This window comes from Alphaproteobacteria bacterium, assembly GCA_033344895.1.
Taxonomy (GTDB): Bacteria; Pseudomonadota; Alphaproteobacteria; order UBA8366; family Aestuariispiraceae; genus Pacificispira.
The window spans coordinates 1079345-1308324 of record JAWPMN010000001.1 but is presented as its reverse complement, the minus strand read 5'-3'; the positions used below and the strand labels follow the sequence as shown (position 1 = coordinate 1308324).

The window sequence follows — 228980 nt, the reverse complement described above, 5'->3', positions numbered from 1 at the left end:
TTGCACCGGCGCGCTTGACCAGCGCCATGGCGATCAGCGGGAAGGCGATCAGCCCCGCCCAGTAGAGCCAGTGCGGCAATACGAATTCCAAGTCAGGCATTCATGTCACTCCGAACCGTCGAATCACGGGAAGGCGGCGACATCCGGGGGCGCGCTTCCATCTTGGAAAACACGCCCCCGGACGGTCGGTACAGGGATTTACCGACTGTTCCGCCGATTACAGGTCGAGCTTCTGATCCTTGACCATGCCCGGAGTCACATAGCCGAGGCTGCCCGACATCATGTAGTCGAGCTGGATCTTGAAGATCTCGGCCGCGTGCTTGTCCTTGTTCGCCCAGGCGAACCAGCGCGGGATCGCCAGTTCGGTGAATTTCTCGACATCGGATTCACCCAGCCGCGTGACGATCGTGCCGGCCTCTTCGAACTTCTTCCAGGATTCTTGGTCGGCCTTCTGGATCGCCGCGTGATGCATGTCGGAATAGACGTGGACTTCCATTTCGACGAACTGCTTCATTTCGGGCGACAGGGCGTTCCAGGCGTCCATGCCGACGGTCAGGTCCATCAAGTCGACGGGCTGATACAGTGACATGAAGCCGGGCGGGCCCATGGAGATGTATTTGGTGACCTGATGGAAACCCAGGGCGTAGTTGATCGCCGGACCGACATAATCCGCCACGTCGATCGTGCCTTTTTCCAGTGCCGGGAAGATTTCCGAACCTGGCAGCAATGTTGTCTTCGCCCCGGCCGCCTGAAAGACTTCCGCGACCATGCCGCCGGGCAGCCGCATTTTGCGGCCCCGGAAATCGTCGATCGACTGGATCGGTACTTTGGAATGAATGATGTTCGGGCCGTGATGTATCGGGCCGACATAATGCATGCCCTGCTCCGCGAACAAGGCGCGCGCCTTCTCCAGGCCGCCGAGGCCGTAATAGAAGACATCCCACTCATGCGGGTTGCGCAGGCCCAGCGGATAGGAACTCAGGAACACCGACGCCGGAATCCGGCCCGCCCAGTAGAGCGTGAACGGGTTCATCGCCTGCAGCACGCCGTTCTTGACCGCGTCGAACAGTTGAAAATCACCGACGACGTCTTTGGCGCCGAAGGGCTCGAACGCCAATTCGCCGCCGGTCTTTTCGGCGATGCTGCCGCACCAGTCCTTGAAGATCTGCAGGCCGACGCCGCCCGGCCAGGATGTCTGGATCTTCCAGGTGGTGCCGGCGGCGGCGGCTGTCCGGATCCAGGGTTTTGCCAGGCCGCCTGCCGTTGCACCGGCGCCGACGAATGCGGCCCCCGTGATCGCAGCGGTCTTGAAGAAATTGCGCCGGTCGAGACCGGGCTTCGAATGCTTCTTGTCTGCCATGGGACGGTTTCCTCCTAACTCCCGTTAAGGGTCATGAGTCGCACCGTCTTTTCCCGCGGTCCGTATCCCCTGACCCAAGAATTAGAATTATTACAATTGGTCTTACCAATAGCAAACAGAATTCACCTGCCGGAATTAATTCCGCAGCGCGGAAAATAAACAGAAACAGGGATTTAGACGCAGTAACAGGTCGTTATGCAGAATCAGCGCCATGCCAACCGCGATTGGTGATCAGCATCGTTACGCCGCATCCCAGACCCAGCACGGCGAATCCACTGATCAGCGGCACCGCGCTGCCGTCAAAGGCCTGGCCGACCGCAACGCCGAACACCATGGATAACAGGGTGCTCCCGGCGCCGATGACCGATGCGGCCGTGCCGGCGATATGTCCCAGAGGTTCCATGGCCAGTGCATTCAGATTGCCGAACAGCAGACCGACCCAGAAGAAGCTTAGCAGCCCCCAGGCCATAAAGCCGAGAAAGGGCAGGCCGCCGTCGAGCAGAAACGCGGCTAGGGCGAAGCCCGCCGACAAGGCGGTCATTGCGAAGACGGCGAGGAAGGACAGGAAACGCATGCCCAGGCGCATAACCAGTCGCGCGTTCACGAAGGACGACGCCCCGATCGACAGGGCCAGGACGGCGAAATAGATCGGGAAGTCGTTGCCGACGCCGTAGACCGTCTGGAACACCTGCTGCGCGGTGCTGAGATAGCCGACGAACGCGCCGAAAATGAACCCGCCCGCAATGGTGTATCCGGCCGCGACACGGGTTTTCAGGGTTTCGGTCACGGCGTCCCAGACCCGTCCTGCGGAAAGCGGCGCCCGGTTCTCGCGCGGCAAGGTCTCCTCCAGTCGAACCTGCATCCAGATGCCGCCGATCAGGCCCAGCGCGATCAGGCTGAAAAAGATGGCGCGCCAGTCGGCGAGATGCTCGATCCCCTGACCCAGGCTGGGCGCCAGGGCCGGGACGATGATGAAGACCGCCATGACGAAGGACATGATCCGGGCCATGCCGCGGCCGGCATAGCGGTCGCGCACGATGGCCAGCGTGACGATGCGCGGTGCCGCGACGCCGAGACCCTGAAGTACCCGGCCGATCAGCATGACGGTATAGTCGGTTGCCGTCATGGAGAGGATGCAGCCCGCCCCGAAAACGGCCAGACCGGCCAGGATCACGCCTTTGCGGCCCAATGAGTCCGAAAGCGGACCATAGATGAACTGACCGACCGCAAACCCCAGGAAGAACAGGGATACGACCAGTTGGGTGTCATTGGCGCGCAGGACGGCAAGGTCCTCCCCGATGGCCGGCAGCGCGGGCAGCATGGCGTCGATCGTCAGGGCGACCATGGAAATCAGCAGCGCCACCAGGGCGATGAACTCGGGAAGGCTCTGTCGCCCCGCGGCGGCGCTGGTATCGGTCACGCGACCCGTCTCCTCTTGACGTCTTTCAGGATCTCCCGCGCCGCATTGCGGCCCGGAATGCCGCTGACACCGCCACCCGGATGGGCGCCGGATCCGCACAGATAGACGCCGTGGATCGGCATTCTATGGTCGGCATGCCCGGGGGCCGGGCGCAGGGAGAATATTTGATCCAAGTGCAACGCACCGTGGAAAATATCGCCGCCGACCATATTCAGTTTACGCTCGATGTCCAGCGGGCTGTTGATCTGCCGCCCGACAATGGCCTGACGGAAGTTCGGACTGTACCGCGCGACGGTGTCGATGATGTGATCCGCGACGTTCTCGCGCTCGTCGTCCCAGGATTTGCCGTCCGGCAGGTGACGCCGGAAGTGCTGGCAGAACAGGCTCATGACATGGCATCCCTCGGGCGCCAGGCTGTCGTCCATCAGGGTCGGGATGCACATCGATACAACGGGATTCCTGGCCCAGCCGTCGCGCTTCGCATCGTCATAGGCATCGCGGATGTAATCCAGCGAGGGGCAGATATCGATCGTGTTCTTCATGGCGGTCAGGCCCGCCTCGTCATGGTCGACGCTGTCGAAACGGGGCAGTTCGCTCAACGCGACATTCATGCGGAAGGTCGCGCTCTCGCTGCGCCAGCCGCCGATCCGCTTGGCGAAACGGTCCGGCGCCAGGGCGGGATCGATCAGATCGCCGAACAGGATCTGCGGATGGACATTGGCGGAGACGATCTTCGCATGCAGTACCGATCCGTCCTCCAGGACGACCCCTTTTGCCTTGCCGCCTTCGATGATTACTTCCTTCACGCCGGCATCGGTGCGGATGTCGACCCCCTTTGCCCGGCAGCTGTTCGCCATTGCCTGGGTGATCGCCCCCATGCCGCCCTTGGCATAGGCCCAGGCGCCGGTGCGACCGTCGACCTGCCCGAAGACATGGTGCAACAGCACATAGGCCGATCCCTGCGCATAAGGGTCAACGAAATTGCCGATCACACCCTCGAACCCGTACAGCCCCTTGATCGGGTCGCTTTCGAACCAGCGGTCGAGATAGTCCCCCACCGACATGGTCATCAGTTCCGCCAGATCGGCCTGGCGGTCGGCGGAGAGCTTGCGCAGGACATTCGCCTGGCCCAGCAGCTTCCAGAGGTCGCCCAGACCGCCGCCCAGGTTGGGGGGGACTTCGCTGGCGATTGCCCGGATTGCGTCGCCAAGAGATTCCAGCACATCCTCGAAGGCGCCATAGGCTTCGGCATCAGCCTTAGAAAACCGGGACAGAGCGCGTTTCGCACCATCCAGATCGCGCGGCAGATACATGTGGTCCCCGTCGAGGATCGACAGGCTGCCGCCGGGGCGTTCCAGCAGCGTCAGGCCGTGGCTGTAGAGGTCCAGATCCCGGATCACCGCCCGGTCCAGCAAGCTGACGAGGTAGGAAAAGACGGAGTTGCGGAAACCGGGGTGGAATTCTTCGGTCAGGGCCGCGCCGCCGATCACGTCGCGCCGTTCCAGGACCGTCACCTTGAGGCCGGCCCGCGCCAGATAGCCCGCACAGGCCAGTCCGTTATGGCCTGCGCCGATCACGATCGCGTCCGTCGAATCCACCGTCATGTCGTCATCCCCGATTAAATTTTTTTGAGCGACCACTCAAACAAACACACTTTCAGTTCGCGCGAAAGCGGATAGAGCAATACGCCCGGCCACGGCGGGAGACAAGGCGCCGGGGAACATGCTAGCCTCCGAATGGGTGAGTAAGGGAATGGGGCTTCAGAGCCCCCGAAACAGCATGAGTTTGCGACTTCAGACAGCCTTGGCGTTGGCTGCCGCGATTCTTGCCGTCAGTCTGGCGATCGGACTGGTTGTCACCCAGCTTGTGGCGAATCGTCTGCAGACGGATATCGGCAACGGGCTGGCTGAATTGTCCCATCAGATGGCCGACAAGCTGGACCGCGACATGTGGGCCCGGTCCGGTGAGGTCAGGACCCTCACGATCATCGATGACCTGGCGGACATGGCGAATCCAGGGCAGGCCCGGCGCCTGATTGAGGCCCTGCAGGACGCAATTCCCGCATTCTCCTGGATCGGGTTGCTGTCCCGGGACGGAACAGTGGTGGTCGGGTCGGACGGTATTCTGGAAGGCGCGAACATCGCGCACCGCCCGGTATACCAGGAGGGTATCCGGGACCGGTTCATCGGCGACGTCCACGATGCGGTCCTGCTGGCCTCGCTGCTGCCGAATCCGACGGGTGAGCCGATGAAATTCGTCGATATCGCGTATCCGCTGCGCACCGCGGCGGGTGAGACGGTCGGCGTTCTGGCCACCCATCTCAGTTGGGCCTGGGCGCGGGAGGTGCGCCGGTCTCTGCTGCAGAGCGCGGCCCTACGTGCCGACGTTTCCATCTACATCATCGCGCGTGACGGAACGGTCCTGCTGGCCGATGACGAAGGAGAAACCGGCAGGAAGCTGGATCTGCAGGCTTTTAGGGCAGCCCAGGAGAGCAAGGGCAGCGGCTGGGTGATGGAGACCTGGCCGAACGGCAGGGAATACGTGACGGGCTATTCCTATGCCGACGGGCATCTGGATTTCGAGGGCTTTGGTTGGACCGTGTTGACGCGGCAACCGACAGGTACGGCCTTTGAACCGATCCGAAGCCTGAAGCAGCAGGTCGCCCTCTGGGGCATGGGGGTCGCCCTGACCGCGGCGCTTCTGGGCTGGATCGCGATCGGAATGCTGACACGCCCCTTGGCGGAGATCGCGCTGTCGTCGGATCGCATTCGCACCGGCGACGCGACGGAAATTCCGCATTTCAAAGGGCCAAAGGAAATTGCGACCCTGGCCGAGACGCTGAACCGCCTGATTCACAGTCTGCGGCGCACGGAAACGGCACTGGACACGATGTCGGTTGCCGCGCTTCACGACCGTCTGACAGGACTGCCGAACCGCATGGCGCTGGACAACTATTTTGAAACGGCGGTTCCCCGTGCCAAGCGGGAAAACAAGCAGATTGCGTTGCTCTATATCGACCTGGACAATTTCAAACCGATCAACGACAGGCTGGGCCATGCCGCCGGGGACAGTGTCCTGAAAGACGTCGCCCGCCGATTGACCGACATCGTGCGCGGCGGGGAAATCGCCGCCCGGCTCGGCGGCGATGAGTTCGTGCTGGTGGTGCTGGTCGACCATGACGATTTCCAGTCCGAAGCCCGGGCCATTGCCGGGCGCATCGTCCAGACCATAACGGATCCGTTTCAGGCAGATGACGCATCGGCCAAGGTGGGCTGCAGCGTCGGGATCGCATTCCTGCCCGGGGATGCGACGACGGTAACCGAACTTTTCGACCGTGCGGACAGCGCGCTATATGCCGCGAAGGAGGCCGGCAAGAACGGCTTCGCCTTTGCCCGGGACCTCACGGACCATGGCAGGTTCTCCCCGTCGGACGAAAGCCTGTCATCCGCATCTTGAATCTGCTGCGCTGCGGAACAAGCTTGTTGACGTAGTGCGAGGATCGATATGCCCGACGGCGAGAATTCAGCGATTGTCGAAGTCTGCGCGTCGTTGGCGGAAGTCCCGGCGGCGGACTGGGATGCCTGTGCCGGGCCGGACAACCCGTTCCTGTCGCATGCCTTCCTGTCCAGTCTGGAAGAAAGCGGCTCGGTTCGCGCGGAAACCGGATGGCTGCCGCAGCATCTTCTGGTCCGGGACGAGGCCGGGTCCCTGATCGCGGCGATGCCGCTCTATCTGAAGGGTCATTCCCAGGGCGAGTATATATTCGACTACGCCTGGGCCCATGCCTACGAGAATGCCGGGGGGCAGTATTATCCGAAACTGCTGTCCGCCGTGCCCTTCACGCCGGTGCCGGGACCGCGCATGCTGATCCGGGCAGCGCCGGATGCAAACCTCGCCATCCGATATCTGGTCAGCGCCATGGCGCAACTGACGGAACGGCACGGCGCTTCCAGCCTGCATGTGAACTTTCTGGAGAAAGGCCAGGCCGATATCCTGGAACAATCCGGATTCCTCATCCGGCATGGGCATCAGTTCCATTGGCGTAATGACGGCTATGGGAATTTCGACGACTTTCTGGCGGCGCTGTCATCCCGGAAGCGCAAGGCGGTCCGCAAGGAACGGCGCGCCGTGGCGGAGGCGGGGCTGAGCACGCGGGCGGTGACCGGGGACGCGATCACCCCCGACCTCTGGGATGCCTTTTATGCCTTCTATACCGACACCTACGATCGGAAATGGGGCGGGCCCTATCTGACCCGGGAGTTCTTCGACCTGCTGCATGCGCGAGTGCGGGATCGCGTGGCGCTGATGCTGGCCTTTGATTCGTCGGACCGGCCGATTGCAGGGGCACTGAACCTGATTGGCGGCGATGCCCTGTACGGTCGGAACTGGGGGTGCGTCGCCGACTACAAGTTTCTGCATTTCGAACTCTGCTACTACATGGCCATCGACTTCGCGATCGACCGCGGCCTCGGTCGGGTCGAGGCCGGCACCCAGGGCGAGCACAAGATTCAGCGCGGCTATATGCCGGTGACGACATTCTCCGCCCATTTGCTGCCCGACCCGGGATTCCGCGATGCCGTCGCCCGTTTTCTGGAGGGGGAGCGCGCTCATGAGGCGCAATTGCGTGACGCTCTCTCGGATATGGGACCGTACCGCCGTTCCGGGCCAACCTAACCATGTTGTCGCACCCTGCCGCGCACGGTAAAACCCAAGAAGGAGCGTTGGGCAGGGCGGAGTATCGTGACAGAATCCATCGAGGTTAACCCGACCGGAATCGTCGTTCTCGACGACTGCGCCGGTGAGTCCGAAACCCTGGACGCCCAGTTGGCGCCTTTCGGATATTCCGTTACCCATGCCCCGTCCGCGGAAGAACTGCAGGATACGGTCCGGCTTGCCGATGCGCCTTTTGTACTAGTGCGTACCCGCCGGCCTGAACTGGCGGAAGCGACGCGCAAGGCATTGTTGGATCTGTGCGAGGCAATCCCCGAGACAGCGATCGTTTTCCTGGCCGACCAGGCCGCGCTGGCGGCGCGGGTGAACGCCATCCGCAGTGGCGCCACGGCCTATATCGTCGCGCCCTACAGTGCATTCGACATCGTCGACCGTCTGGAATCGCTCGGGGGTGTTCATCAGGATCAGCCCTATCGTGTGATGATCGTGGACGATGACCCCCAGATCGCCCGCTATCACGAGGCGATCCTGCATCACGCCAACATCCAGACGGTGATCGTACCGGATGCCGCCGAGACGCTGAATGTCATGACGGATTTCCGACCGGAACTGATCCTGATGGACTTCTACATGCCCGATTTCGACGGCCGCGAACTGGCCGCCGCGATCCGGCAGGAACCGGCATACGATTCCATCCCGATCGTCTTCCTGTCGGGGGAAGGGGATCGCGACGTTCAGCAGCGGGTGATGCGGATCGGCGGCGACGATTTCCTGACCAAGCCGATCCGGCCGGATCACCTGCTGGGCGCCGTCCTGCTGCGCGCGCGGCGCTTCCGTTCCCTGCGTGCGATGATGGTGCGCGACAGCCTGACCGGATTGCTGAATCATACGGCCACCAAGGAACAGGTCGCGATCGCCCTGTCCGGTGCGCGCCGGCGCGGCAAGGACCTGGCCTTTGCCATGCTGGATATCGACAAGTTCAAGGGCGTCAACGACACCTATGGGCATCCCGTCGGGGATCAGGTGCTGCGGTCCCTCTCGCTGCTGCTGAAGCAGCGGTTGAGGACGACGGACATTATCGGGCGCTATGGCGGCGAAGAGTTCGTCGTCGCCCTGCCCGAAACGCCATTGGACAATGCGGCGCGCGTGCTGAACGATATTCGCGAAGGGTTCTCGGAAATCGAACAGCCCAGCCAGCAGGGGCCCTTTCGGGTCACGCTGTCCTGCGGCATTGCCGGATTTCCCGGGAACGATGGCGTCGAATCCCTGGCCGAAGCAGCGGACAAGGCGCTGTACGGCGCCAAACACAATGGGCGCAATCAGGTCGTTCTGGCGGGATAGGCACGGCCCCGGCCATCTTGGGAGGCGGCCGGTCGTCCATGCAAAGGTGCCGGATCAGGCTGCGTGACTGGTCGCAGTCGGCTCCGTCAGCAGACCGTACAGAGCGTCCGCACGGTCCGACCCGCGCAGTTTCTCACACATCTCGCGGTCACGGAACAGACGCGACACGCGTGCAAGGGCCTTCAGGTGATCGGCACCGGCATCGGTGGGCGCCAGCAGGGCAAAGATGATGTCCACCGGCTGATCGTCGATCGCGTCGAAATCGATCGGACGGGCGAGGCGCGCGAAAATGCCGTAGGGCCGCTCCAACCCGGGAAGCTTGCCATGCGGAATGGCGATGCCGTTCCCGACACCGGTTGTGCCCAGGCGCTCACGCTCCAGCAGCGTGTCGAAAATTGCACGTTCGTCCATGCCGGTGATGGTCGCGCCGCGCCGTGCCACTTCCTGAAGCGCCTGCTTCTTGGACGTGACGGCAAGCTTCTCGATCACCGATTCGGACGTCAACAGATCGCACAATTCCATAACGTTTCACTCTTTCTTCGAGTCTCGCCCGCGCCCGGCGCCGTCCGGAAGCCGGACGGCGCGGTACGCTCTCATTTGGCCAGGGGTTTGATTATGCGCCCGATTGCGGGTCTACCCATCCGATGTTTCCGTCGGGACGGACATAGACCATGTTGATCCGCCCGTTCTTGACATTTCGGAACAGGAAGGCCGGGTGGCTTGCCAGATCCATCCGCATCGTGGCCTCGCCGACGGTCATGCTTTCCACCTCGGTCGGCATTTCCGCGACAATGATCGGTTCGTCCTGCTCCTGTACGTCGTCGTCATTCGACACTTCCGCTTCGGCCTGCAGGACATATTGAAGGGCCGGCACGGCTTCGGCCGTGGACAGCTTGTGCTTGTGATCGCGCAGGCGGCGCTTGTAGCGGCGCAGGCGCTTGGTTGCGTGTTCGGTCGCTTCTTCCAGTGCACCGTAGGCATCGTTTCCGGCGCCATGTCCATGGACGAGAACCCGTTTGGACACATGCACCTGTATATCGACGCTGAAACGGCCGCCATCCTTGGAAATCGTGACGGTGGCGTCCGTCGTGTTGTCGAAATACTTGCCGATTGCGTCCGGCAGTGTGTCTTCGATATGTGTGCGCAGTGCGTCACCGATATCGACCTGTTTTCCTTTGACGGAGAGTTGCATGGTGCGTCCGTAACCCTTTCACGGTCGTTCTGGCCGCCGTTGACCGACGGCCGTTTATCGACGGCCCGCGTATCGGAGGGACCCGATGCACCGATGGGCCGCCCTCTGACCGTCCATGCTACTGCGAAACCTTGACGGGCCGCACCACATTTTTTGGTGTGTGCCCCCAGCGCGAAGCGGGACGTTCAGCAGGCCCTCCTCAAGCGCGGGCGGAACCTAGTGTTGCCCTGCCGGAGTGTCAAGCCTGAGTCACAATCAAACACGAATGTGTTAAAATTTTGATAATTCAGGATTATTTCGCCTGGAAGGCCGCTTTCTTCTGCCGCCGACGCTGGACCGAAGAGGGAATTCGCATGGCTTCCCGGTACTTGGCTACCGTCCGGCGGGCGATATCGATACCTTCCGCATTCAGCATCTCGACTAGCTTGTCGTCGGACAGGATGGCGTCCGGCGGCTCCGCATCGATCAGACTCCGGATCCGATGCCGCACGGATTCCGCCGAATGGGTGTCGCCATCCATGCCGGCAATGGCGGTGGTGAAAAAATACTTCAGCTCGAACAACCCGCGCGGTGTAGCCATGTACTTGTTGGACGTAACCCGGCTGACGGTCGATTCGTGCATTTCGATCGCTTCGGCAATGTCGCGCAGGATCAGCGGTTTCAGATGGCTGACCCCGTGATGCAGGAAGGCGGATTGCTGCCGCACGATCTCGGTCGACACTTTCAGAATGGTCGTCGCGCGCTGCTGCAGGCTCTTCACCAGCCAGTTCGCGGTATGGAAGCGCTCGGCGATGAAATCCTTATCGGTCTTGTCCCGGGCGCTGCCGGCGACCCGCGCATAATAGCGTTCGTTGACCAGAACCTTGGGCAGGGAATCCTGATTCAGTTCGACCAGCCAGTCGCCGTCCGGCCCGACCTTCACCAGGACGTCCGGGACAACCGGCTGGGCGGGCTCGAAACCGTATTCTGCCGCCGGCCGCGGATTCAGGGCCCGAATCTCCGACACCATCTCCGCCAGATCCTCGGAATCGACACCGCATAGCCGCAACAGCTTCGAAACGTCCTGACGGGCTAGCAGTTCCAGATTATCCAGCAGCGCTGCCATGGCCGGATCGTAACGGTTGCGGTCCTCCAATTGCAGGCGCAGGCATTCCTGCAGCGACCGCGCAAAAATGCCCGGCGGATCGAATTTCTGAACCGAGGCGAGCACCTGCTCAACCTCCTCCAGGGCACATCCTAGCCGGTCCGCGATCTCTTCTAGAGGTTCCGCAAGCCGTCCGTTCTCATCCAGCGCATCGATCAGATGGCGGCCGATCAGGCGCTCCTGAGGGCCCTCCATCTCGACTTGCAACTGCTCTTCCAGATGCTCGGTCAGGGTCTTTTCGCGGCTCAGTGTGGCTTCCAGGCCGGGCAGATCGTCGTCATAACCGCCCTTGGCGAAGTCGGGGCCGGAGGAGCCCGGACGGTATTCGCCGTTATCCTCCATTCCAGGGCCGGCGATCTCACCGTCGAAAGTGTTGGAGTAGTCGGTGTCCAGCGGGCTTTCCGCGGAGGCTCCGGGCATGGCGTCCGGGGACAGAAGATCCGCACTGTCCGCCGATCCGGCGTCGATTCCGGGACCGTCATCGTCGGAACGCTGCGCTTCCTCCCGACCGGAAGACGGGCCCTCGTCCCGCTCCAGCATCGGATTCTGTTCCAGTTCCGTCTCGACGAAGGCGGCCAGATCCATGCTTGAAAGCTGCAGCAGCTTGATCGCCTGCTGCAACTGAGGCGTCATGACGAGATTCTGGCTTTGCCGAAGATCCAGTCTTTGGGAAATGGACATCGCCGGACAGCCCCGCGCTACAGTGAGAAGCGGTCGCCGAGGTAAACCCGCCGCACCTCCTGATTGGCGACGATCTCATCCGGGGTGCCTTCCATCAGCACATTGCCGTCGTGAAGAATGTAGGCCCGGTCGACAATATCCAGCGTCTCACGGACGTTATGATCAGTGATCAGCACGCCGATCCCGCGATCCTTCAGATGACTGACCAATTCGCGAATGTCCCGAACGGCAATCGGGTCGATCCCGGCCAGGGGCTCGTCCAGCAGCACGAAGTTCGGCTGACTGGCCAGGGCACGGGCGATTTCCAACCGGCGCCGTTCGCCGCCGGACAGTGCGATGGCGGGCGTGCGCCGCAGATGGCTGATCGAGAACTCGGCCAGCAGGTTCTCCAGAGTGATCTCACGCCGCTCGCGGTTCTTCTCGATCAGCTCCAGGACCGCCATGATGTTCTGCTCGACGGTCAGGCCGCGAAAGATCGACGATTCCTGCGGCAGATAGCCGATGCCCAGCCGGGATCGCCGGTACATCGGCAATTCCGTGATGTCGACACCGTCCAGCACGATCTGGCCATAGTCGGCCGAGATCAGGCCGGTGACGATATAGAAGCAGGTGGTCTTGCCCGCACCGTTGGGCCCCAGCAGGCCAACGGCTTCCCCGCGCTGAACCCGCAGGGACACGTCACGCAGGACCGGGCGCTTCTTGAACTGTTTGCCCAGCGAATGGACGATCAATCCTTCATTCTTGGCGATGAGGACAGGTCTTGCCTGCGTCTTCTGCTTCGCGGCGCCCGACCCGTCCGCTCCACGGCGCGGTCGCAGGGGAGTCGGCTCGCGCGCCGGCTCCTCGCGGACACGATCCTGTTCGGAACTCCGCGGCGAGGGTTTTTGCGGTGAGGCCTGCTGCTGCGGGGCCTTCTGCAACGAAGGTTTCTGCAACGAAGGATTCTGGGCCGCCGCCTGCCGCTTCATTGGTGTTTCGCCCTGTATCGGCTTTTCCGGGGTGACCGTCGCGGCCGGCTTGACCGGCGCTTCCAGCGGCTTCGTCGCGGGAGGGGGCTTCTGTGCCACCGGCGCTGTTTCGTCGGATACGCTTAGCCGCGGCCGCGGCGGTTCGGGCAGATCCTGAAAATCCGATGTGGCGCGCGGTTCCGGCCGCGGGCGCGCCGCGGGACGTTCTGCTGCCTTTGGCGGACTGAAGTCCATGCGGTCGGCGCTTGTGACCTCGGGTGCCTGTCGAGTCGGTTCCCTGGAGTCGACCACCGGCTTTTCGAGTTCCGGCACGACCCGTTCCGGCCTGTCCGAATTCTGCGCCATTTCCGGGTTTGCGGTCGGGGAACTCGGCGCTTCCGGCAGCGCCGTCTTGTTGGAGGATGCGCCGCCATTGGTCGCGTGCGGCAGTGGCGGTGGCGCGGAACTGGGGCGGCGGAAGGGCGGCGGCTGACGGTCGAACAAGCCGCCATCGGCACGCGGCGGCGCGGACAGGCGTGCCCGATCACCGCCAGGCCTGTCATTCGCCGGCGCCGAAAAAGAGGGCGTGCGCGTCATGCGCGGCTCGCGCAGCTTCGGGGAACCATCGGGTTTCGGTGCGTCGATGGGCAGGCCCAATTGCGGGGCTTGCCGATCCGTGTTCGCTTCCTTGGTATCGTCTTCGTCGTTGCGATCCGACATCGGGCGCTGTCGCCCCTTTCAAACAAATGATTGCTACCCCGCATCCGCGCAATCCGCGCGAATCGGCTGGGAGTCTAACGAGTTTGCGTCACTTCGCCAAGACGAACCCGCCGGGTTGGCACCAGAATTGCACCCAAACTGCGATTTTCCGGCCTCTGTCCCGGGTCACTGCGTCGGCAGGATCAGGCCCTTGACCTTTCCGGTCTCGCCGCCGCCGGTCAGCGTGCTGCGCCCCGTGGTCATGTTCACCACGGCGCAGGACCCGTTCAACTGGTTGTTGTCGCGGGTGATCTTGACGCCGCCGCACAGAGTCGCCTTCTCCTCGTCCACCATGTAGACGCCTTCCTTCCCAGTGACGATGTCCGTCGGGGTGGAGATGTGAACGCCATCCGTGGCGTCGATCCGGGTGACGCGGGCACTGCCGGTTTCCGGATCGTCGGTGATGAACGCGGTCAGCACGCCCGCCTTCAGGCGGCGTTCGTTCTGAATGACCAGCGCATTGCCCCGGGCCACCGCGATTCGGCGCTCCTCCCAGTATTCCAGACTTTCCTCGGCCGTGATCGTGCCGCGATCCGTGACCATCTGCAGGTCTTCGCCGACCAGCACCGCGACCTTCTTGTCCATGTGATAGACCGCCTTGTCGCCGGACGCCTCGGACCCGTCGGACGTGATGACGACGTTGTCTTCGGCATCCAGTCGGAAGATCACCTGACGTCCGTCTTCCTCTCGGTAATAGGCGATCAGCGTATCGGCAACGATGGTCACGCCGCTACGCCGGGCGGTCGCGTTGCCATAGGCGCGGTATTGCTGCAAGTCGCGGATCCACTCGATGCCGTCATCGGCCTCGATTTCGATCGCGCCGTCCCCGTCGTTCGACACGATTCCGTCCTGCGCCACGGCGCCATGCGGCGATGCAAGGCCGAACAGGACGGCGAAGCCGAAGATCAGGAAGGCTGAACGCATTGTCTCTCTTTCGTCAGTCGGTGCCGTATATGACGACTTTGGATTTTCCGGTCAGCTGAACACGTTCGCCGCGATTGACGGCCTGAAATCCCTCCGCCTGGAGATAACCGAATGGCCCCTGTCCGAAAACCGGATCGAAGCCATAGGCGCTGCCGCCCATCAGATCGAAGGTCGCACTTTCGGTACGGAATTCGTAACCCTGATCGTGGAACAAATTCACGGTCGTGTTCAGTTCCAGAACGTTGGTTTCCCGATCCAGCGTACCGGATTCCGCCGTCACAAGGGCCCAGCTACCGTCCGTCAGGCTGATATCGGCGCGCGGTTGGGTGAAGGCAACCATCATCGCATCGACCGATTGCTGCCGCACGGTTTCCGCCGTTACCGTATAGCGCTGTCCGTCCTCGCTGACCCCGGAATAGCTGGCCTGGTTGACTTCCAGTTGCTCGGAGATCAGCTGGCCGGCATTGGTCAGGGTATCGGTGATGCGCCGTCCCTCATCCTCTAGATAGGGCCAGATGGCGACAAGGCCGATCAGTACCACTGCCAGGGTCGGCAGCATGATTTTCAGCCAGCTGACGACTTTGCCATAGCCTCGGCTGTGACGGCGCTGCCCGACAGACAGCGGAATACCTTCGCCGCGCATTTTGGGCGGCGGGTCTCCGGGTCTGGTGTCGGTACTTGCCATGGCCATGGTTCCGATTGCGGGATCAGGCAACCCCGGAGCGCAGGAAATCGTGGATATGCACGATCCCGACCGGACGTTCGGAATCGTCGACCACGAATGCGGCGGAAATCCGGCGGCCGTTCATCATCTTCAGGGCCTCGGCGGCCATCATGTTCGGACCGATCGTCACCGGATGGGCCGTCATGACCTCCGTGACCGGCAGGGTCGTCAGGTCGGGGGACATGTGGCGGCGTAAATCGCCGTCGGTGATGATCCCGACCAGGACGCCGTCATCCGACACAACGCCGGTGCAGCCGAAATGCTTGGACGTCATGGTCAGCATGGCATCCGGCATGTGGGAGTCTTCGGATACCAGCGGGATTTCGTCGCCGCGGTGCATGAAATCTCCGACCATCGACAATTGATGGCCTAGCTTGCCGCCCGGATGCAGCACGCGAAAATCGGCGGCGGTAAACCCCTTGCGCTCCAGCAGGGCGATCGCCAGGGCGTCGCCGAGCGCCAGGGTCATGGTCGTCGAGGTCGTGGGCGCAAGGCCGAGGGCGCCGGCTTCCGGGTGGTCGGCCAGAATCAGCGGCACCGTCGCCGCGCGGGCCAGGGTGCTGTCGCTCTTGCCGGTAATCGAAATCAGCGGAATGCCGAAGCGCTTCACATGGTTGATCAGATCGGACAGTTCCCGGGTCTCCCCGGAATTGCTGAGGGCGATCACGGCGTCCCGTTCGGTGATCATGCCGAGGTCGCCGTGACTGGCCTCGGCCGGGTGGACGAACTGCGCCGGCGTGCCGGTGGAGGCGAAGGTAGCGGCGATCTTGCGGCCGATATGACCGCTCTTGCCCATGCCGCTGACGATCACGCGTCCCGGCGGATGCATGCTTTCGCGGTCTTCCCGGGCGACCTCGTCCAGGATATTCACCGCGGCGACGAATTTTTCGTCCAGCATCGCGGCCATGGCGGTCAGTGCATTGGCCTCGGTGGTCAGGACAGCGCGTCCGACGGCAATATCCGGATGATCCTGGCTCGTGCCGAGCTCAGCGGTTGCCAGGGAAAGTTTCGCGCCGGTGGTTTCACGGGCCGTCATTGTCACCTCGAATACTGGTTTCGCCCCCCGAACCGGGCGGCGGCGCGCCTCAGGAATGCGCGAAAATGTCGGTGTCGGCCCAGCCCTTCAGGTCCAGTTCGGCCCGGGTCGGCAGAAAGTCGAAACAGGCCTGAGCAATGTCCGTTCTGCCCTCGCGGGCCAGCATCGTATCCAGCCGGTCCTTGATCTGGTGCAGATACAGGACGTCGGAGGCGGCATATTCCTGCTGTGCCGGGCTCAGTTCCGACGCGGCCCAGTCCGAAGACTGCTGCTGCTTGGACATATCGATGCCCAGCAGTTCCTTCGCAAGGGTGGAAAGCGAATGGCGGTCCGTATAGGTCCGGACCAGCTTGGAAGCGATCTTCGTGCAATAGATCGGCCCCATGGTAACGCCGAGCCATTGCCGGCAGATCGCCACATCGAACCGCGCGAAGTGCAGAATCTTCAGAACCGACTCATCGGCCAGCAAACGCTTCAGGTTCGGCGCGTCGTATTCCCCCGGTGCGAACTGAACCAGGTGGCTCGTCCCGTCTCCGGCGGAAAGCTGGGCGACGCACAGCCGGTCGCGCAACGGGTTGAGGCCCTGGGTTTCAGTGTCGATCGCCACGGCCGCGCCGAAATCAACGTCGGCGGGCAGGTCGCCCTTGTGCAGATGGATGCTCAACCGGTCACTCCCTTTCGATGCTCGGCACCGTCCCCAAAAGGGCATCGGCAAAAACACGTCGGGCGGGTTGAACGCCGTTCGACCCGCCAATCCGCTGAATCCTATCAAGAATCGCGGGGCAGCGTACAGCCTTTTGGGCCGAACCCGATGTGAGGGACGCCTTGCGGCGCACAAGCGGTCCTTGAAGGGAAATCCGCGACGGATCGTCAAGAGATGGTGCCCAGGAGAAGACTCGAACTTCCACGACCTTGCGGCCACAGGTACCTGAAACCTGCGCGTCTACCAATTCCGCCACCTGGGCATTCCGTCGGTGCGGGCCGGGAACATGTCGATTTGACGGATGCTTGTCAAGCGCCTGATTCAGCCCCGCGTGAAGATTTTTTCGGACGGTGGAAATTCGCGGCAATGCGGCCATTTGCGCGTCCGCCACGGGACAGCATAGACTTGGAAGCGGACCCTTCTTTCGCTATACCGTCGAAAGAGCTTCGGCGGGTTCGAGGCCGTGGTATTCATCAGGGGGATGCGACAATGACGCCCAATCTGGTCACTGTGTTCGGCGGCGCCGGTTTCATCGGTCGTCAGGTCGTACGTGAACTGGCGGCCCTTGGCTGCCGCGTTCGTGTCGCCTGCCGTGACCCGGAGCGCGCGCTGTCGCTGAAGCCGGCCGGCGATGTCGGGCAGATCACACCGGTCCAGGCCAACCTTCGTCATGAAGGGTCCGTGCGGGCCGCCGTCAAGGGCGCCGATGCAGTCGTGAACCTTGTCGGCATTCTCTATGAAAGCGGTAATCAGCGCTTCCAGTCCGTGCATGAAGTCGGCGCGCGGCGCATTGCCGAGGCGGCGAAGGCCGAGGGCATCACGAGTTTTGTTCAGTTGTCGGCGCTGGGCGCATCGCCTGAATCGACGTCGGCCTACGCCCAATCCAAGGCTGCCGGCGAGGCAGCCGTGCGATCGTTGATCCCGGAGGCGGTCGTGGTGCGGCCCAGTGTCGTCTTCGGTCCGCAGGATGATTTCGTGAATCGTTTCGCGTCGATGATGCGCATCGCGCCGGCCCTGCCGCTGGTCGGCGGCGGACACACCAAGTTTCAGCCGGTCTATGTCGGCGATGTGGCCGACGCCATTCTGGCGGCGCTGACGGATGAATCGCACAAGGGGCGAACCTTCGAGCTTGGCGGGCCGACCGTCTATTCATTCCGGGAAATCCTGGAACTGATCATGCGCGAAACGGACCGCCATGTCGGTCTGGTGCCTCTGCCCTTCGATCTGGCAAAGGTGCTGGCCTTCTTCATGGAGCTGCTGCCGGTGCCGCCGATGACGCGGGATCAGGTCGAACTGCTGAAGTCGGACAATGTCTGCAGCGGCGACCTGCCGGGATTGCGCGATCTGGGGATCGAGCCGAAGGCGGCGGAGATCGTTCTGCCGACCTATGTCGACATTTACCGCAAGGGCGGCCGCTACAGCCCGGTACAGCCGGTGTGACGCGCGCCGGCTGTCCTCAGCCGGCCGCCGAACCCCAGTAAACCCAGTAGAGCAGGCCGCTGCCCAGGGCGATGCGGTACAGCACGAATGGGCCGAATCCCGCGCGGCGCAGCCAGGCCATCATCAGCGCAATGGAGATCAGCGCGGTGATGAAGGACAGGGCGGCGGCGATGCCCAGATCCGCCGTCATGGACAGATCGCCGGCCAGATAGACATCATAGCCCTTCAGCAGCCCGGCCGCCAGAATGGTCGGAATCGAAATCAGCATTGAAAATCGGGCCGCATCCTCGCGTTCCATGCCCAGGAAGCGGGCCGCCGTCATGGTGATGCCGGAGCGACTGGTGCCGGGAACCAGGGCCAGGATCTGGGCCAGGCCGATGGTCAGGGCCGTCGGCCATGCGATATGCTCGACCCGGCGGATGGTCATGCCGACCCGATCGGCCAGCCATAACAGAATTCCGAACCCCAGGGTGGTCCAGCCGATGATTTCCATGGTTCGGAACAGGGTTTCGACCTGGTCCTTCAGGAAGTAGCCGGCGATCACGATCGGTATCGTGGCGACGACAATGTTGCCGATCAAACGGGCCTGCGGACCGCCACGTCCGGTCGCGATCCGGCCCACGCCCAGGGTGATTTGCCACATGTCGCGCCAGAAATACAGGCAGACGGCGAACAGGCTTCCGATATGCACGGCGACGTCCACGGCCAGGCCCTGATCCGGCCATTCCATGAACCGGCCGGCCAGAATCAGATGGCCGGAGGAACTGATCGGCAGGAATTCGGTGATTCCCTGCACTGCCGCGAGTGCCAAGATATGGTGGAGTAGCACGCAGACCCCCTGAAATCGTACAAGCGATTGTATAGCACCGGCCGGTCACCGTTGCATCTGTCATGATTGGGACAGAATGTACCGAAATGGTATTAAAATGAGACTAATTGGCGGATCGCAGCGCTGCGAACCGTTCTCAGATCCGAAATCCGAAAAATTTAGTTCCGATATGATTACTAAATGATGGATTTTGCTGGCCATCGCATGCATATCCGTCTATAGATCGCGCCGGCAATGGTGGAGGAGGGTGCTCTCAGCCCGAAAGGCGGTGCCGTTCAGGGCCGCCGGCCCCAAAATTGCCTCAGCGTATCACACCTTCGTTTCAGCAACCGGTTACGGATCCGATAAAGATGACCACGAAACGCATGCTTCAATTCGTCGATCGGCAGCAGGCGACGCCCGACAAGCGCACCGTCGAACAGCGCCGCGCCGATTTCGGCGAAATCTATGACGGATATTCGGACTCCGGCGCCGCCGACCAGGCCGGACGCTGCAGCCAATGCGGCGTGCCCTTCTGTCAGGTGCACTGCCCGCTGCATAACAATATCCCGGACTGGCTGATGCTGACGGCGGAGGGCCGGCTGGAAGAGGCCTATGAAGTTTCCAGTGCGACCAACACCTTTCCGGAGGTGTGCGGCCGCATCTGTCCCCAGGACCGACTGTGCGAGGGCAATTGCGTCATCGAACAGTCGGGCCATGGGACGGTTACCATCGGCGCGATCGAGAAGTACATCACCGACACGGCCTGGGAGAAAGGCTGGGTGCAGCCGATCAAGCCGCTGCGCGAACGCACCGAAAGCGTCGGCGTGATCGGCGCCGGGCCGGGCGGTCTGGCCGCGGCCGAGCAGCTGCGCCGCCGCGGCTATCAAGTCACCGTATACGACCGCTATGATCGGGTCGGCGGGCTGCTGATCTACGGCATTCCGAACTTCAAACTGGACAAGGACATCGTCCTCAGACGGACGGAATGGCTGATTCAGTCCGGTGTCACGTTCAAGACGAATGTCGAAATCGGCCGCGACATCGCCTTCGCCGACCTGCGCGCGCAGCACGATGCCGTCCTGATCGCGACCGGCGTTTACAAGGCGCGCGACCTCAAGGCGCCGGGCGTCGGCCAGGAGAACATCATTCCGGCCATGGATTTCCTGACCGCGTCGAACCGCGCCGGTCTGGGAGACGATGTGCCGCAGTTCAAGGACGGAACGCTGCATGCCGAGGGCAAGAACATTGTCGTTATCGGCGGTGGTGACACGGCGATGGACTGTGTTCGCACCGCCGTCCGGCAGGGTGCGAAATCCGTGAAATGTCTCTATCGCCGTGACCGGGCCAACATGCCGGGATCGCAGCGTGAAGTGGCGAATGCGGAAGAGGAAGGCGTCGAATTCGTCTGGCTGAGCCAGCCGGAAGGGTTTACCGGCGACGGCAAGGTCGAGGGCGTGAAGGCCCAGCGCATGCGCCTGGGCCAGCCCGATGCCACGGGTCGTCGCACACCGCAGCCGGTCGATGGTGCGATGGACACCCATGATGCCGATCTGGCGATTCTGGCACTGGGATTCGATCCGGAAGACCTGCCGACCCTGTGGGGCGAGGCGGAACTGCCCGTCACCCGGTGGGGCACGGTCAAGATCGACCACAAGACGAAGATGACCGCGATGGACGGCGTGTTCGCCGCCGGCGATATCGTCCGCGGGGCGAGCCTCGTCGTCTGGGCGATCCGCGACGGGCGCGACGCCGCTCTTGCCATTCATGATTATATCCAGGCCCGCGCCGTCGTCGCGCCGGCCGCCGCCGAATAAGGGGCAGAGGAATGTCCGACATGAAAAATGACAGCTGGGTCGAACAATATCGCGCCGACGCCGAACGTCTGGCCAGGGAAGGCATGTATCTGCCGCAGACGGAGACGGCGAATTGCGGCGTCGGCATGGTGGCGGCCATCGACGGCAAGCCGCGGCGTGAGGTCGTGTTGCGCGCCATCGAGGCGCTGAAGGTTCTGTGGCATCGCGGCGCAGTCGACGCGGACGGCAAGACCGGCGACGGAGCGGGCATCCATGTCCAGATCCCGCAGGACTTCTTCAAGGAGCACGTTCAGCGCACCGGCCATCAGCTCGGCAAGGGCCGTCTGGCCGTCGGCATGGTCTTCCTGCCGCGCACGGACCTGATGCGTCAGGAGCGCACACGCCAGATCATCGAAAGCGAAATCCTGCGCATGGGCCACCGAATCTATGGCTGGCGCCAGGTGCCGGTGGATATCTCTGTCATCGGCGAAAAGGCCAACGCTACCCGGCCGGAAATCGAGCAGATCATGGTCGAGAACGCCCGCGACGTGAAGGTCGCGCAGTTCGAGGCCGATCTTTACGTCATCCGCCGCCGGATCGAGAAGGCGGTTCTGGCCGAGAACATTACCGAAGCCTATATCTGTTCGCTTTCCTGCCGGTCGGTGATCTACAAGGGCCTGTTCCTGGCGGAACAGCTCACCTCCTTCTATCCGGATCTGGAGGATGAGCGGTTCACGTCGAACTTCGCGATCTACCATCAGCGCTACTCGACCAACACCTTCCCCAGCTGGCCGCTGGCCCAGCCCTTCCGGGTTCTGGCCCATAACGGTGAGATCAATACGATCACCGGCAATACCAACTGGATGAAGAGCCACGAGACCAAGCTCGACGATCCGCAACTCGGCCCCTATGTCGACGATATCAAGCCGATCGTGCAGCCCGGCAGTTCCGACAGCGCATCCCTGGACGCCGTCTTCGAAGTCCTGGCCCGCACCCATCGCGAACTGCCGGAAGTGAAGTCGCTGCTGATCCCGGAAGCCTGGGAGCAGTCGAAGACCATTCCGCAGGCCCATCGCGACTTCTATCAATATGCCAATGGCGTCATGGAGCCCTGGGACGGACCGGCGGCGATCTGCGCCTATGGCGGCCGCTGGGCACTGGCGGGAATGGACCGGAACGGTCTGCGCCCGCTGCGCTATGTCGTCACCGGCGACGGGCTGCTGGTGGTCGGGTCGGAAACCGGCATGGTCAAGGTCGATGAGACGACCGTGGTCGAGAAGGGCCGTCTGGGGCCGGGTCAGATGATAGCCGTCGACCTCAGCGAAGGCCGTCTGTGCCACGACCGCGAGTTGAAGGATCATGTCGCGGCGCTGAGCCCGTTCGGCGAATGGGTCAAGGGCATCACCAATCTGTCCGAACTGGACGGCTCCGGGACCGGCAGCTGTGGTGAGATGCCGAAGGACGAGTTGCGCCGGCGCATGGTTGCCAACGGTTGGTCGATGGAGGATCTGGAACTGATCCTGCAGCCGATGGCCGAAGGCGGAAAGGAAGCCACCGGCTCCATGGGGGACGATACGCCGGTCGCGGTTCTGTCCGACAGTTATCGTGGCATGCATCATTATTTCCGTCAGAACTTCAGTCAGGTGACCAACCCGCCGATCGACAGCCTGCGCGAACGCTATGTCATGTCGCTGGCAACGCGCCTCGGCAATCTGGGCAACATCCTGGAGGAAGACGCGCGCCAGCTGGAAATCGTGCAACTGCCGTCACCGGTTCTGCTGGACGGCGATTATCAGGCTCTCCGCCGTCATCTGGGCGATGTGGCGGTCGAGATCGACTGCACCTTCCCCGTCGACGACAACCCGTCGGCCCTGCGTGACGCGGTACACGCCATCCAGACGCAGGCTGAAGACGCCGTCCGGGAAGGCGCGCAGCATCTGATTCTGGATGATTCCGGGACCACGCCGGACCGGGCCGCGATCCCGATGATCCTGGCGGCCGGCGCGGTGCATACACATCTGGTACGCGCCGATCTGCGGACCTTTGCCAGCCTGATCGCGCGGACGTCCGAAGCGCTGGATACGCATTCCTTCGCGGTCCTGATCGGGGTCGGAACCACGGCCGTCGTGCCCTACCTGGCGCAAGAAGCCATCGCCGACAGGCACCGCCGCAATCTGCTGCCGGGCCTGTCGCTTGAGGACGCGGTCGCGAATTTCCAGAAGTCCATCGAGGACGGGCTGCTGAAGATCATGTCCAAGATGGGCATTTCGATCATCAGCTCCTATCGAGGCGGCTACAATTTCGAGGCGGTCGGCCTCAGCCGGTCCCTGGTCGCGGAATTCTTCCCGGGCCTGCCCAGCCGGATTTCGGGTGTCGGCCTGACCGGCCTGCGGGAAAACGTTCTGGACCGGCACCGCCCCGCCTATGACGAGGCGGTCGCGGCCCTGCCGGTCGGCGGGTTCTACCGCTATCGTCGCGGCGGTGAGGCCCATGCCTGGGAAGGCAACCTGATCCACACGCTGCAGACCGCCGTCGGCTCGGATTCCTATGCGGTCTATCGGCGCTATGCGGAGCAGGTGGCCAAGCTGCCGCCGATCAGCCTGCGCGATCTGATGGACTTCAAATATGACGGTCCGGCCGCACCGATCGACGAGGTGGAAAGCATCACCGAGATTCGCAAGCGCCTGGTCGCGCCGGGGATTTCGCTGGGTGCCCTGTCGCCGATCGCGCATGAGACCCTTTCCATCGCCATGAACCGCATCGGCGCCAAGTCCGACAGCGGCGAAGGCGGCGAGGATCCGGCCCGCTACAAGCCCAAGGAAAACGGCGACAATGCGTCTTCGGCGATCAAGCAGGTCGCATCGGGACGCTTCGGTGTGACGGCGGAGTATCTGAACAATTGCCGTGAGATCGAGATCAAGATGGCGCAGGGCGCAAAGCCCGGCGAAGGCGGACAACTGCCGGGGTTCAAGGTGTCCGGCATCATCGCCAAGCTGCGGCATTCGACGCCGGGCGTGACTTTGATCAGCCCGCCGCCGCATCACGACATCTATTCGATCGAGGATCTGGCCCAGCTGATCTACGACCTGAAGCAGATCAACCCGGAAGCGCGTGTCTGCGTGAAGCTGGTTTCCAAGGCGGGTATCGGCACGGTCGCGGCTGGGGTCGCCAAGGCCCATGCGGACACGATCCTGATTTCCGGCCATTCCGGCGGCACCGGCGCGTCGCCTCAGACCTCGATCAAGTATGCCGGTCTGCCCTGGGAAATGGGCCTGGCGGAGGCGCATCAGGTGTTGACCCTCAACGGTCTGCGCCACCGGGTGCGTCTGCGCGTCGATGGGGGAATCAAGACCGGCCGGGACGTGGTCACCGCCGCCATCCTGGGCGCCGATGAATTCGGCATCGGTACGGCCAGCCTGGTCGCCATGGGCTGTATCATGGTGCGTCAGTGCCATTCGAACACCTGTCCGGTCGGTGTCTGCACGCAGGATGAACGCCTGATCGACAAGTTCACCGGCTCTCCGGAAAAGGTGATGAACCTGTTCAGCTTCATCGCCGAGGAAGTGCGTGAAATCCTGTCCCGGTTGGGATCGCGGACCCTGGCGGAAATTGTCGGACGGACCGATCTGCTGGCCCAGGTCAGCCGCGGCGCATCCCATCTGGACGATCTGGATCTGAACCCGCTTCTGGCCCAGCCCGGCATGCAGCGCGCCAACCACAAGGCGGATGCCGAAGGTCGGAACGAGGTCCCGGAAACACTGGATGCGTTGATGATTCAGGATGCGGAGAACCTGTTCCGCGACCGGGAGAAGATGCAGCTTCAGTACAATATCCGGAATACCTATCGCGCCATCGGCACGAAGATTTCCTCCAAGATCACCCGGACATTCGGCATGAAGACGCTGAAGCCGGGGCATCTGACGGTGCGCATGCGTGGGTCGGCCGGTCAGTCCCTGGGCGCCTTCGCGGTGCAGGGGCTCAAGCTCGAGGTCCTTGGCGATGCCAACGATTATGTCGGCAAGGGGCTCAGCGGGGGCGAGATCGTGATCCGTCCGATCACCACCAGCCCGCTGGAAAGCAACCGCAACGCCATCATCGGCAATACCTGCCTCTATGGTGCGACCGATGGGCGGTTGTTTGCGGCCGGTATGGCGGGTGACCGCTTTGCCGTGCGCAATTCAGGGGCCTATTCGGTGGTCGAAGGCATCGGATCGAACGGGTGCGAATACATGACCGGCGGCCGGGTCTGCATTCTGGGAGAGGTCGGGGCCAACTTCGCGGCGGGCATGACCGGCGGGATGGCTTTCATCTACGACCCCGACGACAGGCTGTCGCTGCACCTGAACCCGGAATCGGTCGGGGTTTATGCCCTGGAAACCGATTACTGGGCGGAGGAATGCCGCAGGATGCTGGTCGATCACGTCGCGGCGACCCATTCGAAATGGGCCGACGGGCTGTTGCACGACTGGGACATCACGCGGCGGTCGATCAAGCATGTCGTGCCGCATGAGATCCTGAAGATGCTGGACAATCCGCTGTCCGCGGATCAGCCGGCGGCCGTACCGGCGGAATAGGACGGGGTCAGGACCCGCTGACCACAATGGGCATGTCGGATCCGTCGAGATACTTGCTGACTACCTTCTCGACGAATCCGGTCTGCCGCAGCATTTCATACCCCGCCTCGTATTCGCGGAGCAGTTCCGCCCCTCGCGGATGGTCAGGACCGACGGCAGGATAGGCCAGGAAGGGTGTCTTGAAACCGCCCGCCGGCACGATCCGGTCCTGCAGTCCCAGCTTGTTCAGCAGATAGGTGGCGGAGTGCTCGTCCAGGCAGATCACATCGGCATTCCCGCGGTCGATCATGCGGAAGGCGCTCAGCATCGGTGCCTCGCCCGAGAGGTTCAGCACCGTGCCGTCGTCGGATTTCAGGTAGGCCTGATACATCGGGCTGATCGCCCGGTAGTTGAATCCGACAATGTTCAGAACGGTGCGGTCCGCCAGCGAGTCGATGCCCGCGAACTGGAAATCGTCGTCCGCCCGCTTCCAGAACAGGAATTCCAGACTGACATTGGGGATATAGGCCGGAACAAGATTCCAGCTGTTATGCGGGTTGATCGTACAGATCATGTCGATCGCGCCGGTTTCCACCGAACGGATGGCGCGGGCCAGCGGCAGTTCATGCTTCTCGACGCGATAGCCGCGCGCCTCGAAGATTTTCTCGATGATCTCGAAACAGTACCCAGGGTTCTCGTCGTCACCGAGCACGAAGATCGGCGGGTAGTCGAAGACCGCGACGGAAATTGTCTTGGCCGACGCTGTGCCGCAGATCGAGATCATCAGGATAAAGAGGGCGCAAAGGGACTTCGCCATAACGGGACCGCTCCATTGGTCCCCACCCAGGCTATGTCACTCGATTGCGAGGTCTGTATACACACCGCATCGCAGCCTGTCTACCCTCTGGCGAGAAAAAATATTTCGTTAACAACCAGTTAATGTGAGATCCGGCAACCTACCTCTGATCAACGGCCCCAGGGGCCGCGCGGCCTGGTGACCGGAATCCGGCTGGATCGGGTCGGCGACTGCACACGGGACCGGGTAGTTCGTCCGGCGACGCCCATCTCCTCTGCCTGTTTCACCAGGGCGGCGATGCGGTTCTCGGTCTTCGGGTGGGTTGTGAACAACCCGTCCATCTTGTTGGCGTGCAGCGGATTGATGATGAACATATGGGCCGTGGCCGGATTACGCTCTGCCGCCGCATAGTCGATTCGGGAGGCGCCCGCCTGCAGCTTGTCCAGTGCGGAGGCGAGCCAGAGCGGATTGCCGCAGATCTCTCCGCCCATCCGGTCGGCCGAATACTCACGCGTGCGGGAGATCGCCATCTGGACCAGCGCGGCCGCCAGGGGCCCCAGAAACATCACCAGGATCGCGCCCAACGCGCCGAAGGGGCTGCTTCGATTGTCATTGCCGCCGAACAGGCTGGCGAACATCGCCATGTTGGCGAGTGCCGAGATTGCGCCGGCTATAGTCGCCGTCACGGTCATGGTGAGGGTGTCGCGGTTCTTCACATGGGCCAGTTCGTGGGCCATGACGCCGGCCAGTTCTTCCGCCGACAGCATGCGCATCAGACCGGTTGTCGCCGCAACAGCCGCATTTTCGGGGTTCCGGCCGGTCGCAAAGGCGTTCGGCTGTTCGGTATCGATGATGTAGACCTTCGGCATCGGCAAGTCGGCGCGCTTTGCCAGTTCCGCGACGGTCTTGTACAGGCCCGGCGCGCTTTGGGCGTCGACCTGCCGCGCATTGTGCATGCGCAGGACGATCTTGTCCGCGTTCCAGAAGGCAATGATGTTGGATACGCCAGCGAAGGCGAGCGCGATCAGCATCATGGTCTGGCCGCCGATCAGATAGCCGCAAACCCCCAGAAGGCCGGTCATCGCGGCCATCAGCATCCCGGTGCGCAGCGTGTTCATCTTGGAAATCAGTCCTCTTCATGCCGGTCTCGCACAATCGCATAAGAAATGGGAATGCGGCCGGTCGGATCAAGATGGATCGACGCCTGCAGCCCGCCCGTCGCGCACGAGTTGGGGCGTTGCCTTGGGCAGCGGGCCTCACCGTCCCACAGTCAATATGCGACCAGCTACGACTGTGCTGCCGCCACCTCACCCGACCGCAATTCGAACCTGAGAGAGCCCGCAGGATTGTCGATACGGATTTTTCCACTATATCACCCTTCATGAGCAAACTGTCGAACCTGTTCAAGACCTCGAAGCCGAAGCCGCCGCGCCTGCCCAGTTCCGATGAACTGCCGGAAGGTGTGGAGCCGGAAGATCTGAAAGGCGTCGACGAACGGCGTCTGGCGGAACTGAAGGCGGAGGCCGCCGGTGAGCGGGCCCGCAAGGCGGCTGCTGAATCCGGCAAGGGCGAGAAGGAAATCGGCGGCCCCAAGGGGCTGGAGCCGACGCGCTACGGTGACTGGGAAAAGGCCGGTCGCTGTTTCGATTTCTGAAGCGTCAGTCCTTCACCATCATTTCGTAGAGATTGAGCAGGCTCTTTCCGCCCACCCGGTCATAAAGCGTGCGCGCGGCGTAATTGTGGTCCTGTGTCAGCCAGCGCATGACCTGCCAGCCGCGATCGCGGCAGATGTCGCGCAACGCATCGAAGACCTTCTCCCCGATGCGGCCGCCGCGCGCGTCGGGATCGATGAACAGATCGTCGAGAAAACCCATCTTCTGGCCATGCAGCGGACGCGGCATCTCCCGATAATGGGCAAGGCCGATGAGCGTGCCGTCCCGTTCCACGACCAGTCCTTCCAGGACCTCATCCGGGTCGATCAGCCAGTCGAAGGCAACGCGTCGTGACTCCCGGGTGCTCGTTACCTTGTAGAAATTGCAATATCCCAGATAGAGCGGGTCCCACGCCTCGTAATCTTCGGCCCGCACGGGACGGATGGTCAGGTCATTCATAAATCGGCTCCTTCAAATAGGGGGGGACCGGATGCGGGCGGTCCATTCTCGGGTCCGGCTCCGGCGGTCCCCAGACCTCCCGGCGCGGCAGCACACCTGCCCAGCAATCGACGGTGCCGTAATCCGCTTCATCGTCGGTCGGCGGGCCGCTGTTGATCTTGGCGACGGCGTCCTCGATTTCCATCGAGACCACGGTGGTCGCCTTCAGTTCCTGTTCGGTGTTGCCGCGGACTTCCTCCCACCGACCGGGGAACAGGCCGTCCATCATGACCTTCAGCGATGCTTCCTTGGCGTCGCGGTCTTCCAGCGCATGGGCGCGACCGTACAGCATGGCGGTGCGGTAGTTGGCGGAGTGATTGAACGGGGACCGCGCCATGACCCATCCATCGAAATGCGTGACGGTCACGCAGACCGGAATGCCGCCCTTCACCGCGCGCAGCATGCGGCTTGCCGATGAACCGTGCCAATAGAGCCGATCCCCCTGGCGCCAATGGATCGTCGGCGTCACATAGGGCTGACCGTCGATGGCATAGCCAACGTGGCAGAGCGGCGCGGAATCGACCACGGCAAAGACCGCGTCCTTGTCATATCGCGCCCGATCATGGGATCGGCGCACACGCGACCGGTCGGTCGGCGCAAAGGATTCGGCGGTATCGGGCATTCTGCGGAACTCCTGACGAAGGGCGGGCAGCGGTTGAGATGCCGTAAAAATGGCTTGTTCAAAAGGGCCGCTTCGGTCGAAGTTATGGTGCCACTTGATTTGAGGGATTCTGACCGATGCCCCGCCGCGTTGCCGATGGAACCGTACTGCCGCTGTCGCTGGATCGCGGGGCCGATGAGCCGATGCACCGCCAGCTGTACGACCAGCTGCGTGGGTTGATTCTGGACGGGCGTCTGAAGGCCGGCGCGCGACTGCCGTCCAGCCGCACCTTGTCGCGGGAACTGGATATCTCCCGCAACACGGTCACCACCGCCTTCGACCAGCTGTTCGCGGAGGGCTATCTGGTCGGCAAGATCGGCGCCGGGTCCTTCGTGTCCGACGAACTGCCGGAAGAAGCGTTGTCTCCCCGCCAGAGTGCGGTGATCCCGGGCGAAAGCCATCCGCGCCGGCAGGGGCTGTCCAAGCGCGGCGCGCGTCTGGCCGCCTTGCGCGGCAATCGGTCATCGCGCCAGACTCCGGCGTTCTCGCTGGGCCTGCCCGATCTCGACAGTTTCCCCTTCGATGTCTGGTCGCGCCTGATGACCAAGGCCTGGCGCCGCCCGCCGCGCGATCTGCTGGCACAGGCGGAGCCGGCAGGCTATCTGCCACTGCGCCGGGCCATCGTCGACTATCTGCGGACCGCGCGGGGTGTGCGCTGCGAAGCGGAGCAGGTGATCGTCGTCGCAGGCGTTCAGCAGGCGATTGGTCTGGCCTGCCATGTCCTGCTGGATGAGGGCGATGTCGCCCTGATGGAGGAGCCCGGCTATCCCGGCGTGCGCGGTGCCCTGCTGGGCGCGGGCATACGTACGGAAATGGCGCCGGTCGATGAGGAAGGGCTGGACATCGATGCCGGGGAGACCGCCGCCCCGGAGGCCCGGCTGGTCTGTGTCGCGCCGTCCCATCAGTACCCGCTGGGCGTGACCATGACGCTGGCCCGACGCCTGAAGCTTCTGGATTGGGCGCAGCGGCGTGACGGTTGGGTCCTGGAGGACGACTATGACAGCGAGTACCGCTATGCCGGGCGGCCGCTTTCGGCCCTGCAGGGGCTGGATCGCGATGGTCGCGTCGTCTATGCGGGCTCCTTCTCCAAGGTCATGTTTCCGTCGTTGCGGATCGGCTATCTGGTCGTGCCGGCGGATTTGGCGGAACCCTTCCGGCATGCGCGCGCGGCGTTGGACGACCATCCGTCCACCATTGCCCAGCCCGCCCTGGCGGCCTTCATTGAGGAGGGGCATTTCGCGGCCCATCTTCGGCGGATGCGGAAGCTCTATTCGGAACGGCGCACGGCCCTGGCGCAAGCGCTGGAAGCGCGGTTCGGGGATCGCATCGCCATCGCCCCGTCGGAGGCGGGCATGCATCTGCTGGCACGCCTCGCCCCGGACCTGGCCCCCGGTCTTTCCGATGGCGAGATTCAGACGCTGGCGGCCCGGCACGGGGTTACGGTGTCGGCACTCAGCGCCTATTATGCCGGCCCGACCGCGGACCGGGGTTTGCTGCTGGGTTATTCTGCGGTACCGATCGACAAGATGCCCGACGCCGTCGAACGGCTGGCCAATGCACTGGAACCATGAACGACAGTCCTGTCCCTTCCGTTGTCGATCCCGCCTTCGATCCGCTTGACCCGGCCCACCGGGGCGGAGAGATCGTGCTGTTCGATCTTGAGTTCACCGCCTGGGAAGGCAGTCTGGAGCGCGGCTGGTCCGAACCGTGGGAGCATCGCGAAATCATCCAGATCGGCGCCGTGCGGGTGCGGGACGATGCCAACCTGACGGAGCTCGGGCGGCTGCTGTGCTATGTCAGCCCTGTCCGCAATCCCGAACTGTCCGCCTATATCGTCGACCTGACCGGCATCGATCAGTCGACGATTGATCATGAAGGGTTCGATTTCCCGGAGGCGCTGGAGGTGTTTCTGGATTTTTGTGACGGCGCGCGAGCGGTCCTGTCCTATAGCGGCGATCCGGATGTGCTGGCCGAGAACTGCCGCCTGCACGGGATCGCTGCCCCCGACTGGCGGGGCTATGGCGAACTGGATGGCAGTCTGGCGCGGCGGGCGGGGCCGGAATTCGGTCAATCCACATCCTACCAGCTGCCGACCCTTGTGGGCCTTGAGATGACAGGGCGCGCCCATGACGCCATGGACGACTCGCAGGCAATCGCCGCAACGCTGCGGGTCCTGCGGCAACGCGGCACGATCTGATCTTTCGCCCATTCGGGCAAAGAAAAAGGCCCGCGCCTTGGCGCGGGCCTTGATCATTTTCGGTGAACCGGGCCGGGATCAGTGTTTGACGTTGGCCCAGGTCCGGCGTTTCACCGCGATCATCAGACCGGTGAACACGGCCAAGAACAGCATGACTGCAATGCCGGTTTCCTTCCGGGCTTCCAGGCTGGGCTCGGACGCCCAGGCCAGGAAGACGGAGACATCGTGGCCCATCTGTTCCGGCGTGGCCGGCGTGCCGTCCGCATACTCGACCGCATCTTCATAGAGCGGGTTCGGCATTGCGATGGCGCAGCCGGGGAACCACTTGTTGAAGTATGCGCCCGGCGGCAGAGACCAGGCATTCAGGTCGGCTTCCCACTCTTCCGTGGATTTCCCGGCCGGCTGCGGCTTGCACAGCTTCTTGTCTTCCAGGGTCGGATTCTCGACATAGCCGTTGCCCAGCAGCGCCGACACATAGGACGCACCGCTGGCGAATTCGCCGCCCTGAAGCATGTCCAGGAAATTCGCGCCGATCGACCCGAGACCATGGGCGCGCGCCTTGACGATCAGGGACAGATCCGGCGGGGCCTTCCCGCCATTGACCGCCGCCGCTTCCTGCACGTTGCGGTACGGATTCACAAAGCGGTCCTTGGGCTCACCCGGACGGGTGAACATGTCGCCGTCTTCGTTCGGACCGTCCTCGACCTCGAACTGCGCGGCGAAGGCCTTGATCTGATCTTCGCTGTAGCCGAGGGCCGAGAGTTCGCGATAGCGGATCAGGTCCAGGCCGTGGCATGAGGCGCAGACACCGAGATAGACCTGCAGGCCGCGCTGAGCCGCATCCCGGTCGAACTTGCCGAAGAAGCCGGTGAACTCGTAGTCGCCCTGCGGCGGGTGGGCCGCACTGGCAGCCGCCGCCTCCTGGCTGGCCGGGCCCGCGCCGAAGGCGACGAGGGCGGCCGTTGCGATGGAAAGACCGAGTTTACGCATTACGCCTTCTCCATTTTCGCGGCGGTGGCTCCGGCAATCTGGGCGCCGCCACCGGCTTTCAGCACCGGTTCCGAAATGCTGGCAGGCAGCGGTTTCGGGCGTTCGATCCAGCCGATCAGCGGGGTCAGGATCAGGAAGTGGAAGAAGTAGTACATCGTCGTGCCCTGGGCGATCGTGACATACGGTTCTTCCGCCGGCTTGCCGCCGACCCAGCCAAGGACGATGAAGTTGATCAGGAACAGGATCGTCGCCCACTTGTAGATCGGACGGTAGCGGCAGGACCGGACCTTGGACGTGTCCAGCCACGGCAGCAGCGCCAGGATGACCAGCGACCCGAACATGGCCAGCACGCCGGCCAGCTTGGCGGTCGCCCACCAGCCGAAGACGATCTCGTGCACCCACCAGCCGTCAACGAAGGACCGCAGGATCGCGTAGAACGGCAGGAAGTACCACTCCGGCACGATATGCGCCGGCGTCACCAGCGGGTCCGCCTCGATGTAGTTGTCCGGGTGACCCATGTAGTTCGGCGCGAAGAAGACGAAGAAGGCGAAGACCAGCAGGAAAACGGCCAAGCCCAGCGTGTCCTTAGCGGTAAAATACGGGTGGAACGGCACCGTGTCCTGCGGCCCGCGCGGCTCAATGCCGTCCGGGTTGTTCGACTTGGTCACATGCAGCGCCACGACATGCAGTGCGACCACGCCGACGATGACGAAGGGCAGCAGGTAGTGCAGTGCGAAGAAGCGGTTCAGCGTCGGATTGTCCACCGAGAACCCGCCCCACAGCAGCGTGACGATCTGGTCGCCGACCAGCGGAATGGCCGAGAACAGGTTGGTGATCACCGTCGCACCCCAGAAGCTCATCTGGCCCCAGGGCAGAACGTAGCCCATGAAGGCCGTGCCCATCATCAGGACAAGGATGATGACACCCAGGATCCACAGAAGCTCACGCGGGGCCTTGTAGGAGCCGTAATACATGCCGCGGAAAATGTGGATATAGACGACGATGAAGAACATCGACGCGCCGTTCATGTGGATGTAACGCAGCATCCAGCCATGATTGACGTCGCGCATCATGCGTTCGACGGAATCGAACGCCATGTCGACATGCGGCGTGTATTGCATCGCCAGGATGATGCCGGTGACGATCATCGTCACCAGAACAACCATGGCCAGGGCACCGAAGTTCCAGAAATAGTTCAGGTTCTTCGGCATCGGGAACACGCCGTATTCGGCATGCACGTAAGAGAACACCGGCAGTCGGGAATCAACCCAACGGATCACCGGATTCTTGAAGTTGGGGGCGGGATGATCGCTCATAGGGGAAGCCTCCGTTAACCGATCCGAACCGTCGTATCGGTCAGGAATTCATGCTCCGGCACGGGCAGGTTGGCCGGCGCCGGGCCCTTGCGGATACGCCCGGACGTGTCGTAGTGCGAACCGTGGCACGGGCAGAACCAGCCACCGAACTCGCCTTTGGTCTCACCTTCGGCGGTGCCGGTCGGAATGCAGCCCAGATGGGTGCAGACACCGACCAGAATCAGCCATTCCGGACGCTCGGCGCGCTCCGCATCCGATTCCGGATCGATCAGGCTCTGCGGGTCGACCGCCCGTGCCTCCTGGATCTCGGCTTCGGTCCGGTGCCGGATGAAAACCGGCTTGCCGCGCCAGAACACCTTGATGGCGGACCCGACATCGACCTGGCTCAGATCGACCTCGATCGAGGCGAGCGCCAGAACGTCCTTGGACGGGTTCATGCTGTTGATTAAGGGCCAGGCGAAAACGCCGGCGCCCACGGCACCGACCCCGACGGCCAGATAGTTCAGGAAATCCCGCCGGCCGGTGCCCTCATCGGCATCATGACCGGACTGTGTCGCTTCCGCCATTTCGAATCCCCTCGAAACTCGTAAAACCCTAGAAAAGCCGGGTTTCCCAGCTTTCCACGCTACCATAGAATCTTCGCCGGGAATATCGAGACCATTTGCGACAACCTGCCGCAAGACGTCACTATCGGGGCGTGTCTGCGAAGATGCCTTTGGAGTCCTCTCCCGTCAGCGCCCCCCGGCACCGCCGCACCGTATACTGCATTGTTGCGCGGAAGAAAAGGTCGCCGAAGCTGTTGCGAGTGGTTCTTAGTTGCGCGATTTCAACCATATGCACCGGTTGACAGGCCCGCTCGCGCCGGGGCTTATGCGCCTCTGTCGAAGGTTGGACTCCACGGATGCCCGTCAGTCATGCGTATCGCCCTCCACAATCCGGAAATTCCTCAGAACACGGGCGGCATTCTGCGCCTCTGCGCCTGCTTCGGCGTGCCGCTTGAAATCATCGAGCCCTGCGGCTTTCAGATGACGGATGCAAAATTGAAGCGGGCCGGGATGGATTATATCGCCAAGGCGCATATGACGGTTCATCCGGACTGGGAAAGTTTTCGCGCGGCATGCCCCGGGCGGCTGCTGCTGGCCACGACGAAGGCGAGCGAGTCGATCTACGATTTTGCCTTCGACGCGGAGGATATCCTGGTCTTCGGCTCCGAAAGCAGCGGCGCGCCGGAGCATGTTCACGCGGCGGCCGATTGCCGGATCCGTATTCCGATGCGCCCGAACATCCGCTCCTTCAATCTGGCCGTCAGCGCCGGGATCATCCTGTCCGAGGCATTGCGCCAGACCGGCGGACTTCCCAGTCCGGGCGGCGATGTGTAAGCCTCGCGATCTCAATTCAGGAAAAGGCAAGCCATGACCGACAGTCTGGATGACAAGAAGACGAAAGCCTCGGACTGGTTCGCGACGCTGCGCGATCGGATCTGTGCGGAATTCGAGACACTGGAAACCGAGTTGGGCGACGGCATGCCGCATGCGGAGCTTGAACCGGGCCGCTTCGAACGAAAGACTTGGCAGCGCCCGGACGATGGCGGCGGGCATGGCGGCGGCGGCACCATGGCGGTGATGCGTGGCGGGCGTGTCTTCGAGAAGGTCGGCGTCAACATCTCGAAGGTCGAAGGCACCTTCTCCGAACAGTTCCGGAAGGAAATTCCCGGCGCGGAGGAAAGCGGCGGCGCCTTCTGGGCCAGCGGCGTTTCCCTGGTCGCGCATATGCGCAGTCCCAAGGTCCCGGCGATCCACATGAACACCCGGATGATCGTCACGTCGAAGAACTGGTTCGGCGGCGGTACCGATCTGAACCCGATGGTCGAGGTGCCGCAGGACACCGCGGATTTTCATGCCGCGCTGAAGCGGACATGCGACGCCCATGCCTGTGCCGACTATCCGCGCTACAAGGAATGGTGCGATGAATATTTCTTCATCAAGCACCGCAATCAGGCGCGTGGCGTCGGGGGGATATTCTTCGACTATCTGGACAGCGGCGACTGGGAGGACGACTTCGCCTTCGTGCGCGGGGTCGGTGAATGTTTCCTGGACATTTACCCGACCCTGGTCCGGCGTCATCTCGGTGAGAGCTGGACTGCGGAAGACCGCGAATGGCAACTTCAGAAGCGCGGCCTCTATGCCGAATTCAATCTCGTCTACGACCGCGGCACCCGTTTCGGCCTGATGACCGGCGGCAATCCCGAAGCCGTGCTGATGTCTTTGCCGCCTGAGGCGAAATGGCCCTAGGCTAACTTCCCGCCGCGGGCAGATTGTCCGCGATGAAGTTCAGGATGCGGTCTGCCTGGGTGCGGCGAAAGCATTCCTTGAACACGGTCCCATGGGTGTATTTTCCGCTGCATTCGATGCCGTCGATCGTCACCCCCGTCAGGGCGACATAGGTGACGCCGGGGCGACCGGCCAGCCAGGTCATGGCCCGGACCGGCTCGTACCGGTCCTGCTCGAAGCCGAAGATCAGGGCGTTCAGGCGTTCCGCCTCGGCGATGAAGGCGGCCTGCCTGTCGCGTTCCTTCTGCCAGACGTCGATCCGGCGACCATGGAAACCGGCGAAGGCCGGCGCGAAGGCAATCAGCCCGGCATAGGGCGCGTGACCGTTGCGCTGCACCAGCAATCCGGCCCAGCCGCCGGCGGACTGTCCCATGACGAAGATGCGCTCCGGAGGGATGCCGCTATCGGCGATGTGGTGCAGCAGGTGTTCCAGCTCCTCTGCGCGGCGCACCACTTTTGGCACGCCGTCACCGTCCGGCTGATTGAAGCCGCCGACCTTGGTCCGCGTGCAGAAGGCGAACAGGGCAATGCGGTAACCGTTGACCTGTTTCCCGGCGAGGTCCGTTGCGGTGCGCGGGATGTTGATGCCGGGACGGCTGGTATCACAGGGATCGGGCTTCGGCTCGGACGTGGATCCATTGAGATAGACGATCAGGACGTGGGCTGACGGGTCGTCCAGGGCGAAGGGGGCCGCCCGGGTGACGCCCGGCGGCGCGTAGCCCATGAACCGGCTGCCCGACCCCATTTCCGGCGGTCGGTCCGGCGCAACCAGGAACCCGATAAGGACCAGCGCGGCTGTCAGGCCGTAGGCCAGTTCGCGCCGGATCCATCTTTCGCGTCGTGTCATCCCAGATACCGTATCAGGATTTCGTCCGTCCGCATGCCGTAGCCGCCCCCGAAAAACCAGGCATGGGCCAGCAGCGGTTCCAGATGATAAAGCCCGCGACGCTCCTCGAAGAAGAGGGGATCGATGGGCCGCCGTTCACGATAGCGGGAGAAGAAGGCGTCGCCGACCCCGCCGAACAAGGTCAGGAAGGCGAGCTCGATTTCCGGGTCGGCGAAGTAGCAGGCCGGATCGATCAGGGCAGCGACCCGGCGGTCCTTGAACAGGATGTTGCCGATCCAAAGGTCGCCGTGGATCAGCGAGGCCGCGCCGTGTTCCGGAATCCAGCGATCCAGCCGGCTGCACAATGTCTCCAATCGGCCAAGGCAGCCCTCCGGCAGCCGGCCCGCCTGATGCGCCAATCGGCCCAGAAACATCAGCCGGCGGTCGCGCAGAAAGGGGATCCACCTATCAGACCAGTCATTCGGGCGCTGTAGCGGTCCGATCGGCGTCGGTCGGTCGAACCCATATCGAGACACGGTCACGGAATGCAGGTCGGCGACGATGTCGGCGAGATCTTCCTGTTGCGTCGAGGTCGCGACCCCGTCGTCGCAGGGGATGTAATCCATGATCAGTAGATCGCGGTCGGCGTGGTGGACCGCCGGAACCGGGACCTTCCCGGCGGCGCGCAGCCGGTCCAGCATGAAGGCCTCATCCTTCAGCGTGGCCTGTGGCAGGTCGGTCGGCTGTGGCCGGGGAGCCATGGTCTTGATTGCAAAGGCCCGGCCGTTCTGCGTCACGATGCGGGTGCAATCGGCGATATTGCCGCCGGACAGCGGCCGGCTCTGCGCGATGGTGGTGCCGAGTATGCGCTCCAGCCGACGTCGCAGTGCGGGGGTCACGCGCCGCCTTTCAGCCGCTCCAGCCAGCCGCGGCATCCCGCTTCGATCAGATCCAGGGAATATTCGTAATCCTCTGCGCCGCCATAATAGGGGTCCGGCACGTCGCCGCGTCCGACCTCCGGTGCGGGATCAAGGAACAGGACGATTTCCGCCGTGGCGTCGGCCGGGCGATGGCGGGTCAGATGGGCGATATGGCCCTCGTCCATCGCCAGCATCCAGTCGAACTCGTAGTAGTCTTCGCGCCGCAGCGGACGGGCGCGCAGTTCCGTGAGGTCGTAACCTCGCGCCTTGGCCGCCGCCAGGGCCGGATTGCTGGGTGGGTCGCCGGCATGCCAGTCGGTGGTCCCCGCGCTGTCGATTTCGATCCGATCCGACAGGCCGGCTGCCGCCGCCATGTGTCGCAGGACACCCTCCGCGGAAGGCGATCGACAGATGTTGCCCGTGCACACCATCAACAGCCGTGCCGCTCGCGATTTTGTCATGATCTGGCCTCTCGAACTATGCGGAGACTCTGGGTAGCATGACCGCATCATGTCGGAAAGCAGTCCTGAAGCCTTCTCCATTGTCGTATTGACCGGTGCCGGGATTTCCAAGGAGTCCGGTCTGTCCACCTTTCGCGATGCAGATGGCATCTGGGCGACGGTGAATATCGACGATGTTGCCACGCCGGAAGCCTACGCGCGGGACCCGGAACGGGTTCATGCCTTTTACAATGATCGCCGACGCGGCCTGACCGATCCGGCGATCCGGCCGAATGCCGCCCATGAAGCGCTGGCACGGTTGGAGAGGGAATGGCCCGGCGACGTGCTGATCGTTACGCAGAACATCGACGACCTTCACGAACGCGCGGGCAGCATGAACCTGATCCACATGCACGGTGAATTGCTGAAGGCCCGCTGCGAGCGTTGCGGAACGGTATGTTCCTGGACCCTGGACATGACGGTGCAGACCGCCTGCCCGTCCTGCGGACGGAAAGGGGCGATGCGGCCCCATGTCGTCTGGTTCGGTGAGATGCCCTTCATGATGGAGGCGATCGATTCCGCCCTTCAGGAATGCGGTCTGTTCCTGTCCATCGGTACGTCGGGCAATGTCTATCCCGCTGCGGGCTTCGTGCAGATTGTCCGCCAGGCCGGGCAGGCGCAGACCGTTGAAATCAATCTGGAGCCGTCGGAAGGGGCGACCCTTTTCCACGATACGGTCTATGGACCGGCAACCGAAATGGTGCCTCAGATCGTTGACCAGATTTTGAGGTATGGCGGCGGATGAGTCTCGAGCCGCTTCTGAAAGAGGTCCGTTCCTGCACGATCTGCACCGCGCATCTGCCCCTCGGTCCCCGACCCATCGTGCGAATGAAGCCGTCGGCACGGCTGTTGATCATCGGTCAGGCACCGGGCACCAAGGTGCATGAAAGTGGTATCCCCTGGAACGACCCTTCGGGCGACCGCCTGCGGGATTGGCTTCAGGTTGATCGGGACCGGTTTTACGATGAGGCGCGTATCGCCATAATGCCCATGGGATTCTGCTATCCGGGCCGCAATCCGAAGGGAGGCGACAACCCGCCCCGGCCCGAATGCGCCCCGGCCTGGCACGACAGGCTGATGGCCCATTTGCCTGGGATCGAACTGACCCTGCTGATCGGCCAATACGCCCAGAAGCGGTATCTTGGCGATGCGGCGGGGCGAACGATGACCGAGAGCGTGCGCGACTTCCGGACCCATTTGACGGCGGGTTTCCTGCCGCTGCCGCACCCGTCCTGGCGCACCAATGCCTGGCAGCGGAAAAACACCTGGTTTGATGAAGAAGTACTGCCGGAGTTGCGGTCCAGGGTTCGGATGATTATCGACTGAAAGGTCCTTTCACGAACCGGGATGGCACGATGACCGACCGCACGGTGCCCGCCGCCGCCACGCCCTTGATGCCCGCGCTCGCAATTCTGCTCAGCTCCGTTCTGTGGGGGCTGTACTGGATTCCGATGCGCCAGATGGAGGCGGAGGGCATCGAGAAGGCGTGGCCGTCGCTGGTTCTCAACGGCGCGGTTCTGGGCCTGCTTCTGCCGATTGCGGTGTGGCGCTGGCGCAGGCTGCTGGTCGGCACCGGGGGCATGGCGGTCAGCGGGTTGCTGATGGGACTGGCGCTCAGCCTCTACGGCATCAGCCTAAACCTGACCGAAGTCGTGCGCGCGATCCTGCTGTTCTACCTGTCACCGGCATGGAGCACGGCCATCGGCCTGATCTGGCTGGGAGAACGTATGACGGCCCGGCGCGCAGGGGCGCTGCTGTTCGGTTTTGCCGGCCTGATGGTCGTCCTGGAGGCGGATAGCGGCCTGCCGCTGCCGGAGACGCTGGGGGACTGGATGGCCATCGCGGCAGGCATGGCCTGGTCCGTCGGGTCGACGCGGATATTCGTCGGCCGGAAAGTCCCGACTTTCGAGCTGTCCTTTGCCTTTGTCACCGGCACCGTGCTGACCAGCGCATTGCTGATCGCGCTGATTCCGGCTTCGCAAATCGGCCACTATCCTGGGATGGACAGGATCCTGGGGGTGGATGTCGGTTTTGCGCTGCTGGCCATAGCCCTGCTGATCCCGATCTATGTCCTGACCATCTGGGGTGCGAAGCGGCTGCCGCCGGCGACGGTCGGTATCCTGTTGCTGGGTGAGATCGTCGTCGCGGTCATTTCCGCGGCGCTGTTGCTGCCGGAGGAACCGTTCGGCCTGCGCCAGGGAATCGGTGCTGTGCTGATAACCGCCGCCGGCATTATGGAGGTCTTGCCGAGGCGTCGGGCGAAGGCATAATCCTGCCCGGTAAACGCGAAAGGGGAGGGTAGAAATGGCGGCACAGGACGCCCCCATACTGATCGTCGGCGGCGGCATCGGTGGCCTGGCGACGGCTCGGGCGCTGGCTCTGAAGGGGCGGCGGGTCCATGTGCTGGAACAGGGGCGCGCCTTCGGCGAGATCGGGGCGGGCATCCAGTTGAGCCCCAACGTCTTTCGCATGTTCGAACGATTGGGGATCGAGGATGCGATCCGCGCCGACGCCGTCTTCGTCGACGACATCCGTTTCATGGATAGCCTGACCGGCGAGCGGGTGATGCAGGTTCCGCTGAAACAGCCCTTCGAGGCGCGGTTCGGCAAACCCTATGCCGTCACCCATCGCGGCGATCTGCACACGACCCTGCTGAAATCCTGTCAGGAACTGGACGACCTCGTCGTTCTTGAAACCGAGGCCAAGGTCACGGGGTATTCCGACCAGGGCGACCGGGTTACCCTTCGGCTGGCCGATGGGACCACGCGCGAGGGCCGGGCCCTGATCGGCGCGGATGGCCTGTGGTCCAGGGTGCGTGCTCAGATGTTGAATGACGGCCCGCCCCGGGTGTCGGGCCACATCGCCTATCGGGCGGTGCTGCCCTATGACCAGGTGCCGGAGAATGTGCGCTGGGATTCCGCCAGCCTCTGGGCCGGGCCGAAAACCCATCTGGTGCATTACCCGCTGCGCCGGAAGGAACTGTTCAACATGGTCGCGGTTTTTCACAGTGACCGTTACGTCGAAGGCTGGGATCTGTCCGGCGACCGGGACGAGTTGATGCAGCGGTTCGAAGGCGTCGATCCGCGCCCCGCCAGCCTTCTGTCGCGTATCACCGACTGGCGGTATTGGGTCCTGTGCGATCGCGAACCGATCCGCGAGTGGTTCCAGGGCAATGTCGCCCTGTTGGGCGATGCCGCGCATCCGATGTTGCAGTACTTCGCGCAGGGCGCCTGCATGGCGACAGAGGATGCGGTCTGTCTTTCGGATGCGCTTGAACAGGCCGGCGACGACTTCCCCAGGGCCTTCGAGGCCTATCGTGATGCCCGCTATCTGCGCACGGCACGGGTCCAACTGATGGCCCGGCTGCTGGGCGAGATCTACCACGCCGCCGATGTTCGTGCCGACCTGCGGAATCACGTACTGGGCATGCGCACGCCGGAACAGTCCTATGAAGGGCTGGCCTGGCTCTACGACGGTCCGTAGCTACCGGACCGCATGCGCTTCGCCTGCCGCATGGATTAAAGACCCCAATCCCCGAAACGCGGGCTATAGTGTCGTCGGGGACGATTTGGGGGAATACCATGACCGGCGAAATCACGTCCGAGGACCGTGTGTTCCTCGACACGATGCGTCAGCGCTTCAATGAAATCGCCGGGGCGGATGCCTCGATCGATCTGGGCGAGTTGGGAGCCGCTCTGGGCCTGCGTGATCCCTATTACGCCAAGCGCCTGTTTGCGATGGTGGACCGCGACGGCAGCGGTCGCATTGATACGGCGGAATTCGTCGTCTTCGCGGAGCGGATCGTCCAGGGAACGGATGAAGACCGGCTGCGTTTTGCCTTTGACCTGCACGATCCGGATGACAGCGGTGAGATCGACTGGGACGAGTTGCATCGCATCCTGACGGCCAGCCTAGCCCAACACGGCGCCAGCCTGCCGGACGTCGCCGTGAACGGTTTGACGGACGCGCTGTTCCGGCGCGCCGACGCGGATGGAGATGGCGGGATCGACTTCGTGGAGTTTCAGGGCGTGCTGGACGCCTATCCGAAGTTGAAGGCGCAAATGTCGCGTTCGGCGACCGCCCTGCTGATGCCGCCTCCACCCCGCCCGAAACGTGGGCCCAGTCTCGGCGATCGGCTGCGTATTCTGGGGCAGAGGATTGCCAGCAACCGCGCGGCGTCTACCTTGCTGCTGCTCTATTTTGTCGCCAATATCGCCCTGTTCGCCAATGCCATTGTCACCTATGCCGAGGCCGGGGCCAATATATACGTCCAGTTGGCGCGCGGCGGCGGGGCGTGTCTGAATTTTAATGGTGCCCTGATCCTGATTCCGATGCTGCGCCACCTGCTGACACGGGTTCGGCATTCGGTGCTGGGCGAGATCGTGCCGGTCGATCACGCCATCGCCTTCCATAAACTGGTCGGCCACGTGATGATGGGCTTTGCCGGTCTGCACACCGCGGCGCATCTGGCGAACTACGCGACCCTTGAAGGCGGTATTCCCGCCCATCTGTTCGGCACCTCGGCGGGGCTGACGGGCATGGTCCTGATGATCGCTTTTCTGGTCATGTGGATTTGCGCGCTGGATTGGATTCGGCGCAGCGGTCGGTTCGAGCTCTTCTATTTCACCCATATGCTCTATCTGGTGTGGTTCGTGCTGGCCGTGATGCACGGGCCGGTCTTCTGGATCTGGGCGGGCATACCAATTCTGGGCTATGTCGCGGAACGGCTGATCCGTTTCCGCCACACGCGCCGGGCCTTCCCGGTCAGCGCGGCGGAACCGTTGCCGTCCTCGGTGACGCGGTTGGAGGTGCAGTTGCCCGATGGCTACACCTACCAGCCCGGTGATTATGTCTTTGTGAGGTATCCGCCGATTTCCAGGCGCGAATGGCACCCGTTCACGGTCACGACCTGCCCGGAGGAAAACGGCATTCTGTCGGTGCATGTTCGGGGACTGGGAAACTGGACGCGGAAACTTCACAGCCATGCCAAGGAACAACCCGCGGTATTGGGCGAGGCGTTCATCGACGGTCCTTACGGGACGCCCAGCACGCATATCTTCAAATCTGAAGTCGCGGTGCTGATCGGTGCCGGGATCGGTGTCACGCCCTTTGCGGCGATCCTGAAATCCGTTTTTCGTCGGCGGGCTGCGGGGGATGCCGGGCTTGGCCTGAAGAAGGTGCATTTCGTCTGGATGAACCGGGATCAATATGCCTTCGAGTGGTTCTCGGACATGATCTCCGGGCTGGAGGCGGAAGATCCAGATGGAAAGCTGCTGGATGCACAGGTCTATCTGACCGGCGTGAAGCTGGATGTGACTTCCGCTACGCTGGATATGGCCATGGATGTCTATCACAGCGAGATCGGTCGCGACCTGTTCACCGGTCTGCGCAATCGCACCAATCTGGACCGACCGGACTGGCGGGCGATCTTCCGGCAGGTTGCCGAAGAGAACCCCGGCAGACAGGTCGACGTCTATTTCTGCGGTCCGGCCCCGCTGGCGAAAATCCTGGCTGCGACCGCCGCCGATTTCCGCTTCGGCTTCCATAAGGAAAATTTCTAGACCGTCCCAACCGGACGGATTTCCCAGATTGTTGACTTACGGCGCGGGGGCCTGCAATTTCCCGCGTTCCCGGCGCGGGATCAGGGCGGTAACCGATCGCCCGACGCGTTTCAGGGCTTTTCAGGAAAGAGCGAGAACGAGGAGATGTCTGAGTCCCAATCCGCAGTGATGAACACCTATGCCCGGTCGCCGATTGCGATGGACCGGGGTGAAGGCGTCTATCTGTGGGATACGGACGGGCGACGATATCTCGACTTCTATGCCGGGATCGCCGTGAACGCGCTGGGCCATGCCCATCCGCATCTGGTCAAGGCCCTGACCGAACAGGCCGGGAAGCTCTGGCACACGACGAACCTCTACACCATTCCGGACGGCGAGAGGCTGGCCAGGCGGCTGACCGAAACATCCTTCGCCGACCGCGTCTTCTTCTGCAATTCCGGCGTCGAGGCGCTGGAAGGGCTGATCAAGCTGGCCCGGCGCTATCACGCGGTCGACGGTCATCCGGAGAAGTTCCGGGTGGTCACGGTCGAAGGCGCCTTCCATGGTCGGTCTCTGGCGACCATCGCGGCGGCGAACAACAAGAAATACATGGACGGATTCGGCCCTGCGGTCGAAGGCTTCGACAATGTGCCTTTCGGCAATATGAACGCCCTGCGCGACGCCATCGGCCCGGAAACCGCCGCGATCCTGATCGAACCGATCCAGGGCGAGGGCGGCATTCGCCCCGGCGCGTTGCAGTATCTGCGCGATCTGCGCGCCGCGGCGGACGAGTTCGGCATCCTGCTGATTCTGGACGAGGTCCAGTCAGGCAACGGCCGGACCGGCAAGATGTGGGCCCATGAATGGGCCGGGATCGAACCGGATGCCATCGCCACGGCCAAGGGCATCGGCGGCGGCTTCCCGATGGGGGCCATCCTGTCCACGGAAAAGGCGGCGCGAGGGTTGACGCCCGGTACCCATGGCACGACCTTCGGCGGCAACCCACTTGCCATGGCGGTCGGCAATGCCGTGATGGATGTGATCCTGGCACCGGGCTTCCTGGACGGGGTTGAGAAGGTGGGGTCCCATCTTTGGGACCGTCTGGACGACCTGGTCGCCAAACACCCGAAGGTCTTCGCCGGGCATCGCGGGGCCGGGCTGATGCAGGGGCTGGTCTGCACGAAGGACGTCACCAACCTGAAATTCATCGACGCGCTGCGGGACGCGGGTCTGCTGACCGTCGGCGCGGGCGAGAATGTCATCCGCCTGCTGCCGCCGCTGATTGTTGAGGAATCTCATATCGACGAGGCCGTTGCGATCCTGGACAAGACGGCATCGGAATGGAGTTTGTCCGATGGCGCCTAAGCACTTCCTGGATCTCGACAAGTTCGACGAAGCAACCCTGCGCACCATGCTGGATTACGGGAACGCCCATCGCGGCGCCCCGGCCGATGCGCCGAAACCGCTGGCCGGCAAGGCACTGGCCTGCATTTTTGAGAAGCCCTCGACCCGCACACGCATCAGCTTCGACGTCGGCATGAAGCAGCTGGGCGGCCATGTCGTCGTGATGACTCCGGCGGAAACGCAGCTGGGCCGCGGCGAGACCATCGCCGACACGGCGCGTGTCCTGTCCCGCTATGTCGACGCGATCATGATCCGTACGACGGAAGAAGAGAAGCTGCTGGAACTGGCGGAGCATGCAAGTGTTCCGGTCATCAACGGTCTGACCGACCGCACCCATCCCTGCCAGCTGATGGCGGATGTGATGACCTATGAACAGCATCGCGGTTCGATCCGGGGGAAGACGGTCGCCTGGGCCGGTGACGGCAACAACATGGCGACCAGCTGGATCCATGCTGCGGCACGCTTCAAGTTCAAGCTGCGCATTGCTTGCCCGGAAGAACTGCAGCCGCCGCGCGACGTTCTGGACTGGGCCGTCGCCGAAGGATGCGATCTGGAAATCATGCACAATGCCGGACATGCGGTGGAGGGCGCGGATTGCGTCGTCACCGATGTCTGGGTGTCGATGGGCGACAAGGACGCGCCTGTCCGACACAATCTGCTGCAGCCGTTCCAGGTTGACGAGGCACTTATGGCAAAAGCGAAAGACGATGCCATATTCATGCACTGCCTGCCCGCCCATCGCGGCGAGGAGGTGACCGCCGGCGTCATCGACGGACCGCAATCCGTGGTCTGGGACGAGGCCGAGAACCGAATGCACGCACAGAAGGGCATCCTTCTGTGGTGCCTCGGCGGAAACTAGAACCGAAGAACCGGAGCGCCGCCATGGCCGACGAAATCCGCATCCCCACACCGGGCGACGCGGCGAACGAACACGTGACCGACGATGTCGTTCAGCCTTTCATGATCGACGCGACCGGCCTGCATGGCCGCATGGTCAAGCTGGGCCCGTCCGTCGATGCGATCCTGAAGCGTCACGGCTATCCCGATGCCGTGCAGCAACTCCTGGCGGAGATGCTCGCGCTCGGGGCCGGACTGGCGGCGGCGCTCAAGTTCGACGGGATTTTCACGCTCCAGACCAAGGGGGATGGTCCCGTGCCGATGCTGGTGGCGGATGTCACCAGCGACGGTGTGTTGCGCGGCTATGCCCAGGTCAAGGGCGAGGTGCCGCCCCTGCATGAGGTCGTCCAGGCGCCGGTGCCGAAACTGCTGGGCAAAGGGTATCTGGCCTTCACCGTCGACCAGGGCCAGCATATGGAACGCTATCAGGGGATCGTCGAACTGGAAGGCGCAACGGTCGAGGAGTGCGTTCATCGCTACTTCGCCCAGTCCGATCAGTTCGCGTCCTCCGTCAAGCTGGCCGCCGGCCACCGCCCCGACGGGTCGGTGGGCGCTGCCGCGCTGCTGGTGCAGCGGCTTCCGGAGGAAGGTGGGGACCAGTCCATCGGCCATGCCGGCGAGGATGACTGGCGGCGTGCCTGCATGCTGATGGAGACTGCGACTGCGGAGGAAATGCTCGATCCCGCCCTGCTGCCGAACGACCTTCTCTATCGCCTGTTCCATGAAGACGGCGTCCGGGTCTTCGAGCCCCGCCCGATCGTCGAGAAATGCCGCTGTTCGCGTGACCGCATCGAGACCGTGCTGTCGTCGATGGAGCGCGAGGCGCTGGAAGACCTGAAGCTGGAGGACGGCACGCTGGAAGTCGTCTGCGAGTTCTGTTCGCGCAAGGAGGTCTTCACCGACGCACAACTGGATCAGGCACGCGCCCAAAAGTCGCCGTAATCGCGGGGCAGCCTGCACCGTTGAAACGGTTCGCGAAGCCGTTTACGCCTATGTCGATCCAATCCACCGTCTATGGAGACGTGTCCATGTTGCGCCGAACGTTCCTCTTGACGTCGCTGGGGGCATTGGCTGCCTGCGAAACGCCGATTGCCGTGCCGCGCTATGCCGATATCACCTTCCGCCATCGTCCAAAGATCAATCTGGATGTCGCGAAAGTGACGGTCGTGGAAGCCTATCAGGGGCCGGGCGCGCTGCCGAATGTCGAGCATGAATTTCCGATACCGCCACAGCGCATGGCGCGGAACTGGGCCCGTGACCGCTTGAATGCGGTCGGCAGCAGCGGGGAACTGGTGTTCACCATTCGCGAAGCGCCGGTCATCGAAGTCCCGCTGGAGAAGAAGGAAGGCCTGAGCGGCCTTGTCACCGTGGACCAGGCGGAGCGCTACGACGCCAAGCTGGTGGTGGAGATGCGCGCCGACAATCCCGCAAGCGGAACCCAGGCCAATGCCGTGACCTCCGTCGAGCGGAAACGTACCGTTCCGGAGGATGTTACGATCAATGAGCGGGAAGGCATCTGGTACAAGATGACGGAGGACATGGCGGCCGATCTGGACCGCCAGCTCCAGGATTCCCTGCATCAGTATTTCGGGGCATTCCTGCGCTAGGGCATCGCTTTCAGGCGCGACGCCACGGGTGTCGCGTCAGCGCCGGCTGGGCCGGTCGAGAAAATCCCGAATGCGGTCGTAGACCGGCGCCCGATCCCGCATCGGCTTGCTGATCGACAGCAGGGCGCCCGCATGGGCAATATCCGGATAGATGTGCAGTTCATGGGGCACGCCCGCCGCCTCCAGGGCCGAGGCAAGGGCCCGCGAATTCTTCGGATAGACCGTCGTGTCATCGGCACCGTGCAGGATCAGCATCGGCGGGGAGCTGCCATCGACGAAATTCAGCGGCTGGGTGTTCGGGTCGTCGAAATGTCCGTCAAATGCTGCGCGCGTCACGCGGTATTCTTCTGCCTTGAACTTGTAGGGGCCGGAAATGGCGATCACGCCGGCGATGGCGTCCGGCGGCACGCCGACGGCCTGCAGTCGCCGGTCGTCCAGCGCCACCATGACAGCATTGTAGGCACCGGCGGAATGACCGGCCAGGAAGATCCGGTCCGGATCACCACCGTAATCGGCCGCATGGGACCGTGCCCAGGCGATGGCGGCCGCATTGTCTTCCAGAAATCCCGGAAATCGCACCTGCGGCACCAGCCGATAGTCCGCGACCACGACCACCGCGCCCAGCTTCGCCAGCGCGCGTCCGGCAAAGGAATAGCGCGATTTTTCGCCGTCCTGCCAGGACCCGCCATAAATGAAGACGATCACCGGGCGCGGTTCGTCCGATTGATCCTCGGGCAGGTAAACGTCCAGTTTCTGACGGGGGTCGTCCCCGAAGGAGAGGTTCCGTTCCGCCAGCCGGCTGCCGTCGTCATAGGGAATGATCGCGTTGTAAAGCCCCAGTGGAGAGCAGCCGCCCAGTGTGACGGCCGCGATCAGGGCGCAGACGAAGCGGGTTTCAGTCAGTTTGAACACGGGGAAAGGTCTTTCGCGCTTGATCCGAAATGCCTTCTTTGTACGCAGCCCGTGTTCAGGTGGATGACAGTGTCCGTCGGACGGCGTCGCGCCAGCCTGCCAGTTTCCGCTGCCGGACATCGTCCGGCATGGCCGGTGTAAAGGTCCGGTCCAGGCGCCAGCTTTCCGCGAACCCATCGGCATCGGGCCAGACCCCGGCCTTCAGTCCAGCCAGCCAGGCAGCGCCCAGGGCCGTGGTTTCCAGAACCTGCGGCCGGTCGACCGGCGCGTCCAGCAGGTCCGCCAGCTGCTGCATGGCGGTGTCGCTGGCTGTCATGCCGCCATCGACGCGCAGCACGGTTTCCGCTTCGCCTCCGCCGGGCCAGTCCTTGTGCATCGCTTCCAGCAGATCGGCGGTCTGGTAGGCGACGGATTCCAGGGTCGCCCAGGCCAGTTCGGCGGCGCCGGTCGCGCGGGTCAGGCCGAACAGGGCGCCACGGGCCTCCGCGTCCCAATGCGGTGCGCCGAGACCGGTAAAGGCGGGAACCATATAGACCGTCTGATTGGGATCGGCCCGACGCGCCAGCGCGCCGATATCCTTGGCATTCTCGATCAGGCCCAGCCCGTCGCGCAGCCATTGTACCGCCGCCCCGGCGACGAAGATCGACCCCTCCAGGGCATAGATCGGTTTGCCGTTCAGGCGATAGGCAACGGTCGTCAGCAGTCGGTTCTCCGACTTGCAGGCGGTCTCCCCCGTATTCAACAGGGCGAAACAGCCGGTGCCGTAGGTCGATTTGATGGCGCCGGGTTTGAAACAGGCCTGGCCGATCGTCGCGGCCTGCTGGTCGCCGGCAACGCCCAGGATCGGGACGGCCGCCCCCAGGATGTCCGGCAACGTGGTGCCGTAATCATCGGCGCAGTCCCGAACCTCCGGCAACATCGCCCGGGGAACGCCGAACAGGTCCAGCAGATCGTCGTCCCAATCCTGTTTCGTGATGTCGAACAGCATGGTGCGGGACGCGTTGGTCGCGTCGGTCGCGTGAACCTTTCCGCCGGTCAGGCGCCAGATCAGCCACGTATCCACCGTGCCGAAGGCCAGTTTTCCGTCGGCTGCGGCCTGCCGCGCGCCCTCGACCTGATCCAGGATCCAGGCCGCCTTTGTGGCTGAAAAGTACGGGTCCAGCAGCAGGCCCGTCTTTTCGGTCACTCCGGGTTCCGCGCCCTGTTCACGCAGCGCCGCGCAGCGTTCGGCGGTTCGCCGGTCCTGCCAGACGATGGCGCGGTGCAGCGGCTTGCCGGTCTCCCGATCCCAGACCAGGGTTGTTTCGCGCTGATTGGTAACCCCGATCCCCGCCAGATCCGCTGCCTGCAGTTTGGCGTCCTTCAAGGCCTGCCGCATGGTCTCGACGGTGGTCCGGTAAAGGTCCTCCGCTTCATGTTCGACATGCCCCGAAGACGGAAAGTACTGATCGAATTCCTGCTGACCGGACCCGATGACGTGATACCGGTCATCGAAAATCAGCGTGCGTGTCGAGGTGGTGCCCTGGTCCAGAGCCATGATCGGCGCGCCCATGAGTATGCTCCCTGTTTTCGCGCCCTGTGCGGGCGACACATTCTTCTAGGATAGGGATGCGACGATGCGTCGGACCCGTCAAGCGGCGTTGACCGGCCCGGCTACCTAACCGTTGACCGGGATGCGGGCGCGGGGCACTAAGAACGCCATGAACGCCCGGGCCGATCCACGCATCTGGTGCCTTGCCGTTGCCGAGACTCTGGTCTGGGCCGGGTTCTATTACTTCTTTCCGGCCATGCTGTTGCGCTGGGAAGTCGCCTTCGGCTGGTCCAAGACCGAAATCACCCTGGCGGCGACGCTGGCACTGCTGACATCCGCCCTTGTCGCGCCCAGGGTCGGCGGACTGATCGACCGCGGACACGGGCGGGTGGTGCTGACCGGCTCGGCGATACTGGGTGGCGTCATGCTGTGCCTCCTGACCCTGGTCGAAAGTCAGGCCATGTTCATTGTGGTCTGGCTCGGGCTCGGCATCGCCATGGGGGGCTGCCTGTACGAGCCATGTTTTGCCTTTCTGACCCATCGGCGCGGCTTCGAAGCCAAGTCGGCGATTACATTGATCACTCTGGTGGCTGGGTTTGCCGGCACCGTTTCCTTCCCGCTGGCCAATGGCATCGCCGCTGCCGCGGATTGGCAGACCGCGTCGGCGACCTTTGCGGCACTGACCATACTGGTCGCCGCGCCACTGTTCTGGTTCGGTGGTCGACGGCTGCCGCAGGATCCGGAACCGACCTTTGCGGCAACCGATGGGCCTGGGCGCAATGTCGTCCGGCGACAGATGCGGCGCCCCGCCTTCTGGCTGCTGGCCATCGGTTTCGCCACGATCGCCCTGAATCACGGCATGGTGGTCAATCATCTGCTGCCGCTGCTGGATGAGCGCGGTGTGCCCGCGGCCATGGCGGTGCTGGCGGTCTCCCTGATCGGCCCGATGCAGGTCGTCGGCCGGGTGGTCATGATCGCGACGGAGCGTCGCCTCGGCATGGTGACGATCTGTGGCGTGACCTTCGTGATGATGGCTGTCGCAGGCGGTGTCCTGGGCGTGGCGGCCGGGCTACCCTTGCTGGTCTATGCCTTCGTTGCCCTGCAAGGATCCGGCTATGGGGTCACCAGCATCACCCGTCCGGTCGTGACGGCTGAGCTGCTGGGCCGAAACGGGTTCGGGGCCGTATCCGGCGCCTTGGCACTGCCGTTTGTCGCTGCGACGGCGCTGTCTCCCAGCGTCGGCAGCCTGTTCTGGGCGTGGGGCGGCTATGACCTGGTGATCGCCGCCATGGTGGCGACAGTGTTTTTCGGTTTCCTATGTTTTGTCGGGGCGGTAAGGCTGGCCCGACGAACCCCAATCGAGGAATGATCTTCCATGCCCATCGAGTTTGATTTCGCCTTTCTTCTGCCCTTCGCCCTTGCCCTGCTGGCGACCGGTGCGGTCGCAGGGACCCTGGCCGGTCTGTTGGGGGTCGGTGGCGGGATCGTGATCGTCCCGATCCTGTTTCTGCTGCTGCCGGCCTTCGGTGTGCCGGAAAGTGTGCGGATGCATCTGGCGGTGGGCACGTCGCTGGCGACAATCGTTCCGACCGGATTGGTTTCGGCGCAGTCGCATTGGAAACGGGGCGGAGTCGATATCGATCTGCTGAAGCTTCTGGGCCCGTGGGTCATTCTCGGCGTTGCCATCGGGATCGTTGTCGGAACCCGCGCCGGGGGCGATACGCTGAAGATCATCTTCGCCGCAGTGGCGCTGCTGGTGTCGATCCATATGGGGGTCGGCCGTGAAGGCTGGACGGTGGCGAAATCGCTGCCGGCCTGGCCTGGGCGTGCCGTGATCGGCGGCTGGATCGGCGGGTTCAGCGTCGTTATGGGAATCGGCGGTGGCACGCTTGGTGTGCCGACGCTCAGCGCTTTCAATGTACCGATCCGCCGCGCGGTCGGCACCGCTGCCGCCCTCGGGCCGGTCATCGCGCTGCCGGGTGTCATCGGTTTCGTGATCAGCGGTTTCGGCAATCCCGACCTGCCGCCCTTCAGCCTGGGCTATGCCAATCTACTTGCCTTCGCGGTAATCGTGCCGGCGACCATCGCCTTTGCGCCGCTGGGCGCAAAACTGGCGCATACCATTCCGCCGAAACTGCTGCGGCGGTTGTTTGCGCTGTTCCTGTTCGTGACGTCCTGCCGGATGGCCTGGGCGGCGGTGGAAGGCAGCATCGGCTGACGAAGCGCCACCCGATTCCGGATCAGGGATTCGGCAGTTTGCCGGTGCGGTGAATGCCGGGCTCCAGCCCCGGCGCGACCTCCGTATGGCGGATGGCGCGCTCCACCAGGGTCAGGATGGTGCGGATCGGGACCGCCGTATTCGTTGTGGAGCCGTCTGTCAGCGGGACGTTGGTTGCACTGTTCAACCCAATCACCTGAAGCCCGCCATTGTCCGTCGGGATCGCGATGGGGGCACCGGAATCGCCCCCGACAATCTGGCAGGAATGGCTCAGCAACTCACCTTGTCCGAGGAACCCGACGATATTGCATCGCTGATCGACGGAGATGGCATGCGCCCGGTCTCTGGGATAGCCGGCCAGCGAGAAGAAGCGGTTCTCCGTCACGAGGTCTTTCAGGGTCTGCTCATCCAGCGCCTGAAAGCCCAGGAACCCGGTTTTCAGGCCGATCGGTTCCTTCAGGATGATCAGTGCCCAGTCGTGTTCCATGTTCGTCGGCGCTGCCCAGGCCTCTCCATCGAAACCGGGGGCGGGTATGATCTGGTTGGCAACTGAATGGGCAATGAATTCGCCGCGCTGATAGCCGGCGACGAAATGCACCAGTTGCGGTGCGACATATCGCTTCGTCGACCGGTAATAGAGGCAATGGGCGGCGGTCAGGACCAGACGCTCTCCAATCAGCGAGCCCGTGCAATGAGATCGCGTTCCTACCCCGCTGATATTGACCCGACCGACGGCACTCCAGGGATACTGGCTGGCATCGACGACAGTTCGGTGATCGGTTGAAACCGTCGTCAGCGTCGTTTCGTCGGCATGTACAGGCGCGGAAAGCACCGCCATCGCCGGCAGGAGCGCCATGGCGAGCCGTGCCGCGAATGCGAAATGTCGCAGTGGGGTATGTCTGTTAATTTTCACTGTCCGTCCTCACCGGCCCGCCCTGTCGGCCGGCCATTCTCGCGGGGCAGAATAGGCCAAACGCGGGAGAGAATGAATAGCCATACAATCTGTTTTTACGGATTTTTCATCATTTTCGCGCGATGGTACAGTCCGCGCAGGGAAACCGGCGCCTGTAGAGAGGGGATCGCTTGAGCGCAACGGTCGATACCGTCACGGACACCGAACCATCCTTCATGCCGAAAGTGCGTGTGGGGGCGCTCATCCTTGCGCTGACCGGCAGTGCCATCGGCATGTCGGTGTTTCTGGCATGGCTGCTTGGTGACCCGTCCGGCCTCTTTCAGTCGGTCGGCAGCGCCCCGACCCAGCCAAATGCGGCTTTCGGGTTGGGCGTGTTGGGGCTGGCCGCAGCCAGCCTGATATCGATGCGGTTCCGGGGCGCGGGCATGTTGGCGGCCGGCATTGCGGTCGCCATAGGCCTTGCGACGCTGGTGCAGAACGCAACCGGTCTGGACCTTTCGGTCGATCGGCTCTTCGTTATCAGCGGGGCACAGGACAGGACACTCGTGGCCAATCGGATGTCGCCACCGACCGCCGTCTGCCTTCTGGTCACCGCCTGTGCCGTACTGGCCTCCTTCCGGCCTTTCGGTCTGCGCGCGCCAGTCCTTGGCATTGTCGGCGGCGCGCTGGTTCTGGTGGCCGTTGCCGCGATGGCGACCTGGCTCTTCGGCCTGTCCCATATGCTATCGGCGGGTTATGTCGGCCTTATGGGAACTGTCACCGCGCTTGGTTTCGGGATGATCGGCAAATCCCTGATCGGGGCGAGCCTGCAGTTCGCGCCGGTGTTCCGTGACTTTCGCAGGCAGGCCATTGTTGGCGGTTCCGTCCTGGTCGGGCTGATGCTCAGCGTCATTGCGTGGCAAATCGCGGCCTCGGTCCAGTCGCAGGCGGAAAGGCGCGAAACGGAACTGGAGGCACGCTCGGCGTCCCAGATCATTGCTGGGGCCCTGCGCCAACGGGCCAATGGTATTGAGCGGATTGCGGAGCGATGGGGCTATGCCGTGGAGGCGGAGGAGGTGTTCTGGCGCCGGGACGCCCGTGCCCTGGCCAGGGACTATGCCGGCCTGCTGTCGATCGAGAAGGTCGACCTGGCGGGGACGATCCGGTGGATTGAACCGGTACAAGGCAACGCGGAAGCCATCGGAATATCGATTTTCGACAACGATGTCGTCGGCAGTGCAGCGAAGCGCGCTCAGGAAACCGGGCGGCTTGCCTATTCCGACATCTTCACTTTGCTGACCGGGAAGCAAGGCCTGGTCATGGTCCGGCCGGTTACGGAATCCGGGATCCGGATGGGGTTCATCATGGCGGTCATCGACCTCGAGGAACTGGGCGAGGTGATTTCCGAAAGGGTGGAGTTCAGCGAACTGAATGTCGTGCTCGTCGACCCCGCGGGGACCGAGTTTACCATCGGAGTGGAAGGTGATGAAGCGGCCCCATATGCCGTCGAGCCGATGGCCCTGGCTGATCCGGGCTGGCATGTACGCGTACGCAGGGTGACGCCGGTTGCGGCCGAACTGCGAGCCTGGTTCCCGGAGGTGATCCTGCTGCTTGGCTTGGCGGCGACGGTCCTGATGTTTCGCACCGCCCGCCTGTCGGCCGTCGCGGCGGCCCGGCGGGCCGAAGCGGAGGCCGCGTTGGAAGAAGCGCGGTCCGATGCCCGGGCCAGGGAGGAAGCGGAAACGACCCTGGCGCTGGCGATCGAATCCCTTGGCGAAGGTTTCGTCCTGTATGACCGGGAGGACCGGCTGAAACTGTTCAATTCCCGATACGTCGAATTCTATGCCAAGAGCGCGGATCTCATCCAGGTCGGAACCCGGTTCGAAGACATGCTGCGGGCCGGCGCGGCCAGAGGGCAGTATGTGTTCGATTATGAGGGGCAGTCGGAGGAAGAGTGGGTTCAGCGGCGGGTTCACAGCCACCTCAATCCCGGCGAACCCTTCCTTCAGAAACTCGATGATGGTCGTTGGCTGAAGATCGAGGAGCGCCGAACGGCGGATGGCGGCATCGTAGGGTTCCGCGTCGATGTGACGGAATTGATTGAGCGTGAAGAGCAGCTGGAGCAGGCCCTGGCCGCCCAATCCAGGGCTGAGGAGGTTCTGGAGGCAGCGATCGAGGCGATACCGGAAGGGTTCGTCCTGTACGATGCCGAAGACAGGCTGGTGACGTGCAACACCACCTACCGAAAAATCTACAGCCATGCCGCCCATCTCGTCCAAACCGGGATCCGGTTCGCCGACCTCATCCGACAGGGAACCTATGCCGGTGCGTTCGGGGTCGATCCTGCCGACGAGGCGGCGTGCGAAACCTTCATTGCCGAACGGCTGGAAGCCCATGCGGCCGGCAGCGGATCCTTCGTGCATTCGCTGGCGAACGGCCGGTCGATCCGGACGGAAGAGCGGAAGCTGGACGATGGCAGCACGGTCGGCCTGCGGGTCGACGTCACCGAACTGGTCGAACGAGAAGCCCGCATGGCGGAGGCACAGTTCCGGGTCGAGGAAGCCCAGAAACTGGCCCGGATCGGGGATTTCTCATACGACCTGGAACAGGATTGCTTCACGCATCTGTCCCTTCAGGCGAAGGCGCTTTTCGACGGGGCAGCAGACGGACCAGGCGTATCCTATCGGAGCCTGGCCGCAATGGTTGCCGGAAGCGGCGCTGACCGGTTCCGCGACCGCGCGCAGGCCATGCGCGACGACCCCAGGGATTACAGTGATGAGGTGACACTGTCCCTGCCTGATGGATCGGTACGACACCTGCAGGAGTTCGGCCGACCGAACTTCGACGAGGACGGCAACTGCACCGGGTTTGACGGCACGTTCCAGGACATTACGCAGCGCAAGCAGGCGGAGCTGGAACTCCAGAATATCGTTAGCGAGCAGCAGCGCGCCCAGGAGCGCCTGGAACAGCAAAGTCAGGAACTGGTCCAGATGGCGGAGGATATCGCGGTGGCGCGCGATCAGGCAGAGGCGGCGACACGCGCCAAGTCCGAGTTCCTGGCGGCAATGAGCCATGAAATCCGGACACCGATGAACGGTGTGCTGGGCATGACCAGCCTGCTGCTGGACACCGATCTGACCGACGAACAGCGCCATTATACCGAGGTCGCACGCCAATCGGCGTCGGACCTTCTCACCATCCTGAACGACATTCTGGATTTCTCGAAACTGGAAGCGAAGAAGATTGATCTGGACCTCGTGCCCTTCCGGGTCATCGATATCGTTGACGGGGTGACGGAACTGCTGCTGCCGCAAGCCCGGGAGAAGGGCGTCGATCTGAAAATGGAGGCTGCCGAGGGCGTCGATACCCTGGTCGAAGGCGATCCCACCCGGGTCCGACAGGTCCTGTTCAATCTGGTCGGCAATGCCTTGAAATTCACCGACGACGGCACCGTCATCATCCGTGTCGGTATCGACCGGTCCGCGGAAAATGCCGACATTCGTCTTGAGATCGAAGACTCGGGCATCGGGATCAAGGACGAAGCGAAGGACCGCCTGTTCAACAGTTTCACCCAGGCGGACAGTTCGACCTCGCGGCAGTTCGGCGGGACCGGGCTGGGGTTGGCCATCTGCCGGCAGCTGGTCGAACTGATGGGGGGCGAGATCGGCTTCGAGTCCGAATATGGCAAGGGCTCGACCTTCTGGTTCACACTGTCCCTGCCGGTCTGCCATGACAGCGTCGAACCGGCGGCCATCGAAGTAACGGCGGCCGAGGGGGAGACACGACAATTGTCGCTGCTGCTGGTCGAAGACAACGAGGTCAACCAGATCGTCATCGGTACGATGCTCAGCAAGCTGGGCCACAAGGTGGAAACGGCGGAGAACGGCGCTGCCGGTGTCAGGGCGTTGCGTGTGAAACCCTATGATCTGGTCTTCATGGATGTTCAGATGCCGGAGATGGACGGTCCGACCGCAACCCAGTGGATTCGGGCATCCGGTCTGGACTGGGCTGATCTGCCCATCGTCGCCCTGACCGCCAATGCGCTGGAAGGCGACCGCGAGCGCTATCTGGCGGCGGGGATGTCCGACTACGTGACGAAGCCGGTTCAGATCGAACAGCTCGCGGACGTGATCCTGCGGCATACCGGCGTTGCCGCAGGCGACGGAGCCGAAAGGGCCGATGCCGACGAACCGAAGGCGGACGAGGGGCCCGTTTTAAGTGAAGAAGCCGAAGCCGAACTGAACGATCTCCTGGGCGATCTGGACACGCTAGGCAGTTGATCGACACTCCGGGCCTCCGCCTCAGGCGGCTTCCTCCTTCAGCCCGGCGGTCCTTTCGATGAAGGCGACAATTTCCGCGACGCCTTCTTCCGCCTTCATGTTGGCGAACAGGAAGGGTCGATCGCCGCGCATCTTCCTGGCATCGCGATCCATCACCGAAAGATCGGCGCCAACCAGCGGGGCAATGTCGATCTTGTTGATCACCAGCAAATCCGACCGGGTGATCCCCGGCCCGCCCTTGCGCGGAATCTTGTCGCCGGCCGAGACGTCGATCACATAGATCGTGATATCCGCAAGATCGGGGGAGAAGGTGGCGGCCAGATTGTCACCGCCGGATTCGATCAGCAGGACTTCCAGTCCCGGAAACTTCTCCACCAGGTCGTCGACGGCAGCAAGATTGATCGATGCGTCTTCGCGGATCGCCGTATGCGGACAGCCGCCGGTTTCCACGCCGACGATCCGTTCCGGCACCAGGGCGCCGCTGCGCGTCAGGAACTCGGCATCCTCGCGCGTATAGATATCGTTGGTGATGGCCGCGATGTCGTAGGTTTCGCGCATCGCCTTGCACAGCCGGTCCATCAGCGCCGTCTTGCCGGAGCCTACGGGCCCGCCAATGCCGATGCGTACAGGGCCGGTATGATTGGGGAACTGGGTCATGATCTGAACAGCCTCGTGTATTGGGTTTCGTGAAGCATGGCAGCCATGTCGACGGCGATGCCGGCATTGGTGATGTCTTCGATCGCCGTGTCCTGGGCCTGTCGTGCGGCCGCCTCAATGGCCGGCTTGAGATTGGTCAGCGCAGTCACGCCGTCGCGCTGACCCAACGGCACCAGACGTTGTCCGGCCGACACCAGATTGGCGGCCGCCGCATGAAGCCAGGATTCCACGGCGACACCGGTGGGAATTCCGGCATCCCGCGCGGCCGCCCCGAACACCACGGCATGCGGCAGCAGCCCGCCTGTCCGTTCCTTTGCGGCGTCTTTCAGGGTGGTGAGGCGGGGATGGTTCTGCCCGCTATCCGTCAGGGCCTTCACGAAGGCGCGGCCCTGGTCGGTGGATTCCGCGGCCAGTTCCGCCGCGCCGCGCAGGGCGGTTGCCTCCTCCAGAATATGGGGCAGGTCTTCCGGCTCCGCCCGATGGGCTGCCGCCAGATATGCTGCATCCGCCTGCAGATCCCCAAAGGTGATTAGGGCGTCGATGTAATCTTCCATGTCTTTCCGGTCAGCGACCGCGCCGGCTTCCACCAACCATTCCAGCGCATGGGAATAGCTGAAGGCGCCAACTGGAAAGGCGGGGGAGGTCCAGAACAGGATGGTCTGAAGCCAGGCCGTCACCGATCCGCTCCCGCTGGCCCGTGATTGTGACCGTGATCATGATCGTGATGATGATGGCCGTGCCCGCCGCCTTGCCCGGCATAGGCGCCCGGTTCCGGTGAGAAACCCGCCTCATGCCGGGTGACCTGCGCGCCCAGACCTTCCACCATTGCCTCGATTACAGTATCGGCCCGAAAGCGTACGGCACCGGTCGCCAGAATCTGTACCGGCAGGTGGCGGTTGCCCAGATGCCAGGCCAGCCGTGCCGTCGCCGCGGGCGTGTCCGCCGCCGCGTCGGCCACCGGTTCCGGGGCCTCCGCGATCCGGATATAGCCACCCTCGTCGAGCGCCAGCCCGTCGCCGCCACGCAGCACGGTTGCTTTCGGGAGGTCCAGCAGAAACGCCGTGCCGGAATCATCGGTGAGGCGGATGCGCCGTCGGTTCCTGTGGTCGAAATCGAGGGTCGCCGTTGCGGTTGTTTCCGCTGTCGGCCACTGCCCGGCCGGATATGCCTGAATCGCCCGCCGCATGGTTAGAACAGGAAATAGCGCTGCGCCATGGGCAGTTCCGCCGCCGGTTCGCAGGTCAGCAATTCACCGTCAGCCCGCACCTCGTAGGTCTCAGGGTCGACGGAAATGTCCGGCGTCGCGTCGTTCAGGGCCATATCGGCCTTGGTCACCTTGCGGCAACCGGATACCGGCAGGACGGTCTTGCTCAGCCCCAGGGTCTGTTTCAGGCCGCCCTCTACCCCTGCCTGGGACATGAAGGTCACGCTGCTGGCAGCCAGAGCGCCGCCGAACCCGCCGAACATCTGCCGGTAATGGATCGGCTGCGGGGTCGGGATCGACGCGTTGGGGTCGCCCATGGCAGACGCCGCGATGACGCCCGAGCGCAGGATCATGTCCGGTTTCACGCCAAAGAACATCGGTTTCCACAGGACCAGATCGGCCAGCTTGCCGACTTCGATCGAACCGATATGGGCCGAAAGTCCATGGGTTCTGGCCGGGTTGATCGTGTATTTCGCGATATAGCGGCGGACCCGCAAATTGTCGTTGTCGCCCGCCTCCCCCGGCAGGCCCCCGCGCTGGACCTTCATCTTGTGCGCGGTCTGCCAGGTCCGGGCGATGACCTCCCCGACCCGACCCATGGCCTGACTGTCGGAGGAGATGATCGAAAAGGCGCCGATGTCGTGCAGGATGTCCTCGGCCGCGATGGTTTCCTTGCGGATGCGGCTTTCGGCGAAGGCGACGTCTTCGGGGATCTTCGGGTCCAGGTGATGGCAGACCATCAACATGTCCAGATGTTCGTCGACCGTGTTCACCGTGTAGGGACGCGTCGGATTGGTCGAGGACGGGATGACGTTGGACAGGCCGCATACCTTGATGATGTCCGGAGCATGCCCGCCGCCCGCGCCTTCGGTGTGGAAGGCGTGGATTGTCCGGCCCCGGAAGGCGGCGATGGTGTCTTCGACGAATCCGCTTTCGTTCAACGTGTCGGTATGGATCGCGACCTGAATGTCGGTTTCCTCGGCGACGGACAGGCAGCAGTCGATGGCGGACGGGGTCGTGCCCCAGTCCTCGTGCAGCTTCAGGCCGATGGCCCCGGCGGCGACCTGTTCGATCAGGGCATCCGGGCGCGATGCATTCCCCTTGCCGAACAAGCCTATATTGACCGGCATGCCGTCGACGGCCTGCAGCATGCGCGCCATGTGCCAGGGCCCGGGCGTACAGGTGGTGGCATTGGTTCCTTCCGCCGGGCCGGTTCCGCCGCCAAGCATGGTGGTGATGCCGGACATCAGGGCGTCTTCGGCCTGCTGGGGGCAGATCCAGTGGATATGGGCATCGATGCCGCCGGCGGTCACGATACGGCCTTCGCCCGCGATGACTTCGGTTCCCGGTCCGACAATAATGTCGACCCCGGGCTGGACATCGGGGTTTCCCGCCTTGCCGATCGCGGCGATACGGCCATCCTTCAGGCCGATATCCGCCTTGTAGATGCCGGTGTAGTCCACGATCAGCGCATTGGTGACCACCGTGTCCACGGCGCCTTCCGCCCGGGTCGCCTGGGATTGTCCCATGCCGTCGCGGATGACCTTGCCGCCGCCGAACTTGACCTCCTCGCCATAGGTCGTGCGGTCGGACTCGACCTCGATGATCAGGTCGGTATCGGCCAGCCGTACGCGATCCCCGGTGGTGGGGCCGAACATGTCGGCATACGCCTGTCTTTCTATCCTGACCGGCATGGTTCAACTCCCCTCATCCAGCGGCCCCTGAACGGCCGCATTGAAGCCGACGACCCTGCGGTCCCCGGCATAGTCGATCAGCGTCACGGTCCGGCTCTGTCCCGGCTCGAAACGCACGGCCGTTCCCGCGGGAATGTCCAGCCGGCAGCCGCGTGCGGCTGCCCGGTCGAAGTCCAGGGCCGCATTCGTTTCCGCGAAATGATAATGGGACCCGACCTGCACCGGTCGGTCGCCGGTGTTGGATACGGTGACGGTCACCGTGCGCCGCCCTGCATTCAGTTCAATCTCGCCTTCGGCGCACAGGATCTCTCCAGGGATCATCGTCGGCCTCCCGTCAGCGGATCGGGGTGTGGACGGTCACCAGCTTGGTGCCGTCGGGGAAGGTGGCTTCGACCTGGACCTCGTGGATCATCTCGGCGATGCCGTCCATGACCTGGTCGCGGCCCAGAACCTTTGCGCCTTCCTGCATCAGCTCGGCGACGCTTCGGCCGTCGCGGGCGCCTTCCACCACATGATCGGTGATCAGCGCGATCGCTTCCGGGTAATTCAGCTTCACCCCTCTGGCCAGACGCTTGCGGGCCACCTCGGCGGCCATCGCGACCAGCAACTTGTCCTTCTCTCGCGGTGTCAGATGCATGGTGCCGCGCCCCTCCTCTTTCCCGTCAACAATGGATCAGTGCCGGCAGTTTGGCCGGTCTGTTCAGGGCGGCCCCGCGCAGCTGCGCCCAGACATCGAAATAGGCCGCGCGCAGGGCCGCAGGGTCGCGGCTCAGGAACCGCACCAGCAGCAAGGGCCCGACACATCCCGCCGTCGCCGCGACCGGCCCGTCCCCCGGGAGCACGGCCCGAACCTTATCGCGAAGCGTGGAGGGATCGGCGGCGGCGCAGACAACTGTGCCGAGGGCGGTCGCTCCGTTCAGACCGAAACGGCTGTCACGGGCGGCCTGCGTCAGGTCGAATGCGTCGCGCCAGACCGTGCGCCCACCGATCCGGACACGCCAGGTCTCCCGGAAAGTGCCGTCACGCAGCACCTCTCCCATCGCGCCGCGGCCCAGAACGGCAATCTCCCCGGCCAGGACATGGGCGGACGGGACCGCAAGCTCCAGCACCGTGTTGCGCTGCAGGCGCGCGCCATCGAACAGGATGGTTTCCTGCGGGATATATTCCAACGCGGCCCCGTCGCCTGCGCGGAGGGTGAAGTCGATACGCGCCGCCGCCGGGTCCGGGGCGCGATAAATCTTTTCGGCCGCCTGCGCCATGACCAAGGAATCGGTGCCGTCTTCGCCGACTATCTCGATATTGACCTGATCACCCCCGGCAATGCCGCCAGACACGGTCGTCAGAACCGCCGTGATCGGGTCGCCCCTGGCCGGCCGCGGGAACAGCACCCGCATCGGATGGCTTTGGAACAGGTCGGACAGATGTGTCCCGTTTCGCGATGGGTCCTTCCGGAAGCTGACGAGGGCGCGACCCCTGGCGCGCTGGTGGCGCGGCGCGGTGGTCAATGTAGCGAGGGCCCTGTCTCCATCCATCCGGAAACGGTAGACCGAACCTGTGCTGCCGCGCAACATGTTGCGGTGCAAAAAAGTGGTGACACGGCTCTACCCGGATGTGTCAGCGGGCATGCTGCCGTGCCGGGGCCCGGATCACGGTACGATCTTGTCGACCCGCAGGATGTTGCCGGAATGAAGGCTGATCCGCACCGGACCGTCGGTGTCGTAGCCCATGTCGCGCAGCAGGATATGCATCCATTCCTCGATCTTGTCGCGTTTGGCGACCGTCACGTATTTGTAGCGGCGCACCGCGGTATTGCTGCCCGTCATCAGGTCGATGGCGATGCGGCAGGGAAATTCCTCGTCCATCACGCGGGTGATCGACCGCGCCTCATCGGTGGTGAACTGGCGCAGTTCCACCGTGAAGATGCTGCGCGGCTGGGCACACAGCTGGCTGCCCGCGCCGATCATGTCGTCCGGAATGTCGGTCGCGGCCAGTTTCGGGGGTGCGTATGCCGCCAATTGGTAGGACAGGACGTCACCCAGATTGGCGGCGATGTCTCCAGCCCGCGGGCGGATCGTCATGTCGACGCAATCGGTCAGATTGTCCAGACAGTCGGCGGGGCCGGGATAGGCCTCCGGCGGCAAGGCAAAGCTGTTGATGATCCGGTTGGTCTCACCGTCGAAGATCTCGCCCGTCACGCGGGTCTGAATGCGGCTGCCGTATTCCTGCTGCTTTACCGAGGCATGGACGCGGAACAGGATCAGTGCCCTGACATCCATGCTGGCCAGACCGGCGCCGTCGATGCCGCGGAACAGGTCGAACAGGTCCGTCCGGTCCATTCGGTCCGGGAAATCGAAGCCGATCCGCGCGCCGGCGGATTCCGCATCGACGACATGAAAGCCGTGGCGGGAGAGCTGCGTCTGCAATGCTACGGAGACCTCCCGATAGAGACCGGACGACCGCTTGATCGACCCTTTCTCGGAATCGTCCCCCAGGATCAGGACCGGAATCGACTCTGCATCGACCTGCGTCATCGGCGGGGAGGATTGAGCGAAGGCCACCTCTGAAAGGACCGGCTCCGCCTGCGCGGAGCAGGCCGTCAGGGCGGCCAGCCCGATGGCGAAGACGGCCGGTCCGGCCCGGAAACTGTGTCGATGACCCATGGCACTCTCTCCCGTTTGCGTCCGCATGGCTGCGTTACCGGCACGGGCTATGACAGGACCGGGCAGCTTTTCCCGGAATCTTGCCGTTGCACATGTTTTGACGCAAGGGAGGGCGAAATCCGTCGCCGCTTTCCGGCGTTGATGCCCTTGGCGACGCGTGCCACTCTCGCGTCGTCATGAAGCGTGTTCCGCATCACCGTCATCCGCCGAACGTCTATGCCTCCGGTCCGCTGGACCGGGCCGACAAGCTGCGCATGGATGCCGAGGGCCTGGCGGCGGCCTTGCGACACGACGCGGCACGGCTTGTACCGGTTTGGCGCGGCCGCAGCCTGGTTGTCATGGGGGAGCAGATGTCCAGCCTGCGCCCCGCTGCCGCACATACCGAGATCCTGTCGATCGTCGAGGAAACGGTCTTTCTGGGGTTCGACCCTCAGGGGGCACCGCATTTTGCCGTCGACCTGTCGGAACATGAGGAGCCGCCGCTTCTGGCCGAGGACGCGGCCTTTGAGGATCTGCGCAAGGTCGGGCCGCTGCTGGCTGAGGACGAAGGATCGATCCTGGCCTATGCGCGCGGGCTTGTGCACTGGAACCAGCGTCACCGCTATTGCGGCGTCTGCGGGGCCAGCACCCGTCCGGCGCGCGGCGGGCATGAGCGCAAATGCACCAATGAAAGCTGCGGCGCGGTGCATTTTCCGCGCACCGACCCGGCGGTGATCATGCTGGTGCATGACGGCGCCGACCGGATCGTGCTGGGCCGGCAGGCCGACTGGCCGCCGGGCCGCTGTTCGGTGCTGGCCGGTTTCGTGGAACCCGGAGAGAGCCTGGAAGACGCCGTCGCCCGCGAGGTGATGGAGGAGGTCGGTCTGCCGGTCGCGGATGTCACGTACAATTCCAGCCAGCCCTGGCCCTTTCCGTCCTCCATCATGCTGGGATTCAGTGCGCGCGCGACGGCGACCGACATTAAGGTCGACCTGGACGAGCTGGAATCCGCCCGATGGGTCACCCGCGACGAGGTGGCGAACAGCCCCGAAGACGATAGTTTCGCCCTGCCGCGCCGCGATTCCATCGCCTATCGCCTGATCCAGGATTGGCTGGCGGCGGGCTAAAGCCTCGAGCATTGTGTTCGCATGATGCCCATTCGCGATGGCTCCTGCTTTCGCAGGAGCACGGCGATGGGGATGCCGGATCGTTACGGTCCTCTCACTCCCGTATTCCTGCGGAAGCAGGAATCTTCGTCGTATTCGCTCCGGCGCCTGCCCCTCGTAGGCTCCTGCTTTCGCAGGAGCACGAGACCGTTGGATCGATCCGGGATGGCGCAGTTATGTGCCCGATATTCTACTCGTCCTGACGGAACTCCGCCTGGGGATAGACGCCCAGCAGTTTCACATTGTTGGTGAAGAACTGCAGTTCCTCCATGGCGCGGTCGACGGCCTTCTCGGCCGGATGACCCTCGATCTCGGCATAGAAGCGGGCGCGGGAATCGTCGCCGACGCTGATATAGCTTTCCAGCTTGATCATGTTGACGCCGTTGGTCGCGAAGCCGCCCATCGCCTTGTAGAGCGCGGCGGGCACGCTGCGGACGGTGAAGACGAAGCTGCTCAGGCAGGGGCCTGAGCGCGGGTCCGGTTCGATCCGCGTTCGTGACATGACGACGAAGCGGGTGACATTGCCGATCCGGTCCTCGATACGCGGGCGCAGGACTTCCAGGCCGTATGTTTCCGCCGCCAGGGAGGAGGCGACGGCGGCGATGGTCGGATCGTTAAGCTCCGCGACCATCATGGCGGCCCCGGCGGTGTCGGCGGCCGCGACGGGCTTGATCTTCAATTCACGTAGCGTGTTGCGGCACTGTGCCAGCGCCTGCTGGTGGCTGCGTGCTTCCTTCACCGTCTCCAGCGTCGCGCCCTTCGGACCCAGCAGGTAATGGTGCACCGGCTGGAAATGCTCGGCGACGATGAACAGGTTCGATTCCGGCAGCAGGTGATGAATGTCCGCGACCCGGCCGCCCAGCGAGTTTTCGATCGGAATCATCGCCAGACCGGCGCGACCTTCCTCCACCGCCGCAAAGGCATCCTCGAAAGAGGCGCAGGACATCGGCTCCATTGCCGGAAAGGCTGCCCGGCAGGCCAGATGGGAGAAGGCGCCGGGGACGCCCTGGAAGGCGATGACGGGGTTTTCGGTCGCGGGGTTCACGATCATGGCTTCACGGTCCTGACTGACTTGGCCCATACGGCGCGGGGCGGCGTATTGCGCGGGCGCGGATGCCGCGTGCATGCCATGCTCGATAAAGGCCGACGTCACTTTCAGGGCGGCGGCCAGTTTCGGCATCAGCGCGCGACGCGGCGCGGTTTTACCCGTCTCCCACAAGGCGATGGTCGACTGGGTGACCCCTAGTCGGTCGGCCAGATCCTTCTGGCTTAGTCCCGCGGCGGTGCGGGCATCCTTTATTCTGCGAGACAGGTTCATGGGCGCGGATTAATGAACCACCAGCCTGAAAGGTCAAGAAAAATTTAACTTATAAAAATCAGAAAAACTAATTTTTGATATATCCTCTCATGAAACTCATGGCCTGATTCAGCTGTGCCATCCGGCTGGTGTCGCCGGTGTCGCTGTCCGGATGATGCACGGTCGCAAGCTGCCGATAGCGGGATTTGATAGCGGAGGCGTCCGGGCGGGCGCCCGGCGGAAAGCCGAGGACAAACAGAGCCTCGTCGCGGGTCCGGACGGCATGTGGCAGCCGCTCACCGGCAAGAACCTGGACCGCCGCCATCAGGCGCGCCGCCTTCTCATGGGCCTGGGCCGCCTCCGCCTTTATCCTGGCGGCCTCCACCTCTCGCGTCGGATTCCTTGCCGATTCCAGTGTCAGACGCTGCTCGCCCTGGTCCAGGCTCAGCGCGAGGCCCAGTGCCTTGCGCAGCAGGATCGGGTCGTAACCTGCGGGCAGGCGGACCTGCAGCCGGGGTTTGCGTTTCCAGGGTTTTCCTTCGTCGGGGCCGGATTTCAGGGTAATCGTCTCGCGGTCTTCGCGATCCGGATCCCCGGGATCCGGTGCTGCCTCGATGGCGTCGCGCGGCAGGATCAGAATGATCGAACGGGCCAGATCGGCCGCATTGACGCCCCGCGCTTCCGCCATTGCCAGAACCCTGTCCCGAAAGGACGAGGCGCAGGGAATGGAATAGGACTGCTTGTGACCCGTGCGTGTTGACTCGTTCATATCACCAGCTTTATCCGGACGCGTGAAACCCGTTTGGACTGTTATCCGGGAGTCCCCTCCCTCTGTCCATCCTGGGTCGGACCGTGGTCGGGACACTGCGCACGCTACAACGTGCTATCGTGTTGAAAACAGCCGCTGCAATCGCCGGGGGCCTTCCTGTCGGATTCTGCGAGAATCTTGTGGAACGAGAGGTTTGGAGCGATATTCTAATAAGTGCGACTGGCGTGACCGACCTGAATTGCTGTGGGGGCGATCAGAATTCCGCGAAATGCGGAACGTTTAACGGAAAGGACTTTGTTATGCCTCATCCCATCGACACGCATGTCGGACGTCGCGTGCGGGAAGCCCGCGCCGCGAAAGGGCTGAGCCAGGAAAAGCTCGGCAATCTGCTGGGGATCAGTTTTCAGCAGGTCCAGAAATATGAGAAAGGCGCGAACCGCATCGGCTCCAGTCGGCTTTGGGCGCTCGCGAATGCGTTGGAAGTTCCCGTCAGCTTCTTCTTCGAAGGCATGGAGTATGACGCGGACGTCAATGAGAACCTGCTGCCGCGCCGGACCATCCATATGGCGAAGCAGATCGATGCAATTGAAGACGAAGGCGTTCGGAATCAGGTGTTGAACCTGATCAAGGCCTGCTCCTCGGCGGGCTGACATCTCGGATATCCGGTTGGGCGGCCGGATATTCGTACATTGTGCTTACGGGAGGGTATCGTGCTGTTGGCGCGAGGCGTTCTACGAAAGTTTTCGGATCTTCGGGACCCCGTCCGGAATGTCGGATGGTGGGTCGACGACGCCGGCGCGTTCAGGGCATACCGTGCCTCGGCAAACGATCACCCGCGCACCGGTTATGACGGGGAAGGCGATCCCTTTCCCAGGGGCGGCAATGGATCCCGACTTGCCATGCGGCGCCTCGGTATGGTGCGGGTCGAACGTATTCGTGGCGGCGTCGGTGTCGAATGGGACATCCAGAATGCGGAGCCCGGCGCCGTTCGGTCGGTCATGCGTTCGATCGACGGCATGGATCTCGGCGGTCGGGTGGAACTGAGATTCCGCTATGGAGGCTGGGCGACGGAAAGCTTCCACAATCCCCACGCGGCAGCGCGGAGGATCGCCGAGCTGGACGATTTCCGGGGCGAAACGCCACGCACTATGATCGCCTATGAGGCCCATTCCCTGAACGACCTGAAAGGGGCAAAGCCCCTGATCAAACTCGCCTATGAGCGCTGGAAGGCCAGCCGCCCGGGGAGGCTGGAACATTTCGACAGTCCCTATCGGGACATGGCGCCCTATTCGCTGATGCTCTCCGAATCCAACGCCCCGGGAAGCCTGTTCTACCGCGCGGTCGGGCGGAAGGCCCATATGGTGTCCTATCTGGGCAAGGAATGGGCTCGGGACGTGATCGGGACCTTGTCGACCCACGGCCATTCCGATGTCGAGTTCGAACAGGTCGTCTCCGAGCCGTATTTCGAGGCAATTCGGACCGGCAAGCCCCATTACGGGCATGTCCGCGCGCTGTTCGCCGTTGATGAGGCCGAGCCGGACTGGGTGTCGTACCAGCGCCTAGTTCTGCCTTACGATGCCGCGAACGGCGAAAAGGCCGTGTCGATCATGGTCGTTCCGGACCAGGATGTCAGCATTCCCTTCCTGCGCCCCGGGGCCGGAAACGGGGTCAACGACTAGCCAATTCCGAGTGCCGCAAGACAGGTATCAACCTGTCGGTCGATCGGCATTGTCGCGTCGATGCGGACCCAGTCGACCGCGCCCCAACCCGTTCGAAACTGGGCATCGACGATGGCAGCCGTCGCGTCGGACGCATCGCCCCGGCGGTCCGTCACCCGTTGACGGGCCGTTGCAAGATCAAGATCAAGCCAGAACCCGGTAAACCGGCATCCGGCCGCGGTGGCCAGCGGCGCCATTCGTGCGCGGCTCTCCGGATGGGTGAAGGTAGCATCGGCGATGGCCGCGTGCCCGGCCGCAAGCGCGGCGGCACAGCGGCGCTCCATTTCCGCATAGGTCGCCACGCTCGCCGCTGTCGAATAACCGGATTGCGGCAGCGGATCCGTCAGATCTTCCACTCCGAAGAGGTGCTTTCTGATGGCATCGCTCCGGGCCACCAGGGCGCCGGGGGACGGACCGATCCGAGCTGACAACCGCCGCGCAAGGCTGGACTTGCCGCTGCCGGACGGACCGCCGACCGCCACTAGAATTGGTGGTGACGGTTGCAGATATCGCAGTGCCCGGGCCAGGAACTCGACGGCTTCGGCGCGCTTGTCCGCTGCCGCATCTTCCTGATTCATATCGGCGGCAGCCAGTCCGACCTTGCCGCGCACCTGGGCCCGCATCGACAGATAGAGCGGCAGCAGTGCCAGGGCGTCGATCTCTCCGGGGCGAAGTTCGAGATATCGGTTCAGCACCAGACTGGCCCCGTCCCGGTGGCCGGTGCGGTCCAGATCCATCAGCAGAAACGCCAGGTCGTACAGCGTGTCGATCTGGGCGAAGGCGTTGTTGAATTCAATGCAGTCGAAGGGCACGGCATGCCCCTGCCAGCGGCAGACATTGGCCAGATGAAGATCGCCGTGACAGTGCCGAACCGCGCCGGACGCCGCCCGCCGGTCGATCAGGCGGGCTCCCCGTTCCAGGATCGACCGGGCGAACCGCCCCAGCTCTTCGCACAGGCTAGTGTCCACGTGCCCGTCACTGTCCAGAAAGGCCAGATTACCCTCCTGAATGTTGGCCATTGCCGTGGATCCACCGCACCCTGAAAGGGGCGGCTCTGCCTCGTGAAAGGCGGCCACGGTCTCCGCCAGTTCCGTCAGTTCCTCCTGGCTGGGCGGGATGTCGGCCAGCGTGTTTTCGAAGCGCTTCATCGCGACAATTGTCTCGACCGTGCGATCCGGGTGGTCATCCAATGCGCCGAAAGTCAGCCCTTTCGCGGTCTCGACCACGGGCAGGGTGCCCAGATAAAGGTCCGGGGCCGTTCGTCGGTTCAGCGCGACTTCCCTCAGGCAGGCGTGTCGTCGCTTCTGCGGCGTGCCGAAATCCATGAAGGAATAGGTGACGTCCCGCTTCAGCTTGTAAACACGGTCCGGCAGCAGGAAGACCAGGGCGCCATGCGTTTCGATCCGTTCCGGCATGCGGCCGTCATGGGTTGCCGGGTCGGATAGGAAGGCGATGACATCGGCATGGGGCACGTCGGTCAGGATCCCTTGTCGCTAACCCCGGCCTCGTCAAAGGTCGCCATGCCGCCATGACAGGCGACGGCGGATTTCACCACGGAGAGGGCAAGGGCTGCGCCCGACGCTTCACCCAGTCGCATGCCGAGATCCAGAATCGGCTTCTTGCCAATCGCCTCGCACAATCTGGCATGCGCGGGTTCGGCAGACAGGTGGCCGACGACGCAATGGTCCAGTGCCTGCGGATCGGCCCGGTACAGAGCCGCCGCTGCGGCTGTACAGGCATATCCGTCCAGAATGACCGGAATCCGCCCCATGCGGGCGGCGAGGATGGCCCCGGCAATGGCGGCAAGTTCATGACCGCCGAGACGGCGCAACGCGTCGAAGGCATCGCGCATGTCGGTCAGATGGCGGGTTACCGCCTTGTCGACCGCGTCGATCTTGCGGGCCATGGCGTCGCCTTCGACCCCGGTTCCAGGTCCGGTCCAATCCGCGGCCTTGCCGCCGAACAGGGCATGGGACAGGGCAGCGGCGGCGGTGGAGTTGCCGATCCCCATCTCGCCGAGACACAGGATGTCTAGCCCTTCGTCGACGGCCATCATGCCGTAGGCCATGGCGGTGGCGCATTCTTCCTCGGTCATGGCGGGCTGCTCGGTGAAGTCGGCCGTCGGATGGTCCAGCGCCATTTCATAAACCCGCAACTCCGCATCATGGGCCGCACAGAGCTGGTTTACAGCCGCGCCGCCAGCCTGGAAATTTGCCACCATCTGGGCGGTAACTTCCACGGGGTAAGCGGACACGCCCTTGGCAGCCACACCATGATTGCCGGCAAAGACACAGACGCGGGGCCGTTCGACGGCGGGCGGTGTGCGGCCCTGCCAGGCGGCGACCCATTCGGCCAGTTCCTCCAGCCGGCCGAGCGCCCCCGGCGGTTTGGTCAGGCTGCTTTCCCGCGCCCGGGCGGCATCGCGCGCGGCCGTGTCGGGGCCGGGAAGGGCGGTCAGCAGCGACCGGATTTCGTCGAGATCGGCCTTCGGGGCAGCTTCTTCACTCATCGTCAATTCCTCCAGACTGCGGCTCTCGACGCTTGCGCCGATTTGCCCTTGGGCTTAAGCGTTGCCACGATGAGCGGCAAGAGACAAATCGACGGTTGGACTGGGATCGGCGCCCGTTTTGACGAACTGGCGGTCGCGGTAGGCTTCATGAGCCGCCTTCCCGTTCCGTTCCGGGATGTGCCGATTGCCCGGGCGGCCTGGGCCTTTCCCGCCGCCGGCGCGCTGATCGGCCTGATATCCGGCGCCGCCCTCCTGGTATCCGACGCGGCCGGACTTCCCGCCCTGGCCGTTGCCGTGATCGCACTGGCGGTTGGTGCCCTTGTGACCGGCGCGCTGCATGAAGATGGGCTGGCGGACTGCGCTGACGGGTTCTGGGGCGGCACCACGCCCGAACGTCGCCTTGAGATCATGCGCGACAGCCGAAGTGGTGCATTCGGGGTCTTGGCGCTGGTGCTGGTCTCGGCCCTCAAGGCAGCCCTGCTTGCGGATTTTGTCGCTGGCTACGGGGCCGTGTCCGGGCTGATGGCCCTGATTGCGGTCCACGCCCTGGCCCGGACGTGGCTTCCGGCGGTCATGCATCTGACGCCGGCGGCCGGTAGAACCGGGCTGGCCGTCATGGCCGGCCGGCCGGAACGGGGTGTGGCGCTGGCGGCCATTGTCCTGGGCATGATGTTCGCATTTGCGGCAACATGGGCCGGGCCGATAGTGACCTTTCTGGGCGTGGCATGTGCCACTGCCGGGGCGGTTGCGGCGGTGACGCTGCTGGCACGGCGCAAGTTGAATGGAATCAATGGCGATTCCCTGGGTGGCATGGAACAAATGGCGGAAGTGGCGGCGCTGGCCGCCCTGGTGATGATTGGATTCTGAGGGGGTGTTATGGGCGTGACGGTGACGCATTGGTGGTGGGTAAGGCATGCGCCGGTCACCGTGAACGATGGGCGGATTTATGGCCGGGCGGACCTTCCCTGCGACACGGATGACCCGGACCTGTATGCCGGCCTGGCAGCGCTTCTGCCGCGTGACGCCGTGCTGGTGACAAGCAACCTGATGCGGACGCATCAGACGGCCCAGGCCATCGCCGAAGCAGGTCTGCCCATGGCCGAGCGTCGCGAATACGAAGACCTGGCAGAGCAGAGTTTCGGCGACTGGCAGGGCCAGCACTACGCCGATGTCGAAAAAACCGATCCGCGGATCGTCCATGATTACTGGCTCTGCCCGGCGCATTACAGGCCGCCGGCCGGCGAAAGCTTCGTCGATCTGATCGCCCGTGTCGCGCCGGTCGTCGAGGCCGTATCCGATGAGCATCCCGGGCGCCATGTGATCGCCGTGGCCCATGGCGGCGTTATTCGCGCGGCATTGGCGATCGCGCTGGGCATCGATCCGGAACGTGCGCTGTCCTTCACCATCGACAATTGTTCGGTCACCCGGATCGACCGGATCGAAACCGGCGCGGACGACCCGACGCCGGGCAGCGGGCGGCTCGGCTGGCGAACGGTTCTGGTAAACCGGTTGCCCGGCACGCGTCCGCCGGGCGGAAAGGCAATACGCTGATGGAATTCCAGGGCAGCCAGGATGCCTTCATCCTGATCATTCTTTTCGGTGTGATCGCCTATCTCTTCCTGCGCGGGCGCCGCCGGAAACGCGCAGAGGACTACAAGGTCGCCTATATCGGGCACAGTGCGGCGGCGACCGCGGCCGACCCGGAATTCCGCGCGACCTTTGGCGACATGCTGCCGGACGATGCGACGGATGCGTGCCTGCTGCGGATCTCGTTGATGAATCGTTCCGACGTGCCGGTCACGCCGGAGGAATTCCTGCGCCCCGTCAGCATAATCCTGCCGGAAGACAGCCGCGTGCTGCAGGCCCGTGCGGCCCAGAGCAATTCGGCGGTCACCCCGGAAAGCGTGTCGGTCACGACGAGCCTGAACCGGGTCGAGATCGCACCTTTCGCCCTGCCGAACCGCAGTTCGATGATTTTCAACATCGTGATCGACGGTGCGGCCGACCCTTATGCGGTTGATGGGGCGCTTCAGAAGCAGGACCGGCTGGAGCCCCTGAAGTGAAAGGGGCGGAGCAATGACCCTGCGTGTTTCGGCCCCGGGCCCGGTCTATCTCGTGCTGGGCGGCGCCCGGTCGGGCAAGACGCGGCATGCGCTTGAGATCGCCGAGGGCTTGCACGGTGATCTGAAGCTGGCGCCGGTCTATGTCGCGACCGCACAGGCCTTCGACGGTGAGATGACCGACCGGATCGAACGGCATCAGGCGGAACGCGGCCCGCATTGGCGCACCGTCGAGGCCCCGATGGAACTGGCTGCCGCCATCCGCGACGCGTCCGATACCGACACGGTGCTTCTGGTCGACTGTCTGACCCTGTGGATCAGCAATCTGATGCTTGCGGATCGCGATCCGGAAGCGGAAGCGGAGGGATTGATTGCCGCGTTGAATGCCGCGCCGGGGCCGGTCATTGTCGTTTCCAATGAGGTCGGTCTCGGGATTGTGCCGGAAAATGCGCTCGCCCGCCGGTTCCGGGATGTGCAGGGCCGCCTGAATCAGTTAATCGCGTCGGTTGCGGACGGGGTCGAGTTCATCGCCGCCGGGCTGCCGCTACGTCTCAAAGGATAGGATAGAACATGGCCGCGAGAATCCCCGCCACCGTCGTTACCGGGTTCCTGGGTGCCGGCAAGACCAGCCTGATCCGCCACATGATCGAGAACAACAAGGGCAAGCGGCTTGCCTTTCTGATCAACGAGTTCGGCGATCTGGGCATTGACCGCGAACTGCTGCTGGGCTGCGGAATCGAGGGATGCGGCGAAGAGGATGTGGTTGAACTGGCCAATGGCTGCATCTGCTGCACTGTGGCCGATGACTTTTTGCCGGCGATCGAAGCAATTCTCGACCGTCCGGAACCGCCGGACCATATCCTGATCGAGACCTCCGGACTGGCCCTGCCGAAGCCGCTGGTGAAGGCCTTCGCATGGCCGGAAGTCAAGGCGCGGGTCACGGTCGACGGTGTCGTCACCGTGGTCGACAGCAAGGCCGTCGCCGAGGGCCGCTTTGCCGATGACGAATCCGCCGTCCAGGCGCAGCGCGAAGCGGACGAATCCCTCGACCACGACAACCCGCTGGAGGAGGTCTTCGAGGATCAGCTGCTCTGCGCCGATATGGTGGTGCTGAACAAGTTGGACCTGTTGGACGACAGTTCCGCGGATCGGATCGAGGCGGATCTTTCCGCCCATCTTCGGCCGGGTGTACGCTTCGTTCGGGCGCGTGAGGCGGCGGTCGATCCGGCGGTCCTGCTGGGCCTGGATGCCGGAGCTGAAGACGATCTGGACAGTCGACCCAGCCATCATGACAGCCATGACGGCGAAGACGATCACGACCATGACGACTTCGACAGCTTCACGCTGTCCCTGGCCGGTATCGAAGATGCCGACGCGCTGGAGCAGCGGATTCTGAGCGCAATCGCCGAGAACGATATCCTGCGGGTCAAGGGCTTCCTGGATCGCCCGGGGGTCGCGCGCCGCGAGGTGGTTCAGGCCGTCGGTCCGCGGCTGCGGCGCTATTTCGACCGGGCCTGGAAGGACGGCGAGGCCCGCCGTTCGGAACTGGTGGTCATCGGCCGCAAGGGGTTCGACCGCGCGGCGGTCGAACGCGCAATCCGGGGCTGATCAGCCCATCTGGCGCTTCGCCTTCTGAACCGCCACTTCCAGCGCGTTCAGAAAGGCGGAGCGGTCGGCCTTGGAAAACGGGCGCGGGCCGCCCGTGACCTGACCGCTGTCGCGCAATCCCTGCATCAGTTCGCGGGTCGCCAATGCCATGCCGATCCCATTCTCCGTGAAGGGGTCGCCGTTCGGCTTCAGGGCCTGGGCGCCGGCCTCAAGGCAACGTGCCGCCAGGGGAATGTCGTTGGTGATGCAGATATCCCCGGCACCGATATGCTCCGCAATCCAGTTGTCGGCCGCATCATCGCCGCGTGGCACGACGACGGTCTGCACCATGGGATCTGGGCTGGGGCGGATGCCGCCGTCGCTGACCATGATGGTCTTCAGTCGGTGCCGCTCGGCGACCTTAAGGGTTTCCGCCTTGACCGGGCAGGCATCGGCGTCGACGTATAGACAGGTCACGGGTGAAGAATCCTCCTGCTCCGGGGAAATCTCTGCAGGGATCGTCTACCCAGCACCGGATTCGATTTTCTGATATGCTCCGCGAATGGGCCAAGATTCAAAGGGAAATCGCAACGCCCGGGAGAAAAGACATGACCGGTGCGGATACGACGGGATCTGGTGACATTGACTGGGAGGTGTTCAAGGGTCTCGTGGACACCCTTCCCAAGGCGACATTCGACCTCTTGCTTCGCAATGTCGAGTTGGCCAGCGACAAGATCCTGTCCGAACTGGAGAATCCGGCGGTGGATGGTGCGCGCGCCTGCGCCCTGGCCCATGAGCTGCGGGGAATGCTGATCAATTTTGCCTTGGCCGGTGCCGCGTCCACGGTTCAGGAGATCGAGAGGTCCGGCGGCGACCTGGCGCGGCGTCAGGAACTCCTCCCCCGTCTGGCGGCCGAGATTTCCGACGGGATTACGACGATCACCGGCGCGGCGCACAACGCGCAATGACTGGCGCGTAGTCTGTAGCGATCCCCACCACTTCCAGAACATCCGCGATTTTGGCCGCGGTGATCGGTTTGTCAATGCCGCGTACGGCCCCCATGCTGGTGGCCATGGCGGCGTAACTCATCTGCGTGGATCCGGCGCGTTCCTGGCTCATGGCGACAAACGGCACGCGGCATTCCTGCTGCGCCGCCCAGCGCAGCACTTCGAACCCGTCTCGGTTCGGCATCAGGATATCCAACAGGACGAGGTCGAAATCCCTTTCTTCGAGCAGTGCTATCGCCTGCTCGCCGTCCCGCGCCTCAACGGAATCCACGTCCCTATCGAGAAGAAACTCCCGGATCAGGATTCTGGTCGGCGCATTGTCATCGACTACGAGTACGACCGGTCGGTCAGCCATTTCGGCCTCCACTGCGTCGTGCCCCTCGTTCCGACGGTTCTCCGTCATGACAATAATGTGTGTTATTGGATCGGAATTCAACTGAAGTTATGTATCTGGATACCCAACCGTTTGACGCTTCCGATGTTGGCTATTCCAGTTTCGCGGCGGCCAGCGTCGATATGAAACGGTAGAATCCTTCGAGGGCTTCGGCGTTCCGGTTCGGGCGGCGGCCGTTGTTGGTCAGGCTTTTCCAGGCATTGCTGGCATGCCCGAAGGACCCGATCGACAATCCCAGCGTTTCAAACAGCTTCGGCGCGGCCAGAAGAAATTTCTGAAAGGGCTCGGGATTGCCCTCGCCCAGCAACGCGTCATAGGCATTCGCATGCTTCTTCAGGATCTCGGTCGCATGGGTGTAATAGCCGCGCATCACGGTCTGGCTGGTCCGGCGCAGCGACTTCAGTCGGTAGGCGCGTCGATTTTCGATGGAGCTCATGTCCCTGGGCAAGGATTGTGGACTGCGAAGCCAGATCAGGAACTCCGCATAGTCGGTCGCAAAGTTGCGGAACAGGTATTCGTAATAGGCGATGCCTTTCCAGGCGAACAGGATCCTGTCTGTCTTGTCCGCCGGCACACCAAGGCTCTTGAAAAGCCTTCCGGTGCGTTGGTTCGCTTCGCAGCGCCAGATCGCCTCCTCCAGCGCGTTGACCGTTGCCCTGGTACGCTTTTCCTCAACTCCCTCGCCCATCGCCAGATTGACCAGGGCCGCGGCGCGGGCATTCACGATGGCACGGACATCGTCGGCGGTTCCCGCGTCGATGTCGAAACTGGAGGTGTCGACGGCTCGGTCCCTTTCGATATCCCGCCGCTGTGCGAGCAGCAGGAACGGGTCGAATGTCGGTGTCTTGCAGAAGACCTCCAGCACGTTTCTGTCATGAAGGCTGAGCCCGATCTGAATCTTGCCACCGTACCACTTTTCCAAGGCGTCCTCGAGTTCGTCAGGCTCTGCGGTGACGGAGGCGCCTCCCTCCAGGGCGTTGTGTTCGTTGAACACGAACATGACCCGGGTTCCGACGGAAAATTCGTCATTGTCGTCTGAATAGGCTTCCTTGAAGAACACCGCATTCGACAGATAGGGCGAATCAAACAGCGTCATTACGTCCGACTGCGGCAGTGGCGCGTCCGGAACGCGGGGGCGCACGGCATTGTCCAGGTTCCCCGGGTCATAACAGAGAAACCTTCCGGAACGCAGCATGTAGGTCAGCGTTTCCCGATCCATGGTGCGAGTGTTTCGCAGCTTTCCGCCCTCGTCCAGCCCAACCGGTTGTTAACCATAATTCTTTTCGCCGGCCGCAGTTGCGCCTGACTGGTTTTCTTGCCACCTTAACGCTGGAAAACGCACAAGCCACCGGGCGGGGAACCAGACATGGCGAAATCGAAGACCGACGAATCCACCGATTCCAACACCCAGGCGGGTGAGGGGCAGCAGGCGGAGGCCAAGAAGCCCGCGCCGACGGTCGCATCGGTTCTGGGAGAGATCGCGTGGCTGTTCGCCATGACGCCGTCTCATCGCTTCTTCTTCATGAGCGACCTGGAGTGGCTGGTCATGCCGCCGGTCATCAAGCAGCAGTTCCGAATCTACCGTGATGAGAACGGTCGGCCGGTCGGTCTCGTCCTCTGGGCCAAAATGAGCGAGGAGGCTGAGGAACGGTTGATGCAGGGCTCCTCCCGCATCCGGCCGCAGGACTGGGATTCGGGCGATCGGCACTGGATCGTGGATGTGGTGGATCTGACCGGCGGTCAGCGGGCCCAGGCGATGATCGATGACATGAAGAACAATGTCTTCAAGGACACCGCCTTCAAGTTCCATCGCACGGACGCCTCCGGCAACAGAACCGTCGTCGATTCCACCGCGTCCTGATCGGGGCGGCAATGCGCGTCGTCATCAGCGAATTCATGGATGACGCCGCGGTGGCGGATCTGCGCGCGGATTTCGATGTCCTGTATGACCCCGGACTGGTCGACAGGCCCGACGATCTGTGTGCGGCGCTGGCCGGGGCCGACGGCTGGATCGTCCGCAACCGAACGCAGGTTCGGGGATCCCTTCTGGCGGCGGCGGACCGGGTCAAGGTCGTCGGGCGTCTGGGCGTCGGTCTCGACAATATCGATCTGGAGGCCTGCGCAGCGCGAGGGATCGCGGTGTGTCCGGCTACCGGCGCCAACGATCTGGCGGTCGCGGAATATGCGGTCACGGCCGCCATGATGCTGTTGCGCGGGGCCTATGGCGCCGGCGCGGAAATGATTGCCGGCGACTGGCCCCGCACCCGCCTGATGGGTCGGGAAAGCGCGGGGAAGCGTTTCGGGCTGGTCGGGTTTGGCGCCATTGCACGCGAGACCGCCCGTCTGGCCCGCGGGCTGGGCTTCGCCATCGCGGCCCATGACCCCTATGTGGAGGACGGGTCCCCGGCCTGGACCGGCGTGGAAAACTGTAAGCTGTCCGATCTGGCGCGGACATCGGACGTTATCAGCCTGCATGTGCCCCTCACCGAGGGAACCCGTCATATGGTCGATGCGGAATTTCTCTCATCGATGAAATCGGACGCCGTGCTGATCAATGCCGCACGGGGCGGAATCGTGGACGAGACCGCGCTGGTGGACGCGCTTCGCGACGGGCGGATCGGCGGCGCGGCGCTGGATGTCTTCGAGACCGAGCCGCTGACCGCGGAGGCGGCGGCGAAATTCGCAGGGCTCGGGAATCTGATGCTGACGCCCCACATTGCCGGTGTCACCGCTGAATCCAATGTCCGGGTCAGTGCCATGACGGCGCAGGCCGTGCGTACCGTGCTGTCAAAATTACTTTAAGCTTAAAAAGTTTTGACTTGAAATAATAACAGGCCTGCGCCACCCTTCCTGTGTCCGAAATCGGCTGAAGGAGCGTGAACGATGCGTGTCGCATGTCTTGGGGGTGGCCCCGCGGGGCTCTACTTCGCGATTTCCATGAAGCGGCGCGACCCGTCGCACGATGTGACGGTGATCGAGCGCAATCGGCCCTACGATACCTTTGGCTGGGGCGTGGTGCTGTCGGACGAAACGCTGGATAACCTCGCGCAGAACGATGCGGAAAGCGCGGCGGAGATTCGCAAGAACTTCTCCTATTGGGACGATGTCGCGGTTCACTATCGCGGTCAGATGATTTCCTCCGGTGGACACGGATTCTGCGGTATTGGGCGCAGGAAACTGCTCAACGTCCTGCAGGACCGCGCACGCGCCCTCGGCATCAATCTGGTGTTCGAAACTGAGATCGAGGACATCGACGCCTATCGTCGGGATTTCGATCTGGTCGTTGCCTGCGATGGCGTGAATTCCCGGGCCCGCAAGGCGCATGAGAGCGTCTTCAAACCAGACATCGACACAAGGGCGTGCAAATACATCTGGCTTGGCACGCATCAGACCTTCGGCGATGCCTTCACCTTCATCTTCGAAGAAACCGAGCATGGCTGGATCTGGGTCCACGCCTATCAGTTCGACGAGAACACGGCGACCTTCATTGTCGAGTGTTCGGAGCAGACCTGGCAGAATTTCGGCTTCGGTGAGATGACGACCGAAGAGACCATCGCCGTCTGCGAGCGGGTCTTCGCCAAGTATCTCGACGGCCACAGCCTGATGAGCAATGCCAAGCATCTGCGCGGCTCCGCCTGGCTGAACTTCAATCGGGTCCTCTGTGAAACGTGGTCCCATGAGAACATGGTTCTCATGGGCGATGCGGCTGCCACGGCGCATTTCTCCATCGGGTCCGGCACCAAGCTGGCCCTGGAAAGCGCCATCGCGCTGGCGGATTACGTGCATTCAGAGCCGGATCTGGCGGCGGCCTTCCGTCGCTATGAGGACGAAAGGCGGCTGGAGGTCCTGCGTCTGCAATCCGCAGCGCGCAATTCGACGGAATGGTTCGAGGAGGTGGAGCGTTACCTGCATCTCGACCCGGTCCAGTTCACCTATTCCCTGCTGACCCGGTCGCAGCGGATCAGCCATGAAAATCTCCGCGCACGGGATGCAGAGTGGCTGGAATCGGCAGAGCGCTGGTTCGAAAGCGACGCGGTGGGGCAGGCGCCGGCCATAACGCGGCCCCCGATGTTCGTTCCCTTCCGACTGCGCGGGATGGAATTGAAGAACCGGGTCGTCGTCTCACCCATGGCCCAGTACAAGGCAGAGAACGGCGTGCCGACGGATTGGCACTTCACGCATTACACCAGTCGGGCCCTCGGTGGCGCGGGACTGGTCTACACCGAAATGACCTGTGTTTCGCCGGAAGGCCGGATCACGCCCGGCTGTCCCGGTCTCTACGCCGACGATCAGGAGGCGGCGTGGAAGCGGATTGTCGATTTCGTCCATCGCGAAACCGATGCGAAGATGGCGCTACAGATCGGCCATTCCGGACCGAAAGGCTCAACGCAGGTCGGCTGGGAGGAAATGGACGCGCCGCTGAAGGAAGGTAACTGGGAGATCATGGCTCCATCGCCGATCGCCTGGTCGGAGCGGAATCAGGTGCCGAAGGAAATGACGCGTGCGGATATGGAGGCCGTGCGGGATCAGTTCGTTTCGGCGGCCGAACGCGGAGCCCGCGCCGGTTTCGACATGCTGGAACTGCATTACGCGCATGGCTATCTGATGTCGGCCTTCATCACGCCGCTGACCAACCGCAGGGATGATGAATACGGCGGCAGCCTCGAAAACCGCATGCGGTTCCCGTTGGAAGTGTTTCATGCCGTGCGGGCCGCATGGCCGGAGGACAAGCCGGTATCCGTCCGAATTTCCGCGAATGACTGGGTCGAGGAAGACGGGGTCGGTCCGGATGACGCGGTTGAAATCGCGCGCATGCTGCGGGATGCCGGCGTGGACATCATTGACGTATCCGCGGGCCAGACCTCGAAACGCGCACAGCCGGTCTATGGCCGCATGTTCCAGACCCCGTTCTCGGATCGCATTCGGAACGAGGCCGGGATCGCGACCATGGCGGTCGGAAACATCTACGAGGCGGATCACGTCAACTCGATCCTGATGGCAGGGCGTGCCGACCTGTGCTGCCTTGCCCGACCACATCTGGCCGATCCGTACTGGACGTTGCACGCCGCCGCGGATCTGGGCGTGGAACCGGTTTCCTGGCCGGCACCCTATTATGCAGGTCGCGACCAGTTGAACCGGCTGGCGGCGCGCCAGGACGTCATGACAGGGAAGGTGTAAAAGGATGACCGACCTTTCCGGGCAGCATGCTCTCGTAACCGGTGGCGGTACCGGTGTCGGCGCCGCGATTGTCCGGGCACTGGCGGATGCCGGCGCCGCGGTAACGTTGACCGGCCGCCGTACCGGCCCGATCGAGGACTTGGCCGCGTCTCTGCCAAAGGCCCAGGCGATTGCCTGTGACGTTACCGATGAGGTATCGGTCGAGGCCCTGTTTGCAAAGGCGTCTGAGACTTTCGGCGCCCCGGGGATCGTCGTTGCAAATGCCGGGGCGGCCGAAAGTGCGCCGATCGGTCGGACGGACATGGCGGCATGGGACAGAATGATTTCGGTCAACCTGACCGGGTCCTTCCTGACCGCGCGGGCGGCGCTGGGTCCGATGCGAAAGGCGAAGTCCGGCCGGATGATCTTTATCGCCAGCACAGCCGGGCTGAAAGGATATGCCTATGTCGCACCTTATACTGCGGCGAAGCACGGTACGATCGGGTTGATGCGCTCCCTGGCGCTGGAAACGGCGCGGGAAGGGATTACCGTCAACGCCGTGTGTCCCGGCTTCACCGAAACGCCGCTGCTGGCCGACAGCATCCGGAATATCATGGAGAAGACCGGCCGTGACGAGGCGGCGGCACGGGCCGAACTGACCAAGGTGAACCCGCAGAACCGCTTCATTCAGCCGTCGGAAGTCGCCGCCACGGTGCTGTGGCTTTGCGCCCCGGACGCCGTCGGGATCACCGGACAGGCCATCGCGGTTGCCGGGGGGGAAGTGTGATGCGGGAAGCAGCCGGTGCCAAGCAACGCCTGAAACTGTGGCTGAGCATGCTGCGCACCACACGGAATGTGGAATACGTTCTGCGCGATCGCCTGAAATCCGAATTCAATACGACATTGCCGCGGTTCGACGTCATGGCCGCCCTTTACCGCAGTGAAGAGGGCATGAGCATGACGCGGCTTTCGGAACAGCTGGTCGTGTCCAACGGCAACGTCACCGGCATTGTCGATCGGCTGGAGCAGGAAGGCCGGGTCCGACGGGTCACCAACGAGCGGGACCGGCGCGCGACGCTGGTCGCGCTGACCGATCTGGGGCGGACTGAATTCACCAAGATGGCCGAGGCGCACCAGGGCTGGATCGACGAGATGCTGACCCCCCTGGCGGCAGAGGATACCGGCCGGATGACCGACATGTTTCAGGTTCTGCGCGACGGCTTGCAGTCGTCGGGCATGGACCGTCAGCGGAAAACCAGGACCAAGGATTGATCAAATGGCTTCGATGAAAGATCTGAAACCGGCCCATTTCCTCTGGGAAATGCGTGGGGACACGGCGGTGATCCGCCTGAACCGTCCGGAGCGCAAGAATCCGCTGACCTTTGAATCCTATGCGGAACTGCGGGATACGTTCCGGGATCTGGTTTATGCCGACGATGTGAAAGCGGTCGTCTTTGCGTCGAACGGCGGCAATTTCTGCTCCGGTGGGGATGTGCACGACATCATCGGTCCGCTTCTGCAACGGGACATGAAGGGCCTGCTGGAATTCACCCGAATGACAGGCGACCTGGTCAAGGCGATGAAGGCCTGTCCGCAGCCGATCATCGCCGCGGTCGACGGTATCTGTGTCGGGGCCGGGGCGATGGTCGCGCTCTATGCCGATCTGCGCTACGGGACGGCGGAATCGAAGACCGCCTATCTGTTCACCAAGGTCGGCCTTGCCGGATGCGACATGGGCGCTTGTGCCATGTTGCCCCGGATGATCGGTCAGGGGCGCGCCGCGGAACTGCTGTACACGGGGCGTCCGATGTCCGGGCAGGAAGGGTTCGACTGGGGGTACTTCAACCGACTGCTGCCGGCCGACGACCTGGAAGCGGAAGCGGTGGCATTGGCCGGGAAACTGGCGGACGGCCCGACCTTCGGCCACATGATGACCAAGACCATGCTGAATCAGGAATGGTCGATGACCTTGGATCAGGCCATTGAGGCCGAAGCGCAGGCCCAGGCGATCTGCATGCAGACCCAGGATTTCCAGCGTGCCTATGATGCCTTCGTTGCTAAGCAGAAGCCGGACTTCAAGGGGGACTGAACCATGGCCGATACGTCCTTCCTGACCTGGCCGTTCTTCGAAGACCGGCATCGCGCGCTGGCCGCCGATCTGGACCGGTGGGCCGCAGCGTCGCTGAAGGATGTCGACCATGGCGATGTGGATGCGGCGTGCCGGGACCTCGTGGCCCGTATGGGGCGCGATGGCTGGCTGACGCATAGCGCCCCGGACCCGTCCGATTCTGCGGCCGGCATCGATGTCCGCAGCCTTTGTCTGATCCGTGAGACGCTGGCCCGCCACGACGGGCTGGCTGATTTCGCCTTTGCCATGCAGGGGTTGGGCGCGGGGGCGATCTCGCTGTTCGGCAGCGACGCGCAGCGTCAGGAATGGCTGACCCGGACCCGCGCCGGTCAGGCGCTTGCAGCCTTCGCCCTGACCGAGCCGCGTTCCGGCTCCGACGTCGCAGACATCGAATGCGCGGCCGAGGAGACGGCGGACGGCTATATCCTCAATGGCGAGAAGACCTGGATATCGAACGGTGGAATTGCGGATTTCTACGTCGTCTTCGCGCGCACCGGCGAGGGGCCCGGGGCGAAGGGGCTGAGTGCTTTCATCGTGCCTGCCGATGCGCCGGGTTTTACCATTGCGGAACGAATCGAAGTCATAGCGCCGCATCCCTTGGCACGGCTGAAATTCGAGAATTGCCGTATTCCGAGGGATGCCCTGGTCGGGGAGCGGGGGAAAGGGTTCCGGATCGCGATGAGCGTGCTGGATGTCTTCCGGTCGACGGTTGGTGCCGCGGCGCTCGGCTTTGCCCGTCGTGCGCTGGATGAGGCGCTGTCCCGCGCCTCCAGCCGGGAGCTGTTCGGCGCACCGATGGCCGAACTGCAGATGGTGCAGGGGCATCTGGCCGATATGGCACTGGATATCGACGCGGCGGCGCTGCTGATCTACCGCGCAGCCTGGACCAAGGATGGCGGCGCGGCCCGGGTCAGCCGTGAAGCCTCCATGGCGAAGCTCTATGCAACGGAGGCTGCACAGCGTGTCATCGATGCCGCCGTGCAGATTCATGGAGGGGACGGCGTGCGGTCAGGTACGGCGGTGGAAAGCCTGTACCGCGAGATCCGCGCATTACGCATCTATGAGGGCGCAAGCGACGTGCAAAAAGTCGTCATCGCCCGTCACGCATTGGCCGAACAGGGCTGAGGAGAACTGGGAACATGCTGGGACCGACCGCACATATCGACACCTTCGCACGGGACAATCTGCCCCCGGCCGATCAGTGGCCGGATCTGATCCTGGACCGACCGGAATACCAGTATCCGGACTACATCAACTGTGCGGTCGAACTGACCGACCGGATGGTGGAGAAGGGTTTCGGGGACAATGTGGCGCTGATCGGAAACGGCCGGCAGCGAACCTACAAGGAACTGTCGGACTGGACCAACCGTCTGGCCCATGCCCTGGTGGAGGAATACGGTGTCCGTCCTGGCGACCGGGTTCTGATCCGGTCCGGTAACAATCCGGCCATGGTGGCGGTCTGGCTGGCGGTCACGAAGGCGGGCGGTATTGCCGTCAACACGATGCCGATGCTGCGTGCCGCCGAACTTGCGAAGATCGCCAACAAGGCCGAAGTCTCGCTGGCACTGACCGACAGCCGCATGGCCGACGAACTCGTCGCCTGCGCCAAGACCAACCAGTTCCTGCAGAAGGTCGTCAGCTTTGACGGAACGGCCAACCATGACAGCGAATTGGACCGGATCGCCCTGAACAAATCGGTGAAATTCGATGCCGTGAAGACCGGGCGGGACGATGTCGCGTTGCTCGGCTTTACCTCCGGCACAACCGGCCAGCCCAAGGCAACGATGCATTTTCACCGCGACATCCTGGCCATCGCCGACGGTTATGCGGCATCGGTCCTGAAGGTGACGCCCGACGATGTCTTTGTCGGTTCGCCGCCGCTGGCCTTCACCTTCGGCCTGGGGGGGCTGGCGGTCTTCCCGCTGCGTTTCGGCGCGACGGCGACGCTGCTGGAAAACGCGACACCGCCGAACCTGATCGAGATCATCGAGACCTACAAGGCGACGGTCTGCTTCACGGCGCCGACCGCCTATCGCGCCATGATGCGGGCGATGGACGACGGCGCGGATCTGTCCAGCCTGCGGGTCGCTGTGTCCGCCGGTGAAACGCTGCCCGCGCCGACCTACGAGGCCTGGGTGGCGAAAACGGGCGTCCCCATTCTCGACGGGATCGGTGCCACGGAGATGTTGCACATCTTCGTCAGCAACACGCTGGAGGATGCCAAGCCCGGATCGACTGGACGGCCGGTCCCGGGATACGAGGCCAAGGTCGTTGACGACGACATGAACGAAGTTCCGCGCGGCACCGTCGGCAAACTGGCCGTGCGCGGACCGACCGGCTGTCGCTATCTGGCCGACGACCGGCAGCTGAACTACGTCCGCGACGGCTGGAACCTGACCGGCGATGCCTTTATCCAGGATGAAGACGGGACCTTCCATTTTGCCGCCCGCGCTGACGACATGATCGTGTCGTCCGGCTACAACATTGCCGGCCCGGAGGTCGAGGAAGCCCTCTTGAGCCACGCCGCCGTGGCGGAATGCGGTGTGATCGGCGTCCCGGATGAAGAGCGCGGGCAGATTGTGAAGGCCTTTGTCGTCCTGAGCGAGGGGGTCGACGGTGATGCGGTGCTGATCAAGACGCTGCAGGATCATGTGAAGGCGACGATTGCGCCGTACAAGTATCCGCGCCAGATCGAATTCATCGATGCCCTGCCGAAGACGCAGACAGGCAAGGTTCAGCGCTTCCGCTTGCGCGAAAGCGAGGGCTGACGGATCAGCGGCTGCGGGACGGTTCGAACAGCGCCATGCAAACCGTCCCGACGCCAACCTTGCTCTGAATGCTGAACACGGCGTCATGGGCGTCGCACAGCGCCTTGACGATGGCGAGGCCCAGTCCGGACCCCTCATATTCCAATCTCAGTGGATTGGCGCCTGTGGAAAACGGCTGAACCACATCGTGTAATCGGTCTTCCGCAATGCCGATCCCGGTATCCCGCACGGACAGGGCGACATGACCCTTGGCATCCGTCGCTAAAGTCACGTCGATGCGGCCATCCGGGGCCGTGAATTTCAGGGCGTTTCCGACCAGGTTCATCACAATTCGCTGCAGCGCGGTTTCATCCCCGAAAAGGCGAATTTCCGGGGCGACCTCGTCGGTGTGAACCGTCGCGACGCCTTCCGAACGGGCGGCGAGGGACATTGTGACGGCCTGGCAGACCAGATCCGATAGATTGAGTGTCTTCTCATTCAGGTCCATCTCGTCGGATTCGATCTTGGATATGTCCAGAATGTCAGACACCAGTCCCAACAGGTGACGGCCCGAGGATACGATGTCCTCGGCATATCCCTGATAGCGTTCGTCGCCCAGCGGACCGAACAGTTCCGCGCGCAGCATCTCACCGAATCCGATAACGGCGTTCAGAGGGGTGCGCAGTTCGTGGCTGACCTTTGCAAGAAAATAGGATTTAGCCTTGTTGGCCCGTTCGGCTTCGGTCTTTGCTGCGGCCAGAGCCTGCGATTCGCGGATTCGGTCGGTGATGTCGATCTCAACACCGCCAAGTCCCAGGAACTTGGCGCCGTCGGCGTAGACGGGAAACTTGTATGTCCGCACGATCCGGCTGCCAACGGTATGCTCGCGGATGACCGGCTCGCCGGTTTCGATCACGGTCCTGTCGTGTTCCGTAAAGGCGCGCCCAGCGGCGTTGGGAAAAATCTTGTCCGACGTTCGTCCGATGACCTGTTCCGGTTTGAGACCGCGTTCGACATAGAACGCATCGTTCACGACCTGAAACCTCAGGCTGGAATCCTTGAAGAAGATCGGCACCGGGGCATGTTCCATCAACTCATTGATCTGCGCCCGTTGGGTCTGCAGCGCCTTCGACAGGCGTTCCACCTCCGACAGGTCGCGCCCGGTGCCGCGATAGCCACGGAAGGTGCCGTCTTCGCCATACCAGGGGGCGCCATTGACGGACAGAACGCGGATGCCTCCGTCCCGACCGCGGACGGCGAAGCGGAAGTCGCGATAGGATTCCTGTCGGTGCATGGTCGCCAGATTGGCAGCCAGCGCCTCCTCCTGGCCCGGGACCGTGTTCGCTGTCTCACCGCGTCGACGTCCCAGGAAAGTGTCCGTCGGAATATCGGTCAGTTCGGTGAACCGGTTGGAAACAAAGGTGAACTGGAAGTTCTGATCCATTTCCCAGAACCAATCCGACGCGATGTCCGTCAGATCGCGGAACCGGGCAACGCTCCGCTGCAGTTCCTTCTCAGCGGCCCGATCTTCCGTAACGTCCTTCAGTGTCAGGACGGTGCCTCCTTCAGAGGTCGCTTCACGGCTCGTCTCGATCGTGCGTCCGGACTCCGTTTGGTACTCGCCCTGACTGTTGGCGCGCAGATGACAACCGCAGATCTCTGAGATATCGGCACCTTCCGCAAGTGCCGGTCCTGTCAGGGACAAAAGTTCATGGGCTGCCCTGTTCGCAAATATCAGCCGGTCGTTGGAATCGAAGATGACGATTCCGACGGGCAGTTCCTGCAAGGCGCCGCTCAATTGCGCAACTGTTGGCGCCATGCTCGGCGCGCATTCGCGGCCGGAGGGAGGATCCCGACTGGACAGTGTTACAACTCCCCGGAGTGGGTGACCGGGTCAAGAATTGCACAATGCCGTTAACCGTTCGTAAACCTATTGGGATTTCCCGCGCAATTGGGTGTCAGGCGACTTCAATGCGCGTGCGCTGAATGCGGTCGGTATTCGTGCCCTCAATGCGCAGCAGGCGCGTCGCGCCATATCGGATCGGCGCATGGACCGCGCCGGTCGGGTAGATATGGGCATCACCAGGCTTCAGTGTGTAAGTCCGGGTCTTTTCCACCAGGGCCGGACGATCGCCGGCGGCGGGCCGTATGACCTGCCAGTCGGTCATCTCCGTCTCGCCCTCGCCCTGGCCGTAGATTGCCCAGGTCGAACCGTGGTCATGGGGACTGCCGGGTTTGGCATCGGCATAGATGTGGACGCAGATGCAGAACCCCAGATCCGGGTCCTCATGGATTACGTCTCGCTCCGGCGGTGGCTCCCGGTTGAGCAGGTTCGCGGCCATGAAATCGGGATCGGCGAGCGCCTTTCGAACGAAATCACGAACCTGCGTCAGCGCCTCGGGGGACTCCCCTGATTTCAGCGCCTCGCGGCAATCATCGGCGAGGTCGTGCAGCGTGTATGCCATGGTCGTTCCCTATCCCTGTTGTCTCATTCGTTGCCCGCGCGCCGTACCAGGGCCACGCCGGGCAGGGCGGGCCAGACCGCGGTCTGCTGCAGGGCGTCGAAGTTCACCCGCTTGTTGCGTCCGCTGCGATAGGCGTGTTCCCGGATCAGGGCGGAGGCACGCTGACCCTGTCGATTGAGAATTGCGTCGAGAATCTGTTCGTGATCGTCATGCGCGGCACGCAACTGCGCGATTCCCTGATCGGGCACGGTCCTGTTGAAGACGATGGCCCGTGGCCCCGCCAATGGTACTCGGCAGATATGATCCAGCGCCGGGGCCAGTGCCTTGTTGGCGGACCCTTCGACAATCCCGTTGTGGAAAGCACAATTGAGGTCGATCCAGCGCGACCGGTTGGAAAGCTCCTTGAAACCCTCCTGGGCCAGGGCGTGGGCTTCATCCAGGATTGCACGCAATCTTTCCGCGAGCTCCTTCGGGATGCCGCGTTCGGCCGCCTGCCGTGCCGCAAGCGCCTCCAACTCGCCGCGCACCTCAATGGCGTCGGCGACTTCGTCCAGGGTGAAGGTGCGTACGCGGAAGCCGCGATTCGGTTCACGCAGCAACAATCCGTCCTGTTCCAGCGCCGCCATCGCCAGTCGGGTCAGGGTACGCGAAACGCCCAGTTTCTCAGCGACCGCAACCTCGCGAACCGCCGCGCCGGGCTCGTAGGCCCCCTCCAGCACGAGCTCGCGCAGGTTCTGGGTGATCTGGTCAAGTTGCGTTGCCATTAAACCCTCCGTTGTGCATGCAATTTATCAATTCCAGCCGAAAAGAAAACGGTTTTGAGGTTGATCGGGATCATTTTGCATGCAATTAGTGGCGATCAGCAAAGTGAGACGCTGGTTTGTGACGAGGAAACGAGGACCGATACAATGCCGGACAGCATCGCCGACGAAAAGCAGGCGCCGACCATACCGCAATTCGACAGGCCGCCCCTGAAGGAATCGCGCCCGCCGCGTTGTCCGCCCTTTGTCGAGGTTACTTCGTCCGATCAGTTGCTGCCCTACTTGGAGCATGTCGCCAGGCGCCCCTACAATCACGGCCTCAACGCCTGCTGGGACCTGAAGGAAGGCGAGCGGGTCATGCTGCGTGTCGACAACTGGCACAGCGACCTGACCATCGAGGCCTGCAAGAAGATCCTCGAAAAGTACAAGGTGAAATACGAGATCAAGTATATCGACCGTGGTCCGGTGCCCCAGTGGGTCGGCGCCGACGAGGTCGACTATTACCTGTTCCGCACCAAGGAATTGGCGGAATGGATGGACATGTGGGAGGAAGAGGAGAAGAAGCAGAAATACGACAAGATCCTGATGGGCTATGGCGGTCCGGTGCTGGCCGAACGCTTCATCAAGATTCAGCGTATGCCCTTCATCACCCCGGAAATTCTGGCCTCTCCGGCGCATGCCATGCCGATTGAGGTGGTCAATGCGATGGACCGCTGGACCTGGGACCGGATCCGCAGCGCCAAGCGGGCACGGATCACCGATCCGGAAGGGACCGATATCTCCTTCACCAACCATGCCGAATACTGGGATGCGAACCGGGAATTCTACAATCCGGAGCTGACCGCCGCGACCTGGACCGGCAACGAGCATTTCGGCAAGACCTACCTGCCCGGCCATATCACCGGTCGCCCATGGATGTTCCATCCGTTCAAGGAGGACGGCTGCGGCGTCATTGCCGGGACGACCAACCATATCGCGCCCTGCGACTGGACGCAGCTGATCGTCGAGAACTCCAAGATCACGCAGATCAACGAAGGCGGCGAGTTCGGGCGCAAGCTGCGTGAGGTGATGGAAAAGACGAAGGACGTCCAGTATCCGACCTTCCCGGACAAGGGGTTGATGTACTGGTGGGAGGCGTCGATCGGGACGAACCCGCATGTTCACCGTCCGCGTAAGGATTTTCCGTCCGGTTTCGTGAACTGCCTGTACGAACGGGTGCGCTCCGGCGTCATTCACATGGGCTTCGGGACGATCATTTCCTCAATGGCGGAACGTCAGGCTGCGCGTGCGGGGAATCTGGTCGGCCACTGGCATCTGCATCTCTATTTCCCGACCTACATGACGGAACGGGAAGGCGACAACGAACCGATCATCGAAAACGGCCGCCTGCTGGCGCTCGACGATCCCGAAATCCGCAAGATGTGCGCCAAGTACGGCGATCCGGAAATGTGGCTCGACGAAAGCTGGAACCCGGCCGTGCCCGGGATCAACATGGCCGGCGATTACTGGGACCACTACGCCAAGGACCCGTTGCACTGGGTCAAGACGGAACTGGAAGTCTGCCGCAACTATCACCCGCTTTTCATGAAAATGGTCGAGGCCGACGGCAAGTACTGCCACGGGGCCGGGGCCGATTGGTGGAAGGGCGGATGCTGCGAACACAGTGGCGTTTCGGCGCCGGTTCTGCCGGGCAATTGCTGCGGCGGCAGTCACGGATGAGTGCCGGGGCCTCCGCGCCCCCAAGATCAAGAAAGACTACAATTACCATCAATGGGAGGAAGAATGATGTCTCGTATCAGTCGACTTGCGACCGTTACCTTTTCCGTCGCGGCTCTGTTTGCCGGTTCCACGCTGGCCGAGGCGCAGACCCGCGAGCTGCGCTATGCCGATTTCGGTCCGGATCGGGGAACCCGTGCCGAAGCGATCAAGTGGATGGATGCCGAACTGCGGGAACGTACCGGCGGCGAGCTGGGTCTCGACGTGACCTGGGGCGGCACGCTGCTGGGGGCCAAGAACGCCATCGACGGTGTCGGCAGCGGCGTTGCGGATCTGGCGTCGGTCGTGCCGGTCTATGAGCCGGGCAAGTTGACCGCGTGGCGGGTGTCCGACGTGCGTCAGATCAGCGACGAGTATGTCGGCATGATGGCGACCTATGAGCTGATGACCCAGAACGAAGAGGCTGCTGCCAATTTCGCCGATCAGGGCGTTCGCTATGTTGCCAACTTCACGACCGGTCCGACGCAGCTCCTGAGCCGCGAGCCGATCACGACCCTGGCAGAACTTCAGGGCAAGAAACTGCGGGCCACCGGAAACTTCGGCAAGGCCTTCGAAGCCAACGGCGCCGCCGCGGTCTCCATGAGCCAGCCCGACGTCTATCAGGCACTGTCCACCGGCACGATCGACGCCACGGCCAGCTACGCCTACGTCATCAATTCCTACAAGCAGTATGAAGTCGCGTCGCACCTGACGACGATCGACATGGGCCAGAATCTTGGCTGGGGCATTGTCATGAATGCCCGCACCTGGTCGAGCCTGACCCCGGAACAGCAGGAAGTCGTGACCGAGCTCGGACGCGACGCGACACTGTACCTGGCGCAGAAAATGTATGAATCTCGTACTGAGATTCTCGAGAAGCTGCGCGAGGGCGTCGATGGCAACACGATCACCGAACACGAAGGGGCCGAGGACATGAGAAAGGCCCTGATCGAATCCGCCGAGCTGGCCGGCATGAGCTGGCTGGAAGGCGCCCGGGACCAGGGGCTTGACGCGGACGGGCTGCTCGCCGCCTTCGACGAGGCCGTGATCAAGTACCGGAACGATCTGGAGGCGCAGGGCTATCCCTGGGCCAAGCAGTAACTCCCGTGAGCGGGACCAATGATGGGATGCCGAGTCTGCGGCCCGATGGCGGGCTCGGTACCCTGGACCGCATACTGGACCGGGTCGAGCGTGGACTTTCCTTCGTAGCGGGGATCGTCCTCCTGGCCATGGGGGCACTGATCACGGCCAGTGTTCTGGCCCGCGAACAGATCGGTGTCACCCTGCCCGACGATATCCTGATGGTCGGCCTGGCCATGGTCGCGGTGGTCTGTCTGCCGCTGGCCCATGTCCAGCGCGATCGCGGGCAGATCGCGGTTACCGTGATCACCGACCGGCTGCCGCCCGGTGTCGGCAAGACCGGTCTGCTGCTCGGTAATGTGATCGGGTTCCTGCTGTTCGGGTCGATTGCCATTCTGACGGTGCAGTCGGTGCCGCAAGCTTTCGCCGAAAACCATTACTACGACGGTCAGCTGTCCATTCCCGTCTGGCCGGTCAAGGTGATCTTCGGCCTCGGCATGGGGCTGTTCGCGCTTCGCCTCGGCCTGTGTGCGATCGGCGATCTGCTGGTCTGGCGCAATCGGCCACAGGCCGACGATTAGAGATTCTTCGACATGGACCCACATCTGATCGGTTATCTGGGCTTCGCACTGGTCCTGATCCTACTGGCCATTCGCGTACCCATCGCCATCGCCCTGGGAAGCGTCGCCACGGGCGGCATGCTGCTGGCCTATGCCTGGACACCCTGGCTGCCGTTTTCGTTTTCGGCCGCCCTCGGACCCGTCGGCTCCCTGCTGTCGACGACACCGATCGACTTCATCAATTCCTATGCGCTGTCGACGGTGCCGCTCTTCATCTTCATCGGACATCTGGCGTTCCAGGCCGGGTTCACGACGGATATCTACTCCGCAGCCCGGGTGTGGCTGGCCCGAATGCCGGGCGGTCTTGCCATTGCCTCGATCGTCGGCTGCGGTGGGTTCAGTGCGATCAGCGGGTCTTCCGTCGCCTGCGCTGCCGCCATGGGCCGCATTGCCGTGCCGGAAATGCTGCAGAGCCGTTACTCCCGCACCCTGGCTTCAGGATCGGTCGCCATCGGGGGGACGCTGGGATCGCTGATCCCGCCATCGATCCTTTTCATCATCTTCGGGGTCTTTGCAGAACAATCCATCGCCAAGCTGTTCCTTGCGGCGGCAGTGCCCGGCATCCTGTCGCTGATCGGGTATGTCCTGGTGGTCATGGTCTGGGTGCGATTGCGGCCCGAAGCAGCACCGAAGCCGGATGTGGAAACCGCGCGGGCGAATCGCGGGCAGGCTCTGGCCCGGTGCTGGCCGATCCTGCTGCTGTTTACAGTGATCATCGGGGGCATCTATCTGGGCGCCTTCACACCGACCGAAGCCGCGGGGGTCGGGGCCGTCGCCACTTTGGCGCTCGGTCTGGTCCTGCGCCGGCTGGATCTTTCCAGAATTGGCGAGGCACTGCGTGAAGCCGTCACTCAGTCCGCCCAGCTGTTCGCCATCGCCATCGCGGGCAAGCTGTTCGTCAATTTCATCGCGCTGACCAATGTCGCCACGCAACTGACGGACTGGATCGCGGCGGCGGAGCTTTCGGTTTTCCTGGTCATCGGACTGATCGCGCTGCTCTACATCGTGCTGGGCATGATGCTGGATCCACTGGGCATCATCCTTCTGACCCTGCCGCTCACGCTGCCGGTCGTTGAAGCCTATGGCCTGGACCTGATCTGGTGGGGCGTCATCGTGGTCAAGCTGCTGGAGATCGGTCTGGTGACCCCTCCCATCGGGTTGAACGTCTTCGTGATCAAATCCATCGTCGGCGACAAGATTCCGCTGGAGCGGATCTTCAAGGGCGTCAGCTACTTCCTGATTTCCGACTTCTTCGTGATGTTGTTGCTGCTGTTCTTTCCGATTCTATCGCTTTTCCTGCCCAGTCTGCTGTGAGCCGGCGGGGATGAACGGGGCGCCGAAAATTGAGGCGGCGGAAGTCTGGACCCTCACCCAGGACAGGCTGACGCCGTTCTCCAGCGCGAACGAGACGGTTCAGCGTGAAACTCATCCCATCGTCGCGCTGCGGGCCGGCGGGCTGACCGGGTGGGGCGAGGCGCCGGTGCCGCTGGCGCCGCTCTATCTGCCGGAAAATGTCTATTCCGTGTTGGATGCGTTGCGTCATCACCTGATCCCGCGCCTCATGGGAACCGTCCTAGATCATCCGGATTCCGCGGCGGCGGCCATGGCGCCGGTAAAAGGAAACCTGTTTGCGAAGCACGCGCTGGAAACCGCCGCGCTGGATCTGATCGCGCAACATCGCGGCACCAGCATGGCGAAGCTGCTGGGTGCGACGGCACGGCATGTCCCGGCCGGCGCGACCTTCGGATTGCCGGAGCGGGCCGAGGATCTGTTCGATCAGATCGATGAGGCGCTGGCCCTTGGACACAGCCGGGTGAAGGTCAAGATCGCGCCGGGACGTGATCGAACCATTCTCGCCCCATTGCGGAAACGTTATCCGGATCTTGCACTCACCGCGGACGGCAACAGCGCCTACGGTCTGGCGGATGCCGAGGATCTGGCGGGATTGGACGCCTTTAATCTGACCCTCCTGGAACAGCCGCTCGGATGGGACGATTTCGTGGATCATGCGGTGCTGCAGGCACGGATGCGTACGCCGGTCGCCCTGGACGAGAGCCTCCAGTCCGAGAACGACCTCAAAACAGCTCTTGCCCTCAAATCGTGCCGGGCCGTCGTCCTGAAACCCGCCCATGTCGGGGGACCCTGGCAGGCGCGAAAGCTGCACGATCTGGCCCGTGCGGCGGGATTGGCGGTCATGGTCGGCGGGATGCACGATTTCTGCATTGCCCGTGCGGCGAATATCGCGGTCGCGGCACTGCCAGGCTGCACTGTGCCGGGAGATGTCGGGGGCACGGACCGGTATTACGCGACGGATCTGGTCGATCCGCCTTTGCGGATGACCGATGAGGGAATGCCGGTTCCCGGCGCCGTATCGGTCGACCCGCGGCGATTGAAGGTGGCCGTCTCTCAATTCAGCCTTTGTGCCTGAACGATTTGCCGCAGGCCCCATTGGTTTATCCGGCGGGGGCGGCCCCTATATGCTCATATCTACACTGATTACCTGCCGGGAGCTTCAGTATGACCCACACCGCCGCCCTGAAGGCCGCTCTTGCCGCCGCGTTTCTGACCAGTCTTGCCACGCCGGCCCTGGCGGAAGCGGATCTGGCCAATGGCCAGAAGATTTTCGAAACGCGTTGCGATACCTGTCATTCGCTGGAACCTGGCAAGCGGAAGACCGGGCCGTCCCTGCATGGCGTCGGCAATCGGGCTGCCGGACAGGCCGAAAACTTCCCGCGCTATTCCAAGATCCTGCAGGCGTCGTCCGACGCCGGACTGGTCTGGGTACCGGAAAACATCGCCGCCTATGTCCAGGACCCGCAAGGGTTTCTGGAGAAGTTCAATGAGGAAGCCGGCGTTTCCGCGCGCGGGCGCACGTCCATGACCTATCGTCTGCGGGATGAGAAGGCGGCGGCCGACGTCGCGGCCTATCTGATTTCGATCAGCCAGTAACGCAGACCGAACGTCTATTTCCGGACGCTGCCGGCCCGCTGTTCCAGACGCTTGATCTGGTCCAGGCCGGGCAGGATCTCCCCCATGATGAACTCGAGGCGTGCCTGCGGGCCGCCCGGGTTCTTCTTCGTGAACCTCTTGTTCCAGTGATCCATCTTCAGGGTCAGGCCGCACAGCACGCCCCCCACGGTCACATGGTGATCGGTGATCAGCCGGCGCACTTCACGGAACCGCTCCGCGGAGATGTCGTCCCAGAAATCCTTGGTCTTTCGGTCGAAGCTTTCGAACCGGCCCGTGATCGACCCGGAAATATCGGAAAGGTCTGCATTGACCGCGGTCAGCAGTTTGTCCTTGGGCCGATCATTCTTGATCATCCACGTCTCGCGCAACTCATCCAGCCAGCCCAGGAAATTGTCGATGATCGGCACGACATGGTCCAGCCGGTCCCGGAAATAGGCCAGCGACAGGAAGATATCGCCGTAATCCTCGATGAAGTTCGGGATTTCCGTGACATTGATCTTCAATTCCTCGGCCAGCCTGTTCAGCCGCCGCATCGCCTCTGCCTTGTCGGGGTTCCGCAGTAATCCGATAAGGTCCGAGGCGCTGTCCGTGCCACCGATTTCCGCGCCGAAGACCTGCAGGATCAACGGGCGCGTGAACTCCTTCATGCGGTCGGCCAGTTCCAGATTCTTTTCATCCGACAGACGAAGGTCCTGCTGATTGTTCACTTCGATGCCCAGGGATCGCATGGAGATTCGGCAGGAATAGACATCGAAACTGGGCATTAGGGCCAGCTTCCGGATCTTCTTCACATCGGAATCCAGCGTGTCCTGATCGACTTCCGGAAAGCTGTCCTTCAGATCGGCCGGATAGATGTGGCCGCTGCCCGATTCAGCGCCGGAGAACATTTCCACAGCGGTTTCCAGCCGGTTGTTCTTGACCAGAAGGGCGCGCCGCAAGACCGGTGTGTCGATGGGGATCATCGACAGGGGAAGCATATGCAGGCTGTCCCTCGGGTCGCTTTCCGGCGGTTTCGCTTCTTCTGCCATCCGTGGCCTTTCAACAGTTCGTACTCAATGCGCTTTCACGATACATGGTAAACAGACGGACGCACTCCTGAAATGGATTTATGGTTAACCCCACCCGGACGGCCAGGGTATTCCGTGGGTCAGATATCTAATTTAAACCAATCGTTCAGCATTTCCTGTTAGAGTTGCCAAAAGGCCATGGGAATTTCTTGGGGGTAACATGCGTTTTTCGGATTGGACCATCAGCCGAAAACTGTTCGCAGGGTTCGGCGTCATCGTCGTGATCGTTCTCGCCTACGGCATCTTCAATATCCTGCAGAGCGACAAGCTTCGGAACACGGCCGAGGGCACCTATCTCGAATGGGAACGCACGGTCGTCCTGCGCGAAGTCCAGATGTACACCCTGGATATTCAGGCCCTGGTTCGCGGCATTATCGTCACCGAGGACGACTACCTGACCAAGCTCTATGACGAGCGCAGTGCGCTGTTGGACGACCGTCTGGATCAACTGGCGTCGTTGAGTGCGGGCAATGCGGAACTTTCCAATGCGGCCGCGACATTCCGGGAGACGATCGACGCCTGGCGGGACAACGTTCTGCAGCGTCAGATCGATCTGACCATGAAGAGCGGCGAACGCGACACGGCGATCGAGATCGAACGCACCGGCGAGGGCTGGCCCTATCTGGAGAAGGTCCTGAAGACCGTCGATCAGCTGACGGCGCTGCAGCGCGACAACCTTGGGGCCGCCATATCCGAATCGGACGCGTTCTTCGAATTCTATCAAATCGGGTCGATCCTGGCCCTGGCCGTCGTGCTGGTCCTCTCAGTCGGCCTGGCCTTCTGGATCGGGCGGGCTCTCTCGCGGCCGATCCTGGAAGTGACCGATGCCACCGCGCGTCTTGCCGATCAGGAACTGGACGTCGCAATTCCGCATACCTCGCGCGGCGATGAGGTCGGGCGTCTGGCCAAGGCTCTTGAGGTCTTCAAGATCAACCTCACGGAATCCGATCGTCTGGCGAAAGAACAGGCCTCCGCCGATGAGGAAAAGCGTCGGCGCGCCGCCGAGATCGAAAAACTGACCGTCGAGTTCGACACCACGGTCAGCGGCGTCGTCGACGAGATCAGTGCTGTCCTGAAGCGCCTGCAGGACTCCGTCGCCGAACTGACCAGCATTGCCAGTTCGACCCGGCAGCAGGCCGAGACGGTCCGCGGCGCGGCCGACGAGACCTCAGGCAACATGCAGACCGTGTCCGCGGCAACGGAGGAGTTGCTGGCCTCAATTCAGGAGATTTCGTCCCAGGCGACCCAATCGACCCGCGTCAGCATGGATGCCCAGGAAGATGCGAGCCGGTCCAACAAGACCGTCGGTGCCCTGTCGGAGGCCGCACAGCGAATCGGTGACGTGATCTCCCTGATCAATGACATCTCCGAACAGACCAATCTGCTGGCCCTCAATGCGACCATCGAGGCCGCCCGCGCCGGGGAGGCCGGCAAGGGCTTCGCCGTCGTGGCGAACGAGGTCAAGGCGCTGGCGGGGCAGACCGGCAAGGCGACGGAGGAAATCTCGACCCAGATCCAGACGGTGCAGAACAATACGGACGGCGCAGTGGATGCCATCCAGCGTATCGCCAGCACAATCGGTCAGGTCGCTGAAATGGCCGGTGCCATCGCCGCGGCGGTGGAGGAACAGACCGCCGCAACCCGTGAAATCAGCGGGACGGTGCAGCAGGCCTCCGCGGGGACACAGGAAATCACCCAGTCGATGGGGGCGGTCAGCGACTCTGCCGATCAGACTGCCGGCGCGGCGGAACGCCTGGATCAGGTCGTGCACGAACTGTCCGGCGCATCGGGGCGGCTCAGCCAGTCGGTGACCGACTTCCTGCGCTCGGTGCGATCCCTTTAGGGCGGATCGCAGCCGGGCCTTGAATGGCCTTCGGATTCCATGGCGCGATAGAAATCGGTCAGGGTGCAGCCACGCTCGGGCTTGAACCGCGTGCCGGTATCGGTCAGTTCGGCGATCCGGTCGACGCGGAACATGCGGAAATCGTCGCGCATCTCACACCAGGCGATCAGGGTCCAGACCTTGCCCCAGAACCACAGGCCCAGCGGCCGAACGGTCCGAAGGGTCTCCCGCCCCGCCTCGTCGCGGTATCGCAGTTCGATACGCTGCCGCCGGTCGGTTGCCAGATCCAGCGCGTCTATCCGCGTTCTGATCTCCGGCGTCATCCCGACCGCGAAGGCATGGATTTCCGTCCGCGCGACCCGCTCCCGCGCCTCGTCCGGCAGCACGGTCTCGATCTTGATCAGGGCCTCTTCGGCGGCGCGGGCCATGGCGGCCCCGCCCCAGGCGCGGATAAGGCGGGCCCCGGCGACCAGGGCGACGACCTCGTCCCGCGTGAACATCAGTGGCGGCAGATCGTACCCTGCGCGCATCACATAGCCGACGCCGGCCTCGCCCTCGATCGGCACGCCGGAGCCCTGAAGGTCGGAGATATCGCGATAGATCGTGCGCTCGGATACTTCCAGCCATTCCGCCAGTTTCGCAGCGGTGACAAGCCGACCGCCCCGCAGATGCTGGACGATCTGGAACAGGCGGTCGGCGCGTCGCATCCGGTTACTCCTGCTTCGCTTCGAAGATGCTGAAGGAGTTCCCGTCCGGATCCTGGCAATAGGTGAAGCGGCCAGGCGGAATTTCGATCGGATCGCTTACCACCTTGCCGCCGGCCGGGGCGACCTTGGCGACGGTGTCTTCCAATTTGCCGGGACTGGCAAAATGGATCGTCGGCCCGGACGCATCCTTGGCCGGCTTACCGACATAGAGATGTCCGGCGACGCCGGTATCGTCCCAGGTCGGGAACATGGCGATGGGGTTCGGCCCATCGTCATTCTTCTTTACTTCGATACCGAAGACATCGCTGTAGAAGGCGGTTCCCTTGTCCAGATCACTGACAGGGATTTCGGTCCAAACAACAAAATTCATCGGCGTGTACGGCATGGGTTGTCTCCCGTTGGGTTTTCGATGCCGCGTCTTTTACGCCACCCCTCCTGACAGCATTCTGTCAGGAACATTGTCAGGAGCAAACTTCCGTTCAGACACCGGGCGTGATCGCGCCTGTCTCCGCCAGGGCGGCGATCTCCGCTTCGTCGCAGCCCAGCACCTCCTTCAGGATTTCCTCGGTGTGCTGGCCCAGGGTCGGCGGTGCATGGCGGTAGCGGACCGGTGTTTCGGAAAACTTCACCGGGTTCGCGATCAGCGGCACCGTGCCGGATTCCGCCTGATGATGCGGTACGTCGACCCGCATGTTGCGGGCGACGATCTGCGGGTCTTCGAAGACTTCATCGACATGTTTGATCGGACCGCAGGGGACGCCGCGCGCTGCCAGGCCGTCGATCCATTCGGCAGAGGTCTTCAGTCGGGTATAGGCGGGCATGGCGGCGTAGAGGGCCTCGCGGTTCCGGACACGCAGCGAGTTCGTCGCGAAGCGCGGATCCGTTGCCAACTCCGACGCCCCGGCAAATTCGCACCATTTCTGGTACTGGGAATCGTTCCCGACGGCGAGAATGAAATAGCCGTCGCTGGATTCCATGACGGAATAGGGGACGATGTTCGGGTGCTCGTTCCCCTGGGGTTTGGGACGCTTACCGGAAAGCAGGTAATTGCATCCTTCATTGATCAGCCAGGCGACCTGGGTGTCCAGCAGGGCGCAGTCGATCTGCTGGCCCTGGCCGGTACGGTCGCGATGCCGCAGCGCGGCCAGGATCGAGGTCGCTGCATACATGCCGCACATGACGTCGGCGATCCCGACGCCGCATTTCATCGGCGGCCCGTCCTTCGGTCCGGTCAGCGACATGATCCCGCCCAGACCCTGTGCCAGAAAGTCGTATCCGGCACGGCTGGAATAGGGGCCGGTCTGACCGAAACCGGTGACCGAGCAATAGACCAGCGATGGGAAATCATCCTTCAGGTCGTCGTAGGACAGGCCGTATTTCTTCAGCCCGCCGGTCTTGTAGTTCTCGACCAGAATATCGCATTTCGGGATCAGGCGACGGATCAGGGCCTGCCCTTCGGCGCTGGCGAGATTGACGGTGATCGACCGCTTGTTCCGGTTGGCGGACAGATAATAGGCGCTTTCATCCGTCGGCTCCCCGCCATCGCCGGTCACGAACGGGGGGCCCCATTTCCGCGTGTCGTCGCCTGCGCCGGGGCGCTCCACCTTGATCACATCGGCGCCGAGATCCCCCAGCAACTGGGTTGCGGTCGGGCCCGCCAGAATCCGGCTGAGGTCGAGTATGCGGACGCCGTCCAGCGGCAACGGGGTATCGGTCATCTTGCTTTTCCGTTGAGAGTTATTCTGCGGCGGCTCTGGAAGTCTGTTTTGTAGCCAGCTTGGAATAGCCGTCGCGGGTTTGCGGGGTCTTCATGTCCAGAACGCGACCTGCAATCAGGGTCCGCAGAACCTGTGCCGTGCCGCCACCGATGGTGAACATGCGGGCATCGCGCGCGATCCGTTCCATGGGCCGGTTCCTGGAATAGCCGCGCGCACCAAAGAATTGCAGCGCGTCATTGGTGATTCTGATGGCCGATTCCGACGCCAGGACCTTGGCCTGTGCCGCCATCAGCGGGTCCGGGAAGGGATCGGCGCTCGCCGCCGCGCGATGGATCATGATCCGCGCGGCATCCAGCTGGATCGACATGTCGGCCGCCATCCATTGCAGGCCCTGAAACTCGGCAAGGGGGCGACCGAACTGTTCGCGTTCCTTCAGCCAGTCGATGCCCAGTTCGTAGGCCCCCTGCGCCAGACCCAACGCAACCGTCGCGGCACCGCAACGCTGTGAGTTGTAGGCATTCATCAGCTCGGCGAAACCGCGCCGGAAACCCGACGGCGGCAGAACCACGCGTTCGGCCGGGATTTCCAGATCGTTGAACAGGACTTCGGTTTCGGGAATGCCGCGCAGCCCCATGGTCGGTTCCCGTTTGCCGATGACCAGCCCATCGGGGGCCTCATCCCGAAAGGCCAGGAAGCCGCCGATGCCCTGATCCTCTCCAGACTCGTCAAAGACGCGCGCAAAAATCAGGTGGGTGTTGGAAACTCCGCCGCCGGTAATCCAATGCTTGCCGCCATTCACGATGTAGCGGTCGCCGCGCCGGTCGGCACGGGTCGACATTTCGGTGGCGGCCGACCCGGCATCCGGTTCCGTGATGCAGATCGCCGGCTTGTCGCCGGACAGAACCCGCTCGGCGCAGGCCTTCTTCTGTGCGTCGCTGCCATACTGCATGACGGCAGAGATCGCGCCCATATTCGCCTCGACCGCGATACGCCCGGTCACGCCGCAGACCTTGGCCATTTCCTCGATCAGCAAGGTCGCGTCCAGGAAACTTGCCCCCTTGCCGCCATGTTCGACGGGAATGGTCATGCCGAAGAACCCTTCCGCGGCCATGGCCTCGACGATATCCCAGGGATAGGCCTCCGTCCGGTCGACTTCCGCCGCGCGTGGGGCCACTGTTTCCCGGGCGAAGGCGCGGGCGCGTTCGCGGAATTCCATCTGTTCCGGGGTCAGTTCGAACTGGCTCATGGGGCATTTCTCCTTGTCGGAGAAACTGTCGCGCTTCGCGCCGTCTTAGGCAAGGCGCGCGGACGGTGTCAGGCGGCGGGTGTGGCGCGTTCGCCGCGGACCCGCTGGATGAAGGCGTCCGGCTCCATGGGTCTGGAAAAGAAATAGCCCTGCAATTCGTGAACGCCGGCTTCGGTCAGGCGCTGGGCCTGTTCATAGGTCTCGATTCCTTCGGCGACGATGGTGGTGTTCAGGGCCCCGGCCAGTTGCACCATGCGGGTGACGATCTCCGCCCGGATCGTGTCCGCCTCCAGTCCCATGACGAAGCTGCGGTCGATCTTGAGCTCGTCTAGATGCAGGTCCGCCAGATAACTCAGCGAGGAATAGCCGGTGCCGAAATCGTCGATCGACACGCGAATGCCGTGGCCGCGCAGGACGCCGGCTGCGCTGCGGATCTCATGGGCCTTGGCAAGTTCATCCTCGGTGATCTCGACGACGATCTCGGTCTCCGGATGGCTTTCGCGGTAGGGCAGCAGGGTGCTCAGCAACAGGTCGGTCCGGAATTCGGTCGGGTTGACGTTGAACGACACCTTCAGGCGGTTCTGTTTCAGCAGCGGGTCCAGATCGCGGAAGGTGCGTTCCACCACGAACCGGAACAGGTCGTCGCCCAGCCCCTTGCTGCGCACAATCGGCAGAAACGCGTCCGGCGGCACGATGCTGCCGTCATCGTCCCGCCAGCGAACCAGGACCTCACAACCGAGGGTCTGGTGGTCCTTGGCGTCGACGAAGGGCTGGTAACGGCATTCAAAGCGCGATGAGCGGAAGCCGCGCAGGAACCTTCTGTGAAAGCGGTTCAACTTGCGCAGCCGCGCAAAGCAGATGCCGGCCGCCGCGATCCCCGCGCTGAATGCCGCAATGATGGTCAGTCCGGTCGTCACCGGATCGCGCATCGGCGCCAGAAGCGGCAGGGCGAAGGTGCCGCAAAGCGCTCCGCGCACGGCATCGCTGCACCCCGACAGGGTCAGGCGGCCGTCTTCGATCCCGATGCTTTCCGCCATCGTGTCGGGCGGCGGATTGCGTGCATCGCCGTGCAGCAGGGTGAAGGTGTTCTCGCGGTCCCGGACATAGACCGTGGAATGCGCGTCATACTCCAGCGCGGAATTCAGGAAATCGCGCCGAAAGACGATGTTGAAATTGCCGGAAAAGACGATGTGGCCCTGGATCACGCCCTGGGTGACGACCAGCGGAACGTTCATCAGCAGACGCTCGCCCGTCGGCAGCATGATGGTTTCCATCTCGTCCTTGAACGGTTCCGGAAGGACGCCGCCGGTTGAGGAGCAAAGCAGCCAGTCATCTTCCAGGTATCCGATATCCCGGACATGGGCGGCCTGGAACTGCGCGGTACGCATGGCGGTCAGAAAGGGTTCGCTGCAGGGCGGATCGGGAATCCGTTCCAGCATGTCGAACAGCTTGCGATTCTCGTCCGCGATCTCCCGGACGCGCCCTTCGAACCCGTCATAGCGAAGACGCAGGTCGTCGAACGCATCCGACAGTGCAATGGACCAGCTCAAAAGCAGCACCATGGCCGCGGCTGTCAGGCCGGCCAGGATCGAAATCCAGATGAGATGCTTCCGACGCGACGTCGACGACACTGAGTAAACCCGCCCCTCCGAAACGGCGCCAACCTACACCGCGCAGTATTTCGGATTTATGAAAAACGGGCAAATCCCGCGATATCGTCCGCCTATTCGGCGGCTTCGTGGTCCTCCGGTGCGGGAAGCGGCAGCTCCAGGTCCCGGTCGGGCAGCGGCGCGCGGACATCCTGCTCGATGGGTTCAAGATCCTGAATCGTGCCGTGACTGTCCCCAACGGAAAGGTCGGTCATCTTGCGTGCCTGGGGCAGGACGCGGCTCTCCAGGCTGGCGACGAACTTGTTGTGCTTGTTCACATGGCTCTGCAGCGACTTCGTCATGCCCGCCACATCCTCGCCCAGCTTGACCATGCGTCGGTAGAGTTCCGTCGCGACCTCATGAACCTTCTGGGCATCTTTCGACGCCTTTTCCTGGCGCCAGCCATAGGCGATCGCCTTGGCCAGTCCGAGAAGCGTGGTCGGGGAGCAGACGATCACCTTCTTGTCCCAGGCATCTTCAAACAGGGCCGGGTCGCGGGCCATGGCGGCGGCGTACATCGGTTCCCCCGGGACGAACATGACGACGAAATCCACCGTGTTGGTCGGCAGGTTCTTCCAGTATTCCTTGCGGCCTAACTGATCGACATGGGTCCGGATCTGGCGCGCGTGTTCGGCCAGTTTGGCTTCGCGCCGCTCGTCGCTATCGGCCTCCATCGCTTCCAGATAGGCACTCAGGGACGTCTTGGCGTCGACCACCAGGGTTCGGTCCCCCGGCATGCGCAGCACTACGTCCGGGCGGCGGGAGCCGTCCTCGGTGGCGAAATGCTTCTCCGTCTCGAAGTCGACATATTCGGACATGCCGGCCAGTTCCAGCACGGTACGCAACTGCTGCTCGCCCCAGCGACCGCGCGTCTTGGGGGCGCTGCGCAGGGCGTTGACCAGGTTGGTCGTCGTGTCGTTCAGCTTCGAATGGCTGTCCGAAATGTGCCGGATCTGCTGAATCAACTGACCTTCGTCATGCTTGCGCCGGGTCTCCATTTCCGAAACCTGCTTCTGGAACTGCCCCAAAGCTTCCTTCAGCGGGCCGACCAGTCCCTGCATGCCGGTTTCGCCTTTTTCCTGCTGGGTCTTCATCACCTCCTGTGCCCGTTCCAGGAAGGATTTCGAAGAGCTTTCCAGCAGCGTGCCCATCATGACCTTCAGATCCTTTTCGATCTGGTCGCGGACATTGTTCAGTTCTTCGCGCTTTTCCGCATGGGCCTTGCGTTCACCGGCCAGGGTCGTCTGCAGGTTCTCGACTTCGACCCGGCGGTCTGTCAGATCGCGGACCAGGCTCTCCGCCCGCTCGCGCAGTTCCTGGCGTTCCTGGCGCAGGATGTCGCGTTCTTCGCGCAGGGACTGTTCGCGTGCCGTGGCAGCGGACAGGTCGGCCCGGCAGTTGTCGAGGGCGGAGCGGGTTTCTTCCAGCATGTCCGTCAGGTCTTCGATCTGCCCCGTTCGCGCGCGCAGAACGAACGCCCAGACCAGGGCAAATCCCAGGGCGACTCCGCCCCCGGCAATCGCAGCCGCGATGGACAGTTCGAATGGCATGATGTGCGCTCCTTGCAGGGTCGGTCGGGCGATATCGATCCTTCGAGCCGACAGCGATTCAGGAAACCCGATTCGCGATCGCCAACAAAGGTGGCTTATTGGGGTTGTTTAGGAAACAATCATGTTATTTTTACGATGATTATATTTTTCGGCGGTCGAGCCAATCTCCTTCTCAGGACAACACCGAACCAGCGCCCGGCGCCCATGGTTCCAGAGAAGGAGACAGTGATCATGACCCAGGCAACATCCAAGTTCCAGCGTCCCCCGACCGTTCTGCGCATCGATTCCAGTGCCCGTGGCACGGAATCGACGACACGGAAATTGACCGGTGATCTGATCGACAGCCTGCGGGCCAAGCATGGCGACCTGGCGATTGTCGAACGCGACGTGTCACAGACCGTAACGCCGCTGATCGATCCGGACTGGGTCAGTGCCAATTTCACCGACCCGGAAGCCCGCGACGAAGCGCAGCGGGCGGCCCTGGCCCATTCAGATACGCTGGTCGCGGAACTGAAAGCGGCCGACATCATTGTCGTCGGTGTACCGATCTACAATTTCGGTATTCCCGCGGCGCTGAAGGCCTGGGTCGATCAGATCGCCCGCGCTCGCGAAACCTTCCAGTATACCGAAGCCGGTCCCGAGGGCCTGTTGAAGGGTAAGAAGGGATACATCGTCGCCGCGTCCGGCGGGGTCGAGATCGGGTCGGATGCCGATTTCGCGACGACCCATATGAAATTCGTTCTGGGCTTTGTCGGTATCACCGACGTGACCGTCATTGCCGCCGGCCAGCAGGTCGCCGACGAGGCGGCTGCGGAAAAGGCGCAATCCGAAATCGCAGCACTGGCCGCCTGAACCACTGCTCCGCATCCGTCACACCAACGTGAGGGGAGTTGATTCTGTCCTGGTCGCGTTCCGGGGTACCGATTGAATGGGATCGGCGCTTCGGGACGCGGCATTTTTCTGTTCGCCCCATTGGGCCGATCCATGAGCAGGGCGTCGCCTTGGCGAGGGGCCGGTGCCAACTGAACGATCGAGATCAACCTCAGGGACAGAATCAATGAGCTTCAAGACCAATCTGCTGACCACCACGATGGTGCTGATGACCGGGGCCGGCTTCGCGCTGAACGCCCAGGCGAGCCAGAGTGAGGTCGAACTGACCGATGCGGTCGCCGCGGCGCCGGCCAATCCGACGGCCGAAGCCCAGGGCGGGGGATCCTGCAACCCGTGCAATCCGTGTGCAGCGAAGAACCCCTGTAACCCGTGCAATCCTTGTGGCAGCGGTTCCTGCAATCCCTGTTCTGCGGCGTGCAATCCGTGCAATCCCTGCGCCGCGAAAAATCCCTGTAACCCCTGTAATCCGTGCAATCCGTGCGGCAGTGGTTCCTGCAATCCCTGCGCGGCGGCCTGCAACCCGTGCAATCCCTGCGCGGCAAAGAATCCCTGCAACCCGTGCAACCCCTGCAATCCGTGTGGCAGCGGGGCCGACAATCCGGACGCGGTCGCGGGCTGATTCCCGACAGGCGCTGAAAAACGGGAAGGGGTGCCGGCGTCCTGCGGGCGCCCCTTCTTCGCGCCGGGATCTGTGCCGGACGGGCCTTGTGCCCCCGATATCCTGATGAAACAATTGTCCGAGGGAAGTTCCATGTTCGAAGGACATGCCGCGATGAGCGAACCGGCAGAACAGTTCCAGGGAGACGCCGAGCAGACCGATGGCCCGCTGCGACCCTTGGATCTGTCAGCGGCCCTGGCGCAATTGCCGCAATCCGAATTGAAGGTCATGCGGGACGCCGGCGAAACGGTGCTGAACTGTCAACGGGTCCTGCGCAAGACATCCAGCAACGTGGTCGGAGAGGTCCTCCGTCATCAGGGGACCTTCTATCAGTGGAACCACTATCCGAAGGGCGATGCGATCGATTGGGAGACCCATTCCCAGTACTATTACCACGCGCACCCCAAGGATGAACGTCCGGGCGAGCACGGGCACTTTCATACATTCCTGCGCTATCAGGGCATGCCCGGTGGCGTGGAGCCGCAGCAGGTCGATCCGCCGCAAAAGGCCAATGCCAATCGCATCGGTGCCCATATTGTCGCGGTGTCCTGCGACAAGAAGGGCTACGCGTCGAAACTGTTCACCACAAATCGCTGGGTCACGGATGAAACCTGGTATCCCGCTGATCAGATGGTTCGCATGATCGACCGTTTCGAGATCGATCACACCTTCCCGTCCTGGGCGACCAATATCTGGCTGACCTGTGTCATTCGTCTTTTCCGTCCGCAGATCCGCCATTTGCTGGAGCAGCGCGATCTGGCGGTTGCGGCATGGCAGGCGCGTTTTCCGGACAGGGACGTTTTCGAAGACCGGGAACTGGAAATCACGTCGGAGTTGGATGTCGATGTCGAGGCCCAGATGGCGGCGCTGAAGCCTTTCCTGACGGCCGACTGATCGGGCCCTCGGTTCCGACCCCCTCCGGTTCGGACCCCCTCCGGCTCGGGCCCGAAAATGCGAAACCCTCCGGTCGTCCCGGAGGGTTTCGTTGGTGGAGCGGAGGAGGATCGAACTCCCGACCTTCGCATTGCGAACGCGACGCTCTCCCAGCTGAGCTACCGCCCCAATATCACCGTCGGGGGAGACCCCCGAAAGCGCGGCGGAATATCGTCGCGGCGATGCCGTCTGTCAAGTCGCGAAATCGGCCCTGACACTGGCATTCAAGGCGACATGTCTTGCGGTTCTTCGTCCAGGGCCCTATTTCTGTTTGCCAAAGGGGCGATACAGGCCGGATCGAACAATTAGGGCGGGTTTAGCAAGATGGATGTCATTATCGGACCGTTGTTCATGGTCATTAATCTGGCCATCCAGATCTACATCTACCTGATTATCGCCTCGGCGGTGTTGAGCTGGCTTGTCGCGTTCAACGTGATCAATACCAGCAACCGTATCGTCTATACGATCGGCGATTTCCTCTATCGTGTCACCGAACCGGCGTTGCGACCGATCCGCCGTGTCATGCCCGATCTCGGGCCGGTTGACCTTTCTCCTATCGTGCTTCTGCTGATCCTGTTCTTCCTGCAGCAGGTTCTCGCCAATCTGGCCATGCGGATGATGTGATCCTGCATGCTGCGTCGCGACGGAGGCGGCGGGCTGCGGCTGGCTGTAAGGCTGTCGCCCAGGGCGGCGGCGGACCGAATCGCCGGACCCTCGGACGGGCCCGGTGCGACACGGTTGCTGAAGGTTCAGGTGACGGCGCCGCCGGCCGATGGAAAGGCCAATGCGGCGCTGGTCCGGTTGCTGGCAAAGACGTTCAGATGCCCGAAAACGTCGCTGAAAGTGGTTTCAGGCGCGACGGATCGCACTAAGGTCGTCGCGATCTCAGGGAACCCGGACGATCTGGCGGCGCGCATCTGCACGGCGCTGAGGCTCACGGGGGCGGATGCGAAGATTGAATAACAGGACCATCAGGAAGGGGACAGGACATGGCGGACGCTCAGATCATCGACGGGAAGGCCTTTGCAGCGGGATTGCGCGAACGGGTCGCGGGCGCGGTGGCCGCGCTGAAGGCCGACCACGGCGTCACACCGGGCCTCGCGGTGGTTCTGGTCGGTGAGGATCCTGCCAGTCAGGTCTATGTCTGCAACAAGGGCAAGCAGACCCTGGAAGCCGGCATGCAGAGTTTCGAGTACAAGATGGATGCGTCGACCAGCCAGGACGATCTGCTGGCCAAGGTCCGTGAGCTGAATGACGATCCGCGGGTCAACGGTATCCTGGTTCAGTTGCCGCTTCCGAAGCAGATCGATGAGCAGGCCGTGCTCGCCGCGATCGATCCGGACAAGGATGTTGATGGCTTTCACGTCGTCAATGTTGGCCGCCTGAACACCGGCAGTTCCGACGCTCTGGTGCCCTGCACACCGCTGGGCTGTCTGTTGCTGCTGCGCGACCATTTCGGTGGTTCGCTGTCCGGCAAGAAGGCCGTTGTCATCGGCCGGTCCAACATCGTCGGCAAACCGATGTTCAATCTGCTGCTGCAGGAAAGCTGCACCGTGACGGTAGCGCATTCCCGCACGGCGGATCTGCCGGGTGAGGTGAAGCAGGCAGACATCGTCATTGCGGCGGTCGGCCGTCCGGAAATGGTCAAAGGCGACTGGATGAAGCCGGGGGCCGTGGTCATCGATGTCGGTATCAACCGGATCGAAAAACCCGAAGGCGGCACGCGACTGGTCGGGGATGTCGACTTCGACAGTGCAAGGTCGGTTGCGTCGGCAATCACGCCGGTGCCGGGCGGGGTCGGTCCGATGACCATCGCCTGCCTGCTGCGCAACACGGTCACGGCCGCCTGCCGTCAGAACGGCATCGCCGAACCGGAAATGTAGGTCAGCCCTTCGCAGGGCCGCAGAAGGGGCGGAGCTTGTGGGCGACCCGGCGCAGGTCGGACGTGTCGCGGGTCGTCGGGTCCTCCGGGTCGCCATCGGCAATCCGGATCGCCACCATGCCCTGGGGCAGGAACTGCACGACACTGCCGCCCCATCCGCGCCCGGCGGCAATGAATTTCAGGCATCCCGGCTCCATGACGACCGGAAACCGCCAGAACCCCATATGATATCGGCCGGGTCCCGCGGGATGTGATAGTCCCGTCGGCAATCCGATTTCCCTGTCATCGCTCAATGCCTGACGGACCATCTCGGTGTTCAGAACAGTCCGTCGGACATTGGCCTGGGTGGCCCGCAGCAATAATGCGAGCCGCGCGATCTCGCCGGTGGTCGGATAGAAGCCTTCGCTGATATCGGGGATGCGGTCTTCCGAGCTGACGCCGACGGAAACGCGCATATGGCCGCGCGGAATTCCGATCGCCTTGAACAGCCGATTGATGAGCCCATCGCGCAGACCGAGGCCGTCGACAGACCTGTTTTTCGACAACCGGTCCAGGGTCAGGGCCAGCGCGAAACCGTCGGCCAGCCTGAACCGGAAGACCTCGCCTGGTGTCCACGGATAGCTTGGAAACGATAGTGCTACAGCGAGTTTCTCCTGCGCAGATTGCGCCCTGCGGATGGCCCGCGCAGTCGGATCCGTATCCGCTACAACGAAATCCGGTGTTCGGGTCGGCGTAACCTCGCCGAGGCCGGATGTCATGTTGAGCAGATCGAGGAGGCGAACTTTTCGCCATTGGGGATGGGCGTCGAATTCCGGAACCTGATCGCGGATTCGATCGGTCAGGAAACCGTCGCCGACCCATCGCACGGCATGGGCCGCTACGGGCATTGCCAGCAAGGCGGAAGAAAGAGAATGGATTCCGTGGCGCATCTGGCGACAGAAGGGATAGGGGCCATGACGTGTGTTGCACCCCGTCAGATAGACTGTTCTGTCGATGATCAAGGCACTGACCGATACCGCCCCGGCCTGGCCCGGTGGTCCGTCATACCCTGCTATGGTCTCATCTGTGTTCAGGTCGGACCAGTCGCGGTAGTCCGGGGCGCTTGCCTGGCGTGATTCATAGGCTGCAATTCGGGTTTCCGCGCCGGGGACAGCCCCCGGCGTGAAATCCGCCGCGACGGTGCCCCAGGCGTCCGCCGATCGACGGGGCGCCGTTTCCTGGGAGAACTGAAACAGGACTGGCGAGATCGGCTGCCGGTCGCCATAGCGGAACAGCGCGAGCCCGTTTCTGACGTCGCCGGTGCGGCCGTCCACAAGGGCGACGGGCAGAAGCGCACGGGAGCGTCCACCGTCCCGTGCCTCGCGCCAGATCCGACCGACGCCGAACAGCAGTGTCTTGCCGCGCTGGTCGATGACGGTGGCGGACGCGTCGGCCAGGGGCACCAACCGGTCCCCGTGACCGATCAGAGAGACCCGGGTTTCGGGCAGGACGATGCGTTCTTCACTGTCCTGACCCAGCCAGGCTGTCGTCAGTGACGTCGCCGGCAGGGTCATCTGGCCGCGAATGCCCTCTCCGGGGCCGAGGCTGGGACCGGCGGGAAGAAAACCATCAAGTGGAACCGGCGACGCCTGAGGGCCCAGATCAACCAGGTGCTGTCGCTCTGCCGGGAGGGCAAGGGCAAACAGGATCAGTGCTGAATCCAGATCCCGGGCGGCCGACAGGGGCAGTCCTTGCCCTTGGCAAGTGCCGGAAAGCGCCCCGAGGAAGATGATAGTTGCGCCAAGGAATGCGCGAATTTTAGGCAGTCGCAACGCCTGCTCCCCATGTCAGCTCGGCAGAGACACTGTGTGATCCATAGCATGACTTTCTCGCAGGCGACCCGGAAATCCGGGCTTGTCGTTCCCTGGATGTTGAGAATTGCGCCAGATTTCAGGGTTCGTGCCTAAAATTTGTGCGGTGCAATACGGCAAGAATCCTTGAAACAGAATGATTTATCTGTCAGTTTTTGCGGTGCAGCATGATCCGCCTAGTCATGTTGCGACGCGAACCGAGCCAATGGCAACGCCGCGTCCGTATTGGGCGTTTCCTCCCTAAACTTGGGCCGCGTTTCGACGCGGTCCTTTTTTCTTATGACGTGGGGGGCTGGCGGGTCGGGTTGATATCAACCACTGGTCGGGAAGACGACCCAATGCCCGGCCTCCGCCTTGCAGGCTGTCTCGCGCCCCTGTACGACCTGCCCGTCGACGGAGATCTGTGCATCGTACTCCCGGCAGATGCGCCCCTGCGTATCGAGATAGGTCCGGGTCGGCGTGATGCTGCCATGGGTGCCGGTATCGGCATTCTGCCAGGTCGCGGTCTCGCCGGTCGCGCCGGAGGTCAACGTGTTGTATGCCGTGTCATGCATGGCGGTCTTGTCATACTGGGTCAGTCGTTCCGCCAGCAGTTTGCCGCCATAGGCGCCGCCGGCCGCGCCGGCTGCGGCGAACAGCATCCGGCTGGAGCCACTTCCCAGCATCTGATAGCCCAGCACGCCCCCCAGGACGAAGCCCGAGATCACACCGATTGCAATCTTGTCCTCCCGCGACAGGTTTTCCTGCCCCGTCGTGCAACTGGTCTGCGACAGGGCAATCGCGGCGGCAAGCGCAAGGGCGATCCGCCGCCGGACTCGGGGCGGGGAGGTTACGACGGTCGATCCGCTGTTCATTCCGGTTCTCCTGAACGACTCCTCGATGGGGCGCCATTCCGGCTGCCGCATCCGGATCAGGTCTAGCAGAATCAGTGCCAGTCCGCCACAAGGCCGGGAAAACAGGGGCTCATTGTGCCGGCACCGGTTCCTTTGCCAGGGCACCATCGGTCCCGGCGGCAATTCCGGGTGCTGATTGTAGCGGGAGAACGCGGGCGAGATCGGGTACCAGAATCCTCAACGGACGGCTGCCGAGCACGATATCCATCGGGGCCTGCCCGATCACGTCCCCGTCTGACTGGATCGGCTGTCCTTCGGGGCCATCGATCCGGACCCGGTGCGCGCGCAGGACCGTCGCGTCCTTCAGGGTCGGCAGACGGTTCAGCAACAGCGCCATGGCATATTTGACAAGGGACCGGCGCCGGACACCCTTCAGCAGGACGACGCAGACACTGTCGTCCCCCATCCGGACATTCGGCGCGATGACGAATGGGCCGGCGTAGTGGCAGGCATGGGTCACGACGACAAGACCGGCTTCATGCCGAACTCCGTCGACCGTCACCTGAATACGCCCCGGTCGGCCGGAAAGAATCTCTCGTACCGCCGCCAGGACATAGGCGGTCTTGCCGAGATATCGCTTCATGCCCCGATCCACGTTGGCTACGACGCGGGCGTCGGTCCCCGCGCTGACCATCAGCAGAAATCCGCGTTTTCCGGCCAAAGCGGGCCGAATTTCCGCCACCAGACCTTCGGACGGCAGGCGGGCGGCGCGGCTCAGCTTCAGGCCCAGCCCGGTTTCGAAGGCGAAGACGTTGGCGGTGCCCAAAGGTGCGATCGTCATCGGGATCGGCCGACCGATCAGGCCGTTCGCGACCTCGTTGATCGTGCCGTCGCCGCCCGCGGCGACCACGACGTCGACCTGGGCCGGGTCCAGGTCGCGCGCGATCTGTGTCGCGTGGCCGGGACCTTCGGTTCTCCGCAACAGCACCTCATGGCCCAGCCGCCGAAGATGCCTCAGGAAACGCCGCAGGCGTCCCCGTTGCCGGAACCCTGCCACCGGATTGTAGATGACGGCCACGCGTCTGCGAATCGGGGGAGTAACCGCTGACTTGAATGCCACAGACCTGACGCTCCTTGAGAGGGTGACCCTCTGGAAACTATACGTTGCGTGTCGTTTCTATGTTCTGAATGTTAAACTTAAATGAAACTCAAGTAAGAATGTGGTTTTTACTTATTTCTTTCATACTTGATCCGTATTCCCTCGCCAGTAAGGACGGAGCTGTGAAGGGCCTGGCTTGACTGAAGCCGGGGCTGAGGGAAAGGCGGATACGGATATGCACGGATTTCGTGGCGTAAGTCGTTACCGGACGGTCTGGGTGTCCGACACGCATCTGGGAACGCGGGGCTGCAAGGCCGATTTCCTGCTGGATTTCCTGCGCCATACCGAATGCGAGACACTATATCTGGTCGGCGACATCATCGACGGATGGCGCCTGAAGAAGTCCTGGTACTGGACGGAAACCCAGAATGAGGTCGTGCGAGAAATCCTGAAGAAGACCCGCAACGGCTGTCAGGTAATCTATGTGCCCGGCAATCACGACGAAGTACTCAGGGACTACACGAATCTGTTCTTCGGCGGCGTGTTGGTGAAGGAAGAGGCCATCCATCAGGGGGCCGACGGCCGGCGCTACCTGATCATCCATGGCGACAAATTCGACTCCGTCGTCAAATACGCCAAATGGCTCGCCCATCTCGGCGACTGGGCCTACACGGTTCTGCTGTCGACCAACCACTATTTCAACATGCTGCGGCGCTGGCTGAACCTGCCCTACTGGTCGTTGTCAGCTTTCCTGAAGCAGAAGGTCAAGAACGCGGTCGAATTCATCAGCCATTTCGAGGAGGCGGTTGCCCATGAGGCCCGCAGTCGCGGTGTGGATGGGGTCGTCTGCGGCCATATTCATCACGCGGAAATGCGAGAGATTGACGGCATCCTGTACTGCAACGACGGCGACTGGGTGGAGAGTTGCACCGCCCTGGTCGAGCATGCCGACGGCAAGCTTGAAATCGTGCGTTGGGCGGAAATGCCGGAACAGGTCTCCGCACCGGAACCCAAGCGGCTGACCAGCAAGGTCCCCGCCTGACCCCCAGAGAGATCGAACGGAGCAGTCATGGCGGCCCCCCTGTCCCGTCCTGAATCCATTGCCGATGATTCCATTGCACGCGACGTCGCCGCGATTCCCGGTCGCCGATTGGTGATCGTCAGCGATGCCTGGTTCCCGCAGATCAATGGGGTGGTTCGGACCCTGGACCGTACGCGTCAGGAGCTGGAGACCATGGGGCTGGATGTGCATGTCATCGGGCCGGATCGGTTTCGTACCATTCCCTGCCCGACCTATCCGGAAATCCGCCTGGCGGTCGACGCGGTCTGGCGTCTGCCAAGATTGTTGGCGGGCTTGATGCCGGCGGCGGTTCATATCGCGACCGAGGGACCGTTGGGCAGCATTGCCCGCCGTTTCTGCCGGAAGCACGGTCAGGCCTTTTCCACCAGTTTTCACACCCGTTTCCCGGAATACATTCACGCAAGGTGTCGCCTGCCGGTCGATATCACCTATTCCTGGATGCGACGGTTCCATGGGGATGCGGAGGTGACGATGGTTACCACGCCAACCATGAAGGCCGACCTTGCCGGGCGTGGCTTCCAACACCTGGAGGTGTGGTCACGGGGGGTCGATCTCGACCTGTTCCGGCCGCGCTCCAAGGACTTTCTGCCCTACCCGCGTCCGATCTTCATGAATGTCGGCCGCGTTGCGGTGGAAAAGAATATCGGCGGCTTCCTGGACCTTGCCCTGCCGGGCACGAAGGTTGTCGTGGGGGGCGGACCGCAGTTGGAAGAGTTGCGCCGAACCTACCCGGACGTGAAGTTCCTGGGGCCGAAAACCGGGGAGGAACTGGCCGCGCATTACGCGGCGGCCGATGTCTTCGTCTTCCCCAGCCGGACCGATACATTCGGTCTCGTCCTGCTGGAAGCGCTGGCGTCGGGCGTGCCGGTGGCGGCCCTGCCGGTACCGGGCCCGATCGACGTGATCGGCGCTCATCCGTGCGGCGTTCTGGATGAGGATCTGCAGCGTGCGGCCATTCGGGCGCTGGAGATCGATCCGGACGCCTGTCGGCGGCATGCCGAAACCTTTTCCTGGCAGGCCTGTTCCCGTCAGTTCCTGCGCAATCTGCAGCCCGTCGCTCAGGCGCTGGTGCCACAGGAATCCAGCGCGGCGTCCAGCCCCGCCGAGGCTGTCTGATACCGATTTCCAGCTGCCGCGCGACGTGACGCCCCATGCGACGCATGCTATAGGGCGCCGACTTTCCTGTTAACACGCAAGCGGATAGCGGCAAGCGGTGGCCAAGCAAAGCATCGGCGAGAAAATCCGAAACCGGATTGGACTGGACGCGACCACGCGCACCATGACGGTACGCCTTTGGCGCGACTACATGTCCGAACACAGATGGTGGGTGATCTTCGCCGCCTTCTGGATGGTCGTCGTGGCGTCGACTTCGGCCGGGATCGCGGGATTGCTTGAACCGACCCTGGACCGTGCTTTCGCTCAGCGCAGTGAATTCTGGATCTGGGCCTGCGCCTTTGGATTTCTCGGTTTGTCCGTGTTGCGCGGGGCCGCAAGTTTCGCCCAATCGGTCACAATGCAGATGGTCGGTCTTCGGGTGATCGAAAAAATCCAGAACCAGATGTTCCATTCCTTCCTGCGGATCGAAATTCGGTTCCTTGAAAACGAAGGCACCGCGAAGCAACTCTCCCGTTTCATCAGTGATTGCTACTTGCTGCGCGACGCGGTGACCAAGGTCTTTACCGGCGCTGGACGGGACAGTGTGACCCTCGTCTTCATGATCGGCGTCATGTTCTACCAAAACTGGGAACTGTCATTGTTCTCGATAGTTTTTTTCCCGATCAGCGTCCTGCCCATCGCGCGGATCGGCAAGCGACTGCGCAAGGTGTCGGAGGCGACCCAGAACGAATTCGCCGAAATGACCTCGGTCCTGGACGACAGCCTGTCCAACGCCCGGTCGGTGCGCGCCTATTCGATGCAGGACTATGAACAGCGGCGTGGCGCAGACGCGTTCCGCAAGACCTATAAACTGGTTTTGAAAGCGGTCCGGACCCGGGCGCTCAGCTATCCGATCATGGAAACCTTGGCCGGGTTTACCCTGTTCACCATCATCGTGATAGGCGGACATCAGATTCTGGCCGGCGAACAGACGGTCGGGTCGTTCATGTCCTTCTTGGCGGCCGTTTTCATGGCCTACCAGCCGATGCGCAGTCTCGCCAGCCTCAACAACACGCTGCAGGAAGGCCTCGCCGCCGCCGGCCGTTGTTTCAAGATCGTTGACTACGACCCGAAGATCAAAAATCTGCCGGACGCCAAACCGCTGAGGGGCGGCAAGGGCCGGGTTACCCTGGAAGGTGTAGTGTTCACCTATGACGGGGAAGCCGCGGTGCTGAACGGGGTCGACATCGATATCGCGCCGGGGGAGACCGTTGCCCTGGTCGGGCCGTCGGGTGCGGGCAAGACGACGGTGCTGAACCTGATCCCGCGCTTCTACGACGTCACCGCGGGCCGCGTGTTGATCGACGGCGAGGATGTGAAAGCGGCGACGCTGGATTCGGTCGCGGCGCAGATCGCCCTGGTCAGCCAGGAGCCGGCGCTGTTCAACGACACGATCCGTGCCAACATCGCCTATGGTCGTTTCGGCGCGTCTCAGGACGAGATCGAGGAAGCGGCCCGCAACGCTGCGGCGCACGACTTCATCATGGGACTGCCTGAAGGTTACGACACCATGGTCGGCGAACAGGGGCTGCGGCTCAGCGGTGGTCAGCGCCAGCGTATTGCCATTGCGCGTGCCATGCTGAAACAGGCGCCGATCCTGCTGCTGGACGAGGCCACATCGGCGCTGGATGCCGAATCCGAACGCAAGGTTCAGTCTGCTCTGGAGCGCCTTATGGTCGGACGGACGACCATCGTTATTGCGCACCGCCTTGCGACGATCCGCCGGGCGGACCGCATTTATGTAATGGAGGCCGGCCGCGTTGCCGAAACCGGCACGCATGACGAACTGGCGCGCAAGGGCGGTCTGTATGCCCGGCTCAGCAAGTACCAGTTCCAGGAGACCCCGGACACGACCTCTTCGGGCGGACGGGAGGACTGACGCGCATGGGGGCGTTGAAGCGGCTCACCAAGCAGGCCTGGTTCCACCGCCTGATGTGCGGCCTGATCGCGTGGTATATTCGTTTCGTGCGCTACACGTCCCGCTGGGAGGTCTCCGGCACGGAAGACCGGGACCGCCTGATGGCCGAAGGTCAGCCCTATATCATCGCCCTGTGGCATAACCGGATCGGCATGATGCCCTATGCCTATGCCGAAAAATCGCATGAGCTCTGTGTCGTCGCCTCCGGCCACCGCGACGGGCGTATCGTGATCGACGCGATGGGCCGCTTCGGGTTTGAGGGGATCCCGGTCGACAGCAAGGACGGCGCCAAGGCGACGCGGGCCATCGTGAAGCGCCTGAAGGCCGGCGGCCATGTTGGGTTCACGCCAGACGGCCCGCGCGGTCCGCGCCTCGTGGTCAAGGAAGGGATGATCGTCATCGCCTCCCTGGCGAAAGTGCCGATCGTGCCGGTGTCCTATGCCATGAAACGGCGGAAGGTGTTGGGAACCTGGGACAGGTTCCAACTGCCGCTTCCGTTCAACCGGGGCGTTTGCCGCTGGGGCAAGGCGATCGAACTGCCGCCGCGGGCCGATGAGGCAACCCGCGAAGAATACCGCCGGCGGATCGAGCACATCCTGAATGAGATGACCGACGCCTGCGATCGCGAAATGGGTCACGATCCGGTCCTCCGCGCGGATGGCGATGCAGCACCTTCAGGGGGCGGCGTATGATCGCGCGGGGCATCTATCTGGCTGCTACCGCCTTGGCGGCACCGCTGATCGATCGCTATCTGGACAGGCGGCTCGCACGCGGCAAGGAGGATGCCCAACGCTTCGGCGAACGGCGTGGCCAACCCGGGCGCCCCCGACCGGAAGGGCCTCTGGTCTGGATTCACGCCGCCAGCAATGGAGAGGCCATGTCGGCCTTGCCGCTGGTCCAGCGACTTCTGGAACGCGACCCGAAGGGCCATGTTCTTGTCACGACGGGCACAGTGACGAGCGCGCGTCTGATGGCGACCCGGCTCCCGGATCGTGCGATCCATCAATATGTGCCGGTTGACCGTCCAGCCTGGGTGCGGTCCTTCCTAAAGCATTGGCGGCCGGATGCCGGAATCTGGGTCGAATCCGAATTCTGGCCCGCCTTGATCTGGGAAATGCGTCGGGCCGGCAAGCCGATGGCTCTCGTTAACGGTCGGGTGTCGCGCAGATCGCTGAGGCGGTGGCGTCGAATTCCGGGCATAGCGGGGGACCTGCTGGACGGGTTCAGGCCCTGCCTGGCGCAGACACCGGACGATGCAGCCCACCTGCGGGATCTCGGTGCAGCCGGGGCCGATTGCGTCGGAAACCTGAAACTGTCGGTTCAGCCGCAGGCGGTCGACGGCAAGGTGCTGGAAACCGAACGTGCCCGCCTGCGCGGCCGTCCGGTCTGGGTCGCCGCCAGCACGCATCCGGGTGAAGAGGACATCGTCGCCGAGGCGCATCGCCATCTGGCTTCGGGCCGGCCCGACATTCTGACAATCCTGGTGCCGCGCCACCCGGACCGCGGCGTGGCGATAGCCGAGGCCTTGCGGGCAAAGGGTTTGTCCGTCGCGCTAAGGTCTGAGGGGATGGAGGTCGCACCGACGACGTCTGTCTATGTCGCCGACACTCTGGGCGAACTTGGGCTCTTCTACCGATTGGCGCCGGTTGCCCTGGTTGGTGGCAGCCTGTGCGGCGGTCATGGTGGGCACAACCCGATAGAACCGGCGCAATTGGGATGCATCCCGCTTTGTGGACCGGACATGGAAAATTTCTCCACGGTAGCGGCCGATCTCCTGACCCGTGGCGGCATGACCCGTGTCGCAGGCGCGATGGAACTGGCGCAGACCGTTGGCGGGTTGCTGGATGAGGCAGGGCGGCGAAAGGCCATGGTGAAGGCCGCAGCCCAGGTGACCACCGAAGGCGCCGCGACGGTGGACAGGGTCATGGCACGTCTGGCGCCAATCCTGCCGCCGGTCGCCCAGGGCGCGGGCCGATGAGGCCACCCGGCTTCTGGACGGAGGCGCGGCCCGGGATGGCTGCAGGGCTCCTGACGCCCCTGTCATGGCTCTGGCGGGCCGGCGGGGCATGGCGACGGGGCCGGGCGCGGCCATACCGGCCGACCATTCCCGTCCTTTGTATCGGGAATGCCGTGATGGGGGGGGCAGGCAAGACGCCGGTTGCACGGGACCTCGCCCTCGCTCTGCAACAGGCGGGGCACCGTCCGCACATTCTCACGCGCGGTTATGGCGGCACGGTCGCCGGCCCTCAATTGGTGGATCCGGCTGTCGATACGGCCGCGACAGTCGGCGACGAGGCCCTGCTGCTTGCTCGCACGGCGCCGGTCTGGGTGTCGAGAGACCGGCCGTCCGGCGCGCGCGCTGCCGAGGCAGCCGGCGCGACACATATCGTCATGGATGATGGCTTTCAGAATCCGTCCCTGCTCAAGACGGTGTCTGTTCTGGTCGTCGATGCGCAGACGGGGTTCGGAAACGGATGCGTCTTTCCGGCCGGACCGTTGCGCGAACCAGCATCCGCCGCCTTGGAACGGGCCGATGTGATCGTGCTGATGGGGGATTTCGATTGCCCCGAACCGAAGGAAGTCGCCGCCACAACCGCTCCCCGGTTGCGGGCCGCCATGCGGGTGCCGGAATTGCCGTTGCCACGGGGCAGCGACTGCGTCGCCTTTGCCGGGATCGGACAGCCGGAAAAGTTTTTTGCCACCGCCGAGGCGATCGGACTAAAACTACAGGGACGCCGAAGCTTCCCGGATCACCACCCCTATTCGGACGCAGAGATGCAGGCATTGGTCCAGCAGGCGCGCGATTGTGGCGCGCAGCTCATCACGACAGAGAAGGATGCCGTGCGCGTGCCGCTCCGGTTCGCTGAGGCGGTGACGGCCATCCCCATTGTCCTTGAGTGGCAGGGTGGGAGGGCCCTGTTGGACACCATCCGGTCGGAGTTTCCCGATGTCGTTTAACGAGGCTTATCGACGCCGCGGCATATCCGGCATTGTCGTCTATGCATTGCAGGCCGCAGCGATCCAAGGATCCTTGGAGACGCTCAAGGTCCTGCCGCTGTCCTTTGCATCCGGATTCGGCAGCCTGCTGTTCCGAACCGTTGGCCCCTTCCTGAAAGCCGACAAGGTCGCACGCCGTAATCTGGCGCGGGCCTTTCCCGATTGGGATCAGGCGCAGATCGACAAGACGGTTCGGGATGTGTGGGACAATCTGGGGCGTGGCGCGGGCGAATTCTCACATGTCACCAAAATCGACCCGACCGCGCCGGACAGCCCGGTGACGGTGGTCGGTCTGGAAAATCTGCTGAATGCGAAGGAAAAAGGCGCCTTTATCCTGCTGTCGGCCCATATTGCGAATTGGGAGATGGCGGCGTTGGTGCCGGCCTATTACGGCATCCGTCTGAACAACATCTACCGACATGCCGACAATCCCTGGATGGACAAATACTTCCGGCGCAAGCGCGGCGCACTGACAGGGCGCCTGATTCCGAAGGGCGTCAAAGGGATCCGGGAAATCTACGCCGGCCTGAAACGGGGAGAGCCGGTCGGCGTCCTGATCGATCAGAAACTGAACGAGGGTCGTCCGATCCCGTTCTTTGGTCGCGACGCTATGACGGCCACGGCGCCGATCGAAATGGCGGTCCAGATGAAACTGCCGATCATCCCCGTCCAACTGGAGCGCGTCGAGAAAACGAAGTTCATCCTGACCTTCCACCCGCCGATGGATCTGCCGGATACGGGCGATCGGGGTGAAGACGCGATTACCATCATCAAGACATTCAACGCCATGCTGGAATCCTGGATCCGAAAACGGCCCGGTCAGTGGTTCTGGGTGCACAAGCGCTGGCCGGATTGAGGGTTGAACCATGCCGGAACAGGAGTTCAAGGATCATTTCTCCGGCATGGCGGCGACCTATGCGCAGTTTCGCCCGCGTTATCCGGACAGTCTGTTCGAGGCATTGGCGGCGCGCGCGCCTGCCCGTGGGCTGGCTTGGGATTGCGGTTGCGGAAACGGTCAGGCCTCCGCCGGGCTTGCCCGGTATTTCGAGGCGGTTATTGCAACCGACCCCAGTGCGGCACAGATCGATCGCGCGGACCCCATCGACAAGGTGGCGTTTCATGTTGCGGCCGCCGAAGCCGCCCCCCAGGTGCCGGACGGGGCGGTTGATCTGATCGTCGCGGCACAGGCAGCCCATTGGTTCGACCTGCCGCGCTTCTATGATGAGGTTCGCCGTGTGTCGCGACCGGGCGCCCTGCTGGCCCTGGTGTCGTATCGTCCCACACGGATCGATGACCCGGGGGCGGATGCGGCCCTGCAGCACTTCTATGCCAACGTCGTCGGCCCCTACTGGCCGCCCGAGCGCCGCCATGTCGACGAGGGCTATGCGTCGCTGGACTTTCCCTTCCCGGAAGAGAACGGGCCGGACATGGTCATGGACGTTTCCTGGACGCTGGACAGGCTGGTCGACTATGCCGGCACCTGGTCGGCGGTGAAGGAGTATCGACGCCTCGAAGAGACGGATCCGCTGCCGCAATTGCGCGACGGTCTGGCCGCCGTCTGGGGCGACCCAGAGGCCGCGAAACGGATTTACTGGCCGCTGGCCTTTCGGCTCGGTCGGGTTGGTCAGTCCGGCGTGTAGGACGGGCCGGGCATCGGGCCAGCGAACAGCGAAGCGTCCAGGCGCTTGTCGAACCAATTGATGCGCCAGTCCAGATGCGGGCCGGTAGAGCGCCCGGTTGAACCGACCGTCCCGATCACGTCGCCCTTCTTGACGAACTGACCTTCCTTCACGGCGATCGACTTCAGATGCAGGAAGGTCGAGGCGAGGCCGCGTCCGTGATCAATCATCAGTGTCGCGCCCGAAAAGTACATGTCCGGATGTGCCAGGCTGACTGTGCCATCCGCGGGGGCAACGACTTCCGTGCCCTCCTTCGCGGCGATATCGATGCCGTAATGCGGCTGTTTCGGCTCGCCGTTCAAAACCCGCTGACTGCCGAAGACACCGGTGATCCGGCCCCGAACGGGCCAGATCCAGCCGGTTTCGTACCAGGCATCGGGCGTGTTGCGGTCGCGGGCGGCGCGGGCGGCCGCGGCATCGGCTGCGATGCGTTCCATGACTTCGGGCGGTGGGTCGACCTTGTCCTGCGGCAGGCCGTCGATGCGCTGGATGTCATAGGTCCTCGGCTCGACCCGCAACGGATAGGCCTTCTTTGTGCCGTCCGGCAGTGTCACACGCAAAACCGTGTCGTCGGGCTCGTCGCGATGGAATCCGATGATAAAACCGCCGTCCTCGCCGACGATGACGGGGATGCCGTCATACTCCACAGTGCTGCCCGGCGGTACCTTGCCCTTGGCGTGACCGCCCTGAACCAGCAAGCCATCCAGCATCAGGCCGCCCTGTGCCCAGGCGGGCAGGCTGAATACGGGCAGTGCGAATACGGGCAGCGCGAAAAGCAAACAGATCAGGGCAAGCATCGATTTGCGCATCAGAACAGCTCCTCCTGGGTGGCGTCGCCGGCGGGTTTTGCGGCGGGTTTCCGTTTTTTGGGCGCCGCCGTCTTGCCGCCATCCGAGACCAGCGCATTGATCCGCGTGTCGTCGTTGAATTCGATTTCGATACCCATGCCCCCCGACAATAACGCCCCGTCGGTAACAAGGTTGCCATCTGAATCCCGCACAACGGTATAGCCGCGTGCCAGGGTTCCCTTGTAGCTGAGGGCTTCAACGGCGCTGCCGGCGCGATCCAGGCGGCCTTCCAAATCCGTCAGGCGGCGCGCAACCGCCACCGGCATGCGGGTTTCTGCCTGAAGGTCGGTCAGCCGTCGTACATCCCGTCGCAGGGCCGATCGCGCGGCCCGGTCCATGCGGTCCGACCTTTCAGCAAGCTTTTCACTGGCAGCGCGGATCTGTTCGGCCGGGGAGCGCAGACGGGCGCCCAGCGTGGTCAATCGATCCTCCCGGCGCTCGGCGCCGCGGCGGGCGGCCTGCTGCAGGCGCTCGGACAGGTCATCCAGCCGCTGTTCCTTAGTTTCCATCATCCGCTTCGGATGCGGCAGGCCGCGCGCCAGACCCTCCAGGAAGCGGGCACGGTTCTCGATGCCGCGCGTGGCGGCGTGAATGATGCGCTGGGCGAAGCCATTCAGATCGGCCAGCAGGTCGGTGCGCACCGGAACTGCGATTTCCGCAGCCGCCGTTGGTGTCGGGGCGCGCCTGTCACTGGCAAAATCGATCAGCGTCGTGTCGGTCTCATGCCCGACCGCTGAGATCAGCGGGATCTCGCCTGCGGCGGCTGCGCGCACCACGATTTCTTCGTTGAAGGACCATAGATCCTCCAGGGATCCACCGCCGCGCGCGACAATCAGCAGGTCCGGGCGTGGAACCGGACCCCCCGGGGCGATTCGATTGAATCCCTCGATGGCGGCGGCGACCTGCTCTGCCGCCCCGTCGCCCTGAACCAGTACGGGCCACAGCAGCACATGGCGTGGGAAGCGGTCGGCCAGACGGTGCAGAATGTCGCGAATCACCGCACCTGTGGGCGAGGTGACGACGCCAATGACCTCCGGCAGAAATGGTAGACGGCGCTTGCGATCCTCATCGAACAGACCTTCGGTCGCCAGTTTGCGTTTGCGTTCCTCAAGCAGCTTCAGCAACGCGCCTTCGCCGGCCAGTTCGACCTGCTCGATGACGATCTGATATTTGGAACGGCCGGGATATGTCGTGAGGCGGCCCGTGGCGATGATTTCCAGCCCGTCTTCTGGTCGAACCGTCAGCTTGTTCGCCGTGCCGCGCCAGCAAACGGCATCCAGCACGGCGTCCTGATCCTTCAGCGCCATGTAGAGATGGCCCGACCCTGCGCGTTTGAAACCGGAGATTTCGCCGCGAACCCGGACATAGGAATAGGAATCCTCGACCGTGCGTTTCAGCGCGCGGGACAGTTCGGAGACGGAGAGTTCCTGGACGTTGCGTGTCATGGGGCGCCAGATTGGCATGCTCCGTCCTTCAGGAAAACGGTCTGTCGCCGGAAATGACGATTTTGGCACTCCCGGGCCGGCGCAAGGCGGTTTGTCTGATCCGCCGAAAGTGCTATGTCGTGGGGCGCGCGGCGGGTCGTCGGCCGCGCCCTTCCGGAAGTGTCATCGCAAGCATAAAAGAGGCAGCGCAATGCGGGTTTTGGTCATCGGGTCCGGCGGACGGGAACATGCGCTGTGCTGGGCCATCGCGGCATCGCCGTTGCTGACGAAACTCTATTGTGCGCCGGGCAATGCCGGGATCGCTCGCGAGGCCGAATGCGTCGCCATCGGCGCGGAGGATGCGGACGCTATTCTGGATTTCTGCAAGCGCGAGAGGGTCGACCTGGTAGTCGTCGGCCCGGAAGCACCGCTGGTCGCCGGCCTGGCCAACCGACTGCGGGCCGAAGGGTTCCGCACTTTCGGGCCCGATGCCGCGGCGGCGCAGCTTGAGGGGTCCAAGGGCTTCAGCAAGGATATCTGCGCGAAGTACAATATTCCGACCGCCGCCTATCGCCGCTTCACGGAGGCTGAGGCCGCGAAGGACTACATCCGGGCGCAGGGCGCGCCGATCGTCGTGAAGGCCGATGGTCTGGCCGCGGGCAAGGGCGTTACCGTCGCGATGACCGAAGGGGAAGCGATTGCCGCGGTCGATGCCGCGATGAAGGACGGCGCGTTCGGCGCGGCCGGTGCGGAACTTGTGATCGAGGAATGCATGGTCGGGGAGGAACTGTCCTTCTTTGCATTGGCGGATGGTGAAACTGCGTTGCCGCTGGCCTCGGCCCAGGATCACAAGCGGGTCGGCGACGGTGATACCGGACCCAATACCGGGGGCATGGGGGCCTATTCCCCGGCGCCGGTCTGCACGCCGGAAATCGAGAAGCGCATCATCGACGAGATCCTGACCCCGACTGTCGATGCGATGAAGGCCGAAGGCGCGCCCTTCAAGGGGGTGTTGTTCATCGGCCTGATGATTACCGAGGAGGGGCCGAAGGTCATTGAGTACAATGTCCGCTTCGGCGATCCGGAATGTCAGGTGCTGATGATGCGTCTGCAGTCGGATATCCTGCCGGCGTTGATCGCAACGGCGGACGGAACCTTGAAGAACTTCGATCTGCGCTGGCAGCCCAAGGCCGCGATGACGGTGGTTCTGGCCAGTGACGGCTATCCGGGGACATATCAGAAGGGAACGGTGATCCGGAATGTCGACGGGGCGGAGGCCGACCCCGATGTTACCGTCTTCCATGCCGGCACGGCGCGCAACGACGCGGGAGAACTGATTGCGACCGGCGGGCGGGTCCTGAATGTCACCGCTGTCGGAGACACGGTGCGTGCCGCGCGGGACAGCGCCTATGCCGCGGTGGATCTGATCCAGTGGCCGGAAGGTTTCTGCCGCCGCGATATCGGCCATCGCGCGCTGGACTGATCGGCGGGGCGCGCGATGCAGGATCTGGCCGTCTCTGTCATCGACCGCCTGTCCCTGCTGTTCGAGGCGCCGCCCTGGATCGTCCTGCTGACCCTCGTGTTTGTGGTGGTCCTGGTCGTCGGGATCGGAATCGTCCTGCGGGAGGGACGGGCTTCGCACAAGGGCCCGAACTGGGAGCGGGACCCGGAAGAAATGCAGGACCTTTCTCCCAATCTACGGCGCGCCCGGATGCAGATGATCGCCGCGGGCATCGCCATGGTCTTCATTCTGATCATCGCCGCCTTAAATCTGATGTCGAACTGACCCATACGAAATCGCAAGTGAGGTTGCATGACCGCCGATACCGACGCTCTTTCCCTGATCCAGGACCTTGTCGACCGTGCGAAGAAAGCCGGCGCCGACGCAGCCGATGCGGTGGCGGGCCTGTCCACCTCCGTCAGTCACGCCCAGCGACTGGGCAAGACGGAAAAGCTGGAGCGCGACGAGTCCCAGGATCTCGGGCTGCGGGTTCTGATCGGCAGGAAGCAGGCGATCGTGTCATCCAACGACTGGAAGGCGGACGGCCTGGACCTGCTGGTCGAACGCGCTATTGCCATGGCGAAGGCCGTCCCCGACGATGAGTATTGCGGGATCGCGGACCCGGATCAGATTGTCGGCCCGGATTATCCGGTGCTGGAAATGTTCGATCCTGAAGAGCCATCCGCGGAAACGCTGATCGAGCGTGCCAAGGAGACCGAGGACGCGGCGCTGGCCGTCGAAGGCATCACCAATTCCGAAGGGGCCGAGGCCTCCTGGTCTCACTTCCGCATTGCGCTGGCTGCCAGCAACGGTTTTGCCGGCACCTATGAGGGCAGTCGCCACAGTGTCGGGGTCTCGGTCCTTGCCGGATCGGGGACGGAGATGGAATCGGACCATGATTACGCAACGAAGATTTTCGGTGCGGACCTGCCGTCCTTTGCCGAGATCGGACGCACCGCCGCCGACCGGGCGCTGAAAAAGCTGGGCGCCCGCAAGCCGCCGACGGCGCATGGTGTGCCGGTGATCTTCGATCCCCGCGTTTCTGGCGGCATGGTTCGCCATCTGACCGGCGCCATCAACGGATCGTCCGTCGCCCGCGGGACGTCTTTCCTGAAGGACCGGATGGGAGAGCAGGTCATGGCCGAGGGCATCACCATCGTCGATGATCCGCATATGGACCGTGGGCTGGCGTCAAAGCCCTTCGATGCGGAGGGCCTGCCCAACAAGCGTCGAAATCTGGTCGACCAGGGCGTGCTGCAGACATGGATTCTGGATCTTCGTACCGCGCGGCAGTTGGGGCTGGCCTCGACCGGCCATGCCAGCCGAGGCACCGGCGGTCCACCCGGTCCGTCTACGACCAATACCCATCTGGCTGCCGGAACGGTGTCGCCGGAGGACCTGATCGCGGATATCGAGCAGGGTTTCTATGTCACATCCGTCATGGGCATGGGCGTCAGCATGATCACCGGCGATTACAGTCGCGGTGCGTCCGGCTTCTGGATTGAAAACGGTGAGATCGCCTATCCGGTGAACGAGGTCACCATCGCGGGCAATCTGAAGGACATGTTCCTGGCGATGACCGCCGCCAACGACCTGGAGTTCAAGTATGCCACGAATGCGCCGACCATCCGGGTGGACGGGATGACGGTCGCCGGCACCTGATCCGGCACTACCGAACGCGCTCGGATCGGCGTTCCAGCCGCAACACGTCGCGCCATTGGCCCGCCATCGGCCCCATCGGCATGATGGCGGCGGCGCGCTGCCGTCCCAGGCAGCGGAATCCATGGGCGGCATGCAGGATCAGACTGGCCTTGTTTTCGGGGAAGATGCCGGCCGTGAGGGTCCAGATGCCGGCCTCTTCGCTTTTCGTCACGAGGTCGCCCAGCAGGGCGTGACCGACACCGCGTCCCTTGGTCCGGTCCGCCACATAGATCGATACTTCACAGATGCCGCGATAGACCGGCCGGGCGGATACCTGGGACAGCACCGCGAAGCCCAGGAGCGATCCGTCGGGGGCCTCGGCGATCAGGCGGGGCGCCGCCAGTTTTCCGGACGAAAACCCGTCCCAATCTCCGGGATCGGTCTGGAAGGTCGCATGCCCGGTTTCGATGCCTTCCGCATAGATCGCCATCACCGCATCGGCGTCATCCGACGTCATTGCCCGGATGGTGCAGTCGTGCCGGCGCGGCGGTCCTTCGACGGCCAGGGCGTTCAGGTCGCAGACCCAGCCGAACAGATCGCCTTCGCTGGCAATCAGGTCCAGGGCCCGATCGTGATCATCCAGTTCCAGTGCCGCGCAACAATCGGCGACCGTCAGGCAGGTGTAACCCCGGTCGACCGCCTCGCGCAGGGTGGTGTGGACGCAGCAGGAGGTCGTGACCCCGCACAGGATCAGATGGGTGATGCCGCGCTGCCGCAGGCGGGTGTCGAGGTCGGTCGCGTGGAAGGCGCCAAAGCCAGGCTTGTCGATTACGGGCTCACCCGGTTGGGGGCGCAGTCGGTCGATGAAGTCGTGACCGACTTCTCCGCGGATCAGGAATCGGCCCAATGGTCCCTCGCTGACCGGGCCGCGCCGTGCGCGCTTGGCGGCGTGCATGTCCGACAGGTCCGGGGCATAGCCTTCGCGGGTGTGAAAAACCGCATGTCCCTGCACCCGCGCCCATTCCGTCAGACGCTCCACCCGGGGCACGATGGCGCGGGCGAAGGCGGGGTCGTCGCCCAGGACGGCGCACATCCCCTGTGGATCGATGAAATCGCGCTGCATGTCGATGACCAGCAGGGCGGTCCTGCCGCCCGATGGCAACTTCAGGCGATGCCCGCCCCGGCATGTCACGGTCAAAATTCGTCCTCCTGCAGCACATCGTCCGGTTCGTTGGCTTCGATGACCTTACGGGCGATGTCATATGAAAAGCCCTGGCGTCCCAATGCGGCCAGATCCCGTTCCCGATTGGACTCGCGATTCTCCATCGAGCGCCAGGGGCCGATCCGCCGTCGGCGGGCATAGTTCACGGCGGCCCGCAGATCGGTCTGCGATCCAACTTCGTCTCGCAACGCGTCCAGGGCAGCGCTGACCGTGTCTTCGTCGACCCCTTTCAGGGACAGGGCCTGACGGATGGCGCGTGAGGATTTGCCTTGTCGGTGCAGGCTGGCGGCCCTGGCTGTCGAGTAGGCCTTGTCGTCCAGCAATCCGGCCCGCCGGTACCGGTCGATCAGGTCCGATACCGACTTTTCGCCAGCCGCCGGGTCGGTGTCGTGCAGTTCGGCCGAGCGATAGACCCGCCGCATCAGTACCCGGCGCAGGTTCTCCGCGCTGCTGGCATAGCGTTCGAGATAGTGCAAAGCGGCCTTTTCCAGCCGCTCCGGCGTCGCGGGCCTCGGGCCGCGCTTGGGAGGTTTCTTTTTTGAATTATTTTCTTCTGTCATTTCAATAGGTTATCAGAAAAATCGGCCTGATGTGAGAATTTTTTTCAGGGGCTGTGATTGCCGTCACATCAGATTCCGGGAAGCCGTCTTACATTGAGGATGTGACGACGGCGAAGCCAAAAGGCGACGCGGTCGAGGAGTTCCGGAAGACCTGGGCCAAAATCCTGCCCCTCCCATCCGGCTCGGGTCTATCGGGGTAAGGCGGCGACGGAAATGATCCGTCGCCGCCGTTTTTTTTTGGTTCAGGAAAATCCGTCGGACAGACGCTCAGACGAGTTCAATCGGATCGCCGGGCCGGATCGTTCCCCCCATGATCACCTTGGCATGAACGCCGCAGTCGATATGACCGAAACCCTTGCGCAGGCTCAGTGGGATGTTCATGTCGACGTCGCCGGTCGTCGGGTTGACGTTGGTCGCGGCGCAGCGGTCGATCCGCATCAGGATTTCCAGGACGCATTCGCCGACCCTGATGCGCTTGCCGACCCAGTCGAATTCCTGCCACGGTTTCAGCCCGTCGACATAGAGATTGCCCCGGAATCGCATCAGGTCGACAGGTTCACGCGTTACCCGTTCGATATCACTGACGCTGGCCCGGTTGATGATGGAAACCTTCGCCTCCTCCATATCGGTGAACTGTACCTCATGCGGGGCTTCGACAATCTTCGGATTGCCGCGCGGACCGCTGGGCATGAAGCTGTTCAGAAAGGTCTGCAACAGGGTCCGTCCGGTCGGGTCGTCCAGGCGGCCGCGGCTGATCTGCTTGCCCTTTCGGAAGATCGTTAGGGTACGCGTCTCTTCCTCGAAGGAGGTTTCCAGTTGCGCCAGTTTCTCGTCACGCGCCAGACACAGGAAATTCGCCTTTTTCGCCCAAACCGGTGCCGCGGCATCGACCGTGCTGGAATCATGAACGATGGCCCAGTTCCGGTCGAACGGAAGGCCGAGCCCCATGGTCAGCGAGACCGATTCCAGTCGATCCGGCCCCATACCCTTCACCGGGTAGCGAAAAATGTCTGTCAGCGTCATCGTCATGGCGCGGAAGAGTATCGGAAGTCGTCCGGCTGGCAAGTCCGGATCGGCGTACTGGATACGGGGCTTTCGCGCCCCCACATCGATTCATAGGATGGAAAGCAAACATACGGGAAGACGGGCTGTATCGACCCGTCCGGATCGAAGGGAAACAGGATGTCCGCACGGGAGGTGAAAGCCGACAAGGTCGGAATTCCGCGCTTCAAGTGGAAGGCCCGCAAACAGGCCCAGATTTTCGATCTGTCCAGTCACGAACGGGCCCGCGATGCCCTTGAGTTCGGGCTCAATACCGCCGATCAGGGTTTCAACATATTCGTTCTGGGCCCTGATCGTGCCGGTCGCATGACCGAGACGCTGGATTACATCCGGCAGACGCTGAGCCACCGGCCACCCGCACCGGACTGGGTCTATCTGAACAACTTCAAACGTACCCACCGGCCGAAACCCTATCGACTGCCCGCGGGAACCGGCCGCCGCCTGCGCGATGCGATGGAAGGGTTCGTCGCGGGCCTGCGAGCGGCGCTGAAACAGACCTTTGAGGGCGACAGCTATCAGGCCGATGTGAAATCCGTGCATCAGCGGGCCGCAGCCGAAGCGGAGGGTGCGATGGCGGCCTTGCGCGCCGATGCGGCGGATGCGGGGCTGGGCATCTTTCAGGGTGAGCATGGCCCGATCATTGCGCCCGCTGATCCGAATGGCAGCCCGGTCGCCTTCGAGGCGATCCCGGCGGAGGAGCGTGATGCCAAGACCCGGGCCGCGCAGGCCATCGCCGAACGGCTGAACGCGATCAATGCCCAGGCGGCGAAGGAGCGCGCGGCCCTGGTCGAGCGTGTGGCGGAAATCACCCGGGACGCGGCGCGCGACACCTGCAAGACCTTGCTGCAGCCTCTGGTCGACAGCTTTGGCGGACATGGTCTGAACCGCTGGTTCGTCGCATTGGAACAGGACATTCTCGAGAATCTGCGGGCCTTCGGACCGGCGCAGGACATGAAGGGCCGCCCCAATCTGGCGGAACCGCCGGAACGGCGTTACGCGGTCAATTTGCTGGTCGACAATGGAGATCTGACGCATCCGCCCATCGTGCTGGAATCGACTCCGAGCTACGGGCACCTGTTCGGACGCATCGAATACCGGCCGGGCCAGAGCCATCTGGAAACCGACTTCACGCTGATCCGCGCCGGTGCCCTGCATCGCGCCAATGGCGGTGTGCTGGTGCTTCGTGCGGATGCCCTGGCGGCGGATCCGATGGCCTGGCCCGCCCTGATCGGCGCCTTGCGTGACGGTCAGGTGCGGATCGAGGAACCGCACCGCCAGGCGGCTCTGCCTGTGATTGGCGCGCCGTCGCCAAAGGCGATCGATTTGAATCTGAAGGTGGTGATCGTCGGCACGCCTGCGATCTACTATGGCGGCTATTCCCGGTCGCCGGACTTCCAGACCCTGTTCAAGGTAAAGGCCGACATCGCCCAGGACATGCCGGCCAGCGCGGCCAATCTGGCCGTCTACGGCACCGTCCTGCGCGACAGGGTGAAGGGCTGTACCGGACGCAGTGTCGACGACGGCGCGATCAGTTATTTGCTGGGCATGGCCACGCGGTGGAACGGCGACCGGACCCGGCTGAGCGCGCAGATCGAGCGGCTGGACGATATCGTGATCGAAGCGGCGGCCCGGAATCCGGACAAGAAGAAGATCGTCGAGGCCGATCTGGTCGCAGCCCATGCGGCCCAGCTGCGCCGTAACGACCGGATCGAAGGCCATAGTCAGGACATGATCGAACGCGGCACCGTCATGATTGCGACGGATGGCGCTGTGGTCGGCCAGATCAACGCCCTGACCGTGCGTGATATGGGGGATCATGCCTATGGCGGCCCGTCGCGCGTGACGGCGCGGGCCAGTGTCGGGCGGCACGGCGTCCTGAACATCGAACGTCAGGTGGAGATGGGCGGCCCGATCCAGCAGAAGGGCGCCATGGTTCTTCAGGGCTATCTGTCCGGTCTGTTCGCCCGTTCCGCGCCGCTGTCCTTCAACTGTTCCATCACTTTCGAACAGAATTACGGCGGGGTAGAGGGCGACAGCGCCTCCCTTGCGGAGTTGATTGCCGTTCTTTCCGATTTGGCGGGTATTCCGTTACGGCAGGATCTGGCGATTACCGGATCGGTCAATCAGCGCGGCGAATCACAGGCCGTCGGGGGCGTGCATCACAAGGTCGAGGGTTTCTTCAAGGCCTGCCGCCGACGCAAGCTGACCGGGAAGCAGGGTGTCCTGGTGCCGTTGGCCAATGCGGACAGTCTTGTGGTCGACGACGAAACCGCCGCCGCCATCCGTGACGGCATGTTCCACCTCTATACGATCCGCCATGTCGATGACGCTCTGGCGCTGTTCAGCGGCCTGAAGGCCGGCAAACCCAATGCCTCGGGCGTTTATCCGGAAGGCAGCTTCTACGGATGGGTCCAGCGTCAGCTCCATGCCTTCGACGATGCCCTGTTCCGGCGCGAAGCCGCGCTTGTCCGGGCGGGGGAGGCGGAGTAACGTCCGCGCCATGACGATCAGCGAGACCTTTTTCGACGACGAATTCGCGGAACATGCTTCCGTCCTGGCCCGGACGCATGAGGCCTGCCGCGCGGAGATGCAGAAGATGCTGTCGGTCTGGGCCGGGTGCGTCCGGCGTGGCGGCAAGATCCTGTTCTTCGGCAATGGCGGCAGTGCGGGGGATGCCCAGCACCTGGCAACGGAACTGTCCGTTCGCTACAAGAAGGACCGTGCTCCGATCGCGTCGCTGGCGCTGACCGTCGATACGTCGACCCTGACGGCGGCGGGCAATGATCTGGGCTTCGAAAACATCTTCGCCCGTCAGGTGGCGGCCATCGGTCGGGCCGGCGATGTCGCCGTCGGAATATCGACCTCCGGCAAGAGCCCGAACGTCACCAAGGCACTGGAAGTCGCCCGCGACAAGGGGCTGACCGCCGCCGCCTTTGCCGGTCGGGACGGCGGGGACCTAGTCGGCCTTGCGGATCCGCTGATCATTGTGCCGTCGGAAACGACCGCCCGGATTCAGGAAATGCACATTCTGATCGGTCAGATCCTGTGCGGCGCGCTGGAGATCGAACTCGGTCTCGTTTCCGCCTGATCACTTCATCAGATCGAGAACGGTCTTCGGCAGCGCGAAACTGCCGGCATGCAGTTCCGGCGTGACATAGCGCGTCTCGATCCCGGCATTCTTGTAGCGCCGCGCCAGTTCGTCGACCGGCAACTGCCGCAGCATGCCGTTATCCGTAGCCCAGCCGAAAGTCATGTCGCCGCCCTGATAGGTCGGCACCGCGGCACGATAGAAGTGAACGTCGTTGAAGCTTTTCTTCAGGCGGCTGTAGGAATTCGTAACTTCCTCCGGCTGCACGAAGGGCACGCCGTTCTGGGTCACCAGAATGCCGCCGTCGGTCAGGCAGCGTTTGCAGTCGGCGTAGAATTCGGCGGTAAACAGGACCGCCCCCGGACCGATCGGGTCGGTGGAGTCAACGATGATGACGTCGAACCGGTCGTCCGTGTCCTTCACAAACTGCGCACCGTCGGTAATGACCAGATTCAGGCGCGGATTGTCGAAGGCGCCGGCCGAATGGTTCGGCAGATGCTCAGCGCAGAAATCGACGACCGCCCGATCGATCTCGACCATGGTAACCGCTGCGTCCGGATGCTTCAGGGCTTCGCGCGCCATGCCGCCGTCACCGCCGCCAATGATCAGTACCTTGCGGGCATCGCCATGGGCCAGCATCGGTACATGGGCCAGCATTTCGTGATAGACGAACTCGTCGCCTTCCGTGGTCTGGACCACACCATCCAGGCACATGACGCGACCGAAACGGGCGTTCTCGAAGATGATGAGATCCTGAAGGTCCGACTTGTCGCGATACAGAACCTTGTCCATCGACAGGCCCTGCCGGAATTCAGGATGAAGGGTTTCTTCAAACCATTCGGTCATCGTCTACTCCCGTATCTGCAAAACGAAGCGGTACAAAAAGAAGCGGTCCGGGCAATGCTACCGCCATGCCCGACCGTTCGATACCATGAAACTGTGTCGCTTAGGAAACGCGACCCCGGCGCACGTCGTCGACCTGGACATTCTCGGTGCAGAAACCGCGTTTCAGCACGTCGATCGCCTTATGCGGTTCACTGTCGCCGCACATGAAGACATCCAGGGCGGCGTAGCCCATTTCCGGCCAGGTGTGGATCGAGATATGGCTCTCGGCCAGCACCAGAACACCGGACACGCCTTCCGGGTTGAAGCGATGCAGATGGCAATGCAGCAGGGTTGCCCCGGCCACTTCCACGCATTCCTTCAGCGTCTCTTCGATATGGTCGATATCGTCCAGATTCTGACCGTTCCAGACGTCGATCAGAAGATGGGTTCCCGCATAGACCATGCCATCGCGTTTGATGAAATGGTCCAATCGCCCGTCCTGCGAAGGGAAGGGGATTACGGTGGCTTCGTTTACTGCGCCCTTGTCCTCATGGGAGTCGCTTTGGAACTTGTCCGCGGCCGTCCCCAGTCGGGAAAGAGCGATGTCGTCACGCGGCATCGGCGTCTCTCCTACCAGTAGATGTTCCGCCCCGACCCGTTCCAGGGAACGACCCTCTTGCGACCGCTTCATGCGGCCGTCGTGATCGGGATTGGCCGGGTTATGCCTCGAATTGATTTCACTGCATAGGGAAATTTGAACGGGCGCTCATGACCTCATGCCAATGCAGCCATGCACAAAACGCATTGGTGTTTTGTGAGGGTTGGAAATCCGGTTTTTAGTTGGGAAGGCGATAGATGATGTGGGTTTTGTTGCGGTTTCCGGTGTGGGTGAAGCGCCGTGTTTCCGCCATTCCCAGGGCTTCGGCAGTACGTCGGGACGGGATGTTATCTTCCGCCATATGGCAGACGATATTGTTCAGTCCCAGTATCTCGGTGCCATAATGCAGGGCCGCGGCGGCTGCTTCCTTTCCATAGCCCTGACCGTGATGCGGGGCCTGAAGAATGTATCCAAGGTCGGTGACCGCTTCGCCGTCCAGTTCTGTCGGAACCAGTCCGCAATCCCCCAGAACGAGCCCGTCGGCCCGACGTTCGACCGCCCAGCGCCCCAACCGATCCTCTTGCCAGCATTGCAGGGCCCGTTCCAGCCAGTGGCGGACATCGTCCGCGTCGAATGGCTCGGGCCAGTGTTTCATGGTGATGGGGTCGGTCAGAAGGGTCGACAGTCGGGGCTGATCTGCAAGGGTCCAGGGGCGCAGGATCAATCGTTCGGTTGTCGCGACAGTCTCTCTCATTTTGCGAGCGCCAATGCGGCCTCCACGCCGAGACGGGGAGACGCGTAGACCGGCAGGCCGAGATCCGAGAGCAACGGGCCGGCAACAGCCATGGACGCCTGCGCCAGGACGATGCAGCCGGCGGAGGGCGTGTCGGCGACCGTGCTTCTGACCCGGTCCGCGATGGCCTCGGCAAAACCGTTCCGGTCCCCTGCCTCGAAATGTTGCCAGGCCTCGGCGCAAAGACACAGGACCCGGTCGCGATCCCGCCCGGCCGCTGCAAAGGCGTCGTCCAGCAGCGCCAGCGTCGTTTCCCGCGTGCTGTCGAGGCACAGGGCGACGACGGCGGTACCGGGGGTCGCCGCGGCCTTGGCCATGAGCGGGCGGTCGATGCGCAGGATTCGCCGGTCGGTTTGCGACAGGGCGTCGGCCACCGGCCCCAGGGTGGAGCAGGTACACAGGACTGCGTCTGCCTGTGCCGATAGGGCGGTGAGGCGATCGGTGACGGTGGCATGCAGGCCGGGGCCCAGGCCGTCCTGCCGTGCCCGGTCCAGCCATTCCGGATGAATGGCATGGACCTGTTCCGCATCCGGCGCCAATTCGGCGATCAGGTCGCGGAAAGTCGGCTCATGAACCGATGCTGTGTGCAGGAAGGCGATCCTGGGCGCCATGGCCCCTCCAATCAGACCATTTCCGCTTCGCGCCGGCGCTTGTCGCGTTTGCGCTCATGCGGGTCCAGCAATGCCTTGCGCAGGCGGATCGACTGCGGCGTGACCTCGACGCGCTCATCGTCCTGAATATAGGCTAGGGCCTCCTCCAGCGTCCGGCGGATCGGCGGGGTCAGCTTGATCGCATCATCCTTGCCCGACGCGCGGAAGTTGGTCAGTTGCTTGGCCTTCAGCGGGTTCACTTCCAGGTCCTGGCCCTTGTTGTGTTCTCCTAGGATCATGCCGGAATAGACCGGGTCGCCCGGATCGACGAACAGTGGCCCGCGTTCCTCCAGATTGTACAGTGCATAGGGGACGGCCGTACCCTGTTCGGCGGAAATCAACACACCGGCACGGCGACCCGGAATCGGACCCTTGTAAGGGGCGAAGCCCTTGAACATCCGCGACAGGATGCCGGTGCCGCGCGTGTCGGCCAGGAATTCGCCCTGATATCCGATCAGGCCGCGCGACGGGATCTCGAAAACGATGCGGGTCTTGCCGCCGCCGGACGGGTGCATCTCCTGCATCTCGCCCTTGCGCAGGCCCAGCTTTTCGACGACGACGCCGGCGAATTCCTCGTCAACGTCGATCTGCGCTTCCTCAATCGGCTCAATGCGGTTGCCGTTCTCATCTTCCCGGAACAGGACACGCGGCGGGCCCACGGTCAGTTCGAAGCCTTCGCGGCGCAGCGTTTCCAGCAGCACGCCCAGCTGCAACTCGCCGCGCCCGGCGACCTCATAGGCGTCCTTCTCGGCGCTTTCGGTGACGCGGATCGCGACATTGCTTTCCGCCTCGCGCATCAGGCGGTCGCCGATCATGCGTCCGGTCAACTTGTCGCCCTCGCGACCGGCCAGCGGGCTGTCATTGACCGATACGGTCATGGCCATGGTGGGCGGCGCAATCGGACGGCCCGGCACCGGTTCGGTGACGGACGGGTCGCAGATCGTATCGGCCACGGTGGCGACGGTCATGCCGGCGATTGCGACGATATCGCCGGCGCTGGCGTGCTCCACCGGCTCCCGTTTCAGGCCACGGAAGGCCAGCAGTTTTGTCAGGCGTCCGGTTTCCAGCGTCTTGCCGTTGCGACCCAGACCCTTGACCGTGCGATTCACGGCGATGGAGCCGGATTCGATGCGCCCCGTCAGGATACGACCCAGATAGGGGTCGCTTTCGAGCGTCGTCACCAGCATGCGGAAAGGACCGTCCGCATCGGCGACCGGGGCCGATACCTTGTCCAGCACGGTTTCGAACAGCGGCGTCAGATCGGTGCGATCGTCCTCCAGGCCGCGCGCAGCCCAGCCCTGTTTGGCGGAAGCGTAGAGCACCGGGAAGTCGAGCTGATCTTCATTCGCGTCCAGGGCGACAAACAGATCGAACACCTGATCGATCACCCAGTCGGGGCGGGCGTCCGGCTTGTCGACCTTGTTGATGACAACGATCGGCTTCAGGCCCAGCTCCAGCGCCTTGATGGTGACGAACTTGGTTTGCGGCATCGGGCCTTCGGCCGCGTCGACCAGCAGCACCACCCCGTCGACCATGGACAGGATGCGTTCCACTTCGCCCCCGAAATCGGCGTGACCGGGGGTGTCGACGATGTTGATGCGGGTGCCCTTCCATTCGACGGAGGTGCATTTCGCCAGGATCGTGATCCCGCGTTCCTTCTCCAGATCGTTGGAATCCATCGCCCGTTCGGCGATCTGCTGATGCGACTGCACCGCGCCGGACTGGGTCAGAAGCTTGTCGACCATGGTGGTCTTGCCGTGGTCGACATGGGCAATAATGGCAATGTTGCGAAGGTCCATTGGGCGGTCCTTGAGAAGGCTCAGGCTTTGAGCGTGTGTGTCAGAAAGGCGCCGATCCAGGCGGCGACGCGGTCGGCGTCGGGCGCGCGCGGCGTATCAACGATTGTCTGCATCGCTGCGTCGATGCGTTCCGCACCAATGCGTTCGCGGCGCAGGGTGTAAAGGTCCCCGACATAGCCGCTGGGCATTTCCGGGTGGCTTTGCAGGGTCAGGATCCGGTCACCGATTGCCAGCATGGCGTTCGGGCAGAAGTCGCTGCCGGCCAGCACCTGGGCGCCGGGGGGCGGTTCCGTCACCTGATCCTGATGGGATACATAGGTGTCGAATTCGATATCGCCACCTTCGGGCAACCATTCCGGCCGGTTCTTCAGCGCATAGCGATGTGCGCCAACGCCCCAGCCCTTGTCGGACTTGACCGCCTTTCCGCCGAGCACTTCCGAAATCAGCTGATGGCCGAAGCATATACCGACCATCGGCACCCCGGCATCGGCGACCGCACGGGCGAAATCCTTCAGTGTTGCGATCCAGGGATCCGGATCATAAACGCCATAGGCGCTGCCCGTGATCAGCCAGGCGTCGCAGTCTACGGCGGAATCCGGGAATTCGCTGTCGATCACTGCATAGGTGACGATTTCCGTCTCCGCCGGCAGGTGCGGGCGAAGCAGGTCAGCGAACATGGCCGGATAACGGCCATGGGTTTCGTCCAGCGGCGCGGGTGGACGTCCGGCTTCAAGAATGCCGAGGCGCATCGCGAGGATCCCAAGATTGTCTACGATGTGTGCGTTGCGCGGCTTTTAGACCTTTGCGGACGATCCGTCCAGCCGCGTGGGGCCATCGGTGCCGCTCCGGGACTTGCCGGAATTCCTGTCCTTCCTAACTAGGTGAGGGTCACCAAACGCACATGAACTCGAACGGACAGGGGAATCGACCATATGCCGACCGTGAAACTGCTTGCCTTCGCCGGCAGCGCCCGACGCGACTCGATGAACAAGAAGGTTCTGAAGACCGCGGTTGCCGGTGCTCGTGAGGCGGGGGCGGAAGTAACCGTGATCGACCTTCGGGACTATCCCATGCCGCTGGTGGACGAGGACCTGGAGGCCGCGGAAGGCCTGCCGGAGAACGGTGCGAAACTGCAGGCCTTGTTCGGTGCGCATCACGGTCTGCTGCTGGCCTGCCCCGAATACAACAGTTCGATCACGCCCTTGTTGAAGAACACAATCGACTGGGTATCGCGCCCGGGACCGAACGGCCCTGGCAGTCAGTATCTGCGCGGCAAGACGGCAGGGTTGATCTCCGCATCGGCCGGGGCGCTGGGCGGCCTGCGGGGGCTGGTCCACGTCCGGGCGATCCTGGGCAATATCGGCATGACCGTCATTCCGAACCAGGTCGCGGTCAGCGGGGCCAAGAAAATTCTGGCGGAAGACGGATCGATTACCGACCCGGACCGGGAAAAGCAGGTTAAAGCCGTCGGGGCGACCTTGGCGGAGGTGACGGGGAAGCTGATCGCCTGATAGACTGCGCCGCATGACGGCACCGATCTTTCTGTTTACCGATTTCCGAACCGACGGTCCCTATGTCGGCCAGATGCACGGCGCAATCTACGCCACCTGGCCGGAGGCGCGGATCGTCGATCTGATGCACGATGCGCCGGCCATGGACCCAATGGCGTCCTCCTATCTGCTGGCCGCGGTCTTGGAAGACTTGCCGGCGGACGCCATGGTCGTGGCCGTGGTTGATCCGGGTGTCGGCAGCGCCCGCGAGGCCCTGCTGGTCGAGGCGGATGACCGCTGCCTGATCGGTCCGGATAACGGGTTGTTCGAGATCGCCCTGCGCCGGGCGTCCCGTGTCGCGCGGTTTACCCTGCAATGGCGACCGGAACGCCTGTCGGCCAGTTTCCACGGCCGCGACCTGTTCGCGCCCGCGGCCGCGCGATGGGCGATGGGGCGCAAACCCGCCTGTGTGCCGGCCATGCCCAATCCGCCATCCCGTCCCGGTGCGGACTGGCCCGATGATCTGGCCCAGATTCTCTACATCGACGGATACGGCAATGCGATGACGGGGCTGCGAGCATTGGCCCTTAAAGACCCGGTGCGGGTCACCCTGCCGGACGGGACGTCACCGCCGCGGGCGCGCACCTTCTCGGACGTGCCGGAGCGGTTCGGTTTCTGGTATGAAAACAGTCTGGGACTGGTCGAGATCGCCGTGAATGGCGGCAGTGCGGCGGAAAAATACGGTCTGCGTGTCGGCGACACGATCGAGATCTGATCCCGAAACGAAAAACGCATCCGTCCATTCCGCGGTGTGCGGTGTCGAACGGATGCGTTTTTCGTGTTTCGTCCCGCTGCCGGATTGGCGCGGGCCGTAGTCCAAAAAGCGAAACCGCCCGAAATCGGGCGGTCGCGATGCCCGGCGTCAGACGCCGGGATACCTTTTTACGCCGCGATGGAAGGCTCGTTCCACGCGCTGGTCTGCTTGCAGTTCGAGCAGACGCGTTCACCCGGCCAGGAGCTCTTGAACTCGGTCCGGCACATCAGGCACTTGCGCGTTTTCGCTTCGTATTTCCGGTCAGATTCCGGTTTTTTATTCTTGCTAGAATCGCTCATATTTCCATCCATGTGATCTGTTAGCGTCAATCACCGGCCGCTTATATAGCTCAGGCCTGTTTGAAAAACCACTGTCACATTCACAATTCAGACAGAAATTTAATGCATAGCTCGCGGATTCAGCCGTGCAACTTGCGCAACCCCCTGGAATCCAAGCGGGAAACAGAAATCCGGCTGCAATCGTGCACCAAAGTGCGGCGGATTGTCTCGATTTCGGCGGATTTCGCATGTGTGGCCTTACTGTCGAGCTCGCACGACGTGCCGAAATCGAAACGATCTGCTGCAATCGTTACCAGTAGCGCAGCGCATCCCGAAACAGGCCGCGCAATTCGGCTTCCGCCACCGGCAGAGGGGCGTTGTCCAGCAATCGGCGTTGCGGGGCGGCCTTTGCGACCAGATTGTCCAGGTCGTCGTCGGTATAGCCGACACCGCTCAATCCGTTGGGAACCCCTGTTGCGCGCATCATGATTTCGATCCGGTCGGCCAGGGCGTCGCCGGGCGGCAGGTCACCCAGTTCCTCGGCGGTCGCTCCCATGGCTTCGGCCCCCATGCGGTGGCGTTCCGGGCAGGCCGGGCCGGTCATGCGGAACACGGCAGGGGCATTGACGATGACACTGATCCCGTGCGGCACCAGCGGATGGTTCGACGGCCAGCCTTCAGCCTGATAGTCCCGGACCAACCCGGCCACGGCATAGGACATGGCATGCGGCACGTGACAGCCGGCATTGCCGAAACCGATCCCGGCCAGCATCCCGGCGAACATCAGGGCCTCGTAATCCTCGTCCGACGGGTCGTTCACGGCGCCGACCAGATGCCCGCCGACCAGCCGGATCGCCTCCTGGCAGGCAATGTCGGAATAGGGGTTGGCGCCCTGGCTCAGCGGCCGCTTGCTCGGATCGGCGGGTTTTGCACGATGCGTGAACGGGCGGGCCGTCAGGCTCTCGAAGGCATGGGTGAAGACGTCGAACCCGTTTGCGGCCAGAACGAGCTTCGGCAGGCTGGCAAGATTGGCCGGATCCAGCACCCCCAGCGACGGACGCAGGCGCGGACTGGCAATGCCGGTCTTTGCCTCCATTTCCAGAAAGTCGAAAACGGCGATGCCGGTACATTCCGACGCCGTGCCGAAGGTCGTCGGGCAGGCGATATGCGGCTTCAGCGGCCCTGGAACAGGCTTCGCCTGACCCACCGGTGCATTCACATAGGCCAGAAAATCGTCGGGATAGGTGCTGTAGAGATTGGCGGCCTTCGCCGTATCAATGACCGACCCGCCACCGACAGAAATGAACCCGTCGAACCCGCCGTCGACCGCGAATTGTGTCCCGGCCTTGAAGGATTGATCCGTCGGTTCGACCTCGGTTTCCGTATAGACATCGAAAGCCAGCCCGGCGGCGCGCAGGGACTCCACGACATCCCGCATCGCCGGCAGGTCCTTGACCCATTTGTCAGTATAGACCGCAACCTTGGTCATGCCGAGGCCGAGCGCGTCCTGGCCGACTTCCTTCAGGCTGCCACTGCCGAACTTGATCTTGGGCGCCTCGACGGTGAATGCGGTGTCGCCCGTTTCGGTGGGCATGAAATACGGTGACAGGGCCATGTCGGCGTCTCCCTGGAAAGGTCTGTTCTTTATCTTGCCGGGGAGGGTAGCGGCACCGGGACCGATCTGGCAATGCGGTGCGGGCTACAGGAAGCGGGTGCGCAACTCCGGTGGCGGCACAAGGCAGGAATCCCGCCGCCCGAACCAGGCATAGCGGTTGCGCGCCACCCGATCATAGATCCAGTCCCGCATCGTCCGCGGCACGATCCGCAGAAACGACAGCCAGCGGACCGGCGCCCGCATCCGGGCCAGCACCGCCAGGGCAGCGTCGGACCTGACATGCAGGACCTGGCCATTGGGACCGGTCTCCAGCAGGAAGTTCGTGTCCCAATCGGTCAGGGGCAGTCCCAGTTCCGCCAGAAGTGCCTGCCCTGCATCGCTCTGCGCCGCGACGAAGCGGATTTCAGGGGCCCGTTCCCATCTCAAAATGAACCGGACCCAGCGCGAACAGAGGACGCAATCGCTGTCGAACAGAAGGATCGAATTCGTCTGATGCATCACGGCTGCCTCATGCTTGCGCCTGAAATGTAGGGTATCCGAAGTGACGCGGAAGGTCCCGGGCCAGAATGCCTCAGGGGTGGCGCTTCAGACCATTGATCACCTTGTCGACTGCCTTGCGCGGGCCGTGGATCGCAACCCCCACGAGGTCCAGCGCGTCCGCCGCCACGGCGGCGACGGCGGCACGGTTGGCATCATCATGATCGGTCGAGAACATCTCCACGGTATAGATCGCGGGCGTCAGGCCCCGGTCGACGGCGCGGCGGCGGGTGCGTTGCAGGGTCTCCGCCGTTCCTGCCAGCACGAAGATCGGTTCGCGGATCAGGGGGGCGTAGTCCGTCCCGTCGGCATCGGCATAGGCCGCGCCGAGGATGTTTGGGTCGCGCCCGGCCAAACCGCCGGCCAGGAAGGCAGTGACGTTCAACCCCTGCCAGGGCAGCAGATCGTCCCGGATGACGATGGCCAATTTGGTGTCGAAATGCATCGGCTCAGCCTTCCTGAACAAGGGTGGCGATCTGACTTTCGACGAATTTCGACAAGGGGCTGTCCACCGTGCCGGTATGCAGGGTCCCGGCCGGTTCGACGAACATCGCCCAAGCCTCTTCCGGCGCATAGGGGTGATGCCAGACGCCGCGCGGGGTGACATGGCATTGCCCGGCGGTCATCACCGCCTCGCTGCCGTCGTCGTATCGCAGGCAGAACGTCCCTTTCAGGACAAAGAAGAATTCGTCTTCCTTCTCGTGATTATGACGCACGAACCCGCCCTTCAACTTGGCCAGTTTGACATATTGCCCATTGGCCAGCGCCACGACGCGCGGCGAATAATATTCCGTGATCTGAGCGAACTCCTGATCGAGTGTGAGAACGGGGTTCATGGCATCCTTTCCCGAATGGCCGGTCGCCGGGCGGCGCGGTCTCTGCTAGCGTTGCGGGATGGAGTCTACGCAGCACGATTTCTCGGGTCTTGAACGTTCGTGCGGGCCGGAGGGACAGGACTGGGTGCGCATCGCGCCCGGCGACGGGCCCGGTGGCCCGGAACGGATTGAGGCGTGCTTCGGCGGTCAGGCCTATGCGCCGCACCGCCACGACACCTATGCGATCGGCGTGACCCTGAACGGGGTTCAGTCCTTCACCTATCGCGGTGTGGAGCGGAACAGTCTGGCCGGAAATACCATTGTGCTGCATCCGGACGAACTGCATGACGGCCGATCCGGCGCGGAGGGCGGTTTCCGGTACCGCATGCTCTATATTGACCCCGACGCAGTTCGGGAGGCCCTGCCCGATGCGGACCGCAGCCTGCCATTCGTCGGGGAATGCATTTCCCGGGATCCGGCGCTTCGCGCCGCCGCCACCACGGCCCTGCAGGATATCGACCAGACGAAGACGGGACTGGAATGGGCATCGGACATCGCCGATATCGCCCAGGCACTGGCGCGGCTCGATCCCGCGACGGCGCCGCGCCGTGTCGGGCCTGCGGATGTCGAGGCTGTGCGCCGGGCGAAACAGGCGATGCTGAACTCGCTGGACCAGGATCTCGCGATGGGGGATCTGGAAAGCATCACCGGCCAGTCCCGTTTCGCCCTGGCCCGCCATTTCCGCGCCGTCAGCGGCATCAGCCCGCATCGCTGGCTGGTCATGCGCCGCCTCGACCGCGCCCGCGCTGCGCTGCAGACCGGCGCCACCCTCTCCTCCGCCGCCGCCGAGGCCAGTTTCGCCGACCAGGCCCACATGACCCGCCACTTCAAGAACGCCTTCGGCATGACGCCGGGCGCGTGGCGGGAGCGGTTAAACTACTTGGCAAGCAAGAAACCTTAAGCCGGTTAGATGACGAGACTCGTTTGCATACATATTGCGGTTCTGTTGCTGGCGGCATGCGGCGTTCCATCAAAGGACGATGGTTCGGTCAATTTTACCGGGGCAGGGGCAATTAGGCTGACGTCCTCGGCTCTAAAAAGCTACGAATACTACTTTCGACACCGCCAAGGGTTGGATTTTGTAATAACTGAAGACGGAACGCGCGGGTTCTACTCCTACTGCACGTCCGCATCATCGTTCCAATGTGCAGACCCAGACGCGATAGAACTTTTGAAACATTGTGAGGAACGCACGTCGAGTCCGTGCAAAGTGTTTGCGCGGGACAAAAAGATTGTCTGGCAAAACCCGGGGAACTGGCGGACTGAAATCCAGCCAAGTGTGTTGCATTACTATCATGACTGGCGCGGCTTTCCGGTCCGTCCAGAATAAGCAGCGTGCGCCACTTAGGGCATTGTAAGTGCTAAACTTAACGAGTTCGCCCCGAGTTTCTGCACGGTAAGTTCAACATATATGCTGCCCGATCATCGCTGCGGAGGCTGGAGCAGGCAGCGCAGGATGTATCGGCTTGGGGCTGGGTTGTCCGCACACAATTCAGGCGTTGCAACAGGACGCCTTTGGTTGGATTGTTCCGTATCCGCGCCGTTCTAAATCGCCAGCGGAGTATCCATGCAGATCGCCATCCTGACCTTTGACGGGTTCAATGAACTGGATTCCTTCATCGCCTCCGGCATCCTAAACCGGATGCGCGGAAAGGGCTGGAAGGCCCATATCACCTGTCCCGAAGCCGAAGTGACATCCATGAATGGGGTGACGGTTCGGGCCGAAAAGCCGCTGGAATTCGCCGGCGAAGCCGACGCGGTCCTGTTCGGCAGCGGCATGAAGACGCGAGACGTCGCGCAGACGCCTGCGATTCTGGACCGGATCAGGCTGGACCCGGCGCGGCAACTGATCGGCGCGCAATGTTCGGGGACGCTGTTGCTGGCGAAGCTCGGCTTGCTGGGCGGCCGTCCGGCCTGCACCGATCTGACGACCAAACCCTGGGTGATCGAAGCCGGCGTGGATGTGTTGAATCAGCCATTCCACGCGGATGGCAATATCGCGACGGCGGGGGGCTGTCTTGCGTCGCAGTATCTCGCAACCTGGGTATTGATGGCGGGCGCGTCCAGAGAAGAGGCCGAAAGCGCGATCCACTATGTCGCCCCGGTCGGCCAGAAAGACGAGTATGTCGCCCGCGCGATCGGGACGGTGGAACCCTTTGTCTCGACAGGAGTTCGGGCGGCGGAATAGTCGCGCCGCCCGATTTTCCTATTCGGTCAGGTCATCCCAGAATTCCTTGACCTTGGCGAAGAAGCCGTCGGTTTCGGGGCTGGTATTCTTGCCCTTGCCCTCGTCTCGGAATTCCTTGAGCAGCTCTTTCTGGCGCTTGGTCAGGTTGACCGGGGTTTCGACGGCCAGTTCGATATACATGTCGCCGCGGGATTCGCTGCGCAGGACGGGCATGCCCTTGCCGCGCAGGCGGAAACGCTGGCCGGTCTGGGTGCCGTCGGGCACCTTCACCTTGGCACGGCCGCCGTCGATGGTCGGGACCTCGATCTCGCCGCCCAGGGCCGCGTCGGCCATGGAGATCGGCACGCGGCAGAACAGGTTCTCGCCCTCGCGTTCGAACAGGCGGTGCGGGCGGATCGACAGGAAGATATAGAGATCGCCCGGCGGTGCGCCGCGCAGACCCGCCTCGCCCTCGCCGGAAAGACGGATACGGGTGCCTTCCTCCACCCCTTTCGGGATGTTGACCTGCAAGGTCTTGTCCTTGTGCATCCGGCCGGATCCGGAGCATTTGCGGCAGGGCTTGTCGATCACCTGGCCCTGGCCCAGACAGGACGGGCAGGTCCGTTCGATGGTGAAGAAGCCCTGGCTGGCGCGGACCTTGCCGTCGCCGCCGCAGGTGCCGCAATTGACCGGTTGCGCGCCGTCTTCCGCGCCGCTGCCGTCGCAGGAATCGCAGGTGACCGCGGTCGGTACCTTGATTTCGACCTGACGGCCGTTGAACGCGTCTTCCAGCCCGATTTCCAGGTTATAGCGCTGGTCCGCGCCGCGGGACGCACGTTGTCCACCCCGGCCACGGCCACCGCCGCCACCCATGAAATCGCCGAACATCTCTTCGAAGATATCGGTGAATCCGCCGAATCCGGCACCGCCGCCGGCATTGCGGAACCCGCCGCCACCCATGCCACCTTGTTCAAAGGCGTCATGACCGAACCGGTCATAGGCGGCGCGCTTCTGCTCGTCCTTCAGGACTTCATAGGCTTCGCCGACTTCCTTGAACTTGGCTTCGGCCTCGGCATCGCCCGGATTGCGGTCCGGGTGATACTGCATGGCCAGCTTGCGGTAGGCCTTTTTCAGCTCGTCCGCGGACGCGCCCTTCTGAAGGCCCAGCGTTTCGTAGTAGTCGCGTTTGGACATAATCCCCTCCCGTCGAAGGTTCGGCCCCGCCACTCCTCATGGGAAGGCGGGGCCGGTCCTCGTTTATCGGTTAGGACTTGTCCTTCTTGTCGTCGTCGACTTCCTCGAAGTCGGCGTCGACGACGCTCTCTTCCTGGCCGCCGGTCGACGATGCGCCCGCATCGGCATCGGCGTCGTCCCCGCCTTCCGCCTGGGCCGCCTTGTACATGGCTTCGCCCAGTTTCATCGAGGCCTGGGTCAGGGCTTCGGTCTTGGCCTTGATCTCTTCCAGATCTTCACCGTCCTTGACCTCCTTCAGTTCGGTCAGGGCGGTTTCGATCGCCGACTTGTCTTCGCCGGACAGTGCATCGCCATGATCGGACAGGGCCTTTTCCGTGGTGTGGACGGCGCTGTCGGCCGCGTTGCGGGCCTCGACCAGTTCTTTGCGCTTCTTGTCGGATTCGGCGTTCGCCTCGGCGTCCTGGACCATCTGGTTGATTTCGTCATCGGACAGGCCGCCGGACGCCTGAATGCGGATCTGCTGCTCCTTGCCGGTGCCCTTGTCCTTGGCCGAGACGTTGACGATGCCGTTGGCGTCGATGTCGAAGGTGACTTCGATCTGCGGCATGCCGCGCGGTGCCGGCGGAATGCCGACCAGGTCGAACTGACCCAGCAGCTTGTTGTCCGCGGCCATTTCGCGTTCGCCCTGGAACACGCGGATCGTCACCGCCGACTGGTTGTCCTCTGCGGTCGAGAAGACCTGGGACTTCTTGGTCGGGATCGTCGTGTTGCGGTCGATCAGGCGGGTGAAGACGCCGCCCAGGGTTTCGATACCCAGCGACAGCGGGGTGACGTCCAGCAGCAGAACGTCCTTGACGTCGCCCTGCAGCACGCCGGCCTGGATCGCGGCGCCGATGGCAACGACCTCGTCCGGGTTCACGCCACGGTGCGGCTCACGGCCGAAGAATTCCTTCACCGTTTCGATGACCTTCGGCATGCGGGTCATGCCACCGACCAGGATGACCTCGTCGATTTCAGACGCCTTCAGGCCGGCATCCTTCAGCGCGGCCTTGCACGGGCCGACGGTGCGCTGCACCAGATCGCCGACAAGGCTTTCCAGTTTGGACCGGCTCAGCTTGATGTTCAGGTGCTTCGGACCGGAGGAATCGGCCGTGATGAACGGCAGGTTCACGTCGGTCTGTGTCGCGGAAGACAGTTCTATCTTCGCCTTCTCGGCGGCCTCCTTCAGGCGCTGCAGGGCCATGCGGTCGTCGCGCAGGTCGATGCCCTGTTCCTTTTTGAACTCGTCGGCCAGGTAATCGATGATCGCCTGGTCGAAATCCTCACCGCCGAGGAAGGTGTCGCCGTTGGTCGACTTCACTTCGAAGACGCCGTCACCGATTTCCAGGATCGACACGTCGAAGGTGCCGCCGCCCAGGTCGTAGACGGCGATCGTGCCGGTGCCCTTCTTCTCCAGCCCGTAGGCGAGCGCGGCGGCGGTCGGTTCGTTGATGATGCGCAGGACTTCCAGCCCGGCGATCTTGCCGGCATCCTTGGTGGCCTGGCGCTGGCTGTCGTTGAAATAGGCCGGAACCGTAATGACGGCCTTGTCGACATCCTCGCCCAGATACCCTTCGGCGGTTTCCTTCATCTTCTGAAGGACCATGGCCGAGATCTGCGAGGGCGCGTAGCTTTCGCCGCGCACTTCAACCCAGGCGTCGCCGGCGTCGGATTTGATGATCTTGAACGGCGCGTTCTTGATGTCCTTCTTCACTTCTGCATCGGTGAAGCGGCGGCCGATCAGGCGCTTGATGGCATACAGCGTGTTTTCCGGGTTGGTGACCGCCTGGCGCTTCGCGGACGAGCCGACCAGCCGTTCGCCGTCTTCGGCGAAGGCGACCATGGACGGGGTGGTGCGCGCGCCTTCGGCGTTTTCGATCACCTTGGCATTGGAGCCTTCCATGACAGCCACGCAGGAGTTGGTGGTGCCCAAGTCGATACCGATAACCTTACCCATATGCACTTCCTCCATTCATAAGCGGGCATCGCGAAGCCTGAGATTCAGCGCCATGCCGGATGCCCCTTTCGGGTCGGGATGGCCGCCGGGGCCGCATGTGTCGGGCCGGGCGGGAGTTTCCGCAGCGTATATAGGCACATGGCCCTGTCCCTGCAACCGCCCCGCTGTCCCGTTTGGCCCCGATTTGCCCGGATTTTTTGCCACAGGACCACTCTGGGTCGTTTGCAACGCATTCAAACAATGGTAACTACGGTATCGATGTAGGAGTGGAGAGGGCAGGTTGGTCAGTCACTATCTCGACGGGACCGTCCGGGAAGTCTTGCCGGATGCCGCCGTCAGCCACGGCATCCGTATCGTGGAAACACCAAATCCGCGTCACTGGTCGAAAAGGCAATGTGCCTTTTCGGAATGGTATGGGCGCAATGCCGGTGTCGGCGGGCTGCTGCCGGCCAACATACCCATCGATGAGATGGCCGTCGAATTCGGCTATATCCACAAACTTGTTCTCGGTCGTGACGGCAGTGACTTCCAATACCGGATTTACGGCAGCCGGGTCGCGGAGGCCGCCAATCTGGACATGCAGGGGCGCTGGGTTTCCGATCACATGCCGCCCCACCGCGAAGTGTTTCTGGAACATTACCTGGGAATGATCGTTCACCCCCGGCTCTATGTCGGCCAGGTGCATCTGGCGGGGGATGGCCTCAAGACGCCGCGCTGGCGCCGCGCCGACGCGCCCTTCGGAACGGACAAGGACGGCGTGACCGGCATCATCGTCATGGCGGTTCCGGAAAGTCGGGACTGAACGGATCTAGCCTGGCGCCCGCGCGGTCACGACCCGGTCGCGGTCCCCGGAGTCGCGGATGACGCGCATCGATGTAAAGCCGACAGCGGCGAAGAGTGCCGGGACCGTTTCACCCTGATCCCAGCCGATCTCCAGGCTCAGCAAGGCTCCGGGTTTCAGCACCCGGACGGCATCCTTGGCGATGGCGCGATAGGCGTCGAGGCCGTCTGCGCCGCCATCGAGCGCCAGGGCCGGATCGTGATCGCGCACGGCCGGGTCCAGATCGCGCAGCACGCCATGGACGATATAGGGCGGGTTCGAAATCAGGATATCCAGCGACCCGGTCGCCAGGGGCTCCGACCAGTTTCCCCGAACCAGGTGCGTCCGATCCGCCAGACCGAGCCGCACCGCGTTCTCCCGGGCCACCTGTACGGCGCCGTGGGATAGGTCGACACCGATCCCGCTCCAGGCCGGACGCTCCGAAAGAAGAGAGAGCAGCAGGCATCCCGTGCCGGTCCCCAGATCGGCGATCCGGGTCGTCGTCTGATCGGTCCGGTCCAGAACCGCGTCGACCAGAACCTCGCTGTCGATCCGGGGATCCAGGGTGTCCCCGGTCACACGGAATGTCAGATCGCGAAATGTGCGAAATCCGGTGATACGGCTTGCCGGCTCGCCGGCTGCACGGCGTGTGATCCAGTCATGATATGCGGCGGCCTGCGCCAGCGGCTGATCCGGATCGGTGATCATCTGGGTGGGTGTCAGTCCGGTCAGGTCGCTCAGCAGATGCCGCGCCTCCCAGGCCGCACCCGGAATGCCCGACTCTTCAAGCCGTCGCGCGGCGGCCCGCAGGGCGGCCCCGACCGTTTCGGTCACCCGGCCTCTCCCAACTCTGCCAGTTGCGCGGTCTGGTCTTCGAGGATCAGCGCGTCGAGGATTTCGTCGACGGCTTCCCCCGCCATCATCCGGTCCAGCTTGTAGAGGGTCAGGTTGATGCGATGATCCGTCACCCGGCCTTGCGGGAAGTTGTAGGTGCGGATGCGGCCCGACCGGTCGCCGGTGCCGACCATGGATTTGCGGTCTGCGGCGCGTTCGCTGTCTACCCGTTCACGCTCCATGTCATAGAGCTTCGCCATCAGGACCTTCATCGCCTTCGCGCGGTTCTTGTGCTGGGACTTCTCGTCCTGGCAGGTCACGACGGTGTTGGTCGGGATATGGGTGATGCGGATGGCGCTGTCCGTCGTGTTGACGTGCTGCCCGCCCGCCCCCTGGGAGCGGTAGGTGTCAACGCGCAGGTCCGACTCGTTGATCTCGACATCAACCTCTTCGGCCTCCGGCAGAACCGCGACGGTCGCGGCAGAGGTGTGAATGCGTCCGCCGCTTTCCGTTTCCGGCACGCGCTGAACCCGATGGGTGCCGGACTCGAATTTCAGCCGTCCATAGGCGCCGGCACCGGTGACGGATGCGGTGACCTGGCTGAACCCGCCGATCTCGGTTTCCGATGCTTCCAGGACTTCGATCTGCCAGCCGCGTAGCCCGCAATACCGTTGATACATCCGCAACAGATCGCCGGCGAACAAAGCCGCCTCGTCGCCACCGGTCCCGGCGCGGATCTCGACGATGCAACTGCGCCGGTCCGCTTCGTCCTTGGGCAGCAGCAGCAGTTTCAGTTCCTGCTCCAGTTCCGGCAGCCTCTCGTCCAGCGTGTCCAGTTCGTCGCGGGCGAGGTCCCGCATTTCCTTGTCGCTGTCCGGATCTTCGATCATCGCGGCCAGGTCGTCCCGCTCGGCCAGGGCATCGCGGAAGGCCTGTGCCTTTTCCACGATCGGCGACAGTTCGGCATACTCCATGGACACAGCCTGGAACTCGGATGCCTCCATGTTGCCCCCGGCCATACGGTCGGACAGTTCCTGATGCCGGTGCATGACCCGGTCAATATTGTCGGTCCAGCTCATTTCTGTACCTTGTCATCTTCCTGAATTTTCAGATCGAACAACCGCTCCAGAACGCGGTTCACGGTAATCGTATCGCGCAGGTCCGCCGCGCCGCCCTCGCCGGCGATGACGCGCAGTCTTTCGCTCGGCTCGTGCAGCAGGCGATTGACCAGCAGGCGCGTCGCCTCCTCCGCCCCTGCATTGGGATGGCGGGACAGGATCTCATCCCGCAGCCGGTCGAAGTGATCGCGCAGCGCAACCACACCCGGCACGCCCTCGCGCTCCGCCTGGGCCCGGCGCCAGTCGGACAAGGCGGCTTCGACCATGGCTTCCGCTTCACGGGCTTCGGCCTTGCGGTCCAGCTGTCCCTTTTCGGCCAGACGCTCAATGTCCTGCAGGGTGTACAGAAAGGCATCGGAAAGAGTGTCGACGGCCGGGTCGATGTCCGACGGTATGCCGGCATCGACGATCAGGATCGGCTTGGACCGCCGCAACTCCAGCGCCTGGGCAACATCCGCACGATCCACCAGATAACGTCCCTGTCCCGCGGCGGTGATGACGATGTCCGACACCGACAGGGCTTCCGCCAGTTCGTCGAAGGGGCGGAAGGGCAGATGCCGTCTCGCGGCCTCCCGTTCCGTCCGGCGCGACGGGCCCGTCAGGTTCAGGACACCGATGCCGGCGCGCTGAAACTGCTCCGCAATCAGCCAGCCCGTCTCTCCCAGGCCGATCAGCAGGGCCCGACAATGCGGGATGTCGCCATGCAGGTCTTGAGCAACCTTCACCGCAGCGGCGGCGGCGGATACCGCGCCTTCGCCGATCCGCGTCGTGCTGCGCACCCGTTTCGCCAGTGCCAGCGCCGACTGCGACAGGCGGTCGAGTTCGCCGGTCAGAACCCCGGCGTCGGACGCGGCCTGAACCGAGTCCTTGAACTGTCCCAGAATCTGGGACTCGCCGACCATCTGGCTGTCCAGCGCGCAGGCAATGCGAAAGACATGTCGGACCGCATCGATATCGTAGTGACGATAAAAGATTCCAGGCGGGGCGGTGCCATCCAGCCGCTCGCGCAGGATCGCCTCCGCCGCGCGGCAGGCCGTTTCCGGGTCCGGGGCGGCGCCGACGATTTCCACCCGATCACAGGTTGACAGGGCCAGCAGTGCCGATTGCCCGGAACCGCGGGCCCGGCCCAACAGATCGGGCAGGGCCTTCGGTTCGATGAAAAGGCGATCGCGAATCCGGGAATCGGCCGTGCGGAAGCTGACACCGACCGCATAGGGTCGATCGGGAGGCGCGGCAGCGCTATGGGCGGCGTCCTCCCGCAATCATCACCCCCTACGACAGGCCGTGGTGAGGTCGCCCAGCGGAACTTCGCGCTGCTCGCCGTCGTCCAGGGTCTTCAACTGAGCCACGCCGCGGGCCAGTTCGTCGTCGCCCAGGATCAGGGCGGCCCAGGCGTTGACCTTGTTGGCGTGCTTCATGCGCTTCTTCATGTTGCCGGAGAACGCGTATTCGGCGCGGATGCCGGCGTCGCGCAACACTTTCGCGCTGGCCAGTGCCTGGCGTTCGGCGGCATCGCCCATCGGGACCAATACCACCGGACGGTCGGCCGCAGGCGCCTGGTTGCCGACCAGCATGGACAGCCGTTCTATGCCGGCCGCCCAGCCCACGCCCGGAGTGGACGGACCGCCCAGCTGTTCGATCAATCCATCGTAACGCCCACCGGCCATCACGGTCCCCTGGGCGCCCAGCATTTCCGTCGTGAATTCGAAGGCAGTGTGGCAGTAATAGTCCAGCCCCCGGACCAACCGCGTGTTCAGACGATAGGCGATGCCCAGCGCATCCAGCCCTTCCTTCACCGTTTCGAAGAAATCGACACTTTCCGGATTCAGATAGTCGGAAAAGACCGGTGCGTCGGCGACCAGTTTCCGGTCGCCATCGTCCTTGGAATCAAGAATGCGCAACGGATTGCGTTCCAGCCGATCCTTGGAGTCCTGGGACAGCTTGTCGACGTGAGCGGAGAAATATTCGACCAGCGCCGCCCGATAGGCCTGACGGCTGGCGACATCGCCCAGCGTGTTCAGTTCTAGGACCGTGTTTTCGGCGATGCCCAGCGCTTCCAGAATCGCACGTCCGCAGGCGATGACCTCAACATCGGCCAGCGGCTGTGGCGCGCCGATCAGTTCGACCCCGATCTGGTGGAACTGGCGCAGACGACCCTTCTGCGGGCGTTCGTGGCGGAACATCGGGCCGCTGTAGAAATACTTGACCGGCGCATGCTGAGCGAGACCGTTGGAAATGAAGGCGCGGCAAACGCCGGCCGTGTTCTCCGGACGCAGGGTCAGCATATCGCCGCCCTTGTCCTCGAACGTGTACATCTCCTTCGTCACCACGTCGGACGTATCGCCCAGGGTGCGCGCGAAGACATTGGTGAATTCGAAGATCGGGGTCGCCACCTCGTCGAAGCCATGGGTCGCGGCCACGTCACGGGCCCGGTCGCTGACATGGCGATGGGCGCGCATATCTTCCGGCAGAAGGTCGTGGGTACCGCGAACAGGCTGAAGCTCTGCCATGAGAAGGGGCTCCTCGGCGTGGTGTTAATATCGAATTGTCGGGACGCTACTCTGCGGCGGCAGCCGGGTTGTCGGCGGTTTTCTCCGCCTCGATCTCGGCTGCCTTCTGTTCGACCAGTCCGACCAGATGGTCGACGATGGACTGGTCCTTCAGGCGATGGTGCGGCTGTCCGGCGATATAGACCTGATGGGTCCCCTTGCCGCCGCCGGTGAAGCCGATATCGGTCTCGCGCGCCTCGCCCGGGCCGTTGACGACACAGCCGATCACGCTGACCGTCATCGGCGTGGTGATATGGGCCAGGCGTTCTTCCAGGACCTTCACGGTTTCGATCACGTCGAACTGTTGCCGCGCGCAGGACGGACAGGAAATGACGTTGACGCCGCGATGGCGCAGATTCAGCGCCTTCAGCATGTCGAAGCCGACCTTGACCTCTTCCTCAGGTTCGGCGGACAGGCTGACGCGGATCGTGTCGCCGATCCCGGCCCACAACAACTGGCCCATACCGATGGAGGACTTGATCGTCCCGGATCGCAGGCCGCCCGCTTCGGTGATGCCCAGATGCAGCGGGTAGTCGCAGGCTTCGGCCAGGCCGTGATAGGCGGCGACGGCCAGGAAGACGTCGGATGCCTTCACGCTGATCTTGAATTCGGTGAAGTCGTTGTCTTCCAGGATGCGCGCATGTTCCAGGGCGCTTTCGACCATGGCTTCCGGGCACGGTTCGCCATAGCGTTCCAGCAGATGTTTCTCCAGCGACCCGGCATTGACGCCGATCCGCATGGAGCAGCCATGATCCTTCGCCGCCTGGACCACTTCCTTGACCCGCGCGGCCGACCCGATATTGCCCGGGTTGATGCGCAGACAGGCCGCGCCGGCCTGCGCGGCCTCGATGGCGCGTTTGTAATGAAAATGAATGTCCGCGACGATCGGGACCGTGACTTCCGGAATGATCTTGGCCAATGCCGCCGTCGACGCCTCATCGGGGCAGGACACGCGCACGATATCGGCGCCGGCCACTTCGCAGCGCCGGATCTGGGCGATGGTCGCATCGACATCCGCGGTCAGGGTATTGGTCATGGTCTGGACGGTGATGGGTGCATCCCCGCCAACGGCCACGTCGCCGACCATGATCTTCTTCGCCTGGCGGCGGTGAATCTCGCGATAGGGCCTGACGCTCATTTCGGCAGTCTCGTCCGTCCGGTTTCGATGGCCAGAAAATGCGCGCATGGGCCGGAATTATCAAGGGCCGCGCGGCGTCTTGGCTCAGCCCGACCGCGATGAACCCTGATTTTCGGCCGGGGGAACTATTGTGTCAGCGCCTGCGGTGAGAGATCGATGTTGCGCATGACCTCCGGCTCGGTGCTCAGCGGCGGTGCCAGGGTTCCGTTTACGATCAGCTTCAGTGCCCCGGCATTACCGGTGTTCAGCTTCAGCCCCTTACGATCCGGTACGCGGTAGATCTCACCCATCAGCATCAGCTTTTCGACCAGAACGTCGCCGCCCGCATCCACAACCTGAATCCAGGACTCGTTGGTGGCCTGGATGATGATGCGGGCGCCGGAGCCGGCGGAAGGGGCCGTGTTTCCGGTTGCTGCTGTTTCCGTGCCTGCTGTTGCGGCGCTTGCCGGTGCGGTGTCTTCCGGCAGCGGCGGCGGGGCGGAAAGCTCCTCGGTGACGATCGCGGATTCGGCCGACGGTTCGGACTCCGGCGCAACGGCCGCAGTTTGGGCAGGCTGCGCTTCCGGCGCGGCCTCCTGGTTTGAGCCCGCCTCCGCAGCCGCGGTCTCGGTTGCAGACGGGGCCGGTTCTGCTTCAGGGGCGGTGATCGATGCCGTGCTTGCGGTCGTTTCCGGTTCCGGGGCCGGGATCGTCGTGTCGGCAGCGGCCCCACCGGTCGGATCGGCCGGTCTTGCTGCCGTATCGGTGGCCGCCGTATCCGTATCCGCTGTATTCGCAACCGTCACGTTCTGCTGGGCGACGGCCGGTGTTTCCGATCCAGCCGTTTCGGTCGCGGCCGGTTCCGGTGCTGGCGATTGCGAGGCTGCCGGTTCGTTCGCGGCTGTCGCGCTCTGTGATGGTTGTTCCGAACGTTCCGCCGCGGCATCCGCCGTGGCCGCCGAAACGGATTCCTGAACCGGGGCGGAGACATCAACTTCCGTCGTGGGCGGTGGGGTGTCTTCCCCCGTCGTTGCCGATTGTTCCGTCTCGGTTTCCGGGGTCGCTGCCGGTGCGGGCGCCTCCGCCGCTTCCGGCTTCGGCACGGCGGGAGGTGTCACGGGCGCGGCTTCTTCGACGGACGGACGGGCCGCGGTTTCGGCTGCGTCTTCCCCGGCCAGCATTTCCTGGAACCGCTGCGGAAGCGCTTCGACCGCCTCCGTGAAGGTCATGTTCTGGGAGGTCGTGTAGAGCCAGCCGCCATAAACGCCTCCGGCAAGGATCAGGACCAGCAGAAGCAGCGCCGCGCCCGGAACGCGATTGCCGGGAAGAGGCTCCGGGAAGTGCAGCTGTGTGCGCTTGTCGATGCCGCGCGCTTCGAGCTTGAACCGCGAGACGATATCCGCTGCGTCGAGCCCCAGATATTCGGCATAGCCGCGGACAAAGCCGATCCCATATGTGACGCCAGGAAGGTCCTCGATCCGACCTTCCTCAATTGCCTCCAGATAAGGCAGGCGAATGCGAAGGGCCGAAGCGACCTCGCGCAATTCCTCGTCGCGCGCCAGACGTGCACCCCGCAGGATGGCGCCGACACCGGCGCCGGGCCGTTCGGAATCGGATACAAGCCGTGGATGCTGCTGCTGAGCAGACGCTCTCATGTGCCTCGACCTTGGTAATGCACCGGCTACGGCATCCGTTCAACATCCACAGCGGCGCGGAAATCCCAGATTTGTCGGCAGTATGGCGTGGTTCGCTTCGTATTGCAAAGCCACTTCCCGTACTTTTTGTCGGGATAAATTCTACCCTATACCGGGATTCCGTGGTCGCGGGCGAAATCGGCCATGGCCTGACGCAGGGACCGGTCGGTGCGGCGGGTCAGGGTGTCGGTAAAGTCGGCGAGCCGCTGGGAATCCGCGCCGCGCACCGCATCACGCACCGGGCCAATGTTACCGGGAGACATGGACAGCCTCCGGATCCCCAACCCGATCAGCGCCAGAGCATCCAATGGGTTGCCTGCCATCTCTCCGCACACGGAAAGTTCCAGCCCGGCCGCGTCGGATCGGCGAACGATATCCCGCATCACGTTCAGAACCGGGGCGGACAGACTGTCGTAACGGCCGTCCAGCCGTGGATTGCCCCGATCACTAGCGAACAGGAACTGCAACAGGTCATTGCTTCCGACCGAAACAAAATCGGCTTTCGGCCCCAGCGTGTCCAGCTGGTAGATCAGCGACGGGACTTCCAGCATCGCGCCGATCTCGATGCGTTCGGGCAGCGTCATGCCGCGCTGCGCCGCACGGCCCAGTTCCTTGTCCAGCATGGCGCGTGCCTGAACGAATTCATCGGTATTTGCGATCATCGGGAACATGACGCGCAAGGGCCGCCCGGCGCTGGCCTGGATCAGGGCGCGCAACTGGCCGCGCAACAGGCCGGGCCGGTCGATGGCGATCCGGATGGCGCGCCATCCCATGGCCGGGTTTTCCTCCTCCGCCTCCTGGAAATAGGGCAGCACCTTGTCGCCACCGATATCCAGCGTGCGGAAGGTGATCGGCTTGCCCTCTGCCTGGTCCATGATCTTGCTGTACAGATCCGCCTGGGTCGCCGTGTCGGGAAAGTCGGAGCGCACCATGAACGGCACTTCGGTCCGGTACAGGCCGATGCCCTTGGCGCCGGTCGCATGCAGATGCACCATGTCGATCAGCAGCCCGGCATTCATCATGAGAGAGATTTCGACGCCGTCGCGCGTGATCGAGGGAAGGTCCTTCGCCGCCAGATAGGCCGCGCGCTTTTCCTCGAACATCCGCATCGAGTACTGGAACGCCGACAAAACCTCGTCGCCGGGCCGGATGTAGCACAGCGCATTGCCGCCATCGACCAGGATGGTGTCCATCGGCTCGACCCGGTCCAGGATGTTCTTGACCCGGCCGACCACCGGGATCTGCAGCGCCTTGGCGACGATTGCCACATGCGACGTGCTGGATCCTTCCTCCAGGATCAGCGCCCGCAGATGCGCCCGGTCGTAATCCAGCAGGTCCGCCGGTCCTAGATTTCGCGCAATCAGAATCGTGTCTTCGGGCAGGTTCTTGTTCGCCCCGGTCTCACCGGACAGGTGCTGCAGCAGCCTGAAGGCCAGATCTTCAAGGTCCAGAAGGCGTTCGCGCAGATAGGCGTCATCGACCTTCTTCATCCGGGCCCGGGTATCGTCCTGTACACGCACCACCGCGCCTTCCGCGGTCAGGCCGTTGTCGATATTCTCGACGATGCGCCGGATCCACCCCTTGTCCTTCGCGAACATGCGATAGGTCTTCAGGATATCGATGTGATCGCCGGGCCCGTCGGCATCCGCCGCCGCCAGCATGTCGTCGAGACGGCGATGCATGCTGTCCAGTGCGGTTTCCAGACGATGCTTCTCTTCCTCGGCATCCTCCGCGACGGTGCGGCCGACCGGGATTTCGGGACGATGCAGAACCGCCCGCCCCAGTGCCAGCCCGCCATTGAGGCGGATGCCTTCCAGTCGCAACGGCTTCAGGCCGATTCCGTCCGCCGGGTTCTGTTCCGCCGCCCCGATCAGTTCGCCGCCGACAACCATTTCGGCAACGACCATGGAGACGGTTTCCAGCGTCTCCACCTCTTCATCGGTATAGTGCCGCTTGGTGCGGTTCTGCACGGCGAGAACGCCCAGCATGCGGCCCCCGCGCAGGATCGGTACCCCCATCATGGAGGTATAGATCTCCTCACCCGTTTCGGGGCGGTAGGCGAAGTTCGGATGCTTGTTGGCTTCCGCCAGGGCGATCGGGCGGCTGTCCGCGGCCACGGCGCCGACAATGCCTTCCCCGACCCGCAGGCGGGTATTGTGCACCGCTTCAGGTTTCAGGCCCTGGGTTGCGAAGAGTTCCAGCACGTCGCCGGCACGGCGCACATAGATCGAGCAGACCTCCGCAACCAGATCGGCGGCAATCAGCTTGGCGATCTTGTCCAGCCGTTCCTGGGCATCGCCGGGCCCGGCCATGACGTCGCGCAGCCGCCGCAAGAGCTTGCGCGGTCCTGCCCAGTTTGCCGTCGCGGTCACGCTGTCCCCGTCCATCGGGCCGTCCCGTCCAGTGTCAAATCAGGTCGTACGTCGCCGCCGGACAAAACGTCCGGCAGTCCGACCCCCGACCCGCTTGTTGTCATTTGCTGCGACGGTTTCTTGAATGCCCGTCGTTCCCCCGCGACGTCTTACGCGGCGTCCAGCCCGTAGGCCGTGTGCAGCGCGCGCATCGCCAATTCGGCATATTCCTCGGCTACCAGCGTCGAGATCTTGATCTCGCTGGTAGAGATGACTTGGATATTGATGCCCTTCTCCGCAAGGGTGCGGAACATGGTCTGGGCGACACCGGCGTGGCTGCGCATGCCAACGCCGATGACCGAAATTTTTACGACATCGCCATCCGACAGAAGGCTTTCGTAGCCGATCTTGTCATGATTCGACTTCAGGACTTCCACCGCGCGGTCCAGATCGGTGCGCGCGACGGTGAAGGTCATGTCGGTGCGCTCGCCATCCGGCGAGACCGACTGGACGATCATGTCGACATTGATCGACGCATCCGTCAGCGGGCCGAAGATATTGGCGGCCACGCCCGGTTTGTCGGCGACTTTGACCAGGGTGATCTTGGCTTCGTCCCGGCTGTAGGCGATACCGCTAACGACTTGCTGTTCCACGATCTCTTCCTCGTCTACGACCAGCGTGCCCGGCTTGTCCTCGAAGGAGGACAGAACTTGCAGCCGCACGCCATGGTTCATGGCAATCTCGACGGAGCGCGTCTGCAGGACCTTCGCCCCCAGCGACGCCATCTCCAGCATTTCCTCGTGACTGATCTTCTCGATCTTACGCGCTTTCGGGACGATCCGGGGATCTGTCGTGTAAACGCCGTCGACATCGGTATAGATATCACATCGGTCGGCCTTCAGGGCCGCCGCGACCGCGACCGCGGACGTGTCCGAGCCGCCACGCCCAAGCGTCGCGATGCGGTTGTTCGGCGAAACCCCCTGGAATCCGGCAATAACGGCAACCTGACCTTCACCGAAGCGGCGGACGATTTCCGTCCCGTCGATATCTTCGATCCGCGCCTTGCCGTGGACTTCATTGGTGCGGATCGGGATCTGCCAACCCAGCCAGGACCGTGCCGACACGCCCAATTCCTGCAGGCGCAGCGCCATCAAGCCGGCCGTCACCTGCTCACCCGACGCGACGATGGCGTCGTATTCGCGGGCATCGTAAATCTTCGATGTTTCCTGAACGTAACCGACCAGCTGATTGGTTACGCCGGCCATGGCGGAGACGACGACGGCGACTTCATTGCCGGCCTCGACTTCGCGCAGCACGCGGCGGGCGGCGTTTTCGATCCGGCCGATATCGGCAACGGACGTTCCGCCGAATTTCATAACGATACGCGCCATCTTTTCGGGATCGCTTTCTTCGAAGGATGACCAGGGTTCCGGCCTCGCTGCGGCGGACTGCCGCTTGCCCGGCGCGGGCGGCGTATCCATACTCGGATGCCGTAGCCTAGGCAAGGGCAAGCGTCAGCAAAAACCGGGATTATCCGCGCCATGACAGCGAAAACAGCCACAGCGACCGTCGATCCGGACGAAATCGAGAAATTCGCCGCCATTGCCGACCAGTGGTGGGACGCCGAGGGCGAATTCAAGCCGCTGCACATGCTGAATCCGGTCCGCATCGGCTATATCCGCGACCGGTTATGCGCGCGGTTCGGTCGCGATCCGCTGAAGCCAAAGCCGCTGGCCGGTCTGAAGGTCTGCGATATCGGTTGCGGTGGCGGCCTGATCTGCGAGCCGCTGTCCCGTTTGGGGGCGGATGTCACCGGTGTCGATGCCACCGGTCGATCGATCGACATCGCTCTGAACCATGCGGAGCGGATGGGCCTCGACATCCGCTACCGCCACGCCACCGCGGACGAGCTGGTGGAGGAAGGGGCGCAGTTCGACGCCGTGATCAACATGGAAGTGGTCGAGCATGTCGCAGACCTGCATGGCTTCCTGGCCGATGCCGCGGCGCTGGTCCGGCCGGGCGGCGCGATGGCTCTTTCGACCTTCAATCGGACGGCAAAGTCCTTTGCGATGGGGATCGTCGGAGCGGAATACATTCTGCGCTGGCTGCCGAGGGGCACCCATAACTGGCGGAAATTCGTCAAGCCGTCCGAACTGGCGGCCGGATTGCGTCCCACAGGCATGGAGATTTCCGACCTGTGCGGCATGGCTTACAGCCCGGTAAGGGACGAATTCCACCTCGCCCCGCGCGACGTCGCCGTGAACTATCTCGCGTTTGCGGTCAAACCCCGATAGGACTTTCCGTTCCCCGCCACCACCAGCCGTGATAGCGTTGATGCCGCTGATCGGCGCTGCCCGATGCAGAAAGGGGTTTTGTCCATGAATACTGGTGTCGTACTCGTGGGAAGCAGGCGCATGGACCGATAACGGGCCCTGCCTGTCCGGTCTGCGCCTCCGATCCTGTCGGAGGTTTTTTTTCGCCTTTCGTCTGCCCCGCCAATTGGAAATCCAATGCCGCATGCCGCCACAAACCCGCCCCGTTTCGCAACGCTGGTCGCCTTGACGGCGCTGTCGACCCTGTCGCTGAACATGTTCCTGCCGTCGCTTGCCGGCATGGCCCGGCATTTCAACGTGGATTACGCGGCGATCAGTTTTGCCATTTCCGGCTATCTGGCGGTGACCGCGGGGCTGCAACTGGTGATCGGGCCTTTGTCGGACAGGTTCGGGCGGCGGCCGGTGATTCTGGCGGCACTTGCGATATTTCTGGCCGCGTCGCTGATTTGCGCGACCACGGATGATGTCGAGACGTTTCTGGCCTTCCGAATGCTGCAGGGGGTGATCGTCGCAGGGTGGGGTATCTCCCTGTCTGTGGTGCGTGACACGTTCGGACCGCGAGACGCCGCCAGCCGCTTGGGCTTCATCAGCATGGCCATGGCCGTCATGCCGATGACCGGCCCGCTGATCGGCGGCGTACTGGACGAGACGTTCGGCTGGCGCTCGAACTTTCTTTTTTATGCCGGGGCGGGGGCGGTCCTGCTGGTCGTCTGCTGGATGGATATGCGGGAAACCAACCGCAATCGGTCCCGTTCCTTCCTCAGCCAGTTCCGGACCTATCCGACGGTCCTCGGGTCGCGCCGATTCTGGGGTTTTGCCTGCTGCTCGGCGTTTTCCATCGGTGCCTTCTTCACCTTCCTGGCCGGCGTCCCGCTGGTCGCGGTCGCGCATTTCGGCATGTCGCCCTCGGTCCTTGGGATCTGCATGGGTTCGATTACTGGCGGCTTTCTGTTCGGCAGCTTTCTGTCCGGGCGGTTTTCGTCGCGTTTTCCGCTGGCGGGAATGATGGTGGCGGGCCGCCTGATTGCCTGTGCCGGGCTGGGCGTCGGGCTGGCACTGGTTCTGGCCGGGATCGTCGATCCGCTGCTGTATTTCGCGGCAACGATCTGCGTCGGGATCGGCAATGGCATCACCAACCCCAGCAGCAATGCCGGTATCATGTCGGTCAACCCCAGCCTGGCCGGAAGCGCGGCGGGTCTGTCCGGGGCGATGACCGTCGGTACCGGCGCGGTTCTGTCGACCCTGGCCGGTGTTCTGCTGACCCCGCAAAATGCCGCGCCGGGCCTGCTCATCCTGATGCTGGGTGCGTCCGTGATTTCGTTGCTTGCGGCCCTGGTGGTGCTGCGTGCGGACCCGATCGAGGAACACGCCTGACCTGAAATAGGTCCGGAAAAGCAAAAACGCCCTCGAGAGATCGAGAGCGTTTCCGCTAAACCTCGGTCCGGTCCGCCGGGGCGGATCGGAAGTCAGGTCCGAAGACTAGAACCCTTCACGCTCGAGGCGCTTCCGCAGAAGTTTGCGGTGGCGCCGCTGCGCTTCCGCCTTCTCCCGGGCCTTCTTCTCGGACGGCTTTTCAAAATGCCGACGGAGTTTCATTTCCCGGAAGACGCCTTCACGCTGCAGCTTTTTCTTCAGCGCACGAAGGGCCTGATCGACGTTGTTATCGCGAACGATGACCTGCACTTGCTTTCACCCGCCTTTCAAGCGATTGAAGTTGGTAGTACCGCAATAAAATACGGTTGGCAGGGGCTGTCCCCCGACCGGATGCGGGCGTATACCACCGGGGACCAGATTTGTGAACCCCCAATGACGCCGGAGTTCCGGGCGTTGCGAAGGAGCATTCGATGGCAATTCTGAAAATCGCCAGGATGGGGCATCCTGTTCTGCGGCAGGTTGCGGAATCGATCCCGGATGCGGATTCGCCGGACATCCTGGCCCTGCTGGACGACATGGTCGATACGATGGACGATGCCGATGGCACCGGACTGGCGGCCCCGCAGGTACATGTGCCGCTGCGGGCCGTGGTCTATTTCGTTTCCGCCGGGCGCCGGAAGGACGATGAAGAGGGAGGGGATGTTCCGTTGACGGCCCTGATCAATCCGGAAATTGAGCCACTGACGGACGAAATCGCCTATGACTGGGAGGGCTGCCTGTCCGTTCCCGGCATGCTGGGCCTGGTGCCACGGGTGACGAAGATCCGACTGCGCGCTGAAACGCCGGACGGAACAGGGATCGATCAGGAGATTTCCGGATTCCACGCCCGGGTGGTTCAGCATGAATGCGACCATTTGGACGGTGTCCTGTACCCTCAACGCATGGATGATCTATCCTTACTGCTGTTCAGAGAGGAGCTTCGACACGGCATGCCGGAGAAGGCCCGACGCCTGATGGGGCTGCCGCCGGAACCCGAGGACGACGAAGAGGAGCCGGATTATGACGAAGGCTGAGACCGAAAGCGGCGACATGCCGGAGGATACCCGCGAGATCCGCGACCGCCTGATCGAGGCGGCCGTGACCCATGTCCCGTTCGATGGATGGACACGCACGGCGCTGATGCGCGCCGCTGACGATCTGGGAATCGATCGCAAGGACGCGGATGCGCTTTTCCCCGGCGCGGCGCGGGACATGATTGCATGGCATTCGAAACTGGCCGACCGCCGGATGATGGCGGCGCTGGAGGCGTGCGACCTTGAATCCCTGAAGATTCGAGAGCGCATTGCGACGGCAGTGATGACCCGGCTGGAGCAGAACGCGCAGGACCGGGAGGCCATCCGCCGCGGACTGACCGTCCTGTCGAAGCCGCAGAATGCCGGGCTGGCGCTGCAGCTACTTTACCGCACCGTCGACGACATGTGGTTCGCCGCCGGTGATCGGTCGACGGACTGGAATTTCTATTCCAAACGCATGCTGCTCAGTGGCGTCTATTCTTCGACATTGCTGTGCTGGTTGAATGACCGGTCGGAGGGATTCGCCGAGACTCGTGCGTTCCTGGAACGCCGCATCGAAAATGTGATGCAGGTGCCGAAGGTGAAGGCCCGCGTTGCGAAGGTCGCCGATTTCCTTCCCGCCCGACTGCGCGCCTTCCGCTCGTTCCGCGGCGGCATGCGCGGCGCCGGCTGATCTCCAACCCGTCGGCCGGGGGCGCCCGATGCTCTGGAAGCATTTGAAGGAAGAGCTGAAGGACGCCGAGACCAAGGGCTGGCGCGAAGAGGCGAAACTGGTCTCACGCAATGCCATCATCGCGGCGGCGGCGGCATTCTGCCCGCTGGGGGTCATTCTGGCCGTGACCGTCATGATCCTCTACGATTCCGTCGACAACATGCCGGACCTGATGGCCAATACTGCGTATTTCTATCCGATTACGGGGATCGTCTGCATCGCGCTGTCGGTCCTGCTGCACAGCCGCGACCTGTTTACCGGCGCCATGCTGGTGGCCCTGGCGCCGTTTCTTTGGGTCTTCGTTTTCATCGGATCGGCGGTCTATTGGGTCGTCCGTTAGAACCGTCGGAAACCGTGGCTCAACGCGGCGGCTTGGGAAACAGGGTCGTTACGTGACCCATCTTGCGGCCCGGTCGGCTTTCGGCCTTGCCGTAGAGATGCAACCGCGCACCCGGTTCGGCCAGGATATCCGCCCATTCATCAGCCTCATCCCCGATCAGATTGCGCATCTCGCAATCGGCGACGCGCTGCGTCTTGCCCAGCGGCAGCCCACAGATCGCCCGTACCACCTGCTCGAACTGGCTGGTGGTCGCCCCATCAATCGTCCAATGCCCGGAATTGTGCGGACGCGGCGCGATTTCATTGGCGATGACGCGACCATCGGCACAGACGAACATCTCCACGGCCAGTAGGCCGATGTAATCCAGGGCCTCGATGGTGCGACGGGCAATGTCCTGGGCGCGGGCGTCGATTTCCGGTGTGACGCGCGCCGGCACCAGCGTGCGGTGCAGGATATGGTCGCGGTGAACGTTCTCCACCGTCTCGAAGCAGGCGATCTGCCCGTCGAGCCCTCGGGCCGCCAGAACGGAAACCTCTAGGTCGAATTCGACGAACCCTTCCAGCACGCAGGCGACGCCGCCCATCCGGTCGAACAATCCGTCGATCGCGGTCTCCGGGCGGATGGCGGTCTGACCCTTCCCATCATAGCCCAGCCGCGCGGTCTTCAGCACGGCGGGGCGGCCGGTGAAGGACAGGGCGTTCTCCAGATCGGACTGCGACAGAACCGGTGCCCAGGGCGCCGTTTCGATACCGGCCTTGTTCAGGAACGCCTTTTCCTCCGCGCGGTCCTGCGCGACGGCCAGGGCGGCGGCACCCGGGCGGACCGGCACCTGGGCGGCCAGGCGCTCCACGGCGGCGATCGGAACATTCTCGAATTCCAGCGTTACCACGTCGACTGCGGCGGCGAAGGCGTCCAGGGCCGCCATGTCCTCATAGCCCGCTGCGGTATGTGCCGCGACATGGCTGGCCGGGCAGTCTGCCTGCGGCTCGAATATGTGGCAGCGATACCCCAGACGTGACGCTGCGACCGCCAGCATGCGGCCCAACTGACCGCCGCCCAGAATGCCGATGGTCGCGCCGGGCGCGATGACGTCGATCTCAGACATCGTCGGACGGGACCTCCGCGACGGATGCGGTCTGTTTCGCGCGGAACGCATCCAGCGCGGCCGCCACATCGGCATCCATCAGCGCAATGACCGACGCGGACAGAAGCGCCGCGTTGACCGCGCCCGCCCGCCCGATGGCCAGGGTGCCGACCGGCACGCCGGCGGGCATCTGAACAATGGACAAAAGACTGTCCTGGCCCTTCAGGCTCTTTGATTCGATCGGCACACCGAATACCGGCAGGGGGGTCATCGCAGCCGTCATGCCCGGCAGGTGCGCTGCGCCGCCGGCACCGGCGATGATGGCCTTGATGCCCCGTTCACGGGCGCTTTCGGCGTATTCCGCCATGCGCTTCGGGGTCCGGTGAGCGGAGACGATGCGCGTCTCGAAGGGCACGCCCAACTGCTCCAGCGTATCCGCCGCATGTTTCATCGTCGGCCAGTCGGACTGGCTGCCCATAATGATACCGACCACAGGCTGCGTCATGCCCTTCCCCTCGTCAAAACGGCCCGGAAATCGCCCGCCGGGCGGAAAGGCCGGGAGTATAGGGGCGCGATCCGTGCGCGCAAGACATGGAATCCCTATATAATGGTGTGTCATGAAGACAGATGAGACCAATCTGCCGCGCGATCCGGCCAAGGTGCCGCGCCAGATGCGCATCGACCCATCGACGCGTGCGGTTCCTACCCACGCGCGGAACGAGACGGAACGTGAACGCGACGCGCTGGATGCGTGGCGCGACAGCCTGCAGTCCGGGCGGCGTCCGCCGGATCCCGTGCGGGTTCACAATCTGGATCTGGACACCAGCGACGAGGCGACGCGACGGGTCATCGATACATTCACCGTCGACTTGGCGCGGCTGCATCAGGCCCTGGAAGCTGCGGAGGAACGGCTGGCCCGTGCCGAGGAGGCCCGCCGGCACGACCCCGATACCGGGTTGCTGCGCCGTGACGAGTTCTTTTCCGAAACCCGCCATCTGGAACTTCTCGATCAGCGCGAGGGCGTGAAGAGTGAGGTCGCGGTGCTGCAGGTCGACCGGTTCGAGGCGTTTCGAGACAGCGCCGGATTGGCGGCCGCCTACCGGGCCGAACAGGTCCTCGCGCGCACACTTGCGGAAGCCGCGGATCCGGCGGAACCGGCCTGCCGGCTGCGGGATGGCGAATTTGCCGTGCTGCTGACCGGTCTGCACGGTGATGCGGCACGCGCCCGTGCGGAGACGCTGGCACAGAAACTGGCACAGGCGATCGACCGTTCGGTCGAAACAATGGGGCTGCGACCCGGAAGCCTGTCCGTCGGCCGTACGGAACTGCAGGCGGGAGAATCCCCGCTGGACGCACTGGACAGGGCGGACCGCGACGCCGAGGCCTGAATTCGAACGGTCGTTCCTGCGGATCAGGCGATGATGTCCGGTACCAGCATGGCATTCAGCCGCGACAACTGATCCTTGATCATCAGCTTCCGCTTCTTCATACGCTGCAATTGAAGCTGGTCGAACGGTGCCGTCTCCGAAACACGGGCGATCATCTGGTCGAGGTCGCGGTGCTCCTCCGTCAGGGCGGCGATCTCGGACTGGATTTCGGCTTCTTCTTCCTCGTCCATCTTAGACTGGGTTTCCCGATAACGACTGAAAACAGCGGACCCGCCAAGCGAGGGCGGGTCAATTGCGCGGACTATAGATCAAACCTGCGGCGGGCGGAAGCACCTGCTTGCATCCGGGCGAAGGGGGCGTCACCTTGACCCATATGAGCGATGGAAACGCAGCAACCCCCGCCTCGGCCTTTCGCCAGTTCTCCCTGAATGTCTACAAGACGCCCCAGGTCGAACAGGTCTGTCTGGACCTGCAGGATACGCATGGTCTGGATGTGAACCTGTTGTTGCTCTGCTGTTGGGTCGGGCGGCATGGCGTGCGCCTGCCGACGGATACGCTGCGTCGCGCGGAACAGGCCGTGGCCCCATGGCGGGAAACAGCGATCGAACCCTTGCGCGATCTGCGCCGCCGGTTGAAGACCTCTGTCGGTGGGATCGGCGCGGAAACAGCCGCGGGGCTACGGGAGAAGATCAAGTCTGCGGAACTGGATGCCGAGTTCCTCGAACAGGATCACCTGGTTACGCTCATGGACCATTTGCCGGGAACAGACGGGCGCCGGGCGGACCGGGCCGGATTGGTGCGCGGCAACCTGATCCGGTATGCGGGATTGAAGGGGATTGCAGCGCAGGATGTTCCGCGACAGGCCTTCGAAACGCTGGTTACTGCCGCGGTACCGGACACGGACGACCCGGAGACGACCACAGGACAATCGGATTGACCTGATTACGCGGCCAGGGTCAGCCTTTGACGTTTTCCGCCATTTCGGCGTTGCGTTCGCGCAGTTCCTGCAGAAGCGCATCGATCTGACCGCCGTTACGCCGGATCACCGATACGAACTCTTCCTTTTGCGTCGTCACCATGGACACGCGTTCGATGATGATGTCGATCACCTTCATCATCCCGTCGACGTCATGGACGACCCAGCGGACATTGATCGGCGGCGCGTTGTCGAGGGGGTGGATCAGCACCGTGACGTTCTGGGTCCCGCGCCGCCCTTCCTTGGTGCCGACCAGTTCGATCCTCTGTCCGGCGTAGTCCTTGAAGAGGATGGCGTACTTGCGGACGATGTTCTCTTCCAGTAGGGACTCGAACTCGTTCAGTTCCTCGTCTGTGGCGCGCCGCACATAAGGTCCCAAAGCCTTGCGCGCAACATCGGAGATATCCATGCCTTCGCGCAACAGGGACCGGAATCGCTCCGCCCTGTCGTAATTGCTGAGATCGGGATTGGACAGCGCCCCAAGGGCCTTGTCGGCCATGCGCATGATAAAGGCGCCGGCATCCTCTTCCGCCGCGGGGGCGTCGGGAACCGCCACAAAGCCGGTGAATGCCAGAATGCCGGCGAGAATTACGCCGATGAAACCGCGCCGCGACATGAACAATTGCCTCAGTTGAGAAGGCTGGTCTGGGTGTCCTGCCCGTCCGACTCCGTGCCGATGCCCTCATACCCTTCGAAGCCGATATTCGGAAGCGCCTCATCGTCAGGCTCGCCGTTCCGGATCAGGCTCTCACGCTGCTGGCGATAGAGGCTTCGCACCGTTGCGTAGAAGTCCAGGGAGGTTTCCTCCAAGTCTTCCAGTTGCTTGTAGTTCCGGGACCGGGTGTCGATAACTTCGGCCGCCGTGCGAATCATTCCGTTGTTTTCAATCACGAATTCGTTGGAGTTGTAGCCCCACCAGCGCAACGGGTCCAGCCCAGCATCTACGATGAGACCCAGCGCATCCCGGCCGCTGGACGGTCCGATGAAGGGCAGCATCAGATAGGGGCCTTCGTCGACGCCCCAGACGGCCAGGGTCTGACCGAAATCTTCCTGATGATACTCGATGCCCGCCTCACCGGCGACGTCGAACACCCCACCGAAACCGGCCACGGTATTGAAGATGAACCGGCCCATCGTTTCGCCGGCGCGATCGATCTCTCCCTGCATCAGGTCGTTCGCCAGGATCACGGGCGTCTTCAGATGCCGGACGAAGTTGCGTACACCGTCACGGACAAGGTCGGGCAGGATGAATTCATAGGCCTGGGCAACCGGGCGGAGAACCGCGCGGTCGATTGCCATGTTGAATTCAAAGATTGCTTCGTTTAGCGGTTGGACCGGGTCGTTTGCTTCATCGTAGATTTCCCGCTCGACGGGATCGGTCGGCGCCGTGGCGCAGCCGGCAACGGCGAAGGCCACCACGATGCCGGCGCACAGGCGTTTCACGGAAATACTCGAAAAAAGACCAGCCGGCATTCGATTGTCCCTAACCCGAGCGGCACGCCTCCGAATGGCGAAGCGCCGCGATATCCAAACCGTACGCACCCAATTCCTACGATCCCGTTAACCGGCCGACCGAACGACCTGTTTCGCGATCCAGTCCTTCTGCTTTGTTTTCCGGTCCGGGACGGTACCCCAGAAGTCTGTCCTGACCAGAAACCGGCGGAAGGCGTCGAGGCTCGTAACTGCCCCATTTCAAATGGTGAGGTAGCATAGGCGTCGGGGGTGTTCCACAGCGCTTGCTGGCGGTTTGGGATTTCGTGGAAATACTGTTGCAAATTTGCCAAATGGGCGGGTGCGGCCTGCGGATTCCGTGTTTTGACCTTCCGGTGCAAATCGGCATTCTTCCTCACCGGGAAAACACTGCGGAGGAGTGACATGACGTCGTCGGACAAGCCATACAACGGGCCGGAAGTCGCCAATCCCTGCCGCCCCCGTGTCGTGCCGGAATGGACCGACTATAATGATCATTTCAATGTCGCCTATTACGCCCGCGCCTTTGACATGGCCGCGCAGGCCTTTCGGTCGGAAGCCGGCGCGTCGCCCGCCCCTCCATTTCGCACGCATAAGAGCCGAATCGACTATCTCCAGGAAATTCCCGGCGGGACGGTCCTGACCCTGACCAGCCAGGTGATTTCCGCGGGGCCGGACGGGTTGCATCTGCTGCAGGCGCTGTATGCGGGGGAGACGGGATATCTCGCCGCCATCGAGGAACGCGTGGATGTCCCTTACGACCCGGACAATGGGGCCGTCAGCACGTTGGATGAGGCGGGTTTCAGGGCCTTCGCGGATATCGCCGAACGGCATTCCGGACTGCCGATTCCGGATGGTTGGGGCGGGTTGAAACAGGCCGCCGCGTGATGGGGGCGGCGTGCGCCGCATCCAGGACGGGAACCTGTCTAAAACGGTTGAGGCTACAGAACAATTTGGTAGCATGCGGAGTTGTGAAGGCGTTTGTCCGAGACCTTGGTTCGCCTTTGGTCAAAGAAATGGGGGCCGCTACTGCATGACATTCTCATTGATCGGGCGTTGCGAGGCTGGTGGGTCGCGCGTTCGTAAGGGCCGCAAGGCGATGAAGGTCATGGTGCGGAAGGGCAGTAAATCGGCTTTGGCTTGCGATCACCCGATTCGGAAGGCGTGGTGCCTTGTCGGACTTGAGGTAGGTGCCGGGGAGTAATGTAGGTGGAATATTCCGAAGGGTTGGAGCAGGCACAGTCTTACGCGGAACGGACCCTGGAGCTGATGCGTGAGCATCAGATTCCCGCGACCCCGCGGAATTTTGCCGTCTGGTACTCCTATGTGAACGAGAAGTATCCGGATCTGAAGAAGACCCTGGATGTCCTGCGGTCCAACAAGCAGAACTTCACCCCGGAAAAGAACGACGAAATCTACGACAAGTTCTTCACCCATAATGAAGAAGGGCTGGCGCTTCAGGAGACCTCGAAGCGGATCGAGGATCAGGTCGGTCGGGTGCTGGCCATGATCGGGGATGCTTCCGGCGGCGTGGAGGATTTCGGTCAGTCGCTGAAACAAAGCCTGGGCGCCATTGCGGAAACGGAGGGCCTGGACGGCATTCGGGCTGCGGTTCAAAGCCTCGCAATGGAAACGCAGAAAATGCAGCAGTCGAATTCGGCGCTGCAGGAAAAGCTGAAGGAAAGTTCCCAGGAGATCGCGTCGCTGCGCCAGAATCTCGAGGATGTTCAGCGCGAGGCCATGACCGATGCACTGACCGGCATCGCCAATCGCAAGATGTTCGACGCGACCCTGCGCAAGCGCGCAATGGAAGCAATGGAAGAAGGGTCGATGTTGTGCCTGGCCCTCACCGACATCGATTTCTTCAAGAAATTCAACGATACCTATGGTCACCAGACCGGCGATCAGGTGCTGAAGCTTGTCGCCCGGATCATGCAGGGGAACGTCAAGGGCAACGATCTCGCGGCCCGGTATGGCGGGGAGGAGTTCGCCTTGATCCTGCCCAATACGGAGATGAGCGACGCGCGGAAGCTGTGCGACAAGATTCGCGATGCGGTGTCGTCCAAGCGCATCCGCAACCGTCAGACCGGCGAGGAAATGGGCAATATCACCCTGTCGATCGGTGTGGCGCAGTTCCGGCCCGGGGAGCCCCTGTCCGACCTGATCCATCGCTCGGACGAGGGGCTTTACTTCGCCAAGGGCAACGGCCGCAACCAGACCGTTCTGGAAACCCAGCTGGAAACCATCGAGGCACGCTGACCCCGCCGCGGCCTTGTCGCCCCGGCGCGAGTCTGGTTGTCTGAATCCTTCATCGCGTAAGCGGATCGCGGCCCGCGCCGAGACGGCGCTGCCGCCCAACCGGGGAGGTCGACCGTGACGACGGTCGAACCGAAAGGCGTCACGGCGCGACTGCGCCGGTTTGTCAGCAACGAACAGATACGTGTCGCGTGTCTGGCCGTTTTCGTGGGCGGTCTGGGCGGCGGGGCCGGAATTGCCTTCCGCGAGGCGATCGGTCTGATTCAGTATCTTTTCTTCGGCTTCTCCGACGAACGGTTTCATTCCAACGCCGCATCCATCCCGTTCTGGATCATTCTGCTGGCGCCGGTCGCGGGCGGTCTGATCGTCGGGCCCATAGTGCATTATCTTATGCCGGACCGGCGGCCGCAGGGCGTGGCCGATGTCATGGAGGCCTCCGCCTTCCGCCGGGCCCGGATGAGCCGGCGCATGGGAATCGGTGGCTTCGTGGTCTCCGCCATTACCATCGGCTCGGGCGCCTCGGCCGGTCGGGAAGGGCCGGTCGTGCATTTTGCCGCCTTCCTGTCGACCCTGGTTTCGAGCGCGTTCAAGCTGGATCCGGAACTGCGGCGAATCCTTTTGGGCTGTGCCGTCGCGGCCGGGGTGGCGTCGAGCTTCAATGCCCCTATCGCCGGCGTGTTCTTCGCGCTCGAGGTGGTGATCGGGTCCTATGCGCTGGCGAACTTTGCGCCGGTGGTCTTTGCATCGGTCACCGGCACCATCGTCAGTCGCTCCTATTTCGGTGATTTCCCGGCCTTCATCATCCCGCAGCATGAGATCGCATCCTTCTGGGAGTTCCCCGCCTTCGCCATCCTGGGCTGTCTGAGCGCCGGGGTCGCCATGGCGCTGGTCTGGTCGGTACAGACCGTCCGGCGGGCGCACGATCTGATAAAGCTGCACCCCATTCTGCGACCGGCCGCGGGTGGTCTGCTGGTCGGTGCGATCGGTGTGTTCTTCCCGCAGGTAATGGGGGTCGGGTACGAAGCGACCGACGAGGCGCTGAATGAATTGCTGCCGCTCTACATGCTGGTGCTGCTGATCGTGATGAAGACGGCGGCGACGGCCATCACGCTCGGCTCCGGGTTCGGTGGCGGGATTTTCTCCCCGTCCCTGTTTCTTGGCGCGATGCTGGGCGGCGCTTTCGGCCTGATCGCCACCGAGTTCCTGCCTCACATGTCCTCCGGCCACGGGGCCTATACGCTGGTCGGGATGGGGGCCGTCGCCGGCGCGACGCTGGGGGCGCCGATCTCTACATTCTTCATCGTCTACGAATTGACGCGGGAGCCGGCGCTGACCATCGCGGTGATGATCGCGACCGTGATCTCGACGCAGATCTTCACGGCGCTCTATCAGCGGTCCTTCTTCCACTGGCAGTTGGCAGAACGGGGGATCAATCTGATGGGCAGCCGCGAATCCCGCATCATCCGCCAGACCAGCGTGCAGGCCGTGATGGAGCAGGACTATGTCACCATCCAGCCCAATGCCCTTCTGCCGGAAATGCGCGATAAGCTGACCCAGACCCGCTACAGCGAGATCTTCGTCACCGACGAGGAGGCGCGCCTTGTGGGGACCATTATGCTGGCCGATCTGGGCAAGCACGCCTTCAGCCATGAGCGCGACAAGGATCTGCGTGCCATCGATGTCTGCCGCCGTTCCCCGCCCGTCGCGACGGTGGACATGGATCTGGAGGAAGCGATGAACCTGCTGGAGGACTGCAATGAGGAGCATATCGCCGTCGTCGCCGGCCCCGAGGATCAACGCCTGATGGGGGTTCTGCACGAACACGACGTGATGGCGCGCTATCATCAGTGCATCATCGAAACCCGGCGGGAAGAAGCGATTTGACCGGCCCGGCCCCCCATAACATTCCGGCCCCGCCGCGCCCTGCGACGTCCGACAAGCCGGCACGGGGCATGGCTTTCGCGGTGTTCGGCTCGCTGCTGCTGACCATGAACGACAGCGTGGCAAAATACCTGTCCGAGGGCTGGCCGGTGGGGGAGATCATGGGGCTGCGCGGCACCGTCATTGTCGCCGCGATCCTGATCATCATGACGGTCCGGCGAAACCTGTCCGCGCTCAGGATTCAGAACAAGCCGGTCATGGCGGTCCGGGCGATTTCGATCACCGCGGCGACTTTCACATTTCTGACCGCGCTCAGTCTGATGCCGATCGCCGATGCGCTTGCCATCGCCTTCATCTCGCCGGTCTTCGCGACGCTTCTGGCTATTGTAATCCTGAAGGAAAAGGTCGGCTGGCGCCGCTGGGCGGCGATGGCGGCCGGCTTTGTCGGGGTCTTCATCGCCCTCAATCCGGGCGGCCTGCTGTCCGGGGAGCCCGCGCCCTATGGCTGGCAGGCGGCGATGCTGCCGCTGGTCACGGCGTTGCTGATCGCGGTGCGCGACGTTTCCTCCCGACGGCTGGTCTCGGGCGACGATTCGCTGGCGATCATGTTCTATACCGTGCTCTGCGTGGCCGCGGCGGGGTATGCCACCAGCCTGAGCGGAAACTGGGTCATGCCGGGCGAGTTCGAGATCGTGCTGGTGCTGGCGGCGGCAGTCTTCATGTTCGGTGCCTATTTCTTCCAGATCGAGAGCTTCCGCTTTGCACCCGTCAATCTTGTCGCCCCGTTCCGCTATGTCAGTCTGATCTTCGCGACATTGATGGGCTTCCTGATCTGGGGCGATGTTCCGGCCTGGAACATGGCCCTGGGCGGTGTGGTCATCGTCGGCAGCGGTCTGTTCATCTGGTGGCGGGAAGGCCGCCGCCGATCCTGATCCGGTTGGCCCCATACTTGCCATAACACCCCCATAAGCGCTGATAAGCGGCGAAACGGCACGGATTTGCCCAATATTTGGGCTCTGCGTGCAGGGTTGCCGATCAAAATATCAGCATAATGGGTCCTGGACCCAATTGTCGGGGTGCGGTTGAAAGATCGCGGCAGGGCTGCCGCCGATCCCGAAACCGCTTTGGAGAGCGGAGAGACCTTCCATGAAGAAATCGGTTTTGGGACGGGCGGCGCTGGGCGCGGCCGGATCGATGCTGGCTGCGGCGCCGGCCTTTGCACAGGGCGGCGGCGGGGCCGACACCGCCTGGATACTGACGGCGACCGCGCTGGTCCTGTTCATGACACTGCCGGGGCTGGCCCTTTTTTATGGCGGGCTGGTCCAGGCCAAGAACGTGCTGTCGGTCCTGATGCACTGCTTCGCCATTGCTTGCATGGCCTCCCTTCTGTGGTTCCTTGGTGTCTATAGTCTGGCCTTCAGCGACGGCGGAGCGCTCAATGCCTGGATCGGCGGCCTCGATCGGGTCTTCCTGTCAGGCGTGGATTGGGATGCGGCGGCAGCAGGCCTGCCGGAAAGCGTCTTCGTCATGTTTCAGATGACCTTCGCGATCATCACCCCGGCGCTGATCGTCGGGGCCTATGTCGAGCGCATCCGGTTCGCGCCGGTCCTGTGGATCAGCGGCCTTTGGCTTGTCGTGGTCTACGGCCCGGTCTGTCACTGGGTCTGGGGCGGCGGCTGGCTCGGCCAGATGGGCGTGATGGACTTTGCCGGCGGCCTTGTCGTGCACGCCACCGCCGGGACCTCGGCCCTGGTGATCGTCAAGCTGCTGGGCGCGCGGCCCGGCTACCCGGCCCAATTGCGCCCGCCGCACAGCCCGGGCCTCACCATGATCGGTGCGGCCATGCTGTGGGTCGGCTGGTTCGGCTTCAATGCCGGCAGCGCCCTGTCCGCCGGATCGGGCGCCGGCATGGCGATGCTGGTCACGCATCTGTCCGCCGCAACGGCCTCTTTGGTCTGGGTTGCCATCGAATGGATCAAGTTCGGCAAGCCCAGCCTGGTCGGTATCGTCACCGGCATGGTCGCCGGTCTGGCGACGATCACCCCGGCCTCCGGCTTTGTCGGCCCGGTCGGCGGTTTCTGCATCGGGCTCGCGGGCGGTCTGGTCTGCTATTACGCGGTGACCCTGATCAAGGAGCGGTGCGGACTGGACGATTCGCTGGACGTCTTCGCGGTCCATGGCGTCGGCGGGATCCTGGGAACGCTGCTGGCCGCCGTGTTCGGTGCGACGGCCTTCGGCGGTGTCGGCCTGGCGGAGGGTGTCGGCATCGGCGAGCAGCTGGGCGTCCAGGCGGTCGGCGTCGTTGCCACCGTGATCTGGTCCGCCGTGGCGACTCTCGCTATCGTGCTGGTGGTAAAGGCCTTCGTTCCGCTGCGCGCCAGCGACGACGAAATGGCCGAAGGTCTCGACCTCTCCCATCATGGAGAACGCGACTACAACTTCTGACCGCCTGCCGTCACGAAAGGAACTGACCCATGAAAATGATCGTAGCCATCGTGAAGCCGTTCAAGCTGGACGACGTCCGGGAGGCGATGACCGGCCTGGGCGTCGAGGGCATGACGGTGACGGAGGTCAAGGGTTTCGGCCGTCAGCGCGGCCAGACCGAGATCTATCGCGGCGCGGAATATGTCGTCGATTTCGTGCCCAAGTCACGGATCGAGATCGTCGTCGAGGACGACCGTGCTGCGGCGGTGGTGGATGCCATCGCGGCCGCCGCCAAGACCGGCAAGATCGGCGACGGCAAGATCTTCGTCCTGGATGTCGGCGAAGCCATCCGCATCCGCACGGGTGAGTCCGGCGGCGAGGCGCTGTAGCGGTTACGTCACCCCTTCCCCGACCCGTTTCCGCCATCGGGCGCGGCGTCGGGGGAGGGGCCGGCGGGAAAGCGGCCACGTTTTTTGTGGCCCTTTCGTTCCGAATCGCGTGGGAACGGGATGACCCTTTCCCGACGCGGCACTATAGTCATGGGCATGTCAGACCCCTTCGATTACGACGATATCGACTTCCCGGCCCCCAGCGGCCCCGCGCCCGCCTATCCGGGCCGTCCTGCCGCGCCGCCGCCCTGGCTGGAGCGGCTGAACGATGCGCAGCGCGAGGCGGTGGAGGCGATCGACGGGCCGGTTCTGGTGCTGGCCGGCGCCGGTACGGGCAAGACCCGCGTTCTGACCACGCGCCTCGCCCAGATCCTGCACGAGGGCCGGGCCAAGCCCTATCAGATCCTCTGCGTCACCTTCACCAACAAGGCCGCGCGCGAGATGAAGGAGCGGGTCGCCGATCTGGTCGGCCCGGCGACGGAGGGCATGTGGCTGGGCACGTTCCACGCCCTGGGCACGCGCATCCTGCGCCGCCATGCGGAACTGGTCGGCCTGAAATCCAACTTCACCATTCTGGATACGGACGATCAGATCCGCCTTCTGAAGCAGATCCTGGAGGCGGAGCATATCGACGACAAGCGCTGGCCCGCGCGCATGCTGATCCACGTGATCCAGCGCTGGAAGGACAAGGGCCAGACCCCGGACCGCCTGACCTCGGCAGAAGCGGGCGAGATCGCCAATGGCCGCGCGGTTGAGATCTACCGCCAGTATCAGGAACGCCTGAAAATCCTGAACGCCTGCGATTTCGGCGATCTGCTGCTGCACAATCTGACGATCTTCACCCGGCACGAGGACGTCATCCGACAGTACCGCCGCCTGTTCCAGTATTTCCTGGTCGACGAGTATCAGGACACCAACGTCTCGCAATATCTCTGGCTGCGTCTGCTGGCCCAGGGGCATGAGGACGGCCGGACCAATATCTGCTGCGTCGGCGACGATGATCAGTCGATCTATGGCTGGCGCGGGGCGGAGGTCGGCAACATCCTGCGCTTCGAGAAGGACTTCCCCGGCGCCAAGGTGATCCGGCTGGAGCGCAATTACCGCTCCACCCCGCATATCCTGGGCGCGGCGTCCGGCCTGATCGAACGCAACGAAGGCCGCCTGGGCAAGACCCTGTGGACCGACCGCGATGACGGCGACAAGGTCGTGGTGCGCGGCCTGTGGGACGGCGACGAGGAGGCGCGGGAGATCGCGTCCGAGGTCGAGGCCCTGCAGATGAAGAAGCATCCGCTGGACGAGATCGCGATCCTGGTCCGCGCCGGGTTCCAGACCCGCGAATTCGAGGAACGCTTCATCACGCTGGGCATCCCCTACCGCGTCGTCGGCGGCCCGCGCTTCTATGAGCGCGAGGAAATCCGCGATGCCATCGCCTATCTGCGTGTGATCCACCAGCCCGCGGACGATCTGGCCTTTGAGCGCATCATCAACAAGCCCGCCCGCGGCATCGGCAAGACCACGCTGCAATCGGTCCACGCCGCCGCAAGGCTGGAGGGCCTGCCGCTGTCCATCGCGGCCCAGAGGCTGGTCGAGACGGACGAGCTGAAACCGGCGGCGCGGGGCAAGTTGCGCGCGGCGCTGGATATGTTCGACCGCTGGCGCGATCTCGCCGCCGGGTCCGACCATGTTGAACTGACCGAAACCGTGCTGGAGGAAAGCGGCTATACCGATTTCTGGCAGCAGTCGAAGAAGCCCGAGGCCCAGGGCAAGCTGGAAAACCTCAAGGAACTCCTGACCGGGATGGAGGAGTTCGACGATCTGCCCGGCTTCCTGGAACATGTCAGCCTGGTCATGGAGATCGAACAGAATACCGATCTTCCCATGGTCTCGGTCATGACCCTGCACGCCGCCAAGGGGCTGGAATTCGACACCGTCTTCCTGCCCGGCTGGGAGGAAGGCCTGTTCCCGCACCAGCGCGCGATGGATGAAAGCGGCCTCGCCGGGCTGGAGGAGGAACGCCGCCTCGCCTATGTCGGCATCACACGGGCCAAGAAACGCTGCGAGATCAGCTTCGCCGCCAACCGCCGCATCCACGGCTCCTGGCAATCGGCCCTGCCCAGCCGCTTCATCGACGAACTGCCCGCCGACCATATCCAGATGGAGGCCGACCGCGGCGTCTATGGCGGCATCGGCGGCGGCCGCGCCGAAGACCGCGCCGCCTTCACCTTCGGCGGCTACGGCGGCGGCAACGCCTATGGCGGGGGATCATACGGGGGCGGTAACACCGGCGGCGGCTACGGTTCAGGGGCGGGCGGCAGCGGCCCGAAAGACGGCTATGGCGGCACCGGCGGCGCCGCCTACGGCAACCCCGCCACCGCCTATTCCTCCCAGGGCGGCGGCCCCGGCTGGCAGCGCCTCAAGAACCGCGCCTCCGGCGGCGGCCTCAGCGCCACCCGCCCCCCCATCATCGACGCCGACCGCGCCCAGGACCACGATTTCGGCGAAGGCGAACGCGTCTTCCACCAAAAATTCGGCCCCGGCACCATCACGGACATCAACGGCGACCGCCTGACCATCGAATTCGACAAGGCCGGCACGAAGACGGTTGTGGCGGGGTTTGTGGAGCGGGGGTGAGAGGCTGGTGCGTCGAAAGATGCTAGACTGCTTCTTAGAGGGAGGGCGATGCTATGGCGAATCGAGAGTTGCAGGAGAACATTGGAACAGTCCAGGGCCGACTACAGAACATTCTCGACCAGCTTCAAAATGGTGATCTCTCAAATGGGGAGGGGTTCGAGCCGGAGGCAATAATTAGCGAGAAGCCAGTTCCTCAAACGATTAGGGATCTCGCAGAGAGATCTGGTCAGATTTTTCATCGATTGCTCGTATCCGTCGGAGCAGCGGATCAATACTTACTCCCATTGTCTTGGCAGGCGAACGTAAAAAGCAACCTTGATGGTGTGCTAGCCGCAATTTCGGAAATCGAAAATACAATCTCCAATTTGAAGGATGAGCGAGGGGGCATCTCGGGCCGAGGGGATGATCCTGCTAGCCCAAGATGTAAAATAAGATTTGGCAACGGCAGTGAATTCGATCTGATCGGAATTGGGGACAAGATCGTTCAACAAGTTGAACAAATTTTGTCCCGTGCGGTGATGGTCCCTGAGGATAAATCGGTAAAAGACTTTCAATCTGCCACAACCCAAGTTCGCACCGAGCTCACGTCAATCAAGGAGGACGTCCTTTCATTACGACGTGTAACCAAGCGTGCCTCGACAGAGGTTCAGGGTTTGCTTGAGGGGGCGAGAGAAAACGGTAAGGAGATTGTTACTGTTCAAGATCAGGCTGTTGCGGCAACCAAGAAAGCACAATCACAAATTGACGCTATAGGCAGTGCTCATAAGGAAGCAACCAATCTCCATGAAAAGACAGTTAGTCTTAAGGCTGAGATTGATGCTTTCGAGGCACCCTTTGAGACTTTCCGAACGCAACTAGATAGTGCGCGTGATGAACTGAAGTCTGCGGAGGAAAAGGCAAAATCAATCGAAGGTACCTATTCTTCGCGTATAGAAACACTGGACGAGTTGGATAGTAAATCCCGCGCCACGCTGGGTCTTGCTGAAGGCGCAAGTCTGGCTGGAAAATTTCGCGAGGTGGAAACCGAGCTTCTCACCCGTAGCAAGTGGGCTTTGGGTGGGGTGGTCATTTCAGTTTTGACCTTTTTCCTTCTTATTATGATGTTTTCTGGTTACGATCTCCCGTTTGTTGATGAGGCTTACTATCGGGCATATAATGAGCGACTTATGGCGGGGGATTGGGGTCCGCTAAAAGTATTCGCTGTTAAGTTGGCGATGTTGGTGCCTGCGATAATTCTTTTTGGTTTCCTTTTTACTTTGTATCGACGCCTAGATGGAGAGCGTAGAATATATACTCATAAACGAACTCTTGCAGAGTCTGCGGCAAATTTTGCTGAACTGGTGGTTGCTGAAGATACGCCTGTCGAGAAACGTGAAATTCTGTTGAAAACATTTGAGCAGCTAGTTTTTGATCAAACTGCTGCCGAAATTGCAGCGCGGCAACAAGCTCGTGCTGGGGTGCTGGACAAGTTCATAATTGGGCAGATGGGCAGATTTGTGCCTGGAGTTTCAGGCAAAGATGGCAAGGACAATTAGCCCTAGCTTAAGCTAACCGAGTCCTGTAAGGCTCCCTGATCCCCAGTACACTAACAGCACCGTACCCCGTTCTCCGATCCCGCGCTATGCATCGCGCCGACGACGCGTCGGAGCCATTGGTGTAGGTGTATTCGTCGTCGTGGAAATTGCCGTCCGGGGCTTGGATTTCTTCCTGCCGATCCTGAATGGCAAGCCATCGGCATATCTGATTATTTCGGACATATAACCGGACATATTGCCATTTTATACCGAATTGGTATTTTTGGCAAGTTTATGATATTCAATAAGTTGTGCTTGATGAACGTGCGGACATAAAACCGGACATGACAACACTACGCGACCGTAACGAGCCCATCGCCATGATGGAACCCCTGCGCGTGCCCGAAGGGGCGCGGCATCGGGCGGGGCTTGTGGATCAGGCGTTGGTGCTGGCGCGGGAGAGTGCGGCGCTGCGGGCCGGGGTGCCGGGGGAGATGGTCTCGGCGCTGGCCGATCTGGTGCGGGCGATGAATTGCTATTACAGCAATCTCATCGAGGGCCACAACACGCATCCGGTCGATATCGAGCGCGCGCTGGCCGAGGAATATAGCGACGATGCGCGCAAGCGGGACCTGCAGGTGGAAGCGCGGTCGCATATCGCCGTACAGCGCTGGATCGACACCGGCGCGCTGGCCGGGCGGGCGGCGGAGGCCGAGGCGGTGCGCGAAATCCATCGTCGGTTCTGCGATCATCTGCCGGCGGAGATGCTGCGGGTCGACGACCCGGAGAGCGGGGCGCGCCTGCCGCTGGTGCCCGGCGCCTACCGGGAGCGGGACGTGCAGGTCGGCCGTCATGTGCCGGTCAGCCCCGGGGCGATCCCGCGCTTTCTGGAGCGGTTTCAGGCGGGCTATACCGGGCTGGGGCCGACGGAGTCGATCCTGGCCGCCGCTGCCGCGCATCACCGGCTGTTATGGATTCACCCGTTCCTGGACGGCAACGGCCGGGTCGCGCGGCTGATGTCCCATGCGATGCTGCTGGACAGTCTCGACACAGGCGCGATCTGGTCGGTGGCGCGCGGCTTGGCGCGGAACGAGGGGCGGTACAAGGCGCTGCTCGCGGCCTGCGACCTGCCCCGGCGCAACGATCTCGACGGGCGCGGCAGCCTGAGCGAGGAGGCACTGGCGGAATTCACCCATTTCTTCCTGGAGGTCTGTCTGGATCAGGTGCGTTTCATGCGCGAGCTGATGCAGCCCGACCGGTTGCGCGCCCGCATCCTGCTTTGGGCGGAGGAGGAAATCCGTCTGGGCAATCTGCCGCCGAAATCCGGCGCGGTGCTGGAAGCGGTGCTGTATCGTGGCCAGTTGCCGCGCGGCGAGGTGCCGGGGCTGCTCAACATGACCGACCGGCACGCCCGGCGGATCACGTCGGTTCTGCTGGAATCGGGGACCTTGACGTCGGAAAGCAGCCGGGCGCCGTTGCGTCTCGCCTTCCCGGCACGGCTGGCGGCGCGCTGGATGCCCGGCCTGTTCCCGGAAAAGCCGCTCTAGGGCACTCGTTTATCCTTCACCCCCGATGCACCAACAGCACCGTACACCCGTGCTCTGACCCCGCGCCGATGGCGCGTTGGGACCATTGGTGCAAGTGTATTCGTCGTCATGGAAATCGCCGTCCAGGATGGTGATTTCTTCCAGCTGGTCATGGGCGCGGCGCGCGTCAGGGGCAGCTCACATCCGAGGCTTGGGCCTCGGTAGCGCCGAAACTGGCCAGGAAACTGCCGACGGATTCGAACAGGTCGACCATCGCGACGGCGAGGCGGTCGGGGCTCTGCTGAAAGCTGTAAGTGTTGATCGTTGCGCGTTCCCGCAGGTATTTGATGGCCTTCGCGACGCGTTCCTCATTGGCACCGGTCAGGTCGATCAGGCCGAGATGGTCCGGGTTCGGGGCGTCGTCCAGATATTCGAACGGAACCGGATAGGCGAGCAGATAGACACCCTGGTCGTCCAGGCCAAGGTCCCGGATGAACTGACGGGCATAGGGGTAGTTATAGGCCTTCAGCAGCAGGTCTTCGTCCTTGTCGGCCACGATGGACGGAATGCTGTCCCGGAAGGCCGGATCGATCGGGAACATCAGGGCGGCAAGCAGGTGGTTCTGGCCCTCGATGTCCAGCTTTGTCGGCAGGCTGGCGATGTCGCTGAGGATGTCCAGGGCGTGCCGGACAACATAGCGGCGCTGGGCGCAGGTCGACTGCGCGCCGCTGGGGAAGGCGACATAGGCGTAGTATCCGTAGTCCCGCCCCGGTCCGCGCGCCGTGTCGTACAGGTGTACGCCGAGATCCAGCATTTGTATGTCAGGTGACATCGGAGGCGGGGGCGGCGGCGCGGCGGCTGCGACGGGCGGCATCAGGGTTTCGACGACGGATTGCGCCTGATTCTCGACGGCCCGGAGACGGCTGGCATTCGCTTCATAATCGACCGTGGCTTCGCCATGGGAGTTGGCGGCGGATTCCAGCAGAATCTCCGATCGCTGCACGCTGTCCAGCGCGTTTTGGGCGGCCTCGAACGCAGTCTGGAAGTCGCCCTTGTCGAGAGCGGTTTCGGCCTGGGCGACGGCGGCTTCGGCCTCCGCGGTCTCTGCCTGGACCTGTTCGACCTGCGCGGCGGCCTGGTTGTTCGGCCCGGATGTCCCGGTTTGGGTGCAGGCGGCGGCGAGCAGCAGGGCCAGCATCAGGCTCGACAGGGCGGAGAGGCGGGGCACGGTACTCATTCCTCATCCTCCGTATCTTTCTTGCCTTCGAAGAAGGCATAGCGCACCAGCCGGATGCCGAAGGCGATCACGGCGCCGATTCCGGCCGCGCCAAGTGGCGAGAGTTCCAGACCGTTCATGGTGACGATGTAATAGTGAATGCCGAAGGCGAGTGCCGCCGCGATCAGGCCGTCGACCCCGCCCTTGAGGGTCAGAAAGCTTTTCAGAAAATCACCCAATGTTTCCTCCTTCGGCGCCTAGGCCGCGATGATCCCGTGGCGCGGCAGAATGTCGTCGAGGATTTCCCGCCGATGCGCCTTTGCCGCGTCGTGGAACCGTTTCCAGTCGCTGTTCCGGAACACGTCACCGAACTCGTAGATTTCCTTGCCGGAGGCGACGTCCTCGATATTGCCGACGGCGATCTGTTTCCACGATCCGTGACCCTTGCCGACATAGGTCAACTCCTCAGGGCCGAATCCGAAGAAGTCGCCGCGGATCGCGTCGAGCCAGTTCCGGTGCCGGTTGTGCCCGTCCGGATCGTCGGTCGCCCGGATCATTTCCTCGATCTTGCGCCGGATATTCGCCGGCAGGCCCGGGACGTCCGCCTCCGCATCGCCGGCAGACCAGCGCTGGAACCAGCGGCAGAGCGCGTCGCAGGCATCGATGAAATCGGTTGGATTGTCGCGGCGGACCGTTTCGCCCCGGCCGTTGACATATTGCCAGCGGGCATAGGGCCGGTCGGGATAGCTGAGCGCCTGCCCATGGCCCAGGGTCGGCAGCTTCCCCTGAATGATGTGCTGAACCATCTCCATCAGCCTGGCCGGCCAGGGGGCTTCGCTCCGGCGCCAGGCGACGGCCATGCGCTGGATCGCGGAATCGCCGGTATGGGTGAAGACTTCCTTGCGGCGCCGGTAGAAATAGTCGTCCGTTTCCGCGCTGCCCTCCGGGTTGATCCAGCGCAGGTCGTTCACCGTGTTCACATCGTGATCGATCCCGGCGAATTGCTGGTGGGCGAAGGTGTCGATGAAGGTATGGGCGGCGATGCCGAGCCGGTGCGGCCCGTAGGGCTTGTCCTTGTCCGAAAGGGCGGCCCGCATCATGTCCTGCGCGACCGGGCTGTTCGGCAAGCAGATCAGCCGGTCCGCCATCGGCGCGGCGCAGGCCTCCTCCGGACCGTGACCGCAGTTTCCCGGCAGGAAATGAAAGGGAATCCAGCACAGGTGGTTCCGCAGATCCAGAAGGTTCCGGTAATCCAGCATGCGGTGCGCGCTGGCCAGCCGGCGATAGAGCTGGATGCCGTCGGATCCGAAGATCTCCCCATCCGTCGTCGCGTCGTCGACATATTGCGCGGCATGCGCGACCGTTGCGGCGTCCGCATGCGACAGGCCGCCCGCGCGTGCCACGACATAGGTTGCGGTGTGATGGAAATCGATCTGCATCGGACTGCCTCCCCCCAAGAGACAGGGAAAGTACCACATTTCCGATGGTAATGAATAAAAAACACCCTATGGGCGTTCGAGCGGCGCCACCTATGGCCGTCCGATTTGGCTTCAGGCCGTACTGTTTCTGGTGGGATTCGGGCAGTCCCGTGGTCGGTAACCGGGGTCCGGTTGAAGCCGCCCCGGTTCTTCCATAGACTTTCCCGGTCCGGAAACGGCGGGGGAAGTGCGGTGCGGACATTCGTTGCAATACTGGCGGTGATGATGCCCCTGGCGGCGGGTCTGTTCTGGACGGGGGAGGCCCGGGCGGAGCGGCGACTGGCGCTGGTCATCGGGAATGCCGGTTATGCCGTCGGCCCCCTGGCCAATCCGGCAAACGACGCCGCATTGATCACACAGTCTCTGGAGACGGCCGGCTTCGAGGTCACGCGCCATACCGATCTGGGCTATCGCGACCTGCAAAGGGCCGTGATCCGGTTTGCCCGACAACTCGGCGCGTCAGGCGATGACACAGTCGGCATGGTCTACTATGCCGGGCACGCGGTGCAGGCCAATGGCGAGAATTACCTGATCCCGGTCGACGCGGATATCCGCGACACGCTGGATCTCGAAATCCAGTCGCTCAAGATGGATACGGTGATGCGCAGCCTGGAAAAGGCTGGCAACCGGTTGAACATGGTCGTGCTGGATGCCTGCCGCAACAATCCCTTCCCGTCGATGAACCGCGCCGGCACCCGGGGACTGGCCAAGATCGATGCACCCTATGGCACGCTGTTGGCCTATTCGACGGCGCCCGGCGACGTGGCGGCCGACGGCAGCGGCCGGAACAGCCCCTATACGACGGCGTTGGCGCGGCTCATGCGGACGCCCGGCCTGCCGGTGGAACAGGTCTTCAAGCAGGTCCGCATCGCGGTCATGGAACACACGGCCAACCGACAGGTACCGTGGGAAAGCTCCTCCCTGACCGGGGATTTCTACTTTTTCCCGCAGCCTGCGCCGGAACCGTCCGTCGCCGTCGCGGCAGCCCCGGCGGTTGCGTCCGCGCCGGATCAAAGCGCCGAGATCGCCTTCTGGAACTCCGTCGCCGATAGTGACGACAAGATCCAGCTGGAAAGCTATCTGAACGCCTTCCCGGAAGGGCTTTATGCGCCGCTGGCCAGGGCCAAGATTGCGGCCCTGGGAAAGGCGCCCGCCGCCCAGCCGCCGAGTGCCGCACCATCCGCCGCACCGTCCCATCCCTATGACGGCACCTGGCGCTTTACCTGGGAGGTCGTGTCCGGCTTCGCGCATTCTGACTGGTGCCGGGCCGGTGAGTCCGGAACCCAGGACCTCGTCTTCCGCAACGGTCGGTTCAAAGGCGACATGCGGTCCGAGAAAGGCGGCCTGGCCGACCTCAAGATCAGCATATCGGATGGCGGGTCGGCGACGGTGGAAACCTATATCGGCAGTTGGGGCTATTACCCGCGCCGCCGCACCGTCCTGAATGTCGGGGATGGCAGCGGCCGGGGAAGCATTTCCGCGCCCAGCGGCAATTCCTGCATCTCGCGAATGGAAATGGTGCGCGTGAACTGAGCCGCCGCTTGCGCCCGATACGGGCGACCGACCACCGGCACGGCAATACTGGCAACACCCGGAATCGTCGTTACTATGTCACCGCCATGTCACAGGACCGATCGCCATAAGGTCGGCCGGGACACGGGGTCACGCGTGGTTTTATGCCAATAAGAAAAGAACGTCCGGGAGGTTTAGGTCAGCATGAATTTTACATTGTTGCACGGCGCCTGGCACGGCGCCTGGTGCTGGGATTTTGTCACGCCGATCCTGCGCGATCGCGGGCATCGGGTGTCGCGGCCGGTCCTGTCCGGCCTGGGTGAGAATGCCCATTTCCTGTCGACGGAGATCACCCTGCAAACCTGGGTCGACGAACTCGTCGCCCATCTGGAGGCCGAAGACATGTCCGACACCGTTCTGGTCGGCCATTCCTTCGGCGGCAACATCATCACCGGCGCGGCCGCCCGCATTCCCGACCGGATCGGCAGGCTGGTCTATCTCGATGCGATGATCCCGCAGAGCGGCGTGGCCCCCTGCGAAACGGTGCCCCCCAAGGTCTGGGCCGAACGCCGCGCCGGCGTGATCGACCATGTCGGTGTGCCCTGCCTGCCCTGTCCGCCGGCCGCGGCCTTCGGCATTTCGGATCAGAAGCAGGTCGACTTCATCGAACGGCATCTGACCCCGCATCCGGTTCGAACCTATGAGACGGCGATCGAATTCGACGGCAAGCCGGGCGGCGGACTGGACGCGCGCTACATTATGGCCGCCGCACCGGTTTATTCCTCCCTGGCCGCCCATCGGGAGCGGGCGAAGGAACTGGGCTGGCCGATTCATGAAATCGCCTGCGGCCACGATGCAATGATCGCCAAGCCGGAGGCGCTGGCCGATCTGCTGGAAGGCTGAGGTCTGCCGTTCAGCCTTCGGTCGCCTGCGCCTCGAGGTTGCTGGCATCGAAGCGGAAGGGGGCGGGCATTTCTGCATAGGGACCGCCGATGGCCGTGCCGGAGCACCATTGCAGGGTGCTGTAGGCAAGCTTGATCAGGATGTCCTCGTCCATGATATGGGTGACGCCGGCTTCGGCGCCGGTCTTGCTGGCGGCCTCACCGAACTTGATCGCGCTTTCAACGTCCTGCTTCGAATCCGATGTCAGCTTGACAAAAATGCCTGAGAACCCGGCCTTGCGCAGCTTGGCGATCACGTTCTGCGGCTGTACCCGGATGCCGGTCATCGGCAGGACCGCACTCAGCTTACGGCAATGATTGCGCAGCGGTGCGGTCAGCAGGGACAGCCGGGTATCCGGCACGCCTTCCGGTATGTCGGTCACCACGGCATGCAGCCGCGACAGGATATGGTGCGGCAGTTCCTTCAGCAGGGCGAAGATTTCTTCCTGTCCCTTGCGGTTGGCCAGGGTTTCGAAGTGGAAACTGGCGGCGAAACTGCATTCCCGGCCGCTCAACAGATGCTCGGTCATTTCCAGCAATCCGCGTTCCAGGGTCGCGATATCCAGTTCCACGATCCGGGAAATCTCCGGATCCGATCCCAGCACGGCGTACCCCCAGTCAGGTCGATCCGACAGCGGGGCGCTGCGGTTCGGCAGGCAGACAAAGGAACCGACGGTAGGCTCGCCGATTCGCCAAAGCGGCACGAAGCAGAATTCGATCTCGCCCCCCTGAACCGAATCCAGCTTGTCCAGTAGCTCGTTGCGCCGGCTTTCGAATTTCTGGGAATCCTGTTGCCCGCCTTTGGTCGAGCGCACCGGAGCCGGCTTCTCTTCGGGAGCCTCCTTCTTGGCTTCCGACACGCGCTCCTCCAGCGCGTTCAGGAACGCCGCCGGGGTGTCGTCAACTGAAGGGGCGGCCTCGGTCTTGGCGCGACAGGGATGAACGACGCTCTTCACGCTCAGCCCGAGTGTATCACTGGAACCGAACAGCGACCGATTGACGAATCCGGCCACATTCGTGGCTGCGGTTCGCGCGACCAGTTCCTCCGCCGTATCGAAAATGATCAAAAAGGAGGAATCGCGACACCGGCAGTACATGTCCTTGGGGCCGCAGTAGCGTTGGATGGCCTTCTCGATCAGTTGAGAGACCAGCTGCTGGGAATGGTTCCAGCGCTCCTCGCCCAATCGCTCCTTCAGATCCTCGATGCCGATACAGATGATCTGTCCCAGATTGAAATCCGACTCACCCGAACGCGAAGAGACCGCGCCCAGAATCTTGTCCATGCTGTCCAGTTTTCGGGGTGCCATAACGCCTTCTAATAACTGAAATGTGTCAACGTGTCGGGGTCGCGCTTACGCAATTTCCGCCATTTCGCTGGTCTCCAGCTTCCTGGCATCAAACTCATACGGGGCCGGCATGGTCTCAAACGGCCCGCCGAGAGATTGACCGGCACAGACCTTGGCCGGGCTGTACGCAAATTTAATCATATGATCGTCATCCGGAATGGCTGTGACACCGGAGATGCCGCCAATCGCGTTAATCTTGTCGACGACGTGAAGGATCCAGTCCATGTGATTGCGGGTGATCGTCTGGTTGGCGCGAACGAAGATGCCCTTGAACCCACACCCCTTGAGCCGCGCCAGCGTGCGGGACAAATCGCCTTCCAGCTTGCTGGGTACCAGCACCGCGCCGATTTCCTTGCAGAAAGGCTTCAGATGGCCGGTGATGTCGGTCAGGCGCCCGTCCGGAACCCCCTGCGGAACATACATAATATTGGGCAGGATGCTCTGGCGCAGACGTTGCGGCAGCGCGCCCAGCAACGCCGAAATCTCGTTCCGACCCCGATAGTTCGTCAGGGTCTCGAAATGGATGTTCGGCACCAGCTGACACTGTCGACCGGCGACCAGATGGTCGGTCAGTTCGATCAGCCCGTGCTCCAGCGCTGCGATGTCCAGGTCGACGACTTCGGAAATCTGCGGCTTGGCACCAAGGACGCCATAATTCCAGGTCGTCTCCCCGACCATGGTGGAGGGGCGCATCGGTGCGCAATTGAAGGTCCAGATCTTCCGTTCACCATTGAACCAGATGGGAAGGAACCGGAACTCGACCGGTGCGTCCTTGACGATGCTCAACTTGGCCAACAGTTCGGCCCGGTTCCCCTTCGGGATGGACGGCATGCTGCCGCCGGTCCCGGTGCGCGTCTGGCCAGGATTTTTCGCTTGCGCTTCGACCGTGGTCGGTTTCGCTGCGGCCGGTGCGGCATCGTCATCGCTGATGGAAACCTTGTGCGCCTTGTTCTTCAAGGCGTCCAGCATGCCCAGCGGATCCTTTGCCTCGGTCAGCGTCAGGTGGCTGCCGGACTGGCTGATGCCGCGTACCGTGACTGCGCGCAGATCCTCTGTGCCCATCAGAATCTTGTTCACCGCATTGGCGATGGCGGCTGCGATCAGTTCTGATTTATCGGCACTGCGCGTCGAAAATACGATAAGGAAGGAGGCGTCCCGGCATTTGAAGAAGGCATCCTGCGCATTGCAGTGTTCAGCGATCGACTTTTCGATGACTTCGCCGATATGGGCCTGCGCCTTCGTCCAGCGTTCCTCGCCCAACCGGTCGCGAAGGTCTTCCGTGCCGAGGCAGACAATCTGTCCGAGATTCAGAGAGTCGGTACCGCCGGCCGATCCAACAATCGACAGAAACTCTGTCATTGATCCGCACTTTTTAGCGCACATTCCACCTAACTCCAAAAGCCCCTGCAAGTCGGGTCGGGAAAGGGTAGCGGAAATCAGGTTAAAATTCTGTTAGGCGAATTGATTATCTGCGACCGGATGTCCCGCGTCAGGCTGACCTGATGTCTTTCCGGTTGAACGCGCTAATGTTGTGGTCATCGCAAGGATGACATCAGGAGACCGAGATGGATGCCCTGCTGCTGGCCCGTATTCAGTTCGGCGCGAACATTTCTTTCCACATCCTGTTCCCGACGATCACGATCGCGCTTGGCTGGATACTGCTCTATTTCAAGCTGTCCTATGCCCGAACCGGCGACGAGAAGTGGATGGAGGCCTATTTCTTCTGGGTAAAGATCTTTGCCCTGTCCTTCGCCATGGGGGTGGTCTCCGGCATCACGATGAGTTTCCAGTTCGGCACCAACTGGCCCGGATACATGGAAGTGGTCGGCAATATCGCCGGGCCGCTCCTGGCCTATGAGATCCTGACCGCCTTTTTCCTGGAGGCGGTGTTCCTGGGCATCATGCTGTTCGGGTTTCGGCGGGTCTCCGGGCGCGTCCACACGCTCGCCACATTCCTCGTCGCCTTCGGGACGACCGTTTCCGCCTTCTGGATTCTGGTTCTGAATTCCTGGATGCACACACCGACCGGGTTCGAGATGCGGGACGGTGTGGCCCACGCAACCGACTGGCTGGCCATTGTCTTCAACCCATCCATGCCGTATCGCCTGGCGCATATGCTGCTGGCCTCGGGCCTGACGGCGGCGTTCCTGATCGCCGGTCTGTCGGCTTACAGGCATCTGCGCGGCGACACCGGGGCGGGCAACCGCGCCGCCCTGAAGACCGGGATCGGAATTGCCGCGGTGCTGATCCCGGTCCAGATCCTCGCCGGCGATCTGCATGGTCTGAATACGTTGGAACATCAGCCCGCCAAGGTCGCGGCGATGGAAGCGAACTGGGACACGCGGGGCAACGTGCCGCTGGTCCTGTTCGGTCTGCCCGATGAAACGGTGCGCGAAAACCGGTACACGATCGAGATTCCCGACGGCGCCAGCTGGATCCTGAGCCATATGGCGGAAGGGGAGGTTCCGGGGCTGAACGATTTCGTTGCCGAGGATGGTACGGTGGAACACCCGCCGGTCGCCCCGGTTTTCTTCGCCTTCCGCATCATGGTCGGTGTCGGCGTGCTGATGCTGGCCGTGTCCTGGTGGGCTGCCTGGCGGTGCCGCGGCGGTCGCGCGCCGGGTCGGACGCTGAGCTGGACCTTGGTGGCGATGACCTTCTCAGGCTGGGGCGCCACGCTGGCTGGCTGGTACACGACGGAGATCGGCCGTCAGCCGTGGCTGGTGACCGGCGTTCTGACAACCGAAGAAGCGGCGTCCGATGTCGCCGGGGGCATGATCGGCACGACCCTCGCGATTTATCTGGTCGCCTATGCGGGCCTGACCGCGGTCTATATCGCCACCTTGTTCGGCCTGTCCGCGAAGGCGGCAAGAGGCGGCACCCAGGAACCGGGGGCGGGTGAAGAGCCCGCGGGCCTGAAACAACCGGCGGAGTGAGGGGAAATGACCTTTTTCGATGATCCGACCGCTTGGCTTCCCGTCGTGTTCGCCGGCCTTATGGGCCTGTCGATCCTGATTTACGTCATCCTGGATGGCTATGATCTCGGCATCGGAATTCTGATGCCGGCGGGCGACCCGGCACAGCAGGACCGCATGGTGGCCTCCATCGGCCCGTTCTGGGATGCCAATGAGACCTGGCTGGTGCTTGCGGTCGGGCTGCTGCTGGTCGCGTTCCCCGTCGCCCATGGCACGATACTGACCGCGCTATACCTGCCTGTCGCGGTGATGCTGGTGGGGTTGATCCTGCGCGGCGTCGCCTTTGAATTCCGGGCCAAGGTGTCGCCGCCGCACAAGGCACTCTGGAACCGGTTGTTTTTCACCGGTTCTCTCATGACCGCGCTGTCCCAGGGGTTCATGTTGGGGCTGTATGTCATGGGGCTGGAATGGACGGCGGCGAACGTAGCCTTTGCCATGCTGATCGCCTTGTGTCTTGCCAGTGCCTATGTCGCCATCGGCGCGTGCTGGCTGATTTACAAGACCGAGGAGGCACTGCAGCGCAAGGCGATCCGCTGGGCAAAGGGTGCCCTGATGCTGACGGCACTGGGGATGGCATCGATTTCACTGGCCAGCCCTCTGGTCAGTCCGCGCATTTTCGACAAGTGGTTCATCCTGCCTGAAATCGCCTATCTGGCGCCGCTGCCGATCGGGGCGGGAATTCTGTTCCTGATCCTCTGGATTTGCCTCAGCCGGATGCCGCGGCCCGAAGATCGGCTCTGCTGGCTGCCGATGGTGCTGATGGCTGGAATCTTTCTGCTTGGCTTCGCGGGGCTGGCCTATTCCTTCTATCCCTACGTCGTGCCGGAGCAGTTGACGATCTATGAATCGGCGGCGGCGTCCGAAAGTCTTCTGCTGATCCTGGTCGGAACGGGTTTTGTCCTGCCGATCATCGGGGTCTACACGGTCTTCGCCTACACGGTGTTTCGCGGCAAGGCGACGGAGTTGCGCTACGACTAGGGTCCGAAGGTGCCGGCCGTGTCCTTGTGGTCCGAGGCATAGAGCAGGATCTGGTCGACCGTCTCGCCATCCGCTGACAGCGGAAGGAATATGCGTTCTTCCCGAACCATGTTGCCCGACCGGCTGAGCAGGGTGTCGCGGCGGAACAGCGGTTCATGCTGTTCGATCACGGAACCGTAGCTTCGCAAGGCGTTTTCCGGACTGGGGCCGTGAAAGGCCTCGGAAACCGTCAACCCGGTCGGATCGCGCCCTCGAAATGCGACCTCTCGCGTACCGACGACCTTGTATTGCAGGTCGAGCGGGTCCGTCGAGACAACGTTCAGCAGGGTGACGCCCGGAAGCAGCCGGTGGAAGTCGAGCGGATCAATATCCGTGCGGGCGGGACTGCGCCGCGTTCCCCGTCGGGCGTCCCAGTACCGGTAGATTTCACGGATGTCGTCGCCGCAATCTGTGAGGAATGCCGTCCCGTACTCAAACCCCGGCTGGATCGCCCGTCCCATTGATATCAGGCCTCGACCGTTTCCGGGACGAAAGTCTAGTGGCAAAACCTTCCGCTAGAGTTAACGGATCAGTATTTGCACTCTTCATAGATCGGATCGATCTTTTCGTTCCAGCGGGTTGCGTAAGCGTCCAGCAGATCCTCGGCCAGGGTCTTGCCGGACTCGACGATGGATTCCAACGGTTTGATGTAGTGCGTTTCGTCCAGGCCGGAGGTCGGGCTCAGCCGCGCGCGGCGTTCCAGCCCGCCCCGGCAGATCTTCAGAACCTCCCGTGCGATATCGCGTACGGTTCCGTCCCGGAAGGGGGTTTTCAGGGCCGTCCTGGGCACGCCGTCGCGTAGCGCGGTGATCTCGTCGATGCTCCAGTCGGCGATCAGTTCGGCCGCTTCCGACTGTGCCTGGGCGTCGTACAGAAGGCCGACCCAGAGCGAGGGCAGGGCGCAGAGATTCCCCCATGGCCCGCCGTCGGCGCCACGCATCTCGATGAATTTCTTCAGCCGGACTTCCGGGAAGGCGGTGGTCATGTGATCGGACCAGTCGGTCATCGTCGGCTTCTTGCCTTCGAACCCTTCCAGCGTGCCGGCCATGTAATCGCGGAAGCTCTTGCCGGAAACGTCGTGATAGACGCCGTCGCGATAGACGAAATACATCGGCACATCGAGCAGATAATCGACCCAGCGCTCGTAGCCGAAACCGTCTTCGAAAACGAAGGGCAGCATGCCGCAGCGGTCGGGGTCGGTATCGGTCCAGATATGGCTGCGATAGGACAGGAAACCGTTGGGCTTGCCTTCGGTAAAGGGCGAATTCGCGAACAGGGCCGTCGCCATCGGCTGCAGCGCCAGCGAAATGCGCATTTTCTCGATCATGTCCGCTTCGGATTCGAAGTCGAGATTGACCTGAACCGTGCAGGTCCGGCACATCATGTCGAGGCCCAGATTGCCCTTTTTGGGCATGTATTCCTTCATGATCTTGTAGCGACCCTTGGGCATCCAGTGGATGTCGTCGCGCTTCCAGATCGGGTTGAACCCCAGGCCGACAGTGCCGGCGCCGACCTCATTACAGGCCTCGACCACCTGGTGCAGGTGGCGGTGCACCTCACTGCAGGTCTGGTGAATGTTTTCCAGCGCCGCGCCGGACAGTTCCAGCTGCCCACCCGGTTCCAGGGTCACGGAGGCGCCGTCCCGGCCTTTGAGGGCAATGATGTTGCCCTTCTCGAAAACCGGTTCCCAGTCCGGCCCGGCAAGGCTTTCCAGCAGGCCCTTGACGCCCGGCGTGCCGTCATAGGCCAGCGGCCGCATGGAATCGGCGCAATACAGAAACTTCTCGTGCTCCGTCCCGACACGCCACTTGTCGCGCGATTTGGCGCCCGACGCGATATAGGCGATCAACTGGTCCTTGGAATCGATGACGGTTTCGTCGGTGGCGGCGGGGGACGACATAAAAAAGCGTTCCTCACTATGGCGGCCCTTATCAACGGGCCTTGAGCTTCGTTCACCCGCGTGGTTCGGGGCGTGTCGACCCATCCCCCACAACGGCCTGCCAGACGGCCAGGGCCGCCACTGCCGCCGTCTCCGCTCGCAGGATTCGCGGGCCGAGACCGACGGCTTGGACTAAAGGCGAGCGATGCATGAAGTCAAGTTCCGCCACGGAAAAACCGCCCTCCGGTCCGGTCACAAATCCGACAGAACCGCGGGTTTCCGCCGTTGCTGCGGAAGCAATCGGGACAACGTCACCGGCTTCGGCACATAAAAAAAGCGCCCGGTCGACCGGCCAATCCCGGATCAGATCGGTCAGTTTGACCGGATCGGATACGGCGGGCACGTCCAGCCGCTCGCTTTGTTCGGCAGCCTCAACGGCGGTGGCCTGCAGGCGTTCGGTCTTCACCCGTTCCGACTGGGTGCGGTCGGTGATGATCGGGATCAGGCGGGACACGCCCAGTTCCGTCGCCTTCTGGACGATGAAATCGGTCTGGGTCTTCTTAACCGGCGCGAAGGCCAGCCAGAGATCCGGCGAAGCGACCTGTGGGCGCCGACATTCCCTGAGGACGATTTCCGCCTTCGTCTTGCCGACCGCCGTCAGTTCGCCCGTCCATTCGCCATCGCGGCCGTTGAACAGGACCAGCGTGGCACCTTCGGTCAGGCGCAATACGCGGCTCAGGTAATGGGCTTGATCCGGGGTCGCCTGAACCGGGCTTCCCTGGGTCAGGTCCTGCGCGACGAAAAGACGGGTTGCGGTGGCCATGCCGGACACTATTCTCGCCTTCGCATCCGAGTTCAAGGAAGCCTTTGCGATGAGCCCTGCCAACAGTCCGTCGAATGAAGACCCGGCCCGCCGGGACCGAAGCGACATCATCGCCGGTAACTGGGTCGACCGCTGGTTGCCCGGCCCGGTCCGACCCTATGCGCGGCTCGCCCGCTGGGACCGGCCGATCGGCACCTGGCTCCTGCTGCTGCCTTGCTGGTGGGGCGTTGCCATGGCCGGGCACGGCTCGGGCGAGCCGGTCTGGATGCTGATCTGGTACGGCGTGCTGTTCGGCATCGGCGCGACGGCGATGCGCGGCGCGGGCTGTACCTGGAACGACATCACCGATCGTGACATCGACGGCAAGGTGGCACGTACCGCGACACGGCCGATCCCGTCCGGCCAGGTCAGCGTGAAACAGGCCCTGGCCTTCATCGTGCTGCAGTCGCTGGTCGGCCTTGCGGTGCTCAGCCAGTTTACCTGGGAGGCCATCATCGTTGCCATCGCCTCGCTGGCCGTGGTCGCGATCTACCCGTTCATGAAGCGCTATACCTATTTTCCGCAGGCCTTTCTGGGCATTGCCTTCAACTGGGGTGTGCTGGTCGCGGGCGCGTTGCTGATGGGGCAGATCGCGCCACAGATTCTGGTTCTCTATGCCGCCGGATTCTGCTGGACCATGTCCTACGACACGATCTACGCCCATCAGGACAAGGATGACGACATCCTGATCGGGGTGAAGTCGACGGCGCTGAAATTCGGCGACCGGACGCGCCCGATCATTGGCGGTTTCATGGCCCTGACCCTGGCCCTGGTCGCCAGTGCCGCCTGGATGCATGGCGTGGCGGGCCCGCTGTTCTGGGTCGGTCTCGCCGCCGCTGCCGGGCATTTCCTCTGGCAGCTCAAGACCCTGGAATTCGACAATCCGAAGAACCTGATCAAGCATTTCAAGGGCAATCGGCATGCCGGGATGCTGATCACGGTGGCCTTGGCGCTTGGAGGAGTTACCCTGTGATGATTGCGGAGGTCGGAGCGGCCGACCTGATTCTGGATAATACCCGCGCGGTCTCGCCGCGCCTTCTGCCCGAAATGAAACTGTATCTGGCGCAGGACGATGTGCCGCTCTACCGCATGGGTGAGGATGAGCTGGACGCGCTGGGCATCGGCACGCCGTACTGGGCCTTTGCCTGGGCCGGCGGACAGGCGTTGGGCCGCTATCTGCTGGACAACCCGTCGGTCGTACGTGGCCGCAAGGTGCTGGATTTCGGTGCCGGCTCCGGCATGGTTGCGATCGCGGCCGCGATGGCTGGCGCTTTCGACGTGATCGCCGCCGATATCGACCCGGTCGCGGCCGAGGCGATGCGTCTGAACGCGGAACTGAACGATGTTCATCTGGATATCCTGACCGAGGATGTGATCGGCAGCACCGATCCTGATTTCGAGGTCGTGCTGATCGGCGATGTCTTCTATGACAAGGGTCTGGCCGATCTGGTCCTGCCCTGGCTGCGCGAACTCGAGGTTCTGGGCCGCACCGTGCTGATCGGTGATCCCGGCCGCTTCTATCTGCCCAGCATGGGGATGGAGCGCGTCGCGCGCTACGCTTCCGAGACGACCGGCCTGATGGAGGATACCGACCTGCGCAATGCCGGCGTCTGGCGCCTGCGCGACGTCGCCTAGGCGGGAAAGTCACAAAAAATCTACCGAAGGGTGTTAGGGTTCCCCATGCGCAATTGAGGGGGAAGGGCCATGACATTCCGCTACGATTTCTCTGCCGTCGGGCCGGATTTTCCGGTGGCGCGGGTGGCGGAGACGATCCGCGATTTCAAGACCTATCTCGGTGCGTCGGGTGTCCCGCGCAAATCGCTGGAATCCTCGCTTTTGATGGCGAGCTGGAACATCCAGCATTTCGGTGGCACAGGACGGTCGGAGGAGGCGCTTTGGTATATCGCCGAGATTCTGTCGACCTTCGACATCGTCGCGGTGCAGGAGGTGAAGCGCGGTCTGGACGATCTGGAGTTGGTCCTGAAGCTTATGGGCCCGTGGTGGCGCTATGTCGTGACCGATGTGACCGAAGGTACGGACGGCAATGACGAACGGCTGGCCTATGTCTATGATTCCCGCAAGGTGCGCTTTTCCGGTCTGGCGGGGGAGTTGGTGATCCCGCCGGTTGAACCGGATGACGGCACCGAACAGCCGCCGGTCCAGTTCGACCGCACGCCCTTCCTGGCCGGGTTCTCCGCCGGCTGGTTCAACTTTCAACTGGCGACCGTGCATCTGGCCTGGGCGACCGGCGACGCCGAAGATCCGGACCGGGTGCGCGAGGCCGAGGCGCTGGCCAAGTTCATGCGGCGGCGTGCCTTGTCCGATCGCGGTACCTGGTCGCGCAACGTCTTCCTGATCGGCGATTTCAATTTCTTCAACGAGCACAGCCGCGCCTATCTGGCGCTGGAGCAGAACGGCTTCACGATCCCGGTCGGCCGCGACGAACTGGTGCAGACCAATGCCGGGGCCGATGCACGCTATTACGACCAGATCGCCTATCTGCTGGCCGACACCAATGTCGCGCCCGCCGGTCTGGGCGTCCTAGACCTGTTCGAAGTCTTCTATTCCGACGCCAATTTCGCCCGGTTCTATGAGGCCGGCCTGACTCGTGCCGACGGCACGGTTCCCGGCAACAAGCGTAGCTATTACCGCAACCATTACCGCCGCAAGCAACTGTCCGATCACTTCCCGATCTGGATCGAACTGCCCATCGATTTCGGCCTGCCCTATCTGGAATCGCATCTCTAGCGCCTGTTCGGGCAGGACTGGAAACAGCCCTCGACGGGAGCCGGGGGCGGCTATATAACACCGCTTAACTGGAAATTATCGGCCGGACGGAATTCCGCGATGGCAAAGGAAGACTACGGGTTTGAAACCCTGGCGTTGCATGCCGGGGCCGCACCGGATCTCGCGACCGGGGCGCGGGCTGTGCCGATCTATCAGAATACCTCCTATGTCTTCGACAATGCCGACCATGCCGCATCGCTGTTCAATCTGCAGGAACCGGGCTTCATCTATTCGCGCCTGACCAATCCGACGGTCGCGGTGCTGGAGGAACGGCTGGCGGCGCTGGAGAACGGGATCGGCGCGACGGCCACGGCATCGGGCCATGCGGCGCAGATCATCGCCCTGCTGCCGCTGATGGGGCCGGGCGATCATGTCGTTGCCTCCTCCAAGCTCTATGGTGGCTCCATCACGCAGATGGGCCATACCTTCAAGAAGTTCGACTGGCAGGTGGATTTCGTCGATCCGACGGCGCCGGAGAACTTCCGCAAGGCGCTGCGCCCGAAGACCAAGGCAATCTTCGTTGAATGCCTGTCCAATCCCGGCGGCGTGATCGTCGATCTGGAACCGGTCGCAGCGATCGCGCATGAAGCCGGCATTCCGCTGATCGTCGATAACACCATGGCGACGCCCTATTTGTGCCGGCCGGGTGAATTCGGCGCGGATATCGTCACCTATTCGACGACCAAGTTCATTTCCGGGCAGGGGACGGCCCTGGGCGGCGCGGTGGTCGATTGCGACAGCTTCGACTTCAACCAGCCGGACAAATTCCCCAGCCTCGCGACACCGGCGCCGGAATATCATGGCCTGACCTTCACCGAGACTTTCGGCAATCTGGCCTATACGCTGTATGGCCACGCGGTCGGCCTGCGCGATATCGGCCCGGCGCAGCAGCCGATGAACGCCTTCCTGACCCTGCAGGGGATCGAGACCCTGCCGCTGCGCATGGACCGTCACATCGCCAATGCGCAGACGGTGGCCGAGTATCTGGACGGTCATCCGGCGATCGAGACCGTGCATTATGCCGGTCTGAAATCCAGCCCGTTCCATGATCTGGCCCGGAAATACATGCCCAAGGGGCCCGGCGCGGTCTTCACCGTCAGCCTGAAGGGCGGGTTCGAGACGGGCCGGAAACTGGTGGAATCGGTGGAACTGTTCAGTCATCTGGCCAATATCGGCGATGCAAAATCGCTGATCCTGCATCCGGCCTCTACGACGCATAATCAATTGACCGAGGAACAGCGCGTTGCTGCCGGGGCCGGCCCCGAGGTGATCCGCCTGTCCATCGGACTGGAAACCGTGGACGATCTGATCCGCGACCTGGACCGCGCGCTGGCCAAGGCCGCCGCCTAATCGAACGAAGAAGGCATGACGCTATGAGTGACAACCTGTTCCTGAAGCTTCTTTCCGAACGCAGCCACCTGATCGCCGACGGGGCGATGGGAACGAACCTGTTCGAACGCGGGCTTCAGTCCGGCGACGCGCCCGAATTGTGGAACGTGGATCATCCGGACCGGGTCGCCAGCGTGCATCAGGAGTTCGTCGATGCCGGCGCGGATATCGTGCTGACAAATTCCTTCGGCGGCAGCAGCTTCCGCCTGAAACTGCACGATGCCCAGGATCGCGCCTATGAACTGTGCAAGGCGGCGGCGGAGATCGCACGCGGCGTTGCGGACAAGGCGGGTCGTCCCGTGGTCGTGGCCGGGTCCATCGGGCCGACCGGCGAACTGTTCGAACCGGTCGGACCGGTCACGTTCGAGGCTGGAAAGGCCGCCTTCGCGGAACAGGCCAAGGGGCTGCGCGACGGTGGGGCCGATGTGCTGTGGATCGAGACCATCTCGTCGCGCGAGGAAAGCGCTGCGGCGGTTGCGGGCGCGGCAGAGGCCGGGCTGCCGGTCGTGTCCACCATGACCTTCGATACGGTCGGCCGCACCATGATGGGGGTGACCCCGGCGGATGCCTTCCGCCACCTGACCAGCCTGCCCATCGCCCCGGTCGCCATCGGCGCCAATTGCGGGCTGGGCGCGACGGAAAACGTCCTGTCCGTGCTGGGCATGCGCGAAGCGGTCGGCCCGGATTCGATCCTGGTCGCCAAGGCCAATTGCGGCGTGCCGGTCTTCAAGGACGGCGCGTTCAGCTTCACCGGCACCCCGGAACTGATGGCCGACTATGCCCGCCTGGCGCGGGATTCCGGCGCGCGCATCATTGGCGGCTGCTGCGGCACGACAGGGGTTGTTCTGAAGGCGATCCGCGACGCGTTGGACGGCTACGAGCCGGGCGAGCCGCCGACCATGGAGACCATCGTCGAGAAGCTGGGTCCGCTGGCCGGCGTCACCGACAAGCCGATGCACGGCCATGCCGGTCATTCCTGCGCCCCCGAGGGCGAAGACGGCGGTCGCCGCCGTCGCCGCCGCCGGGGATAGGCCGCGCCGCCTCAGGCGAGCACCGTCCAGAAATCGAGATCGACCGTTTCCGGGTCGAACAAGTCGAGCAGTGGCTGGCAATCCGCGTTGCCGACATAGCCCAGGCATGTCCGGCGCGTGGCGGCCAGGGTCCGGCCGAACACGATCTCGCAATAGGTCCGGTCATCCATCTGTCCGGTGAAATGCTCGCGGGTGTTCTCGGACTCCGCCAGATAGGTAGCCTCGATCCGATCCGACGCGGCCCGCACCGTGTCCGCCGTTGCCGCGCTGTCGGCTGGAAGGGCGAAACTGCCGAACTCGACGCAGGTGAAATCCCGAACCGCCGAAATGCCATCCTTCAGTATTGCGCCGAAACTGAAGCGGATCGAATTCGTGTCGATCAGGCTCAAGATACGTTTCGAATAGTCGGATGCCTGATAGGGCTCTTCCAGGCGGGCGAGAGCGTCGCTGTCCCGCATCAGCAGGATATCGCCGAATTCCCCCCGCAGGTTGCCCAGAAAGGCGTGCTGAACGACACCGTCCTGATGAGCAAGGAACCCTTCCTGCCACTCGAGAACGGCCGCCGCGAGATCCTCCGGCGTCGTCTCGGGAAGCCGGTTGTAACGGACGAATTCAAAGGCATGGGCCTGCAGGGTCGTGTCGATCAACATACTGTTTTCCTCTCAACTCTACGATTGTGGGTCGGATGCTGCGGTCCCTTGCGGTACCGGCAGGGCGCCCCGTATAACCAAGCGCAGTGACAGATTCTGTCAGGGTGCGTCCGGGCAGGGATTAATCGAAAGAGGGCTTTGTGCGGGCGGCGCGTCTTTTCGTTTTGCTTGATCAGCTACGGCTCAGCCGCCGGCCGGTTTCGGCCCGGACCCTGGCGGAGGCGACCGGCGTGTCGGAGCGGACGATCTATCGCGATATGGCGACCTTGCAGGCCATGGGCGCGCCGATCCGCGGTGAAGGCGGTATCGGCTATCAGATCGAGCGCGGCCACTTCCTGCCGCCCTTGCATTTCGACGCGGACGAACTGGATGCCATAGCCTTCGGCATGCGCCTCGTTGCGGCGCGGGGTGACACCGAGCTTGGAAAGGCCGCTGGCCGGGTCGCGGCAAAACTGGAGGCGGTGGTGCCCGAGGCAGACCGCGGTTCCGTGCGGCAGGATCGCATGTTCGCCCTCAGCGCCGGCAGAATGTCGGAAGCGGGGCAGAATGTGCAGGACCGGCTCGGCATCCTGCGCCGGGCCGTCAAGTCGCGGAACAAGCTGGAAATTGGCTATACCGGTCTGAACGGGCGGCCGAGCGACAGGCGAATCCGGCCTCTCGGGCTGACCGCCTTCGACACGGTCTGGCTGCTGACCGCATGGTGCGAACTCCGGAACGATTTCCGGAATTTCCGGCTGGACCGGATCGACCGGGTAGAGATGCTGCCGGACTGTTTCCCGCCGGAGCGGGGCAAGGAACTGAAGGACTATCTGGCGACGCTGTAGCGGCGCTTCCTAACGACCGTCATCCGGCAGATAGGCCAGCGGGTCGTCGATGCCGATATCCGCGCCGATCAGGCCGCTGAGTGCGGCATGGGTGCAATAGGCCGTGTAGGTGCGGGCGTAACCGCCTTCCTGTACGGCCAGCAGACGGCCCGGGCACAGTTCCGCAACCAGTTCCCTGACACGCGCGCCCATCCAGTGATAGCCCGCCATGGTCAGGCACATCCGGCCGTTCGGGTCGAACTGGTTGCCGTCCTGCCCCGCGGCGACGACGATCAATTCGGGCGCATAGGCCCGCACGGCGGGGATCACCAGATCGTCGAAGGCCTTGCGATAGGCTGCATCGCCCAGGCCGAGGCGCAGCGGGATGTTGATGTTGTAGCCCTCACCCGCGCCGGTACCGATCTCGTCCGTTGCACCGGTTTCCGGATGGGCGTCCCCCTCCCAGGCGCCGTGGTTCATGTGCAGCGAGAGGGTCAGCACGTCCGGTCGGTCGTAGAACCCGGCCTGGGTTCCGTTGCCGTGATGGACGTCCCAGTCGATTACCGCACATTTCGTCACGCCCTTTGCGATCGCATGTTCGATCGCCACGCCGATATTGTTGACGAAGCAGTATCCGTCGACCCGGTCGCGCGCGGCATGGTGCCCCGGCGGCCGGACCAGGGCATAGGCGGCACCTTTGCCGGCCAGGACATGCTCCATTGCCGCCACCGTGGTGCCTGCCGCCGCCAATGTCGGTGTCCAGCTGCCCTTGCCGAAGACCGTCGTCGTCGTCATCCGCCCGCCGGTCGCATCGAAGGACTGCACCCGGTCGAGATGACCCGGCGTGTGGAACCGTTCCAATTCCTCCCGCGTGGCGAGGCGCCCGGCAGCCCACTGAACCCGGTCCGACAGCGGCCCGCGCTCCAGCACGGTCTTGATGTTGCGTACGCGTTCTGCGTTTTCGGGATGTGCCTCGGCTATGCCCAGATCGGGCACCGGTTCGGCTTCCAGAACCCCATTCCCGGTATCGTGGTCCAACACGGCGGGGTGCCAGAATATGCTCAACGGATCGGTCATGGCCGATAACTTGCCAAGGACTTCGCCCGCCGCCAAGAGACAGCTTTGCCTTGCACGGATTCCGACCGGCTGGCAGTCTCCCCGAAACCGAAAATCAAACGTCCTACCGGGGAGTTTAACGAGATGAAAACCCGCGCCGCCGTCGCCTTCCAGGCCGGAAAACCCTTGTCGATCGAGGAAGTCGACCTCGAAGGTCCGAAAGAAGGCGAAGTGCTGGTCGAGATCAAGGCGACCGGCGTTTGTCACACGGACGAATTCACGCTCAGCGGCGCCGATCCGGAAGGTGCGTTCCCCGCTATCCTGGGGCATGAAGGCGCGGGCGTGGTCGTCGATGTCGGCCCCGGCGTGCGCAGTCTCAAGAAAGGCGATCACGTCATTCCGCTCTACACCCCGGAATGCCGCGAATGCGACTATTGCCTGAATCCGAAGACCAATCTGTGTCAGGCAATCCGGTCGACCCAGGGCCAGGGCGTGATGCCGGACGGTACCTCGCGCTTCTCGATCAATGGCGAGAAGATCCTGCACTATATGGGCACGTCGACCTTCTCCAATCACACGGTCCTGCCGGAAATCGCGCTGGCCAAGGTGCGCCAGGACGCCCCGTTCGAGAAGATCTGCTATATCGGCTGCGGCGTGACCACCGGGATCGGCGCGGTGATCAACACCGCGAAGGTGGAGCCGGGTTCAAACGTCGTCGTCTTCGGTCTGGGCGGCATCGGCCTCAACGTGCTTCAGGGCGCGCGGCTGGCCGGTGCGAACATGATCGTCGGCGTCGACATCAACCCGTCGAAGAAGGAAATGGCCGAGCGCTTCGGCATGACCCATTTCGTCAATCCCAAGGAGGTCGAGGGCGACCTGGTCCCCTATCTGGTCGACCTGACCGGCGGCGGCGCGGATTACAGCTTCGAATGCGTCGGAAACACGACCCTGATGCGCCAGGCGCTGGAATGCGCCCATAAGGGATGGGGCGAAAGCATCATCATCGGCGTCGCGGGTGCGGGTCAGGAAATCTCCACCCGTCCGTTCCAGCTGGTCACCGGTCGGTCCTGGCGCGGCACGGCCTTCGGCGGCGCGCGCGGTCGCACCGACGTGCCGAAGATCGTCGACTGGTATATGGACGGCAAGATCGAGATCGACCCGATGATCACGCACACCATGCCGCTGAACGACATCAACAACGCCTTCGACCTGATGCATGCGGGCGAAAGCATCCGCTCGGTCGTGCTGTACGACTGATCGGCCCCGGGGGACGCCTAGCCCATGACCGAACTTCGGCGGGCCGCCTGTTTCGTAAATGCGAAGGCGCGGTCCGCCGAGGCCCGAGCGTCGGAGTTCATTGCCGCCGTCGAGGCGCGCGGCATCTCCGTCGAACTGCACAAGACCGGCTCTCAGGAGGAGGCGCTCAGGACGGTCCGTGACCTGCCGGAGACCGACGCTATCCTTGTCGGGGGCGGGGATGGGACATTGAGCGGCATGTTGCCCGCCCTTCTGGAGCGCCCGGAGCCGTTGGGCGTCCTGCCTCTGGGGACGGCCAACGATTTTGCCCGTGCGCTGTCGATTCCCCAGGATCCCGATCAGGCGGCGGAGATCGTCGCAAAGGGTCATGTCCGGGAGGTCGATATCGGGCTTTTGAACGACAGGCCGTTCCTGAACGTCGCCAGTCTGGGGATCAGCGTCGAGGTTGCGGATCTGCACGAAGACGGCGCGAAGAAACTGCTCGGCCGGTTTGCCTATCCGATGCGCTGGATGGAGGCCTGGCGGCGGCACCGCCCGTTGCGGCTTCAACTCACCATCGGGGATGAGGAACGGCGCGTTGTATGTTCCCTGCTGGGGGTCGGATGCGGACGTCACTATGGCGGTGGCCTCACCCTGGATGAGGAAGCGCGGCCCGATGATGGAAATCTGCGCCTCTACTATCTTGCGGCGCGGCGGACGACCGACTGGTTCCGCTTGCTCCCGTCGCTCTGGCGCGGCACCCTTCGTCAGCACGGCGAGGCCTTTACCGCGACCGCCCGCGAGATCGAAATTCGGTCACGCAAGCCAAAGAAAATCAATGTGGACGGCGATATCGTGGAAAGAACCCCGGCGCGGGTATCCGTAATGCCCGGCCGCCTGAAGGTGCTGGCCCCGCCGCGCGCGGACTACGAACGGCCAAACGGATTCGGACTATGAGCCTGCTGCTGCCGCCTGAAATTGCTGCCTTGAACGACGTGATCGTCGCGGCACGAGACTGTCGCCAGGTCCTCATTGATTCTGCGGAAAGGTTGAGGGACGGCCCAATGAAGGCGGCGCTCGAAAATCGGGCTGCGGAGCGGGACGAAATCATAGAAGCGTTGAGCGCGGTTGTACGGGACAGGGGTGAACTGCCCCCCGCTGATTCGGGTCCCGATGAACAGCGCTTGGCCGGCGAATTCTGGTCCGACGTCGTTGCCCGGGTCGTCGGCGACCGGGAAGCACCTCTTCGGGAACTTTGCCTTAAGGCGGAATCTACCTTGCTTGCCGCCATTGATTCGGCGCAACGCGAAGATCTTCCCGAGATGGCTAAACGCACGCTTGCCAAATTCGGAGGCAGGAACGCGGAATCAAGCCTGGATTTGCCGACCGCGTCCTAAAAGTCGACCGCACTTAACATCCTGGCATAGGTGCTTCGAAAACATAAGTTCGATCAAGATACGTGATTGAAATGCCGCCTTCGGCACACGAATCTAGGTCACGGTCCTTGAACCAAAACCAGCGCATCGAAGGTCCGACTTCAGGGAGGTTGTTGGCGAAGGTACTGCGAATAAGCTTTACCTTCTCAAGCAGATTTGGCGGCATTTCGGCCTCGACAAAAGCTTCAACTGGTTTTCCTTCGGCAGTTCGAAATTTTGGCGACTCGGCGCGAACGATCGCAATACCTTCTGCTTCAGTCAGCCTGATGTGATTGAACCCGACCACGTTGAACTGTCGAAGGAACTGTTTCAGTAACGCGGAACCCTCGACGTTTGGGTTGATCGTTGGAGGGGTGACCCACACAAAGTAGATATATTCATTTTCGGCTAGGTCGTCTCGAATGACGGCCGATTCTTGTGCGAGTCGATGCGGTTCAAAACTGTCGGCAGCCAGCATTTGTTTATCGGAAGCGACGCCCCCAATCGCCACCAAGAATGCCGAGAACCCGCAAAACTTTTGAAACAATGGTCTCATCGATTGCCTCTGCTCTTGCTACCTCAACGAACGTCACTGCCGGAAATCTAGCCTTGATGTCGCTCGTAGTCTTGCCCGCTTGCGAATATGCAATTTCACTGTCAACGTCCCCCCGGTTTTGAAATGCAAGGTTTGGCGATGACACTTGAGGCTTTGAACGAATGGAAGTGCTTCGGCGGGGTGCAGACGGTCCATGCGCATGACAGCAGCGCGACCGGGACACGGATGGAGTTTGCGGTATTCCGCCCGGCGGGGAATGGACCCTTCCCCGTCCTGTACTGGCTGTCCGGCCTGACCTGCACGTGGGAGAATTTCGTGACCAAGGCGGGCGCTCAGCGCTGGGCCGCCGAAAATGGTGTCATGATCGTCTGTCCGGATACCAGTCCGCGCGGTGACGACGTGCCGGATGCGGCCGACGAGTATGATTTCGGCAAGGGCGCGGGCTTCTATGTCAACGCGACGCAGCAACCCTGGTCCAAGCACTACCGGATGTATGACTACGTCGTCGACGAACTGCCCAGCCTCGTTGAATCGACGGTGGACGGCGCATCGAACATTCGCGGGATTTCCGGTCATTCGATGGGGGGGCACGGGGCGCTCACCCTGGCCCTGCGCCATCCGGAACGGTTCCGATCCGTGTCCGCCTTCTCCCCCATCGTTGCGCCTGCGCAGGTCCCATGGGGCCACAAGGCGCTGGGGCGCTATCTCGGCGACGATCAGGCCGCCTGGCTGGAGCACGATGCCTGTTCCCTGATCCAGAGCCGGGGCTGGCAGGGCGATATTCTGGTCGACCAGGGGGACGCCGACAATTTCCTGGAGGAACAGTTGCGTCCCGGCCTGTTCGAGGACGCCTGCGCCAAGGCCGGTGCGTCCCTGACCCTGCGGATGCAGCCCGGCTATGATCACAGCTATTACTTTGTCGCCAGTTTCATCGGCGACCATATCGCCTGGCACGCCGAACGTCTGAAGGGGTAGGGCCATGCCGGCCGAAATTCTGGAACGCGCGGGGACACCGAATCACCCGATCACGGTCGAAGCGGCGCCGGGCACGGTCACCCTGTCGGTCGGGGAGACTGTTCTGGCCCGTTCCGACTCCGCGCTGATCCTGCGAGAGGCTGATTATCCGCCGGTCTACTATCTGCCGAGGGATGCCGTCGACCCCTCTCTTCTCGCCCCGGCGGAAAAGGTTACGCACTGCCCGTTCAAGGGGGATGCCAGTCATTGGACGATCACTCTTCCGGGGGGCGATGTGGTGGATCCCGGCGCATGGAGTTACGAAACCCCGATCGACGGCATGGCCAGTATTCGCGGCTATCTGGGGTTCTACGTGAAGGCCCTTGGGGCGCGGTTCAGCCCATCCCCTACCTGAGGCAACCAGACGTTCCAGCCTGCTTGCCGGGCGGGGCGGCTGGGGCTAAGTCTTCGCCATGCCAGTTTACAAGACCATTCTGATCCTGCCGGGGGAGGCGTCTGTGCCTCCGTTTCAGGACGCCGTCGAGCCATACAGTCTCGGGACCGCCGCCTTTGAATGGGAGGGCGGCCCGGACTGGTCGTTGGAGTTTTACACGGACGGCCTGCCGCCGATGACGGAACTGGCACCGAAGCTGGCGCAGGCCGCGGAGCAGGCGGGGGTTCCGAATCCGGATCCTATCGTGGCGCCGCTGCCCGATATCGACTGGGTCGCCGAGAACCAGAAGAGTTTCCCGCCCATCGTCGCGGGGCGTTTCTTCGTTCATCAGGAGTTTCACGACGGCCCGATTCCTTCGGGGTCGATCCCGTTGACGGTCAATGCCGGAACCGCCTTCGGGACCGGCACCCACGCGACGACCTGGGGCTGCCTGATGGAAATCGACCGCCTCGCGCGAGAGGGGTTCCGCGCGGGGTCAGCCCTGGATCTCGGATGCGGCACGGCCATTCTGGCCATGGCCATCTGCCGGCAGAACATGGCGCGGCGTGTGGTCGGCAGCGACATCGACCCTGAAGCGGTCCGGGTGGCGCAGGTCAATGCGCGCCTGAACGGGACGCCCCCGCCGCAGCTACGCCTCGCCGTGGCAACGGGCATGAATCACCCGGCCATCCGACGGCAGGGGCCTTATGATCTGATTGTTGCGAATATTCTGGCGCGGCCGCTGATGCTGCTGGCGCGGGACGTTTCGCGCGCCTTGTCGCCGGGGGGCCGGCTTATCTTGTCCGGGTTGCTGACCGAACAGGAGGCGATGGTTCTCGGTCCCTACCGCATGCAGGGGCTCAGGCTGATCCGTCGGCGCCGGCGCGACGGGTGGTCGACACTCACCCTGTCGCGCGGCACCGGATAGCGGGATCAGCGCGCCGGGTTGGCGTGCCCGTTACCGTCGAGATGCAGGGCGTGGCGCACAGCGTGTACCGCGTTGCGTACCAGTCGGTACAGGCCGCGGCCCGCGGCGGCGGTCATCGAACGGATGGCGGCGCCCTGCTGGCGGCGGCCCTCGGCGATGTAGGCGCGCACTTCTTCATAGTCGAGGGCACGGATGTCGCGTTCGGCATTGAAAGCAGTCATGATGGGTCTCCTTGATGCGTGCGCCGTGTTGCGTCGCACAAAATTCATGTTGCGTTGCACAACAAGATGATATGTGAATGCGGAAAGATGAAGGGGCTAAAGACTCCAATGCCCTGTTAGTCTGAGGAACAAATGGCAGGAGGGAAGGCATGGACCTCGCGCCGCAGATGCTGCTGTTCGCGAAAGTCGTGGAGGAGGGCGGATTTTCCGCTGCCGCTCGCCGGGAGGGGCTGACCCCTTCCGCGATCAGCAAGCAGATCGGGCAGTTGGAAGACCGGCTGGGCGTGCGCCTCCTGCACCGATCCACCCGGCGCATGTCCTTGACCGAAGAAGGCGAGTCCTTCTACCGCCGGTGCGTCGAGATTGCCGAGAAGGTTGCGGAGGCGGAGGCCGCGATGGTGTCGCTTGGCGATCACCCGCAGGGCACGTTGCGCGTCGCCTCGACCGTCGCCTTCGGCAAGACCCAACTTCTGCCGCATCTACCTGAATTCATGCGGGACAATCCCGACGTCCGGGTGGTGCTGGAACTCAGCGATCGGCCGCTCGACCTCGTGGCGGAACAGATCGACGTGGCGATCCGCTTCACCGAACAGATCGATGACGACACGCTGGTTGCGCGCAAGCTGGCAACGAACCGGCGCGTCTGCTGCGCCTCACCGGACTATATCAACCGCTACGGCATGCCGGAATCGCCGGAAGATCTGATGCGGCACAATTGCCTGACGTTGACCACGGTGTCGCGCTGGAACGACTGGCGCTTCGACACGCCGGACGGGCCGAAGGTCCTGAAGGTTCGCGGCAATCTGGAGGTCAACAGCGCGGATGCGGTCTATCACGCTGCCCTGTCCGGCCTCGGTATCGCGCGCCTGTCCACTTACCTGGTTGGCCCCGACCTGAAATCCGGCCGTCTGGTCCGGGTTCTGCCGGGTTATTCCTACGAGGGGTCGTCGATCCTCGCGGTCTATTCCGACCGAAAGAACCTGTCCCCGAAGATTCGCGCCTTCGTCGACCATCTGGCCGGCAGCTATGGCGAAACGCCCCCCTGGGAGGCGTGAGTCCCGTTCGCTGGCCGCACTCGTTCCGGATCGGTAAAGCACCTGTGCCCAATGTCTGGGAATGGCAGTGTCATCTTGCCGCAAAGCCCGGAAATTGGGGCAGTTTGCAGGCAATACCATAAAAAATGCTTGGATTGGGCGCGACCACGGGCTACTTTGCGGGACGTCGGACCCCGGAGGGACGTTTCATCGCTGAGGCTGTGCGGGTCCGACCTTCCGCGAGCGCGAAGACGAATCGACCCGATATTGATCGGGCGCCGCGATGACACGGACATTATCGTCCCCTCGCATGACGCAATCGGACCTCAAGAGGTAACGCGTGAACAATCAGAAGCAAAACCGCGGGCGGCACCGCAACAACGCCCGTCGTAGCAATCCGTCCCGCCAGAATTTCGATTCCAATGGCCCCGGCATTCGAATTCGCGGTAACGCGACCCAGGTCTACGAGAAATACATTCAGCTGGCCCGCGATGCGCAGGGTTCCGGTGATCGGGTCATGGCGGAGAACATGCTTCAGCACGCGGAGCACTATTACCGGATCCTGAACGACGGCAACAATGACCGGCAGGCGCGTCAGCAGCAGGCCGATCCGGCGAACGAAAGTCAGCCGGATACGGACAGCAACGACGATACGGATAACAGCGAAGATACCGCTGCGTCCGCCGATTCGAGTTCCGGGAACGACAGCAGCAATAGCGGCGGCAACAATGGCGGCGGTTCCGGCCGTGGGCGCGGTCGCCGGTCCAGCAGCAATAGCAGCAGCAATGGTGGCGGCAGCAACGGTGGTGGCCGCGGGCGCGGTCGTCGCAGCCGTTCGGCCGATGCCGACGCGCCGGCCGCGGAAAGCGCCGATGCCGGTGGGGAAGCGCCTGCGGCTGTTGCGGAGGCACCCGCTCAGCAGGAGCTGTCAATTACCGCCGACTGATTTCGGCAAGACACATCATGAGAAAAGCCCCGTATCGAAGGTGATGTGGGGCTTTTTCTTTCTGTATGTATTTCTGCGCAAGGGTCAGCGCAGCACGCGGGCACGCAGCGTTCCGGGCAGTGTCTTGATATCCGCGACGATGGAATCGGCGTCCTCCACCGTTCCCTCGGCATCCAGCACGACATAACCGATCTCGCCCTGGGTCTGATAGTGCTGCGCGGCGATGTTGACCTGACGGTCTGCGAAGATGTCGTTCAGCTTTCGCAGTTCGCCCGGAAGATTGCGCTGCACCTGAATGAAGCGCGTGACATCGGTCCGCGGCGGCAGTTGCACCTGCGGGAAATTCACTGCGCCGACGGTCGATCCGTTGTTGGCATATTCCGACAGTTTGCGGGCGACCTCGTCACCGATCCGTTCTTGCGCCTCCAGGGTGGAGCCACCGACATGCGGGGTCAGAATGACGTTCTCCAGGCCGCGCAGCGGGGATTCGAACTCATCGGCGTTGGATTTCGGTTCGACCGGAAAGACATCGACGGCGGCACCGGCCAGGTGACCGTCGCGCAGGGCACCGGCCAGCGCATCCAAATCGACAACCGTGCCGCGCGCATTGTTGATCAGATAGGCGCCCTTCTTCATCTTCGCGATTTCCGCCGCGCCGATCATGTTCCTGGTCTGCGGCGTTTCCGGTACGTGCAGGCTGACAATGTCCGCAGTGGACAGCAGGACGTCCAGGCTTTCGATCGGTTCGACATTTCCGTGACGCAGCTTGTCGGTGTGATCGAAATAGACGACGCGCATGCCCATGGCTTCCGCCAATACGGCAAGCTGGCTGCCGATATTGCCGTATCCGACGATACCCAGCGTCTTGCCCCGCAATTCGTAGCTGCCTGCCGCTGATTTGTCCCAGCGGCCGGCATGGGCGGCACTGGACCGGGCAAATGTCCTGCGCAACAGCATCACCGCTTCCGCGATCGTCAGTTCCGCGACGCTGCGCGTGTTCGAGAAGGGCGCGTTGAAGACCGGGATGCCACGGCGTTGGGCCGCGTCGAGGTCGATCTGGTTGGTGCCGACCGAAAAGCAGCCGACGACCCGCAGCATTTCGGCACGGGCCAGGATCGCATCGTCAACCTGACTGCGCGACCGGATGCCCAGAATCCGCACGTCTTTCAGTGCCGCGACCAGATCGTCGCCCTGCAATGCCTTGGTTTCCCGCACGACATGGCGGAAGCCGAGACTTTCGAAATGCCGGACCGCCTTTTCCGATATGCCTTCGAGAAGCAGGACCTTGGATCCGGCGATGTCCTCGGGCAACGGTTCCTGTTGCAGCATAGCGGCATGTCCTTTCGATTCTGCGGCATGTGACGCGCGCTTCTACCGCGCCGCGCCGCAAGGAACAAACCCCTTGTTGCCGCAGGGGGATCGATGCGTCAGAGACACCGCCGACCATCGGAAAAGACCTGCCGCCAGGCAAGAATTCGGACTGCTTTCCGCAAGCCGGTGGGCCAGAACGGATCCGCTTCGACCAGTGCCGTGGCAGCGTCCAGGCTTTCCGCCTCGACGATCCAGAGGCCCCCCGCCGGGTCCCCGTTCTCACTCAAGGGACCTGCCGCGTCGATTTGATCGGCATGACGTTCAAGAAAGGTCAAATGATCCGGCATCAGCCGCTCGCGGGCATCGGCGTGTTCCGGATTGTCGGTAAAGAGAACGGCGAATTTCATGGTCCTGCCTCCCTGCATGCATTGCCGGGACGAGTGTGACCGTTGCATCGGCTCGCATAAATCCGCAACATTGCGAAAATAATCTGCAAAAATGCAGGAAGACCTGATGAACTGGGATCATTTCCGATTTCTCCTGGCCGTGGCGCGGGCCGGAACGCTATCCGGGGCGGCGCGCCGGCTGAAGGTCGACCAGACCACTGTCGCCCGCCGCCTTGCCGCAGCGGAGGAGACTTTAGGCTATCCTGTCTTCAACCGTGCCGATGGACGCTGTCATCCGACCGATCGGGGTGTCGAGATCCTGCAGCGCGCAGCCGACATGGAAGACACGGTGGAGACTGCGCTTCGATCCGGGTCTGCCGCAGGCCCGCGGGGAACGGTGCGAGTGACCGCCGTTCCCTGGTTGATCAATCGCGTGCTGATTCCGGAACTTCCCGCCTTTGGAAAGGCTTGCCCGGAAATCGCGCTATCGCTGCTGCCCGATTCCCAAAACCTCAGCCTAGCCCGACGGGAAGTGGATATCGCATTGCGCTTCGCCCGACCCGAGACGGATTCCCGAGCCCTCACGCGGCGGGTCGGGCGGGTCGCCTTCGTTCCCTGTCAGTCATCCCAGCCGAAGGGTGAAAGCCTTCCGTGGATTTCCTATGACGAGTCGGCGCGTCATCTGCCCCAGGCGGCCTGGATCGAGGAACATGCCGAATTGTCCGGGGGCGGGTTGCGGGTCGCGGATATCGAGACGGCCATCGCGGCGGTCCAGGCGGGGCTCGGCAGGACGTTGTTGCCCCAGGGGCTGGCGCCCGGACTGAAGGGCATTTCCGTAACTGGCCCGCCGGTGGCCGAGCGTGAGATCTGGATGTTGGTGCTGGATCGGTCTCGGGCACGGCAGGCGGTTTCGGCCGTCGGTGATTGGCTGATTTCCGTTTTCCGTGTCGGAAACTTCGCTTGACCCCGGCGCGCCTATTCCGTCTAAACGAACGGGTATGACAGTAGGTAACAGGGGCAGTGAATGTCGGATTACACGCTCAACATCGCGATCATGGGGGCTGCCGGCCGGATGGGGCAGATGCTCGTCCGGGAGGTCACGATGACTGACGGCTGCCGGGTTTCCGGTGCGACCGGCCGGGAGCGCGCCGCGCATATCGGGGAGGATGTCGGCGCGATTGCCGGTGTGAAATCGCTGGGCGTGCATATTGAAGACGATCCGGCCCCGGTCATTGCCCGTGCCCATGCGGTGATCGATTTCACGACGCCGGATGCCACGGTGGAGCATGCCCGCCTCTGCGCGCAGGCGAATGCGGCCCATATCGTTGGCACGACCGGCATGACAAAGGATGACGAGGCCGCGCTGGAACTGGCTGCCCGGCACTGTCAGGTGGTTTATGCCCCGAACATGTCCGTGGGGGTCAACCTGCTGCTGGCCCTGACGGAGAAGGTCGCGGCGGTGCTGGGCGACGACTACGATATCGAGATTGTGGAGATGCATCACCGCCACAAGGTCGACGCCCCGTCCGGTACGGCGCTGGGGCTGGGCAAGGCGGCGGCGAAGGGGCGCGACGTCGCCCATGAGGAGGCGGCTGTCCTGTCCCGCGAGGGCCATACCGGAGCCCGCCCGGCCGGCAAGATCGGCTATGCCACTTTGCGCGGCGGGGATGTCGTCGGTGAACACACGGTGATCTTTGCCGGAGACGGGGAGCGGATCGAGATCGGTCACAAGGCCAGCGACCGCAAGATCTTCGCCGCCGGGGCCGTCCGTGCCGCCCGCTGGGCCCGCAAGCAGCCCTTCGGCCTCTACACGATGCGCGATGTCCTGGGCCTCGATTAGGGCCGTCTGACTTTCACGCCCCAGAGCAACAGCAGCCCAACCGCCAGGAAAGGCAGAATGGTCGCCATGCCGAGGCGCTGGCTGGCCGTCTGATCAATGACGAAGGCCAGCAGGGCCGGGCCGAGGAAGGCCGTTGCCTTGCCGGACAGGGCGTAGAGACCGAAGAACTCGGTGCGCAGTTCCGGCGGTGCGATGCGCGCCATCAGCGACCGGCTGGCCGCCTGGGACGGACCCAGAAACAGGCCGATACCGAGGCCAAGCGCCCAGAATACCGTCTTGTCTTCAACGACCAGCATGCCCAACCCGATCAGCGCGATGGCCCCGACGGAAATCGCGATAACCGGTTTCGGCCCCCAGCGATCGTCCAGGAAGGCAAAGGCCGCCGCACCGATCCCGGCGGTGACGTTCAGCGAAATGCCGAACAGCAATACCTCCTCGCCGGTCATGCCGAAGGCCGCGGCCGCAAAGATGCCGCCGAATGCGAACAATGTGTTCAGCCCGTCGATATAGAACATGCGGGCAATCAGGAAACGCAGAACCGTGCCATATTGTCGGATCGTCCGCAGGGTTCGCCAAAGTGTCTGCAGCCCCTGCTTCACGGCATCGCCGTAGCCGATGGCGGCATTGCCGGGTCGGTCCGGCGTCCACAGAAAGATCGGCAGGGCGAAGATCGCCATCCAGACCCCGGCAAGGACCGGAATTGCGCGGATATGCTCGCTGGTTTCCTTGTTCAGACCGAACAGCGCCGGGTCCGGCTGCACGAACAGCACGAGGCTCAGAACCAGCGCTGTGAGGCCGCCGGCATAGCCGAGCCCCCAGCCCCAGCCGGAGATCCTGCCGGTCATGTGGTCCGGGGCGATGTCGGGCAACATGGCATTGTAGAACACCATGCCCAGTTCGAAACAGACGGTCGCCACCGCCATCAGGGCGAGGGCCGAGACCACGGCCGAAGGCTCCGGCGTCGCCGTCCACAGCGCCGCCGTCGTGACGGCACCCAGAAGGGTCAGCGCCAACAGCCAGGGCTTGCGCCGTCCCGCCCGGTCCGCGATCGCGCCCAGGACCGGGGCCAGGACCGCAATGGCCAGTGCCGCGGCCGAGGTCGCATAGCCCCATTGGGACGCCCCCTTGTCCGGGTTTTCCGCAACCGCCTGGGTGAAGTAGGTCGCGAAGACAAAGGTGGAGATCAGCGTCGGAAAGGCGGAATTCGCCCAATCGTAAAGACACCAGCCGAGGGCGGCTTTTCGGTTCATTTTGTCACCCTATCCAGATAGGTTGGCGTTCGCTGTAACACACATTGAAGGGAGCGTCCCACCATGATCGTCACCACAACCGATTCCGTCGAAGGCCGCCAGATCACTGGCTATAAGGGTATTGTCAGCGGCGAGGCGATCATTGGGGCAAACATCTTCCGCGACCTCTTCGCAAGCGTGCGGGACATCGTCGGCGGCCGCTCCGGCTCCTATGAGAAGGTTCTGCGGGACGCGAAGGAAGCAGCGCTGGAGGATCTGGAGCGTCAGGCCCAGGATCTGGGCGCCGATGCCGTGGTCGCCGTCGATCTGGATTATGAAGTCCTGGGCAAGGAAAACGGCATGCTGATGGTCGTCGCCAACGGTACCGCCGTCACGCTGAGCTGAGCGGCGGGTTCTTCCGGCCTCTTACATCGCCACGACGCCGCTCTCGTCTGCCTTGAGGTCGAGGGCGGCGGCCAGCAGCGCCCTGGTATAGGGATCGGATGGGGTCTCGAAGATCTGCTCGGCGGGCCCGGTCTCCACAACCTTGCCGTCGCGCATGACGATCACCGTATCGGCCATGGCGCGTACGACCTTCAGGTCGTGACTGATGAACAGATAGGCCAGCTTGTGCTTCTTCTGCAGATCGCGCAGAAGGTCGACGATCTGCGCCTGAACCGACATGTCCAGCGCGGAGGTCGGCTCGTCCAGCACGACGAAACGCGGTTTCAGGATCAGCGCTCGGGCGATGGCGATACGTTGACGCTGGCCGCCGGAAAATTCATGCGGATAGCGGTGGCGGCTTTCCGGATCCAGGCCGACCTCCCGCAGGACGTCGACCACCATGCGGTCACGTTCCTCCGCATTGTCGCCGATCTTGTGCACCTCTAGGCCTTCAGCGACGATCTCGCCGACTGACATGCGCGGGCTCAGGCTGCCGTAGGGGTCCTGGAAGACGACCTGCATCCGGCGCCGCAAACTGCGCAGCTTCTTGCCGCTCAATCCGGTGATTGGCGTGTCCTCAAACGCGATTCCGCCCTGGGATCCGATCAGACGCAGCAGCGCCATGGCCAGAGTGGTCTTGCCGGAGCCGCTCTCTCCGACCACGCCGACGGTCTGGCCTTCGCGGATGGTAACGTCGATCCCATCCACCGCGCGAATGTGATCGACCGTCCGGCGCAGCAACCCCTTCTTGATCGGGAACCAGACTTTCACCCCGTCGCCCTTCATGATCAGCGGCGCGCCGTCCGGTACCGGTTCCTTGCGGCCGCTGGGCTGGGCCGCCAGCAGAGCCCGCGTATATTCGTGCCCCGGATTGTCGAAGATTTCCGTCGTGCGTCCGGATTCTACAATCCTGCCATTCTGCATGACACAAACCCGGTCGGCGAAGCGTCTCACGATCCCCAGATCGTGGGTGATGAACAGCATCGCCATGCCGGTTTCCCGCTGCAGGTCCTGCAACAGCTTCAGGATCTGGGCCTGGATGGTAACGTCCAAGGCGGTCGTCGGCTCGTCCGCGATCAACAGGTCCGGCTCGTTGGCCAACGCCATGGCGATCATGACCCGCTGACGCTGGCCACCGGACAGCTCGTGCGGATAGGCGTTCAGGCGGCTCTCCGCGTCGCGGATGCCGACCTTGGACAACAGGTCCAGCACCCGGGGGCGCGCCTCGCTTCGGCTCATCCCCTTGTGGATGACCAGCGCCTCCGCGACCTGCTTTTCCACCGTATGAAGCGGGTTCAGGCTGGTCATCGGCTCCTGAAAGATCATCGCGATATCGTTGCCGCGTACCTTGCGCAGGGCGGCCTCCTTGGCGCCGACAAGCTCTTGTCCTTCATACCGGATGGAGCCGTTGGGGTGCGAGGCCGTCGGATAGGGCAGCAACTGCAGGATCGACAGGGCGGTCACGGACTTGCCGGATCCGCTTTCCCCGACAAGGGCCAGGGTCTCGCCGCGGGCGATGGAAAAGCCGACATGCTTCACCGCCTCGACCGGACCGCCGGGCAGGTTGAAGGAGACCGACAGATCGTCGACGGTCAGGATCGGGGCATCTTTGGCGGGAGTATCGGACAAGTCAGGTCACGCTCTTTCTGGGGTCGAAGGCATCACGCACGCCCTCGCCGATGAAGACCAGCAGGGTCAGCATGATCCCGATTGTGAAGAAGCCGGTCAAGGCGAGCCAGGGGGCCTGCAGGTTCTCCTTGCCCTGTTTCATCAGTTCGCCCAGCGAGGCCGAGCCGGGCGGCAGGCCAAACCCCAGGAAGTCCAGCCCGGTCAGCGTCGTGACCGAGCCGGTGGTGATGAAGGGCAGGAAAGTGATCGTCGCCACCATGGCGTTGGGCAGGACGTGGCGGCGCATGATCGTCGCGTTGCCGACTCCCAGCGCCCTGGAGGCCCGCACATAGTCGAAATTGCGCGCCCGCAATGTTTCGGCCCGGACCAGCCCGACCAGCGCCGGCCAGGAGAAGAACATCATCAGGAACAGCAGCCACCAGAAATTCGGCTGCACGATGGAGGCCAGGATGATCAGAATGTAGAGTGTCGGCAGACTGGTCCAGATCTCGATCCCCCGCTGGCCGATCAGGTCGATCAGCCCACCGAAATAGCCCTGTATCAGCCCGATTGCGACGCCGATAACGGAACTGACCAGGGTCAGCGCCAGGCCGAACAGGACGGAGATGCGGAAGCCGTAGATCAGACGCGCGACCACATCCCTGGCCTCATCGTCGGTGCCCAGCCAGTGGTTGGCGTCGGGCGGGGTCGGGGCGGCACGGTCCAGGTCGTAGGCGGGCGTGTTGTTGCCATAGGGAATTGGCGGCATCAGGAACCAGCCCTTTTCGCGGATCAGGTCCTGCACCGCGGGGTCGCTGTAGACGGCCTCGGACGGGAAGAACCCGCCATACTCTGTTTCCGGTACGCTTTCCACGACGGGAAAATAGAACTTCCCGTCATAGTGAACCAGGATCGGCTTGTCGTTGGCGATCAGCTCGGCAAACAGCGACAGGAAGAACAGGACCAGAAAGATCACCAGCGACCAGTAGGCGCGGGGATTGCCGCGAAACCGGTCGATGCGCCGCCGGGTGATCGGCGTCACCGCCATGCCCAGGAACTGGTACTCCGAGTGCGTATGCGTACGTTCGGTGGGCGCGGTCATTTCCTAACCCTCCCGCGCCTCGAAATCGATCCGGGGGTCGACGGCGACATACATCAGATCCCCGATCAGCCCCATGACGAGGCCCAGCAGCGTGAAGATATAGAGGGTCGCGAACATGACCGGATAATCGCGGTTCAGGGCTGCCTCGAATCCCAGAGCCCCCAGCCCGTCGAGGGAGAAGATCACCTCGACAAAGAGCGAGGAAGTGAAAAGGATCGAGATGAAGGCGCTGGGGAAGCCGGCGATGACGATCAGCATCGCGTTTCGGAACACATGGCCGTACAACACCTGCCTTTCGCCCAGCCCTTTCTGGCGGGCGGTGACGACATACTGCTTGTTGATTTCATCCAGGAATGAATTCTTAGTCAGCATCGTCAGGGTCGTGAAGGCCCCGACGATCAGCGCCGTCAATGGCAGGGCGAGATGCCAGAAATAGTCGACGACCTTCTCCCAAAGCGACATCTGGTCGAAATTCTCGGATACGAGACCGCGCAGGGGGAACCAGTCCAGGAACTGACCGCCGGCGAAGAGAATGATCAGCAGAACCGCGAACAGGAAATTGGGGGTCGCATAGCCGGCGAACAGAACCCCGGATGTCCAGACGTCGAACCGGCTGCCCTCCCGGACCGCCTTGCGGATGCCCAGAGGGATCGCGACCAGATAGGTGATCACCGTGGTCCACAGACCCAGCGAGATCGAAACCGGCAGCTTGTCCTTGATCAGGTCGATGACGGCGCGGTCCGTGAAATAGGATTCGCCGAAATCGAAGGTCAGATAGTCGCCCATCATCATGAGGAAGCGTTCATGGGCCGGCTTGTCGAACCCGAACTGCTGTTCCAGTTCGGCCAGGAATTCGGGCGGCAATCCCCGGGATGCGCGGGAGCCGCTGGAGTCCGTGCCGGGATCGCCCGCCGACCCGGAGACCCGCTGCAGCGCACCCGGCACATTGCCCTGAAGGTCGGCGATGATCTGATCGATCGGTCCGCCGGGTGCGGCCTGAATGACCACGAAGTTGACGACCATGATGAAGAACATGGTCGGAATGATCAGCAGCAGGCGTCTGAGTATGTACGCGTACATTTGGCTCCCGACACTCCGTTACGCGGTCCCGTTACGGCTCAGTTGCGGCCTCTGCGCTGCAAATCTGCATCCAGCACCGGATCAATCCACCAGATAGTCGGATTTGTGCCCATCATCGGCGGAGGCTCAGGGTACCCGAAACGATTCCAGAAGGCGAAGCGGTCGGTTTTGGAATGGAACATCGGAATGGCGTAGAAGTTCCACAGCAGTACCCTGTCCAGGGCCCGTGTCCGGGCAATCAGCGTTTCGCGGTCGGGCGACGCGATCAGGTTCTCGATCAGGATATCGATTGCAGGATTCCGGACGCCAGCGGTGTTACGACCGCCGTCGCGACCGGCGGCGTCGGACCCGAAGAATTCCCGCTGCTCGTTCCCCGGTGACAGGGATTGCGGCCAGCCGGACACGATCATGTCGTAATCGTAGGTCTGCAGTCGGTTCTGATACTGGGCAGCGTCGACAACGCGCAGTTCCACGGACCCGCCCAGACGCTCCACACCGCGTTTCAGCGCCTGGGTATGCGGTACCAGCAGATCGGAATAGAGCAGGACCTCGAAGGCGAAGGGCTTCCCGGTTTCGGCATGTACCAGTTTTCGATCGCTGTTGATGGTCCAGCCGGCCTGCTGCAGCAGCTCGAGTGCCGTCTTCAGGGTTTCGCGGCTGTTGCCCGATCCGTCCGTTCGGGGGGGCTCATAATCCTGGGTAAAGACCCGGTCGGGAACTTGGTCGCGCAGAGGCTCCAGCACCGCCAGTTCCTTCTCGCCAGGCAGACCGGTCGCCTCCAGCTCGGAATTTTCGTAGTAGCTGTCGGTTCGTGTATAGGCGTCGAACATGATCGTCTTGTTGACCCATTCGAAGTCCCAGAGATAGGTCATGGCCTCACGCACCGTCACGTCCTGGAAGATCTCCCGGCGGGTGTTCATTACGAAGGCCTGCATCCCCGTGCCGCGTTCGTGTGCGAACTCCTTCTGGATTATGCGCCCGTCCTTGACCGCCGGCACGTCATAGGCGGTCGCCCAGTTCTTGGCAGAGTTCTCTGCCCGGAAGTCGATATCGCCGGCCTTCAGCGCTTCCAGCATAACCACCCGGTCCCGGAAGAAGATGTAGCGGATACGGTCGTAATTGTTCTGGCCGACATTCACGGGCAGGTCCTGCGCCCAGTAGTCCTTCACGCGTTCGATGGTGATGGACTGCCCGGCATTGACGTCGGTGATCCGGTAGGGACCGCCCCCCAGCGGCGGGTCCAGTGTCGTCGCGTTGAAATCACGTTCCGCCCAGTAATGTTTGGGCAGGACGGGAAGCTGGCCCAGAATATTCGGCATCTCCCGGTTTTCGCCCTCGATCAGGCGGAACTCGACGGTTCGGTCGTCGATGGCAACCACCTCGTCGACGTTGCCGTAATAGAATCGATACTGCGGCGCGCCCTGTTCGACCAGCGTGTTGAAGGTCCAGACGACATCATCGGCCCGAACCGGCTCCCCATCATGGAACCGTGCCGCCTCGCGCAGATGAAAGCGGATGGCGGTGAAGATGCCGTTCGCGTCGGAATCGACCTCGATCCATTCGGCCAGCAGCCCGTACTCGCTGTTCGGTTCATCCAGGTTGGATGCCATCAGCGTGTCATAGAGCGCGGTTTCGGCAATGGCGCCGCCGACGCCAAGCCGCGCCACGGCGGAAGTTCCCTTGATGATGTATGGGTTCAGCGAATCAAAGGTGCCGCCGGCGCCGAATGTGATGGTCCCGCCCTTCGGTGCTTCCGGGTTCACATAGTCGAAATGGGGGAAGTCCGGCGGGTATTTGAGCTTTTCACTGATCGCCCAACCATGGGAGCGGATGGTCTCCTGCGCGGCGGCGGGCGGGGCGTCCCAATGCAGGGCAAAGGTGACGGTCAGGGCGGTTGCGGCAAGCGTGGCAGCAAGGCGGCGCGTCATGTGTCGCGTCTCTCCCGATGTGTGAAGCTCAATCGTCCACTACAGTTGGGCTTTCGGCACGAAAGAGCAACCGTTGCCGCGTCAGGAGTTCAGTCGTTGCAGCGCGGCGCGGTGCAGGGCTGGACTGGCCGCGGCCACGACCCGGCCGTCCGAATTCAGGGTCAGCGGGGCGCCGTTCCAGTCGGCGATCACGCCGCCGGCCCCTTCGACGACCGGGGCCAGGGCGCAATAGTCATAGGGCTGCAACTGCGCCTCGACGACGAGGTCGACATAGCCGGATGCCAGCAGGCCATAGGCGTAGCAGTCGCCGCTGTAGCGTGTGAACCGCATGGCGTCGCGCAGCCGCGCGAACCGCGCCTCCTCCGGTGTGCCGACAAACATTTCCGGGCCTGTCGCATAAAGAACGGAATCGGCCAGCGTCTCGCGGCCGGATACAGTGATTTCGGTTCCGTTACAGGTGCTGACCCGACCGGCGGCGCCCAGCCAGCGTTCTTCCTGAATTGGCTGGTCAATGACCCCCAGAATGGGGCGGCCACCGACGCAGCAGGCGATCAACGTACCGAAGCTGGGCATGCCGGTAATGAAGGCCTTGGTGCCATCGATCGGATCCAGGACCCAGACGGCCTCGGCGTCGAGGCGCACCGTTCCATGTTCCTCCCCCAGGATGCCGTGATCGGGGAAGGTTCTCTCGATTTCTTCCCGCATCGCCGCTTCGATGGACCGGTCGGCAATAGTGACGGGACTGTCATCCTGTTTGGATACGACTGACAGGGATGTGCGGAAGTACTGTCGCGCAATCGGTCGCGCGATATCCGCCAGCCGATGGGCAAGGTCGATCCATTCCTGGGGGCATGTGTCGGTTGCGTCCGTCATCCTTGGCTCCATGAAGCGTCGGGGTCGATACGAAACGGGCGGCGAGATGCCCCGCCGCCCGTCGGTAATCTGTACCGGTGCTGCGACTGTTACGGCAGCGGGGCCGGATTGGCGCTCAGTGACCGCAGATAGGCGATCAGGTCCGCGCGATCCTGGTCTTTGCTGATCCCCTTGAAGCTCATCTTCGTGCCGTCCATCCAGCCTTTCGGATCATACAGGAATTCGTTCAGCGCAACGTAGTCCCAGGCGCCGCCATGGCTGCTCATCGCGTCGGAATAGTTGAAGTCCTTGCCGCCGATCGAGGCATTGACAATGTCATACAGGTTCGGGCCGACCTTGTGTGGGCCGCCCTGGTCGAAGCTGTGGCAGGAGCCGCACTTCTTTGCGACCTTCTCGCCGCTTGCGATATCAGCACTGGCCAGCATCGGAACGATGTCCGCCGGCCCGGCCGGCTCCTGGCTCGTGTCGGCCATGGCGGTTGCGGTTCCTTCATCGGCCGGTTCGGCGATGACAAAGGCCTGCTCTTCAATCGCCTGTTCGCTTTCAGTGTGGAACAGGGCGCCCGACAGGTCGTTCGACACCATGGCCAGCAGGCCAGCCACCAGCACCGCAGCGGCGACTTTATTGATGAGAAGCGGATCGTTCTTCATTGCTCATCCCCGAGGCTGTACCGGTCCGTGCCGGCCAATCGCCGAATCTGTGTTCCTGAGGGTCCGCGACTGGAAAACAGGTAGGATAATGCACGTACCAAATGCCATCCCCCCGCATCGGCGCGACCCGATTGCCAACTCTGCCCTGCGATATATCCTGTCCCGGTCCGATAATCAACGCTACCGGTTCGCGGCGCGAGGTCGCACCGAACCCCGGCGCCCCGTGCCTAAACCCTTGCATTGGAAAGGTTTCCATGACGCTCACCCCGATCGTGCTGATCCCCGCGCGCCTGGCATCGACACGTCTGCCGAACAAGCCATTGGCCGATATCGCGGGAAAACCGATGATCGTTCACTGCATTGAGCGCGCGCTGGAGGCCGATATCGGCCCCGTTGCGGTGGCGGCGGGCGATGCGGAAATCGTGGCAGCGGTGCGGGATAGCGGTCATACCGCCGTTGCCACCGACCCCGGTCATCCCTCCGGATCCGATCGAATTTACGAGGCGCTGGGGCGGCTGGATCCGGACGGGCGCTATGACGCGATCATCAATGTGCAAGGCGACCTGCCGACACTGGATCCGCGATCCGTTCGGGCGGCACTGGCACCGCTGGAACGATCGGACGCGGTCGACATCGCGACCATTGCTGCGGTGATTTCCCGGGAGGAAGAGCGGACAAACCCGAATGTCGTCAAGGTCTTCGCCGGGTTTGCGACGCAGACACCGGGGCGGGAGGCCATCGCCCGCGCCCTGGCATTTACCCGGGCGACCGCACCCTGGGGGGAAGGTCCGATGTATCATCACATCGGTCTTTATGCCTATCGTCGCGACGCCCTGAAACGCTTTGTCGGAATGAAGCCCGGAATCCTGGAGCAGCGCGAACGGCTGGAGCAGTTGCGGGCGCTGGAGGCCGGGATGCGGATCGACGTCGCGTTGGTGGAAGATGTGCCGTTGGGGGTGGATACGGCCGACGACCTGGAACGCGCACGCGGAATTCTGGCGAAAAAATAGCATTCCCGACGGGAAACGGATTGCCGATCCGGGCCGAATCGCCGCCAATTATGCGGCGGTGGGGCAGGTGCGCGGTGGATCCGCGCCTACAGACGATGGCGAAATGAAGCAAGCGAAGACACTACGCTGGACTGGAACGACGACGCTGGCCGCTTCTGCTGCCTGCCTGATGCTGTTGACGTCCTGCGTCAACGGACTCGGCACGGGGGGAACCGTGCAGCGTGGGCCAACCGCGGGGGTTCAGGCGGTATCCCCCAATGATCCGAACGCTGTAGCGCCGGAAGGCGAGTTGCCGCCTAACGTCCTGACCATCCCGGATCTGCCGGTTCCGCCCGGATCGCAGGTCGTGCTGGGCGATACCGTGATTGTTGGCGACGATCTGGCCTGGACTGGGCAGGTTGTCATGATCGGCGACGCCAATCAGCCGGTTCAGGTTGTCGAATTCATGCGCCGAAACATGCCGGAATACGGCTGGATCGAAACCGCCATCGTGCGGTCGCGCCGGACGTCGCTGACCTATGTGAAGGGGGAACGCTTCGCCACGGTACGCGTCCTGCCGCTGGAATACGGCGTGGAGGTGGATGTCGTGGTGGCTCCTGCCGGCCGAACGGCTGAGCGTGCCACCGGCACGTCGACCAGTAGCGGCGGTGTGGTCACGATAACCCAGTAATCTTGCACGAACGTTCAAGACCGGCCTGACGAGGCATGCTCTCCTCGACGTGAAATCGAGGAGAACTGCCGATGGTAACCGATCTGCTGCAGTTATGGGTGTCCGCCGTGCCGCTTATGATGAGCCCCGGCCCGGCGGTGCTGAGCGTCGCTGCGATGGGGGCGGCCTTCGGGCCTGTCAGGGCACTGCGGTACTATATCGGAATTGTCGCGGGGACCTTCAGCGTCTTGCTCGTCGTTGCCTCCGGCCTGACCGCGGCCCTTCTGTCGGTGCCGGGACTGGCGCCGATGATCACGACCCTGGCCGCTGTCTACATACTCTATCTGGCCTATCGCATTACCACGGCACCGGTCTTGAGCGCCGGGACGGGATCGGGGCCGCGGGACGCACCATCCTTCCCCAGCGGCTTCATTCTCGCCATCGCAAATCCGAAGGCCTTCGCGGCCCTTGGCGCCCTCAATGCGGGGCACAGCCTCCTACCCGGTGATCCGGTCGCCGACGCGGCGGCCAAGATCGGCGGGCTGAGTTGCATGATCGTCGTTGCGAACGGAACCTGGCTGCTTTGCGGCGCCGCCTTGTCGAAGGTTCTGCGCGACCCGAAGGCCGGAAGGATTGCGAATTTCGCCTTCGCGGTCCTGCTCGTCGCCTCGGTCGTGGCTGCCGTTCTAGGTCGCTGAGCGGACTGTGAGCCGGAGGCCATGCCCGGCGATCATGGATAGAATGGCCGACGCCGCAAAGAAGTAGAGCCCGCTTCCCGCCTGAGCATCGGCCATCCAGTTGGATTTCAGCATTACGATGACAAGGGCCAGGATCAGGACGTCCAGCATGGCCCACTTGCCGATCGTGTCCAGCCACATGACCCCGCGCCGCGCACTCATGCCGCCGGCCGAGGAGAGGTGCCACAGCCCGGCCCCCAGCAGCAGCTTTGCCGGCGGCAGCAGGAGGGTGAACAGCAGGACGAGCACGCCAATGAAGACCTCTCCCTCGGCGATCAGGCCCTGAACGATGCCCAGCAGCGATACGTCATTTTCGAACACGAACAGTTCGGTCACATGCAGGACCGGCAGCACGATGCCGGCCGCCCAGCATCCGAAGGCGACGAGGAAGACAAGGCCGGTTACGCGCCACAGCCCCGTCGCGGCCTGCCGCAGCTTCAGACCGGATTTCCGCCTGGTAGTCCCGTCGTTCATTTGCGGGCGTCGTCAACCGTCGCTGAGGCGGCCTGCCGCAGGAAAGCGATGTCGGCGGCAATGGTGACGAACCGATATCCCCACTCCCGCATGGTCCGCGCCATGGCCGCATCCGAGCAATGAATGCCGGCGATCTTGCCGTTTGCGGCCGCGACGTCAGCTATGCGTTTCAGCGCCGCGACAACCCCGTCATCCGTGGGCATGGCAGGTTGCCAGTGCCCGAGGGCGAGGCTCAGATCGTTCGGGCCGACAAACAGCGCGTCCAGATGTTCCGTCGCGGCGATATCCTCGAGATTCTCGTAGCCGTCCTTCGTTTCGATCATCGCAGCGACAAAGGTCGACGGGTTTGCCTGTTCCGTATAGCCGAAGGCATCGTCCAGGCCGGCGCGCACCGGGCCCCAACTGCGCTCGCCTGCCGGGGGATAGCGGCAGGCCCGAACCAACGCTTCGGCCTCTTCGCGATTGTTGATCATCGGCGCGATGATGCCGGTCGCGCCGCCGTCCAGGGCGCGCATGGCATCGGCGGCGGTGTTCCAGGGCACGCGGACCCAGGGGGATGCCTTTCCGATGGCGCCGATGGCGGCGATCTGACGCCACAACAGGGCGTCATCGATCAGGCCGTGCTGGCGGTCGAGACACAGGAAATCGAAGCCGGACCGGGCGGCGATTTCAGCGGAAAGCATGCTGTCGGTCATGATCATGGTGCCGACGGCGAATCCGCCGTCGCGCAGTGTCTGGATCGCGCTCATGGATGGATACCTTTTACTCGACGGTGATGGTGATTCTCTCGGAGGCCAGCATCGGGTCGTACGGCACATGGTCGCCGTTACCGAACACAAGCTGCAGCGTATACTGACCCGGCGGAAGGGAAAGCTCCACCTCGGTCTGCGCGCCGCCGAAATGGCGGTGATTGTCATCGGCGGGGATGGCGAAGCCCTTGTCGTCGTCGGTCAATTCCCGGTCGATCAGCAGATGATGATGACCGGCTCCCGGCAGATTGATGCCTGCCTTGACCACCTTGACCCCCTCCGCTCCGAACTGGATCAGGAAGGGGCTTTTGACGGTGTCGCCATCCTTCAGATTGGCGAAGAAAACCTTGGCCCCAGGCGGCGGGGCTTCCGCGCCGGCCTGCATCGGGTTGACGAGGGTCAAGAGCGCCGCAGCGGCGGCAGCGAGAGCGGGAAATCGCATGAACCATGCCTCCTGTGCCGTGATCGGGCGCGAGGTTAGCACGGCTATTCGGGCCTGCCGAGGCTGATCGACCAATAGTGAAGGGATGAAATTCGTCCCGGATCGAAGGGCGCGAAAATGTATCCGACACCCAGCTCGGTGACTGCCGGGTCCAGCATCGCTTCGCGGTGACCGTCCTTCGACGCGACCCAGGCGTTGACCACCTCCCGGGGGGTGCGTTGACCGACGGCGATGTTTTCCAGGATTCGGGTCCACCTGTAGCCGGCGGCCCGGGCCCGTTCGCCGGGCCCCACGCCGTCGGGATTGATATGGCTGAAGAAATCACGGGCCAGCATGTCGCGGGAATGTGCCATTGCCGCCCGGTCC

General features: G+C 63.2%; 221 protein-coding genes and 2 tRNA genes (2 of these 223 running past the window's edge). 110 read left to right on the top strand and 113 right to left on the bottom strand.

Annotated elements, in window-relative coordinates:
- The 4 genes from R8L07_06370 to R8L07_06355 form a co-directional block, all read right to left on the bottom strand.
- Window positions 1–100, bottom strand: partial view of a TRAP transporter small permease subunit gene (locus R8L07_06370; protein ID MDW3205152.1) — the start only. The gene continues 1019 nt to the left of window position 1, outside the view; the window shows 100 of its 1119 coding nt (coding positions 1–100); the start codon lies at window positions 98–100; its stop codon lies off the left edge, out of view.
- A 117-nt stretch (window positions 101–217) separates the two neighbouring features.
- The gene (dctP, locus tag R8L07_06365; GenBank protein MDW3205151.1) at window positions 218–1360 is read right to left on the bottom strand and encodes a TRAP transporter substrate-binding protein DctP; all 1143 of its coding nucleotides are present in this window, start codon (window positions 1358–1360) and stop codon (window positions 218–220) included.
- 193 nt (window positions 1361–1553) lie between these two features.
- Window positions 1554–2780: a multidrug effflux MFS transporter gene (locus R8L07_06360; GenBank protein MDW3205150.1), complete on the bottom strand. Its 1227-nt coding sequence runs from the start codon at window positions 2778–2780 to the stop codon at window positions 1554–1556.
- Entirely contained in the window at window positions 2777–4384 is a 1608-nt protein-coding gene (locus R8L07_06355; GenBank protein MDW3205149.1) for an NAD(P)/FAD-dependent oxidoreductase, read from the bottom strand. The genes R8L07_06360 and R8L07_06355 overlap by 4 nt, the downstream gene beginning before the upstream one ends.
- Window positions 4385–4559: 175 nt before the next feature.
- On the opposite strand from R8L07_06355, the gene R8L07_06350 reads away from it, so the two are divergent.
- The 3 genes from R8L07_06350 (at window position 4560) to R8L07_06340 (ending at window position 8792) form a co-directional block, all read left to right on the top strand.
- Window positions 4560–6236, top strand: coding sequence for a GGDEF domain-containing protein (locus tag R8L07_06350; GenBank protein MDW3205148.1), 1677 nt, complete (start codon window positions 4560–4562; stop codon window positions 6234–6236).
- 48 nt (window positions 6237–6284) lie between these two features.
- Window positions 6285–7454, top strand: coding sequence for a GNAT family N-acetyltransferase (locus R8L07_06345; GenBank protein ID MDW3205147.1), 1170 nt, complete (start codon window positions 6285–6287; stop codon window positions 7452–7454).
- Between the two features lie 66 nt (window positions 7455–7520).
- Window positions 7521–8792 (top strand): diguanylate cyclase, encoded by a 1272-nt coding sequence (locus R8L07_06340; protein MDW3205146.1) that lies wholly within the window; start codon window positions 7521–7523, stop codon window positions 8790–8792.
- Between the two features lie 54 nt (window positions 8793–8846).
- Here the strand turns inward: R8L07_06340 and ptsN are convergent, their stop codons facing one another.
- The 9 genes from ptsN to R8L07_06295 form a co-directional block, all read right to left on the bottom strand.
- Entirely contained in the window at window positions 8847–9314 is a 468-nt protein-coding gene (ptsN, locus tag R8L07_06335) for a PTS IIA-like nitrogen regulatory protein PtsN (protein MDW3205145.1), read from the bottom strand.
- Between the two features lie 91 nt (window positions 9315–9405).
- Complete coding sequence (gene raiA / locus R8L07_06330) at window positions 9406–9984, bottom strand: ribosome-associated translation inhibitor RaiA (protein MDW3205144.1); 579 nt, start codon at window positions 9982–9984, stop codon at window positions 9406–9408.
- Between the two features lie 292 nt (window positions 9985–10276).
- Entirely contained in the window at window positions 10277–11809 is a 1533-nt protein-coding gene (gene rpoN / locus R8L07_06325) for an RNA polymerase factor sigma-54 (GenBank protein ID MDW3205143.1), read from the bottom strand.
- A 17-nt stretch (window positions 11810–11826) separates the two neighbouring features.
- On the bottom strand, window positions 11827–12558 hold the full coding sequence (lptB, locus tag R8L07_06320) for an LPS export ABC transporter ATP-binding protein (GenBank protein MDW3205142.1): 732 nt from the start codon (window positions 12556–12558) through the stop codon (window positions 11827–11829).
- 1083 nt (window positions 12559–13641) lie between these two features.
- Window positions 13642–14439 (bottom strand): LptA/OstA family protein, encoded by a 798-nt coding sequence (locus R8L07_06315; GenBank protein ID MDW3205141.1) that lies wholly within the window; start codon window positions 14437–14439, stop codon window positions 13642–13644.
- A gap of 13 nt (window positions 14440–14452) precedes the next feature.
- Window positions 14453–15124 (bottom strand): LPS export ABC transporter periplasmic protein LptC, encoded by a 672-nt coding sequence (gene lptC, locus R8L07_06310; GenBank protein ID MDW3205140.1) that lies wholly within the window; start codon window positions 15122–15124, stop codon window positions 14453–14455.
- A gap of 22 nt (window positions 15125–15146) precedes the next feature.
- Window positions 15147–16199: a KpsF/GutQ family sugar-phosphate isomerase gene (locus tag R8L07_06305; GenBank protein MDW3205139.1), complete on the bottom strand. Its 1053-nt coding sequence runs from the start codon at window positions 16197–16199 to the stop codon at window positions 15147–15149.
- A gap of 49 nt (window positions 16200–16248) precedes the next feature.
- Entirely contained in the window at window positions 16249–16863 is a 615-nt protein-coding gene (locus R8L07_06300) for a ribonuclease D (GenBank protein MDW3205138.1), read from the bottom strand.
- Between the two features lie 214 nt (window positions 16864–17077).
- Window positions 17078–17164, bottom strand: a tRNA-Leu gene (locus R8L07_06295).
- A 227-nt stretch (window positions 17165–17391) separates the two neighbouring features.
- On the opposite strand from R8L07_06295, the gene R8L07_06290 reads away from it, so the two are divergent.
- Window positions 17392–18342, top strand: a complete 951-nt coding sequence (locus tag R8L07_06290) for a complex I NDUFA9 subunit family protein (GenBank protein MDW3205137.1) — start codon at window positions 17392–17394, stop codon at window positions 18340–18342.
- Window positions 18343–18358: 16 nt separating this feature from the next.
- On the opposite strand, the gene R8L07_06285 is transcribed toward R8L07_06290, so the two are convergent.
- Window positions 18359–19171 carry an undecaprenyl-diphosphate phosphatase gene (locus R8L07_06285; protein MDW3205136.1) on the bottom strand — a complete coding sequence of 271 codons (813 nt, stop codon included), beginning with the start codon at window positions 19169–19171 and terminating at the stop codon, window positions 18359–18361.
- A 350-nt stretch (window positions 19172–19521) separates the two neighbouring features.
- On the opposite strand from R8L07_06285, the gene R8L07_06280 reads away from it, so the two are divergent.
- Window positions 19522–20967, top strand: coding sequence for an NAD(P)-dependent oxidoreductase (locus R8L07_06280; protein ID MDW3205135.1), 1446 nt, complete (start codon window positions 19522–19524; stop codon window positions 20965–20967).
- 11 nt (window positions 20968–20978) lie between these two features.
- Window positions 20979–25520, top strand: coding sequence for a glutamate synthase large subunit (gltB, locus tag R8L07_06275; GenBank protein MDW3205134.1), 4542 nt, complete (start codon window positions 20979–20981; stop codon window positions 25518–25520).
- A 7-nt stretch (window positions 25521–25527) separates the two neighbouring features.
- On the opposite strand, the gene R8L07_06270 is transcribed toward gltB, so the two are convergent.
- Together R8L07_06270 and htpX are read right to left on the bottom strand one after the other, a co-directional pair.
- A complete protein-coding gene (locus tag R8L07_06270) occupies window positions 25528–26316 on the bottom strand; it encodes a transporter substrate-binding domain-containing protein (GenBank protein MDW3205133.1) in 789 nt (262 codons plus the stop codon).
- Window positions 26317–26465: 149 nt separating this feature from the next.
- Window positions 26466–27413, bottom strand: coding sequence for a zinc metalloprotease HtpX (htpX, locus tag R8L07_06265; GenBank protein MDW3205132.1), 948 nt, complete (start codon window positions 27411–27413; stop codon window positions 26466–26468).
- Window positions 27414–27676: 263 nt separating this feature from the next.
- Between htpX and R8L07_06260 the strand changes: the two genes are divergently transcribed.
- Window positions 27677–27949, top strand: a complete 273-nt coding sequence (locus R8L07_06260; GenBank protein ID MDW3205131.1) for a DUF1674 domain-containing protein — start codon at window positions 27677–27679, stop codon at window positions 27947–27949.
- A 4-nt stretch (window positions 27950–27953) separates the two neighbouring features.
- On the opposite strand, the gene R8L07_06255 is transcribed toward R8L07_06260, so the two are convergent.
- Both R8L07_06255 and R8L07_06250 read right to left on the bottom strand, forming a co-directional pair.
- Window positions 27954–28406: a GNAT family N-acetyltransferase gene (locus tag R8L07_06255; protein MDW3205130.1), complete on the bottom strand. Its 453-nt coding sequence runs from the start codon at window positions 28404–28406 to the stop codon at window positions 27954–27956.
- Entirely contained in the window at window positions 28399–29067 is a 669-nt protein-coding gene (locus R8L07_06250) for a pyridoxamine 5'-phosphate oxidase family protein (GenBank protein ID MDW3205129.1), read from the bottom strand. The genes R8L07_06255 and R8L07_06250 overlap by 8 nt, the downstream gene beginning before the upstream one ends.
- Window positions 29068–29183: 116 nt before the next feature.
- On the opposite strand from R8L07_06250, the gene R8L07_06245 reads away from it, so the two are divergent.
- Together R8L07_06245 and R8L07_06240 are read left to right on the top strand one after the other, a co-directional pair.
- Window positions 29184–30677 (top strand): PLP-dependent aminotransferase family protein, encoded by a 1494-nt coding sequence (locus tag R8L07_06245; protein MDW3205128.1) that lies wholly within the window; start codon window positions 29184–29186, stop codon window positions 30675–30677.
- Window positions 30674–31303: a 3'-5' exonuclease gene (locus R8L07_06240; protein ID MDW3205127.1), complete on the top strand. Its 630-nt coding sequence runs from the start codon at window positions 30674–30676 to the stop codon at window positions 31301–31303. The genes R8L07_06245 and R8L07_06240 overlap by 4 nt, the downstream gene beginning before the upstream one ends.
- A 78-nt stretch (window positions 31304–31381) precedes the next feature.
- On the opposite strand, the gene R8L07_06235 is transcribed toward R8L07_06240, so the two are convergent.
- From R8L07_06235 to petA, 3 genes are read right to left on the bottom strand one after another with little or no spacing between them, the layout of a single operon-like run.
- Window positions 31382–32293: a cytochrome c1 gene (locus tag R8L07_06235; protein ID MDW3205126.1), complete on the bottom strand. Its 912-nt coding sequence runs from the start codon at window positions 32291–32293 to the stop codon at window positions 31382–31384.
- Window positions 32293–33609, bottom strand: coding sequence for a cytochrome b N-terminal domain-containing protein (locus R8L07_06230; protein MDW3205125.1), 1317 nt, complete (start codon window positions 33607–33609; stop codon window positions 32293–32295). Before R8L07_06230 ends, R8L07_06235 begins: the two co-directional genes overlap by 1 nt.
- A 14-nt stretch (window positions 33610–33623) precedes the next feature.
- Entirely contained in the window at window positions 33624–34175 is a 552-nt protein-coding gene (petA, locus tag R8L07_06225) for a ubiquinol-cytochrome c reductase iron-sulfur subunit (protein ID MDW3205124.1), read from the bottom strand.
- A gap of 348 nt (window positions 34176–34523) precedes the next feature.
- On the opposite strand from petA, the gene R8L07_06220 reads away from it, so the two are divergent.
- Together R8L07_06220 and hemF are read left to right on the top strand one after the other, a co-directional pair.
- A complete protein-coding gene (locus R8L07_06220) occupies window positions 34524–34988 on the top strand; it encodes a tRNA (cytidine(34)-2'-O)-methyltransferase (protein ID MDW3205123.1) in 465 nt (154 codons plus the stop codon).
- A gap of 33 nt (window positions 34989–35021) precedes the next feature.
- Window positions 35022–35900, top strand: coding sequence for an oxygen-dependent coproporphyrinogen oxidase (hemF, locus tag R8L07_06215; protein MDW3205122.1), 879 nt, complete (start codon window positions 35022–35024; stop codon window positions 35898–35900).
- 1 nt (window position 35901) lies between these two features.
- Here the strand turns inward: hemF and R8L07_06210 are convergent, their stop codons facing one another.
- Genes R8L07_06210 through R8L07_06200 form a run of 3 tightly spaced genes read right to left on the bottom strand, consistent with a single transcriptional unit; the run spans window position 35902 to window position 38146 of the window.
- Entirely contained in the window at window positions 35902–36786 is an 885-nt protein-coding gene (locus tag R8L07_06210; protein ID MDW3205121.1) for a hypothetical protein, read from the bottom strand.
- Window positions 36783–37664, bottom strand: coding sequence for a fructosamine kinase family protein (locus R8L07_06205; protein ID MDW3205120.1), 882 nt, complete (start codon window positions 37662–37664; stop codon window positions 36783–36785). The genes R8L07_06210 and R8L07_06205 overlap by 4 nt, the downstream gene beginning before the upstream one ends.
- Window positions 37661–38146 carry a low molecular weight protein-tyrosine-phosphatase gene (locus R8L07_06200; GenBank protein ID MDW3205119.1) on the bottom strand — a complete coding sequence of 162 codons (486 nt, stop codon included), beginning with the start codon at window positions 38144–38146 and terminating at the stop codon, window positions 37661–37663. Before R8L07_06200 ends, R8L07_06205 begins: the two co-directional genes overlap by 4 nt.
- Before the next feature lie 49 nt (window positions 38147–38195).
- Here R8L07_06200 and R8L07_06195 point away from each other — a divergent pair, with 49 nt between their 5' ends.
- From R8L07_06195 to R8L07_06155, 9 genes are all read left to right on the top strand, one after another.
- Window positions 38196–38930 carry an NAD-dependent deacylase gene (locus R8L07_06195; protein ID MDW3205118.1) on the top strand — a complete coding sequence of 245 codons (735 nt, stop codon included), beginning with the start codon at window positions 38196–38198 and terminating at the stop codon, window positions 38928–38930.
- Window positions 38927–39511 (top strand): uracil-DNA glycosylase family protein, encoded by a 585-nt coding sequence (locus R8L07_06190; protein MDW3205117.1) that lies wholly within the window; start codon window positions 38927–38929, stop codon window positions 39509–39511. The genes R8L07_06195 and R8L07_06190 overlap by 4 nt, the downstream gene beginning before the upstream one ends.
- Window positions 39512–39540: 29 nt before the next feature.
- Entirely contained in the window at window positions 39541–40455 is a 915-nt protein-coding gene (locus tag R8L07_06185) for a DMT family transporter (protein ID MDW3205116.1), read from the top strand.
- 34 nt (window positions 40456–40489) lie between these two features.
- Window positions 40490–41668, top strand: coding sequence for a 3-hydroxybenzoate 6-monooxygenase (locus R8L07_06180; protein MDW3205115.1), 1179 nt, complete (start codon window positions 40490–40492; stop codon window positions 41666–41668).
- Window positions 41669–41766: 98 nt separating this feature from the next.
- Window positions 41767–43746 carry a ferric reductase-like transmembrane domain-containing protein gene (locus tag R8L07_06175; GenBank protein ID MDW3205114.1) on the top strand — a complete coding sequence of 660 codons (1980 nt, stop codon included), beginning with the start codon at window positions 41767–41769 and terminating at the stop codon, window positions 43744–43746.
- Window positions 43747–43890: 144 nt separating this feature from the next.
- Window positions 43891–45090 (top strand): aspartate aminotransferase family protein, encoded by a 1200-nt coding sequence (locus tag R8L07_06170; protein ID MDW3205113.1) that lies wholly within the window; start codon window positions 43891–43893, stop codon window positions 45088–45090.
- Complete coding sequence (gene argF / locus R8L07_06165; GenBank protein ID MDW3205112.1) at window positions 45080–45988, top strand: ornithine carbamoyltransferase; 909 nt, start codon at window positions 45080–45082, stop codon at window positions 45986–45988. The genes R8L07_06170 and argF overlap by 11 nt, the downstream gene beginning before the upstream one ends.
- 23 nt (window positions 45989–46011) lie before the next feature.
- Entirely contained in the window at window positions 46012–46968 is a 957-nt protein-coding gene (locus R8L07_06160; protein MDW3205111.1) for an Hsp33 family molecular chaperone HslO, read from the top strand.
- An 86-nt stretch (window positions 46969–47054) separates the two neighbouring features.
- Window positions 47055–47633: a hypothetical protein gene (locus R8L07_06155; GenBank protein ID MDW3205110.1), complete on the top strand. Its 579-nt coding sequence runs from the start codon at window positions 47055–47057 to the stop codon at window positions 47631–47633.
- A 36-nt stretch (window positions 47634–47669) separates the two neighbouring features.
- Here R8L07_06155 and R8L07_06150 read toward each other — a convergent pair whose 3' ends face one another.
- Together R8L07_06150 and glpK are read right to left on the bottom strand one after the other, a co-directional pair.
- Window positions 47670–48545 carry an alpha/beta hydrolase gene (locus R8L07_06150; GenBank protein MDW3205109.1) on the bottom strand — a complete coding sequence of 292 codons (876 nt, stop codon included), beginning with the start codon at window positions 48543–48545 and terminating at the stop codon, window positions 47670–47672.
- 55 nt (window positions 48546–48600) lie between these two features.
- Window positions 48601–50097, bottom strand: coding sequence for a glycerol kinase GlpK (gene glpK / locus R8L07_06145; GenBank protein ID MDW3205108.1), 1497 nt, complete (start codon window positions 50095–50097; stop codon window positions 48601–48603).
- Between the two features lie 148 nt (window positions 50098–50245).
- Between glpK and R8L07_06140 the strand changes: the two genes are divergently transcribed.
- Together R8L07_06140 and R8L07_06135 are read left to right on the top strand one after the other, a co-directional pair.
- Window positions 50246–51445: an MFS transporter gene (locus R8L07_06140; GenBank protein MDW3205107.1), complete on the top strand. Its 1200-nt coding sequence runs from the start codon at window positions 50246–50248 to the stop codon at window positions 51443–51445.
- A gap of 6 nt (window positions 51446–51451) precedes the next feature.
- Entirely contained in the window at window positions 51452–52294 is an 843-nt protein-coding gene (locus R8L07_06135; protein MDW3205106.1) for a sulfite exporter TauE/SafE family protein, read from the top strand.
- Between the two features lie 22 nt (window positions 52295–52316).
- Here the strand turns inward: R8L07_06135 and R8L07_06130 are convergent, their stop codons facing one another.
- Entirely contained in the window at window positions 52317–53207 is an 891-nt protein-coding gene (locus tag R8L07_06130) for a trypsin-like serine protease (GenBank protein ID MDW3205105.1), read from the bottom strand.
- A 170-nt stretch (window positions 53208–53377) separates the two neighbouring features.
- Between R8L07_06130 and R8L07_06125 the strand changes: the two genes are divergently transcribed.
- Window positions 53378–57466 carry a PAS-domain containing protein gene (locus tag R8L07_06125; GenBank protein ID MDW3205104.1) on the top strand — a complete coding sequence of 1363 codons (4089 nt, stop codon included), beginning with the start codon at window positions 53378–53380 and terminating at the stop codon, window positions 57464–57466.
- 21 nt (window positions 57467–57487) lie between these two features.
- On the opposite strand, the gene ureG is transcribed toward R8L07_06125, so the two are convergent.
- From ureG to R8L07_06085, 8 genes are all read right to left on the bottom strand, one after another.
- The gene (gene ureG, locus R8L07_06120; GenBank protein MDW3205103.1) at window positions 57488–58123 is read right to left on the bottom strand and encodes an urease accessory protein UreG; all 636 of its coding nucleotides are present in this window, start codon (window positions 58121–58123) and stop codon (window positions 57488–57490) included.
- A complete protein-coding gene (locus R8L07_06115) occupies window positions 58120–58800 on the bottom strand; it encodes an urease accessory UreF family protein (protein MDW3205102.1) in 681 nt (226 codons plus the stop codon). The genes ureG and R8L07_06115 overlap by 4 nt, the downstream gene beginning before the upstream one ends.
- Complete coding sequence (ureE, locus tag R8L07_06110; protein MDW3205101.1) at window positions 58797–59309, bottom strand: urease accessory protein UreE; 513 nt, start codon at window positions 59307–59309, stop codon at window positions 58797–58799. Before ureE ends, R8L07_06115 begins: the two co-directional genes overlap by 4 nt.
- Window positions 59310–59311: 2 nt before the next feature.
- Complete coding sequence (gene ureC, locus R8L07_06105) at window positions 59312–61021, bottom strand: urease subunit alpha (GenBank protein MDW3205100.1); 1710 nt, start codon at window positions 61019–61021, stop codon at window positions 59312–59314.
- 3 nt (window positions 61022–61024) lie between these two features.
- Window positions 61025–61342 carry an urease subunit beta gene (locus tag R8L07_06100; protein MDW3205099.1) on the bottom strand — a complete coding sequence of 106 codons (318 nt, stop codon included), beginning with the start codon at window positions 61340–61342 and terminating at the stop codon, window positions 61025–61027.
- 13 nt (window positions 61343–61355) lie between these two features.
- Window positions 61356–61658 carry an urease subunit gamma gene (locus tag R8L07_06095; GenBank protein ID MDW3205098.1) on the bottom strand — a complete coding sequence of 101 codons (303 nt, stop codon included), beginning with the start codon at window positions 61656–61658 and terminating at the stop codon, window positions 61356–61358.
- A 25-nt stretch (window positions 61659–61683) separates the two neighbouring features.
- Complete coding sequence (locus tag R8L07_06090; protein MDW3205097.1) at window positions 61684–62592, bottom strand: urease accessory protein UreD; 909 nt, start codon at window positions 62590–62592, stop codon at window positions 61684–61686.
- A 75-nt stretch (window positions 62593–62667) separates the two neighbouring features.
- Window positions 62668–63681, bottom strand: coding sequence for a hypothetical protein (locus R8L07_06085; GenBank protein ID MDW3205096.1), 1014 nt, complete (start codon window positions 63679–63681; stop codon window positions 62668–62670).
- Window positions 63682–63857: 176 nt separating this feature from the next.
- Between R8L07_06085 and nudC the strand changes: the two genes are divergently transcribed.
- Window positions 63858–64787: an NAD(+) diphosphatase gene (gene nudC / locus R8L07_06080; GenBank protein ID MDW3205095.1), complete on the top strand. Its 930-nt coding sequence runs from the start codon at window positions 63858–63860 to the stop codon at window positions 64785–64787.
- 229 nt (window positions 64788–65016) lie between these two features.
- On the opposite strand, the gene R8L07_06075 is transcribed toward nudC, so the two are convergent.
- Together R8L07_06075 and R8L07_06070 are read right to left on the bottom strand one after the other, a co-directional pair.
- Window positions 65017–66144, bottom strand: a complete 1128-nt coding sequence (locus R8L07_06075; protein ID MDW3205094.1) for a prephenate dehydratase — start codon at window positions 66142–66144, stop codon at window positions 65017–65019.
- Between the two features lie 67 nt (window positions 66145–66211).
- The gene (locus R8L07_06070) at window positions 66212–66892 is read right to left on the bottom strand and encodes a J domain-containing protein (protein MDW3205093.1); all 681 of its coding nucleotides are present in this window, start codon (window positions 66890–66892) and stop codon (window positions 66212–66214) included.
- Window positions 66893–67191: 299 nt separating this feature from the next.
- Between R8L07_06070 and R8L07_06065 the strand changes: the two genes are divergently transcribed.
- A complete protein-coding gene (locus R8L07_06065; protein ID MDW3205092.1) occupies window positions 67192–67542 on the top strand; it encodes a helix-turn-helix transcriptional regulator in 351 nt (116 codons plus the stop codon).
- Window positions 67543–67602: 60 nt separating this feature from the next.
- Window positions 67603–68571 (top strand): hypothetical protein, encoded by a 969-nt coding sequence (locus tag R8L07_06060; GenBank protein MDW3205091.1) that lies wholly within the window; start codon window positions 67603–67605, stop codon window positions 68569–68571.
- Here R8L07_06060 and R8L07_06055 read toward each other — a convergent pair.
- The gene (locus tag R8L07_06055) at window positions 68568–70082 is read right to left on the bottom strand and encodes an AAA family ATPase (protein MDW3205090.1); all 1515 of its coding nucleotides are present in this window, start codon (window positions 70080–70082) and stop codon (window positions 68568–68570) included. The genes R8L07_06060 and R8L07_06055 overlap by 4 nt on opposite strands.
- A 5-nt stretch (window positions 70083–70087) precedes the next feature.
- Window positions 70088–71119: a nicotinate-nucleotide--dimethylbenzimidazole phosphoribosyltransferase gene (gene cobT, locus R8L07_06050; GenBank protein ID MDW3205089.1), complete on the bottom strand. Its 1032-nt coding sequence runs from the start codon at window positions 71117–71119 to the stop codon at window positions 70088–70090.
- Window positions 71120–71188: 69 nt separating this feature from the next.
- Here cobT and R8L07_06045 point away from each other — a divergent pair, with 69 nt between their 5' ends.
- From R8L07_06045 to cobW, 5 genes are read left to right on the top strand one after another with little or no spacing between them, the layout of a single operon-like run.
- Window positions 71189–71986 carry an adenosylcobinamide-GDP ribazoletransferase gene (locus R8L07_06045; protein ID MDW3205088.1) on the top strand — a complete coding sequence of 266 codons (798 nt, stop codon included), beginning with the start codon at window positions 71189–71191 and terminating at the stop codon, window positions 71984–71986.
- A 15-nt stretch (window positions 71987–72001) separates the two neighbouring features.
- Entirely contained in the window at window positions 72002–72670 is a 669-nt protein-coding gene (locus R8L07_06040) for a histidine phosphatase family protein (protein ID MDW3205087.1), read from the top strand.
- The gene (locus R8L07_06035; protein ID MDW3205086.1) at window positions 72670–73182 is read left to right on the top strand and encodes a hypothetical protein; all 513 of its coding nucleotides are present in this window, start codon (window positions 72670–72672) and stop codon (window positions 73180–73182) included. Before R8L07_06040 ends, R8L07_06035 begins: the two co-directional genes overlap by 1 nt.
- A gap of 13 nt (window positions 73183–73195) precedes the next feature.
- On the top strand, window positions 73196–73741 hold the full coding sequence (gene cobU, locus R8L07_06030; GenBank protein MDW3205085.1) for a bifunctional adenosylcobinamide kinase/adenosylcobinamide-phosphate guanylyltransferase: 546 nt from the start codon (window positions 73196–73198) through the stop codon (window positions 73739–73741).
- An 8-nt stretch (window positions 73742–73749) separates the two neighbouring features.
- The gene (gene cobW / locus R8L07_06025; protein ID MDW3205084.1) at window positions 73750–74787 is read left to right on the top strand and encodes a cobalamin biosynthesis protein CobW; all 1038 of its coding nucleotides are present in this window, start codon (window positions 73750–73752) and stop codon (window positions 74785–74787) included.
- Here the strand turns inward: cobW and R8L07_06020 are convergent, their stop codons facing one another.
- Window positions 74788–75243 carry a YaiI/YqxD family protein gene (locus R8L07_06020; protein MDW3205083.1) on the bottom strand — a complete coding sequence of 152 codons (456 nt, stop codon included), beginning with the start codon at window positions 75241–75243 and terminating at the stop codon, window positions 74788–74790.
- A 131-nt stretch (window positions 75244–75374) separates the two neighbouring features.
- Between R8L07_06020 and R8L07_06015 the strand changes: the two genes are divergently transcribed.
- Window positions 75375–75734: a hypothetical protein gene (locus R8L07_06015; GenBank protein MDW3205082.1), complete on the top strand. Its 360-nt coding sequence runs from the start codon at window positions 75375–75377 to the stop codon at window positions 75732–75734.
- On the opposite strand, the gene R8L07_06010 is transcribed toward R8L07_06015, so the two are convergent.
- Together R8L07_06010 and R8L07_06005 are read right to left on the bottom strand one after the other, a co-directional pair.
- Window positions 75706–76128 carry a response regulator gene (locus R8L07_06010; protein ID MDW3205081.1) on the bottom strand — a complete coding sequence of 141 codons (423 nt, stop codon included), beginning with the start codon at window positions 76126–76128 and terminating at the stop codon, window positions 75706–75708. The genes R8L07_06015 and R8L07_06010 overlap by 29 nt on opposite strands.
- A gap of 130 nt (window positions 76129–76258) precedes the next feature.
- Complete coding sequence (locus R8L07_06005; GenBank protein MDW3205080.1) at window positions 76259–77386, bottom strand: hypothetical protein; 1128 nt, start codon at window positions 77384–77386, stop codon at window positions 76259–76261.
- Between the two features lie 147 nt (window positions 77387–77533).
- On the opposite strand from R8L07_06005, the gene R8L07_06000 reads away from it, so the two are divergent.
- The 8 genes from R8L07_06000 to R8L07_05965 all read left to right on the top strand — a co-directional run bounded on the left by R8L07_06000 (window position 77534) and on the right by R8L07_05965 (window position 86220).
- Window positions 77534–78028, top strand: coding sequence for a toxin-activating lysine-acyltransferase (locus R8L07_06000; protein MDW3205079.1), 495 nt, complete (start codon window positions 77534–77536; stop codon window positions 78026–78028).
- 11 nt (window positions 78029–78039) lie between these two features.
- Entirely contained in the window at window positions 78040–78969 is a 930-nt protein-coding gene (locus R8L07_05995) for a hydroxyacid dehydrogenase (protein MDW3205078.1), read from the top strand.
- An 81-nt stretch (window positions 78970–79050) separates the two neighbouring features.
- Entirely contained in the window at window positions 79051–81345 is a 2295-nt protein-coding gene (locus tag R8L07_05990) for a bifunctional salicylyl-CoA 5-hydroxylase/oxidoreductase (protein MDW3205077.1), read from the top strand.
- A 4-nt stretch (window positions 81346–81349) separates the two neighbouring features.
- Window positions 81350–82111, top strand: coding sequence for an SDR family NAD(P)-dependent oxidoreductase (locus R8L07_05985; GenBank protein ID MDW3205076.1), 762 nt, complete (start codon window positions 81350–81352; stop codon window positions 82109–82111).
- The gene (locus R8L07_05980; protein MDW3205075.1) at window positions 82111–82596 is read left to right on the top strand and encodes a MarR family transcriptional regulator; all 486 of its coding nucleotides are present in this window, start codon (window positions 82111–82113) and stop codon (window positions 82594–82596) included. Before R8L07_05985 ends, R8L07_05980 begins: the two co-directional genes overlap by 1 nt.
- A gap of 4 nt (window positions 82597–82600) precedes the next feature.
- Window positions 82601–83413, top strand: coding sequence for an enoyl-CoA hydratase family protein (locus R8L07_05975; GenBank protein MDW3205074.1), 813 nt, complete (start codon window positions 82601–82603; stop codon window positions 83411–83413).
- A gap of 3 nt (window positions 83414–83416) precedes the next feature.
- Entirely contained in the window at window positions 83417–84577 is a 1161-nt protein-coding gene (locus R8L07_05970; GenBank protein MDW3205073.1) for an acyl-CoA dehydrogenase family protein, read from the top strand.
- A 14-nt stretch (window positions 84578–84591) separates the two neighbouring features.
- The gene (locus tag R8L07_05965) at window positions 84592–86220 is read left to right on the top strand and encodes an AMP-binding protein (protein ID MDW3205072.1); all 1629 of its coding nucleotides are present in this window, start codon (window positions 84592–84594) and stop codon (window positions 86218–86220) included.
- A gap of 4 nt (window positions 86221–86224) precedes the next feature.
- On the opposite strand, the gene R8L07_05960 is transcribed toward R8L07_05965, so the two are convergent.
- From R8L07_05960 to R8L07_05950, 3 genes are all read right to left on the bottom strand, one after another.
- On the bottom strand, window positions 86225–88018 hold the full coding sequence (locus tag R8L07_05960) for a PAS domain-containing protein (protein ID MDW3205071.1): 1794 nt from the start codon (window positions 88016–88018) through the stop codon (window positions 86225–86227).
- 139 nt (window positions 88019–88157) lie between these two features.
- Entirely contained in the window at window positions 88158–88664 is a 507-nt protein-coding gene (locus R8L07_05955) for a hypothetical protein (GenBank protein ID MDW3205070.1), read from the bottom strand.
- Window positions 88665–88687: 23 nt separating this feature from the next.
- Complete coding sequence (locus R8L07_05950) at window positions 88688–89428, bottom strand: GntR family transcriptional regulator (GenBank protein MDW3205069.1); 741 nt, start codon at window positions 89426–89428, stop codon at window positions 88688–88690.
- 144 nt (window positions 89429–89572) lie between these two features.
- Here R8L07_05950 and R8L07_05945 point away from each other — a divergent pair, with 144 nt between their 5' ends.
- From R8L07_05945 to R8L07_05920, 6 genes are all read left to right on the top strand, one after another.
- Window positions 89573–91144 carry a hypothetical protein gene (locus R8L07_05945; GenBank protein ID MDW3205068.1) on the top strand — a complete coding sequence of 524 codons (1572 nt, stop codon included), beginning with the start codon at window positions 89573–89575 and terminating at the stop codon, window positions 91142–91144.
- Window positions 91145–91207: 63 nt separating this feature from the next.
- Window positions 91208–92281, top strand: coding sequence for a C4-dicarboxylate TRAP transporter substrate-binding protein (locus tag R8L07_05940; GenBank protein ID MDW3205067.1), 1074 nt, complete (start codon window positions 91208–91210; stop codon window positions 92279–92281).
- Between the two features lie 26 nt (window positions 92282–92307).
- Window positions 92308–92841 (top strand): TRAP transporter small permease, encoded by a 534-nt coding sequence (locus R8L07_05935; GenBank protein ID MDW3205066.1) that lies wholly within the window; start codon window positions 92308–92310, stop codon window positions 92839–92841.
- 12 nt (window positions 92842–92853) lie between these two features.
- Window positions 92854–94194: a TRAP transporter large permease gene (locus R8L07_05930; GenBank protein MDW3205065.1), complete on the top strand. Its 1341-nt coding sequence runs from the start codon at window positions 92854–92856 to the stop codon at window positions 94192–94194.
- Window positions 94195–94204: 10 nt separating this feature from the next.
- Entirely contained in the window at window positions 94205–95308 is a 1104-nt protein-coding gene (menC, locus tag R8L07_05925) for an o-succinylbenzoate synthase (protein ID MDW3205064.1), read from the top strand.
- A gap of 89 nt (window positions 95309–95397) precedes the next feature.
- Window positions 95398–95829, top strand: a complete 432-nt coding sequence (locus tag R8L07_05920) for a c-type cytochrome (protein ID MDW3205063.1) — start codon at window positions 95398–95400, stop codon at window positions 95827–95829.
- A gap of 14 nt (window positions 95830–95843) precedes the next feature.
- Here R8L07_05920 and R8L07_05915 read toward each other — a convergent pair whose 3' ends face one another.
- A complete protein-coding gene (locus R8L07_05915; protein ID MDW3205062.1) occupies window positions 95844–96878 on the bottom strand; it encodes a hypothetical protein in 1035 nt (344 codons plus the stop codon).
- A 199-nt stretch (window positions 96879–97077) separates the two neighbouring features.
- On the opposite strand from R8L07_05915, the gene R8L07_05910 reads away from it, so the two are divergent.
- Window positions 97078–98760 carry a methyl-accepting chemotaxis protein gene (locus tag R8L07_05910; GenBank protein MDW3205061.1) on the top strand — a complete coding sequence of 561 codons (1683 nt, stop codon included), beginning with the start codon at window positions 97078–97080 and terminating at the stop codon, window positions 98758–98760.
- On the opposite strand, the gene R8L07_05905 is transcribed toward R8L07_05910, so the two are convergent.
- The 6 genes from R8L07_05905 to rmuC form a co-directional block, all read right to left on the bottom strand.
- Entirely contained in the window at window positions 98757–99467 is a 711-nt protein-coding gene (locus R8L07_05905) for a YafY family protein (protein ID MDW3205060.1), read from the bottom strand. The genes R8L07_05910 and R8L07_05905 overlap by 4 nt on opposite strands.
- Before the next feature lie 4 nt (window positions 99468–99471).
- Window positions 99472–99852: a VOC family protein gene (locus R8L07_05900; GenBank protein ID MDW3205059.1), complete on the bottom strand. Its 381-nt coding sequence runs from the start codon at window positions 99850–99852 to the stop codon at window positions 99472–99474.
- Between the two features lie 94 nt (window positions 99853–99946).
- Window positions 99947–101185: a CaiB/BaiF CoA-transferase family protein gene (locus R8L07_05895; GenBank protein MDW3205058.1), complete on the bottom strand. Its 1239-nt coding sequence runs from the start codon at window positions 101183–101185 to the stop codon at window positions 99947–99949.
- Window positions 101186–101204: 19 nt separating this feature from the next.
- Window positions 101205–102431 (bottom strand): 3-sulfinopropanoyl-CoA desulfinase, encoded by a 1227-nt coding sequence (gene acdA, locus R8L07_05890; protein ID MDW3205057.1) that lies wholly within the window; start codon window positions 102429–102431, stop codon window positions 101205–101207.
- 68 nt (window positions 102432–102499) lie between these two features.
- Complete coding sequence (locus tag R8L07_05885) at window positions 102500–104062, bottom strand: EAL domain-containing protein (GenBank protein ID MDW3205056.1); 1563 nt, start codon at window positions 104060–104062, stop codon at window positions 102500–102502.
- A 92-nt stretch (window positions 104063–104154) separates the two neighbouring features.
- Window positions 104155–105630, bottom strand: coding sequence for a DNA recombination protein RmuC (gene rmuC, locus R8L07_05880; GenBank protein MDW3205055.1), 1476 nt, complete (start codon window positions 105628–105630; stop codon window positions 104155–104157).
- A gap of 231 nt (window positions 105631–105861) precedes the next feature.
- Between rmuC and R8L07_05875 the strand changes: the two genes are divergently transcribed.
- Window positions 105862–106482, top strand: a complete 621-nt coding sequence (locus R8L07_05875; GenBank protein ID MDW3205054.1) for an NAD(P)H-dependent oxidoreductase — start codon at window positions 105862–105864, stop codon at window positions 106480–106482.
- A gap of 18 nt (window positions 106483–106500) precedes the next feature.
- Here R8L07_05875 and R8L07_05870 read toward each other — a convergent pair whose 3' ends face one another.
- Window positions 106501–107274 (bottom strand): hypothetical protein, encoded by a 774-nt coding sequence (locus R8L07_05870; GenBank protein ID MDW3205053.1) that lies wholly within the window; start codon window positions 107272–107274, stop codon window positions 106501–106503.
- Window positions 107275–107293: 19 nt separating this feature from the next.
- Here R8L07_05870 and R8L07_05865 point away from each other — a divergent pair, with 19 nt between their 5' ends.
- Complete coding sequence (locus R8L07_05865) at window positions 107294–108073, top strand: hypothetical protein (GenBank protein MDW3205052.1); 780 nt, start codon at window positions 107294–107296, stop codon at window positions 108071–108073.
- Window positions 108074–108165: 92 nt separating this feature from the next.
- Here the strand turns inward: R8L07_05865 and R8L07_05860 are convergent.
- A tRNA-Ala gene (locus R8L07_05860) sits at window positions 108166–108241 on the bottom strand.
- Window positions 108242–108463: 222 nt separating this feature from the next.
- On the opposite strand from R8L07_05860, the gene R8L07_05855 reads away from it, so the two are divergent.
- Genes R8L07_05855 through folD form a run of 3 tightly spaced genes read left to right on the top strand, consistent with a single transcriptional unit; the run spans window position 108464 to window position 109995 of the window.
- Window positions 108464–108736 (top strand): YggT family protein, encoded by a 273-nt coding sequence (locus tag R8L07_05855; protein ID MDW3205051.1) that lies wholly within the window; start codon window positions 108464–108466, stop codon window positions 108734–108736.
- Window positions 108737–108742: 6 nt separating this feature from the next.
- Window positions 108743–109075 carry a DUF167 domain-containing protein gene (locus R8L07_05850; GenBank protein MDW3205050.1) on the top strand — a complete coding sequence of 111 codons (333 nt, stop codon included), beginning with the start codon at window positions 108743–108745 and terminating at the stop codon, window positions 109073–109075.
- A gap of 26 nt (window positions 109076–109101) precedes the next feature.
- Entirely contained in the window at window positions 109102–109995 is an 894-nt protein-coding gene (folD, locus tag R8L07_05845) for a bifunctional methylenetetrahydrofolate dehydrogenase/methenyltetrahydrofolate cyclohydrolase FolD (protein MDW3205049.1), read from the top strand.
- Window position 109996: 1 nt separating this feature from the next.
- On the opposite strand, the gene R8L07_05840 is transcribed toward folD, so the two are convergent.
- The 3 genes from R8L07_05840 to R8L07_05830 all read right to left on the bottom strand — a co-directional run bounded on the left by R8L07_05840 (window position 109997) and on the right by R8L07_05830 (window position 113797).
- Window positions 109997–111805 carry a hypothetical protein gene (locus R8L07_05840; protein MDW3205048.1) on the bottom strand — a complete coding sequence of 603 codons (1809 nt, stop codon included), beginning with the start codon at window positions 111803–111805 and terminating at the stop codon, window positions 109997–109999.
- 350 nt (window positions 111806–112155) lie between these two features.
- Window positions 112156–112698 carry an RT0821/Lpp0805 family surface protein gene (locus R8L07_05835; protein ID MDW3205047.1) on the bottom strand — a complete coding sequence of 181 codons (543 nt, stop codon included), beginning with the start codon at window positions 112696–112698 and terminating at the stop codon, window positions 112156–112158.
- Between the two features lie 109 nt (window positions 112699–112807).
- Window positions 112808–113797, bottom strand: coding sequence for a diacylglycerol kinase family protein (locus tag R8L07_05830; GenBank protein MDW3205046.1), 990 nt, complete (start codon window positions 113795–113797; stop codon window positions 112808–112810).
- Between the two features lie 214 nt (window positions 113798–114011).
- Here R8L07_05830 and R8L07_05825 point away from each other — a divergent pair, with 214 nt between their 5' ends.
- The 8 genes from R8L07_05825 (at window position 114012) to R8L07_05790 (ending at window position 122567) form a co-directional block, all read left to right on the top strand.
- Entirely contained in the window at window positions 114012–114818 is an 807-nt protein-coding gene (locus tag R8L07_05825) for a UDP-2,3-diacylglucosamine diphosphatase (GenBank protein MDW3205045.1), read from the top strand.
- Between the two features lie 27 nt (window positions 114819–114845).
- Window positions 114846–115973 carry a glycosyltransferase family 1 protein gene (locus tag R8L07_05820; GenBank protein ID MDW3205044.1) on the top strand — a complete coding sequence of 376 codons (1128 nt, stop codon included), beginning with the start codon at window positions 114846–114848 and terminating at the stop codon, window positions 115971–115973.
- Between the two features lie 97 nt (window positions 115974–116070).
- Entirely contained in the window at window positions 116071–117891 is a 1821-nt protein-coding gene (locus R8L07_05815; GenBank protein MDW3205043.1) for an ABC transporter transmembrane domain-containing protein, read from the top strand.
- Window positions 117892–117896: 5 nt separating this feature from the next.
- Window positions 117897–118622 carry a lysophospholipid acyltransferase family protein gene (locus tag R8L07_05810; GenBank protein ID MDW3205042.1) on the top strand — a complete coding sequence of 242 codons (726 nt, stop codon included), beginning with the start codon at window positions 117897–117899 and terminating at the stop codon, window positions 118620–118622.
- Window positions 118619–119908 carry a 3-deoxy-D-manno-octulosonic acid transferase gene (locus R8L07_05805; GenBank protein MDW3205041.1) on the top strand — a complete coding sequence of 430 codons (1290 nt, stop codon included), beginning with the start codon at window positions 118619–118621 and terminating at the stop codon, window positions 119906–119908. The genes R8L07_05810 and R8L07_05805 overlap by 4 nt, the downstream gene beginning before the upstream one ends.
- Window positions 119909–119943: 35 nt before the next feature.
- On the top strand, window positions 119944–120888 hold the full coding sequence (gene lpxK / locus R8L07_05800; protein MDW3205040.1) for a tetraacyldisaccharide 4'-kinase: 945 nt from the start codon (window positions 119944–119946) through the stop codon (window positions 120886–120888).
- A complete protein-coding gene (locus R8L07_05795; protein MDW3205039.1) occupies window positions 120878–121783 on the top strand; it encodes a lysophospholipid acyltransferase family protein in 906 nt (301 codons plus the stop codon). Before lpxK ends, R8L07_05795 begins: the two co-directional genes overlap by 11 nt.
- 10 nt (window positions 121784–121793) lie before the next feature.
- The gene (locus R8L07_05790) at window positions 121794–122567 is read left to right on the top strand and encodes a class I SAM-dependent methyltransferase (GenBank protein ID MDW3205038.1); all 774 of its coding nucleotides are present in this window, start codon (window positions 121794–121796) and stop codon (window positions 122565–122567) included.
- On the opposite strand, the gene R8L07_05785 is transcribed toward R8L07_05790, so the two are convergent.
- On the bottom strand, window positions 122552–123415 hold the full coding sequence (locus tag R8L07_05785) for a M23 family metallopeptidase (GenBank protein MDW3205037.1): 864 nt from the start codon (window positions 123413–123415) through the stop codon (window positions 122552–122554). The two genes, R8L07_05790 and R8L07_05785, sit on opposite strands and share 16 nt — an antisense overlap.
- The gene (gene xseA / locus R8L07_05780; GenBank protein ID MDW3205036.1) at window positions 123415–124917 is read right to left on the bottom strand and encodes an exodeoxyribonuclease VII large subunit; all 1503 of its coding nucleotides are present in this window, start codon (window positions 124915–124917) and stop codon (window positions 123415–123417) included. Before xseA ends, R8L07_05785 begins: the two co-directional genes overlap by 1 nt.
- Window positions 124918–125089: 172 nt before the next feature.
- On the opposite strand from xseA, the gene purD reads away from it, so the two are divergent.
- The 3 genes from purD to R8L07_05765 are packed head-to-tail and all read left to right on the top strand — an operon-like array spanning window position 125090 to window position 128041.
- Entirely contained in the window at window positions 125090–126361 is a 1272-nt protein-coding gene (gene purD / locus R8L07_05775; protein MDW3205035.1) for a phosphoribosylamine--glycine ligase, read from the top strand.
- Window positions 126362–126376: 15 nt separating this feature from the next.
- Entirely contained in the window at window positions 126377–126664 is a 288-nt protein-coding gene (locus R8L07_05770; protein ID MDW3205034.1) for a hypothetical protein, read from the top strand.
- Between the two features lie 27 nt (window positions 126665–126691).
- Window positions 126692–128041 (top strand): TldD/PmbA family protein, encoded by a 1350-nt coding sequence (locus tag R8L07_05765; protein MDW3205033.1) that lies wholly within the window; start codon window positions 126692–126694, stop codon window positions 128039–128041.
- Between the two features lie 7 nt (window positions 128042–128048).
- On the opposite strand, the gene R8L07_05760 is transcribed toward R8L07_05765, so the two are convergent.
- From R8L07_05760 to R8L07_05750, 3 genes are all read right to left on the bottom strand, one after another.
- Complete coding sequence (locus R8L07_05760) at window positions 128049–129212, bottom strand: isochorismatase family protein (GenBank protein ID MDW3205032.1); 1164 nt, start codon at window positions 129210–129212, stop codon at window positions 128049–128051.
- Between the two features lie 2 nt (window positions 129213–129214).
- A complete protein-coding gene (locus R8L07_05755) occupies window positions 129215–129718 on the bottom strand; it encodes a RecX family transcriptional regulator (protein MDW3205031.1) in 504 nt (167 codons plus the stop codon).
- A gap of 351 nt (window positions 129719–130069) precedes the next feature.
- Window positions 130070–130831 carry an MOSC domain-containing protein gene (locus R8L07_05750; GenBank protein MDW3205030.1) on the bottom strand — a complete coding sequence of 254 codons (762 nt, stop codon included), beginning with the start codon at window positions 130829–130831 and terminating at the stop codon, window positions 130070–130072.
- A gap of 153 nt (window positions 130832–130984) precedes the next feature.
- On the opposite strand from R8L07_05750, the gene R8L07_05745 reads away from it, so the two are divergent.
- Both R8L07_05745 and R8L07_05740 read left to right on the top strand, forming a co-directional pair.
- The gene (locus R8L07_05745; GenBank protein MDW3205029.1) at window positions 130985–133354 is read left to right on the top strand and encodes an ATP-binding protein; all 2370 of its coding nucleotides are present in this window, start codon (window positions 130985–130987) and stop codon (window positions 133352–133354) included.
- A gap of 10 nt (window positions 133355–133364) precedes the next feature.
- The gene (locus R8L07_05740; protein ID MDW3205028.1) at window positions 133365–133952 is read left to right on the top strand and encodes an SIS domain-containing protein; all 588 of its coding nucleotides are present in this window, start codon (window positions 133365–133367) and stop codon (window positions 133950–133952) included.
- Here the strand turns inward: R8L07_05740 and speE are convergent, their stop codons facing one another.
- The 6 genes from speE to R8L07_05710 form a co-directional block, all read right to left on the bottom strand.
- Window positions 133953–134798 carry a polyamine aminopropyltransferase gene (speE, locus tag R8L07_05735; GenBank protein ID MDW3205027.1) on the bottom strand — a complete coding sequence of 282 codons (846 nt, stop codon included), beginning with the start codon at window positions 134796–134798 and terminating at the stop codon, window positions 133953–133955.
- A gap of 100 nt (window positions 134799–134898) precedes the next feature.
- Entirely contained in the window at window positions 134899–135468 is a 570-nt protein-coding gene (speD, locus tag R8L07_05730) for an adenosylmethionine decarboxylase (protein ID MDW3205026.1), read from the bottom strand.
- Window positions 135469–135613: 145 nt separating this feature from the next.
- On the bottom strand, window positions 135614–136129 hold the full coding sequence (locus R8L07_05725; GenBank protein ID MDW3205025.1) for a GNAT family N-acetyltransferase: 516 nt from the start codon (window positions 136127–136129) through the stop codon (window positions 135614–135616).
- The gene (locus R8L07_05720; protein MDW3205024.1) at window positions 136126–136779 is read right to left on the bottom strand and encodes a hypothetical protein; all 654 of its coding nucleotides are present in this window, start codon (window positions 136777–136779) and stop codon (window positions 136126–136128) included. Before R8L07_05720 ends, R8L07_05725 begins: the two co-directional genes overlap by 4 nt.
- Window positions 136780–136790: 11 nt before the next feature.
- Entirely contained in the window at window positions 136791–138617 is a 1827-nt protein-coding gene (gene typA / locus R8L07_05715; protein MDW3205023.1) for a translational GTPase TypA, read from the bottom strand.
- 20 nt (window positions 138618–138637) lie between these two features.
- The gene (locus R8L07_05710; protein ID MDW3205022.1) at window positions 138638–139366 is read right to left on the bottom strand and encodes a type 1 glutamine amidotransferase; all 729 of its coding nucleotides are present in this window, start codon (window positions 139364–139366) and stop codon (window positions 138638–138640) included.
- A 183-nt stretch (window positions 139367–139549) separates the two neighbouring features.
- Between R8L07_05710 and R8L07_05705 the strand changes: the two genes are divergently transcribed.
- Both R8L07_05705 and R8L07_05700 read left to right on the top strand, forming a co-directional pair.
- Window positions 139550–140128, top strand: coding sequence for an NAD(P)H-dependent oxidoreductase (locus R8L07_05705; protein ID MDW3205021.1), 579 nt, complete (start codon window positions 139550–139552; stop codon window positions 140126–140128).
- 13 nt (window positions 140129–140141) lie between these two features.
- Entirely contained in the window at window positions 140142–140882 is a 741-nt protein-coding gene (locus R8L07_05700; GenBank protein ID MDW3205020.1) for an SAM-dependent chlorinase/fluorinase, read from the top strand.
- A 627-nt stretch (window positions 140883–141509) separates the two neighbouring features.
- Here the strand turns inward: R8L07_05700 and R8L07_05695 are convergent.
- From R8L07_05695 to R8L07_05680, 4 genes are all read right to left on the bottom strand, one after another.
- Window positions 141510–142814 carry a hydroxyacid-oxoacid transhydrogenase gene (locus tag R8L07_05695; protein ID MDW3205019.1) on the bottom strand — a complete coding sequence of 435 codons (1305 nt, stop codon included), beginning with the start codon at window positions 142812–142814 and terminating at the stop codon, window positions 141510–141512.
- An 84-nt stretch (window positions 142815–142898) separates the two neighbouring features.
- Window positions 142899–143312, bottom strand: coding sequence for a DCC1-like thiol-disulfide oxidoreductase family protein (locus tag R8L07_05690; GenBank protein MDW3205018.1), 414 nt, complete (start codon window positions 143310–143312; stop codon window positions 142899–142901).
- A 73-nt stretch (window positions 143313–143385) separates the two neighbouring features.
- Complete coding sequence (locus R8L07_05685) at window positions 143386–143796, bottom strand: DUF2000 family protein (protein ID MDW3205017.1); 411 nt, start codon at window positions 143794–143796, stop codon at window positions 143386–143388.
- Between the two features lie 4 nt (window positions 143797–143800).
- Window positions 143801–144187, bottom strand: coding sequence for a cupin domain-containing protein (locus R8L07_05680; protein ID MDW3205016.1), 387 nt, complete (start codon window positions 144185–144187; stop codon window positions 143801–143803).
- Window positions 144188–144311: 124 nt separating this feature from the next.
- Between R8L07_05680 and R8L07_05675 the strand changes: the two genes are divergently transcribed.
- Complete coding sequence (locus tag R8L07_05675; GenBank protein ID MDW3205015.1) at window positions 144312–145127, top strand: AraC family transcriptional regulator; 816 nt, start codon at window positions 144312–144314, stop codon at window positions 145125–145127.
- A 666-nt stretch (window positions 145128–145793) separates the two neighbouring features.
- A complete protein-coding gene (locus tag R8L07_05670) occupies window positions 145794–146414 on the top strand; it encodes a DJ-1/PfpI family protein (protein ID MDW3205014.1) in 621 nt (206 codons plus the stop codon).
- Window positions 146415–146432: 18 nt separating this feature from the next.
- On the opposite strand, the gene dnaJ is transcribed toward R8L07_05670, so the two are convergent.
- Both dnaJ and dnaK read right to left on the bottom strand, forming a co-directional pair.
- Complete coding sequence (gene dnaJ, locus R8L07_05665; GenBank protein MDW3205013.1) at window positions 146433–147587, bottom strand: molecular chaperone DnaJ; 1155 nt, start codon at window positions 147585–147587, stop codon at window positions 146433–146435.
- Window positions 147588–147657: 70 nt separating this feature from the next.
- Window positions 147658–149583 carry a molecular chaperone DnaK gene (dnaK, locus tag R8L07_05660; protein MDW3205012.1) on the bottom strand — a complete coding sequence of 642 codons (1926 nt, stop codon included), beginning with the start codon at window positions 149581–149583 and terminating at the stop codon, window positions 147658–147660.
- Between the two features lie 280 nt (window positions 149584–149863).
- On the opposite strand from dnaK, the gene R8L07_05655 reads away from it, so the two are divergent.
- Window positions 149864–150385: a hypothetical protein gene (locus R8L07_05655; protein MDW3205011.1), complete on the top strand. Its 522-nt coding sequence runs from the start codon at window positions 149864–149866 to the stop codon at window positions 150383–150385.
- Between the two features lie 6 nt (window positions 150386–150391).
- On the opposite strand, the gene prmC is transcribed toward R8L07_05655, so the two are convergent.
- The 8 genes from prmC to R8L07_05615 form a co-directional block, all read right to left on the bottom strand.
- Complete coding sequence (prmC, locus tag R8L07_05650; protein ID MDW3205010.1) at window positions 150392–151237, bottom strand: peptide chain release factor N(5)-glutamine methyltransferase; 846 nt, start codon at window positions 151235–151237, stop codon at window positions 150392–150394.
- Window positions 151234–152316, bottom strand: coding sequence for a peptide chain release factor 1 (prfA, locus tag R8L07_05645; GenBank protein MDW3205009.1), 1083 nt, complete (start codon window positions 152314–152316; stop codon window positions 151234–151236). Before prfA ends, prmC begins: the two co-directional genes overlap by 4 nt.
- The gene (gene hemA, locus R8L07_05640) at window positions 152313–153617 is read right to left on the bottom strand and encodes a glutamyl-tRNA reductase (protein ID MDW3205008.1); all 1305 of its coding nucleotides are present in this window, start codon (window positions 153615–153617) and stop codon (window positions 152313–152315) included. The genes prfA and hemA overlap by 4 nt, the downstream gene beginning before the upstream one ends.
- A gap of 3 nt (window positions 153618–153620) precedes the next feature.
- On the bottom strand, window positions 153621–154865 hold the full coding sequence (hisS, locus tag R8L07_05635) for a histidine--tRNA ligase (protein MDW3205007.1): 1245 nt from the start codon (window positions 154863–154865) through the stop codon (window positions 153621–153623).
- A 46-nt stretch (window positions 154866–154911) separates the two neighbouring features.
- A complete protein-coding gene (ispG, locus tag R8L07_05630; protein ID MDW3205006.1) occupies window positions 154912–156042 on the bottom strand; it encodes a flavodoxin-dependent (E)-4-hydroxy-3-methylbut-2-enyl-diphosphate synthase in 1131 nt (376 codons plus the stop codon).
- A gap of 125 nt (window positions 156043–156167) precedes the next feature.
- The gene (locus R8L07_05625) at window positions 156168–157676 is read right to left on the bottom strand and encodes a DUF4115 domain-containing protein (protein ID MDW3205005.1); all 1509 of its coding nucleotides are present in this window, start codon (window positions 157674–157676) and stop codon (window positions 156168–156170) included.
- Between the two features lie 146 nt (window positions 157677–157822).
- Window positions 157823–160102 carry a phosphoenolpyruvate--protein phosphotransferase gene (gene ptsP / locus R8L07_05620; GenBank protein ID MDW3205004.1) on the bottom strand — a complete coding sequence of 760 codons (2280 nt, stop codon included), beginning with the start codon at window positions 160100–160102 and terminating at the stop codon, window positions 157823–157825.
- 134 nt (window positions 160103–160236) lie between these two features.
- On the bottom strand, window positions 160237–161457 hold the full coding sequence (locus R8L07_05615; protein ID MDW3205003.1) for an aspartate kinase: 1221 nt from the start codon (window positions 161455–161457) through the stop codon (window positions 160237–160239).
- A 150-nt stretch (window positions 161458–161607) separates the two neighbouring features.
- Between R8L07_05615 and ubiG the strand changes: the two genes are divergently transcribed.
- Together ubiG and R8L07_05605 are read left to right on the top strand one after the other, a co-directional pair.
- On the top strand, window positions 161608–162360 hold the full coding sequence (gene ubiG, locus R8L07_05610; protein MDW3205002.1) for a bifunctional 2-polyprenyl-6-hydroxyphenol methylase/3-demethylubiquinol 3-O-methyltransferase UbiG: 753 nt from the start codon (window positions 161608–161610) through the stop codon (window positions 162358–162360).
- 216 nt (window positions 162361–162576) lie between these two features.
- Complete coding sequence (locus R8L07_05605; GenBank protein MDW3205001.1) at window positions 162577–163773, top strand: multidrug effflux MFS transporter; 1197 nt, start codon at window positions 162577–162579, stop codon at window positions 163771–163773.
- 105 nt (window positions 163774–163878) lie between these two features.
- On the opposite strand, the gene rpsU is transcribed toward R8L07_05605, so the two are convergent.
- On the bottom strand, window positions 163879–164082 hold the full coding sequence (gene rpsU, locus R8L07_05600; GenBank protein MDW3205000.1) for a 30S ribosomal protein S21: 204 nt from the start codon (window positions 164080–164082) through the stop codon (window positions 163879–163881).
- Between the two features lie 161 nt (window positions 164083–164243).
- Between rpsU and def the strand changes: the two genes are divergently transcribed.
- Genes def through R8L07_05585 form a run of 3 tightly spaced genes read left to right on the top strand, consistent with a single transcriptional unit; the run spans window position 164244 to window position 165898 of the window.
- The gene (def, locus tag R8L07_05595; GenBank protein MDW3204999.1) at window positions 164244–164846 is read left to right on the top strand and encodes a peptide deformylase; all 603 of its coding nucleotides are present in this window, start codon (window positions 164244–164246) and stop codon (window positions 164844–164846) included.
- Entirely contained in the window at window positions 164833–165519 is a 687-nt protein-coding gene (locus R8L07_05590; GenBank protein MDW3204998.1) for a COQ9 family protein, read from the top strand. The genes def and R8L07_05590 overlap by 14 nt, the downstream gene beginning before the upstream one ends.
- A 28-nt stretch (window positions 165520–165547) precedes the next feature.
- A complete protein-coding gene (locus R8L07_05585; GenBank protein MDW3204997.1) occupies window positions 165548–165898 on the top strand; it encodes a hypothetical protein in 351 nt (116 codons plus the stop codon).
- A 19-nt stretch (window positions 165899–165917) separates the two neighbouring features.
- On the opposite strand, the gene R8L07_05580 is transcribed toward R8L07_05585, so the two are convergent.
- On the bottom strand, window positions 165918–167003 hold the full coding sequence (locus R8L07_05580) for a 5-(carboxyamino)imidazole ribonucleotide synthase (protein MDW3204996.1): 1086 nt from the start codon (window positions 167001–167003) through the stop codon (window positions 165918–165920).
- Entirely contained in the window at window positions 166996–167487 is a 492-nt protein-coding gene (gene purE, locus R8L07_05575) for a 5-(carboxyamino)imidazole ribonucleotide mutase (GenBank protein MDW3204995.1), read from the bottom strand. Before purE ends, R8L07_05580 begins: the two co-directional genes overlap by 8 nt.
- A 112-nt stretch (window positions 167488–167599) precedes the next feature.
- Between purE and R8L07_05570 the strand changes: the two genes are divergently transcribed.
- A complete protein-coding gene (locus R8L07_05570) occupies window positions 167600–168370 on the top strand; it encodes a GGDEF domain-containing protein (protein MDW3204994.1) in 771 nt (256 codons plus the stop codon).
- A 23-nt stretch (window positions 168371–168393) separates the two neighbouring features.
- Here R8L07_05570 and R8L07_05565 read toward each other — a convergent pair whose 3' ends face one another.
- Entirely contained in the window at window positions 168394–168600 is a 207-nt protein-coding gene (locus R8L07_05565) for a YdcH family protein (GenBank protein ID MDW3204993.1), read from the bottom strand.
- A 143-nt stretch (window positions 168601–168743) separates the two neighbouring features.
- Between R8L07_05565 and R8L07_05560 the strand changes: the two genes are divergently transcribed.
- Window positions 168744–169307 carry a TIGR02444 family protein gene (locus R8L07_05560; GenBank protein MDW3204992.1) on the top strand — a complete coding sequence of 188 codons (564 nt, stop codon included), beginning with the start codon at window positions 168744–168746 and terminating at the stop codon, window positions 169305–169307.
- A gap of 19 nt (window positions 169308–169326) precedes the next feature.
- Here R8L07_05560 and R8L07_05555 read toward each other — a convergent pair whose 3' ends face one another.
- A complete protein-coding gene (locus R8L07_05555) occupies window positions 169327–169962 on the bottom strand; it encodes an ABC transporter substrate-binding protein (GenBank protein MDW3204991.1) in 636 nt (211 codons plus the stop codon).
- A gap of 11 nt (window positions 169963–169973) precedes the next feature.
- Window positions 169974–170789, bottom strand: a complete 816-nt coding sequence (locus tag R8L07_05550) for a VacJ family lipoprotein (GenBank protein MDW3204990.1) — start codon at window positions 170787–170789, stop codon at window positions 169974–169976.
- Window positions 170790–171221: 432 nt separating this feature from the next.
- On the opposite strand from R8L07_05550, the gene R8L07_05545 reads away from it, so the two are divergent.
- The 9 genes from R8L07_05545 to R8L07_05505 all read left to right on the top strand — a co-directional run bounded on the left by R8L07_05545 (window position 171222) and on the right by R8L07_05505 (window position 183458).
- Window positions 171222–171704 carry a hypothetical protein gene (locus R8L07_05545; GenBank protein MDW3204989.1) on the top strand — a complete coding sequence of 161 codons (483 nt, stop codon included), beginning with the start codon at window positions 171222–171224 and terminating at the stop codon, window positions 171702–171704.
- Between the two features lie 321 nt (window positions 171705–172025).
- The gene (locus tag R8L07_05540; protein ID MDW3204988.1) at window positions 172026–173075 is read left to right on the top strand and encodes a diguanylate cyclase; all 1050 of its coding nucleotides are present in this window, start codon (window positions 172026–172028) and stop codon (window positions 173073–173075) included.
- A gap of 114 nt (window positions 173076–173189) precedes the next feature.
- Complete coding sequence (locus R8L07_05535; GenBank protein ID MDW3204987.1) at window positions 173190–174956, top strand: chloride channel protein; 1767 nt, start codon at window positions 173190–173192, stop codon at window positions 174954–174956.
- Window positions 174953–175885 (top strand): DMT family transporter, encoded by a 933-nt coding sequence (locus R8L07_05530; GenBank protein ID MDW3204986.1) that lies wholly within the window; start codon window positions 174953–174955, stop codon window positions 175883–175885. Before R8L07_05535 ends, R8L07_05530 begins: the two co-directional genes overlap by 4 nt.
- Before the next feature lie 214 nt (window positions 175886–176099).
- Window positions 176100–177398, top strand: a complete 1299-nt coding sequence (locus R8L07_05525; protein MDW3204985.1) for an ammonium transporter — start codon at window positions 176100–176102, stop codon at window positions 177396–177398.
- A 29-nt stretch (window positions 177399–177427) separates the two neighbouring features.
- A complete protein-coding gene (locus tag R8L07_05520; protein ID MDW3204984.1) occupies window positions 177428–177766 on the top strand; it encodes a P-II family nitrogen regulator in 339 nt (112 codons plus the stop codon).
- Window positions 177767–177922: 156 nt separating this feature from the next.
- The gene (locus R8L07_05515) at window positions 177923–180397 is read left to right on the top strand and encodes a UvrD-helicase domain-containing protein (protein ID MDW3204983.1); all 2475 of its coding nucleotides are present in this window, start codon (window positions 177923–177925) and stop codon (window positions 180395–180397) included.
- 53 nt (window positions 180398–180450) lie between these two features.
- Window positions 180451–181932 (top strand): hypothetical protein, encoded by a 1482-nt coding sequence (locus R8L07_05510; protein ID MDW3204982.1) that lies wholly within the window; start codon window positions 180451–180453, stop codon window positions 181930–181932.
- Between the two features lie 323 nt (window positions 181933–182255).
- A complete protein-coding gene (locus R8L07_05505) occupies window positions 182256–183458 on the top strand; it encodes a Fic family protein (GenBank protein ID MDW3204981.1) in 1203 nt (400 codons plus the stop codon).
- Window positions 183459–183624: 166 nt separating this feature from the next.
- On the opposite strand, the gene R8L07_05500 is transcribed toward R8L07_05505, so the two are convergent.
- Genes R8L07_05500 through R8L07_05490 form a run of 3 tightly spaced genes read right to left on the bottom strand, consistent with a single transcriptional unit; the run spans window position 183625 to window position 186092 of the window.
- Window positions 183625–184674, bottom strand: a complete 1050-nt coding sequence (locus tag R8L07_05500) for a hypothetical protein (GenBank protein MDW3204980.1) — start codon at window positions 184672–184674, stop codon at window positions 183625–183627.
- Window positions 184671–184892 (bottom strand): hypothetical protein, encoded by a 222-nt coding sequence (locus tag R8L07_05495; GenBank protein MDW3204979.1) that lies wholly within the window; start codon window positions 184890–184892, stop codon window positions 184671–184673. Before R8L07_05495 ends, R8L07_05500 begins: the two co-directional genes overlap by 4 nt.
- An 18-nt stretch (window positions 184893–184910) precedes the next feature.
- Window positions 184911–186092, bottom strand: coding sequence for a DUF6765 family protein (locus R8L07_05490; GenBank protein MDW3204978.1), 1182 nt, complete (start codon window positions 186090–186092; stop codon window positions 184911–184913).
- A gap of 231 nt (window positions 186093–186323) precedes the next feature.
- On the opposite strand from R8L07_05490, the gene R8L07_05485 reads away from it, so the two are divergent.
- Entirely contained in the window at window positions 186324–187664 is a 1341-nt protein-coding gene (locus R8L07_05485) for a caspase family protein (GenBank protein MDW3204977.1), read from the top strand.
- A gap of 183 nt (window positions 187665–187847) precedes the next feature.
- Window positions 187848–188546 (top strand): alpha/beta hydrolase, encoded by a 699-nt coding sequence (locus R8L07_05480; protein MDW3204976.1) that lies wholly within the window; start codon window positions 187848–187850, stop codon window positions 188544–188546.
- 10 nt (window positions 188547–188556) lie between these two features.
- Here R8L07_05480 and R8L07_05475 read toward each other — a convergent pair whose 3' ends face one another.
- Complete coding sequence (locus R8L07_05475) at window positions 188557–189891, bottom strand: hypothetical protein (protein ID MDW3204975.1); 1335 nt, start codon at window positions 189889–189891, stop codon at window positions 188557–188559.
- 45 nt (window positions 189892–189936) lie between these two features.
- Complete coding sequence (locus R8L07_05470; GenBank protein ID MDW3204974.1) at window positions 189937–191289, bottom strand: hypothetical protein; 1353 nt, start codon at window positions 191287–191289, stop codon at window positions 189937–189939.
- Window positions 191290–191495: 206 nt separating this feature from the next.
- Here R8L07_05470 and R8L07_05465 point away from each other — a divergent pair, with 206 nt between their 5' ends.
- Together R8L07_05465 and R8L07_05460 are read left to right on the top strand one after the other, a co-directional pair.
- Complete coding sequence (locus R8L07_05465; protein MDW3204973.1) at window positions 191496–192866, top strand: cytochrome ubiquinol oxidase subunit I; 1371 nt, start codon at window positions 191496–191498, stop codon at window positions 192864–192866.
- 6 nt (window positions 192867–192872) lie between these two features.
- Entirely contained in the window at window positions 192873–193883 is a 1011-nt protein-coding gene (locus R8L07_05460) for a cytochrome d ubiquinol oxidase subunit II (GenBank protein ID MDW3204972.1), read from the top strand.
- Here the strand turns inward: R8L07_05460 and R8L07_05455 are convergent.
- From R8L07_05455 to R8L07_05445, 3 genes are all read right to left on the bottom strand, one after another.
- The gene (locus R8L07_05455; GenBank protein ID MDW3204971.1) at window positions 193880–194383 is read right to left on the bottom strand and encodes a PAS domain-containing protein; all 504 of its coding nucleotides are present in this window, start codon (window positions 194381–194383) and stop codon (window positions 193880–193882) included. The two genes, R8L07_05460 and R8L07_05455, sit on opposite strands and share 4 nt — an antisense overlap.
- 68 nt (window positions 194384–194451) lie before the next feature.
- On the bottom strand, window positions 194452–195822 hold the full coding sequence (locus R8L07_05450; GenBank protein MDW3204970.1) for a glutamate--cysteine ligase: 1371 nt from the start codon (window positions 195820–195822) through the stop codon (window positions 194452–194454).
- A 52-nt stretch (window positions 195823–195874) separates the two neighbouring features.
- Complete coding sequence (locus R8L07_05445; GenBank protein ID MDW3204969.1) at window positions 195875–196624, bottom strand: 16S rRNA (uracil(1498)-N(3))-methyltransferase; 750 nt, start codon at window positions 196622–196624, stop codon at window positions 195875–195877.
- Between R8L07_05445 and ubiA the strand changes: the two genes are divergently transcribed.
- The 5 genes from ubiA to bmt all read left to right on the top strand — a co-directional run bounded on the left by ubiA (window position 196623) and on the right by bmt (window position 201870).
- A complete protein-coding gene (gene ubiA / locus R8L07_05440; protein MDW3204968.1) occupies window positions 196623–197636 on the top strand; it encodes a 4-hydroxybenzoate octaprenyltransferase in 1014 nt (337 codons plus the stop codon). The genes R8L07_05445 and ubiA overlap by 2 nt on opposite strands.
- Window positions 197636–198298, top strand: coding sequence for a 50S ribosomal protein L11 methyltransferase (locus R8L07_05435; GenBank protein ID MDW3204967.1), 663 nt, complete (start codon window positions 197636–197638; stop codon window positions 198296–198298). Before ubiA ends, R8L07_05435 begins: the two co-directional genes overlap by 1 nt.
- Before the next feature lie 69 nt (window positions 198299–198367).
- Window positions 198368–199411 (top strand): endonuclease/exonuclease/phosphatase family protein, encoded by a 1044-nt coding sequence (locus tag R8L07_05430; GenBank protein MDW3204966.1) that lies wholly within the window; start codon window positions 198368–198370, stop codon window positions 199409–199411.
- 99 nt (window positions 199412–199510) lie between these two features.
- A complete protein-coding gene (locus R8L07_05425; GenBank protein MDW3204965.1) occupies window positions 199511–200800 on the top strand; it encodes an O-acetylhomoserine aminocarboxypropyltransferase/cysteine synthase family protein in 1290 nt (429 codons plus the stop codon).
- 23 nt (window positions 200801–200823) lie between these two features.
- Window positions 200824–201870 (top strand): betaine--homocysteine S-methyltransferase, encoded by a 1047-nt coding sequence (bmt, locus tag R8L07_05420; GenBank protein MDW3204964.1) that lies wholly within the window; start codon window positions 200824–200826, stop codon window positions 201868–201870.
- 11 nt (window positions 201871–201881) lie between these two features.
- Here the strand turns inward: bmt and R8L07_05415 are convergent, their stop codons facing one another.
- A complete protein-coding gene (locus R8L07_05415; GenBank protein ID MDW3204963.1) occupies window positions 201882–202520 on the bottom strand; it encodes a hypothetical protein in 639 nt (212 codons plus the stop codon).
- 140 nt (window positions 202521–202660) lie between these two features.
- Between R8L07_05415 and R8L07_05410 the strand changes: the two genes are divergently transcribed.
- Window positions 202661–203344, top strand: a complete 684-nt coding sequence (locus R8L07_05410; protein MDW3204962.1) for a YafY family protein — start codon at window positions 202661–202663, stop codon at window positions 203342–203344.
- Between the two features lie 9 nt (window positions 203345–203353).
- Here the strand turns inward: R8L07_05410 and R8L07_05405 are convergent, their stop codons facing one another.
- Window positions 203354–204400, bottom strand: coding sequence for a class II histone deacetylase (locus tag R8L07_05405; GenBank protein ID MDW3204961.1), 1047 nt, complete (start codon window positions 204398–204400; stop codon window positions 203354–203356).
- 123 nt (window positions 204401–204523) lie between these two features.
- Between R8L07_05405 and R8L07_05400 the strand changes: the two genes are divergently transcribed.
- The 3 genes from R8L07_05400 to R8L07_05390 are packed head-to-tail and all read left to right on the top strand — an operon-like array spanning window position 204524 to window position 207012.
- Entirely contained in the window at window positions 204524–205636 is a 1113-nt protein-coding gene (locus tag R8L07_05400) for an S-(hydroxymethyl)glutathione dehydrogenase/class III alcohol dehydrogenase (GenBank protein ID MDW3204960.1), read from the top strand.
- 24 nt (window positions 205637–205660) lie between these two features.
- Complete coding sequence (locus R8L07_05395) at window positions 205661–206572, top strand: lipid kinase (GenBank protein MDW3204959.1); 912 nt, start codon at window positions 205661–205663, stop codon at window positions 206570–206572.
- Complete coding sequence (locus R8L07_05390; protein ID MDW3204958.1) at window positions 206569–207012, top strand: hypothetical protein; 444 nt, start codon at window positions 206569–206571, stop codon at window positions 207010–207012. Before R8L07_05395 ends, R8L07_05390 begins: the two co-directional genes overlap by 4 nt.
- 13 nt (window positions 207013–207025) lie before the next feature.
- Here R8L07_05390 and R8L07_05385 read toward each other — a convergent pair whose 3' ends face one another.
- Window positions 207026–207586 (bottom strand): hypothetical protein, encoded by a 561-nt coding sequence (locus R8L07_05385; GenBank protein MDW3204957.1) that lies wholly within the window; start codon window positions 207584–207586, stop codon window positions 207026–207028.
- A 138-nt stretch (window positions 207587–207724) separates the two neighbouring features.
- Between R8L07_05385 and fghA the strand changes: the two genes are divergently transcribed.
- The 3 genes from fghA to R8L07_05370 are packed head-to-tail and all read left to right on the top strand — an operon-like array spanning window position 207725 to window position 209901.
- Window positions 207725–208561 (top strand): S-formylglutathione hydrolase, encoded by an 837-nt coding sequence (gene fghA / locus R8L07_05380; protein ID MDW3204956.1) that lies wholly within the window; start codon window positions 207725–207727, stop codon window positions 208559–208561.
- Window positions 208562–208565: 4 nt separating this feature from the next.
- Window positions 208566–208955 carry a DUF427 domain-containing protein gene (locus tag R8L07_05375; GenBank protein MDW3204955.1) on the top strand — a complete coding sequence of 130 codons (390 nt, stop codon included), beginning with the start codon at window positions 208566–208568 and terminating at the stop codon, window positions 208953–208955.
- A gap of 58 nt (window positions 208956–209013) precedes the next feature.
- Entirely contained in the window at window positions 209014–209901 is an 888-nt protein-coding gene (locus tag R8L07_05370; protein ID MDW3204954.1) for a 50S ribosomal protein L11 methyltransferase, read from the top strand.
- Between the two features lie 5 nt (window positions 209902–209906).
- Here R8L07_05370 and R8L07_05365 read toward each other — a convergent pair whose 3' ends face one another.
- Window positions 209907–210122, bottom strand: coding sequence for a hypothetical protein (locus tag R8L07_05365; GenBank protein ID MDW3204953.1), 216 nt, complete (start codon window positions 210120–210122; stop codon window positions 209907–209909).
- A gap of 149 nt (window positions 210123–210271) precedes the next feature.
- Between R8L07_05365 and R8L07_05360 the strand changes: the two genes are divergently transcribed.
- Together R8L07_05360 and R8L07_05355 are read left to right on the top strand one after the other, a co-directional pair.
- The gene (locus R8L07_05360; GenBank protein MDW3204952.1) at window positions 210272–211177 is read left to right on the top strand and encodes a LysR family transcriptional regulator; all 906 of its coding nucleotides are present in this window, start codon (window positions 210272–210274) and stop codon (window positions 211175–211177) included.
- Window positions 211178–211496: 319 nt separating this feature from the next.
- Complete coding sequence (locus tag R8L07_05355; protein MDW3204951.1) at window positions 211497–212102, top strand: DUF4167 domain-containing protein; 606 nt, start codon at window positions 211497–211499, stop codon at window positions 212100–212102.
- Window positions 212103–212186: 84 nt separating this feature from the next.
- Here R8L07_05355 and serA read toward each other — a convergent pair whose 3' ends face one another.
- Both serA and R8L07_05345 read right to left on the bottom strand, forming a co-directional pair.
- On the bottom strand, window positions 212187–213431 hold the full coding sequence (serA, locus tag R8L07_05350) for a phosphoglycerate dehydrogenase (GenBank protein MDW3204950.1): 1245 nt from the start codon (window positions 213429–213431) through the stop codon (window positions 212187–212189).
- Window positions 213432–213529: 98 nt separating this feature from the next.
- Window positions 213530–213820, bottom strand: a complete 291-nt coding sequence (locus R8L07_05345; protein MDW3204949.1) for a YciI family protein — start codon at window positions 213818–213820, stop codon at window positions 213530–213532.
- A gap of 106 nt (window positions 213821–213926) precedes the next feature.
- Here R8L07_05345 and R8L07_05340 point away from each other — a divergent pair, with 106 nt between their 5' ends.
- Both R8L07_05340 and dapB read left to right on the top strand, forming a co-directional pair.
- Window positions 213927–214763 carry a LysR family transcriptional regulator gene (locus R8L07_05340; GenBank protein ID MDW3204948.1) on the top strand — a complete coding sequence of 279 codons (837 nt, stop codon included), beginning with the start codon at window positions 213927–213929 and terminating at the stop codon, window positions 214761–214763.
- A gap of 60 nt (window positions 214764–214823) precedes the next feature.
- Window positions 214824–215639 (top strand): 4-hydroxy-tetrahydrodipicolinate reductase, encoded by an 816-nt coding sequence (gene dapB / locus R8L07_05335; GenBank protein ID MDW3204947.1) that lies wholly within the window; start codon window positions 214824–214826, stop codon window positions 215637–215639.
- Here the strand turns inward: dapB and R8L07_05330 are convergent.
- Window positions 215636–216889, bottom strand: a complete 1254-nt coding sequence (locus tag R8L07_05330; GenBank protein MDW3204946.1) for an MFS transporter — start codon at window positions 216887–216889, stop codon at window positions 215636–215638. The two genes, dapB and R8L07_05330, sit on opposite strands and share 4 nt — an antisense overlap.
- A gap of 63 nt (window positions 216890–216952) precedes the next feature.
- On the opposite strand from R8L07_05330, the gene R8L07_05325 reads away from it, so the two are divergent.
- Window positions 216953–217273 (top strand): heavy metal-binding domain-containing protein, encoded by a 321-nt coding sequence (locus R8L07_05325; protein ID MDW3204945.1) that lies wholly within the window; start codon window positions 216953–216955, stop codon window positions 217271–217273.
- A 21-nt stretch (window positions 217274–217294) separates the two neighbouring features.
- On the opposite strand, the gene R8L07_05320 is transcribed toward R8L07_05325, so the two are convergent.
- The 6 genes from R8L07_05320 to R8L07_05295 form a co-directional block, all read right to left on the bottom strand.
- Entirely contained in the window at window positions 217295–218941 is a 1647-nt protein-coding gene (locus R8L07_05320; protein ID MDW3204944.1) for an ABC transporter ATP-binding protein, read from the bottom strand.
- Window position 218942: 1 nt separating this feature from the next.
- Entirely contained in the window at window positions 218943–220022 is a 1080-nt protein-coding gene (locus tag R8L07_05315) for an ABC transporter permease (GenBank protein ID MDW3204943.1), read from the bottom strand.
- 3 nt (window positions 220023–220025) lie between these two features.
- Window positions 220026–221102, bottom strand: coding sequence for a microcin C ABC transporter permease YejB (locus R8L07_05310; protein MDW3204942.1), 1077 nt, complete (start codon window positions 221100–221102; stop codon window positions 220026–220028).
- 38 nt (window positions 221103–221140) lie between these two features.
- Entirely contained in the window at window positions 221141–223030 is a 1890-nt protein-coding gene (locus R8L07_05305) for an extracellular solute-binding protein (protein ID MDW3204941.1), read from the bottom strand.
- Between the two features lie 81 nt (window positions 223031–223111).
- Window positions 223112–223903: a histidinol-phosphatase gene (gene hisN, locus R8L07_05300; protein MDW3204940.1), complete on the bottom strand. Its 792-nt coding sequence runs from the start codon at window positions 223901–223903 to the stop codon at window positions 223112–223114.
- 89 nt (window positions 223904–223992) lie between these two features.
- Complete coding sequence (locus tag R8L07_05295) at window positions 223993–224553, bottom strand: cytochrome c family protein (GenBank protein ID MDW3204939.1); 561 nt, start codon at window positions 224551–224553, stop codon at window positions 223993–223995.
- Window positions 224554–224807: 254 nt separating this feature from the next.
- Here R8L07_05295 and R8L07_05290 point away from each other — a divergent pair, with 254 nt between their 5' ends.
- The 3 genes from R8L07_05290 (at window position 224808) to R8L07_05280 (ending at window position 226910) form a co-directional block, all read left to right on the top strand.
- A complete protein-coding gene (locus R8L07_05290) occupies window positions 224808–225563 on the top strand; it encodes a 3-deoxy-manno-octulosonate cytidylyltransferase (protein MDW3204938.1) in 756 nt (251 codons plus the stop codon).
- Window positions 225564–225666: 103 nt separating this feature from the next.
- Window positions 225667–226233 (top strand): hypothetical protein, encoded by a 567-nt coding sequence (locus R8L07_05285; protein MDW3204937.1) that lies wholly within the window; start codon window positions 225667–225669, stop codon window positions 226231–226233.
- A 71-nt stretch (window positions 226234–226304) separates the two neighbouring features.
- Window positions 226305–226910 carry a LysE family transporter gene (locus R8L07_05280; protein MDW3204936.1) on the top strand — a complete coding sequence of 202 codons (606 nt, stop codon included), beginning with the start codon at window positions 226305–226307 and terminating at the stop codon, window positions 226908–226910.
- Here R8L07_05280 and R8L07_05275 read toward each other — a convergent pair.
- The 4 genes in view from R8L07_05275 to R8L07_05260 are tightly spaced (at most 44 nt apart) and all read right to left on the bottom strand, a layout consistent with a single transcriptional unit that may run on beyond the window.
- Window positions 226899–227423, bottom strand: a complete 525-nt coding sequence (locus R8L07_05275) for a paraquat-inducible protein A (protein MDW3204935.1) — start codon at window positions 227421–227423, stop codon at window positions 226899–226901. The genes R8L07_05280 and R8L07_05275 overlap by 12 nt on opposite strands.
- A complete protein-coding gene (locus R8L07_05270; protein ID MDW3204934.1) occupies window positions 227420–228172 on the bottom strand; it encodes an aldolase/citrate lyase family protein in 753 nt (250 codons plus the stop codon). The genes R8L07_05275 and R8L07_05270 overlap by 4 nt, the downstream gene beginning before the upstream one ends.
- 13 nt (window positions 228173–228185) lie before the next feature.
- On the bottom strand, window positions 228186–228614 hold the full coding sequence (locus R8L07_05265) for a DUF4399 domain-containing protein (GenBank protein MDW3204933.1): 429 nt from the start codon (window positions 228612–228614) through the stop codon (window positions 228186–228188).
- A gap of 44 nt (window positions 228615–228658) precedes the next feature.
- On the bottom strand, window positions 228659–228980 hold the final stretch of the coding sequence (locus tag R8L07_05260; GenBank protein MDW3204932.1) for a CAP domain-containing protein. It continues 557 nt past the right edge of the window; the window shows 322 of its 879 coding nt (coding positions 558–879); its start codon lies off the right edge, out of view — the gene reads right to left on this strand; the stop codon is at window positions 228659–228661.

Coding starts and splice junctions, on each gene's coding strand:
- dctP (MDW3205151.1), bottom strand. CDS start 1,360: ATGGCAGACAAGAAGCATTCGAAGCCCGGTCTCGACCGGCGCAATTTC.
- R8L07_06355 (MDW3205149.1), bottom strand. CDS start 4,384: ATGACGGTGGATTCGACGGACGCGATCGTGATCGGCGCAGGCCATAAC.
- R8L07_06350 (MDW3205148.1), top strand. CDS start 4,560: ATGAGTTTGCGACTTCAGACAGCCTTGGCGTTGGCTGCCGCGATTCTT.
- R8L07_06345 (MDW3205147.1), top strand. CDS start 6,285: ATGCCCGACGGCGAGAATTCAGCGATTGTCGAAGTCTGCGCGTCGTTG.
- ptsN (MDW3205145.1), bottom strand. CDS start 9,314: ATGGAATTGTGCGATCTGTTGACGTCCGAATCGGTGATCGAGAAGCTT.
- raiA (MDW3205144.1), bottom strand. CDS start 9,984: ATGCAACTCTCCGTCAAAGGAAAACAGGTCGATATCGGTGACGCACTG.
- rpoN (MDW3205143.1), bottom strand. CDS start 11,809: ATGTCCATTTCCCAAAGACTGGATCTTCGGCAAAGCCAGAATCTCGTC.
- R8L07_06315 (MDW3205141.1), bottom strand. CDS start 14,439: ATGCGTTCAGCCTTCCTGATCTTCGGCTTCGCCGTCCTGTTCGGCCTT.
- lptC (MDW3205140.1), bottom strand. CDS start 15,124: ATGGCAAGTACCGACACCAGACCCGGAGACCCGCCGCCCAAAATGCGC.
- R8L07_06305 (MDW3205139.1), bottom strand. CDS start 16,199: ATGACGGCCCGTGAAACCACCGGCGCGAAACTTTCCCTGGCAACCGCT.
- R8L07_06290 (MDW3205137.1), top strand. CDS start 17,392: ATGACGCCCAATCTGGTCACTGTGTTCGGCGGCGCCGGTTTCATCGGT.
- R8L07_06280 (MDW3205135.1), top strand. CDS start 19,522: ATGACCACGAAACGCATGCTTCAATTCGTCGATCGGCAGCAGGCGACG.
- gltB (MDW3205134.1), top strand. CDS start 20,979: ATGTCCGACATGAAAAATGACAGCTGGGTCGAACAATATCGCGCCGAC.
- R8L07_06270 (MDW3205133.1), bottom strand. CDS start 26,316: ATGGCGAAGTCCCTTTGCGCCCTCTTTATCCTGATGATCTCGATCTGC.
- htpX (MDW3205132.1), bottom strand. CDS start 27,413: ATGAACACGCTGCGCACCGGGATGCTGATGGCCGCGATGACCGGCCTT.
- R8L07_06260 (MDW3205131.1), top strand. CDS start 27,677: ATGAGCAAACTGTCGAACCTGTTCAAGACCTCGAAGCCGAAGCCGCCG.
- R8L07_06255 (MDW3205130.1), bottom strand. CDS start 28,406: ATGAATGACCTGACCATCCGTCCCGTGCGGGCCGAAGATTACGAGGCG.
- R8L07_06250 (MDW3205129.1), bottom strand. CDS start 29,067: ATGCCCGATACCGCCGAATCCTTTGCGCCGACCGACCGGTCGCGTGTG.
- R8L07_06245 (MDW3205128.1), top strand. CDS start 29,184: ATGCCCCGCCGCGTTGCCGATGGAACCGTACTGCCGCTGTCGCTGGAT.
- R8L07_06240 (MDW3205127.1), top strand. CDS start 30,674: ATGAACGACAGTCCTGTCCCTTCCGTTGTCGATCCCGCCTTCGATCCG.
- R8L07_06235 (MDW3205126.1), bottom strand. CDS start 32,293: ATGCGTAAACTCGGTCTTTCCATCGCAACGGCCGCCCTCGTCGCCTTC.
- R8L07_06230 (MDW3205125.1), bottom strand. CDS start 33,609: ATGAGCGATCATCCCGCCCCCAACTTCAAGAATCCGGTGATCCGTTGG.
- petA (MDW3205124.1), bottom strand. CDS start 34,175: ATGGCGGAAGCGACACAGTCCGGTCATGATGCCGATGAGGGCACCGGC.
- R8L07_06220 (MDW3205123.1), top strand. CDS start 34,524: ATGCGTATCGCCCTCCACAATCCGGAAATTCCTCAGAACACGGGCGGC.
- hemF (MDW3205122.1), top strand. CDS start 35,022: ATGACCGACAGTCTGGATGACAAGAAGACGAAAGCCTCGGACTGGTTC.
- R8L07_06210 (MDW3205121.1), bottom strand. CDS start 36,786: ATGACACGACGCGAAAGATGGATCCGGCGCGAACTGGCCTACGGCCTG.
- R8L07_06200 (MDW3205119.1), bottom strand. CDS start 38,146: ATGACAAAATCGCGAGCGGCACGGCTGTTGATGGTGTGCACGGGCAAC.
- R8L07_06195 (MDW3205118.1), top strand. CDS start 38,196: ATGTCGGAAAGCAGTCCTGAAGCCTTCTCCATTGTCGTATTGACCGGT.
- R8L07_06190 (MDW3205117.1), top strand. CDS start 38,927: ATGAGTCTCGAGCCGCTTCTGAAAGAGGTCCGTTCCTGCACGATCTGC.
- R8L07_06185 (MDW3205116.1), top strand. CDS start 39,541: ATGACCGACCGCACGGTGCCCGCCGCCGCCACGCCCTTGATGCCCGCG.
- R8L07_06180 (MDW3205115.1), top strand. CDS start 40,490: ATGGCGGCACAGGACGCCCCCATACTGATCGTCGGCGGCGGCATCGGT.
- R8L07_06175 (MDW3205114.1), top strand. CDS start 41,767: ATGACCGGCGAAATCACGTCCGAGGACCGTGTGTTCCTCGACACGATG.
- R8L07_06170 (MDW3205113.1), top strand. CDS start 43,891: ATGTCTGAGTCCCAATCCGCAGTGATGAACACCTATGCCCGGTCGCCG.
- argF (MDW3205112.1), top strand. CDS start 45,080: ATGGCGCCTAAGCACTTCCTGGATCTCGACAAGTTCGACGAAGCAACC.
- R8L07_06160 (MDW3205111.1), top strand. CDS start 46,012: ATGGCCGACGAAATCCGCATCCCCACACCGGGCGACGCGGCGAACGAA.
- R8L07_06155 (MDW3205110.1), top strand. CDS start 47,055: ATGTTGCGCCGAACGTTCCTCTTGACGTCGCTGGGGGCATTGGCTGCC.
- glpK (MDW3205108.1), bottom strand. CDS start 50,097: ATGGGCGCGCCGATCATGGCTCTGGACCAGGGCACCACCTCGACACGC.
- R8L07_06140 (MDW3205107.1), top strand. CDS start 50,246: ATGAACGCCCGGGCCGATCCACGCATCTGGTGCCTTGCCGTTGCCGAG.
- R8L07_06135 (MDW3205106.1), top strand. CDS start 51,452: ATGCCCATCGAGTTTGATTTCGCCTTTCTTCTGCCCTTCGCCCTTGCC.
- ureG (MDW3205103.1), bottom strand. CDS start 58,123: ATGACCCAGTTCCCCAATCATACCGGCCCTGTACGCATCGGCATTGGC.
- ureE (MDW3205101.1), bottom strand. CDS start 59,309: ATGCGGCGGGCGATTCAGGCATATCCGGCCGGGCAGTGGCCGACAGCG.
- ureC (MDW3205100.1), bottom strand. CDS start 61,021: ATGCCGGTCAGGATAGAAAGACAGGCGTATGCCGACATGTTCGGCCCC.
- R8L07_06100 (MDW3205099.1), bottom strand. CDS start 61,342: ATGATCCCTGGAGAGATCCTGTGCGCCGAAGGCGAGATTGAACTGAAT.
- R8L07_06095 (MDW3205098.1), bottom strand. CDS start 61,658: ATGCATCTGACACCGCGAGAGAAGGACAAGTTGCTGGTCGCGATGGCC.
- R8L07_06090 (MDW3205097.1), bottom strand. CDS start 62,592: ATGTTGCGCGGCAGCACAGGTTCGGTCTACCGTTTCCGGATGGATGGA.
- R8L07_06085 (MDW3205096.1), bottom strand. CDS start 63,681: ATGGGTCATCGACACAGTTTCCGGGCCGGACCGGCCGTCTTCGCCATC.
- nudC (MDW3205095.1), top strand. CDS start 63,858: ATGAAGCGTGTTCCGCATCACCGTCATCCGCCGAACGTCTATGCCTCC.
- R8L07_06075 (MDW3205094.1), bottom strand. CDS start 66,144: ATGAACCTGTCTCGCAGAATAAAGGATGCCCGCACCGCCGCGGGACTA.
- R8L07_06070 (MDW3205093.1), bottom strand. CDS start 66,892: ATGAACGAGTCAACACGCACGGGTCACAAGCAGTCCTATTCCATTCCC.
- R8L07_06065 (MDW3205092.1), top strand. CDS start 67,192: ATGCCTCATCCCATCGACACGCATGTCGGACGTCGCGTGCGGGAAGCC.
- cobT (MDW3205089.1), bottom strand. CDS start 71,119: ATGAGTGAAGAAGCTGCCCCGAAGGCCGATCTCGACGAAATCCGGTCG.
- R8L07_06045 (MDW3205088.1), top strand. CDS start 71,189: ATGAGCGGCAAGAGACAAATCGACGGTTGGACTGGGATCGGCGCCCGT.
- R8L07_06035 (MDW3205086.1), top strand. CDS start 72,670: ATGGAATTCCAGGGCAGCCAGGATGCCTTCATCCTGATCATTCTTTTC.
- cobU (MDW3205085.1), top strand. CDS start 73,196: ATGACCCTGCGTGTTTCGGCCCCGGGCCCGGTCTATCTCGTGCTGGGC.
- cobW (MDW3205084.1), top strand. CDS start 73,750: ATGGCCGCGAGAATCCCCGCCACCGTCGTTACCGGGTTCCTGGGTGCC.
- R8L07_06015 (MDW3205082.1), top strand. CDS start 75,375: ATGACCGGTGCGGATACGACGGGATCTGGTGACATTGACTGGGAGGTG.
- R8L07_06010 (MDW3205081.1), bottom strand. CDS start 76,128: ATGGCTGACCGACCGGTCGTACTCGTAGTCGATGACAATGCGCCGACC.
- R8L07_06005 (MDW3205080.1), bottom strand. CDS start 77,386: ATGGATCGGGAAACGCTGACCTACATGCTGCGTTCCGGAAGGTTTCTC.
- R8L07_06000 (MDW3205079.1), top strand. CDS start 77,534: ATGGCGAAATCGAAGACCGACGAATCCACCGATTCCAACACCCAGGCG.
- R8L07_05995 (MDW3205078.1), top strand. CDS start 78,040: ATGCGCGTCGTCATCAGCGAATTCATGGATGACGCCGCGGTGGCGGAT.
- R8L07_05990 (MDW3205077.1), top strand. CDS start 79,051: ATGCGTGTCGCATGTCTTGGGGGTGGCCCCGCGGGGCTCTACTTCGCG.
- R8L07_05985 (MDW3205076.1), top strand. CDS start 81,350: ATGACCGACCTTTCCGGGCAGCATGCTCTCGTAACCGGTGGCGGTACC.
- R8L07_05980 (MDW3205075.1), top strand. CDS start 82,111: ATGCGGGAAGCAGCCGGTGCCAAGCAACGCCTGAAACTGTGGCTGAGC.
- R8L07_05975 (MDW3205074.1), top strand. CDS start 82,601: ATGGCTTCGATGAAAGATCTGAAACCGGCCCATTTCCTCTGGGAAATG.
- R8L07_05970 (MDW3205073.1), top strand. CDS start 83,417: ATGGCCGATACGTCCTTCCTGACCTGGCCGTTCTTCGAAGACCGGCAT.
- R8L07_05965 (MDW3205072.1), top strand. CDS start 84,592: ATGCTGGGACCGACCGCACATATCGACACCTTCGCACGGGACAATCTG.
- R8L07_05960 (MDW3205071.1), bottom strand. CDS start 88,018: ATGGCGCCAACAGTTGCGCAATTGAGCGGCGCCTTGCAGGAACTGCCC.
- R8L07_05955 (MDW3205070.1), bottom strand. CDS start 88,664: ATGGCATACACGCTGCACGACCTCGCCGATGATTGCCGCGAGGCGCTG.
- R8L07_05950 (MDW3205069.1), bottom strand. CDS start 89,428: ATGGCAACGCAACTTGACCAGATCACCCAGAACCTGCGCGAGCTCGTG.
- R8L07_05945 (MDW3205068.1), top strand. CDS start 89,573: ATGCCGGACAGCATCGCCGACGAAAAGCAGGCGCCGACCATACCGCAA.
- R8L07_05940 (MDW3205067.1), top strand. CDS start 91,208: ATGATGTCTCGTATCAGTCGACTTGCGACCGTTACCTTTTCCGTCGCG.
- R8L07_05935 (MDW3205066.1), top strand. CDS start 92,308: ATGCCGAGTCTGCGGCCCGATGGCGGGCTCGGTACCCTGGACCGCATA.
- R8L07_05930 (MDW3205065.1), top strand. CDS start 92,854: ATGGACCCACATCTGATCGGTTATCTGGGCTTCGCACTGGTCCTGATC.
- menC (MDW3205064.1), top strand. CDS start 94,205: ATGAACGGGGCGCCGAAAATTGAGGCGGCGGAAGTCTGGACCCTCACC.
- R8L07_05920 (MDW3205063.1), top strand. CDS start 95,398: ATGACCCACACCGCCGCCCTGAAGGCCGCTCTTGCCGCCGCGTTTCTG.
- R8L07_05915 (MDW3205062.1), bottom strand. CDS start 96,878: ATGGCAGAAGAAGCGAAACCGCCGGAAAGCGACCCGAGGGACAGCCTG.
- R8L07_05910 (MDW3205061.1), top strand. CDS start 97,078: ATGCGTTTTTCGGATTGGACCATCAGCCGAAAACTGTTCGCAGGGTTC.
- R8L07_05905 (MDW3205060.1), bottom strand. CDS start 99,467: ATGCGACGCGCCGACCGCCTGTTCCAGATCGTCCAGCATCTGCGGGGC.
- R8L07_05900 (MDW3205059.1), bottom strand. CDS start 99,852: ATGCCGTACACGCCGATGAATTTTGTTGTTTGGACCGAAATCCCTGTC.
- R8L07_05895 (MDW3205058.1), bottom strand. CDS start 101,185: ATGACCGATACCCCGTTGCCGCTGGACGGCGTCCGCATACTCGACCTC.
- acdA (MDW3205057.1), bottom strand. CDS start 102,431: ATGAGCCAGTTCGAACTGACCCCGGAACAGATGGAATTCCGCGAACGC.
- rmuC (MDW3205055.1), bottom strand. CDS start 105,630: ATGCCATTCGAACTGTCCATCGCGGCTGCGATTGCCGGGGGCGGAGTC.
- R8L07_05875 (MDW3205054.1), top strand. CDS start 105,862: ATGACCCAGGCAACATCCAAGTTCCAGCGTCCCCCGACCGTTCTGCGC.
- R8L07_05870 (MDW3205053.1), bottom strand. CDS start 107,274: ATGGAACTTCCCTCGGACAATTGTTTCATCAGGATATCGGGGGCACAA.
- R8L07_05865 (MDW3205052.1), top strand. CDS start 107,294: ATGAGCGAACCGGCAGAACAGTTCCAGGGAGACGCCGAGCAGACCGAT.
- R8L07_05855 (MDW3205051.1), top strand. CDS start 108,464: ATGGTCATTAATCTGGCCATCCAGATCTACATCTACCTGATTATCGCC.
- R8L07_05850 (MDW3205050.1), top strand. CDS start 108,743: ATGCTGCGTCGCGACGGAGGCGGCGGGCTGCGGCTGGCTGTAAGGCTG.
- folD (MDW3205049.1), top strand. CDS start 109,102: ATGGCGGACGCTCAGATCATCGACGGGAAGGCCTTTGCAGCGGGATTG.
- R8L07_05835 (MDW3205047.1), bottom strand. CDS start 112,698: ATGAACAGCGGATCGACCGTCGTAACCTCCCCGCCCCGAGTCCGGCGG.
- R8L07_05825 (MDW3205045.1), top strand. CDS start 114,012: ATGCACGGATTTCGTGGCGTAAGTCGTTACCGGACGGTCTGGGTGTCC.
- R8L07_05820 (MDW3205044.1), top strand. CDS start 114,846: ATGGCGGCCCCCCTGTCCCGTCCTGAATCCATTGCCGATGATTCCATT.
- R8L07_05810 (MDW3205042.1), top strand. CDS start 117,897: ATGGGGGCGTTGAAGCGGCTCACCAAGCAGGCCTGGTTCCACCGCCTG.
- R8L07_05805 (MDW3205041.1), top strand. CDS start 118,619: ATGATCGCGCGGGGCATCTATCTGGCTGCTACCGCCTTGGCGGCACCG.
- lpxK (MDW3205040.1), top strand. CDS start 119,944: ATGGCTGCAGGGCTCCTGACGCCCCTGTCATGGCTCTGGCGGGCCGGC.
- R8L07_05795 (MDW3205039.1), top strand. CDS start 120,878: ATGTCGTTTAACGAGGCTTATCGACGCCGCGGCATATCCGGCATTGTC.
- R8L07_05790 (MDW3205038.1), top strand. CDS start 121,794: ATGCCGGAACAGGAGTTCAAGGATCATTTCTCCGGCATGGCGGCGACC.
- R8L07_05785 (MDW3205037.1), bottom strand. CDS start 123,415: ATGCGCAAATCGATGCTTGCCCTGATCTGTTTGCTTTTCGCGCTGCCC.
- xseA (MDW3205036.1), bottom strand. CDS start 124,917: ATGCCAATCTGGCGCCCCATGACACGCAACGTCCAGGAACTCTCCGTC.
- purD (MDW3205035.1), top strand. CDS start 125,090: ATGCGGGTTTTGGTCATCGGGTCCGGCGGACGGGAACATGCGCTGTGC.
- R8L07_05770 (MDW3205034.1), top strand. CDS start 126,377: ATGCAGGATCTGGCCGTCTCTGTCATCGACCGCCTGTCCCTGCTGTTC.
- R8L07_05765 (MDW3205033.1), top strand. CDS start 126,692: ATGACCGCCGATACCGACGCTCTTTCCCTGATCCAGGACCTTGTCGAC.
- R8L07_05750 (MDW3205030.1), bottom strand. CDS start 130,831: ATGACGATGACGCTGACAGACATTTTTCGCTACCCGGTGAAGGGTATG.
- R8L07_05745 (MDW3205029.1), top strand. CDS start 130,985: ATGTCCGCACGGGAGGTGAAAGCCGACAAGGTCGGAATTCCGCGCTTC.
- R8L07_05740 (MDW3205028.1), top strand. CDS start 133,365: ATGACGATCAGCGAGACCTTTTTCGACGACGAATTCGCGGAACATGCT.
- speE (MDW3205027.1), bottom strand. CDS start 134,798: ATGACCGAATGGTTTGAAGAAACCCTTCATCCTGAATTCCGGCAGGGC.
- speD (MDW3205026.1), bottom strand. CDS start 135,468: ATGAAGCGGTCGCAAGAGGGTCGTTCCCTGGAACGGGTCGGGGCGGAA.
- R8L07_05725 (MDW3205025.1), bottom strand. CDS start 136,129: ATGAGAGAGACTGTCGCGACAACCGAACGATTGATCCTGCGCCCCTGG.
- R8L07_05720 (MDW3205024.1), bottom strand. CDS start 136,779: ATGGCGCCCAGGATCGCCTTCCTGCACACAGCATCGGTTCATGAGCCG.
- typA (MDW3205023.1), bottom strand. CDS start 138,617: ATGGACCTTCGCAACATTGCCATTATTGCCCATGTCGACCACGGCAAG.
- R8L07_05710 (MDW3205022.1), bottom strand. CDS start 139,366: ATGCGCCTCGGCATTCTTGAAGCCGGACGTCCACCCGCGCCGCTGGAC.
- R8L07_05705 (MDW3205021.1), top strand. CDS start 139,550: ATGCCGACCGTGAAACTGCTTGCCTTCGCCGGCAGCGCCCGACGCGAC.
- R8L07_05700 (MDW3205020.1), top strand. CDS start 140,142: ATGACGGCACCGATCTTTCTGTTTACCGATTTCCGAACCGACGGTCCC.
- R8L07_05695 (MDW3205019.1), bottom strand. CDS start 142,814: ATGGCCCTGTCACCGTATTTCATGCCCACCGAAACGGGCGACACCGCA.
- R8L07_05690 (MDW3205018.1), bottom strand. CDS start 143,312: ATGCATCAGACGAATTCGATCCTTCTGTTCGACAGCGATTGCGTCCTC.
- R8L07_05685 (MDW3205017.1), bottom strand. CDS start 143,796: ATGCATTTCGACACCAAATTGGCCATCGTCATCCGGGACGATCTGCTG.
- R8L07_05680 (MDW3205016.1), bottom strand. CDS start 144,187: ATGAACCCCGTTCTCACACTCGATCAGGAGTTCGCTCAGATCACGGAA.
- R8L07_05670 (MDW3205014.1), top strand. CDS start 145,794: ATGCAGATCGCCATCCTGACCTTTGACGGGTTCAATGAACTGGATTCC.
- dnaJ (MDW3205013.1), bottom strand. CDS start 147,587: ATGTCCAAACGCGACTACTACGAAACGCTGGGCCTTCAGAAGGGCGCG.
- dnaK (MDW3205012.1), bottom strand. CDS start 149,583: ATGGGTAAGGTTATCGGTATCGACTTGGGCACCACCAACTCCTGCGTG.
- prfA (MDW3205009.1), bottom strand. CDS start 152,316: ATGAGCTGGACCGACAATATTGACCGGGTCATGCACCGGCATCAGGAA.
- hisS (MDW3205007.1), bottom strand. CDS start 154,865: ATGGCAGAGCTTCAGCCTGTTCGCGGTACCCACGACCTTCTGCCGGAA.
- ispG (MDW3205006.1), bottom strand. CDS start 156,042: ATGAGCGTCAGGCCCTATCGCGAGATTCACCGCCGCCAGGCGAAGAAG.
- R8L07_05625 (MDW3205005.1), bottom strand. CDS start 157,676: ATGAGAGCGTCTGCTCAGCAGCAGCATCCACGGCTTGTATCCGATTCC.
- ptsP (MDW3205004.1), bottom strand. CDS start 160,102: ATGGACGGGGACAGCGTGACCGCGACGGCAAACTGGGCAGGACCGCGC.
- R8L07_05615 (MDW3205003.1), bottom strand. CDS start 161,457: ATGGCGCGTATCGTTATGAAATTCGGCGGAACGTCCGTTGCCGATATC.
- ubiG (MDW3205002.1), top strand. CDS start 161,608: ATGACAGCGAAAACAGCCACAGCGACCGTCGATCCGGACGAAATCGAG.
- R8L07_05605 (MDW3205001.1), top strand. CDS start 162,577: ATGCCGCATGCCGCCACAAACCCGCCCCGTTTCGCAACGCTGGTCGCC.
- def (MDW3204999.1), top strand. CDS start 164,244: ATGGCAATTCTGAAAATCGCCAGGATGGGGCATCCTGTTCTGCGGCAG.
- R8L07_05590 (MDW3204998.1), top strand. CDS start 164,833: ATGACGAAGGCTGAGACCGAAAGCGGCGACATGCCGGAGGATACCCGC.
- R8L07_05585 (MDW3204997.1), top strand. CDS start 165,548: ATGCTCTGGAAGCATTTGAAGGAAGAGCTGAAGGACGCCGAGACCAAG.
- R8L07_05580 (MDW3204996.1), bottom strand. CDS start 167,003: ATGTCTGAGATCGACGTCATCGCGCCCGGCGCGACCATCGGCATTCTG.
- purE (MDW3204995.1), bottom strand. CDS start 167,487: ATGACGCAGCCTGTGGTCGGTATCATTATGGGCAGCCAGTCCGACTGG.
- R8L07_05570 (MDW3204994.1), top strand. CDS start 167,600: ATGAAGACAGATGAGACCAATCTGCCGCGCGATCCGGCCAAGGTGCCG.
- R8L07_05565 (MDW3204993.1), bottom strand. CDS start 168,600: ATGGACGAGGAAGAAGAAGCCGAAATCCAGTCCGAGATCGCCGCCCTG.
- R8L07_05560 (MDW3204992.1), top strand. CDS start 168,744: ATGAGCGATGGAAACGCAGCAACCCCCGCCTCGGCCTTTCGCCAGTTC.
- R8L07_05555 (MDW3204991.1), bottom strand. CDS start 169,962: ATGTCGCGGCGCGGTTTCATCGGCGTAATTCTCGCCGGCATTCTGGCA.
- R8L07_05545 (MDW3204989.1), top strand. CDS start 171,222: ATGACGTCGTCGGACAAGCCATACAACGGGCCGGAAGTCGCCAATCCC.
- R8L07_05525 (MDW3204985.1), top strand. CDS start 176,100: ATGAAGAAATCGGTTTTGGGACGGGCGGCGCTGGGCGCGGCCGGATCG.
- R8L07_05520 (MDW3204984.1), top strand. CDS start 177,428: ATGAAAATGATCGTAGCCATCGTGAAGCCGTTCAAGCTGGACGACGTC.
- R8L07_05515 (MDW3204983.1), top strand. CDS start 177,923: ATGTCAGACCCCTTCGATTACGACGATATCGACTTCCCGGCCCCCAGC.
- R8L07_05510 (MDW3204982.1), top strand. CDS start 180,451: ATGGCGAATCGAGAGTTGCAGGAGAACATTGGAACAGTCCAGGGCCGA.
- R8L07_05505 (MDW3204981.1), top strand. CDS start 182,256: ATGACAACACTACGCGACCGTAACGAGCCCATCGCCATGATGGAACCC.
- R8L07_05500 (MDW3204980.1), bottom strand. CDS start 184,674: ATGAGTACCGTGCCCCGCCTCTCCGCCCTGTCGAGCCTGATGCTGGCC.
- R8L07_05490 (MDW3204978.1), bottom strand. CDS start 186,092: ATGCAGATCGATTTCCATCACACCGCAACCTATGTCGTGGCACGCGCG.
- R8L07_05480 (MDW3204976.1), top strand. CDS start 187,848: ATGAATTTTACATTGTTGCACGGCGCCTGGCACGGCGCCTGGTGCTGG.
- R8L07_05475 (MDW3204975.1), bottom strand. CDS start 189,891: ATGGCACCCCGAAAACTGGACAGCATGGACAAGATTCTGGGCGCGGTC.
- R8L07_05470 (MDW3204974.1), bottom strand. CDS start 191,289: ATGACAGAGTTTCTGTCGATTGTTGGATCGGCCGGCGGTACCGACTCT.
- R8L07_05465 (MDW3204973.1), top strand. CDS start 191,496: ATGGATGCCCTGCTGCTGGCCCGTATTCAGTTCGGCGCGAACATTTCT.
- R8L07_05460 (MDW3204972.1), top strand. CDS start 192,873: ATGACCTTTTTCGATGATCCGACCGCTTGGCTTCCCGTCGTGTTCGCC.
- R8L07_05455 (MDW3204971.1), bottom strand. CDS start 194,383: ATGGGACGGGCGATCCAGCCGGGGTTTGAGTACGGGACGGCATTCCTC.
- R8L07_05450 (MDW3204970.1), bottom strand. CDS start 195,822: ATGTCGTCCCCCGCCGCCACCGACGAAACCGTCATCGATTCCAAGGAC.
- ubiA (MDW3204968.1), top strand. CDS start 196,623: ATGCCGGACACTATTCTCGCCTTCGCATCCGAGTTCAAGGAAGCCTTT.
- R8L07_05445 (MDW3204969.1), bottom strand. CDS start 196,624: ATGGCCACCGCAACCCGTCTTTTCGTCGCGCAGGACCTGACCCAGGGA.
- R8L07_05435 (MDW3204967.1), top strand. CDS start 197,636: ATGATTGCGGAGGTCGGAGCGGCCGACCTGATTCTGGATAATACCCGC.
- R8L07_05430 (MDW3204966.1), top strand. CDS start 198,368: ATGACATTCCGCTACGATTTCTCTGCCGTCGGGCCGGATTTTCCGGTG.
- R8L07_05425 (MDW3204965.1), top strand. CDS start 199,511: ATGGCAAAGGAAGACTACGGGTTTGAAACCCTGGCGTTGCATGCCGGG.
- bmt (MDW3204964.1), top strand. CDS start 200,824: ATGAGTGACAACCTGTTCCTGAAGCTTCTTTCCGAACGCAGCCACCTG.
- R8L07_05415 (MDW3204963.1), bottom strand. CDS start 202,520: ATGTTGATCGACACGACCCTGCAGGCCCATGCCTTTGAATTCGTCCGT.
- R8L07_05405 (MDW3204961.1), bottom strand. CDS start 204,400: ATGACCGATCCGTTGAGCATATTCTGGCACCCCGCCGTGTTGGACCAC.
- R8L07_05400 (MDW3204960.1), top strand. CDS start 204,524: ATGAAAACCCGCGCCGCCGTCGCCTTCCAGGCCGGAAAACCCTTGTCG.
- R8L07_05395 (MDW3204959.1), top strand. CDS start 205,661: ATGACCGAACTTCGGCGGGCCGCCTGTTTCGTAAATGCGAAGGCGCGG.
- R8L07_05390 (MDW3204958.1), top strand. CDS start 206,569: ATGAGCCTGCTGCTGCCGCCTGAAATTGCTGCCTTGAACGACGTGATC.
- R8L07_05385 (MDW3204957.1), bottom strand. CDS start 207,586: ATGAGACCATTGTTTCAAAAGTTTTGCGGGTTCTCGGCATTCTTGGTG.
- fghA (MDW3204956.1), top strand. CDS start 207,725: ATGACACTTGAGGCTTTGAACGAATGGAAGTGCTTCGGCGGGGTGCAG.
- R8L07_05375 (MDW3204955.1), top strand. CDS start 208,566: ATGCCGGCCGAAATTCTGGAACGCGCGGGGACACCGAATCACCCGATC.
- R8L07_05370 (MDW3204954.1), top strand. CDS start 209,014: ATGCCAGTTTACAAGACCATTCTGATCCTGCCGGGGGAGGCGTCTGTG.
- R8L07_05365 (MDW3204953.1), bottom strand. CDS start 210,122: ATGACTGCTTTCAATGCCGAACGCGACATCCGTGCCCTCGACTATGAA.
- R8L07_05360 (MDW3204952.1), top strand. CDS start 210,272: ATGGACCTCGCGCCGCAGATGCTGCTGTTCGCGAAAGTCGTGGAGGAG.
- serA (MDW3204950.1), bottom strand. CDS start 213,431: ATGCTGCAACAGGAACCGTTGCCCGAGGACATCGCCGGATCCAAGGTC.
- R8L07_05345 (MDW3204949.1), bottom strand. CDS start 213,820: ATGAAATTCGCCGTTCTCTTTACCGACAATCCGGAACACGCCGATGCC.
- R8L07_05340 (MDW3204948.1), top strand. CDS start 213,927: ATGAACTGGGATCATTTCCGATTTCTCCTGGCCGTGGCGCGGGCCGGA.
- dapB (MDW3204947.1), top strand. CDS start 214,824: ATGTCGGATTACACGCTCAACATCGCGATCATGGGGGCTGCCGGCCGG.
- R8L07_05330 (MDW3204946.1), bottom strand. CDS start 216,889: ATGAACCGAAAAGCCGCCCTCGGCTGGTGTCTTTACGATTGGGCGAAT.
- R8L07_05325 (MDW3204945.1), top strand. CDS start 216,953: ATGATCGTCACCACAACCGATTCCGTCGAAGGCCGCCAGATCACTGGC.
- R8L07_05315 (MDW3204943.1), bottom strand. CDS start 220,022: ATGACCGCGCCCACCGAACGTACGCATACGCACTCGGAGTACCAGTTC.
- R8L07_05310 (MDW3204942.1), bottom strand. CDS start 221,102: ATGTACGCGTACATACTCAGACGCCTGCTGCTGATCATTCCGACCATG.
- R8L07_05305 (MDW3204941.1), bottom strand. CDS start 223,030: ATGACGCGCCGCCTTGCTGCCACGCTTGCCGCAACCGCCCTGACCGTC.
- hisN (MDW3204940.1), bottom strand. CDS start 223,903: ATGACGGACGCAACCGACACATGCCCCCAGGAATGGATCGACCTTGCC.
- R8L07_05295 (MDW3204939.1), bottom strand. CDS start 224,553: ATGAAGAACGATCCGCTTCTCATCAATAAAGTCGCCGCTGCGGTGCTG.
- R8L07_05290 (MDW3204938.1), top strand. CDS start 224,808: ATGACGCTCACCCCGATCGTGCTGATCCCCGCGCGCCTGGCATCGACA.
- R8L07_05285 (MDW3204937.1), top strand. CDS start 225,667: ATGAAGCAAGCGAAGACACTACGCTGGACTGGAACGACGACGCTGGCC.
- R8L07_05280 (MDW3204936.1), top strand. CDS start 226,305: ATGGTAACCGATCTGCTGCAGTTATGGGTGTCCGCCGTGCCGCTTATG.
- R8L07_05275 (MDW3204935.1), bottom strand. CDS start 227,423: ATGAACGACGGGACTACCAGGCGGAAATCCGGTCTGAAGCTGCGGCAG.
- R8L07_05270 (MDW3204934.1), bottom strand. CDS start 228,172: ATGAGCGCGATCCAGACACTGCGCGACGGCGGATTCGCCGTCGGCACC.
- R8L07_05265 (MDW3204933.1), bottom strand. CDS start 228,614: ATGCGATTTCCCGCTCTCGCTGCCGCCGCTGCGGCGCTCTTGACCCTC.